The following is a 225,135-nucleotide window of genomic DNA, read 5'->3' as shown; positions in this document are numbered from 1 at the left end:
GAGCCGGGCATGACCTTCCATTTCATGCCGGGCCTCTGGATGGAGAACTGGGGGCTCGAGATCACCGAATCGATCCTGATCCGCGAGGATGGCCCGGCCGAGACCCTGTGCAACCGCCCGCGCAAGCTTTATGTGAAACCGTGATGACCCGGCTTGACGACACCTGCGCGATCCTCGCCGATCTGGTGGCCTTTCCCACCGTCTCGTCGGACTCGAACCTTGAAATGATCGTGCACATGGCCGCGCTTCTGGGCGATCTGGGCGCACGGGTGGACCTTTTCCACGACGCGACCGGGCACAAGGCGAACCTCTTCGCGACGCTGGGGCCGCGCAATACCGATGGCGGGATCGTGCTGTCGGGCCATACCGACGTGGTGCCGGTCGCCGATCAGGACTGGTCGACCGACCCGTTCACCCTGCACGAGGCCGACGGGCGGCTTTACGGGCGCGGCACCTGCGACATGAAGGGGTTCATCGCCGCCTGCCTGGCCATGGCGCCGGTCTATGCCGGGCTCGACCTGAAACGGCCGCTGCATTTCGCCTTTACCCATGACGAGGAGGTCGGCTGTCTGGGCGGCCAGGCGCTGGTGGCCGAGTTGGCCGCGCGCGAGCTGCGCCCCGGGATCGCCATCGTCGGCGAGCCGACCGAGATGCGCATCGTCGACGCGCACAAGGGATGCTGCGAGTACACGGTCGAGTTTCACGGCCGCGAGGGCCACGGGTCGAACCCGCCTGCGGGCGTCAACGCGGCCGAGGCGGCGGTGCGCTATGCCGCGCGGCTGCTGGCGCTGGCCGACGAGATGAAGGCCCGCGCCCCCGAGGACAGCCCGTTCGAGCCGCCCTGGACCACGATCAATCTGGGCCGGATCTCGGGCGGGCATGTGCATAACGTGATCCCCGGCCGGGCCGAGATCGCCTGGGAGATGCGGCCCGTGCAGGCCGACGACATCGCCCATGCCAAGGCCGCCATGGCGCGCGAGGTGGCGTCGCTTCTGCCCGCGATGCGCGCCGTCGCCCCCGAGGCCGATATCCGGACCCATGTGGTGGGCGAGGTGGTCGGGCTCGAGCCGATGCCCCACAGCGCGGCGCGCGCGCTTCTGGCCGGGCTGACCGGCCAGAGCCGGACCGAGGCGGTGCCCTTCTCGACCGAGGCGGGGCTTTTCCAGAGCCTCGGCTGCGCCGCCGCGGTCTGCGGCCCGGGGTCCATCGCCCAGGCCCACAAGCCCGACGAATATGTCAGCCGCAAGCAGCTGGCCCAGTGCCTGGCGATGCTGGAAGGTCTTGCGGGCGTGCTGACCGCCTGACACCAAGCCCGGCCTTACTGGATCGCCTTCAGCCCGGGATAGGCCGCGCGGAACCCCCGATAGGCCTCCTCGAAGGCGTCGGCCAGCGCGGGCTCGGGGGCCACGGTGCGGGCAATGGCGGGCGGGGTCATCTCGGTTTCGGGCGCGGCGCCGCTGGCCGCCACCCGGCCCAGACGCGCGGCGCCAAGGGCTGCGCCAAGCTCGCCCCCGGCGGGCACCTGCAAGGGCACGCCCAGGACCGTCGCGATCAGCCGCAGCCAGTAGTCCGACCGCGCCCCGCCGCCGATGGCCAGCAGATGGCCCAGATCCGCCCCCGCGCCGCGCAGCGCCTCGGCGCAGTCGCGCAGCGCGAAGGCCACGCCCTCCAGAACCGCGCGCGTCAGGTCGGGCAGCCCGGTCTCGGCCCCGAGCCCGGTGAAGGCGCCCCGGATCGTCGCATCGTTATGGGGCGTGCGCTCGCCCGAGAGATACGGCAGAAACCGGACCCGCCCCGGCGCCTGCAGATCTTCGCCCAGGGCGCGGGTCAGGTCGGCCGGGCTCTGGCCCGAGATCCGCGCCAGCCAGTTCAGGCTGTCGGTCGCCGACAGGATCACCCCCATCTGGTACCACCGCCCCGGCACCGCATGGCAGAAGGTATGCAGCGCGTTGCCAGGGTCGGGCCGGTAGCCGTCCCGCGCCGCCAGCAGCACGCCCGAGGTCCCGAGCGACACGAAGCCCTGCCCTTCGGCCAGCGCGCCGGTGCCGCAGGCCGCGGCCGCGTTGTCGCCCGCACCGCCTGCCACGACGGCGCCGGGGCCGATGCCCCAGCGCGCGGCCAGCTCGGGGCGCAGCGTGCCCGCCGGGTCCGAGCCCTCGACCAGATCGGGCATCTGGCCGCGGCGCATGTGCCCGGCCTCCAGCAGCGCGTCCGACCAGTCGCGCCGCCCGGTGTCGAACCACGAGGTTCCGGCGCTGTCCGACATGTCGGCGACCGCCCGGCCGGTCAGATAAAGGTTCAGGAAGGCCGCGGGCAGCAGCACCTTGGCCACCCGCGCGAAGGCTTCGGGTTCATGGCGGCGCACCCAGTCGAGCTTGGGCGCGGTAAAGCCCGGAAAGACGATATTGCCCGAGGTTTCGCGAAGCCCCGGCAGCGCGTCGAGCCGTGCCGCCTCGGCATGGCTGCGGGTGTCGTTCCAGAGGATGCAGGGCCGGATCGGGGTCATCGCCGCATCCAGCAGCGTGGCCCCGTGCATGTGCCCCGAGACGCCGATGCCGCGCACCCCCGCCATCGCTTCGGGAAAGCGGGCCGCCAGATCGGCCATCACGGCCTCGAGCGCCGCGATCCAGTCGGCCGGGTCCTGTTCGGACCAGCCCGGATGGGGATGCGCGACCCCATAGGCGCGCTCGGCCGCGCCGACCGGTTGCCCGGCTTCGTCGATCAGCAGGGCGCGCAGCCCCGAGGTTCCCAGATCCAGTCCCAGCGCCCCACCCATGCCGTGCCTCCCCGTTGCCGCGTCCTGTCCCGGGCGCAGCCTAGCGGCCCGCGGCCCGCCTTTCCAGCGCGGCGCATCTGGTCGGGGCTGCCATGCCAGGCCACCAGATCGATCCCGGCCTCGCCCGGGGCGATGGCCTTCAGAACCTCCAGCGCCGCCGCGCGGGTCAGACCCTTCGCCATGGCCGCGTTCCTTCCCCGAACACGTCCCCTTGCCGAAGTTCTCAAACAGCCCGCACGGCGAGGCAAGTGCGGCGTCGCGGGGCGGGTTCAGTCCTCGGGGTCGCGCGGATAGTCGGCGGCGGTGCGCGGGCGCGGCCGCGCGCCCATGCGGAAGGGCGCGCAGGGCCCGTCGAACTGCACCCGGACCCGGCAACGGTCGCCCATTCGGATCGGCCGGGCCCTGTCCGACCCGCTGAACATCGGCTGGCGGTCGGCCGGCTGGGCGGCGATGCGCCCGACCGTCGACTTCACCCCGAAGGGCGCGCCGCATTCGATGCAGGCATAAGGGTCTTCGGCCTTCAGCACGCGCAGGCTCAGCGCCGCGTCCGGCCGGTCGAGTTGCGGCACCAGCGCGATGGCCTCCTCGGGGCAGACCGTCGCGCAGATCCCGCAGTGCAGGCAGGCCTCTTCGCGGACCCGCAGCTCGAACCGGTCGGGGTTGTCGCCAAGCGCGCCCGAGGTGCAGAGCCCGGCGCGGGACAGGCAGAGCGTCCAGGCCTCGGGGTCGAGCCGCACCGCGCCATGGGGCGCGCCCTTCGGCAGCGGGATCGGCGGACCCGCGCGGCGCTCTGGCCCGGCCAGCACCCGCGCCGCCAGCCGCGCCGCCCGCCAAGCGACCGCACCGGCGCGGGGGCGCGGGGCGGCGGGCGATGGGCATCAAGCGTCTCCGACAGCGCGTCGGGGTCGGCAAGATCGACAAGCCGCATCCGAGGGCCGAGCCCCAGCCCCTCGCAGACCGCCGCGGTCAGCGCCGCCAGCGCTTCGGGGGGGCACGCTCGGTGCCCCGCGCCAGCAGAAGATCGCTGCCGACGAGGCCCGCGACCAGCGCGAGCAGCGCCTCGGCTTGGCCGAAAAGCCCCGGCGCGGGCAGGCCGCGGCCGAACCGGGCCGCCATCGCGATTGAAATTGCCCGCCTGCGGGGATTGGGGCGCGCCGAAGGGACAGGCGTAGAAGCAGCTGCCGCAGCCGATGCACAGTTCCTTGGACTGCAGCACCACGCCGTCCTCGGTCTGGCAGAAGCAGTCGACCGGACAGACCGCCATGCAGGGCGCGTCGGAACAATGCATGCAGGCGACCGGGATCGACCGCTGGCCCGGCTCGCCGTCCTGCAGGGTGATGACCCGGCAGTGGTTGATGCCCGAGGGCACTTCGTGCGCGTTCTTGCAAGCGGTCCGCAGGCGTTGCATTCGATGCAGCGTTCCGCGTCGCACAGGAATTTCGCGCTTGCCATCCGTGGTCCTCTCTTGCACCGCCGAGATCCGGCAGACCGACACCTTGTTCTCCTGGATGTTGGTCCCGATGTCGTAGCCCTAGCTGAAGGCGATGCTGCCGGACTCGCCGACCACGAACGGGCCGGTGCCTTCGGGCAGCCCGGCCGCGATGTCGGCGCCCTCGAACCGCCCCTGGAAGTGGCAGGGCACCCGCGCCTTGACGGCGATCTGCCCGCCCCGGGATCCGGCCAGCACCATGCCCCCTTCATGTGAAACTTCAACTGTCTAGGATAGGTCACTGTATAGCCTATCGTTCAGGTGCCGCGGGTGATGTCCTCGATCCTCGGCGCGCCGTTCTCGACCGCGATATGCTTGAACATCGGCTCGGCGAACATGTGCCTGATCACGTGATCAGGCCTGCTCTCGAAGAGCGGCTCGACCACCTTCTCGCGCCACTGGATCGACCGGTTGGACGCGCTGATCGACCCTTCGGTTTCAAATTGTGGCAATGCGGGAAGGAGTTAGGTGTCGTTCTTGCGACCCCCCATCAAGGCCGACATCGGCCCCAGGGTCTCGATCTCGGGCAGATCGGCCTCGGTCAGCAACTCGAGCGCCGGTTCGGGATCGGCCCCGGCCGGGTCCGCGAGGATTACGGCTGCGGGGTCATGCCCGGGCCGCGCCTCGACCGCCTGCCCGCGTTTCAGCGCCGACCGGCGGGCCGCCTCTCCGGTGTCCTCGCGTGCCACCGCTGCCCCTTTCCGGGTTCGGGACATTCCAGGTCGCGGGCGCGCCGTCGCGCGCCCTTGGGTCAAGACTGCCCGAACCCGGCCGGTTTGGCAACTGTGGAGCCCCCGGCGCGGTCAGACCGCGATCCGGGGTTCCAGTGCGGCGATGATCCCGCGCAGCTCTGCCAGGCCCTTCAACCGGCCGATGGAGGGATAGCCCGGCTGGGCGCGGCGGCCGAGATCGTCGAGGATGTCCTGCCCGTGATCGGGGCGGAACGGGATCGACCAGTCCGCACGGCCCGACGCGCGGCGGCGGGCCTCTTCGCGCAGCGCCGCCTCGACCAGCGCCACCATGTCGGTGTCGCCGCCCAGATGCTCGGCCTCGTGGAACGACCCGAACACCGCGCCGGTTTCGCGCGTGACGTTGCGCAGGTGCAGGAAATGCACCCGGTCGCCCAGCCGGTCCATCATGCCGGGCAGATCGTTGTCGGCCCGCGCCCCGAGCGAGCCCGAACAGAGCGTGATGCCGTTCGCGGGGCTGTCGACGGCGCGCATCACCGCCGCATACTGCGCCTCGGTCGACATGATCCGGGGCAGCCCCAGAAGCGGCACCGGCGGGTCGTCGGGATGACAGCAGAGCCTCAGCCCAAGCTCTTCGGCAAGCGGCACGACTTCCGAGAGGAAATCGATCATGTGGCCGCGCAGCCGGTCTTCGGAGATGCCGCTGTATTCGGCCAGATGCGCCCGCACATCGTCCAGCGTGAAGCGTTCGGCCGCGCCGGGCAGGCCGAAGACCACATTGCCCGCCAGTTGATCGCGGTCGGCATCCGACATGGCGCGGAAGCGCGCCTCGGCCGCCGCCTGCAGGGCCTCTTCATAGTCGTCGGTCGCCCCCGGACGGGCGAGGATGAACAGATCGAAGGCCGCGAAATCGGTCAGATCGAACCGCATGCAGGTCGCGCCCGAGGGCCGCTTCCAGGCCAGATCGGTGCGGGTCCAGTCCAGCACCGGCATGAAGTTGTAGCAGATCACCTCGATGCCCGCGGCGGCGAGGTGGCGCAGGCTGTCGCGATAGGCATCGATATGGGCGCGCCAGTCGCCCTTCTGCTTCTTGATGTCCTCGGAAACGGGCAGGCTTTCGACCACGTCCCAGGTCAGGGTCGAAGGCGTGCCGTCCTTCATGGTGGCGATCTCGGCCTGGCGCCGGGCGATCTCGTCGGGGGTCCAGACCGCGCCGGTCGGCACATGGTGCAAGGCCGAGACGACACCCACGGCCCCCGCCTGCCGCACGTCGTCGATCGAGACCAGGTCCCTGGGGCCGAACCACCGCCATGTCTGCCGCATCGCATCGCCTTTCCGAGTCGCGTTTCGGGTTCCGTTTAGCAGCCGGGACGATTGCTGACTAGTATGGCAGTATGGTAGCTCAGAGCCGGAGGGGAGGCGAATCATGGACGAGCACATCGAGAGGGCGGTGGGATGCGTGCTTGACCCGGCGCGTCCGATCACCCCGCAGTTGCACCGCTTCCTGCGTCTCCGGATCATCCGCAACGACCTGAAGCCCGGCGACCGGCTGTCCGAGGCCGAGATCGCGCGCAGCTGCGCGGTCAGCCGCCAGCCGGTGCGCGAGGCCTTCATCAAGCTTTCCGAACAGGGGCTGCTGTCGATCCTTCCGCAGCGCGGCAGCCTGGTGACCACCATCGCCATTTCCTCGGTGCTGGACGCGCGCTTCGTGCGCGAGGCCATCGAGGCCGACATCGTCCGGCTGCTGGCGCGGCGCCCCGACCCGGCGCTGATCGCGCGGCTCCGCGCCCAGATCGACCGGCAGGCCGCCGTGGTCGAAACCGCGCCCCGCGACTTCATCCAGCTGGACGAGGTGTTTCACCGGACCTTGGCCGAGGGCGCGGGCAAGTCCGGCGCGTGGAAGCTGCTGGAAGGGCTCAAGTCGCAGATGGACCGGGTGCGGTTCCTGGCGCTGGGGCGGTTTCCGGTGGACAAGCTCATCGCCCAGCACACCGCCATCGTCGATGGCATCGCCGCAGGCGACGTGGCCGCCGCCGAGGCCGCGACCCGGGCCCATCTGCGCGAGATCCTGAACGACCTGCCCGCCATCGCGGCCGAGAATCCCGGCTTTTTCGACGGTCTCTTCGAAAGCGCCGCGAGCGAGCCAGACCCCCTTACCGACGTCACAGGAGGAGATCCCACATGACAACCGCTTGGAAACTGCCCGGCCTTGCGGCCGCCGCGCTGATCGCGGGGCTTGCCGCCGCACCGGCCATGGCGCAGGAGATCACGCTGAAGCTCGGCCATCTCGCCAACGAGGACAATCCCTGGCACAAGGCCTCGCTGAAATTCGGTGAAGAGCTGTCGGCGCTGACCGACGGGCGGATTGCGGTCGAGGTCTATCCGAACGAAAGCCTCGGCAAGGAAATCGACCTGATCAACGGCATGCAGCTGGGCACCGTCGACATGACGATCACCGGCGAAAGCCTGCAGAACTGGGCGCCGATGGCCGCCCTTCTGGCCCTGCCCTATGCCTATGGCTCGATCGAGCACATGGACGAGGTTGCCTCGGGCGAGATCGGCAAGAAGATCGAGGCGCAGATCGTCGAACGCGCCCAGATCCGCCCGATCACCTATTTCGCCCGCGGCGCGCGCGAGCTGACCTCGAACCGCCCGATCAAGAGCCCCGACGATCTGAACGGGCTGAAGATGCGGGTGCCGAACGTGCCGCTTTTCGTCGATGTCTGGAAGTCGCTCGGCGCCCAGCCGACGCCGATGGCCTTCTCGGAGGTTTTCACCTCGCTGCAGAACGGCACCATCGACGGGCAGGAAAACCCGCTGGCGCTGATCCGGTCGGCGAATTTCAACGAGGTGCAGAAATACGTCAACCTCACCGACCATGTGCGGTCCTGGATCTACCTGACCATTTCGGAACTGACCTGGGCCAAGCTTTCGGCCGAGGATCAGGCCGCGGTGATGGAAGCCGCCAAGCGCGCCCAGGCCTATGAGCGCGAGCTGTTCGAGCAGAGCCTCGCCGACGACCGCGCCTGGCTGGAAGAGCACGGCATGACCTTCGTCGAGGTCGACAACGCGGCCTTCGCCGCCAAGGCCAAGGAAGCGGTTCTGGCCAATGTCAGCGACGAGATCCGCCCCATCGCCGAAGAGATCTTCGGCCAATGACCCGCGTCCTGTGACCCGCCTTCGCTGACACGCGTCGTGCGCGGTCTCGTGTTTCGTAACGAGTGGACCCGTAACGAGTTGGACCGGCCGGACCCGCCCGAGGGGCCCGGCCGGCTTCCCCGAAAGCCAGAGGCCCCATGCCCACCAAGACAGAGCGCTTCATTTCGACCGTCACCGCCCTTGCCCGGGTCGGCGTCGGGCTGTCCTTCGCCGTGCTGATCGGCGCCGTGCTGATCCAGGTGGTCGGCCGCAGCTTAGGCAGCTCGCCCGTCTGGACCGAGGAACTGACCCGCTTCGCGCTGTTGTTCCTGATCGCCTTCGGCGCGGGACTGTCGCTGCGGACCGGCGATATGGTCAATGTCGACATCGTCTGCGAGGTTCTGCCCGGGCGCTGGCCCTGGCGGCTGCGGCTGGTCTCGGCGCTCGCGACCGGCGGGCTTGCGCTTTATCTGCTGCCCCATGCCTGGCGCTTCGTCAGCATCGGGCGGATGCAAAGCTCGCCCGCGCTGGGGCTGACCATGAGCTATGTGCATCTCACCGTGTTCCTGATGCTGGCGCTGCTGGCGCTTTTTGCCGCTCTGCGCGTGCTGGGCATGCTGACCGGCACCGAGGATGGCACGCCCGAGAAGGCCGAGGAGATCTGATGGAGGTCTGGGTTCTTTTCGGTATCTTCGTCGGCGGTCTGGTCGTCGGCATTCCGGTCGCGGTCACGCTGGGGCTGTCGTCGCTGGGCTATCTGCTGCTGGCGGGGATCCCGCCCGTCGTCATGCCGCAGAAGATGTATGCGGGCATGGACGTGTTCGTGCTGCTGTCGATCCCGGGGTTCATCCTGGCGGGCAACCTGATGAACCAGGGCGGCATCACCAACCGCATTGTGCGCTTTGCCAATGCCCTCGTCGGCTGGATCCGCGGTGGGCTGGGCCTGACCAATATCGCGGCCTCGATGCTGTTCGGCGGCATCACCGGCACCGCGGTCGCCGATGCCGCCTCGATCGGCGGCGTGATGATCCCCGGCATGAAGAAGGCGGGCTATCCGGCCGATTATTCGGCCGCGGTCACCGCCGCCTCCTCGACCGTCGGGCCGATCATCCCGCCTTCGGTGCCGATGATCATCGTCGGCGCGCTGTCGGGGATTTCGGTCGGCAAGATGTTCCTCGCGGGCGCCGTGCCCGGCATCCTGATGGGTCTTGCCATGATGGTGACGGCCTATGTCATCGCCCGGCGCAAGAACTTCCCGCGCCAGCCCTGGCAGGGCTTCGGCGAGGTCGCCCGAAGCTTCGGCGGCGCGATCTGGGCCATCGCCATGACCTTCCTGATCATCTACGGCCTGCTCTCGGGCCTCGCGACACCCACCGAGACCGCCGTGGTGGCCAGCGTCTATGCCGTGATCGTGGGCTGCTTTGTCTATCGCGACCTGCCGCTCGCCCGGGTGCCGAAGGTGATCGTCGACAGCGCCGTCGCCTCGGCCGGCATCCTGGCGCTGGTGGGTTTTGCCAATGTCTTCGGCTGGATTCTGGTGTCGGAGCGCATTCCCCAGGCCATCGCCCAGGGCGTGCTGTCGATCACCGACAACAAGTTCCTGGTCATCCTCATCATCAACCTGCTGCTGCTTTTCGTCGGCATGTTCATGGAGACCATCGCGGCCCTCATCATCCTCTTCGTGCCGCTTCTGTCGCTGGCGCAGGCGGTCGGCATCGACCCGCTGCATTTCGCGACCTTCGCGGTCCTGAACCTGATGATCGGGTTGACCACTCCGCCGGTCGGCGTCTGCCTCTTCGTCTGCGCGGGCATCGCCCGGCTGCCGCTGACGCCGGTGGTGATCGCCATCCTGCCCTTCCTCGCAACCAATATCGCGGTGCTGCTGCTCGTGTCCTACGTGCCCGCCATCGCGACCTGGCTGCCTTCCGTCCTGATCCCGTAGGAGCTTTCCATGGACACCCGCGTCTGCCGCCTGCACGCCCCCCACGACATCCGCATCGAGACCCTGCCGCTGGAGGGTCCCGGCCCCGGCGAGGTGCTGGTCGCGGTCGGCGCGGGCGGGATCTGCGGGTCGGATCTGCATTACTACCACGATGGCGGCTTCGGCCCGGTCCGGGTGCGCGAACCGATCGTGCTGGGCCACGAGGCGGCAGGCACGGTGATCGCGCTTGGCGCCGGCGTGACCGGGCTGGCCGAGGGGCAAATGGTGGCGCTGAACCCCTCGCAACCCTGCGGCAGCTGCATTTACTGCCAGCAAGGCATGTTCAACCACTGCCTCGAGATGCGCTTTCGCGGCTCGGCCATGCGCTTCCCCCATGAACAGGGGTTGTTCCGCGACCGGATCGTGATCGGTGCCCAGCAATGCCTGCCGGTGGCCGAGGGGATCTCGCTGACCCAGGCCGCCTGTTCCGAGCCGCTGGCGGTCTGCCTGCATGCCCGGCGGATCGCGGGCGATCTGACAGGCAAGTCGGTGCTGGTGACGGGCGCAGGCCCCATCGGGTCGCTTTGCGCGGCCGCGGCGGCCGAAGGCGGCGCCGCCGAGGTGGTGGTGACCGACCTGCAGGACCGGCCGCTTGAGGTCGCGCTGCAGATGGGCGCGACGCGCATCGTCAACATCGCCCGCGACCCGGCCGCGATGGAGCCCTATGGCGCCGACAAGGGCCAGTTCGACGTGGTCTTCGAATGCTCGGCCGCCGCCCCCGCCATCGGTCAGGCCATCGCCACGCTGCGTCCGCGCGGCATCCTCGTGCAGGTCGGCGTCGCGGGCGAGACCCCGGTGCCGCTGAACCTGATCGTCGGCAAGGAGATCCAGGTGCGCGGCACCCACCGCTTCCACCCCGAATTCGCCGATGCGGTCGCGGCCATCGGCTCGGGCCGGATCGACGTCCGCCCGATGGTGACGGCCACCTATCCGCTGGAAGACGCGCAGGAGGCCTTCGAGGCCGCGGGCGACCGCAGCCGCGCGGTCAAGGTGCATCTGAGCTTCGAGGCCGCCTGACCCGACCCGCCGGGGCCATCCGGACGATCCTTGCCGGGCCTTGCCGGACCGAGCCGGATGCCCCCGAGCCGTCCGACGGGCGGCTCGAAAGGACATTTCATTCGCCCAGAGCGCCCCGACGCGCAACTTTTGCGAGAAGTCTCTTGCGTCAGGGGCAATTGTCGCGGACCCTTGGGGGCGAATCCCGCGCAACGCGTGCGACCGACCGGCGCGGGGTTCCGACAGCGAGTCCGGGGCACCCTTCGCATGTTCACAGCAACGCCCACCCTGCCCAGGATCGACCGGCTGGCCAGCGCGCCGGACGGCAGCCCGGTGCGCGCGATCTGGATCGGACAGGCCGGAACCCGGGCCCGCATCATGACCTGGGGCGCCTCGCTGATGGACCTCAGGATCGAGGGCCTGCCCCATGCGCTGGTGCTGGGCTCGGAGGCCTTCGCCCCCTATCTGGGACCGATGCGCTATTTCGGGGCCATCGTCGGTCCGGTCGCGAACCGGATCGCCGGAGGCCGCGCGCCCCTGGACGGGCGGATCCTGACGCTTGAGCGCAACGAGGCCGGGCGCAGAATGCTGCATGGCGGAACCGCGGGAACCGCCAGCCGCAACTGGCGGCTCGAGGCCGACAGCCCCGCCGCCTGCACGCTCAGCCTGTCCCTGCCCGAAGGCACCGGCGGCCTGCCCGGCCCGCTCGATCTTCGGGCAAGCTATCTGGTCGATGCGGCGGGGGCGCTGGAAATCCGGCTGGAAGGCCGCAGCGGCGCGCCCACCTTCTGCAACCTCGCCCATCACAGCTACTGGTGCCTCGATGGCAGCGGCAGCCTCGACCGCCACCGGCTTCAGGTCGCGGCGGCGCGCTATCTGCCCGTCGATGACGCATTGATCCCGCAAGGGCCGCCTGCGCCGGTCGCGGGCACCCGGTTCGACTTTTGCACGCCGCGCCCGGTTCTCGATGCCGTGCTGGCGCGCGAGGCGCCGCCGCTCGATCACAACTTCTGCCTCGGGGACAGCGCCGCAGCGCTGCGCCCGGCCTGCCGTCTCTCGGTCCCGGGCGTCGAGCTGGAGGTGACGACGACCGCCCCCGGGCTGCAGGTCTACGATGGCGGCGGCCTGGCCACGGCCCCGGTGCCGGGGCACGAGGGGCGGCCCTATGACGCCCATGCCGGGATCGCGCTGGAACCCCAGGGCTGGCCCGATGCGCCGAACCGGCCCGATTTCCCGTCCGTGCTTCTGCGACCGGGAGAGGTCTATCGGCAGGTGTCGCGCTTTCACGTCCGCCGCACCGGCCCAGGAGATCCGCCATGACACCGCGCGGACCCCGGCGCGATCCGTGCCCGTCCTCCGCGCATAACGGAGCGCCGCCCGGCAGGCCAGCGTCCGGACCCCCGCCGCAGCGGCCCCGCCGCGCGCGACATCCGGCGGGGCCAAGATGACCGCGCCGCGCTGGATCGCCGCCGCCTGGGGCCCGTCCTCGCTGAGGATCTGGGCGATGGCGGGACGCAAGGTCCTGACCGAAGGCGCCTCGGATCAGGGGGTCTCGCGGCTTGGACCACGCGACTTCGAACCCGCGCTGCTGACCCTCGCAAGCGGGATGCTGCCGCCCGACGAGGTGACGCCGGTCCTGATCTGCGGTCAGGCGGGCGCCCGCAAGGGCTGGGTCGAGGTGCCGCACGAGATGGTGCCCTGCGCCCCGCATGCCGCGCCCCCGATGCCCGCCCCAAGCCTCGATTCGCGGATCTCGGTCGGCATCCTGCCGGGGCTTGGCCAGATCGATCCGCCCGATGTCATGCGCGGCGAGGAGACCCGGATCGCGGGCTTCCTGCTGGATCGCGCGTCCTTCGACGGGGTGCTGTGCATGCCCGGCCTGCATGGCAAATGGGTGCGGCTGCGCCACGGCATCGTGCAGGGCTTCCGCACCATGATGACCGGCGAGATCTACGGGCTGATCGCCCGGCAATCGGTCCTGCGCCACATGATGGACGACAGCTGGGACGAGGCCGCCTTCCGCAACGCGGTCGACGAAAGCACGCGCCACCCCGAAACCATCGTCAGTTCGATCTTCGGGATCCGTGCCTCGGCGCTGCTGAGCAACCCGACCCCGGGCCTTGCCCGGGCGCGACTGTCGGGGCTGATGGTCGGCTGCGATATCGGCGCCATGCGCACCTGGTGGCACAACCGGCCGGTCGCGGTGCTGGGCACCGAGCGGGTCTCGGAGCTTTATGCCAGCGCGCTGGCATCCCAGGGCGCCGATGTCGAGGCGCTGGCGGGCGACCGGCTGACCCTGGCGGGGCTGATCGCGGCCCATGAGCGGACCGGCCGCCTGGAGCCGAGCGAGGCCGCGCATACCTGAAGCCCAGGCCTGCACCGCCCGACGGGGCCGCCATGCCTGCGGGCGTTTCCCCCGTCCGCCGGGGCGTCGCCGAGCCGCGCGGATCTGTATTTGCCCCCCTCTTCGGCCCCGTCGTCCGGGCGGACATCGGCCCGAGGCTCGGCCCCGACCCGAAGCGCCCGTCCGGCGGGGTGTCGGCTGCTCAGTCCGCCGCCACCACGTCCTGCCTCTGGGTCCCGAGCCCCTCGACCGTCAGCTCCATCACGTCGCCGGGGCGCAGGAAGCGTTGCGGCTTCATGCCCATGCCGACGCCAGACGGCGTGCCGGTCGCGATGATGTCGCCGGGCTGCAAAGCCATGAAGCGGCTCATGTAGGACACGATCTCGGCCACCGAGAAGATCATGTCGTCGGTGCGGCTGTCCTGCACGGTCTGGCCGTTCAGCGCGAGGCTCAGCCCCAGCGCCTGCGGGTCGGCCACCTCGTCGGCGGTCACCAGCCAGGGGCCGGTCGGGCCAAAGGTCGGCGCCGACTTGCCCTTGACCCACTGGCCGCCGCGCTCGATCTGGAAGGCGCGTTCCGACACGTCGTTGATGACGCAATAGCCCGCCACATGGTCCAGCGCCTCGGCCTCGGACACGTAAAGCGTGTCGCGCCCGATCACCACGCCCAGCTCGACCTCCCAGTCGCTCTTGACCGAGTCGCGCGGGATCACCACCGGGTCATAGGGCCCCGACAGCGCCGAACTGGCCTTCGAGAAGAGGATCGGCTCTTTCGGCGGCTCGGCCCCGGTTTCGGCGGCGTGGCGCGCGTAGTTGAGCCCGACGCAGAAGAAGTTCGGCACCCGCGACAGGCAGGCGCCGATGCGGCCCGGCGCCTCGACCAGCGGCAGCGTCTCGGGGTCGAGTCCCCTCAGCCGGTCGAGCGCCGCGATGGCGACCGCCGCCCCCGACAGGTCGGGCACATGGGCCGACAGGTCCCGGACCCGGCCCGCCGCATCCAGAAGCCCGGTCTTTTCCGACCCCGCCTCGCCATAGCGCAAGAGTTTCATTCGCGTCTCCCTGTTGTGGATTGCCCCGGACCCGCCCGCCGTCAGTCCGCGTCGGAGGGGTCCGGCCCGATTTCAGTCTCGGTCCCGGTTTCGAAAAAGGCGCGCACATTGGCCAGAAGCCGGTCCAGATGCGCCTGCAGGCTGGCCTGCGCCGCCGCGCTGTCGCGGGCCTCGAGCCCCGCGACGATGGCCCGGTGCTGGCTGACCACGCTGTCGCGCGAGCTTTTGCGGCGCGCCGACAGGAACCGCGCCCGCCAAAGCCGCCCCAGATAGGATTGGTGCGTCTCGGCCAGCGCCGGATTATGTGCGGCCCGGACGATCGCGAGGTGAAAGGCCATGTCCACCTCGAACCGGTCGATGTCGTCAAGCGTCGTGAAATTGTCCGAAAGCTCGCGTTCCAGCCGCCGGATCTCGTCCAGATCGGCCTCGCTCGCCCGGTCGCAGGCCAGCCGGACCGACAGCATCTCGAGCGCCGACAGGACCTCGATGGCGTCCCGGACCTCGGCCAGCGTCGGGCTGGCGACGACGGGGCTGCGCGCCGGACGCAGGAGCACCAGCCCCTCATTGGCGATGATCCGGATCGCCTCGCGCATCGGCGTGCGGCTGACCCCCATCTCGGCGGCGGTGTCGCGCTCCTTGATCGGCGCGCCGGGGGGCAGCGTCCCGTGCAGGATGCTGCGGCGCAACCGGTTCGCGATGTCCTCGGCGCGGGTCTGTTCCGCCATGTCGCGACTGCTCCTTCGGCCCCGGCCGTCCGGCCGGGAGCGGGCGCGTGGCCCCTGTCTTTCCATTTGGTATACCAACGAAACCGGACTTGTCGAGGCCACCAGGTCCGACGCCGTGTCGCGCCCCTGCCCCCCTGCCGGCCGCTGCGGACCTTGCCAGAAGCACCTTTCGCCCATTTGGTATACCAAAATGGTTGATCGGGCCGTGGCGCTTCGGCTAGCCTCACCTCACAAGGCACCATCGCGAGCCGGGGGAGAGACGGCCCGCAAACCGGGGGGAGCCCCATCCAGGGAGGAGACACCATGAATCCGAGACCGATGCTGGCCGCGGTGGCGCTTGCCGCTGGGGCAGCTCTGCCTGCGGCGGCCCAGGACGTGACGCTGCGCATCCAGACCCATTACAACCCCGAACAGACCTCGGGCAAACTGGCCGCCCAGTTCGTCGAGGATGTCGAGACGATGTCGGGCGGGTCCATCGACATCGAGATGTTCTATGCCTCGTCGGTGGTCGCGACGGTCGAGACCTTCGACGCCGCCGCCAACGGCATTCTCGACTGCGACATGACCGGCGGCGCCTACCAGACCGGCAAGAACCCGGGATTCCAGTTCGTGGGCGACATCATGGGCGGCTATGACACGCCCTATCAGCAGCTGTCCTGGCTTTACTACGGCGGCGGGCTGGAACAGGCACAGACGCTTTACAACGAATTCGGCATGCAGCTGATCGGCTGGTGGGTCTATGGCCAGGAATCGCTGGTCTCCTCGACGCCCATTGCCGGGCCGGACGATCTGAAGGACTGGAAATTCCGCTCGCCCCCGGGGATGGAAACCGAGATCTTCGCCAATCTCGGCGCCTCGCCCATCGTGATGGACTTCACCGAGGTCTTCACCGCGATGGAGACCGGCATCATCGAGGGCACCGACTATTCGGGGCTTTCGAACGACGAGTCGATCGGGCTGTTCGATCTGGCGAACCACGCCACCTATCCGGGCTTCCATTCGATGCCGTCCGACCATCTGGCCTGCAACAAGGCAGTCTGGGACGGGCTGACCGAGCAGCAGCGGCGGATCGTCGAAGTGGCGATGGAAAAGCTCGCGCTGCGGTCTGCGCTGTATTTCGAGAAGGCCAATGCCGAGGCCGCGGCGCGGCTGACCGAAAAGGGCGTGACGCTGCATGACTGGTCGGCCGAGGACCGCGCCACCTTCCGCAAGGCAGCTCAGGCCGCCTGGGACGTCTGGGCCGACAAATCGCCCGAGGCCAAGGCGCTGGTCGACAGCCACAAGGCCTATCTGACCCAGCTTGGCCTGATCGCCGACTAGGTCCGCCATTCCGCGCGCCCCGGGCCATGGCCGGGGCGCGCCGATCCGGAGGGAGACGGAACGGCATGCAGGAAAAGGACGGCGTCTGGCTGGGGCCTCTTGGCCCGGCGGTGAAAGCAGCGATGATCGTCTCGGGCGCGGCTGCCGCCGCGATGGCGCTCTGGCTGATCGCGGGCCAGGTCTGGCGCGCCGAACCGGTCGGCATGTTCGAGATGCTGCGCCCCGAGGGTCGGCCCGAGGTGCCGCTGATGCTGGGCAGCCTCGCGGCCGCGATGCTGTTCGCGGCACTGCACCTGTCGGACCGGAAAGGCGCCATCGAACGCCCGCCGACCGGGCCGATGGACATCGTGGCACTCGTGATGTCCCGGCTGGCGATGATCGGCATCATCTGCGTCGTCGTGGTGATGATCTACGAGGTCGTTGCGCGCTATGTCTTTGAAAAACCGACGCTCTGGGCCAATGAACTGTCGCTGTGGATCGCCGGGTTCATCTTCCTGCTGGCCGGGCTCTATGCCATGCAGCAGCGCAGCCATATCCGCATCTATGTGATCTACGACCTGCTGCCCCGGCCGTTGCAGAAGGCGGCCGACGTGGTCTCGGTCGGGCTGATCTGGGGCTTCTTCCTCTGCCTTCTCTGGGGCGGCTATGGCGAGGCGGTCACCAAATTCGCCCGGATGGAAACCTTCGGCACCGCCTGGGACCCGCCGCTTCCGGCCACCATCAAGCCCGCCATCCTGATCGTCATCGGGCTGGTCGCGCTGCAGGCGTTGTCGAACCTGATCGCCGACTGGAACCGCCCGCCCGAATACCATTCCGCGCTCGACGATATCGACGAGACCGAGATCGCCAATATCCGCCGGACGCTGGAGGACTGAGATGGAGCTGATCCTCGACTTCGGCTGGATGAAGGTCTCGGATATCGGGACGATCAGCCTGATCCTGCTGCTGGGAATGTTCGCTCTGCTGGCCATTGGAATGCCGCTGGGCTTTGCCTCGGCCTTTCTGGCGGTCGCGACGCTGGTGATGAAATTCGGCCCCGATCTGCTGTTTCGCGATTTCGGGCGCGGCCCTTTCGCGGTGCTGGGTCAGGCGATCTACCGGCAGATGACGAATTACGTGCTGATCTCGATCCCGCTTTTCATCTTCATGGCGGCGCTGCTGGAACGCTCCGGCATCGCGCGCGACATGTATTCCTCGCTGAACATGTGGCTGTCGCGGACCCGGGGCGGCATCGCGGTCGTGACCTCGATCATGGCGGTGATCATGGCGGCCATGTCGGGGATCATCGGCGGCGAGGTCGTGCTGCTGGGCCTGATCGCACTCCCGCAGATGCTGCGGCTGGGCTATGACCGGAACCTCGCCATCGGCACGATCTGCGCCTCGGGCTCGCTGGGCACCATGATCCCGCCCTCGATCGTGCTGATCTTCTACGGGCTCGTGACCGAGACCTCGATCAAGGCGCTGTTCACCGCGTCCTTCCTGCCGGGCTTCATGCTGGCCTCGTTCTTCCTGATCTACATTCTGGTGCGGACGCGGCTGAACCCCGGCCTCGCCCCCCTGCCACCGGCCGATCCGGGCGACCCGGCCGGGCGCGAGAAGGCGCTGATGTTTCTGGGCTTCCTTGCCCGCATGACGCTGTGGATCGCGGGCGCGCTGCTGGTGCGGGTGGCCTTCCTGACGGCGACCGGCGCCAATCGCGTGCAAGAGGGTGTCGCGCCCATTTTCCTTGGCATGGTGTCGGACATTCCCTGGCTGGTGGGCGCGCTGGCGCTGGCGCTGGCCGCGATCCATCTGGCCGTCGGGCCAGAGCGGACCCGCGCGGGCTGGCAGATGGGCAAGGGACTGGTCGCGCCGACAGTGGTGATCGGGGTGGTTCTGGGCTCGATCTATGGCGGCATCACCGGCATCACCGAGGCCGCGGGCATGGGCGTCGTCGCGGTCTTCGCGATCGGGCTGATCCGGCGCGAGATGACCTTCGAGATCGTCTGGGACAGCCTGATGCGCACGCTGCGCTCGACCGGCACCATCATCTGGGTGACCATCGGCGCGGCCGCGCTGGCCGCGGCCTATACGCTGGCGGGCGGGCCGAACTATGTCGCGAACCTGATCGTCGGGGCGGACATGCCGACCATGGGCATCATCCTCGTCATGATGCTGATCTTCCTCGTCATGGGCATGTTCATGGACTGGGTCGGCATCGTGCTGCTGATCATGCCGGTCTTCCTGCCCATCGTGCTGAAGCTGCCCCCGGCCGAGATCGGCGTGCTTGGCCAGCTCGACCCCCGGCATGTGGCGATCTGGTTCGGCGTCGTCTTCTGCATGAACATGCAGGTGAGCTTTCTCTCGCCGCCCTTCGGCCCCGCCGCCTTCTATCTGAAATCGGTGGCCCCGCCCGAGATTTCGCTGACCGACATCTTCAGCGGCTTCCTGCCCTTCATCGGCTTGCAGATCCTCGCTTTGTCGGTCCTGCTGATCTGGCCGCCCATCGTGACGCTGTTCCTGTGAGGGGGGCGCCGCACATCTGCGGGACCGGCCCGGAGGAGACGCCATGAAGACCGTCAGACTGTCCGAGGCCGACAATGTGGTCACCGCCGCCACGGCGCTTTCCCCGGGCGAGGCGGGCGCGACAGAGGTCATCCCGATGGGCCACAAGATGGCGACCGAGGCGATCGCCAAGGGCGCGCCGGTCCTGAAATACGCCCAGGTGATCGGCTATGCCGCCGAAGACATCGCGCCCGGCGCCCATGTCCATAGCCACAATCTGGCCTTCCGCGCGGTCGGGGCCGACTATGCCTTCGCGACCAACCTGCGCCCGGCCGCGCCCGCACCGGCGGCGGACCGCTTCATGGGCTATCGCCGCCCGACCGGCCGGGTCGGCACGCGGAACTTCATCGCGGTGCTGACCTCGGTCAACTGCTCGGCCACCGCCGCGCACCGGATCGCCGCGCATTTCACCCCAGAAAGGCTGGCGCCCTACCCGAATGTCGACGGCGTCGCGGCCTTCGTTCATGGCACCGGCTGCGGCATGGCCGGATCGGGCGAGGGCTTCGAGGCGCTGCAACGGGTGATCTGGGGCTATGCCCGCAACCCCAATGTCGGCGGCGTGCTGATGGCCGGGCTGGGCTGCGAGACGATGCAGATCGACTGGCTGATCGAGGCTTTCGGCCTGACCCCGGGGCCCTTGTTCCAGCACATGACGATCCAGGACACGGGCGGGCTGCGCCGCACCGTCGAGGAGGGCATCGCGCGGATCGAGGCGATGCTGCCGCTGGTCGATGCCGCGCGCCGGACGCCCTGCCCGACCTCGGATCTGACCGTCGCGCTGCAATGCGGCGGCTCGGATGCTTGGTCGGGGATCACCGCGAACCCGGCCTTGGGCCATGCCTGCGACCTGCTGGTCGCCCAGGGCGGCACCGGCGTTCTGGCGGAAACGCCTGAAATCTACGGCGCCGAACATCTGCTGACCGCCCGCGCCAAGGACCGCGCCACCGGCGAAAAGCTGATCGGCCTGATCCGCTGGTGGGAGGACTATACCGCGCGCAACCGCGGCTCGATGGACAACAACCCGAGCCCCGGCAACAAGCGCGGCGGGCTGACCACCATCCTTGAAAAATCGCTGGGCGCGGCCGCCAAGGGCGGCACGACGCCCCTGACCGCCGTGCTGCTCTATGCCGAGCCCATCGCCGAGACGGGCTTCGTCTTCATGGACAGCCCCGGCTATGACCCGGCCTCGGTGACAGGCCAGATCGCCTCGGGATGCACCCTTGTCGCCTTCACCACTGGCCGCGGCTCGGCCTTCGGCTCGAAACCCGCCCCCACCGTCAAGATCGCCACCAACAGCGCGATGTTCACCCGGATGACCGAGGACATGGACGTGAATGCGGGCCGCATCCTTGAGGGCAGCGCCACAGTCGAGGAGGTCGGGCGCGAGATCTACGATCTTTGGTTGCGGGTCGCGAGCGGCGAGAGAACGAAATCCGAGGCGCAGGGGCTCGGAGATCATGAATTCGTGCCCTGGCAGATCGGCGCAGTGATGTGAACGGGACCGGAACGGGAGAGGGATATGGATGATCCGAGGATCGGCTTCGTCGGGCTCGGCCTCATGGGCCGGGCCATGGTCGAATGCCTGCAGAAGAACGGGATGGAACTGACGGTGCTGGGCCATCGCGACCGCTCGGGGATCGACGAGGCGCTGGCGCAGGGCGCGACCGAGGCCGCCTCGGGCCGGGCGCTGGCCGAGGAAAGCGACATCGTGATGCTGTGCATGGGGACCTCGGATCAGGTCGAGGCCCGGATCTACGGCCCCGACGGCATCCTTGCAGGCGCGCGCGAGGGCCAGGTGGTGATCGACTTCGGCACCTCGCTGCCCGCCTCGACGCTGAAGATCGGCGCCGATCTGGCCGAAAAGGGCGCCGTCTATCTGGATGCGCCGCTGGGGCGCACCCCCGCCCAGGCGCGCGAGGGGCTGCTGAACATCATGTGCGCGGGCGAGCGCGCCGCCTATGACCGGGTCAGGCCGGTGCTCGACATCCTCGGCGAGAACGTCTTTCATCTGGGCAAGCTCGGCAACGGGCACACGATCAAGCTGATCAACAACTTCTTTGCCATGACCACCGCCTGCGCCATGTCCGAGGCCTTCGCCATGGCCGATGCCGCCGGGATCGAGCGCGAGGCGCTTTATTCGGTGATGTCGGCCGGGCCGCTGAAATCGGGGATGATGGATTTCATCCGCGCCTATGCCGTCGAAGGCCGGATCGACCTGGCCTTCTCGGTCGCGAATGCCGCCAAGGATGTGGGTTATTACCGGCGCATGACCGAGGATCTCGGACGCGAAAGCCCGATCTCGGGCGCGACCGATGCCGCCCTGCGTGCCGCCCGCGACGGGGGCGCGGGCGATCTGATGGTGCCGCAGATGACCGACTGGATCGCAACCCATTCAAAAAAGGGACAGACATGAGACTGGACGGAAAACGCGCCTTCGTGACGGCCGCGGGTCAGGGCATCGGCCGGGCCATCGCCGAGGCCTTCGCGGCGGAAGGCGCAATCGTGGTCGCGACCGATCTCGACCCGACGCTGCTGACGGGTCTCACGGCCGAAACCTTCGGGCTGGACGTGACCGACAAGGCGGCCCTGACCGAGGCGATCCGCGCGGCCGATCCCGAGGTGCTGGTCAATTGCGCGGGCATCGTGCATGCGGGCACGCTGCTCGAGGCCACCGACGACGAGTTCGACTTCGCCGTCGCGCTGAATGTCCGCGCGCAGTTCCATGCGATGCAGGCCGCACTGCCGGGCATGCTCAAGCGCGGCCATGGCTCGATCGTCAATATCGCCTCGGTCGTCTCGTCGCTGGTCGCGGCCCCCAACCGCTTTGTCTACGGCGCGACCAAGGCGGCGGTGATCGGCATGACGAAATCGGTCGCGCTTGACTATGTCACGCGCGGCATCCGGGTGAACGCGATCTGCCCGGGCACGGTCGACAGCCCCTCGCTGCACGACCGCCTGCGCGCCATGGGCGATTACGAGGCCGCCCACCGCGCCTTCGTCGCCCGCCAGCCGATGGGCCGGATCGGCACCCCGGCCGAAATCGCCCATCTCGCGGTCTATCTCGCGTCGGACGAAAGCGCCTTCACCACCGGCCAGACCCATGTGATCGACGGCGGCTGGGCGGTGGGCTGAGCCCCGATGGGGATCGGACGTCCGCGCGAGGATCGCAGGCTGACCGGGGTGCTGGCCATGGCACTGGCGGTCGCCTTCTTCACCTGCATCGACAGCTCGGCGAAATGGCTGATCCTCGCCGGGCTGCCCGCGCTGCAGGTGGTCTTCGCGCGCTATCTGATCCATTTCCTGCTGGCGCTGGTGGTCTTCCTGCCGCGCGAGGGGCTGGCGGCGCTGCGGTCGAACAGCCCGGTGCGTCAGGTGCTGCGGTCGGTCTTCCTGCTGGGCAGCACGGTCTGCAATTTCGCGGCGCTGAAATACCTGCCGATCACGGTGACGACCACGATCATGTTCGCGGGCCCCATCGCGGTGACGCTGCTGGCGATCCCGATGCTGGGCGAACGGGTCGGGCTGCGCCGGATCGCGGCGGTCTGCACGGGCTTTCTGGGCGTCGCGGTGGTGATGCAGCCCTGGGGCGCGGCCTTCCACCCGGCGATGCTGCTGAGCCTCGGGGCGCTGACCCTGGCCTCGCTTTACTTCGTGCTGACCCGGATACTGGCCGGGATCGAGGCGATCTCGACCCAGCAGATCTGGTCGGCGGGGCTTGCGGCCCTGGCGATCCTGCCCTTCGTTCCGGGCGGCTGGGTCTGGCCCGAGGGCGGCACCGACTGGACGGTCTTCCTGCTGATCGGGGCCTTCGGCGCCGCCGGCCATATCGCCGCGACCGAGGCCCACCGGCTGGCCGATGCCTCGCTGCTGGCGCCTGTCGTCTATCTTCAGGTTTTCCTCGCGGCGCTGGCGGGCATCCTCGTCTTCGACACCTGGCCCACGGTCTGGACGCTTTGCGGCGGCGCCATCATCATCGCCTCGGGACTTTACATCTGGCGCCGCGAACGGGCGCAGCTGCGCGGTGCGAAGCGATCGGGACCGTGAAGATCGCCGAGATCCGCCCGCATCTTCTGCACCAGAGGCTCGATTCCGGCTTCGAAAGCGCCTTCTCGACCTTCCGCGACCGCTGGGCCTGCCTCGTCGAGATCGTCTGCGAGGACGGCCCCCCGGCTGGGGCGAGGCGCTCGGCCCCGCCCGCACCGATGCCGCCGTGATCGCCGAGATGGCGCCCTGGCTGAGCGGCCGCGCCCCCCTGGCGATCGAGCCGCTCTGGACGCGGCTCGCGACCCAGTTCCGCGACCAGGGCCAGCGCGGCCGAGCGTCACCGCGCAATCGGCCCTCGACATCGCGCTCGGGGACATTGCCGGGCGGCATTACGGGGTGCCGGTCCACGCGCTGGCGGGCGGCGCCCACCGGACCTCCGTCCCGGCCTCTGCGACCGGATCGACGCGCCTGGCGCAGACCTCCACCGCGCACGGGCCGAGGGCTTCACTGCCGCCACGATCAAGACCGTCTTCGGCCATGACGCCGATCTCGACGCGATCCGCACCGCGCGCCAGATCCTCGGAACGCGCCCGCTGATGATCGACACCAATCACGGCCATGACGCGATCGAAGCGATCCGGCTCGGGCGCGCCGCCGCCCGATACGACATCGCCTGGTTCGAGGAACCGGTCCTGCCCGAACATCTCGGTGCCTATGCCGAGGTCCGGCGCGGCCAGCCGATCCCGGTCGCGGGCGGCGAGACCTGGCACACCCGCCACGCCCATCCGCAGGCGATCCGCGCCGGTGCCATCGACATCCTGCAACCCGACGTGACCGGCTGCGGCGGGCTGACCGAAATGCGCAGGATCGCGGCCTGCGCCGAAACCGAAGGCATCCGCGTCGTCGCCCATGTCTGGGGACCCGGCGTCCACCTGGCCGCTTCGCTGCGAATGCTGGCGCTGCTGCCACCGGTGCCCCGGCGCCATGCGCCGAACGATCCCTGGCTCGACCTCGACCGCACCGGAAATCCGTTCCTCGCCGAGATCGTGAAGACGCCTGTCCTGCTCGAGGCGGGCCGCGTCGCCATCCCACCGGCCCCGGTCTCGGGATCGAGATCGACCGCGATGCGCTGGCCGCCTGGGCCCCGCGCGACCTGGGCCAAGCCTTCTTCTTGGCAGAAATACCCTGGGGGTCCGGGGGCAAAGCCCCCGGCGGGTCGGCCCGCGCCAGCGGGACGAAACCGGGATAACCTCAGCCCCGGCCGATATAAGGCATCGTCGTCGCCATCACCGTCAGGAAGGGCACATTGGCCTCAAGCGGCAGCCCTGCCATGAACAGCACCGTCGCGGCCACATGGGCCACATCCATCACCGGCTCGACCGCAATGCTCCCGTCGGCCTGCGGCACGCCCCGGGTCATGGTCTCGGCCATGTCGGTCCGGGCATTGCCGATATCGATCTGCCCACAGGCGATGCCATGGGCCCGCCCGTCCAGCGCCAGCGACCGTGTCAGCCCGGTGATCGCGTGTTTCGAGGCGGTATAGGGCACCGAGCCCCAGCGTGGCACATGGGCCGAGACCGACCCGTTATTGATGATCCGACCGCCCGGCGGGTCCTGTCGCCGCATCCGGGCGAAGGCCGCCCGGGCGCAAAGAAAACTGCCGGTCAGGTTCACCTCGATGCAGCGCCGCCAGTCCTCGACCGCGATCTCGTCAACCGGCGCCCCCGGCACCGAAACGCCTGCATTGTTGAACAGAACGTCGATCCGCCCCCAGGCCGCCATCGCCCGGTCGAAGGCAACCTCGACCGAAGCCTCGTCGGTCACGTCGCAGGTCAGCACCAGCGCGCCCGGCCGCCCCTCGGCCACGGCCTCCAGCGCCGCAATCCCGCGCCCGGCCAGTCCAACCCGCCAGCCCGCCTCCAGAAAGGCCAGCGCGGTCGCCCGGCCGATGCCCCGCCCGGCCCCGGTGATGATGATGCTGCGCGCCATGCCTGCCTCAGTGGTTGTCGCGCGGCAGATCGCGGGCGATCCGCCGATAGGCCGTGGCCAGTTCCAGACAGCCGCCATCGGCCAGCTGGCCGACATTGGCACGGTAGATCTCTTCCCAGGGGGTCTGGCTCACGATCTCGGGCGGCTCCCAGGCCTCGCGCCTCAGCTCCCACTCCGCCTCATCGACCAGCGCATCTAGCCGCGAGGCGTTCAGGTCCAGCCGCACCCGGTCGCCCGTCTTCAGGAAAGCCAGCCCGCCCCCCACCACCGCCTCGGGCGAGGCGTTCAGGATCGAGGGACTTTCCGAGGTCCCCGACTGCCGCCCGTCCCCGACCGTCGGCAGATGCCGGACGCCCTTCTTCACCAGCGCGTCCGGCGGCTGCATGTTCACCACCTCGGCCGAGCCCGGATACCCGACGCAGCCCACATTGCGGATGAAAAGCATCGCGCTTTCGTCGATCTCAAGTTCGGGGTCGTTGATCCGGGCGTGGTAATCCTCGGGGCCCTCGAAGACCACGGCGCGGGCCTCATGCACCCCCTCGCGGCCGGGCTCGGACAGGAAGCGCGCGCGGAACTCGTCGGAAATCACCGAGGTCTTCATCAGCGCCGAAGCGAACAGATTGCCCGAAAGCACCTTGAACCCGGCCTGCGTCCGCAAGGGCGCGTCATAGGGCGCGATCACGTCCGGGTCGGCGGACCGGACCCCCTCGAGGTTCTCGGCCAGGGTCCTGCCGGTCGCGGTCATCGCGCCCACGTGCAGCCTTCCGGCCCGGGCCAGCTCGGCCATCACCGCGGGCACGCCGCCCGCCCGGAAGAAGCTCTCGCCCAGGTATTCGCCCGCGGGCTGCATGTTGACCAGAAGCGGCACGTCATGGCCGATGGTCTCCCAGTCGGTCACGTCCAGCTCGACCCCCGCATGCCGCGCGATCGCCTGCAGATGCGGCGGCGCATTGGTCGAGCCGCCGATGGCGCTGTTGACGACGATGGCATTCTCGAAGGCCGCGCGGGTCAGGATGTCGGAGGGTTTCAGATCGTCCAGCACCATCTGCACGATCCGCTTGCCGGTCTCGTAGGCCATTGCCATCCGCTCGCGGAAGGGCGCGGGGATCGCGGCATTGCCGGTCAGGCTCATGCCCAGCGCCTCGGCCATCGCGTTCATCGTCGAGGCCGTACCCATGGTGTTGCAATGCCCCAGCGAGGGCGCCGAGGAACAGACCCGATCCATGAACTCGTCATAGTCGATCTTGCCCTCGGCCAGCAGGCGCCGGCTTTCCCAGACGATGGTGCCCGAACCCGCGCGCTTGCCCTTCCACCAGCCGTCGAGCATCGGTCCGCCATTGAGCGCAATCGCCGGAATGTCGACCGTCGCCGCCCCCATCAGCAGCGCGGGCGTGGTCTTGTCGCAGCCGGTGGTCAGCACCACCCCGTCCAGCGGATAGCCATGCAGGATCTCGACCAGCCCCAGATAGGCGAGGTTGCGGTCGAGCGCCGCCGTCGGCCGCTTGCCGGTCTCCTGCAGCGGATGGACCGGAAATTCCATCGGCACGCCGCCCGCCTCGCGGATGCCCGCCTTGATCCGGTCCATCAGGAAGACGTGGATCTTGTTGCAGGGCACCAGATCCGACCCGCTATTGGCGATGCCGATCACCGGGCGGCCCGATTGCAGCTCGCCCCGGGTGAAGGTCTGGTTCTGATAGCGCTCGACATACAGCGCGGTCATGCCGGGGTTGTTGGGATTGTCGAACCATTCCTGAGACCGGAACCGCTTGTTCGCGCGCGTGTCGCTCATGCCTTTCCTCCGCTTGCCGCCGGGCAGCCGTCTGTCTGCGACCGCTGAGGCGTCTGGCCTGCGCCGCTTCGGGGCGGTGCCGCAGCGTCCCGCGCGGCCAGACCCCGGGCGGCCCTTGGCACAGCATTCCGATCTGGTATACCAAATGCAAGGGCAATCCGCACCGAATGCCCCATGGCTCAGGGAGGACCTTGTCGTGACCGAGCGCCGCGCCATCGTGTCGGCCCCACCGCCGGGGCCGGTCCCGAAATCTTGTGCCCGACCAGTCCCCGGAGCGCGCCCGTGACCGAGGCACAAGCCTTTCGGAAGGGGGCGCTCGACTGCGCGCCGTTCATCCTGATCGTGGTGCCCTTCTCGCTTCTCTTCGGGGTGGTGGCGCGGGATGCCGGGTTGGACCTCTTGCAGGCCATGGCGATGTCGGTGCTGGTGATCGCGGGCGCCTCGCAATTCACCGCGCTGGCGCTTCTGGAAGATCACGCGCCGGTCTTCGTGGCACTTCTGGCGGCCCTGGCGGTCAATCTGCGGATGGCGATGTATTCAGCCGCACTCGTGCCCTATCTCGGCCATGCGCGGCTGGGGGTACGGGCGCTGATGGCCTATCTGATGGTCGACCAGGCCTTCGCCGTCGCGGTCCGCACCTACGAGGCCCATCCCGCCATGACGCCTGCGGCGCGCGTGGCCTATTACTTCGGTTGCATGGTCCTGATCTGCCCGTTCTGGTATGGCGGCACGCTGACCGGCGCGCTGGTCGGACAGGCGATCCCCGCGGAATTCTCGCTCGATTTCGCGGTGCCGGTCTGCTTCATCGCCCTGACCGCGCCGCTGATCCGGTCCCTGCCCCATGCGGTCGCGGCGCTCGTGTCGGCGCTGGCGGCGCTGGCGCTGGCCTGGCTGCCCTGGAGCCTCGGCCTGCCGGTCGCAGCACTTGTCGCGATGATCACCGGCGCGCAGACCGAACGCCTTCTGCAACGCAGGGGCCGGGCATGATCTCCGACGCGGCCTTCTGGAGCCTGACCGCGGCCCTTGCCGTCGGGACCTTCCTGATCCGGTTTTCCTTTCTGGGGATCTTCGGCCGCCGGACGCTGCCGCCCTGGGCGCTGTTGCACCTGAAATATGTGGGCGTCGCGGTGTTTCCGGCGCTGGTCGCGCCGCTCGTGCTCTGGCCCGAGGCAACGGGCGGCACCCCCGACCCCGCCCGGCTGATCGCGGCGCTGGCGGCGCTGGTCGCGGGGCTCAGAATCTCGGTTGTGGCAGCGATTCTGGCGGGGATGGGTACGCTTTATCTGATCGAGGCCGCCGCCCGCCTGCTGTGACCCGCGCCCGACGGGCGGCGGAAAGCCACGCGCAGCCTGCCGATCCGAAGGGAGGACTTTATCTCGGCGTTTCGCTTGGTATACCAGAACGGAAGCGGCCGGCAGGCCCGGCCCCGGGGAGGAGGCCCCATGACGCATCTGCAGTTCGCCGACAGCCTGTCGCGGCTTGGCACGGAATCGGCCTTCACGGTGCTGGCGCGGGCCCAGTCGCTGGCCGCCCAGGGGCGCGACATCATCAATCTCGGCATCGGCCAGCCCGATTTCCGCACGCCCGACCACATCGTCGAGGCCGGCATCAAGGCGCTGCGCGACGGCCATCACGGCTATACCCCCGCCAACGGGCTGCCCGCGCTGCGCCATGCCGTTGCCACCGACCTGCACCGCCGTCACGGGGTCGAGGTCGATCCCGAGACGGTCGTCATCGTGCCCGGCGGCAAGCCAACCATGTTCTTCGCCATGCTGATGTTCGGCCAGCCGGGGCGCGAGATCCTCTACCCAGATCCGGGCTTTCCGATCTATGAAAGCGCGATCCGCTATTCCGGCGCGACCCCGGTGCCGATCCCGCTGGAGGAACGCACGGGCTTTGCCTTCGAGGCCGACCGGGTGCTGGAACGGATCACCGACCGCACCAGCCTGATCGTGCTGAACAGCCCTGCCAACCCTACCGGCGGCGTCACCCCGCGCGCCGAAATCTCGCGCCTCGTCAAGGGGCTCGCGGCCTTTCCTCGGGTGGCGGTGCTGTCCGACGAGATCTATTCGTCGATGCTTTATGGCGGGCGCGAACATGTCAGCCTGCTGCAATATCCCGACATCCGCGACCGGCTGATCGTGCTCGATGGCTGGTCCAAGACCTATGCGATGACCGGCTGGCGGATCGGCTATGCGGTCTGGCCCGATGCCGCGCTGGATCACGTGACGCGGCTGTGCATCAACGACCATTCCTGCGTGAACGCCGCCGCCCAGCATGCCGCGCTGGCCGCGCTGACCGGGCCGCAGGACGCGGTCGCGGCGATGGTCGCCGAGTTCGACCGCCGCCGCGCCCATGTCGTGCGCGAGCTGAACGCCCTGCCCGGGGTCCGCTGCCCCGATCCCGGCGGCGCCTTCTACGCCTTCCCCAATATCGAGGGCACCGGAATGCGCGCGGCCGAGGCGCAGGACCTCTTCCTCGAGGAGGCGGGCGTCGCCACCATCGCGGGCACCGCCTTCGGCGCCCGGGGCGAGGGCTATCTGCGCCTCTCCTATGCCAGCTCGACCGAAACCCTCACCGAGGCCATCGCGCGGATCCGCGCGGTGCTCTGACGAAAGGCCGATCCATGACCGATACCCCCCTGCTGATCTGCGGCGCCGCTTTCACCGAGGACGAACGCGCGCGGCTGTCGACCGCCGTCTCGTCGGTGTCGGTCGATGCGCCCCGCGCCATCGCCGGGCTCGCCCCCGGGGCGGCCGCGCGGCTGCGCGCCGTTGCCTACAAGGGCCACGAGCCCTTCGGCGCGGCCGAGATGGACGGGCTGCAGGGGCTGGGGCTGATCGCCAATTTCGGCGTCGGCTACGATGCCATCGACGTGGCCGCCGCCACCCAGCGCGGCATCCGCGTGACCAACACGCCCGATGTGCTGAACGACGATGTGGCCGATCTGGCGGTGGGGCTGATCCTGGCCCAGGCGCGCAGCCTCGTGCGCGGTGACGGCTGGGTGCGCAGCGGCCGCTGGACCAAATACGGCGCCATGCCGCTGGCGCGGAAAGTGTCGGGGGCGCGGGCCGGCATTGTCGGGCTCGGCCGGATCGGGCGCGAGATCGCCGACCGTCTGGCCGCCTTCAAGATGGAAATCCACTACCATTCGCGGCAGGAAAAAGAGACCCCCGGCTGGCAGTATCACGCCGATCCGGTCGGTCTGGCGCGCGCGGTCGATTTTCTGGTCGTGGCGCTGGTCGGCGGCCCCGAGACCCGCAATTACGTCTCGGCCGAGGCGATCGCGGCGCTGGGGCCGACGGGCGTGCTGATCAACATCTCGCGCGGGACGACGGTCGACGAGGGCGCGCTGATCGCAGCCCTCGAAGAGCACCGGATCGCGGGCGCGGGGCTTGACGTCTATCTGGACGAACCGGCCATCGACCCGCGCTTTCAGGGGCTGGAAAACGTGGTGCTGCAACCGCATGTGGGGTCAGCCACCACCGAGACCCGGCGCGCCATGGCCGAGCTGCAACTGGCCAATATCCGCGCCTTCCTCGACGGCCAGCCGCTGCCGACCCCGGTCAACTGACGACCGGGCCGCCGGGCAGGTCGTCCTCGAGGAACTGGCGGATGTTGTCGGCAAAGCTGTCATCGGCGGTCAGGCCCAGCGCCAGCGCCCGGTCGGCGCGGATGTCGTCGCGCCAGCCCGACACGATCCTTTCGATCTCGGGCTGGGGCTCCCAGCGGATCAGACGCGCGGGCGCGGCCCCCGCGACCTCGGTCATCGCCGCGATCATCTGGCCGATGGTCCAGCGCCGCCCCGGCATGGTCATGCAGCGGTTCTGCCCCAGCGCGGCGGCCTCCAGTTCGGCCGCGCGGATCAGGTTCTCGACGCAGCGGCGCGGGCCGAGGTAGTAATGTGCGAAATCGGAACCGACCGGGCAGATCGCCTCCTGCCCCGACAAGGGTTCGCGAAAGATCCCCGACATGAAAGCCGAAGCGGCGCGGTTGGGCCGTCCCGGCCGCACCGAGATCGAGGGCAGCCGCAGCCCCCGCCCGTCGACCAGCCCGCGCCGGGAATAGTCGTTCAGCAGCAGTTCGGCCACCGCCTTCTGGGTGCCGTAGGAGGTCTGCGGGTTGAGGAAGGTGGCGTCGGTCACCGGGTCGGGCACCGCGCCGCCATAAACGGCAATGGACGAGGCGAAGACCAGCACCGGGCAGCTGCCCAGCGCCCGGCAACGCTCGAACACGTTCAGGCTTCCGCCCATGTTGACCGCCATCCCGGCATCGAGGTCCTCCTCGGCATGGGCCGAGACGATCGCCGCCAGATGGAAGATCACATCGGTCCCGGGCGCGATCCTGGCCGCGACCGAAGCCGGGTCCGCGATGTCGATCTTGAGGCTTTCGACCGGAAACGGCGCCTCGGGCATGGGCGGCGGGGCCACATCGGCCAGAGCGAGCCCCGTGATCGGCCGCCCGCGCAGCGTGCCGCGCCGGGCCAGCGCCCGGGCCAGACGCCCGCCGAGAAACCCGCCCGCGCCGAGGATCAGGACCTTCATGGCGCCGCCTTCAGGGCTGCGCCTTCAGGTGCGAAGATGTCGGGGGCAAGCGCGCCACGGCGCTGGATCACCGCGGCGGCCAGCGCCGCCGCCCGGCGCACCGCCTCGGGCGGCGCGGCACCTGTCGCGCGGGCTGCGAGGAACCCGGCCGCGAAACTGTCGCCCGCCGCCGTGCTGTCGATCACCTGCGCGACGGGTTCGGGCGCGATCTCGGCCTCCATGCCCTCGGCCCAAAGCCGGATCGGCGCGGCCCCGTTCTTGACGACGACCGTCGTCGCCCCGGCCTCACGGTAGCGCGCCACGGTCGCCTCGGGCGAGGCATCGCCAAAGGCCGCGCTTTCCTCGTCGAAGGAGGGCAGCACGGTGTCGGCAACCGAGGCGCCCAGCATCAGCCCTGCCCGCATCTCGTCCGCGTCCGCCCAAAGCCGGGGCCGCACATTGGTATCGAAGCTCACCCGCGCCCCCGCCGCCCGGGCGCGCGCCAGCGCCGCACAAAGACGCTCGCGCGCCTCGGGCGCGAGGATCGCCAGCGTGATGCCCGAGACATGCAGAAGATCGCGCCCGGCGAAGACCCGATCGAGCCAGTCCGGATCGTCGGCCATCGCCTTCGCCGCCGCCTGACCGCGCCAGTAGGAAAAGCTGCGCTCGCCGTCCTTCAGCGCGATCATGTAAAGCCCCACGGTGCGCCCCTCGATCCGGCGGATCGCCCCGGTTTCGACGCCCTCGCCCGCCATGAAGGCCAGCATGTCATCCGACACCGCATCGGTGCCCACGGCGGTCGCATAGCCGACCGACCAGTCCGCGCGCAGCAGCCGCCGGGCGTACCAGGCGCAATTGAAGGTGTCCCCGGCAAAGCCCATGCGAAAAAGCCCGTCCGTGGCCGGGGCAAGCTCTACCATGCATTCGCCGATGGCGAGAAAGAAATGATCCGGCATGTGTCTCCCTGCGGCCTGAGCCCGCGCGACAGGCGCGGCGCGCCCCCGGTTCTATCCGGTTTTCCGCCGCCTCGGCTAGGGACCTGTCCGCCCTTTCCCGGCGATTTCCCCTCCTGGCCCGCCCGGGCTGCCGCGCGACCGCCGGATCGGTGCCCCGCGGGCGTCGCGAGACGGCGCGCCCCAGGCGGCCTCCGCCCCGTGGCCGGTCTTTCCCCGGCGCCGCGACATGGTATACCAAAATCCGGGGCTGTCCTGGCCCCGCGAGACCGGGAGGGAACATGGATCTTTTCGACCTGAGCGGACGCACGGCGCTGGTGACCGGCGCCTCGATGGGGATCGGGCTGGGGCTTGCCCGGGCGCTGGCGGCGGCCGGGGCCCGGGTGGTGCTGAACGCGCGAGGAGCCGGGCGGCTGGAAGAGGCCGCCGCGATGCTGCGCGCCGAAGGGGCCGAGGCCGACACCCTGCCCTTCGACGTGACCGATGCCGGGGCGGCGGCGCGCGCCATCGACGGCTACGAGGCGCTGCGCCCCATCGACATCCTGATCAACAATGCAGGCATCCAGCACCGCGCGGCGCTGGAGGAGTTTCCGGTCGAATCCTTCGACCGGCTGATGCGCACCAATGTCAACGCAGCCTTCTATGTCGCCCGAGCCGTTGCGCCGCACATGATCGCGCGGGGACGCGGGCGGATCGTCAACATCGCCAGCGTGCAGGCGGCGCTGGCCCGCCCCGGGATCGCGCCCTATACCGCCTCGAAGGGGGCCATCGTCAACCTGACCAAGGGCATGGCCACGGACTGGGCGCGCCACGGGCTGTGCTGCAACGCCATCGCGCCGGGCTATTTCGACACGCCCCTGAACGCGGCGCTGGTGGCCGATCCGGACTTCTGTGCCTGGATCGAACGGCGCACCCCGGCCGGGCGCTGGGGCCGGATCGAGGATCTGGCCGGGGCCTGCATCTTCCTGGCCTCCGACGCCTCGGCCTTCGTCAACGGCCAGGTGATCTATGTCGACGGCGGCATGACCGCCTGCCTCTAGGCGCCTTTGGCCCCGAACGTCGCCATCCAGCCAAGGCTGTCGCCGGTCGGCCCCCCGGGACGGTACTCGGCGCCGACCGGCCTCGCATGGCCCAGCCGGTCGAGCAGGCCGAAGACGTGGCCATAGTCCAGCTCGCCATGATCGGGCGGGCCGCGGTCGGGCACCGAGGCCACCTGCACATGACCGATCAGCGGCATCAGCGCCTGCAGCCGGGCCGAGACATCGCCCTCGGCGCGCTGCACATGGTAGCAATCGAACATCAGCTTCAGGTTCGGCGCGGCCACCCGGTCGATCATCGCCACGGCCTCGGCCGTGCTGGCCAGCGCATAGCCCGGCACGTCATGGGGGTTGATCGGCTCGATCAGGATGCCGATGCCATAGGGCGCGGCCTCGAGACAGGCATAGGCCAGCGCCGCGGCCAGCGCCGCCTCGGCCTCGGGCCCGCGCGCGCATCCGGCCATGGCATGGATCTGCGGCACCTCCAGCGCCGCGGCCCAGGCGATCGACTGGTCGATCGCGGCCCGCGCCTCGAGCTCGCGCCCGGGAAGGGCGCAAAGCCCGAACTCGCCCGCCGCCGGATCGCCGGGGCGGGTGTTCAGAGACAGCATCGGCAGGCGGGTCTCGTCGAGGGCCGCGCGGATCGCGGCGCGCGGGATGTCGTAGGGCCAGTGGCATTCGACGGCAGAAAACCCCGCCGCTGCCGCCGCGCGGATCGCATCGGGCAACGCGAGCTCGCGCCAGAGAAACCCCAGATTGGCAGAGAACCTCACGTTCCCCTCCGGATCGGCTGAACCGCGCGTTCCGCCTTCATCGCTAGCGGCGCCGCCCCGGACCTGTCAAGCGCGCCCTTCCCTGCCCGCCGCTTCCGGTGTATCGCGGGACCCTCACGCCTCACCCCGTCCCGGAGCCCGGATGACCGCAGCCCCCCCGTTCGAGATCTTCCTCGCCGCCCTGCCGGGGCTCGAGCCGCTCTTGGCCGAAGAGGCCCGTGCAGCGGGCTTTGTGGCGCCTTCTGCGGTGCCCGGCGGCGTCACCGTTCAGGGCGGCTGGCCCGAGGTCTGGCGCGCCAATCTGGTCCTGCGCGGCGCCTCGCGGGTGCTGGTCCGGGTCGGGACCTTCCGCGCCTTCCATCTGGCCCAGCTCGACAAGCGGGCGCGAAAATTCGACTGGGCCGCGGTTCTCCGGCCCGACCGGCCGGTCCGGGTCGAGGTGCAGTGCCGGGCCTCGAAGATCTACCATGCGGGCGCCGCCGCCCAGCGGATCGAGCGCGCCATCGCCGAGACGCTCGGCGCGCCCGTCGGCGGCGAGGATGCGGTCGCGCTCAAGGTGCGGATCGACGACAACCTAGTGACGCTCAGCCTCGACAGCTCGGGCGAACCGCTGCACCGGCGCGGCCACAAGCAGGCGGTCGGCAAGGCCCCGCTGCGCGAAACGATGGCGGCCCTCTTCCTGCGCGCCTGCGGCTTCGACGGCACCGAACCGGTACTCGACCCGATGTGCGGCTCGGGCACCTTCCCGATCGAGGCGGCTGAAATCGCGGGCGGGCTCGCGCCCGGCCGCGACCGCAGCTTCGCCTTCGAGGACTTCGCCAGCTTCGACGCCGACGCCTGGGCCGCAATGAAGGCCCCCGCCCCCGCGCCTGCGGCACAGATCCGCTTCTTCGGCTCGGACCGCGATGACGGGGCGATCCGGATGGCCACGGCCAATGCCGCCCGCGCGGGTGTCGCGGACCGGACCGACTTCCGCCGCCACGCAGTCAGCGATCTGGTCCGGCCCGACGGCCCGCCCGGCCTCGTGATGGTCAACCCGCCCTATGGCGCAAGGATCGGCGAGCGAAAGCTCCTGTTCGCGGTCTACGGCGCCCTCGGGGCGACGCTGCGCGAGCGGTTCGCAGGCTGGCGGGTCGGGCTCGTCACCAGCGACGAGGGTCTTGCACGGGCGACGGGCCTGCCTTTCCTGCAACCCGGCGCGCCGGTCGCCCATGGCGGCCTGAAAGTGCGGCTCTTCCGGACGGCGCCCCTGCCCTGACCTCTTTCCCCGGGACCGGTGTTCCGTCATGGGTATTTCTGCCAAGAAGAAATCGGACGCCGTCTTCTTCTTGGCAGAAATACCCCAAGGATCGCGGCCCTGAAGGGGCCGCCCAGTGAAAGCGTGCGCGGCACGCGCTCCGCCGGATCGGCGACGGATTGGCTTCAGGGCAGTTCGATGAAACTCCCATAGGGGAATTTCATCTGCCAGGCGCCCTCGCGCCCGGCATGGTGAAGGGCGGCCCGCATCAGTCCGGCATGGGTGACCGCCAGAACCGTGCCGGCCCCATGCATCTCGTCGAGAAAGGGCACGACACGGGCATAGAACATGCCGACGCTTTCGCCGCCATGGGGGCGCGAGTCGTAGAAATGCGCGGCCCAGTGATCGAGCCCGTCGCGCGGCACCTCGGCCCAGGGCGTGCCCTCCCAGGCGCCGAAATCGATCTCGATCAGGCGGGGATCGATCTCGACCGGCAGGCCGCGCGCCGCGCCGATGTGATCGGCCAGACGGGTGCAGCGCAGCAGCGGGCTGGACAGCACCCGGTGGACCGGAGGAAGCGCCGCAAGAACCTCTGCCGCCTCTTCGGAGAAGCTTTCCGCGGGCGGATAGTCGGTGCGGCCGTAGCAGGTGCCCTCGGCCACGTCCGGGCGGGTGTGGCGCAGAAGGATCACACCCATGCCAGAAGCCCCAGCAGGATCGCGATCTCAGAGACCTGCTGCACCGCGCCCAGCCCGTCTCCGGTATGCCCGCCAAGCCGCCGGTTCAGCACCCGCTCTGCCCAGAGCGTGACTGCCGCCGCCAGCGCCAGCGCCGTCACGGCCGCGCCGATCCCCGCGCCGATCCAGAGGCCGAGCGCGATCAGCGCGCCCGTGCCCCAGGCGATGGCCATGCCGTCCCGGCCCGGACCGGCCGCGGCGAAGGCGGCCTTGCCCTCGCTGCGCGCATAGGGCAGCCGCACCATGACCAGGACCGAGGCGAGGCGGCTGAGCCCGTGCGCCGCGACCAGCGCGCCCGCTGCCGCCCAGCCGCCCGCCGCCGCGCCGAGCCCGGCCAGCGCCGCGGCCTTCAGCCCCAGCGCCAGCATCAGCGTCACCGCGCCATAGCTGCCGATCCGGCTGTCGCGCATGATTTCCAGAGCGCGCTCGCGCGTCAGCCCGCCGCCAAGCCCGTCGGCCATGTCGGCCAACCCGTCCTCGTGCAGCGCGCCGGTCAGCCGCACGCCCGCGGCAAGTGTCAGAACCGCCGCCACCGCCGGGGGAAAGACCGCCGCCGCGGCCGCGTAGACCAGCCCCAGAGCCGCGCCGATCAGCGCCCCGCACAGCGGAAAATAGCGCGTCGCCCGGCGCATCCGGTCGGGCGTGTAGCCCGGATCGGCGGGCAGCGGCAGGCGGCTGACGAATTGCAGCGCCAGCACGACCAGCCGCGCCTCTTCGCCCAGCCGGGTGACCGGGGTCATTGCGGCCCCGTCACGCCGGCATCGTCGAAGCTGGCCATGGTGTTCAGCATCTCGCCCGCGGCCTTCAGCAGCGGCCAGGCGAGAAGCGCTCCGGTGCCCTCGCCCAGCCGAAGCCCGAGCCGCAGCAGAGGTTCGGCCCCGAGCGCGTCGAGCAGCGCGCCATGGCCCTGTTCCTCGGAGCGGTGCGAGAAGACCATCGCGGCCCGGGTCGCAGGCACGATGCGTGCGGCGGCAAGTGCCGCCGATGTCGCGATGAACCCGTCGACGATGATGACCTTCTTCGCCTCGGCCGCGCCGATCATCGCCCCGGCCATCATTGCGATCTCGAAGCCGCCATACTGGGCCAGCGCCTCTTGCGGGCCAAGATCGCCGGTCCGCGCCGCGGCACGTTCCAGCACCTGACGCTTGTGCGTCAGCCCGTCATCGTCAAGCCCGGTGCCGCGACCCACCAGGATGTCGAGCCCGACCCCGGTCAGCTTGTGGCCGAGCGCGGCCGCCGAGGCGGTGTTGGCGATCCCCATCTCGCCATAGGCCACCGCATCGGCGGGGCTTTCGGCACCAAGCTTGCGGCCCTCTTCCAGCGCGCGCGCGCAGTCCTCGGCGCTCATCGCGGGCTCGTGCAGGAAGCTTTTCGTGCCCGCGCCGATCCGGCGCTCGATCAGGCCCTCGAGGCCGAAAGGCTCGCCCGCGATCCCGGCATCGACGACCTTCATCCGGGCGCCGACAGCGCGCGCGAAGGCATTGGCCCCGGCCCCGCCCGCCAGATAGTTCAGCACCATCTGCCGCGTCACTTCCTGCGGAAATTTCGACACGCCCTCGGCGGCGATGCCGTGATCGGCCGCGAAGATCGTCAGCTCGCAGCCGTCCATCCGCGGGCTCAGCGTGCCCTGCACGGTGGCCATGACCGTCGCCAGATCCTCGATCCGGCCGAGCGATCCCAGGGGTTTGGTCTTGAAGTCGATCTTGTGCTGGAGCGCGGCGGCGAAATCGGTGTCGGTGGTCATCCGGTGGGGCCTCTCGTTGCTGTCGCGGCGTGTCTTAGGACGGGGCGACGGGCGCTGCAATCGGCAACGGCACAAGCAACCGGCCAAGGCGCCGCAGCCGGTGCCGCGCGGTCGCCGCACCGGCAACGAGGGGAAAGGCGCAAGCCGGGCCCGGGCCCGCACGCGCCGCGGACCGACGGCGTTCGCTAGGGCTGGGCGCGTCCGGTCGCGAGGTCCAGTTTCCACAGGCTCAGCGCCTTCAGCACCCGGTCGGCCCGCTCTGCGAAAGCGCCGCCCATCATCGTCCGCGCCTCGTCCGCGCGGCCCGCCAGCGCCAGGCCCAGCACCTGCGCGGCGGTGGCGTGAAAGGCGGCATGGGCGGCGTCGATCGCCTGCCAGCCCTTGCCCGCCTTCAGATCCGGCGGGATTGCGGCGCCATGGAACCAGCGGCCGAAATCGCAGCTCTTGTCGCAACCGGCCTTTTCGGGTGTGAATTCGGACCGGCCCTGGGCAATGGCCGCCGCCAGGTGCGAGCGCCATTTGAGGTGCTTGATCTGGGCCGCCGCGACTTCGGCGATCATGTCGGACTGTTGGCTCATCGGGCGCTCCGGAGTGAAGGCTGTGCGCGGGCACTCTGCATCGGCAGCGTTAACCCGGTCCTAATGTCACCGCGACGTCGCCGGATGCGGTTGCGTAAAGGTCCCGGCAATCTTTCCGGGCGAAAACATGCGGGCCGGACCGCTCCGGCGCCCTGTCACGCCCCGCAAGATCCCGACCCGTTTCCCTGCGCCTTCAGACTGCCCCTTCAGACCGACCCGTCCCCCAGTGCCCGCGTAACGAGGATCCAGCATGCCCGTCTCTGCCCGGAAACCGCCTGTCGGCAGGCCCGTCCCGTGGTCTGTGCTTCTGCTGGCCGCCGCGCTGGCCGCCCTCATCGGCGCCGAGCTTCACTTCTACGACCGGCTCGCCCGGCTCGCGGCCGGGGCGCCCACAAGCGAGACCGCCGCCCGGGCGCTGACCCGCGATCTTGGCGCGGCGTTTCTCTGGACCGGGGCCGGGGCCGCCGCCATCGCGCTGGCCACCGCGCTTTTCGGGCTCTGGCCCCTGGCCCGGATGACCCGGGCGGCGACGGCTCTGGCCGAGGGCCGTCTGGCCGACCTGCCCCGCCTGCCGCTTGCGCCCCCCGAAATTGCCCGCCTGAGGGGCGCGCTTGTCGATCTGCGCCGCATGCTGGAGGAACGCGCCAGTGTCGAAGACCGCGAGCGTCTGTCGGAAATCGAACGCTACGACCACTGGGCCGAACAGCATGTGGTGGTGACATGTCTGGCCAAGGGGTTGCATGGGCTGGCCGAGGGCGACCTCCGCCACCGGCTCGATCTGCGCTTTCCCGCCGATTTCGAACCGCTTCGCACGAATTTCAACGCGACCCTGGACGAGTTGAACCGGCTGATCGGGGCGGTGGCGCGGAACGGCACCAAAATTCACGCGCTTTCCGACGAGATCGGCGGGTCGTCGGACGACCTGTCACGGCGCACCGAAAACCAGGCGGCCACGCTGGAAGAGACCGCCGCGGCGATGGACGAGTTGACCGCAAGCGTGCGGATGGCGGCCGACGGGGCGGCGCAGGTCGCCGATGTGACACGCGAGGCCCAGAGCGACGCCGAACGCAATGGCGATGTCGTGCGACAGGCGGTCGAGGCGATGGCGCAGATCAAGGCGTCGTCGGAGGGCATCAGCCAGATCATCGGGGTGATCGAAGACATCGCCTTGCAGACCAATCTTCTGGCCCTGAACGCGGGCGTCGAGGCGGCGCGGGCGGGCGAGGCCGGGCGGGGCTTTGCCGTGGTCGCCTCCGAGGTGCGGGCGCTGGCGCAACGGTCGTCCGAGGCGGCGAAAGAGATCAAGACGCTGATCGTCACCAGCTCGGATCAGGTCGAGGCCGGGGTGTCGCTGGTCAACCGCGCGGGCGATGCGCTGGCGGACATCGTCACCCGCGTCGGCCAGATCGCCGAGCTGGTGGCCGGGATCGCCACCGGCGCACAGGAACAGTCCGTGGGCCTTGGCGAGATCAATATCGGCGTGAGCCAGCTCGATCGGGTCACCCAGCAGGATGCCGCGATGGTCGAGGCGAGCACCGCCGCCGCCGCGACCCTGCGGCATCAGACCGAAGAACTTGAAGCGATGGTGGCGCGCTTCCGGCTGCGCCAGGACGCGCCCGGCGCCGAGGTTCTGGCCTTCCCGGGCGGGCGAAGCAGCGGCGCGCTGGACGCCATCTGGCAGGACTTCGCGGCTGCCGGCCCCTGACGGGCGTTCCACGGGCAGGGCTTTCGACCCTTTTGGGCCCGCACCCTCCGGTGCGGGCCGGATCGTTTTGTCTCGACGGTGCGCGGCCCTTTCAGGCCACGGCACAGGGCCAGCAACAAAATTTCCTCACCGTTGCGGTGCGCGCATGATTCTGAGAATATCACCAGATTGAAACCGATTTTACGGACTTGGGCTTTGGTCGATTCTTTTGCGTGCCCGGTGCCGTTCGAGGGCACTGCCGGAACCGGATTGCGGATCCTTCGAAGACCGCGCGGCCTGAGCGCCGCCACACCCTGCGGTGCGATCTGTCGGGGGCGGCCCGATCCTTCAGCCTTCGTTCCCATATCGCCGATTTCCCGGGAGGACCGCCATGACCCTGACCGCCTGCATGAAGCTGCCCGACATCGAGGGAGAATCGGTCCGCCCCGGGCATGAGCGCGGCATCGACGTCTTTGACATTCATTGCGCGCCGGACCGCGACCTGCGCACCGGCGCCGGAACGGGAAATGTCCGCGGCCGCCCCGCCCTGGGTCCGCTTTCGATCCGGAAAGGGGACGACGCCGCCGCGTCGCATCTCGCGCCGGCGCGTCTGATCGGCAAGCCCTTCCCCGAGGCGAGGACCGTGCTGTGGACGTCCTGCGACGACATGCACAGGGACCTGGACTATCTGACGATCCCCCTGACCAATGCGGCGATCAGCCTTTACGAGATCCTCGGCGCCGACGGGGGCCCCGCGGCGCTGCGGGAACGGATCGATCCGATCTTCGAGGCGGTCAACATCCGCTATATCGAGCAGGCCGCCGACCAGTCGGCCGGGACCCCACACGAAATCGACTGCGAGATCGGGGCCCGTGCCTGAGGTGGGTGCGACCCGGCCGCATCCGCCCCGTGCCGCCGCGGGTCCGCGCGGGCGCGCGCGTGTCTGCCCGTCGCACACCCGTCCGGTCGCATGCCGCGGGACGCTGACCGCTTCCGACCCGGAGGCGCCGTGACTCCTGCCACCGGATTCTTCGGAAAGATCCCCATGGCGGGCGATTTCGTCACCCAGGGCGTGCCCGGGATGATGCGGATCGCGCTCGACCGCTGGATGAAGGCGCATCTGGCAACGCGCTCGGCCTGGCCCGGGTCCTGGCCCGACACCGGCCTGAGGGCCACGCTGGAGCTGGGCAAGGGCACGCTGACCGCGCTGATCCTGCCCAGCCGCGACCGGTCGGGGCGGGCCTTCCCGCTGGCCTGCTGCCGCATCCCGGGCCTCGACTGGGACGCGGCCGAGGAGTGGTGCGACACCGCGCTGCCCACCGCGCGGGCGGCCGTGGCGGGGGCGCTGTCGCCGGCAAGCCTTGGCGCCGCGCTGGACGCGCTGCCGCCTGCGCGCGGCATCGACCCCGAACCCGGGCTCTGGATTGCCGATCCGCCGGTCGCGGAAAACCTGCCGGTCGAGCAGATCCTCGCCGAACTGATGGGTCCGATCGGCGCGGTCTGAGCGCGGCTCTGCCGCCGACCGCGCAAAAGATGCGAGGTCCCGGTCACCGCGGCCTGCAAAGGACAGCCGCAGGCCCCCCGAAGCATCGCCCCCCACGACGCCCCGCCGCAGCAAGTCACGTGCTGCGACATCGCCCCCGGCATGGGGCGCGGTGCCGACGCCGCTTGATGCGCGACATGCGAAAACTCGTCGGGCAAACTGATTTCGCTGAATTTTACAAAGACTCTCGACCGCGCAACCGAGACCCCGCGCCGCGCCCGGTTGCGACCTGCGGCCGCAGATGCCCGAAAGAAGGGCAAACTTGATCGAGGTCAAAGTGCCAATCTAGACGTCTTCTAATTTCAATTTCGCGCGAACCATCCAAAAGAAACGGTTCATCCCATGACACGCCTCCTTGCAACAGCCCTTCTGTCCACCGCGCTCGCCGTGCCGGCCGCCGCCTCCGAATTGCGCGACATGGCGCTCGACTATTTCGAGCCCCTGCCCTCGACCGTACCGCAAATGGCCGACAACCGCGCAACGCCCGAAAAGATCGACCTCGGCAAGGCCCTGTTCTTCGACCCGCGCCTGTCGGCCTCGGGCGTCTTTTCCTGCTATTCCTGTCACAACCTGACCACCGGCGGCGACGACAACCTGGAAACCTCGATCGGGCATGGCTGGCAGAAAGGCCCGCGCAACGCGCCCACCGTGCTGAACGCGGTGCTGAACATCGCCCAGTTCTGGGACGGCCGCGCCGAAGACCTGAAAGCCCAGGCCAAGGGGCCGGTACAGGCCGGGGTCGAGATGGCCAACACCCCCGACAACGTGGTCGCGACGCTGAAATCCATGGGCCAGTATATCGACTGGTTCGAGGCCGCCTTCCCGGGCGAGGCCGATGCCGTCAGCTTCGACAACATGGCCCGCGCCATCGAGGCCTTCGAGGCGACGCTGATCACCCCGGCCCCCTTCGACGCCTTCCTGAACGGCGACGAGATGGCACTGGATGACACCCAGAAAGAGGGGCTTCAGCTCTTTGTCGACAAGGGCTGCGTGACCTGCCACAACGGCGTCAACCTAGGCGGAAACGGCTATTTCCCCTTCGGTCTGGTCGAGAAACCCGGCGCCGACATCCTGCCCGAGGGCGACAAGGGCCGCTATTCGGTGACCGCCACGGCCAGCGACGAATACGTATTCCGCGCGGCCCCGCTGCGCAACGTCGCGCTGACCGCGCCCTATTTCCATTCGGGCAAGGTCTGGGACCTGAAAACCGCCGTGCAGGTGATGGGCGCGGCCCAGCTGGGCGAGGATGTCTCGGACGAGGAAGCGACCCGGATCGTGGCCTTCCTCGACAGCCTGACCGGCACCATGCCCGCGATCACCACGCCGGTCCTGCCGCCTGAAACCGATGCCACGCCGCGGCCGAGCGCCGAGGTGATGCAACGCTAGCCCGACCGTCTGTCTCCGGGCACCTCAGAAGGGCCGGTCATCGCGCCGGCCCTTCCCTTTGCAGGCCCCGCCCCGGCTTCGACTCGGCCGGGACCCGTCCCGGCGGGCGCGGGGCGAAAAGATTGCGCCGCCAATGACAAATCATGTCCGATTCATTTCAAACGACCGCCGAAATATGCGGCAGCGCGGCATCAACTGTCTTTCATTCAGGCAGGGCGATTAAAGAAAACGGAAAGTGACCTGTCATTTTGTCCCGTTTCCGACAATCCATTGGACAAGCGCGCAAAGCGTTGGAATTATTCAATCAGAAGCATAGAGATGCGCGATGTCCTCCACCAGTATGACTCTGAGCGGCAGTCCCGCGCTGCCCAAGTTTGACGTTCGCGAGCGGTTTCCGCTCGACACCGTCTGCGAGGCCGCCAAGATCCTGACCGGCGCAAGCGACCCGGTCGCGGCCATGCCGTCCGTCCTGAACGTCCTGTCCTCGTTCATGGGCCTTCAAATGGGTGCTCTGGCGCTGCTCGACGACAGCGGCGCGGGCCAGACCGCGTCCGGCAAGGTGAACCCCTTCGTGATCGCGGCCACCTCACGCGGGGCGGCCAGCGCGCCCGCGGCCAGCCGCGCGATGCCGGTCGCCGCCACCAGGGCGGTGTTCCGGACCGGGGTGGCGCTTGTCTCCTGCGACGTGGCGGGCGAGCTTGGCCCCGAGGCGCTGCCGCCGCAGGCGCCGCATGACCGCTTTGCCTTCATCGCCGTGCCGATCCGCGAACAGGTGCATTCGCCCTATGTGATCGGCGTGCTCGGCGCCTGGCGCGACCTGACCGAAGAGGTTTATCCCAATATCGACGAGGACCAGCGGGTGATGACCATGGTCGCCTCGATCCTCGAACAGTCGGTCAAGTTCCGCCGTCTGGTCGCGCGCGACCGCGAGCGGCTGATGGAAGAGGCGCGGCTGGCGCTGCGCCATGCCAACGAGAAGTCGGTGGCCGAGGCGCGGGTTCCGGCGGAACCGATCCGGGGCATCATCGGCGACAGCCCGGCGATCAAGTCGGTGATCGCGCAGATCCGCAAGGTGGCGACGACCCGGACGCCGGTGCTTCTGCGCGGCGAAAGCGGCACCGGCAAGGAGCTGTTCGCCCGCGCGGTGCATGCGCTGTCGGACCGCAAGGACAAGCCCTTCGTCAAGGTCAACTGCGCGGCCCTGAGCCAGTCGCTGCTGGAATCCGAGCTGTTCGGCCATGAGAAAGGGTCCTTCACCGGTGCCGTGGCGCAGAAGAAGGGGCGGTTCGAACTGGCCGACAAGGGCACGCTGTTCCTTGACGAGATCGGCGAGATCGGTCCCGAATTCCAGGTCAAGCTGCTGCGGATCCTGCAGGAGGGCGAATTCGAACGCGTAGGCGGCGCCAAGACCCTGCGTGTCGATGTGCGGCTGGTGACGGCCACCAACCGCGACCTCGAGGCGGCGGTGGCGCGCGGCGCGTTCCGGGCCGATCTGTATTTCCGGATCTGCGTGGTGCCGATCCTGCTGCCGCCGCTGCGCGACCGGCTGGAGGATGTGCCCAAACTGGCGCAGGCCTTCCTCGACCGGTTCAACGAACAGAACGGCATGAACAAGCGGATGACGCCGCAGGCCGTCTCGGCGCTGGCGCGCTGTCAGTTCCCGGGCAATGTGCGCGAACTGGAAAACTGCATCAGCCGGGTCGCGGCGCTGTCCTCGGGCACCGAGATCGGCGCGCAGGAACTGGCCTGCCATCAGGGCACCTGCCTCTCGGCCGAGTTGTGGCGGATGCAGACCGGCGAGCAGTCTCCGATCGGCGGGCTCGCCGCGGTGCGCACACCCCTGCCGGTGATCGACAGCGGCGTGGGCCAGCGCCCGCCGGCGACCGCCTGTCCGATCGGCTTCGGCGAAGGCCCGGCAACGGCTCCCGCCTGCCAGGCACCTGCCGCACCGCCGCCGGTCGAGCCCGAGCCCCAGGACGAACGCGCCCGGCTGGTCGATGCGATGGAACGGGCGGGCTGGGTGCAGGCCAAGGCCGCGCGGCTTCTGGGACTGACCCCGCGCCAGATCGGCTATGCGCTGAAAAAGCACAACATCCCGTTGCGCCGGTTCTAGGCGGGCTTCGCCCCCGGCGCAGACCAAACGAGGGGCGGTCCCGGACGGGGCCGCCCCTTTCGTCTGCGCCCCCGCACAGCCCACACCCCTTTGTCGGGTTTCGGACGTTCTGTCGGATCGTTGTTCCGTCGCCGCCCGCGCCGCAGCGCCCGAACCCAATGCAAACAAGGGGTCCGGCCCGCCCGCAGGACTTGGCACGCTGAATGCTTCTATCTACCCGGAACCCGATTTCTGCGAGGAGACGTGCCGATGTCCGCCACTCTGATCCCGATTTCCGGCCTTCAGGTCGCGTCCCGCAAGGACATGGGCGAGGCGATGGCCCAGGGCGGCGGCTGTTCGTCGGGGTCCTGTGGATCGTCGCAAGGCCCGGCCGACATGGACCCGGAGACCTGGGCCAAGGTCAAGGATCACCCCTGCTATTCGGAAGAGGCGCATCACTACTTCGCGCGGATGCATGTGGCCGTCGCGCCCGCCTGCAACATCCAGTGCAACTACTGCAACCGCAAATACGACTGCGCCAATGAAAGCCGCCCCGGCGTGGTGTCGGAACGGCTGACGCCCGAGCAGGCGGCGCGCAAGGTGCTGGCGGTCGCGGCCTCGGTGCCGCAGCTGTCGGTGCTGGGGATCGCGGGCCCGGGCGATGCCGCCTATGACTGGCGCCGCACCAAGGCCACCTTCGATCTGGTCTCGAAGGACCTGCCCGACATCAAGCTGTGCCTTTCGTCGAACGGGCTCGCCCTGCCCGATCATATCGACGAGATCGTGGCGATGAACATCGACCACGTCACCATCACCATCAACGCCATCGACCCCGAGATCGGGCAGCACATCTATCCCTGGATCTTCTACGACGGCAAACGCCGCACCGGGATCGAGGCCGCCACCATCCTGCGCGACCGCCAGATGCTGAGCCTCGAGATGCTGAAGGCGCGCGGGGTTCTGGTGAAGGTCAACTCGGTGCTGATCCCCGGCATCAACGACGACCACCTGATCGAGGTGAACAAGGCCGTCAAGGCGCGCGGCGCCTTCCTGCACAACATCATGCCGCTGATTTCCGACCCGGCGCATGGCACCCATTTCGGCCTGACCGGCCAGCGCGGCCCGACCGGCGCCGAGCTGAAGAAGGTGCAGGATGCCTGCGCGGGCGGCGCCAACCTGATGCGCCATTGCCGCCAGTGCCGTGCCGATGCGGTCGGACTTCTGGGCGAGGACCGGGGCCAGGACTTCACGCTGGACAAGCTGCCCGAGGTGATCGCGGACGCGTCCGAAGCCCGCACCGCCTATCGCGACTGGGTGGCCGAGGAACGCCGCGACCGCGCCGCCGCCGCCGCGCAGGCCGAGGCGACCGTGGCCGAGACCGGGAAATCGACGCTTTTTGCGGTCTGCACCCGTGGCTCGGGCCGCATCAACATGCATTTCGGCAAGGTGACCGAGTTCCAGATCTACGAGGCCGATGCCGAGGGCATCCGCTTCGTCGGCCACCGCCGCGCCGACAATTACTGCCTGGGCGGGCATGGCGACAAAGCGCGCATGGACGAGATCCTGCGGGTGCTTGAGGATGTGCCCTACGTGCTCTGTTCCAAGATCGGAGCCGGCCCGAAGAAACGCCTGGCCGAGGCCGGTATCGAGGCGATCGACGGCCTCGCCCAGGATTACATCGAGACGGCCATCGCCGCCGTCCTGCACTCGAAAACCGCGCGCCCCGGACGGACTGCCGAGAGCGCGTGACCCGGCCAAGACCAAACCCGAAGGAGACTCCCATGGCCCTGAAAATCGTCAAATCGCAATGCACCGTCTGCGGCGCCTGCGAATTCGAATGCCCGAACGCCGCCATCAAGTTCAAGGGCGACGCCTACATCATCGATGCCGAGAAATGCACCGAATGCGAAGGCCAGTTCGACGCCCCGCAATGCGCGGCCGTCTGCCCGGTGCCGAACACCTGCGTTCCGGCCTGATCCTGCATGACCGGCGGTCCAGACCCGGTCGACTGGCAGGGAACGGCGCTTGACTGCGCCGCCTGCCGGTTTTCCGGGCTTCTGGCCCGCCAGCAATGCGGCCCGGGCTGGTCCTGCGCCTTCGATCGCTATGCGCCGAGGATCGCGCGGTTCTTCATGATGAACCCCGACGCGGCCGACAGCTGTCTGGACGATCCCTATTCGGAGACCCGCGCCAATGCCGCGCGGCTCGCCAACATCTTCCGCCTGCGCCCGCTGTTGAACGACCCCGATCCGGGGGTGCGCGCGGTCGCGGCGGTCCGCCTGCCCGCCGCGCAGTCGAAGGCCGCGCTGGACGATCCCGACCGCGAGGTGCGGATCGCGCTGGCCTGGCGGATGCCCTTTGCCGATCTGGTGCCGCTTCTGCGCGACCCCGATCCCTTCGTGCGGCAGGTCGCGGCCCGGCGCGCCGATCCCGGTGTGCTGCCGATCCTGACCCATGACCCCGCCCCCGAAATCCGCAAGCTGGTCGCCGAGCGGGTGGCGCCGCGCTGGCTCGACCCGCTGATCGTCGATCCCGACCCCGCAGTGCGCCGCGCCGTAGCCCATCGGATCGACCCCGCCCGGCTCGGGCCGCTCGCCGAGGACAGCGACCTCCGGGTCCGCCACGCGGTGGCCGAACGCGCCGGGGCCGCGCTTGCCCGCAGGCTTCTGGACGACCCCGAAGCGCCGGTCCGTCAGGCCGCGGCCGACCGGCTGGCCGAGATCGGGGCGGCCACCCCTCCCGCCGAAAGGAACAGCGATGTCGACGGATGACAAGGAAATCGAGATTTACGGCCCGCCCGCCTTCCAGCCCGGCGAGAAGGTCCGCGCGCGCAAGCATATCCGCAATGACGGCACCGTGCCCGGCCGCGAGATCGGCGAATTCGTGGTCAGGAAGGGCGAGGTCGGCTATGTCCGCGACATCGGCACCTTCCTGCAGCAGTTCTACGTCTACGCGGTCGAATTCATCGACAGCCGCTCGATCGTCGGCATGCGCCGCGACGAACTCGACAGCCTCGACACCCCCGCCAAGGAGAAGACCGCATGAAGATCACCGTTCGCGACACGCCCAAGGGCATGGAAGTCTACGTGGCCAAGAAGGACCTCGAAGAGTTGATCGTCGATTCCGAGCATCCCGGGATCTGGGGCGGCTGGGCGAAGCTGACCAATGGCTGGGTGTTCGACATGCCCGCCTATGACACGCCGCCCGCGCTGCCGATCACGATCGAGGCGCGCCGCCTCTCGACGGAGTGAGCGGGATGGCGGCCCCGGACCGGCTGTCCGCGCTGCTCGACGAGGTCGCGGCCGGGCGCCGCGTGCCCTATCTGGGCGCGGGCGTCGCCGCCACCGCGGGCGGCGGCCAGCCCGCCTCGCCCGAGGCGCTTTGCGCCGCGATCGAGGCCAGGGTGCGTGCGCCGAAACGCGCCTCGGGAAACCTCTGGTCGGTCGCGCAATTTGTCGAGGGCCGGCGCTTCCGCCGCACCCTCGATGCCATTGTGCAGGAGGCCTTCGCCGCGCGGCCCGAGCCCGGGCCGCTGCATCGCTGGATCGCCCAGGTCCGCCCGCCGCTGGTGGTCGATGCCTGGTATGACGGCGCGCTGATCGCGGCCGCGGAGGGCACCGGCGGCTGGGGCTTCGTCCAGGGCGTCAGCCGCCATGGCGAATGGAGCGAGATCTGGACCCGCGCCTATGATGCGTCGGGCAGCCTTGTCGGCGAAGAGCCCGATCCCGCCTGGCAGATGCTGATCTACAAGCCCCACGGGCTGATCCGCGAAGGCCATGCCTTCCTGATGTCCGACAACGACTATGTCGAGGTTCTGACAGAGATCGACATTCAGTCGCCGATCCCCGAGGAAGTGCAGAACCGCCGCACCGGCCGCCCCTTCATGTTCCTCGGCTGCCGGTTTGACGACCAGATGCTGAGAACCTTCGCCCGCCAGATCGCCAAACGCTCTGCCAAAGGCCATGCCGCGGTGATCGAAGGCGATCTGACCCGGATGGAGGCGCGCTTTCTCGAGGAGCTCGGGATCGAACGGCTCGACCTGCCGCTCGATGCGGTGGCCGAAGCGCTGGGCGCCCCCGCCTGACGACAGATCCAGCGGCGCGCGCGTGTCGCGCGCACGTTTTACCTGACGGCCCCTTCGGGGGCCGTCTGCATTTGGGTATTTCGGCCAAGAAGAAAGACGATCGCGCTCTTTGCCGCTTCTTCTTGGCTCAAATACCCATGACGAACCGCCCGTCGCAGGCGAGACGCCGGAAGCAGGGCGGAATTGTCGGGTCTTTGTCGCGTTCGACACATCTGCGCAGCGCCGACAAAATCCCCTCAGGCCTTTGTATTTACGTGATTTTAAATTCCACACCAGCTTGGCACGCTTCCTGCTTATTTCCAATCGAGAGCGGCCGCGATGCCTTCTCGCGACACGACACGGAAACGAACCTAGCTGCAAAGGATATCCCCATGGGCTCTCTGAGACAGATCGCCTTCTACGGTAAAGGTGGGATCGGCAAGTCGACCACCTCGCAAAACACGCTGGCCGCCCTGGTCGAGATGGGTCAGAAGATCCTGATCGTCGGCTGCGACCCCAAGGCGGACTCGACCCGTCTGATCCTCAACACCAAGCTGCAGGACACCGTGCTGCACCTCGCCGCCGAAGCGGGCTCGGTCGAGGATCTCGAACTCGAAGACGTGATGAAAATCGGCTACAAGGGCATCAAATGCACCGAAGCCGGTGGCCCCGAGCCGGGCGTCGGCTGTGCCGGCCGTGGCGTGATCACCGCCATCAACTTCCTGGAAGAAAACGGCGCCTACGATGACGTGGACTACGTGTCCTACGACGTGCTCGGCGACGTGGTCTGCGGCGGCTTCGCCATGCCGATCCGCGAGAACAAAGCCCAGGAAATCTACATCGTCATGTCGGGCGAGATGATGGCGCTTTATGCCGCCAACAACATCTCGAAAGGCATCCTGAAATACGCCAACTCCGGCGGCGTGCGTCTGGGCGGGCTGATCTGCAACGAACGCCAGACCGACCGCGAGCTGGAACTGGCCGAGGCGCTGGCCTCGAAGCTCGGCTGCAAGATGATCCACTTCGTGCCGCGCAACAACATCGTGCAGCACGCCGAGCTGCGCCGCGAGACCGTGATCCAGTACGCCCCCGACAGCAGCCAGGCGGACGAGTACCGCCAGCTGGCCCAGAAGATCCATAACAACTCGGGCCAGGGCGTCGTCCCCACCCCGATCACCATGGAAGAACTGGAAGAGATGCTGATGGACTTCGGCATCATGCAGTCCGAGGAAGACCGGCTCGCCGCGATCGCCGCGTCCGAGGCCTGAGTATCGCGGGGCCGGCGCGCCAGCCGGCCCCCCCACCCCGCCCCAAGGAGCCTGCCAGATGGCTAAAGACATTCCCGATCCGATCGCGCCCGAAAAGCTGATCGAAGAGGTCCTCTCCGCCTATCCCGCCAAGTCGGCCAAGAAACGCGCCAAGCACCTGGGCGTGGCGGCCCCCGTGGCCGAAGGAGAAACCGAGATCGTGTCGAAATGCGACACGGTCAAATCGAACATCAAGTCGGTCCCCGGCGTGATGACCATCCGCGGCTGTGCCTATGCCGGCTCGAAGGGTGTGGTCTGGGGTCCGGTCAAAGACATGGTCCATATCAGCCACGGCCCGGTGGGCTGCGGTCACTATTCCTGGTCCCAGCGCCGCAACTACTATACCGGCACCACGGGCGTCGACAGCTTCGTGACCTTCCAGTTCACGACCGACTTCCAGGAAAAGGACATCGTCTTCGGCGGCGACAAGAAGCTTGAAAAGACGATCGACGAGATCAACGAGCTGTTCCCGCTGGCCAAGGGCATCTCGGTCCAGTCGGAATGCCCGATCGGCCTGATCGGCGACGACATCGAGGCCGTCTCGAAGAAGAAGAAGAAAGACATCGGCAAGACCATCGTGCCGGTCCGCTGCGAAGGCTTCCGCGGCGTGTCGCAGTCGCTGGGTCACCACATCGCCAATGACGCGATCCGCGACTGGGTGTTCAACGGCGGCGAGGAATCGAGCTACCAGCCCGGCCCCTATGACGTCAACATCATCGGCGACTACAACATCGGCGGCGACGCCTGGGCCTCGCGGATGCTGCTGGAGGAAATCGGCCTGAACGTGGTCGGGTCCTGGTCGGGCGACGCGACGCTGACCGAGATCGAGAACGCGCCGAAAGCCAAGCTGAACCTCATCCACTGCTACCGGTCGATGAACTACATCTGCCGCTACATGGAAGAGAATTACGGCGTCGGCTGGATGGAATACAACTTCTTCGGACCGAGCCAGATCGCCGCCTCGCTGCGCGCCATCGCCGCCAAGTTCGACAAGACCATCCAGGACAAGGCCGAGGAAGTCATCGCCAAGTACCAGCCGCTGGTTGACGCGGTGCTGGCGAAATACAAGCCCCGCCTCGAAGGCAAGAAGGTCATGCTTTATGTCGGCGGGCTGCGTCCGCGCCACGTGGTCGATGCCTATCACGACCTCGGCATGGAGATCGTCGGCACCGGCTACGAATTCGCCCATGGCGACGACTACAAGCGGACCGGCGAGTACATCAAGGAAGGCACGCTGATCTACGATGACGTGACCGGCTACGAGCTCGAGAAGTTCATCGAAGGCATGCGCCCCGACCTCGTGGGCTCGGGCATCAAGGAGAAATACCCGGTCCAGAAGATGGGTATCCCGTTCCGTCAGATGCACAGCTGGGACTATTCCGGCCCCTATCACGGCTATGACGGCTTCGCGATCTTCGCCCGCGACATGGATCTGGCGATCAACAACCCGGTCTGGGGCCTGTTCGACGCGCCCTGGAAGAAATCGGCCTGATGCCTTCGGCGGGGGGCCGAGACCTCCCGCCAGCTCCCTCAACCCTTTCGGCCGCGTCTCGGAATGCGGACGGCCCGAAGAAGGATCCCAAGCCATGCCCCAATCGGCAGACAAGGTGCTCGACCACAACAAGCTGTTCCACGAGCCCGAATACAAGGAAATGTTCAAGAACAAGCGGGCGACGTTCGAGAATGCGCCGACCGCGCCCCAGGTGACCGAGATCCTCGACTGGACCAAGTCCTGGGACTACCGCGAGAAGAACCTCGCCCGCGAGGCGCTGGTCATCAACCCCGCCAAGGCCTGCCAGCCGCTGGGCGCCGTCTTCGCCGCCGCGGGCTATGAAGGCACGATGAGCTTCGTGCACGGCTCGCAAGGCTGCGTCGCCTATTACCGCTCGCACCTGTCGCGTCACTTCAAGGAACCGGCCTCGGCGGTGTCCTCGTCGATGACCGAAGACGCGGCCGTGTTCGGCGGGCTGACCAACATGGTCGACGGCCTGGCCAACACCTACGCGCTCTACCAGCCGAAGATGATCGCCGTCTCGACCACCTGCATGGCCGAGGTGATCGGGGACGACCTCAACTCGTTCATCATCCAGTCGAAGGAAAAGGGCTCGGTGCCCGAGGACTTCGACGTGCCCTTCGCCCACACGCCTGCCTTCGTCGGCAGCCATGTGGACGGTTACGACAATATGCAGAAGGGGATCCTGACCCACTTCTGGAAGGATGCCGAGCGGGCCGAGACCGACAGCATCAACATCATCCCCGGCTTCGACGGCTTCGCGGTCGCCAACATCCGCGAGATGAACCGGATGCTGGCCGCCATGGGCGTCGAGTACACCATCCTGTCGGACGTGTCGGATGTCTACGACACCCCCTCGGACGGCGACTACCAGATGTATGCCGGCGGCACCAAGCTGGATGACGTCAAGGCCGCGGTCAACGCCAAGGCGACCCTGTCGCTGCAGGAATACTGCACCCGCCGGACGCTGGAATTCTGTGAAGAGAAGGGCCAGAAAACCGCCGCCCTGCACTATCCGATGGGCGTTTCCGGCACCGACGAGTTCCTGATGACCGTCAGCGAACTGACCGGCAAGGCGGTTCCCGACTGCCTGACGCTGGAGCGCGGCCGCCTGGTCGACGCGATGGCCGACAGCCAGGCATATCTGCACGGCAAGACCTACGCGATCTACGGCGATCCGGACTTCGTTTACGCGATGGCCAAGTTCGTCATGGAAACCGGCGGCGAGCCGACCCACTGCCTGGCGACCAACGGCTCGAAGGACTGGGCCAAGAAGATGGAAGAGCTGCTGGCCTCCTCGCCCTACGGGCAGGGCTGCCAGGTCTGGGCCGGCAAGGATCTGTGGCACCTGCGCTCGATCCTCGCGACCGAGCCGACCGATCTGCTGATCGGCAACAGCTACGGCAAGTATATCGAGCGTGACCTGAACATCCCGCTGATCCGGCTGACCTTCCCGATCTTTGACCGGCATCACCATCACCGCTTCCCGACCTTCGGCTATCAGGGCGGCCTGACCGTGCTGGTCAAGATCCTCGACACGATCTTCGACAAGCTCGACACCGAGACGGGGACCCTGGGCGAGACCGACATTTCCTTCGATCTCACCCGCTGACGCTCCTCGACGGTTCCGGCGGTCCTGTCCCAACCCAAGTCCCTCGCCGGAACCGCAGCTTCCCAAGGGCGTCTCCCCCGGCATGCGGTCGGTCCGAAAGGACCGGCCGCATGTCTTTTGCGCCCCGCCTCCGACGCCCGCAGCCCCGAAGAGGCGCATGGTCGCGTCGCGTTCAAGGCCGCTGACGCAGGCCGCGCGACAGGATATATCCCGGGCGCGGACCAGCCATGGGCCGCCCGGACCACAGGGACACGACCTGCGGCCGGGCGCCTGCCAGACCGGAAGACCCGATCATGACGATGCCGACCGAAGACCTTCGTCGCCTGGCCCTGACCGGGCTGACCCTGGCCGGGATGCTGACGGCCGCCGCGTTCAGATGGGGGCCCTTTCCCGACACCGGCTGGCCTGCGGTCGCGGGGACCGCGGCGCTGGCGCTCGTCTATGCTGCGGGAGGCATTCCCGCGGCGCTCCGGGCGCTGCGCGCGCTCTGGTCCGAGCGGGAACTCGATATCGACCTCCTGATGGTGATCGCGGCGCTGGCGGCTGCCGCGGTCGGCGCGACCGCCGAGGGCGCGGTGCTGCTGACGCTTTTCAGCCTGTCGACCACGCTGGAACACCGCGCCATGGGCCGCGCCCGCCGCGCCATCGAGGCATTGATGGAGCTGCGCCCCGACCGCACCTTGCGCCGCACCGCCTCGGGCGAAACCCAAGAGGTCGCGGTGGCCGATCTGGCGCCGGGCGACATCGTGATCCTGCGCCCCGGCGCGCGGGTGCCGGTCGATGGCACGATCCGCGAGGGCGAGGGGTCGATCGACGAATCCACCATCACCGGCGAATCCGTCCCCGTCCACAAGCAGCCCGGCGCGCAGGTCTTCGAGGCGACGGTGAACCTGCATGGCGTGCTGGCCATCGAGGTCACGCGGCCGCTGGCCGAAAGCACCGTGGCGCGGATGATCGCGCTGGTCACAGAGGCGCAGGCCGCCCGCGCGCCGTCCGAACGCTTTTCGGACTGGTTCGGCCAGCGCTATACGGTGGCCGTGCTCGCGGGCGCGGTGCTGGCCTTCGCGATCTTTGTCTGGCTGGGTCTCGGCTGGCACGCGGCGCTTTACAAGGCGGCGACGCTGCTGGTCGCGGCCAGCCCCTGCGCCATCGTGATCTCGGTCCCGGCCGCGATCCTGTCGGCGCTGTCGGCCTCGGCGCGCGGGGGCGTGCTGTTCAAGGGCGGCGCCGCGCTCGAGACGCTGGCCCGGGTCGATACCTTCGCCTTCGACAAGACCGGCACGCTGACCACCGGCCGCCAGGAAGTGGTCGAGCTGGCTTGCGACGGCGATCCCGATGCCTTCCTCGCGCGCCTTGCAGCACTCGAGGCGCATTCCGAGCACCCCATCGCCGATGCGATCCGCCGCGCCGCCGCCGCGCGGGCGCTCGGGCCGGTCGCGGTGCGCGAGGCCCGTGCGGTGCCCGGCGAGGGCATGGTGGGCGTCGATGACGAGGGCGTGCTTTGGGCGGGCAATGCCCGGCTCGCGGCGCGGATGGGGGCCAAGGGCGCCGCCCACGACCGTCCCGCCCCGGTCGGCGATCTCGATCGCGGAACCCAGACGCTGGTGCTGCTGGGGCGCGGCGCGCGGCTTCTGGGGGCCGTGACGGTCGAGGATCAGCCGCGTCCGACCGCCCGACCCGGACTGGCGGCGCTGCGCGCGCGGGGCGTCGGGCGGGTCGCGATGCTGACCGGCGACCGGCGCGCGGTGGCCGAGCGGATCGGCGGCGATCTGGGCATTGCGCCCGCCGAGATCCATGCCGACCTGCGCCCCGAGGACAAGGTGCGGATCGTGGCCGACCTGACCGGGGCGGGCCGGGTCGCCTTCGTCGGCGACGGGGTCAATGATGCGGCCGCCCTTGCGCGGGCCGATGTCGGGATCGCGATGGGCGCCGCCGGGTCAGAGGTGGCCCTGCAGGCCGCCGATGTCGCGCTGCTGTCCGAGGATCTGGGCCAGCTTGCCGCCGCCCATGCGCTGGCACGGCGCACGGCGCGGATCATTCGCCAGAACCTGATCTTCGCCATGGGGGCGATGGCGGCGCTGGTCGCCTCGGGGCTGATGTTCGATCTGCCGCTGCCGGTGGCGGTGGTGGGCCATGAGGGAGGCACCGTGCTGGTGGTGCTGAACGGGCTGCGCCTGCTGGCCGACCCGATCCACCGTCGCAGCCCGGCCTGAAACCCGCGCCTCAGGACCGTCCCTCGGGGTCGATGGTTCTATCCTCCCGCTGGCCGGGAAGGACGCCCCGGGAAGACATCGGACACGGCCCCGTCCGCCATCAAGGCCTGTATGCGGCGACCGCAAGGGGCGACGGAAGCGCCGATCCGGGCGCCTGAGAGCAACAAGGGTCGAAAGACGATCCGGGGACGCTTCCCCCCGAAGCCCCCGGGACGGTCGCGAAGGATGGCGCGCGCGAGACGGACGAGAGCCGCGGGACCGGCCCGGTCCGGTGTCTTGCCAGACCGGAGCCCCGGAAGGTCGGGCGGGCCCTAGCGCAGCGACAGGCGCGGCCAACGGCGCGGGCGGGCATCGGGCGGGTCGGTATCGGTCAGTGCCTTCCGGGCGCGGTCGTCGGACCCGGCGGCGCGCTCTTCGGCGGTCCAGCGGTCCCAGACAGCCTCGGTGATTTCGGCGCGGGTCTTGCCGTCATCCTCCAGCGACCGGATCTGGCGGAACAGAACCTCGGCATCCTGGACCATGGCGCAAAGCTCGCAAAGCGCGTCGCCATCCGAACCGAACACGCTCAGGACTTTCCCGCATTCCCGACAGGTGGACATCTTCGCTCCGCTCACAACCCAAGCAAAGCCTAGGCCGAAAACGTAAACGAATCCTTTCCCCGTCCCGGGTCGCCCGGCGGACGGCCCCCGTCGCGTCAGACCCTCAGCCGGCCGCCGCCACGAAATCGAGAAGCTGCGCGGTCGAGCCGTCCAGCGTCTCGGGACGCGCGCCGCCCGCCAGCAGAGGCTCCAGCGACTTGGCCAGTTCCTTGCCAAGCTCGACCCCCCACTGGTCGAAGGAGTTGATGCCCAGGATCACCCCCTCGGTGAAGACCCGGTGTTCGTAAAGCGCCACGATCTGGCCCAGCATCCGCGGCGTGAGCTGCGGATAGATCAGCGTGGTCGAGGGCCGGTTGCCCGGGAAGACCCGGTGGCGCGCCTGCCGGTCCAGCTCGTCTCCGACAAAACCCGCCTTCTCGGCAATGGCGCGCGCGGCCTCGAGGCCGCGCCCCTCCATCAAGGCCTTGGACTGGGCCAGCACGTTGGCCAGCAGCAGCCGGTGGTGATGGGCCAGCTCGGGCTCGTGGCCCCGCGCCGCGACCAGGAATTCGCAGGGCACGACCTGGGTGCCCTGATGGATCAACTGATAGAAGGCATGCTGGCCATTGGTGCCGGGCTCGCCCCAGACCACGGGACCGGTCGGCCGCGAAACCGCCTGCCCGCTCATGGTCACGCTCTTGCCGTTGCTTTCCATTTCAAGCTGCTGGAGATAGGCCGGAAGCCGGGCCAGCCGCTGGTCATAGGGCAGCACCGCGCGCGTCGCATGGCCCAGCACCTGCGCATGCCAGAGCCCGACCAGCGCCAGCAGCACCGGCAGGTTCGAGCGCAGCGGCGCGCTGCGGAAATGCGCGTCCATCGCCGCGCCGCCCGCAAGGAAGTCGTCGAAACGCTCGGGGCCGATGGCGATCATCAGCGACAGACCGATCGGCCCCCACATCGAATAGCGCCCGCCGACCCAGTCCTCGAAGCCGAAGACCCGCTCGGGCGCGATGCCGAAATCGGCGGTCCGGTCCAGCGCCGAGGACAGCGCCGCGAATTGCGCCCCGGGGTCCGACACCCGCGCCGCCATCCAGCCACGCACCGTCTCGGCATTGGTCATGGTCTCGATGGTGGTGAAGGTCTTCGAGGCGACGATGACCAGCGTCGTTTCGGGGTCCAGATCCTTCAGCGTGTCGGCGGCATGGGCGCCATCGACATTCGAGATGAAATGGCAGCGCGGCCCGTCATGGAAGGGCGCAAGCGCCAGGCAGGCCATGGCCGGACCCAGATCCGACCCGCCGATGCCGATATTGACGACATCGGTGATCGGCCCGCCCTGCCCGCAAATGCCGCCGCCCCGGACCTCGCGCGCGAACCCCCGCATCCTCAGAAGCGTCTCGCGCACGCCTTCCATGACGTCCTGGCCGTCAAGCGCGACCTTGCCCTCGGGATTGCGCAGCGCGGTGTGCAGCACCGCCCGGCCCTCGGTCTCGTTGATCCGGCGGCCCGCGAACATCGCGTCGCGCCGGGCCTGCACACCGGCCGCGATGGCCAGCTCGATCAGAAGTTCCAGCGTGTCCTCGTCGATATTGGTCTTCGAGAAGTCGAACAGCATCTCTTCGCCATGTACGGCGGCCGCGGACTGGCCGGGGAACCGGACCGAAAAGGCCGCGGCGCGGTTCCTGTCGTGAAAGAGCGTCGCGATGGCGCGTGCCGATACCCGGCCCGCCTGGGCGTCGAGCCGGTCCCAGATCGTCGAAAGGGTCACGTCGTTACTCCGTCCAATGGACCGTTGCGTCCTTCAGCACCGTGCAGATCGGTGCCAGATGCGGATCGGCCAGCTCGGCCGCCTGTTCGAGCGCGGCGCGCTTGGCGGCCCCGGTGATCAGGATATGGATGCTGAGCGCACCCTGCAGAACCGGCGCGGTCAGGGTGATGCGCGGCTCGGGCTGGCCGGGCGGGGTGATCTGCATCACCGGCGGCGCCTCGGGCGAGAGGGCCGCGTCCAGTTCGGGCGCGCCGGGGAAAAGCGAGGCGGCATGCATGTCGTCCCCCATCCCCAGCACCAGAACGTTCAGCGGCAGCGCCCGGCGCACCCTCTCGGTCAGCCCGTCCATGCCGTCGGCGCCGGGCCTCAGCCCAATGAACCGCGCCTCGGCCGCCTTGCCGGTCAGAAGCCGCGCCCGGATCATGCCCTCGTTCGAGCGCGGGTGATCGGGAGCCACCAGCCGTTCGTCGGTCGGCAGCACCCGGACCCGGGACCAATCAAGGCTGCTGGCGCAAAGATCGTCGTAAAGCGGCCCCGGCGTCGTGCCGCCGGGCAGCGCGATGCTGACCCGGTCCTCGTGGAACAGCGCGTTGTTCAATTCGCCCGCCAGCACATTGGCAAGCGCAATCATCATCATCTCGAGATCGGGATAGGTCAGCAGCTTCACGGCCGGATCTCCCGCCAGCGCCGACCGTCGCGATGCAGCAGCATCAGCGCATCCTCGGGCCCCGACGAGCCCGGATCGTAGGGCTGGGGCCGGTCGCCGCGCGCCTCCCAGGCGGCGATGATCGGATCGGTCCAGGCCCAGGCGGCCTCGACCTCGTCGCCGCGCATGAACAGCGTCTGGTTGCCGCGGATCACATCCATGATAAGCCGTTCATAGGCGTCCGGGATCTCTTGCGCACTGGGACCGAGTGCCTCGGCGAAGGACATGTCCAGAGGCACCTCGATCAGACGCATGCCGCCCGGCCCCGGTTCCTTGATGGTCACCTTCAGCTTGATGCCCTCGTTGGGTTGCAGCCGGATGACCAGCACATTGGCGCGGTGGCCTTCCTGTTCGCCGAAGATCGAATGCGGCGGGTCTTTGAAGGTGATCGCGATTTCCGAGGTGCGCGCCCTGAGCCGCTTGCCGGTGCGCAGGTAGAAGGCCGTGCCCTTCCAGCGCCAGGACGAGACATGGGCCTTGAGCGCGATGAAGCTTTCGGTGCGGCTGGCGGGATCCTCGACATCCTCGTGATAGCCGGTCTTGCCGTTCGCGCCCCGATACTGGCCGCGCACGATATCGGCCGGGCGCACCGGGTCGAGCGCACGGATCACCTTCAGCTTCTCGTCGCGCACGGCATCGGGTTCGAAGGCGTAGGGCGGTTCCATCGCGATCAGGCACAGAAGCTGCATCATGTGGTTCTGCACCATGTCGCGCATCGCGCCCGACTTGTCGTAATAGCCGCCCCGGCCCGCGACGCCCACGGTCTCGGCCACGGTGATCTGGATGTGATCCACGTATTGCGCGTTCCAGAGCGGCTCGAACAGCATGTTGGCGAAGCGGACCGCCATCAGGTTCTGCACCGTCTCCTTGCCCAGATAATGGTCGATCCGGTAGATCTGATGTTCGTCGAAATGCGCGGCCAGCGTGGCGTTCAGCGCCCGGGCCGAGGCGAGGTCATGACCGAACGGCTTTTCGACCACGATCCGGCAGCCTTCGGTGTTCATGCCATGGGCATGCAGCCGCTCGGCCAGCGCCCCGAAGAGCCCCGGCCCGACCGAGAAGTAATAGGCCTGCACCACATCGGGGCGCATCTTGGCGGCGAGCTCGGGCCAGCCGCCCTCGCCGGTGGCATCGACCGCCACATAAGCGAGCCGCGTCAGGAACCGTTCGACGGCCTCGGCATCGCGCCGCCCCTCGGGGATCGCGGCATGGATCGCGGCGCGCACCAGGGTGCGGAACCCCTCGTCGTCCATCGGACTGCGGGCCGCGCCGACGATCCGGGCGGCGTCCGGCAATTGCCCGTCGGCATCGCGGCGATAGAGTCCCGGCAGGATCTTGCCGGTGGACAGGTCTCCGGTCGCGCCAAAGATGACGAGATCGAACGGATCGACCGGTATGACGCGTGAAACCATGACGCTTCCCCTGGCGTTGCCTGGCGGTTGCAGGGACAGGGCGGCACCCGCATCTCCCGGTCGCGGCCGCCCTCGGTCCCTGGGACCTGTCTACCATTCCCCGGCCAGCGCGCAACTGCCGAGGCAGCGAAGCGCGCCGCGATTTTGACGGGCCGCGCGCGAGGCCGCAAGCTTGCCCCAGCCGAAGATGCTCAGGAGCGGAATGATTGGCAAGCGCACGCCCCACGGATCCCGATGCGAGGCCAACGCGCCGGGACGGGCGCCCCCTCCCTTTCGCCTGTCATCCGGGATCGCCCGTCACGGCGGCGTGGCGAAGGCCGCGTCCTTGACCGCCTCCATCGCCACGAAGGTCGAGCTGTTGGCGACATGGGGCAGCGCCGAAATCCGTTCGGCCATGACCTCGCGATAGGACGCCATGTCGGCGGTGCGCACCTTCAGCAGATAGTCGAACCCGCCCGCGATCATGTGGCATTCCTCGACCTCGGGAATGACACGGACGGCGGCGTTGAAGTCGCGCAGCGCCGCCTCGCGGGTATCGGACAGCCGCAGCTCGACAAAGGCGACATGGGCCAGCCCCAGCCGGATCGGGTTCAGCATCGCGCGATAGCCGGTGACGATGCCCTCGGTTTCGAGCCGGCGCAGCCGGGCCTGGGTCGGGGTCTTCGACAGACCGATGCGGCGGGCCAGTTCGGCCACGGGAATCCGCCCCTCGGCAGAGAGAATCTGCAGAATCGCGCGGTCGTAACGGTCGAGGGGCAGCGAGCCATCAGGCATGAACGGGACCCTATCTTTGGGCGAAACGCCTAGAAAGGAAGATAAATGCAGGCGAACGGCCTGCCGCTTTGCCGCTATGATGGCCTGAAAACGGAGAGACTTCCATGCTGGATGACACCCTGCCGCTGCGCGACCGGATCGAGGCGGCCACCTATGCGCCCGAAGGTCCGACGCTGGACGCCCTGCTGACCGCGACCGGCCTGAATGACGAGGACCGCTCGCGGATCGAGGCGGCGGCGGCCGAGCTGGTGCACCAGATCCGCGCCGGGGACCGGCCCGGGCTGATGGAGGTGTTTCTGGCCGAATACGGGCTGTCCACCGACGAGGGCATCGCGCTGATGTGCCTGGCCGAGGCCCTTCTGCGGGTGCCCGACGAGGCCACCATGGACGCGCTGATCGAGGACAAGATCGCGCCCTCGGACTGGGGCCGTCATCTGGGCCGGTCGGCCTCGCCGATGGTCAATGCCTCGACCTGGGCGCTGCTGTTGACCGGGCGGGTGCTGGAACGCCACGAGCGCGGGCTTGTGAAAACGCTGAAGGGCGCGGTCAAGCGGCTGGGCGAGCCGGTGATCCGCGCGGCGGCCGCGCGCGCCATGCGCGAGATGGGCCGCCAGTTCGTGCTGGGCGAAACCATCGACGCGGCGCTGGCCCGCGCCGCCGAGATGGAGGCCAAGGGATACACCTATTCCTACGACATGCTGGGCGAGGCCGCCCGCACCGAGGCCGACGCCCGGCGCTACATGACCGCCTATTCCGGCGCCATCGCGCGGATCGGCCTGGCCGCGACCCGGGGCGACGTGCGGGCCGATCCGGGCATCTCGATCAAGCTTTCGGCGCTGCATCCGCGCTATGAGGTCGCCCAGCGCGACCGGGTGATCGCGGAACTTGCGCCGCGCCTGCTGGATCTTGCGCTGAAGGCGCGGACGATGGGCATGGGGCTGAATATCGACGCCGAGGAGGCCGACCGGCTGGTGCTGTCGCTGGACGTGATCGCGGCGGTTCTGGCGGACGAGCGGCTGGCGGGATGGGACGGGTTCGGCGTGGTCGTTCAGGCCTATGGCCCGCGCGCGGGTCTGGTGATCGACGCGCTTTACGCGCTGGCGCAGAAGCACGACCGGCGGCTGATGGTGCGGCTGGTCAAGGGCGCCTATTGGGACAGCGAGATCAAGCGCGCCCAGGTCGCGGGCGTCGAGGGCTTTCCGGTCTTCACCCGCAAGGCCGCGACCGATGTCAGCTATATCGCCAATGCCCGCAAGCTGTTGCGGATGACCGACCGGATCTATCCGCAATTCGCGACCCATAACGCGCATACGGTGGCGGCGATCCTCGACATGGCCCCCGACCCAGAGAGCTTCGAGTTCCAGCGCCTGCACGGCATGGGCGAGGCGCTGCACCAGATCGTCATGGACAAGGGGCTGGGCACGCGCTGCCGGATCTATGCCCCGGTCGGCGCGCATCGCGACCTGCTGGCCTATCTGGTGCGCAGGCTGCTGGAGAACGGCGCCAACTCGTCCTTCGTCAACCGCATCGTCGATACCAGCGTCCCGCCCGAAGTGGTGGTGGCCGACCCGCTGTCCGAGCTCGAGGCGCGGCTTGACGAGCCCGCCAACCCCGAGATCCTGCCGGGGCCTGCGCTGTTCGCGCCCGAGCGGCGCAATTCGCGCGGCTGGGATCTGGCGCACGGGCCGCATCTGGCTCGTATCGACGAGGCGCGCACGGCCCAGCGCACCGCCCATGTCAATGCCGCCCCGCTTCTGGCCGGACCGGTCCGCGCCGAGCCCGGCCAGCCGCGCCACAGCCCCTCGGACCCGAAGGATCTGGTCGGCTGGGTGCAGGACGCCTCGCTGCGCGATGTCGGCACGGCGCTGGCCCATGCCCGGCCCTGGAACATCCCCGAAACCCGCTGCGCCGAGATCCTGCGGCAGGCGGCCGACCTTTACGAGGCGCATTTCGGCGAGATCTTCGCGCTTCTGGCGCGCGAGGCCGGCAAGACCCTGCCCGACGCGGTGGGCGAGCTGCGCGAGGCGGTCGATTTCCTGCGCTACTACGCCTCGCGGATCGAGACGCTCGATGCGCCCGCGCGCGGGCTTTTCGTCTGCATCTCGCCCTGGAACTTTCCGCTGGCGATCTTCACCGGGCAGATCGCCGCAGCGCTGGCCGCGGGCAATGCGGTGATCGCCAAGCCCGCCGAACAGACCCCGCTGATCGCGCATCTGGCGGTCAGGCTCCTGCACGAGGCGGGCGTTCCGCCCGAATGCCTGCAGCTTCTGCCGGGCGACGGGCAGATCGGCGCACGGCTGACCTCGGACCCGCGCGCCACCGGCGTGGCCTTCACCGGCTCGACCGAGACCGCCCGGCTGATCCAGCGCGCGATGGCAGAGCACATGGCCCCCGGCACGCCGCTGATCGCCGAGACCGGCGGGCTGAACGCCATGATCGTCGACAGCACCGCCCTGCCCGAACAGGCGGTCCGCGACGTCATCGCCTCGGCCTTCCAGTCGGCCGGGCAACGCTGTTCGGCGCTGCGCTGTCTGTACGTGCAGGAAGACATCGCGCCCGGCTTTCTCGAGATGCTGAAGGGCGCGATGGCCGAGCTGCGGGTCGGCGATCCCTGGGCACTCTCGACCGATCTGGGTCCGCTGATCGACGCCGAGGCCCATGCCGGGATTGCGACCTATGTGGCGGCCGCGCGCGCCGAGGGGCGGGTGATCTGGGAAGGCAAGACCCCGCGCGAGGGGCATTTCCAGGCGCCGGTCGCGATCAGGGTGGCGGGCATCGAGGCGATCGAGCGCGAGGTGTTCGGCCCGGTGCTGCATGTGGCAACCTTCGCGGGCGCCGATCTGGACCGGGTGATCGCGGCCATCAACGCGACCGGCTATGGCCTGACCTTCGGGCTGCACAGCCGGATCGACGACCGCGTGCAGCATCTGGCCGACCGGCTTTGCGTCGGCAATCTGTACGTCAACCGCAACCAGATCGGCGCGGTGGTCGGCAGCCAGCCCTTCGGCGGCGAGGGGCTTTCGGGCACAGGCCCCAAGGCGGGCGGGCCGCATTACCTGCCCCGCTTCACCGAACGCGCGGCCCCCGAGGCGCTGAGCACCTCCGAGCCCGCAGGCGGCACTCCGGCCGCGCCCGAGGCGGTCGAGGCGGCCCTGCGCGCGGCCAGCCCGGCGCGCGGTCCCGAAACGCTGGATCTGCCCGGACCGACCGGCGAATCGAACCGGCTGACGACCCGGGCGCGGCCACCCCTTTTGTGCCTCGGGCCGGGGGAGGCTGCGGCGGCGGCGCAGGCCGAAGCGGTGCGCGCGCTCGGCGGGGCGGCGGTCGCGGTCGAGGGGCGGCTCGATCCGGCCGCGCTGACGGCGGCCGAGGGCATTTCGGGGGCGCTCTGGTGGGGCGATGCCGAGACCGGGCGCGCCTATGCGCAGGCCCTGGCCCAGCGCGACGGGCCGATCCTGCCGCTGATCGCCGGGATGCCCGATCCGGCCCATGCCCGGCACGAGCGGCACCTTTGCGTCGACACGACGGCGGCGGGCGGCAATGCCGCGCTGCTGGCGCGCGCCGGTTCGGCTTGACGGCCCCGGCGCGCCCGCTAGCCTTCTGCCATGTTCCCGTTGCGTGACCACAACCCGTCGAGCCGCTTTCCCATCGTCACCCTGGCGCTGATCGGCGTGAATGTGGCGGTATTCCTGTCCTATCTGCCGCTCTTTTCCGACCCGCGGGCGGTGAACGCCTTCTTCCAGACCTGGGGGATGGTGCCCGCGCTGATGTCGCAATCGGGCGACTGGACCGGGCTTTTGACCTCGATGTTCCTGCATGGCGGGGTGCTGCATCTGGCGGGCAACATGCTGTTTCTGTGGATCTTCGGCGACAACATGGAAGACCGGTTCGGGCATCTGGGCTTCTTGCTGTTCTATCTCGCGGGCGGGGTCGCGGCGGCGCTGTTTCAATATGTCATCGACCCGGGCTCGCCCGTGCCGGTGGTGGGCGCCTCGGGGGCCATCGCGGCGGTGATGGGGGGGTATCTCTTGCTGTTCCCGAAGGCCCGCGTCGATATCCTGATCATCCTCGTCGTGATCTTCCGGGTGATCCCGGTGCCCGCCTGGCTGATGCTGGGGCTCTGGTTCGGGCTTCAGCTCTATTCGGGGGTCTCGGCCCCGACAGGTGAGGGCGGGGTCGCCTACTGGGCGCATTCGGGCGGGTTTCTCGCAGGTCTCGCCTTGACCCTGCCGCTGTGGCTGAGGCTGGGCGGCCCGGAGTTCTGGGGCCGCACGTCCGGGTCGCCGCCCCACCCGGTCGCGGTCTACAGCCCGACCAGCATCCCCCGTGTCCGGAGACGCCGATGACCCGCCTGACCTGCCATTGCGGCGCCATCGAGCTTGAGGTCGAGCTGTCCGAAGGGCTGACCACGGCCCGGCGCTGCGACTGTTCCTATTGCCGAAGGCGCGGTGCGATCATGGCCACGGTGCCGCTGGACAAGCTGCGGGTGGTACGGGGCGCCGATCGGCTGAGCCTGTATCAATGGGGCAGCTGCACGGCCAAACATTACTTCTGCCCGACCTGCGGCATCTACACCCATCACCGCAGGCGGTCCGATCCCAACGAATATGGCGTCAATGTCGGTGCGCTCGAGGGCGTCAATCCCCGCGATCTGGGCGAGGTGCCCTGGAGCGACGGCGTGAACCATCCAAGCGACCGCCCCTAGATCGGCTGCCGTCGCACCGGGTTTGGGCGCGGCCCCGGTCGGTCACTCGGCCCCGCCAAGCGTGTCGAGGGTCTGCACATTGGCGCTGGTCAGCGCGCCGCCGACATCCCCGCCCAGCGACACGAGGCCCGACTGGATCGACGAGACCATCGCAATGCAGGCTCCGACGAGGGCGGCGGTCAGCACCACCCAATCGACGGTCACGGCCCCCGACCGGTCGGCCGCGAACGCCGCGAAACGGCGCATCGCACGCTTGCGGCTTTGCCGACGCGCTTTGTCCTGGGTCATGGCCTGCCTCCTCTGCCCCCGGTTCAGGGGGTCAGGGATGGCCTTGAAACCTGACCGGAAAATGGCGCTGCCGGGTTTTTCAGGTGGCCCGGATGACCTTGGCGAACTGATCGTAGATCGCCTCGTTGGCGACCAGCAGCTCGCCGTGATCCAACGGGTTGCGCCCTTCGTGGATCGGCCCGACGAAGCCGCCCGCCTCGCGCACCAGCAAGAGCCCTGCGGCGATGTCCCAGGCGTGCAGTTCGCGTTCCCAGTAGCCGTCGTAGCGGCCCGCCGCCACATAGGCCAGATCGAGCGACGCCGCCCCCCAGCGCCGGACGCCTGCGCAATTGGGCATCAGCCGCGCCAGATCCTGCAGGGTCGCGGGCAGCGTGCGCTTGGCGGCGAAGGGCACGCCGGTGGCAAAGATCGCCTCGATCATGCGCGACCGTGACGACACCCGCAGGCGGCGGTCGTTCATCCAGGCGCCCGCGCCCTTCTCGGCGAAATAGAGTTCATCCTTGGCGGCATCGAAGACCACGGCCGAGACGATCTCGCCCTTGTGTTCCAGCGCGATCGACACCGCCCAGTGCGGCAGCCCGTGCAGGAAGTTGGTGGTGCCGTCCAGCGGATCGACGATCCAGCGGCGCGTCGGGTCGTCGCCATCCTCGCCGCCGGTTTCCTCGCCGAGCCAGCCATAGGTCGGGCGCGCGCCGCGCAGTTCCTGCCGCAGGATGTCCTCGGCGGCGGTATCGGCCCGGCTGACGAAATCGCCCGCCCCCTTCATCGAGACCTGCAGGTTCTCGACCTCGCGGAAGTCCTTGACCAGCGCGCGCCCGGCCTTGCGGGCGGCCTTGATCATGATGTTGAGGTTTGCACTGCCTTGCATGGGGGTCTCCTTCGGTCTTGCCGCGGGCCATACACGCGGGCGCGCCCGGTGCCAAGGAAAATGGCATGGCGGGGGCCGCCCTACCCGGCCGCGCCGCGTTGCAGCTTGACCGGTTCGCTGCGCGCGAGCCGCACGAAATGCGCCATGAAGGGCCGCGCCGCATCCTCGGCCCGGGTCGCGGCATACATCCGCTTGGTCAGCCCGGTCCCGGTCAGCGGCCGCACCGCGAAATCGGCACTGGCGCGGGCCTCGCGCACCACCCAGTCGGGCAGCACGGTGACGCCCCGGCCCGAGGCGACAAGCATCAGGATCACGGCGGTCAGCTCGACCTGACGCTGGGCCAGCGGCTCGACCCGGGCGGGCGTGAGGAGCCCGGTGAAGACGTCGAGCCGCGCGCGTTCGACCGGATAGGTGATCAGCGTCTCGCCGCGGAAATCCTCGGCCTCGATGAAGGGCTTTTCGGCCAGCGGATGGCCGGCGGCGCAGAGAAAGACCGGCTCATAGTCGAAAAGCGGCACGAAGCCGATGCCGTCGATGTCCTCGGGGTCCGATGACAGCACCAGATCGACCTCTTCGCGCGCGAGCGCGGGCATCGCGTCGAAGGACAGGCCCGGGCGGATGTCGACATCGATCTCGGGCCAGGCCTTGCGGAAGCTATCGAGCACCGGCAGCAGCCAGTCGTAGCAGGCATGGCATTCGAGCGCGATATGCAGCCGCCCGGACCGGCCCGAGGTCATGCCCGCGAAATCGGCCTGCAGCGCGGCGATCTCGGGCAGCACGCGCTCGGCGGTGCGCAGGAGTTTCAGCCCCGCAGCGGACAGCCGCAAGGGCTTGGTGCGGCGAACGAAAAGCTCCATGCCGACTTGCTCTTCGAGCCCCTTCACCTGATGGCTGAGCGCCGATTGGGTGATGTTCAGCCGGTCGGCCGCGCGTGCCAGCCCGCCCGCGTCATGGATCGCCTTGATGGTCCTGAGATGGCGCAGTTCCAGATACATCCTGTTGCCCGGCTCATATTGATCTTGAGAACTATGAGTTTGTTTCACAGTCCCGGCTGTGCGACAAGGCTGCACCCTTCGAGACCTCACGGAGTGCCAGCCGATGACTGCCCCGCGCGTATCCTTCGAATTCTTTCCGCCCCAGTCGCTGGAGGCGAGCTTTCGCCTCTGGGAGGCCGCTCAGGCGCTGGCGCCGCTGAAACCCGCCTTCGTGTCTGTAACCTACGGGGCGGGCGGGACCACCCGAAAGCTGACCCATGAGGCGGTGGCGACGATCCACAATCATTACAAGCTGAACGTGGCGGCGCATCTGACCTGCGTGGATGCCACCCGGGCCGAGACGCTGGAAATCGCCGACTCCTATGCGGCGGCGGGCGTGACCGAGATCGTCGCGCTGCGGGGCGACCCGCCGAAGGACCAGGGCGCGTTCCGTCCGCATCCCGAGGGTTTTGCCAATTCCTGCGAGCTGATCGAGGCGCTGGCCGCGACCGGCAAGTTCCGCCTGCGCGTCGGCGCCTATCCCGACCCGCATCCCGAGGCGGGATCGGCCGATGCCGATGTGCTCTGGCTGAAACGCAAGTTCGAGGCGGGCGCGGATTCGGCCATTACCCAGTTCTTCTTCGAGGCCGAGACCTTCTTCCGGTTCCGCGATGCCTGCGAGAAGCAGGGGATCGACGGCGCGAAGATCATCCCCGGCATCCTGCCGATCGAGAAATGGGCGGGCGTGCGCCGCTTTGCCGAGCGCTGCGGGGCGCATGTGCCGCCGGGCATCGACGAGGCCTTCCAGACCGCGATCCGCGACGGCCGCGAAGAGCTTCTGGGCAAGGCGATGGCGACCGAGCTTTGCACCGAGCTGATGGACGGGGGCGTGCGGGATTTCCACTTCTACACGCTGAACAAGCCGTACCTGACGCGCGACATCTGTCATGCGCTGGGCGTGCTGCCCGAGGCGCATCTGGAAAAGGTCGCCTGAGCGACGCGGCACCGGGCGTCCGCCAAGGACGACCGGTCCGAATTTTCTGCGAAAATTCGTGGCCTCGCGGGGAGGGCGTCAGGCAGCGGACTGCAGCAGGCGCCAGACCCGTTCCGGGGTGAACGGCATGTCGGCCCGGCGCACCCCCTTGTCCCAGAGCGCGTCCAGCACCGCATTGCCGACCGCCGCCATCGACCCCACCGTCCCGGCCTCGCCGCAACCCTTCATGCCCAGGGGATTCGTCGTCGAGGGCACGGGTTCGGTCGTGAAGGTCACGAACGGCATGTCGGCGGCACGGGGCATGGCATAGTCCATGAAACTCGCGGTCAGAAGCTGGCCGTAGTCATCATGCACCACCCGTTCGCAGAGCGCCTGGCCGAGCCCCTGCGCCACCCCGCCATGGACCTGCCCCTCGGCCAGACGCGGATTGACCAGATTGCCGAAATCGTCGGTCACCGCGTAGCGCAGCACCCGCGTCTCGCCGGTCTCGGGGTCGATTTCGACCTCGGCGACATGGGCGCCGTTGGGATAGGAGCGTCCCGGCAGGGTGTAGGCCGCGCGGTGGCGCAACAGATCCGTCCGCCCCGCCGCCCGCGCCATCGCCGCCGCCTCGATCAGCCCCGGCGTCAGGTTCGAGCCCGGCGCCCGGAACCGGCCCTCGTCGAAGCCGAGCACCCCGGGATCGACGCCCATCTCGGCCGCCAGGAACGGCGTGAACGCCGCGACCATGACCTCGACCGCCGCGAGCGTCGCGCTGGCCTGGGTGGTGACCGAGCGCGACCCGCCGGTCCCGCCGCCCGAGGCGATGCGGTCGCTGTCGCCCTGGATCACCCGGATCGCCTCGACCGGAAGCCCGGTCCGGTCGGCCAGAAAGCGGGCATAGACCGTCTCGTGCCCCTGCCCGTTCGACTGGGTGCCGACATAAAGATTGACCGTGCCATCCGCGCAGAACTCGATCTCGGCGCCTTCGGTCGGATCGCCGAGGATCGACTCGATGTAAAAGCACAGCCCAAGCCCCCGAAGCCGCCCGCGCGCCGCGCTTTCGGCCTTGCGCGCGGCAAAGCCCGCACGGTCGGCGACCGCCTCGACGCGCGCCAGAACCCGGGCGAAATCGCCCACATCGTAGGTCTCGCCGGTGGCCGTGCGGTAGGGGAAGGCCGCGGGCGCGATGAAATTCCGCCGCCGAAGCTCCCAGGGGTCGATGCCCAGTTCGCGGGCCGCAAGATCCATCGTGCGTTCGAGCGCGTAGATCGCCTCGGGCCGCCCGGCGCCGCGATAGGCGTCGACCTGCGTGGTGTTGGTATAGACGCCCTTCACCGCCAGATAGGCCGCCGGAATGTCGTAGACCCCGGTCAGCACCTTCGAGAACAGCTCTGACTGGATCAGCTGGGCGAATTCGGAATTGTAGGCACCCAGGTTGGAAATCGTCTCGACCCTGTAGCCGGTGATGCGGTGCCCGGCATCGAAGGCGATTTCGACCACCGAGACGAGATCGCGCCCCGCATTGTCGGTCAGCATCGCCTCGGTCCGGTCCGACATCCAGCGCACCGGCCGGCCAAGCGCCCGCGCGGCATGGGCGATGACGTAATATTCGGGATAGCTCATCGCCTTCATCCCGAAACCGCCGCCGACATCGGGGTTGGTCACCCGCACCGCGTCTTCGGGCAGCCCCAGCATCGCCGCCAGCTTGGCCTTCTGCCCCCAGACCCCCTGCCCGTTCACGCACAGATGCAGCCGCCCGTCCGACCACTCGGCCCAGGCGCCGCGCGGCTCCATCGCATTGACGATCACCCGATTGTCCGGAACCTCCAGCCGCACCGTATGCGCCGCCGAGCGGAACGCCTCGTGCACCGCCGCCTCGTCGCCCATCGCCCAGTCATAGGCAAGGTTCAGCGGCGCCTCGGCATGGATCTGCGGCCCGCCCACGGTCAGCGCCAGGTGCGGGTCCAGATCGTGCAGGTCGAACTCGATCTCTTCGGCGGCATCCTTGGCGGCCAGCGGGGTCTCGGCGATCACCACGGCCATCGCCTCGCCGACGAAGCGCACGCGGTCCCGGGCCAGCACGGGCCGCGCGGGCGCGGCGCCCGTGCTGCCGTCGCGATTGGTGACCACACTCGCGCGCATCGACAGATCGACCCCGGCCGCCGCCAGATCGGCCGCGGTCAGCACCGCCACGACCCCGGGCGCCACGGCCGCCCGGCCGACATCCAGCGCGCGGATCTCGGCATGGGCGACCGGGCTGCGCAGAAACACCGCATGCAGCGCCGAGGCCGGGGCGATATCGTCGACATAGCGCCCCTGGCCGGTCAGAAAGCGCAGATCCTCGAACCGCACGCCGGTCTGGCTCTTGCCGAATTTCGTATCCATCTGTCCTGTCCTCCCTGTTGCGGCGAGGGTAGCGGCAGGGGGGCATCTGTCCAGAGGGCTTGGCCTTGGCGCCGCCTTTCGCTAATCACGCCGCAGCCCAATTCGATGCAAGGGACCTCCGATGCCCATGGAAAAGACTTTCGACGCCGCAACGGCGGAACCGCGCCTTTACGAGGCCTGGGAAAAGGCCGGCTGCTTCACCGCCGGAGCGAATGCCTCGCGCCCCGAGACCTTCTGCATCATGATCCCGCCGCCGAACGTGACCGGCAGCCTGCATATGGGTCATGCCTTCAACAACACGCTGCAGGACATTCTGGTGCGCTGGCACCGGATGCGCGGCTTCGACACGCTGTGGCAGCCGGGTCAGGACCATGCGGGCATCGCGACCCAGATGGTCGTGGAACGGCAACTGGCGAAGGAAGGCAATCCCGGCCGCCGCGAGATGGGCCGCGAGAAATTCCTTGAAAAGGTCTGGGACTGGAAGGGCCAGTCGGGCGGCACCATCATCAACCAGCTCAAGCGCCTGGGCGCCTCCTGCGACTGGTCGCGCAACGCCTTCACCATGTCCGGCGCCCCCGGCGCGCCTGCGGGCGAGGACGGCAATTTCCACGATGCCGTCATCAAGGTCTTCGTGGACATGTACAACAAGGGCCTCATCTATCGCGGCAAGCGGCTGGTGAACTGGGACCCCCATTTCGAGACCGCGATTTCCGATCTCGAGGTCGAGCAGGTCGAGGTCGACGGCAACATGTGGCGCCTGCGCTATCCGCTGGAGGATGGCGCGACCTACGAGCACCCGGTCGAATTCGACGAAGAGGGCAAACCCACCGCCTTCGAGACCCGCGATTATCTGGTCGTCGCCACCACCCGCCCCGAAACCATGCTGGGCGATACCGGCGTTGCCGTGCACCCCGAGGACGCGCGCTACCGGCACTTGATCGGCAAGACCGTGCGGCTGCCGCTGTGTGGCCGGTCGATCCCGATCGTGGCCGACGACTATGCCGACCCGACCAAGGGCACCGGCGCCGTCAAGATCACGCCCGCGCATGATTTCAACGACTGGGGCGTCGGTCAGCGCACGGGGCTTCGGGCCATCAACATCATGTCGACCCGCGCCGCGATGTTCCTGAAGGACAATGCCGATTTCGCCGAGGGCTGCGACGCGGCGCTGGTGGCCGATTGCATCGCGCGGTTCGACGGGCTCGACCGCTACGAGGCGCGCAAGGCCATCGTCGCCGAGGCCGAGGCGCAGGGCTGGCTCGACGGGATCGACAGCGACAGGCACATGGTGCCCCATGGCGACCGGTCCAAAGCCGCCATAGAGCCCTATCTGACCGACCAGTGGTTCGTCGACACGCAGAAGATCGTGGGCCCCGCGCTCGACGCCGTCCGCAAGGGCATGGCCGCGCAGGAGGCGGGCACCTTCGACGAGAAGGCCGGCTACACCCGCATCCTGCCCGAACGCGACGCCAAGACCTATTTCCACTGGCTGGAGAATATCGAGCCCTGGTGCATCAGCCGCCAGCTCTGGTGGGGGCACCAGATCCCGGTGTGGTACGGGCTCGACCTCGACGCGTCCCATTTCACCGATGACGAGGGCGACAACGCGCTCGACGATGTCGAGCTCTTCCGCCTGCTCAATGAGGGCTTCGTCCAGCGCGGCGCGCGCCATCACTGTGCCGCCGATTTCGAGACGGTCCGGGCGCAGTTCCAGGACGTGCTTGCCGGTCTGCCGGCGCCCCTGCATGCGATGCGGGTGGTCGAGGTCGCGGGCCGCGCCGAAGCCGAAGAGGCGCTGGCCGAGAGCCTCGCGGATTACAATCTCAGCCAGGACCCGACCGGGCTGATCTATCCGGTCTGGCGCGACCCCGATGTCCTCGACACCTGGTTCTCGTCGGGGCTCTGGCCCATCGGCACGCTGGGCTGGCCCGAGAAGACCCCTGAACTGGCGAAATACTTCCCGACCGATGTGCTGATCACCGGCTTCGACATCATCTTCTTCTGGGTCGCCCGGATGATGATGATGCAGCTGGCCGTGGTCGACCAGATCCCGTTCCACACCGTCTATGTCCATGCCCTCGTCCGCGACGAGAAGGGCAAGAAGATGTCGAAAAGCTTGGGCAACGTGCTCGACCCGCTGGAGCTGATCGACGAATACGGCGCCGATGCGGTGCGCTTCACCCTGACCGCCATGGCGGCGATGGGCCGCGACCTGAAGCTTTCGACCAGCCGGATCGCGGGTTATCGCAACTTCGGCACCAAGATCTGGAACGCCACCCGCTTTGCCGAGATGAACGGGGTCTTCGAAGGCTATGCGCCCACCGGGGACATCCCCGCCCCCACCGAGACCGTGAACAAGTGGATCGTGGGCGAGGTTGCGCGCGTCCGCGAGGCGGTCGACGAGGCGCTGGCGGCCTATCGCTTCAACGACGCCGCCAATGCGCTTTATGCCTTTGTCTGGGGCAAGGTCTGCGACTGGTATGTGGAATTCTCGAAACCGCTGCTGATGGACGGGACCCACGCGCAGAAGGCCGAGACGCGAGCGACCATGGCCTGGGTCATCGACCAGTGCCTGATCCTGCTGCACCCGATCATGCCCTATATCACCGAGGAACTCTGGGGCACGACCGCCGAACGGGCGAAGATGCTGGTTCATGCCGACTGGCCCGCCTATGGCGCCGATCTGATCGACGCGGGCGCCGACCGCGAGATGAACTGGGTGATCGCGCTGATCGAGGAAATCCGCTCGGCCCGGGCCCAGATGAACGTGCCCGCGGGCGCCAAGATCGCGATGCTTTACACCGAGCTGGACGAGGCGGGCAAAACCGCTTGGACGCGGAACGAGGCGATGATCCAGCGCATGGCCCGGATCGAAAGCCTGACCGAGGCGAAGACCCTGCCCAAGGGCTGCGTGACCATCGCGGTCGAGGGCGGCGCCTTTGCCCTGCCGCTTGAGGGCATCATCGACGTGGCCGAGGAAAAGGCGCGGCTGGAAAAGACGCTTTCCAAGCTGGAAAAGGACCTCAAGGGGCTCGAAGGCCGGTTGAAGAACCCGAAATTCGTCGAAAGCGCCCCCGAGGACGTGGTCGAGGAAACCAGGGACCTGGTCGCCGCCAAGACCGAAGAGGCCGCGAAACTGCGCGTCGCGCTCGAGAGGCTGGCCGAACTCGCCTGATCCGGGGGACCTGAGCCGCCCCCTTGCCACCATTGCCGCCCGGGCCGCCCTGCCGCAGCCCGGGCGGCTTGACTTGAGCCCCGCGCAGGTTCACTAGACCAACCGACATAACCCGCAACCGGGCGTTCCGTGGGCGCCAAACCGACGAGGAGGCCGATCATGGGCCAGATCACTCTCACTTTCCCCGATGGCAATCAGCGCGCGGTCGAGGCCGGGACCACCCCCGCCGAGATTGCCGCGAGCATCTCCAACTCCCTGGCCAAGAAGGCGATTTCGGCGCAGGTCAATGGCCGCCATTTCGACCTGCAATGGCCGATCACCGAAGATGCCTCGATCGCCATCAACACCATGAAGGACGACGCCCCGGCGCTGGAACTGATCCGGCATGACCTTGCGCATATCATGGCGCGGGCAGTGCAGGCGCTGTGGCCCGATGTGAAGGTCACCATCGGCCCGGTCATCGAGAACGGCTGGTATTACGATTTCGACCGCGCCGAGCCCTTCACCCCCGAGGATCTGGGCCAGATCGAGGCGAAGATGAAAGAGATCATCAACGCCCGCGACCCGGTCCGTACCGAGATCTGGGACCGCGCCCGCGCGATCAAGCATTACGAGGACAATAACGAACCCTACAAGGTCGAGCTTGTCGGCATGATCCCCGAGGATCAGCAGATCCGGATGTACTGGCATGGCGACTGGCAGGACCTCTGCCGCGGCCCGCATCTGCAGCATACGGGTCAGGTGCCGGGCGATGCCTTCAAGCTGATGAAGGTCGCGGGCGCCTATTGGCGGGGCGATTCCAACCGGCCGATGCTGCAGAGGATCTATGGCGTGGGCTTCCGCACCCGGCAGGAGCTGAAGGATTACCTGACCTTCCTCGAAGAGGCCGAAAAGCGCGACCACCGCCGTCTGGGCCGCGAGATGGACCTGTTCCACCTGCAGGAAGAGGCCCCGGGCCAGATCTTCTGGCACCCGAACGGCTGGAAGATCTACACCACGCTGCAGGATTACATGCGCCGCCAGCAAGAGCGCGACGGCTATGTCGAGGTCAACACCCCGCAGGTCGTGGACCGCAAGCTGTGGGAAAAGTCGGGCCACTGGGACAACTATCAGGAAAACATGTTCATCGTCGAAGTGGACGAGGAGCATGCCCGCCAGAAGGCCATCAACGCGCTGAAGCCGATGAACTGCCCCTGCCACGTGCAGATCTTCAACCAGGGCCTCAAGTCCTATCGCGACCTGCCCCTGCGGATGGCCGAATTCGGGTCCTGCAACCGCTATGAGCCCTCGGGCGCGCTGCATGGCATCATGCGGGTACGCGGCTTTACCCAGGACGACGCCCATATCTTCTGCACCGAGGACCAGATCGAGGCCGAAGCGAAGAAGTTCATCGACTTCCTGGCGAAGATCTATGCCGATCTCGGCTTCGAGAACTGGCGGGTCAAGCTGTCGACCCGGCCCGAAAAGCGCATCGGCAGCGACGAAAGCTGGGACCGCACCGAAGCGGCGCTGGGCTCGGCGTGCCGTGCCGCGGGGTATGAGTACGAGATCAACGAGGGCGAAGGCGCGTTCTACGGGCCGAAGCTGGAATTCGTGCTGCGCGATGCCATCGGGCGCGACTGGCAATGCGGCACGCTGCAGGTCGACCCCAACCTGCCCGAGCGGCTGGACGCGACCTATATCGGCGCCGATGGCGACAAGCACCGGCCGATCATGCTGCACCGCGCGGTCGTGGGCTCGTTCGAACGCTTCATCGGCATATTGATCGAGAACTATGCCGGCAAGCTGCCGTTCTGGATCGCGCCGCGGCAGGTCGTGGTGGCCTCGATCGTGTCGGATGCCGATGCCTATGTGCAGGAGATCGTCGCGGCCCTGCGCGCGGCGGGTGTGCGGGCCGAGGCCGATATCCGTAACGAGAAGATCAACTACAAGGTCCGCGAACACTCGCTGTCCAAGGTGCCGGTGATCCTTGCCATCGGCCAGCGCGAGGTCGAGGACCGGACCGTGTCGGTGCGCCGTCTGGGCGAGACCCGGACCGAAACCGTGGCCTTCGACAGCCTGCTGCCGCAACTGGCCGCCGAGGCGCGCGCCCCCGATCTGGCCTGAGCCGCGCGATACGCCAATCAAGAAGGGCGCCGGACGACCGGCGCCTTTTTGCTGTTAGGGGACGCGGACGGTCCGCGTCAGCTTGCGCTTGCCAGCGTCAACGCGGTTGCGGCGTCCCAGCCCAGAAAAAGCCGGCCCTCGGCCTCGATCACCGGACGTTTCATCAGCGTCGGATGGGCCTCGAGCAGATCGAGCGGATCGGCCGCCCGCGCCGCCTCGTCCAGCTCACGCCAGGTGGTCGAGCGCCGGTTCACCAGATCCGGTCCCAGCGTCTGGAGAAACCGCGCGATCTCGGCCCGCGGCAACGGCGCCGCGCGCACGTCGTGAAACGTGACCGGCTTGCCCGCGCGCTCCAGCGCCGCCTTTGCTTTCCGGCAAGTGTCGCAGGTTTTTAAACCGTAAATTACCATTCCAAACCTCGATTGTTTCCGGGCGCAACCTAGCCGAGATTACGGTGCAATCTACAGGGCTCTTGATTTTTTCACGATTCTTACTGCATTGTTTCTTGTGTGACGGCAGACGACCTGGACGACCGCTCCTCCTTCAGGGGCAGCCGGGAGACTGGAAGACCTGGCTGTGACCTGCCGCGCCGCAATCCCGCGGGCGCGGAAACGACCGAGGAGACAGACGATGCCCACCGGCACCGTGAAATGGTTCAACACCACCAAAGGCTATGGCTTCATCGCGCCCGACGATGGCGGCAAGGACGTTTTCGTGCACATTTCCGCCGTCGAACGCGCCGGCATGACCGGCCTGACCGACAACCAGAAGATCGCCTATGAGATGATCGAAGGCCGCGACGGTCGCAAGTCGGCCGGGGATCTGAAGGCCCTGTAATCGGTCGCGCGGGAGGTGGCGGCACCGGCTGCCACCCTTCCCCGGGAACCTGACCTTAGAAGGGTCTGCCGGAAGGCGGCGCGTCAGACGAAGATGCGCGCCACATAGACCCCGATGCAGGCCGAGACCCCGGTCAGCAAGGTTCCCCAGCAGGTATCGAGCGCCACCTGAACCGGCGACCAGCGCCGCAGCGTGGCGAAGTTGGTGAATTCATAGGTGCCGTAGGCCATCGCACCGACCACCATGCCCTCGATCAGCGCCTGCCCCGGATTGCCGCGCACCAGTGCGGGCCAGGACACCAGCCAGACAAGCCCCAGCACATACGCCAGATAGAAGACCGCCGCCGCCCCCATGCGCGGACGGTCCCGCATCCAGTCGCCGAGATAGCGCGCGAAAAGCGGCTGCATGACCTTGCGCAGCATCAGCGCATCGAGCGCCAGAAAGACCAGCGCCGTGACAAGATAAAGAATGATCGCAATGATGACGGACATGACCCTCGCTTTCCCGATTTTTCCCTTACGGGCGGCCAACGTTCGGGCGCGGGCGCGGGTTCCCGGTTGGCCCCCCGGATGCCGGTCCCGGGGGCCGGTTTCGGGCAGGCCGCCCGGACCCGATGTCAATCGGCGGCAGGACTGGCCATCTGTTCAAGCCCCTGCCCCTGCCCCTGCCCGTGCCTGTGCGCAGGGCACCGGGACCGACGGAGACAGGCCATGAGCCCGGTCACCGGCGGATGCCTTTGCGGGGCGGTCCGGCTGGAGGCGGCCGGCCCGCCGCTTCGGGTGGCCGTCTGCCATTGCCTGGACTGCCGCAAGCATCATGGCGCCGTCTTCTATGCCGCTGCGATCTTTCCCGAGGCGGCGGTCACGGTCGAGGGCACGCCCAAGCACTATCGGGGGCGGTATTTCTGCCCGGTCTGCGGCGCGTCGGTCTTCGCCCGCAGCGGCGACGAGGTCGAGGTGCATCTGGGGACGCTCGATACGCCCGACCTTTTCGTGCCAGACGACGAGACCTGGACCATCCGCCGCGAAAGCTGGGTGCCGCCCGTCGCGGGGGCCGCGCAATTCGCCCGCGACCGCGACGCGGACGACGCCTAGCCCCCGACGGCCCCGAAGCGGGGTCAGCGGACCAGCAGGGCCTCGGGGTCGAAGGTTTCGGCAAAGACCAGACGTTCCTCGATGATCCGGCGCGGGAAGACCCGTCCGCCATGGCGCTCGTTGACGGTGTTGTCGGAATAGAACCGCTCGAACTCGCGGACCAGAATGCGGCGCGGCCCCGCACCGCCGGGCAGCGTCACTCTGGCGTCCCAGAAGGCGGGATCGGGCAGGAACGGGTCGATCGGGCGGGTCGGCGTGACCAGATCCCCGATCGTGCCGCCCATCGCGGTGCCCAGCGCGCGGCCGATGGCCAGACTGCGATCCTCGGCGGGCGGCAGGGTGACCCGGCCACCCGCCGCCGGTGTCACGATGCGGCCCCCTGCGGGTCCGGGCGACACGGTGGCCGAGAGCGCCCCCGTCCCCGCGAGACGGTCAAGCGACAGCACCCCGTCGCGGGCCGCGGACAGCCCCCCCGGCGAGAAGACCGGGCCGATGCCGCCTTCCTCTTCCTCGCCCACGACATGGTCGTGCAGCACCTGCACGTCTTCCCAGGCCAGATCGCTGTCGATCCCGTCCTTCTGGCGCTGCAGCACGATCTCGACCCGGTTGCGGCCGGTCTCGAAGGGCCCGTTGACGAAGGACACGGTCTGGAAAGCGGAGTCGCGGTCAAAGCGCAGCGGCCCGCTTTCCGGGTCCGGCCCGTGCAGGCTGACCGACAGCACCGAGCCCGAGCGCGTCGCCCGCACCCGGCGGCGCGGCAGCACCTGGGCAAACTCGGCCAGAACCACACGCGAGATCCTGGCCCCCGGCATCGCATTGGGCTGATAGCGCACCAGCGCCAGCCGCACGAAGGGCATGTAGCTCGACCCGGGCGACAGTTCGATATCGCAATACCAAAGCCGCCGGTCGTCATCCCAATGCACCCGATGCCCGACGATCCGCACAGAGGGATCGCCCGGGCGCTGTTCCTGCAGCGCTAGCGTTTCGGCGGTCACCCGGGCCGGGAAGTCGGCGTCGCGGATCGTCTGCTTGGGCGCCGGGCTTTGCCAAAGCGGATCGGTCCCCCATTGGGTGACAAGCTTTTCGAACCGTTCCGGGATCTCGTTGAAATTGCCGCCATCGCGGTGAAGGACCACCCCCAGCAACTCGCCATCGCCCGAACTGAACCAGGGCCGGTCGAGCCAGACCCGCAACCCGTTGCCGGTCCGCGTCGCGGTATAGCCGGTCGCGCCGGTGCTGCGGCTCCAGCGGAAGGTGGGCACGACATACAGCAACCGCGGGTCTTTGGGCGGAGCCGAGGCCAGCACCCGGGTCTGCGCGGTCGAGCCCGCGGGATCGGGCAGCACGGGCGCCCCCATGTCGTCCTCGGGCGGCAAGGCCATCGGCTCGCCCAGCGCAACCGGCCCCAGCTGCGTGACCAGATCGGTTCGTCCGTAGAGCGCGGGCGGCAGGTATTCGCGGAATCGGGTCGTTGCGCGCATCCGGTAGGCGATCAGCCGGAACCGGGTGTCGCCAAGATCATGCACGTCGCCGCGCTTGGCCTCGGGGTCGGTCAGCTGCGCCGAGACGGCCGTCGAAAGCACCAGAGCGTTGGGGTGGTTCTCGGCCAGCCGCACCTCGCCCAGCTGGCCGCGGAAGGCGACACGCTCGGGCCGGGGTTTGGCGATGTCGTCGACCCATTCCGACCAGTCGGCCTCGATCTCGATCTTGCCGGTCGAGGGACCGTGCAGCCGCACCTGACGGCAGGAGAGGCGCAGCTCGCGGTCGCCCCTGCCCCGGCTCGTGATCATCTGGATCATCTCGGGGCGGCAGACCGGCGCCTGGGTGGCATGGACCAGCGTCAGCGGGCGATAGGGCGTCATCAACCAGTTGGTGCCCATCGCGGCGGCCTTGCGGCAGGCCTCGGCGGCCTTGGCCGACTCGGTCCAGTGCGGGATGCCGAAACTGTCGAGATGCCGGGGCGAGACGAAGCTGGCATAGAAAAGCCGCACGATCCGGCCTTTCTCGACGAAAAGGGTCAGCTCACGCTTGTCTTCGTCCCAGACCGGCAGGCCCTTGTCGGGGAAATCGACCATGCAGGGCAATTCGCTGTCGGTCTCGGCGCGTTCGGCCAGAACGAGACGGAACCCCGCCAGATCGGGCCAGTCCCCGCCATGCCGGACCAGCAGGATCAACCGCTCGCGGTCGTCGCGCACGACCCGGGCACTGGGGCCCAGCACCATCTCGTCGTCGATCCCCGGCAACGCATGGCCGCGCGCCGCCCGGATCGAGATGCCGCCCGTCGCCCCGTCGGGCAGATAGGGCGTGGTCAGCGCGGCTTCGCGGTGGATCACGTATTGCCCGCCCGCCATCCGGTCGCCGACCGGGTTGTCAGCCGAGGGCAGCGCGGGCGGCACCGCGGCCGTGGTGGCGATGGCCCCCAGCGTCTGCGGCGTGATCAGCTCGATCTGCGCGCCCGGCAGCGGGTCGTAAAGCGTGCCCACCTCGCGCGCGGCGATGGCGTAGCCCTCGCGGATGCGCTGCCAGTCGCCGAAGAACGGATCGAAGAAGCCATGGGTCTCGCATTGCTGCTGCGAGGATTTGGGCGGCACCAGATGGCGCTGGTTGGTTTCGGTATAGGCGAAATCGGCCGAAGCCGGTTGGGCCGCCGCTGCCTGGAAATCGGGATCGTTGAGATATTCTCCGGTCGTTGCGTTGAAATTCGACCGGATCACCAGCCGTTCCAGCTGTTCGCCCTCGCTCAGCCTTTCGCGCTGGACCAGCACGGGCGGATCGACCGGCTCGAAGCGCCAGTAGCCGACCGCGTCGCTGGCCTGTTCCAGATCGCCCAGCGAGGGGTCCTTGAGGCCCAGCGAATTGCCCGCCAGATCGACGACCCGCGCCCGCAGCCGGTACAGCGCGCCGAAGCGCAGGCGCGGCAAGGTTCCCTTCTGGGCCGCAAAGGTGACGGCCAGATCGTTGCCCTTTTCGGCGGTGTCGGTGACATCGGCGGGCAGTTCGGCCTGAAGGTTGTCGTCCTCGCCGGTTTCCGACCGGATGGTCCTGCCGGGGCGCGGCGCGGCCAGGCTCCAGCCCGACCAGCGGAACAGGCTTTCATGCAGGTACTGTTCGTCCGCGTTGTCGGGATCGCCCGATACCGAATGGCCCGAGACATAGCCCTCGTCGGGCGGGAATTTCAGCTGCTCGCCGGTCGAGATCACGCGATAGTCGCCGACCCGGGCCTGCAGGCTCTGCCAGTCGCCGGGATGGACCCGGTCGGGCACCCGGGCCACGTCGATGCGATAGCCGCGATGCACATCCTCGGCAAACAGCACCACCTTGTCGGCATTGCCGGCCGCGATCTCGGCATTCTTCAGATCGGCCGCGGCGGCCAGTTGGGCCAGATCGGTGGCGCGGCCGTGCTGCGACACCCCGATCCCGCCTGACCGCAGCGCCGCCACGCCCTGCCGGTCGGGCGTCGTGTAGGTCACCTCGCCATGGCTCTGGCGCAGGCTCAGGCTGCGGGCCACGAGGTTCTGCGCGGTCAGCGCGAAGTTCACCGTCTTCAGCGCCGCGCCATCGGGATCGACCTGATAAAGATCGAAAAGGCCGGGCTTTTCGTCCTTGGCCACCTGCCAGCCATCGTCGCTGTCCTCGAGCCGCAGAAGCCCCGCGTCATGCTGCGCGCTGCGCGGGCGCGGCACGAACCGGTCCTTGCGGGCCAGCCAGGCGGTGCGGGGCGTGGCGTCCTTGCCGGGCGCGGGCCCGTCCCATTTCAGCACCAACTGCATCTGCCCGATGCCGGTGCCGCCGCCCGCCGCGATCCGGTCGTCGATGACCTTGCCGGTGTCGAGCACGCAGTCGATCACCAGCCCCAGCCCGCGTTTCAGATCGCCATAATCGGCATAAGACGCCACGATCCGGTGGAAATCGTACTCGGGCGCAGGCGGCGGCGGGGTCACGTCCTTGAAATCGGGGCGGCGCTTGAGCTTTTCCAGGTCGCTCGCGCGGGTCCGGCGGTAGAAGCGGTCGGCCTGATAGAAGGTGTATTCGTCGGCCGAGGTGAACTGTCCCATCACGCCGGCCGCCGCCCCCGCAGCCGCGGGCGGCACCCAGTCGGGCGGCAATGCGCGGCGCGGCCGGCTTTCGGACGCATCGGGCGTGCCCGTCTCGCCCTCGACGCCCGGCCCGGGCACGGCCATCGGAAAGACCGAATGGTCCGAGAAGACGGACCGGTCGACGATCTTGTCGATATCCTCGCCGAAGAAGCGCGAAAATCCCGGCAGCGGCACCTCGACCGAGCGGTCGCCGAAATTGATGATCTGGGTGCGCGTCCCGAGATCGCCCAGCATGCCCTTCAGCGCGGGATCGGCATCCTTCCAGGGCAAGAGAACAGGGTGCTCGTCCCCCGACTGCGCCGCGAGCCGCCCGTAATGGCGCCGCGCGAAGGCCAGCACGTTGCGCACCGCGTAAGACCGCAGGTTGACCCGGCTCATGTCGGTATAGACGAAACCTGCAACCGGGGTCTCTTCGGTGAAGAAGCGTTTCCAGAGATCGCTGTCGGGTTTCGAGACCGGGGTCAGACGCACAAGCGTGCTGCCGATCCGCCCCCGGAAATTTGCCCGCTCCAGCGTGGCGGGCCAGTCGAGCCAGGGCTCGTAGGCTTTCAGCACCTGTTCGTCGGGCGCCTGCGGCGTCAGACGGGGCGAGACCACAAGGCTGACCCGCCACTTGCCGTCATGCTCGCCCCCGTCGGCCACGCGGCCATAGGGCAGGACGGTCCAGACCAGAAACTGCTCTGCCATGGTAATTCCCCCTCAGCCGAAGGCCTCGACATAGTCGCGCCAGGCATAATTCACGTCGGACCCCGAGATCGCCGCCAGCTCGTCGGCCAGCGGCAGGCTCGCATCGAAGCCCATCATTTCGCGCAAGCTCGGGTCGCCGTTCGAGCCCGCGAATTTCTTCTGGCAGCGGATCGTCACGCTGCCCGAGAAGAACAGCACCGACACCTCGATGGTCAGCTGCGCCATGCCCACGCATTTGCCCGACGAGAATTCGTAGCGAAGCTCCAGATACAGTTCGAGCGAGGCCGAGATCAGCCCCAGCACGCTGACATGGCCGCCCAGCCGGAAATAGCCGGTCAGCGAGGCCTCTTGCAGCTCCATCCGGTAATAGAAGCCCGCCATCACCTCGACCCCGCCCGAGGCGACGCCGAAATCGACAGACAGCGAGGCGCCGAATTCCAGGGCCGCCTCGAGGATCTGCACGCCTCTGGGGTCGATGGTCACGCCGAAGAAGCCGCCGCCGCCAAAGCAATAGACCGTCAGGCAGAAGGGCTGTTCGCGGGTGCAGAAGTTGAAGGCGACCGACAGCGGCTGGCCGATGAAGGGCACGGTGAAGCCCGCGCCAAGGCTGAGATTGCTGATGTTCAGCACGCCCACGCAGATCGAGGGCAGCGCGATGTCGAAGCCCGCATGGATGCCCTGCGGGGTGATGTCGAGATAGGGCGGGTCCGAAAACCCGTCGAGCGGGATCAGGTCGCGCAACGTCTCGACGAAGGACAGAGGCCCGACAAAGCGGATGTCGTCCAGCACCACGTCGACATCCATCTTGGCGGCGCTGTCGACCGCAAAGACGATGCGGTCGAAGTTCAGTTCCAGGAAAGACGCCTTGCCGATCAGCACCAGATCGAAGCGGTTCAGCGAACAGGTCACGGCGATTTTCGGGCTGGAACTGCCGTTCTTCTTGACCTTGCCCTCGACCGCGACGACGAAGCCGCGCTTGTCGTTCGCGCGGAAGATCTCGTCGCCGGCGGCGGCGGGCCAGTTGCCGATCTCGGGCGCCCAGTCGAAGCGGATGGTCAGCTCGTCCCCGGTCAGCGCCTCGATCAGCCTGGCCAGATCGGCCGCCGCCTCCAGCACCTCGCGGACCGCGCCCAGCGCCTTGAGGATCGCGGCCTTGGGCGCCGCGCCCAGAAGGTCGAAGTCGCGGATCGCGGTCTCGAACGGGTCCAGCGCCGCGACGACATCGTTGATCTTCGCTTCCAGCCCGGCCCCGTCGGACAGCAGGTTGGCCAGCACCGTCGGATCGCCCACGATGGCGTCAAGCGCGTCCCAGAGGTCCTTGGCCGCCGAAAACAGCGCGGCACTGTCCCCGACCGCTTCCAGCAAGGTGTCGAGCCCGGTCGCGAGGGCCCGGATCTGCTGGCGCAGATTGGCCGGAATGGCATTGCCCTGCGGTCCGTTGACGATGGCCAGAAGCTCGGCGATCCGGGTCTGGATCGTCGCGATCTGGCCGGGCAGCGCGGCAAAGTCGGGCGCCGTGCCGATGCCGTCAAGCGCCTGGCTCGACAGGCTTTCCAGCGTGGTCCTGAGCCCCGCGATCAGCGCCTCGATCTCGGAAAGCTTGGCCAGCGCGGCCTGCAACGCGGCCGGGGCCACCTGCCCCTGCTGACCCAGATCGGTGATTTTCGCGACCGCCTGGGCCAGACCGCCCGCCCCCTGCCCCAGCACGCCGCGCGGCAGGTCATAGGTCAGCCCGAAAAGCTGGACCAGCGCCCCGATGAAGCTTTCGACCTGGGTGCCCGCCTCGGAAACGAAGCGGGGCACCTTCTCGCCCTCGCCCGCGATGTCGGTCACGGCCTTGATCAGCTCGCCCAGCGGGATGCAGCCGAACAACAGCGGCAGCGGCAGGTCGCTGACCGAGATCGGGAACCCCGCCCCCGGCTCCATCTGCCCGTCGAGAAACTGGGTCACGTCCGACATCACCGGCCCGGCCATCCGCGACAGGGCGCGCGGCCTGAGGTTCGGCTGGACGAAGCCGCCCGACTTGTCGCCCTGGGACGAGAAGTCGAGCATGCCCATGCCCGGGCTTTGCACGATATCGGCGAAGACCTCGCCCACGTTGCGCTGACCGACCGGGGCGCCGGGACCGGCGGCGAAACCGAATTGCAGATAGCGCGCGTTCCAGCTCAGCCGGTTGGTGCGGGTCGAGCCGGTCAGCTGGTTCACCGGCCCGAGCCGCGCGGTGGTCTGAACGATCTTCGGCAGGAAAAGCGCGCGCGACAGATCGCGGCTCCAGGCCTCGATGGTGGCGTTGCGGATGGGTTGCTGGCCCGGCGCGCCGCGCCTCGGCGCCTCGGCGCCCAGCACCATCTCCTCGACTTCGACGGCGGTGTCGCCGGACTTGGCCGAGGTGGCCAGCGCCACACGCTGGAAATCGAAGGGCACGGTATGGCGCTGGGGCCATTTCGCGTATTCCTCGGCGGCGGTCGCGGCATTGAAGGCGGCGGCGGGATAGTCCGCGTCAAGCCGTTCGGTCACCGGGTTGAAGATCCGCGGGCAGGACACGGTATTGTCCATGAAGATCATCGGCAGATCGAACAGCACCCGATGGCCGTCAAGATCGGTGCCCGCGCATTGGAACCGGAACGGTTCGCCATTGACCGCGGGCCAGAAGAAAAGCTGCCCCGCATTCGACACGTCTGTATCGACCGGATCGTCCAGATCGGGCGTGCGCTCGGTCAGGATCTCGATTTTCGAGAACGGGAACTGGCGGGCGAAATTGACCGTGTTGTCGGTGCTTTTCGCGGCATGGAACAGCGCGTCGTCGAAGGTCAGCACGCGTTCGCGGATGATGATGAAATAGCGCTGGCGCAGATAGGCGTGCTGGCTGCGGTCATAGCCGTCCTGCGAGCCGGGCGTTTCGGAACTGCGCTTGTGGAACTTGCGTTCGGTCACCTTGACCAGCGAGACCCGGCAGTTCAGCGGACACAGGCAGCCGCGATAGACGACCTTGACGTAATGGTCCCGGCCCATCGCGCCGCGATGCACCCATTCCTCGACCGACAGGCCCGGCGGGTTCCAGGACCCGCGCGAATCGAGCCAGCCGCCCAGCGAGGACAGCATCAGAAGGTTGGTATCGACGGGTTCGGGCGTGTAGCCGTTGACCGAGAAGTTCGAAGAGAGATGCGCGATCTGGAACCGGTCGAAATCGTCCAGCGGCATCCGGAACGGCCGCCCGCCCGGCAATGGCAGCGCATCGTTGGGCTGGCTCGGCGGCACCCCCGGCGAGCGTGTGGGCCAGGCGGGTCCCATGGGCGGGTTCGCGGCCTCGGAACCGGTGCCCGAGCGCGCCCAGACCGCGCGGATGGTGCGGGCCGGATCGGCATAGGGCGGCGGGATCTCGGTGCCGTCCGACCCGGGCGTGACCATCCGCGTGTGCCAAAGCTCGACATGCGCGGTCGAGGCCGACAGCGCGGGCCGCGTCGCATGGCGCCATTTCGCCCCCGCATGGGGCGACACGATCAGCCGCCAGGGCATCTCGATGGCAGTGGTCGTCGCGGTGGGGTTGCCGGGCCGGGGCTTCGCGCCACCCGGGGCCACGATCACCCGGTCGGGGATGCGTTCGAAGACCGCCGCGTTGGCGCTGGCCTGGCGGGCGCGCAGCGTGGTGATGTCGCCGCCCTCGCTGGCCGCCAGCCGGAACGAGGACGCCACATGACCGGCAAGCTGCGCCCGCGCCTTGACCGACAGCGCGTTCAGCGCGCCGTCACGGATCAGGTCGGTCAGCGGCAGGAACAGGCTGGGCTGGCTGCGCGGCTTGGCATTGCTGGCCACCGACAGGGTCAGCGTCTGGCAGGCTGCCAGCACGCCTTCGAGCGTGTAGTCGATCTCGAAGCCATCGGGCACCAGAAAGGACAGCCGCGATTCATCGGCGATGCGGGCGCGGATCGGTGGTTCGCGCAGCGCCTCGTCGGCGGCCGGGTTGGCGGGCTCGGGCTTGGGTTGGTCCTTGGGATTGGCGTATTTCGGAGCGGCCGGAACCGGCTTGCCGATCTTGGGCGGCGGCGGCTGGAAGAAGGTCTCTTCGGTCACCGTCTGGGGCGGAAAATGCAGGATCAGCCGCCCGGTGCCGCCCGCACTCTTGCGGAGCTTCGGCGGGTTGCCCGGCACGATCTCGCAGTTGCGCAGCTCGATCCGGAGGGCCAGCAGGTCGTCGACCCGAAGCGCGGGCCGACCCGGCCGGGTCTTCTCGAAGATGTTCTTGATCACGTCGGGCGCGCGCGGGATCAGCACCAGATCGTCGATCGCCGCGTCGATGGCAGAGACGATGGCCCCTCGCGAGGTAATCGCCTGAACCGGAATGGACGCACCGAGAGAGAGCCCGGAAATCGAGCGCAACGAGGGGCGGACTGCCATGGCAAACCCCAATGGATTATAGACTGAATAGAAACAAAATTAGCCTTAATGGGCGATTCTGTAAAATACTATTACGCGGCACGGTTGAAAGCGGCGCTGGTCGAACCGTTGGAGGCAAGCTCAGCCCGCCGCACCCCGCGCGGATCGGTTGGATCGATGACGCAACGGCAGGTGCCGGGACCCCGACAGGCGACGCCCCCGGGAACGCCGCGCGGGGCGCGCGTCGGCCAGAACCGCGGGGCGCATCCCGTCGCGCCCCGCGGTCCCCGGCCCATTGGAGTTTATTGGGACGGCAGCGTCACGCGGAAGAACGGTCCGGCCGCCCGGTCGGCGGTCACTGCCGGTGGCGGGGTCCTTGCCGCGACCGGCGCCAGGGATTGCAGATAGGCGACCAGCGCCGCGCCGTCCTCGTCGGTCAGCCCGGCATAGGAGGCCCAGGGCATCACCGGCGCCAGAACCCGCCCGTCGGGCCGGATCCCCGCACGGATCGCGGTCAGGATCTGATCGGCGCTCCAGTCGCCAAGCCCGGTCGCGTCCGGGGTCAGGTTCGGCGGCCAGAAGATGCCAAGCCCCGGCATCTCGAACCCGACCGTGCCGCCCGAGAGCCCGGCGGAAAAGGCCAGCACACCGTCGGCGCCGCGCGGCATGTGGCAGCCCGCGCAATCCATGATCCGCGCCAGATAGGCGCCGCGCTCGATCGTCGCCGCATCCGCAGGCGCGGCCGCGCCGGTCGCATGAACACACGAGGCCGAAAGGCCGGCGCCAAGCGCCAGCAGCAATGGTATGACTTTCACGATGTCTTCTCCCTGAGAACCGGGCCGAAGCGGCCGCCCGCATGCCGCGACGGCGTCCCCGGGAACCGGCGAAGCTGAAATGCGCCCCCCTGGCGGCCCGGTTCGAAAAGGGCCTTCCCGTGCGCGCCCGCCTGCCCTCTCGCCCCGCAAGAGCGACCGGACAGCGGACCGCGACGACCCTTCCGTCCCGTGTGCCCGAAGCGACCGCCCGAACCCCTCTGGCCCGGCGCCCGCGGCCGACGTTGAAAACGGATTGTCTGAATAGTCCGGGCACGAGATTACACCGCTGCCTGCCCTTGGGGAAGCCGGTATTTCCGCAGCCCCGCCTCCGGGATCGGCCCGCAAGAGCCGGTTTCGGGCATCTGGAAATCCCCCGCCCGGGATGGCAATGTCGCGCAAAGGGAATCCGGTTTGAACGTCGTCTTCTTTGCCAACGGGCTTGTGCTTGGGCTGCTGGCTCTGATGTCGGCAACCGTGGCCCTTTTGTATCCCGAAACGCGGGGCGTCTTCGCCGAGGCGACCTTTCAGCTGGGGCTGACCGGCACCCTGATCGCGGTTGCCTCGCGATCCTCCTTCGAGGCGCTGCGCCTGCCCCATGCCTTCATGCTGACGGCCTCGGTCTGGCTGGTCGCGGCCATCGGCGGGGCCGTGCCGCTTTATCTGTGGAAGCTTTCGGCGGCGGATGCCTTCTTCGAGGCCATGTCGGGGATCACCACCACCGGCTCGACGGTGATGACCGGGCTCGACAGCACGCCGAAGGGCATCCTGATGTGGCGCGCGCTGTTGCAGGCGCTGGGGGGCGTCGGCTTCATCGGCACCGGGATCGCGCTTTTGCCGGTGCTGAAGGTCGGAGGCATGCAGCTTTTCCGCACCGAAAGTTCCGACAAGAGCGAGAAAGAGCTGCGCAACGCGACCCAGTTCGCGGCGGCGACGCTCTTGGTCTATCTCTCGCTGATGACGCTTTGCGGCATTCTTTACCGCGCCGGGGGGATGAGCCTCTTCGATGCCGTGACCCATGCCATGACCACGCTCTCGACCGGGGGCTATTCGACCCATGACGCGTCCTTCGGGTTCTTCGCCAACCCGTTCCTGCAATGGACCTGCACGCTGTTCATGGTGCTCGGCTCGGTGCCCTTCTCGTGGTACATCCGCAGCGTCTATCACGGGAAATTCCGCAGCGAGCAGGTCGGCGCGATGCTCAAGACGCTGGCTGCGGTGATCCTGCCGCTGTCGCTGTGGCTGGGCCTGACCTCGGACATGCCCTTCCTCGCGGCGCTGCGGCTGGTGGCCTTCAACGTGGTCTCGGTGGTCTCGACCACGGGCTATGCGACGACCGATTACACCACATGGGGCCCGGTCGCGGTGTCAGCCTTCGTGATCCTGACGGCGGTCGGCGGCTGTACCGGCTCGACCGCGGGCGGGGCCAAGGCGATGCGCTGGGTGATCATGTACCGGCTGGTGCGCGAGGGCATCCGGTCGGTGCGCTATCCGCACGGGGTCTATCGCATCCGTTATGAGGGCCGGGTGATCGACGAGGACATCGTGTCGAGCGTGATCGGCTTCTTTTCCATGTACGCCCTGAGCTTTGCGGTGATCGCGAGCCTTCTGACCCTTGTCGGGCTCGACGGCGAAACGGCGCTGAGCGGCGCGATCACGGCGCTGGCGAATGTGGGCCCGGGCGTCGGCGACATCATCGGGCCTGCCGGCACCTTCCAGCCGCTGTCGGACAAGGCCAAGACGATCCTGGCCATCGGCATGTATCTGGGGCGGCTCGAGATGCTGACCGTTCTGGTTCTGCTGACGCCGCGCTTCTGGCGTTCGCTGGCCTGAGGCGCGCGGCTCAGAACGCCGCGTGTTCGCCCAGATCGGCGCGGTCCTCGCCGCTCACAAGCCGCGCGTAATAGTCGTAAAGCCGGTCCGATCCGTATTCGGGCGTGGCCTCGGCGTCGTAAAGACCCGTCTCGGGGTTCAGGACCAGCATTGACTCGGTCCCGTAATAGCGCCCGATCCGCGCGAATTCGGCCTTGTCGCGGAACCGGGGCACGACCCGGCCCAGTGCCGAGAGAATGGCGATGATCGCGTCCATCATCGCCACCGGCACCTCGCGGAATTTCGGCTCGCGCCCCAGCAGGCGGAAGAGCTCCTCGCCCTGATCGCGGGGCGTGATCGCAGGCCCCGGGCCGCCGATGGGCAGCACCCGGTTCTGCAGGGCCGGATCGTCGAGGCACTCGGCGATGAAGCCCCCCAGATCGGCATCGCTGATCGGCTTGCAGGCGGTCAGGCGCCCGTCGCCGAAGACAAGGAAGGGCTTGCCGGCCTTGACCCGCTCGACCTGCCCCGAGAGCGACTTGAAGAAGGCCGTGGGGCGCACGATGGACCATGTCAGGCCCGAGGTCCTGAGCTCGGCCTCGAAGGCCAGCTTGGCCTGCTGGAAGGCAAGGGTCGGCTTCTGCACGCAGATCGCGGACAGAAGCACCGCCTGGCTCACCCCGGCGGCGCGGGCCGCCGTCAGCGCATCGGACTGCGCCTTGTGGTCGATGGCCCAGGCATCGCGCGGCGTGCCGGTGCGCGAGGCAAGGCAGGAGACCAGCGCTTCGAACCGCTCGCCGCGGAACCCGTCGCGGGCCAGCGAGGCGGGATCGGTGACATCGCCGGTGCGGACGGTCACCCCGGCGGGCAGCCCGCGCCCCGGGTCCTCTCCGGCGCGCGGCCGCACGAAACAGACCACCTCATGCCCCCGGGCCACCAGCGCCTGGGCGGTGGAGCGGCCGATGGTGCCGGTCGCGCCCAGCAGAAAGACCCGCCGGGGCCGGGGCGACAGCGTGGTATCGGTCATGGTCCTGTCTCCTTGGCAGCGGTCTTCGGGGCAGAGCCTAAGGCCCTGCACCCGCCCGGGAAAACGGGGCGCGGCGTCGCGCCCGTCAGACCCGTGCTCGGCCGATTATTCCGGAACGATCCGGACCGCGCCCTTGTCGGCCGAGGCCGCGAAATGGGCATAGGCCCTCAGCGCCTGCGAAACGTGACGCTTGCGCGGCTCGGCCGGTTTCCAGCCCTTCGCCTCCTGCGCGGCGCGGCGCGCGGCCAGTTCGTCCTCGGAGACGGCGAGGTTGATCGTGCGGTTCGGGATGTCGATCTCGATCAGATCGCCATCCTGCACCAGACCGATGGTGCCGCCCGAGGCGGCCTCGGGCGAGGCATGCCCGATCGACAGCCCCGAGGTGCCGCCCGAGAACCGCCCGTCGGTGATCAGCGCGCAGGCTTTGCCGAGCCCCTTCGATTTCAGATAGGAGGTCGGATAGAGCATCTCCTGCATGCCCGGCCCGCCCTTCGGCCCCTCATAACGGATCACCACCACATCGCCCGCCTCGACCTTGCCGGTCAGGATGCCCGACACAGCGGCGTCCTGGCTTTCATAGACCTTCGCGGGCCCCGAGAAGACCAGGATCGACTCGTCGACGCCCGCCGTCTTCACGATGCAGCCGTCGAGCGCGATATTGCCCTTCAGGACCGCAAGCCCGCCATCCTTCGAGAACGGCGTCTCGACCGAGCGGATCACCCCGGCCTTGCGGTCGGTGTCGAGCGAGGGCCAGGTCGAGGACTGGCTGAACGCCTCTTGCGAGGGCACGCCGCCGGGGGCCGCGAGGAACAGTTCGCGCGCCTCGGGATCGTTCGACCGGCCGATATCCCATTTGTCGATGGCCGCGCCCAGCGTCGGTTCATGCACCGTGGCGCAGTTGCGGTCGATCAGCCCGCCCCGGTCCAGCTCGCCCAGGATCGCCATGATCCCGCCCGCGCGGTGCACGTCCTCGACATGGACATTGGCGGCGTTGGGCGCGACCTTGCACAGGCAGGGCACCTTGCGCGACAGCGCGTCGATGTCGTCCATGGTGAAATCGACCTCGGCCTCCTGCGCGGCAGCGAGGATATGCAGCACCGTGTTGGTCGACCCGCCCATCGCGATATCGAGCGCCATGGCGTTCTCGAACGCGGCCTTCGTCGCGATCGAGCGCGGCAGCACGCTGGCATCGTCCTGTTCATAGTAGCGGCGGCACATCTCGACCGCGCGGCGCCCGGCCTCGAGGAACAGCTCCTTGCGGAAGGCATGCGTCGCCAGCGTCGAGCCGTTGCCCGGCAGCGACAGCCCCAGCGCCTCGGTCAGGCAGTTCATCGAGTTCGCGGTGAACATGCCCGAACAGGACCCGCAGGTCGGACAGGCGGCGGCCTCGATCTTGGCCAGATCCTCGTCCGACACCTTGTCGTCGGCGGCCGCGACCATGGCGTCGATCAGGTCGAGCGACACCTCGCGCCCGTCGCCCAGCGTGACCTTGCCCGCCTCCATCGGCCCGCCCGAGACGAAGATCGCGGGAATGTTCAGCCGCAGCGCCGCCATCAGCATGCCGGGGGTGATCTTGTCGCAATTCGAGATGCAGATCATCGCATCGGCGCAATGCGCATTGACCATGTATTCGACCGAATCCGCGATCAGTTCGCGCGAGGGCAGCGAATACAGCATCCCGTCATGGCCCATCGCGATCCCGTCATCGACGGCGATGGTGTCGAATTCCTTGGCGATGCCGCCCGCCGCCTCGACCTCGCGGGCCACCATCTGGCCCAGATCCTTGAGGTGCACGTGACCCGGCACGAACTGGGTGAAGGAGTTCACGATGGCGACGATCGGCTTGCCGAAATCGCCGTCCTTGACGCCGGTCGCGCGCCAGAGGCCGCGGGCGCCGGCCATGTTACGGCCATGGGTGCTGGTACGGGAACGGTATGCGGGCATGATCGTGACTTTCCGGCTGGCAGACTATCGGGCACGAGTGCCCCTTGCGCGCGGAAAAATCAACCTTTCATTGGGCGGGGCGGCCATGGCAGAGTGGCGCCGAAATGATTTCCGCGCTCGATCATCTGGTGCTGACCACCGCCGACGAAGAGGCCTGTCTGGCCTTCTATGTGGAGGGTCTTGGCCTTCGGCTGGAAACCTTCGGCGCGGGGCGCAAAGCGCTGTGTTTCGGGCGCCAGAAGATCAACATTCACGTCAAGGGCCACGAGTTCGAACCCAAGGCGCATCTGCCGGTGCCGGGCGCGCTCGATCTGTGCTTTCTGGCCGACCGGCCGCTTGACGACGTGATCGCGGCGCTGGCCGCGCGCGGCCTCCGCCCGGTCGAAGGGCCGGTGGCGCGCACCGGGGCGACCGGGCCGATCCGGTCGATCTATCTGCGCGACCCGGACCTCAACCTGATCGAGATCTCGGAACCCGCCTAGCCCGCCTCGTAGACCAGTTCGATCTCTGCCGGAAGCGCGTGATAGGGCGCCGAGGTGACCAGCGCGTGAATACCGCTTTTGGCATAGGCCGGGGCGGCCTCGGCGGGGATCGGCCCGGCGGCCAGGACCTCGCCCGGCCAGTCCGGTCCCAGCGCGCGCAAGGTGGCGGCGACAGCATCGGGCGCCATCCGGGTCAACAGAAGGATGTCGGCGCCGAAGCCCGCGGCCTCCAGCGCCTCGTCGCGGTTGCGCACCTCGACCGCGAGCCGCGCGCCCGGCGCCGCCAGCCGCCGGCCCGCGATCCGGTCGGTCAGCGTCTCGGGGCCGCCGAGCGCCCGGCATTCGGCCAGCACCAGCGCCGCGTCGGGCTGCAGCGCCGGATGGATCGCAGCGCCTCCCGCCGCCACCGCCTTCAACGCCAGCGGCCGCGCGCCGGGGATGGCCTTGCGCGGACAGGCGACCGCCACCGCCGGATTGGCCCGGCGCACGGCCTGCACGATGCGCGCGGCGCTGTCGGCGACGCCCGAGGCCCATTCCAGCAGGGTCTGCACCGCCTGCGCGGCCCCCACCAGCGCCTCGGCCGGCCCCCGCGCCGCGATCAGCAGATCGCCGGGCCGCACCCGCGTTCCGCTTTCGGCCGCAATATCCGCGGCACAGCCCAGCAGAGCGAACATCCGCGCGGCCTCTTCGGTGCCGCAAATCGTACCGCTGCGTCGGGCCCGCATCGCGACCGAGGTCATCCGGCCCGGCCGGACCGGTCCGGTGCCGACGGAAAGCGCGGCGGTCGTATCCCGTTTCAGGAGGCAGGCGAGGGCTGTATCGTCAAGCAGCAGCATCTGGGTCAGATCCTTCCGTTGCGCGGCATCGGGGCGTCGCTCTGTCCGGCGGACACCGGGCGCCGCGCCCTGCGTTATATATTAAAAGTTCATATCGAAAGAATAGCACACCGTGTGCCAAGTTATACGAAACTGTTTTTCAAGTATTTTTCTTCCGATCGGTCGGGGACCGAACACGACTTGTCGGATTGATCACACAGGCCGGGCCGCAAGCCGCAGCCATATTGCCCGCCCGAATTCCGGCCCGGAGAGATCGTGAATCCCCCACTTTGGAATGCGAAAACTCTCTGCTACCATGCCAGATTAACCTAACGTCAAGATGTGTTGCCTAATTCTGGCGGATGGGGCGAAGGTCGGAGACCAAATTGGAACGTCGGAGTTCAGGTTCGGCAATCTGGCGAGGCGCGTGGGCACTTGTTGCGGGGCTTCTTTGCCTCGCAGCCTGTCTTCCGTCCCCCCTGTCCGCCCAGACGGCCCAGACGGCCCAGCAGACCGCCCCCGACGCCGCGTCGGCGCCGATCGTCGCGGGATGGCTCGAGAATGCCCCCTTCGGCCAGATCGGCGACGATGGCGAAGCGACCGGGTTCTCGGCGGACGTGGTCCGGGCCCTGTCCGAGACCATGGGCGTGCCCATCGAGCTTCGGCGCTTCGACGGTCTTCAACCGCGGATCCAGGCCCAGATCGACGGCGAAACCACGCTGATGACCGCCATCGCGCGCCTTCCCGCGCTGCAAGCGTCCAACCTCTTCTCGAAACCGGTCGGGCGGACCGAGGTCCGGCTTTTCATCCGCATCGAGAACGAGCGGAACCCGGACTTCGTGACCCCGGTGAACAAGCGCATCGGCACGGTCCGGCAATATGCGGGCTCGGGGTCGTCCGAGGTGCTGGACCGCAACCGGCCCGTGGTCTTCGAGAACGCCGATGCCCTGCTGATCCGGCTTCTGTCGGGCGAGATCGACGGCGCCCTGCTGGCCGAGGACTGGATGGTCGGGCTGGCCCATGGCGTCCGGCTGGACAACCGGATTGCCGCCGTCGGACCGCCCGTCAGGCCGATCGAGCGGGTCATCGCCATCCATAAAAGCCGCGCCGATCTGCTTGGTCCGATCAACGCCGCCATCGACACGCTCGAAGCCAACGGAACGCTCGCCGCTTTGCGGCGGCAGTGGTTCGTCGATCGGCCGCCGCCCCGGCCAGAGGTGTTGACCGTGGGCGTCGTGAACCTGCCGCCCTTCATGCAGGTCAATGACGACGGATCGACCACCGGCTTTGCGGTCGAGGTGATCCGCGATCTGGGCAAGCTGCTGGGGCTTCAGTTGCAATTCGTGCCCGTGCCGCCCGAGGTCTGGGCCAAGGGCCCGCAGGGCGGCATCGACGTGCTGCCCCTGGTCGGCATCACCCCGGACCGCAGGGAGAGGATGGATTTCGCGCTGCCGATTCAGGCCATCGACATCGGCGTTTTCGTGCGCAGCGACAGCCTGGACCTATTCGACGGGCTGGCCAAGGCGCGGGTCGGCGCCTGGGGGGCCGGGGTCTCGGTCGCGGTCGCCCGCCGCCATTCCAGCGACGTCCAGCGTTTCGAAACCTATGCCGAACTGGTGACGGCGCTGCTGGAGGGCCGGATCGACACGATCCTGGCCGAAAGCAGCGCGCTCCGCCGCACCCTGTCCGAGATGCATCGCGAGGACAGGGTCGTTCAGGTCGACTATCCGCTGGAAACGATCTATCTGGCGCCGGCGCTGCGGCGGGGCCTGCCCTCGGTCCGCGAGGCCCTGAACCTGGTGATGCCCGGCTATCTGGCCTCGCAGCGCTATCAGGACCTGCGCGCCGCCTGGCTCGAGCCCCGGGGGTTCTGGACCGAAGGCCGCGTGCTGTCGCTTTTGGCCGCGATCGTCACCGTGGCAGTCCTCGCGCTGAGCTATATCCCGTTTCAGCGCCACCGCATCCGGCAAGAGCGCCTGCGCTTCACCGCAAACATGATCGAGCGGATTCCGCTGGGGCTTCTGATGGTCGCGCCGAACGGCCGGATCGAGTTCGCCAATGCCGCCGCCCGCGCGGTCAGCCCCTCGGGTCCGGAGCTGATCCGCGAAGGCGCCGTCTACCGCGACGCGATCAACGCGCTGATCGCGGCCGACGCCGCCCATTGGGGCACCAAATCCCCCGCCGCGCTGGCTGCGGGCCTGTCGGGGCCCGCCCTGACCGACGGCTATTCCTACGAGTTCCGGACCACGACCGGGCAAAGCTTCCGCTGGTCGAGCTTTGCCCTGACCGGCGGGTCGATCCTGGTCATGGTGCTGAACGTCACCCGCGAACGCAGGCACCTGGCCGAGATCGAGACGCTGAACGCCGAGCTGCGCGACCAGATCTCCATTGTCGAGCGGACCAATTCGGAACTGCGCGACTTCGCCTATGCGACCTCGCACGATCTCAAGTCGCCGATCAGCACGCTGAGGCTGATCGCCAACGCGCTGACCGACTCCGTCGCCGGAAAGCTGCCCGACGATGATGTGCAACTGGTTGCAGACATGAAGGAAATTCTCGAACGCATGGGCCGGATGATCAGCGACGTTCTGGACTACACCCGCGCGGTCGGCGGCGAAGTCGCAGTCGAACCCGTCGATCTGAGCAAGGTCGCCGCCGACGTGCTTCAGGACCTGACCGCCGATATCGCCGCGAGCGGCGCCGAGATCCGAGTCGGGGACCTGCCAAGCCTTATTGGCAATCCGCGTCAGCTGCATCAATTGTTGCAAAACCTCATCGGCAACGCGATCAAGTTCCACCGCCCCGGAGATGCGCCGCAGATCGACATAGAGCCGGTCGCAGCACCGCACGGAATGGTCGCGTTTTCCGTGTCCGATCGGGGGATAGGGATCGATCCGAAATTCCATCGCCGGATTTTCCAGGTTTTCACCCGGCTCAATGACACCGAATTGTATCCCGGCAGCGGACTTGGACTTGCCATCTGCCAAAGAGTAAGCCTCAATCATGGGGGACGTATTGCGATTCAGTCCGCACCCGAGAACGGCAGCCGTTTCACGATTTTCCTGAAGGAGAAGAACGGTGATCAACACACTCATGATGATCGACGATTGCCGGTTCGAACGGAAGATGGTGAAGCGGCTTATTCATAAGACCGGCCTCGTCGACACGATGCTTGAATTCGGCATGGCCGAAGACGCCATTCATTTCCTGCGAACGCCGGACTGCCCCAAGATCGACGCGCTCATCATCGACATAAACATGCCGCGCATGAACGGTTTCGAATTTCTCGAGGAAATCGCCGAAAACTGGCCGGACCACCTGAAGGATTCGGTCGTGGTGATCCTGACCAGCTCGGAAAGCGAGACCGATGTCGAACGCGCCGAAAGCTTTCCGGCCGTCCGCAGCTTTCTGCGAAAGCCGATCGATGAAGCCGAAATCGCCCGGCTCGACACGCTGGTCAATTCCTGACCCGCCGGGTCGCTCCGTCCCCCCTGCCCTTCCGCGCCCTCCTTTCCGCACCCGGGCGGCCGTCGCACGGCCCTGCCATCGGCGGTCGCCTTGTTCGAGACGGTCTATCTGCTGGCGACCGACCCGGCGTTCCGCAAGGAAATCCTGCAGCAGATCGATGCCGCCCTGACGCAGAGCGGTCTCGATCACTACCTTGCGGCGACCCGGGTCACGGGGCGGCCGACAAACAACAACTACCTGAAGGGCCGCTGGGGCAAGACCGTGGCTGATCGCTACGCGGTTGACGAGGGCTGGGAAAAGGCCGGCGATCCGGCGATGACGATGGATGGCCCCATCACCGGGCCGAACAAGATCGACGCGGTATATGTCGATCCCGGTCCGCCCCCGCGCCACATCCTGTCCGATGCGAAGGCGCTGGGTTCCAGGCAGAGTATGACCTCCAAGGGAGTCCTGCAGATGTCGCAACGTTGGATCGAAGCTCGTTTGGGAAACGCAAACCTGAGCCGACAGGCTCGCCGGGCAATGAATGACGGTTATGATGCTGTTCTCTTGAACAGTCGATAAAACCGGAAAGGTAACAGAAGTCTGGCTTGATGAAGACGGTTTGCCCATTCCTACCCCAACCCGGAGAAAGCGATGAGAGACAAACTGGCACCCCCGGAATTCTGGAAGCAGGCCTTGGCGTGCCAATACGAGGATCTTGAGGCATACGAGAAAAGCTACCGTCAACCACCACCGGGCCCCTGAAACAGGGAGGGAAAGGAAATCCGCTTCTTCATGCGTTGTTCAAAACCTCGCTTTGCCTCTATTCCGCTGGCGCGCCCATGCCTGAGGTTATCGTGCCAGGACTGCGTGCGGTTGGGCATCTTTGCCCGGAAATGGTTGCCCGCTTCGGGACCGAGATGCCCGATGACATCGCTCGTTTCGGTTAAGACACCTTCCTCCGATTTATCTCTATGCTCGTCCTGTGCTGCGCCGGGCAGGCCGAGGCGAAGGCCTTCTTCGATGCCCTCGATCAGTTCGATCTGACCAAGCGCGATTATGGCGGCTACGACCGGATCTGGTCAGCCTTCCGACGTCAGCTTGGTCTTGACGATATCCCCCGCAAAGTCCGGTTCATTGGCCCAGTGCCTATCAGAACCTGTGGCTCGCCATAGACCCCGAAGAACCCGATTTCGCACGTCCGCATCATTTGGGGAGATTCCTGAAGGGTTGGTATGATGAGATGGCAACCGAGCTTGCGGCCCAGACCACGCGGGCGGAGGATCTTGGCGAGAACAGTACCTATGTCGGCTGCTGGTGCCTGGAGGCGGCCGCGGCCTCGGTTGCTTTCGGGATCGACAATACCGATTTGCGCGGCCACCCGCATTACCCGGCCGAATGGGCCGATTGGGCGCGCAGCTGCCGACCCGTCGCTTGAGGGGAGCACATGCTGACGGCTGATTGGAAGTCGTTGATGGAGGACGGGAGGAAATTCGAACCCGGCCATTTGGAGAGACTTCCGTTCGAGAACGGTAATTTTCCGCCTCCGGACGGACTTTTCGACGGCTTGCCGGAGGGCATGTCCCAAGCGAATCTGGATGCGCAACCGCATGCGGATTTCATCCTGAAAGGTTCATATTTCATTCCAAATCCGATGCCGTGTTTGGATGAGAAGGGAATATCCGCGGCGATCGATCTGCGCTCTGACATGATGGAGGATCTCGGCAACGACGAGGCCACGAGCGAAGATGCCGCAGCCCTTCGTGCCGCACCGCCGCGTTTTGTGCCGACCCGTGATGTCTCGCGCGCGATAGAGCTGGACGAGTTACGGTAATGGAACGAGTTGCCCGACCCGCTTGACGACCTCTTCACCCGCCTTGTTCCACCAGGTCAGGCCCTCGCAGGCGCCCGGCACGTCGCCCGCGTTCAGGCGCCGGGTCGCGGTGGATCGGCCTGCGCCGGCCACGCCGACGTTGATGGCAAGGCTGGTGAAGACCGCATCCCAGAGCGGCGACAGGCGCCGGGCGCGCGTCTCGGCCGAGAAGAAGGTCAGCAACCGGGCACGATAGTCGCGGACCTCGGGCCGCAGCAGGGCCTCGCATTCCGCATCCGCCAGGACCATGCCCGGCCGCGCGGTGCGCGTGTGGCGCCCGAGGCCAGGACGATGCCCATGCGCGCGATCAGCGCCATGCCGTCGGTGCGGATCGCGTGGTCGGTGGCCTCGATCATGGCTCAGTCCGCGATATATTCGCGGCGGCGGTAGAGGGCCGCCCGCCCGCCGCCGAAGGTGCCGACATTGCCGTTGGCAAGCCAGGCCAGGCGGAACCGCGTGGTCCGGCGCGCCGCCGCCCCCAGCGCGACGGTCGCGCTGAGCCCTACCGACCCGGTCTGGTCGTAGATATAGTCGGTGCTGGCAAGGCCGATGGGCCGCGGGCGCAGCGGGTCGGGGATCCGGATCCGGCCGCCGATGGGCACCCGGGGCGCAAGCGCCGAGGTCAGGTCGAAGCCGTTGGTCCAGACCCCCGGCTCGGGCACCCAGAACTGGCCGCGCAGGCTGCCGCCGTTCAGCGGCAGGAGCCCGTCGAGCCGGGTCATGTAGTCGTAGCCCGCCTCGAAGGTCGGCGTCTCGACCAGCTGGGTCAGGCCATTGACGTCGAAGTCGTAGAAGACGCCGGTCGCGCTGTCGCCCGGGGCGGTCCTGTCGTAGGGCTGCCAGCCCGCGGGGGGCGCGAAGGCCGCGACGGCCGCCTTCAGCAGCGGGCCCGACAGCGCCCCGAAGACGGTGCCGGCCAGGTCGGTGGACTGTTCTTCAGTTCATCGCTTGTCGAACCGTTCAAGCGCATCGAGGACTGCGCGGAGGTCGTCTGTCGCGTAAACCATCGCCTCTTCGATGGTGTCGGCGGTGATGGTCATCCGCTGCGCCGCCTCGGCCGAGAACGGGTCGCAGCCGAATCCCATCAGCCGCCCCTCATGCAGCACGGTCCTGGTGCGTTGCAACGCCTTCTCGGCGGTCGGGAATTTCGTCCGCCAGATCGGGGCCAGGGCCCCCTTGATGTCCTGAGGGGTGATTCCGGAGACGCGCATCTTCCCGATGTGCAGGACAACATGCCGCTGAAGGGGGAAAACCACCGTCCGCGCTCGCAGCCGCCGCGCAGAGTGGCCTTTCGCGCCTCAAAGATGATCGAGGCCATCTCTGCAAATGTAGGATCTGTCTTGTAGCGTTGGGCCTTCGTGGCGACCCGCTCTTCATTCCGCTCGGTGATCGGGTCTCGCCCGGCTCGCAGCACGGCCGCCCAGCGGTCTCTCTTCCGGCGCGCTTACGCTAGGCCGACCTCCGGCCATGAGCCGAGCCCCATGTTGCGCCAGGTCCCCAAGAACGAATAGCGGATGTTCCATTTCCCCGAGTCTTGGCTCGTCTTGATGAGGGACAAACCACCCGCGTCCCCGTGGCGCCCCCCGTGGCGCCCGGCAGGCGCTGCCTTGATTTCCCTGACCGTCAGCATACCAGCTAGCAGCTGTGCTCCCCGGAAATCCTGTGGGTCTCGCTGGAACAGTCCGGTCCCTCACCCCCGGTAGTTACGCCTTATTCATATCGCTACCTGCAATACTCTGAAACGCTGGCTTGGTGCGGGTGGTCGGACTCGAACCGACACTCCTTGCGGAAAGGGTGTTTGAGACCCTCGCGTCTACCATTCCGCCACACCCGCATCGCGCACCCCCGCCGGTAGCTGCGGAGGCCGGGGCCCTGATCGTTCCGCCCTCCCGCCGGGCCCGGTCCGGGAAGGCGCGGTCCTTCCGGGCCCGCGGGCGGATCGCCAAGCACAAGGCCTTGGGAACGATTCGCGTTTCGGGCGCAACCTTCGCGACGCGCGGAGGCGCCTCTCGGCCCGCCCGTTGGCCCTTTGCGTTCCTCTACCCCGACCGCCGCGGCCGGTCAATCGTCCGTCACCGTCCGCGGCCCTGCTTGACGCAGGCGCCCCCGCATGGCTTCTAGGCGGCAGACGTTGCCGGGGGGCCGCATGATCCGACGCCTTTACGACTGGACACTGTCGCTGGCCGACAGCCGGAATGCCATGTGGGCGCTTTTCATCGTCGCCTTCGTCGAAAGCTCGATCTTCCCGATCCCGCCCGACGTGCTGATGGTGCCGATGATCCTGGCACGGCCATCCCGCGCCTTTGCCATCGCCGCGGTCGCGCTGGCGGGGTCGGTGCTGGGCGGGCTTGCGGGCTACGGTATCGGCTGGGCCTTCTTCGAACAGATCGGTCGCCCGGTGCTCGAATTCTACGGCAAGCAGGCCTATTTCGACGAATTCGGCGCGCGCTATAACGACTATGGCGCCTGGGCGGTGCTGATCGCCGGGGTGACGCCCTTCCCCTACAAGGTCATCACCATCCTGTCGGGCTCGACCGGGCTCGACCTGTGGGTCTTCATGGCAGCCAGCGTCATCGCCCGGGGCATCCGCTTCTTCCTGGTGGCGGCGCTTCTGTGGAAATTCGGCGCCCCGGTGCGCCGCTTCATCGAGAAGTATCTGGGGCTTCTCTTCACGCTGTTCGTCCTGCTGCTGATTGGCGGCTTCTACGCTTTGAGGTTCCTGTGATGACTGCACGCAACCGGCTGATCCTTCTGGCCGCGGCGGGGTCCGCGGCCATCCTGCTGGCGGCCTTCGGGTTTCAGTATCTGGGCGATCTCGCGCCTTGCAAGCTGTGCATCTGGCAGCGCTGGCCGCACGCGGTCGCGGCGGTGCTGGGCCTGCTGGCGGTGGCCGTGGGCGGATTCATCCTGACCCTGAGCGGGCTGACCGTGATGGCCGCCTCGACCGCGCTTGCGATCTATCATTCGGGGGTCGAACGGCACTGGTGGGCGGGGCCGTCCTCCTGCACCGGCGACGGTCCGAGCCTGTCGCAGATGACGCCCGAGCAGATGCTGAACCCGAGCCTCGTCGAGCCGATCGTGCTGTGCGACCGCATCGCCTGGCAGCTGTTCGGCCTGACCATGGCCAATTACAACGTGCTGCTGTCGGCCGGGCTCGTCGTGATCTGGGCGATGGCGCTGACCCGCGGCCGCCGCTGACGGCTGCGGGCGCAACAAGGCCTCAGTTCACGCGGAATTCCCCCACGACATTGCGCCATTCGCCGGGCGCGATCAGCTTGCGATGGGTGAAGCGGACCGAATGCAGCGGCCCCTCGATCGAGTCCTGCCAGAACTCGATGAACTTGAAGAGCCGGGGGTGATCCGGGGCAAGATCGTAGTCCTGCCATATGAAGCTGTTGAGAACGCTTCTGAAATCGGGCATGCGGTAATAGAGCTCGGCGGTGGTGAGGCCGTAGCCCCTGAGCATCAACTCGGTCTCGGACTGCTGCACGTCTGGTCTCTCCTGTCGCGTGGATGTCTGGAAAGCATGCCAAAGCCCGATTGATTTTCAATGAAAACAGGATGTTGGCACTCTTTCCCGGGGGCTGCCAGATCCCGGGCCGGTCTGCGGTTGCACCCCATATGAAGGTTCTGATAAAGTTCGCTCAACAATATCTAGAATGGCGCCGAAAGGCCGGGTCCCAAGTTGAACGACACGCCGGAAACCCCCGAAAACGAAGACGAAAACGGTTCTGGAAAAGGACCCGCGCGACCCTCGTATGACGGGCCGGTCATCGCCATCGAGAAGGAGATGCAGAAATCCTATCTCGATTACGCGATGAGCGTGATCGTGAGCCGGGCGATCCCGGATCTGCGCGATGGCCTAAAACCTGTGCACCGCAGAATCCTGTTCGCGATGCACGAGACCGGCAACACCCATGACAAGCCCTACCGCAAGTCGGCGCGGCCGGTGGGCGACACGATGGGGAAATACCACCCCCATGGCGACGCGGCGATCTATGACGCCCTGGTGCGGATGGCGCAGCCCTTCTCGATGTCGCTGCCTCTGCTGGACGGCCAGGGCAACTTCGGGTCGATGGACGGCGACAGCGCGGCGGCCATGCGGTACACCGAAGTCCGGATGGCCAAGGCGGCGCAGGCGCTGCTGACCGATATCGAGAAAGATACGGTCGACTTCCAGGACAACTATGACGGCAAGGACAAGGAGCCGACGGTTCTGCCGGCGCGGTTCCCGAACATGCTGGTCAATGGCGCGGGCGGCATCGCCGTCGGCATGGCCACCAACATTCCGCCGCACAATCTGGGCGAGGTCGTCGATGCCACCCTGGCGCTGATCGAGGACCCGGACCTGACCAGCGAACAGCTGATGCAGTACATCCCCGCCCCCGACTTTCCGACCGGCGGGCTGATTCTGGGCCGCTCGGGCGCGCGCAAGGCCTATCTGGAAGGGCGCGGCTCGGTCATCGTGCGGGCCAGGACCCGGGTCGAAGAGATCCGCAAGGACCGCCACGCCATCGTCATCGACGAGATCCCCTATCAGGTGAACAAGTCGACGATGATCGAGAAGATCGCCGAGGCCGCCCGCGACAAGCGGATCGAGGGCATCGCCCATGTGCAGGACGAATCCGACCGGGTCGGCGTCCGTGTGGTGATCGAGCTGAAGCGCGATGCGACCCCCGATGTGGTGCTGAACCAGCTGTTCCGCTTTACGCCGATGCAGACGTCCTTCGGCTGCAACATGCTGGCGCTGAACGGCGGCCGGCCCGAGACGCTGACGCTGCGGGGCTTCCTGACCCATTTCATCGCCTTCCGCGAAGAGGTCGTGGCCCGGCGCACCGCCTTCGAGCTGAGAAAGGCGCGCGAGCGCAGCCATATCCTGTGCGGTCTGGCGGTCGCGGTCTCGAATGTCGACGAGGTGGTGGCGACGATCCGCGCCTCGGCCGATGCCGCCGAGGCCCGCGTCAAGCTGATGGAGCGGCGCTGGCCCGCACAAGACATCGCCGATTACATCAAGCTGATCGACGACCCGACCCATACGATGAACGAGGACGGCACCTATAACCTTTCCGAGGTACAGGCCCGCGCGATCCTCGATCTGCGCCTGCAGCGCCTGACCCAGATCGGGGTCAAGGAAGTCACCGACGAGCTGGAAGAGCTGGCTGCGAAGATCAAGGACTATCTCGACATCCTGCGCTCGCGCGAGCGGATCATGGCGATCATCGCGACCGAGCTGCGCGAGGTGCGCGACCAGTTCGCGGTGCCGCGCCGCACCGAGATCGCCGACTGGTCCGGCGACATGGAAGACGAGGACCTGATCGAGCGCGAGGACATGGTGGTGACCGTCACCCAGTCCGGCTATATCAAGCGCACGCCGCTGGCCGAATTCCGCAGCCAGAACCGGGGCGGCAAGGGGCTGTCCTCGATGGCGACCAAGGAAGACGACGTGGTCACCACGCTGTTTGTCGCCAACACCCATACCCAGCTTCTGTTCTTCACCACCGACGGGATGGTCTACGAGCTGAAATGCTGGCGCCTGCCGCAGGCGGGGCGCACCGCCAAGGGCAAGGCCATCGTCAATATCCTGCCCATTGCCACCGGCATCTCGATCGCCGCGCTGATGAAGATCGACGAACCCGAGGACGAGTGGGAGAACCTGCAGGTCGTGTTCGCCACCTCGGCGGGCGACGTGCGGCGCAACCGTCTGTCGGACTTCACCAATATCAAGCGCAACGGCAAGATCGCGATGAAGCTGCCCGAGGCGGTCAGCCTCGTGAATGTCTCGATCTGCGACGCCGATGACGACGTCATGCTGGTCACTGCCATGGGTCGCGCGATCCGCTTTGCCGCCACCGATGTGCGGGTCTTCTCGGGCCGCGATTCCACCGGCGTGCGCGGCATCCGGCTGGGCGAGAATGACAGCGTCGTGTCGATGTCGGTCATCCGCCATTTCGAGGCCGATCCGGCCGAACGCGTGGCCTATCTGAAACAGCGCCGCCTGATGGCGGGCGTCACCGACGAGACCGGCGAGGCCGACGAGGACGAAGAGGCGGTCGAGGCCGGCCAGCTTTCGCCCGCGCGCTATGCAGAGATGTCGGCGGCCGAGGACGTGATCCTGACGATCACCGCGCGCGGCCAGGGCAAGATCAGTTCCAGTCACGACTATCCGGTGCGGGGCCGTGGCGGCCAGGGGGTGCAGGCCATCGACAAGGCGCTGCGCGGCGGCCCGCTTGTAGCCTCCTTCCCGGTCGAGATGGACGATCAGGTGATGCTGGCCACCTCGCGCGGGCAATCGATCCGGGTGCCGGTGGATCAGATCAGCTTCCGGTCCCGCTCGGCCGGCGGCGTGCGGGTGCTCGATGCGGGCACCGGCGAAGAGGTCGTCTCGGTCGCGCGGATCGCCGATCAGGGCGAGGACGCCCAGGAAGACCCGGCCACCTGAGGCTCGCCCCCCTCGGTCAGGGACCCCGCGCGGACCGGGGTCCCGACAAGACGGCAAAAATCCGAAACATCTTCCTTGGTGCTGCCGCAATTGAGGCGTGCACCGGTCAGACTTTGACGTCATTTCGGAAAGACGCCGTATCTCGAACGAGGAATGAGGGGCCTCGCCGCGATGTTTGGGCATCAAAATCTCATGGGGGTTTCCCCCAAACGTTTGCATGCGCTGTTGCGCGTGACCCTGGCGCTTTGCGTGATCGCAGCGTTCCGGTCCGGTGCGCCGCACCTCCCGGTGCTACCGCCCGATCCGCGCAGCGTTCTGGACTGGGCCGGGGCCACGATCATCTGGCTTTGCGCCGCCGGGCTGCTGTCCGGCGTCGGGGCACGTCCTGCCGCGCTGCTGCTGGCTTTCTACCTGCTGACGACGGCGGTCGCGATCCGCTTCGGCATCGCCGCCCTGCCGCCCGATCCCGACCGCCTGTCGCTCGATCTGGCGCTGGCCGCCGGGCTGCTGGCCGTCGCTCTGGGCGCCGAGCCCCGGCCCGGGCGCGCCGCCGACGGGCCCGGACCGGCCGAGCGGGCGGCCTATCAGACCGCGCTTGACGAAATCGTGGCCGATGAACGCGGGCTGGACGCCGCCGGAATGGGGCGGGCGCAGTCGGGCTGAACGGCACCCCCCTTTCCTTCGCCCTGCCCGCCCGCTAGATCGGGCGCCATGACAGATACGCTTCATATCGTCGGCGGCGGCATGGCCGGTTCCGAGGCCGCCTGGCAGGCCGCCTCGGCCGGGATCGACGTGGTGATCCATGAGATGCGCCCCAAAACCGGCACCTTCGCGCACAAGACCGGCGATCTGGCCGAAATGGTCTGTTCGAACTCGTTCCGCTCGGACGATGACGAACAGAACGCGGTTGGGCTTCTCCACTGGGAGATGCGCGCGGCGGGCAGCCTGATCATGGAAATGGCTGACACTCACCGCCTGCCCGCGGGCGGCGCCCTGGCCGTCGACCGCGAAGCGTTTTCGCAAGGCGTCACCGAAAGGCTGATGCGACACCCGAGAATTCGCCGCGAAGATACTGAAATCACGTCCCTTCCCGCAGACGGCCATTGGATCTTTGCGACCGGCCCGCTGACCTCGGACGCGCTGGGGCAGGCGATCCGGGCCGAGACCGGGGCCGAGGCGCTGGCCTTCTTCGACGCCATCGCGCCCATCGTGCATTTCGACAGCATCGACCTGTCGAAAGCCTGGTTCCAGTCGCGCTATGACAAGGGCGAGACCGAGGAAGAGCGCACCGCCTACCTGAACTGCCCGATGGACCGCGACCAGTACGAGGCCTTCATCGACGCGCTGCTGACGGCCGAGAAGACGGCCTTTCACGAGGGTGAGACGGCGGGCTATTTCGACGGTTGCCTGCCCATCGAGGTGATGGCCGAGCGCGGCCGCGAAACCCTGCGCCATGGTCCGATGAAGCCCGTGGGGCTGACCAATCCGCACGCGCCCCACATCAAGGCCCATGCCATCGTCCAGCTGCGCCGCGACAACGCGCTGGGGACGCTCTACAATATCGTGGGCTTCCAGACCAAGATGAAGTATGGCGCGCAAGCCGATGTTTTCCGGATGATTCCGGGGCTGGAGGCTGCCCGTTTCGCGCGGCTGGGCGGCATCCACCGCAACACCTTCCTGAATTCGCCGACGCTGCTTGACGCCGAATTGCGGCTGAAATCGAGACCGCATATCCGCTTTGCCGGGCAGGTGACGGGCGTCGAGGGCTATGTCGAATCCTCGGCCATGGGGCTTCTGGCCGGACGGCTGGCCGCGGCGGCGATAAAGGGGCACAGCCTGCCGCCCGTGCCCGCCACGACCGCGACCGGCGCGCTCGTGACCCATATCACCGGCGGGGCCGAGGCGAAGACCTTCCAGCCGATGAACGTCAATTTCGGGCTCTTCCCGCCGGTCGAGGGGCTGAAGGGCGGACGGCGCGGGCGGCGCGACCGCTACAAGGGCTATACCGACCGCGCCAAGGCCGACTGGACCGGCTGGCTGGGCGCCGCGGGCTGAACGCTTCACATTCGCGCCGCGCGCCCCATATAGGACGCGACCGCTCCCGATCCGCCGAGGCCCGATGCTCTACGTTCTCGCCCTGTTCCTGCCGCCGCTCTCGATCCTGCTGATCGGGCGCTGGTTCGTCGCGCTGGTGACGCTGGTGATCTGGATCCCGGCGATCATCTTCTCGGGCGGGCTGACCCATCCGATGTTCATCATCCTGGCCTGGATCCTGATCTTTCAGCGCGGGGCAGACCGCCGGGCGGGGCTTTAGGCACTCTGGCCCTCGCCCCCGGACCGCGCTAGCCAAGGCCCATGCGCACCCGCTTTGCACCTTCCCCCACCGGCCCGCTGCATCTGGGCCATGCCTTCGCGGCGCTGACCGCCTTCGAGCGTGGCGAGATGCTGCTGAGGATCGAGGATATCGACACCGCCCGGTCGCGCCCCGAATGGGAGGCGCAGATCTACGATGACCTGGCCTGGCTCGGGCTCGACTGGCCGCGCCCGGTGCTGCGCCAGTCCGAGCGGCTCGCGGCCTATCGCGCCGCGCTCGACCGGCTGGGCGCGATGGGGCTGACCTATCCCTGCCGCTGCCGCCGCGCCGATATCCGCGCGGCCCTGTCCGCGCCGCAGGCGGGGGCGCCGGTCATCGGGCCCGACGGGCTCGTCTATCCCGGCACCTGCCGGGGTCGGGCACTGACCGAGGCCAGACCCGAGGACGCGATCCGGCTGGACATGGCGCGCGCGCTCGACCGGCTCGGCCCGGCCCTGCCCGGCTTCACCGAGACCGGCCCCATGCACCCCGGCCCGCATCGGCTTGACGTCCGCGCCCTGATCGAAACCGTGGGCGATGTGGTGCTCGCCCGGCGCGATCTGGGTACCTCCTACCATCTGGCCGTGGTGGTCGATGACGCCTTCCAGCGGATCGAAGAGGTCACGCGCGGCGAGGATCTTTTCGAGGCGACCCCGATCCATGTGTTGTTGCAGGCGCTGCTGGGCCTGCCGACCCCCGCCTATCACCACCACCGGCTGATCCTCGACGACGCGGGCAAGCGGCTGGCCAAGCGCGACGACGCCCGCGCCATCGCCGCCTATCGCGCCGAGGGGGCAACGCCTGCCGACATCCGCCGCATGGTGGGGTTTTAATCCGCCATCGGCGACAGGATCTCGACCTCGGCGCCATCGCGGATCGCGGTATAGAAACAGCTGCGGCGGTTGGTGTGGCAGGCAGGGCCTTCCTGCTCGACCAGCACCAGCAGGCAGTCGCGGTCGCAATCGACCCGCATCTCGATCAGCCGCTGGACATGGCCGCTGGTCTCGCCCTTGACCCAGAACGCCTGGCGCGAGCGCGACCAGTAGGTCACCCGGCCTGTTTCCAGCGTGCGCGCCACCGCCTCGGCCGTCATCCAGGCCATCATCAGCACCGTTCCGGCCGCGTCCTGGGCGATGGCGGGGATCAGCCCGGCCTCGTTGTAGCGAAGGCTGGCGGGGTCGAAGGCCATTCGGGAACTCCTTTGAATTCGGACGCGCGCGCGTTATCTAGGACAGGCGAGCGCGGAAGGAAACGCCATGAATGCCCAGAACGATCTGATCAAGCTCTATTCGCAGAAGATCCTGGCACTCGCCGCCGAGATCCCGCATCTCGACCGGCTCGAGGCGCCGATGGGCACCGCGCGCAAGCGCTCGCCGCTTTGCGGCTCGACGGTGACGGTCGATCTCGATGTCGCGGACGGGCGGATCGTGCGCTTCGGGCAGGACGTGAAGGCCTGCGCGCTCGGTCAGGCCGCGGCCTCTGTCGTGGGCACGGCGATCCTCGGGCGGACCCGCGCCGAGGTCGAGACCGCGCGCGATCAGCTTCGGGCGATGCTGAAGGACGAGGGCCCGGCGCCGTCGGCGCCCTTCGAAGGGCTCGAAGTGCTGCTGCCCGCGCGCGATTACAGGAACCGCCACGCCTCGATCATGCTGTCGCTCGAAGCCACGCTCGACGCCTTCGACGCCGCCGAGGCCGCCGCCTGCGCCTGAGCCGCGGACTCCACCTCAAACACGGACCGCGGCCTCCGGTTCGGGCATCGCCCGAACCGGTCTGGCGACGCGCCCCTGGCGCGGCGCAACACGTGAAAACGTGCGCCGGGACATGGTCCCGGCGCTCCGCCGGATCAGTTGGTGATCAGTTCGGGGCCCATCAACGATGTCGGCAACCAGGTCGAGAGCCAGGGCACATAGGTCACCAGGATCAGGAAGACGAACAGTACCGCCAGGAACGGCAGCGCCGCGCGCACCACCCGCATCATCGACATGCCCGCCACGCCCGAGGTCACGAAGAGGTTCAGCCCGACCGGTGGTGTGATCATCCCGATTTCCATGTTCACCACCATGATGATGCCCAGATGGATCGGATCGACCCCCAGCTCGATGGCGATGGGAAAGACCAGCGGCGCCACGATCACGATCAGCCCCGAGGGCTCCATGAATTGCCCGCCGATCAGCAGGATCACGTTGACCACGATCAGGAACACGATCTTGCCGAAGCCCGCCTCGAGCATCGCGCCGGCGATCTTCTGGGGGATCTGTTCGTCGGTCAGCACATGCTTGAGGATCAGCGCATTGGCGATGATGAACATCAGCATGATGGTGAGCTTGGCCGCATCCAGCAAAGTGCGCCGGGTGTCGCGGTGGATGAACCCGGTCAGCAGCGCCTGCGGCCTCTGCCACAGCGCCACCGGCCCGCGCCCGTCCCGCGCCTTCAGGGGGCCCATGTCGCGATAGACGAAGATCGCGATCAGGAAGGCATAGACCGAGGCCACGGCGGCGGCTTCGGTCGGCGTGAAGACCGCCGAGGCGACGCCCGGAATGCCGTAGATCCCGCCCATGATGATGGCGATCAGCATCAGCCCCCAGAAGGCCTCGCGGAAGCTGGCCCAGACTTCGCCCCAGCCCAGCCAGTCGCCCTTGGGCATGCCCTTCACATGGGCCATGACATAAATCGCGGTCATCAGCATCAGCCCGGCGACGGTGCCGGGGATGACGCCCGCCAGGAACATCCGGCCGACCGAGACGTCGGTCGCCGAGGCATAGACCACCATCACGATGGAGGGCGGGATGAGGATGCCCAGCGTGCCCGCGTTGCAGATGACGCCCGCCGCGAAGTCGCGGGTATAGCCCACCTTCCGCATCGCCGCGATCACGATCGACCCGATGGCCACCACGGTCGCGGGGGACGAGCCCGAAAGGGCCGCGAACAGCATGCAGGCAAAGACGCCCGCAATGGCCAGCCCGCCCCGCAGATGCCCGACGCAGGCAATGGCGAACCGGATGATCCGCCGCGCGACGCCGCCCGTCGACATGAAGCTCGAGGCCAGGATGAAGAACGGGATCGCCAGCAGCGTGTAATGCCCCGCCATCGCCTGATAAAGCGACTGCGCCACCGCCGCCAGCGAGGTGTCGGAGAAGAGCAGCAGGAAGATGATCGAGGCCATGCCCAGCGACACCGCGATCGGCACGCCGATCAGCAGGAAGCCCACCACCATGACAAACAGAAGCACCACATGCATGGCTCAGGCGTCCTTCTCGCGGGCGGCATCCTCGACCGCGTCCTCGGCCTCGTGGCTGACGATCAGCCCCTGCTGGCGGCCGGTGATGATACGGAACGCGGCCTCGACCAGCCGGAACAGCATCATCGCCACCCCGAAGGGGATGATCGCATAGGGCACGACGATGGGCAGCTTTTCGTAGGGGTCCTCGCCCTCGGGCAGGAACAGGTATTCCAGCGGCACGCGCAGGAACTCGGGCAGAGGGATCCGCTCGGTCGGCACATAGCCGCGATAATCCCAGGGCTTCATCTCTTCGAAGCCCGTCGGGAACCAGTGCCCGGTCGTCGGCGCCAGGTTGGCGAAGGGCGCCCAGTAATCCCAGGCCCCTTTCATCATCAGCGCCGCATAGACCAGACAGATCGCCACCGCGACCAGCGACAGCATCCGCTGGGCCCGCGACGATAGCAAGTTCAGGATCGCGTCCACCCCCAAATGCATGGTGATCTTGAACCCGTAGGCGATGCCGAACAGCACCAGCCAGGCGAACAGGATCAGCGTCAGCTCGAGGCTCCAGACGAGGCTTGCGTTGAAGACATAGCGCAGCACCACGTTGACGAAGGTGACCAGCACCATCAGCCCCAGCAGAAGCGCGATCACCGTCTCTTCGACGGCATGGACCGCGCGCCCCAGCGCCGTCCTTGGCCGATAGGCTCCACTCATCGCCCCAAGCCTCCCTCTGGCATGGCGAACAGGTGCCAGAAGCGGCGGTGCCCGTCAGGGCCACCGCCGCCCGGCGCCGGTACGGCGTCTCAGTACTGGTCGTTTATTTCCTGCGCCGCCGCAATGGCGTCGGCACCGACGTCACCCTCGAACTGGGCCCAGACCGGCTTCATCGCATCGACCCAGGCCTGACGCTGCTCGGGCGTCAGCTCGCGCACCGTGGTGCCCGCGTCGATGATCGCCTGCTTGGCCTGCTCGTTGACATTGGTCGACTCGGTGTTCCGCTGGACCGTCACCTCATGCAGGATCGTCGCCAGCTGGTCGCGGATCTCGGGGTCGAGCCCCTCCCACCATTCGACCGAGGTCACGACCATGTAGTCGATCACGCCATGATTGGTCTCGGTGATGCCGTCCTGCACCTCGAAGAACTTCTGGGTGTAGATGTTCGACCAGGTGTTTTCCTGCCCGTCGACGACGCCGGTCTGCAGCGCGCCATAAACCTCGGAAAAGGCCATCGGCTGCGGGCTGGCATCGAGCGCTTCCATCTGCGCCACCAGAACGTCCGAGGGTTGCACCCGGAATTTCAGCCCCTTGGCATCCTCGGGCAGCACCAGCGGCTTGTCGGCCGAGAACTGCTTGAGCCCGTTATGCCAGAATTCCAGCCCCAGAAGGCCCCGGCGCATCATCGACTGCTTCATCGCCTGGCCGGTCTCGGAATTCTGGAACGCGTCGATGGCGTCCATGTTCTTGAACATGAAGGGCAGATCGAAGATCCGCAGCTTCTTGGTGTATTTCTCGAATTTCGACAGCGACGGCGCGGCCATCTGCACATCGCCATTCAACATCGCCTCCAGCACCTTGTCGTCGTCGTAAAGCGTGGTGTTGGGATAGACTTCCATGCAGACCTTGCCGTCCATCTCGTCATTGACGCGGGCGGCCAGCAGGTCGGCGGCAAGGCCCTTGGGGCTGGTCGCGCTGGTGACATGGCTGAACTTGATCACGGTTTCGCCCGGATCGCAGGCCGCGAAGGCGGCTCCGGCGGACAGGGTCAGGGCCACGGCCGTGGCGGTAGTAGTCAGAGCTTTCATGCGATCCTCCCAAGATCTGAGCGTCCCCCCCCTTCGGGGACGTAGCCTCGGTTTATCGCCGATGATCCCTCATGTCTCAAGGAAAACCAAACGCTTCCCCATGGGGACTGCGCGCAATGGTCGCCCCGCGCGCGGCAGGCAGGGTCAGGCCTCCAGCCGTTCGTAACCGGTCCAGGATGACAGATGCGACCGGTTCAGGATGCTCATGATCCGCGGCTGATCGACAATCCGCACCCAACCATAGCCGGTCTCGATCAGCCCCTCTTCGGCCAGGCGCCGCATCACCCGGTTGGCGGAATTGCGCGACAGCCCGGCCATCTCGGCAAGATCGGCCTGGGTCAGCGGAAACTCGGTGGCGCCATCGTTGAAATCGTGCAGGCGGCGCAGGGTAATGAGGATGCGAACCGAATTGTCGCGATGCACATTGGCATGCAGCAACTGGCCGAAATTGTCCAAATGGCTGACAATGTTCGCCGCAATGTGGCGCCATGTGTCGGGATCGGACATTGCGACCGTCTCGATATGATGCGCCGAGACCGACAGCACGGAGGCATCGCGCCGCGCGATCGCCGAGATGCGCCGCGGCGTCATGCCCGGCATGCCGACGGCGCCAAGCCAGTTTCCGGCCTTGGCGACAAAGCCCAGACGCGGGCCGTCGACTCCGGGCTCAAGCACCACGTCAACCACTCCGTCAACGATTCCAAGCATGTCCGGCGACGGATCGGCCATGTGAAACAGCGCCTCGCCCCGGCGAAAGCTGCGCAACCGGGCACCGGCAAGCAGCAGATCGACAAAATGCGCCGGAAGAGACCGCAACCAGCCGACTTGACGGATTCGGAGTTTCGCGTGCTCGATTTTCATAAATTGTCAAATACCAGACAGCCCGGAGGCAATTGCATCGAGGACGACATTTTCCAGGGAGCAACGCAGCGTAACAGGTTTTTGCATTTGCAAATCGAAACCGGCGGACAAGCCAATGCTCCGAAACTCCATGGCGTTGCGTGTCGGCCATCGGGTCTGCCGCCCGGCCGCGCCACCGTCAACCCCGGGTGCTGCGGCATAGCGTACGACAGCACCGCGGCATTTGCGCTTGATCTGAGTCATGGTCGCCGTTACCGCAATCGTCGAAAACCCGGCCCGCCGGGTGGTAACGGAATTGCGACCTGCTGAGGGGCGCGATGGGGGTTTTCCCGCCCGAGAAGGACACCTAGAAGGAGGAACGGGGCGCTCGCCCCGTCGCGTGACATTCATGAACCAGCAGACTGCCGTGACAGAGCCCGCCAAGAAGACCCTGCCCGATGCGCAGACCGTGACCGAGGTTCGCCACTATACCGACCGGCTGTTCTATTTCCGCACCTCGCGTCCGCAATCGCTGCGCTTCCGCTCGGGCGAGTTCGTGATGATCGGGCTGCCGGGCGACGACGGCAAGCCGATCATGCGCGCCTATTCGATCGCCTCGCCCTCCTGGGACGAAGGGCTCGATTTCTACTCGATCAAGGTGCAGGACGGCCCGCTGACCTCGCGGCTTCAGCATATCCAGCCCGGCGACCAGATCATCCTGCGCCCGAAACCCGTCGGCACGCTGGTTCTGGACGCTCTGCTGCCCGGCAAGCGGCTGTGGTTCCTGGCGACCGGCACCGGCATCGCCCCCTTCGCCAGCCTGATGCGCGACCCCGATACCTACGAGCGGTATGACGAGGTCATCATGATGCATACCTGCCGCGAGGTGGCGGAACTGGAATTCGGCCGCCAGCTGATCGAAAGCCTGCCCGAAGACCCGCTGATCGGGGAATTCGTCGGCGACAAGCTGAAATACTACCCCACCACCACCCGCGAGCCGTCGAAATGGATGGGCCGGGTGACCGACAACCTGGCCTCGGGCAAGGTCTTCGCCGATCTGGGGCTCGACGGCACGCAGATGGACCCCGCCATCGACCGCGCCATGGTCTGCGGGTCGCTCGACTTCAACAAGGACGTGATGGCGATCATGGAAGGCTGGGGCCTGAATGAGGGCGCCAATTCCGAACCCGCAGAATACGTGGTCGAGAAAGCCTTCGTCGGCTGACATCCCTTCGCACGCGTTTCAGACGCCCCGCCCGGCTTGCCCGGCGGGGCGTTTTGCTTTGGGCCCTGCCCCGTGCACAAAAAAACCGCCGCACTCCCAGGGAGGAGGCGGCGGTCAGGAAGCGGTCCGGCGCGGCGGAAGAGGCAGGCTTCGCGACGACCCGGGGACGGGTCCGGCACTGGACAGCAGGCAGCGGATGGGGCTCAGACAAGCCCCGGAAGATGGAGCCCCGCAATCAGCAGCACCATCAGCGCGGCGGCGCCGGCGGCATCCTGCCAAAGGGTGGCGCGGCAGCGGGTCAGGACGGATCTCAGCTCGGTCAGCATGGGTCGGGCTCCGGTTTCGATCAGTGTTGCCACTTTGTTCTCATTTCCAGCCCCGCCTGTAAAGAACTTTTTAGGAACATTTAACAGGGGGCCGTCCGGCAAGGGCTCAGCCCGCCTTGATAAGCCGAATCGCCTTGTCGCGTTCCATCAGCCACAGAAGCACCCGCGCCGCCTGCCCGCGCGGCCCGGCAAGGCCCGGATCGTCGGCCAGAAGCTTGCGGGCATCGCTTTGCGCGACCGCCATCAGCGCGGCCTGCCGTTCCAGATCGGCGATGCGAAAGCGCGGCAGCCCCGATTGCGCGGTGCCGATCAGATCGCCCGCGCCGCGCATCGCCAGGTCCTCCTCGGCGATGCGGAACCCGTCCTCGGTTTCGCGCAGGATCTCCAGACGCCGCCGCCCGGCCTCGCCCAAAGGCGCCTGATACATCAGCAGGCAGGTCGATGACGCCGCCCCGCGCCCGACCCGGCCTCGAAGCTGGTGGAGTTGCGCCAGTCCGAAGCCCTCGGCCCGCTCGATCACCATGATCGAGGCATTGGGCACGTTCACCCCCACCTCGATCACCGTGGTCGCGACCAGAACCGAGGTCTCGCCCCGCTGGAAGGCGCGCATCGCGGCGTCCTTCTCGGCGGGCGGCAGCTGGCCATGCACCAGCCCGATCCGGTCGCCGAAGACCGCACGCAACCGCTTGAACCGTTCCTCGGCGGCGGTCAGATCCGAAACCTCGGATTCCTCGACCAGCGGGCAGACCCAGTAAGCCTGCCGCCCCTCGGCCACCGCCTTCTCCAGATGCGCGATCACCTCCTCCATCCGCTCGACCGAGACCAGCGCGGTCTTGACCGGCGTCCGCCCCGGCGGTTTTTCATCCAGCACCGACACGTCGAGATCGCCATAGGTGGCCAATGCCAGACTGCGCGGAATGGGCGTTGCCGTCATCACCAGCATGTCGACGCCCCGCCCCTTGGCCGACAGCTCGACCCGCTGCGCGACGCCGAAGCGGTGCTGTTCGTCGACGATGGCCAGGCGCAGGTCGCGGAACTCGACATCCTTCTGAAAGACCGCATGGGTGCCGACCAGCACCTGGATATCGCCCGCCGCCAGCGCCGCCAGCTTGGCCGCGCGCTCGCGACCCTTGTCGCGCCCGGTCAGGATCTCGATCACCACGCCCGCGCTTTCGGCTAGCGGCGCCAGGCTTTCCAGATGCTGGCGGGCGAGGATCTCGGTCGGGGCCATCATCACGCCCTGCCCGCCCGCCTCGACCGCGACCAGCAGCGCCATCCACGCGACCAGCGTCTTGCCAGAGCCCACATCGCCCTGCAAAAGCCGGGTCATCCGCGCCTCGGCCCCCATGTCCTCGGCGATCTCGTCCATCGCGCGGGCCTGCGCATCGGTCGGCCGGAACGGCAGCGCCGCCAGCGCCTTGCGCCGCAGCCGCCCGTCGCCCCGGCTGGGCCGCCCCTTGGCGCGGCGCTGATCGGCCCGCGCCAGCGCCAGCGTCAGCTGATGGGCCAGCAATTCGTCATAGGCCAAACGCTGACGCGCAGGCGCAGTCGCGGCGATGTCGCGCGCGGATTGCGGCGCATGGGCGGCCTGCAGCGCCGCGCGCCACCCGGGCCAGCCCTCGCGCGCCAGAAGAGCAGGGTCGATCCAGTCCGGCAGATCGGGCGCGCGGGTCAGCGCCGAGGCCACGGCCTTCGTCATCGTCTTCAGCGTAAGCCCGGCGGTCAGGGGATAGACCGGTTCGAAATCCGGGATTTCGGCGGCCTCGTCCAGCGGCAGAACGTGATCGGGATGCACGATCTGGGCCATGCCGTCGAAGATCTCGACCTTGCCCGAAATCACCCGCCGCGCGCCTTCCGGCAGGATCTTCGACAGGTAATCGCCGCGCGCATGGAAGAAGACCAGCTGAAAGGCCGTCGCCGCATCCTGCACCTGAATGCGGTAGGGCCGCCCCTTGCCGGAGGCGGGCATATGGGCGCCGACCAGAACCGCGACCGTCGCAACCTCGCCCGGCGCGACGCCCGCGACCGTCTCGACCGGACGGCGGTCGATGCCGGTATGGGGCAGCGTGAAAATCAGATCGCGCGGCTTCTCGATGCCCATCTGCGCCAACAGCTTGGCCGATTTCGGTCCGATGCCGTCAAGCTTTTCAAGCGCCCCGAAGAGCGGAAAGAGGATATCGGGCCGGCCGCTCATGCGCCCTCGATCAGCGCCAGCCAGCCGTCCTCGTCGACGGTCTCGATCCCCAGTTCCTCGGCCTTCTTGGCCTTCGACCCGGCGCCCGGCCCCAGCACCACCAGATCGGTCTTCTTCGAGACCGAGCCCGCGACCTTGGCCCCCAGCGCCTCGGCCCGTGCCTTGGCCTCGGCCCGGCTCATTCTCTCAAGCGTACCGGTAAAGACCACGGTCTTGCCCGCAACCGGGCTGTCGACCGCGCCGCGCGGCGCCACCGGCTCGACCGTCAGATGCGCGACCAACCGGTCGATCGAGGCGCGCTCGGCCTCTTGGTGGAAAGCGGTGATCAGCGAGGTGGCCATCACCGTGCCGACCCCGTCGATGGACAAAAGCGCCTCCCAATCCGGGCCTTCGCCGACCGTGGCATGGGTGACGGCCGCCTCGAACGCCTCCCAGGTCTGGAAGTTGCGGGCCAGAAGATCGGCCGCGGCCTCGCCCAGATGGCGAATGCCGAGCGCGAAGATCAGCCGGTCGAGCGGAATCGTCCGCCGCGCCCCGATCGCCGCGAAGAGGTTCGTGGCCGATTTCTCGCCCCAGCCCTCGCGGTTCTTCAACTGCTGAAGACCTTCGCCATAACGGGTCTCGAGCTCGAAGATGTCGGCGGGTTCCCTGATCCAGCCGTCCTTGTAGAGCGCCTCGACCTGTTTCGCGCCCAGCCCCTCGATGTCGAAGGCACCGCGGCTGACGAAATGCTTGAGCCGCTCGACCGCCTGGGCCGGACAGATCAGCCCGCCCGAACAGCGGCGGACCGCATCGCCCTCTTCGCGGATCGCCTCGGACCCGCATTCGGGGCATTCGGTGGGAAAGCGGTAGGGCTCGGTCCCCTCGGGGCGCTTGGCAAGATCCACGTCGGCCACCTTCGGGATCACGTCGCCCGCGCGGTAAACCTGCACCCAGTCGCCCTCGCGGATATCCTTGCCGCCGCGGATCTCGTTGCCCTTCGAATCGCGGCCCGCGATGTAATCCTCGTTATGGAGCGTCGCGTTCGAGACGACGACGCCGCCCACCGTCACCGGATGCAGCCGCGCCACCGGCGACAGCGCCCCGGTGCGGCCGACCTGAATCTCGATGCGGTCGAGCCGGGTCCAAGCCAGCTCGGCGGGAAACTTGTGGGCGATGGCCCAGCGGGGCGTGGTCGCGCGGAACCCCAGCCGGTCCTGCAGGGCAAGGTCGTTCACCTTGTAGACCACGCCGTCGATATCGTAGCCGAGCGTCGCGCGGCGCTGTTCTATCCGGGCGTAATGGGCGGCGAGCGCCTCGGGGCCATCGCAGAGGACGGTCAGCGGATTGACCTGAAAGCCCAGCGTTTTCAGCCGTTCGATGGCGCCCATCTGGGTGTCGGCCAGCGGCGCCGAGACCTCGCCCCAGGCATAGGCGAAGAATTTCAGCGGCCGGGCGGCGGTGATGGCGGGGTCGAGCTGACGCAGCGACCCGGCGGCGGCATTCCTCGGATTGGCGAAGGTCTTGGCGCCGGTTTCGGCCTGGCGTTCGTTCAAGGCCTCGAAATCGGCATGGGCCATATAAACCTCGCCCCGCACCTCAAGGATGTCGGGGGCGCCCGTCAGGGTCCGGGGGATGTCGGCAATGGTGCGCGCATTGGCCGTGACGTTCTCGCCGACCTCGCCATCGCCCCGGGTCGCTGCCTGCACCAGCCGCCCGCCTTCGTAGCGAAGCGACAGGGACAGGCCGTCGATCTTGGGTTCGGCGGTGTAGACGAGGGGCGCGTCATCGGCGAGCCCCAGATAGCGGCGGATGCGGGCGTCGAACTCGGTCACGTCGGCGCCATCGAAGGCATTGGCCAGCGACAGCATGCGCCGCACATGGGCGACCTTGGCGAAGCCTTCCGCAGGCGCGGCCCCGACCCGGTCGGAGGGGCTGTCGGCCCGCTTCAGCGCGGGAAACCGGGCCTCGATCGCCGCGTTGCGCCGCTTGAGCGCATCATAGGTCGCATCCGAAAGAGTGGGCGCGTCCTCCTGGTGATAGGCGGCATCGGCCTCGGCAATGGCCTTGGCCAGCCGGGCCAGTTCGGCCCGCGCCTCGGTTTCCGACAGCGCTTCGACAGGATGTTCGTCGGTCATTCCGGCCCCCAGCATTGCCCCTGGCAGAGTGATAGGGGGGCTGGGGCCGGATTTCCAGCGGGTGCGTTCGGCGCCGCCTCAGGCGCCGAGCGCGAAGGACCCCGGCATCGCCTGATCCGGCTCGGGGTCGCGCAGGACATAGCCCCGGCCCCAGACCGTTTCGATATAGGTTTCGCCGCCCGTGGCCTGGGCAAGCTTCTTGCGCAACTTGCAGATGAAGACGTCGATGATCTTCAGCTCGGGCTCGTCCATGCCGCCGTAGAGATGGTTCAGGAACATCTCCTTGGTCAGGGTCGTCCCCTTCCGAAGCGACAGAAGCTCGAGCATCTGATATTCCTTGCCGGTCAGATGCACCGGCTTGCTCTCGACCTCGACCGTTTTCGCATCGAGGTTGACCTCGATCTTGCCGGTGCGAATCACCGACTGCGAATGGCCCTTGGACCGGCGGATGATGGCGTGGATGCGCGCCACCAGTTCCTCGCGGTGGAACGGCTTGGTCATGTAATCATCAGCACCGAAGCCGAAGCCCTTGATCTTGTTCTCGGTATCGGCGGCACCGGACAGGATCAGGATCGGCGTGTCGATGCGTGCCAGACGCAGCTGACGCAGGACCTCATGCCCGTTCATGTCGGGCAGATTGAGGTCAAGGAGAATCAAATCGTAGTCATAGAGCTTTGCAAGGTCTATGCCCTCTTCCCCAAGGTCTGTGGTATAGACGTTGAGGTTGGCATGGGTCAGCATAAGCTCGATGCTCTTCGCTGTGGTCGGATCGTCTTCCACCAACAGAACGCGCATGGCTAGGTCTCCGCTAAGTACCGTCGAACTTTGTCGCACCCTGACGAACAATGGTTAATTGCACGTTACCTTAACATTTACCCTAGCATTTACAATTTGAGGTTGTCTAGAAGCAATTCGACTCGACCGTCCTCAAAGCTCTGTCCGGCGGGTGGATTTGAGCGACGTGACCTTGAGCCCGGCGATCCCGAACTCGCGTACGGCTTTCTTCCAGCTGGAAAATTCCTCGGCGGACAGGGTGTAGCGATCAAGCGCCTCCTCCTCGGAGATCAGGCCCGCGGCGACCGCCTTGACCACGGCCGCCTTGCGGCTGGCCACCCAGCGTCGGGTGTCGACCGGGGGAAGGTCGGCGCGGCTCATGGTGGTGCCATCAGGCAAGGAGACGGTGCGGGGCCCGTCGATACGTTTCAGGAACATGGCTACTTATCCCTTGCAAATCCGGCGCGAGGGTGGCGTTTTCCTGCTTAAAGGTGGGTGAAGGCGGGTCTTGAGAGTATCTCGCATTTTCCTATATTGCCCGAGACTTGTTCCCTGGAGTTCCCACGATGCCACGCGACGGCGCCCCGCGCGCTCTGAACTCGCTGGGCTTTGCAAAGCCCGTTTCCGAAACCCGCGTGCTGGTCGCGATGTCCGGCGGCGTGGACAGTTCGGTTGTGGCCGCGATGCTGGCCGAGGAAGGCTATGACGTGGTGGGAATCACCTTGCAGCTTTACGACCATGGCGCGGCCCTGGCCAAGAAGGGGGCCTGCTGCGCGGGGCGCGACATCCACGATGCCCGCCGGGTGGCCGAAAGCGTGGGCTTTCCGCACTATGTGCTCGATTATGAAAACGTCTTCCGCGATGCGGTGATCGAGGAATTCGCCGACAGCTACCTGGCGGGCGCGACCCCGGTGCCCTGCATCCGCTGCAACGAGCGGGTCAAGTTTCGCGACCTGCTGGCGACGGCCAAGGATCTGGACGCCGACTGCATGGCGACCGGTCATTACATCCAGCGCAAGCTGGGGCCGAACGGGGCCGAGTTGCATTGCGCGGCCGATCCGGCGCGCGACCAGTCCTATTTCCTGTTCTCGACCACGCCCGACCAGCTTGATTATCTGCGATTCCCGCTGGGGCACCTGCCCAACAAGGACGCGACCCGGGCGCTGGCCGCGAAATACGGGCTGCCGGTCGCGGACAAGCCCGACAGCCAGGACATCTGCTTCGTGCCCGAGGGCAACTATGCCTCGGTGATCGAAAAGCTGCGCCCGGGTGCCGCCGAACCGGGCGAGATCGTCCATGCCGATGGCCGGGTGCTGGGCACCCACAAGGGCGTGATCCATTACACCATCGGCCAGCGCCGCGGGCTGGGGATCGGCGGGCTCGACGAACCGCTTTATGTGGTACGGCTCGATGTCGATGCGCGGCAGGTCGTGGTCGGCCCAAAGGAAATGCTGTCGACCCGCATCGTTCCGGTCCGCGAAATCAACTGGCTGGGCGATGCCCCCCTGACCTCGCGGCCCGAATGGGAGGTCTCGGTCAAGGTGCGCTCGACCCGGCCGCCGCGCGCGGCGATCCTGCGACCGCTGTCCGAGACCGAGGCCGAGGTCGAGCTGCTGACCCCCGAAGAGGGTGTGAGCCCCGGGCAGGCCTGCGTGCTTTATGAAACCGGGGGCAGCCGGGTTCTGGGAGGCGGCTGGATCTGGCGCGGCGCGAATCGGGGTTGAGCCCCCCGCGCCCGCCCTGCATCCTGAGCGCGAAGCGGATCGAACGGAGACCCAGCGGATGCGCCCTGCCCTTGTCATTGCCCTTGCCGGGCTTGTCCTCGCCGCGCCGCTTTGGGCAGACGAAACCCGCCAAGACCGGCTGGAGGCGGCCCATGACTATGTCCAGCGCGCCGTGGCCGACATGGATCTCGAGGAAATCGTGCGCTCGATGTGGCGCCCGGCGGTGTCCAGCATCGAGGCTGGCGGCACCCGCCTGACCCCGTCGCAACTGTCGCGGATCGAGGCGCTTTATGCCGAGATCTATACCGACCGGCTGCGCGCGCTGATGCTGTCGCAGGACGAGCTGATGGCCGATCTGATGACGCTGGACGAAATCGAGGCGCTGCGCGATTTCTACGCCACGCCCGAGGGCCGGTCGGTCATGCAGAAGCTGCCCAAGGTGCTGAACGCGCAGCAGCCGCAGATCATCGAGCTGGTGCAAAGCACGATGCCAGAGGTGCTGACGCGGATGCAGGGGATCGTCGAGGCGCCCTGAGCCGGGTCAGCCCCGCCGCGCTGTCGCCAGACCGTCCAGCACCGCGCGCGCGGCACGCCGCCCCGGCGCCTCGCCGCCTTGGCCGAGCCGCTCCATCGTGACGCGCATCGCCTCGATCTGGGGCGCGCGGTAGGCCGGGTCCTCCAGCAGCAGGCACAGCGCCGCGGCAATCGGGCCGGGCTGGCAGGCCTCGCCCAGAAATTCGGGAACCGCGCGGGTCTCGCTGACGATATTGACTAGCGTCACGGTATCGAGCCGCACCATCCGCCAGATGATCTGCCGGCTGAGCCAGTTCATGTCATAGGCGATGACCATGGGCGTTTCCGACGCGGCCAGTTCCAGCGACACGGTACCCGAGGCGGCCAGCGCCAGATCGGCCGCGGCGAAGGCGGCGCGCTTGGCGGCAGCCGCGGCACTGCCGTCGGCGCGCGGGTCGATCAGCACCGGCGCGCCGGGCCAGGCGGCGGTCAGGCCCGCGACCCGCTCGGCCACGCCCGCCGTCGTCGGCACCACGACGCGCAGCCCCGGATGCTGGGCCGCGACCGTCTGCAGGGCCGTGCCGAAGACCGGCGCCAGACGGTCGACCTCGCCCGCGCGCGACCCCGGCAGCACGAGGCAGAGCGGCGCGTCGGCCGCGATGCCGTGCCGATCGCGGAAGGCGCGGGCCTCCTGGTCCGAGGCGCGGGGCTGGGCCACCACCGGATGCCCGACGAAATCGCAACGCATCCCGGCGGCTTCCATATAGGGCGGCTCGAACGGGAACAGCGCCAGCACCTGATCGACCGCCTCGGCCATCCGCGCCGCCCGCCCCGGCCGCCAGGCCCAGACCGTCGGCGCCACGTAATGGACCGTGCGCACATGGCTTTGCGCCTTGACCCGGCGCGCCACCCGCAGGCAGAAATCCGGGCTGTCGATGGTCACCAGCGCGTCGGGCGACAGACGCACGACCTCGGCCGCGCATTCCTTGATCCGCCGCATCAGTGCCGCATAGCGCGGCAGCACCTCGGCGATGCCCATCACCGACAGCTCGTCCATCGGAAAGAGGCTCTCCAGCCCCTCGGCCTGCATCAGCGGCCCGCCCACCCCGTGGATTTCGAGCCCCGGATCAAGCTCTTTCAGCCCGGCGATCAGCGCCGCCCCGAGCGCATCGCCCGAAGGCTCGCCCGCGATGAAGAAAAGCCGCGTCACGGCTCCCGGACCCAGAGGAAGACCCCCAGCGCCTCGGCCCGCGCAACGGTTTCTGGACGATCCAGAACCATCACGCCGCCCGCCTCCAGCACGATCCCGGCCAGCCCCGCGCGATGGGCGGCCTCGATCGTCGCGGGCCCGATGGCGGGCAGATCGACCCGGCGGTCCTGCCGGGGCTTCGGCGCCTTGTAGACGACGCCCCGCGCGCCCTTGGGGTCGGGTCGGCAGCCCGCCGCAGCCTCGGCGACAAAGGCCAGCATCGCATCGGTTCCGGGCAGCGTCTCGACCGCGAGGCACAGCCCCTGCGCCACCACCGCGCCCTGCCCGACATCGACCGCGCCGAGACCCTCGACGATGGCGGCGGCGCGGGCCGCATCCTTCTCGTCGGCTTTCGAGGGCGCGACCCCGGTCAGAACGCCCGGCGCGGGCAGCAGATCGGGCGCGACCGCATCGGCGCCGACGACGGCAAACCCGTCGTCCTCGAACAGCGCGATCACCGCGCGCAAGAGACCGTCATCGCCCTGCGCCAGATAGGGCAGGATGCGCGGCAGAAGCTGGGCGGTGCGCGGGTCGATCCGCTCGGGGTCGAGCCGGGGCCGCCGGATCGTGCCGGCCAGCACCACCCGGGTCACGCCACGACCGTGCAGCAGATCGAACAGCACCGCCAGACGTTCCAGCGCGAAGGTTTCGACGGGCCAGCGGTCGGCCTCGTCCATCGCGAAGCCCTCGATCTGGGCGATCAGGAAGGGGATTCCCGCGGCCTCCATGGCGCGGGCAAGATGCGCGGGCAGCGCGCCGCCCCCGGCGATCAGGGCCGTGGTTCCGGGAACGGTCTCGGGGGAAGTCTCGGGCATCGGGTCGCTCCTCGCTCCGGTCTGGGCCTTTCCAGGCGCGTCGTCAGGGTTTCGGCGTCAGGAAGGACCGGTCGGTATCGGCCAGCACGAATTCGACCATCTGGCGCACATAGGCACTGTCGGCGGTCTCGGCCAGGTGGCGCGCGCGTTCATGGAAGGTGCCCTCGCCCTCTGCCAGATGCTGGAAGGCCGCCCGAAGCGCCGCGATGTCCTCGCGCGCGACGCCGCGGCGCTTGAGCCCGACAAGGTTCAGCCCGTCCAGCACGCCGCGCGGCCCCTGCACCAGACCGAAGGGGATCACGTCATTGGTGACCATGGTCAGCGCGCCGATGATCGCACCCTGCCCGATCCGCACCCATTGATGGATACCCGCGAGCCCGCCGATGACGACATTGTCGCCGATGATGCAATGCCCGGCAAAGGCCGCGTGATTGGCCACGATCACGCCATTGCCGACCTGCACGTCATGTCCGACATGGCTGCCGGTCATGAACAGGCAATCGTCGCCGACCCGGGTGATGCCGCCGCCGCCCTCGGTGCCGGTGTTCATGGTCACCGCCTCGCGGATGCGGTTGCGCTTGCCCACGATCAGCCGGGTTTCCTCGCCACGGTATTTCAGGTCCTGCGGGATGTCGCCGATATTGGCGAAGGGAAAGATCACCGTCCCCTCGCCGATCTCGGTCAGCCCGGTCACCACCGCGTGGCTTTTGACCACCACGCCCGGGCCAAGCCGGACCTTCGGCCCGATCACCGAGAACGGGCCGACCGTGGCCCCGGGGCCGATCTCGGCACCGTCCTCGACAAGGGCCGAGGGGTGGATCGTGGCGCTGGGGTCGATCGCCATGGGGGCTTACTCCGGGTTGATGTCCATCATCGCGGTGAATTCGGCTTCGGCCGCGATCTCGTCGCCGACCTTGGCGACACCTTCGAATTTCCAGATCTTGACCTTCTTCGACCCGCCGCGCTTGACCGTCACATGCAGTTCCAGCCTGTCGCCCGGGACGACCATCCGGCGGAACTTGCATTTGTCCATCGCCATGAAATAGACCAGCAGGTCGTCTTCGGACAGGTCCACCGACTTGCCGACGAGAACCCCGCCGGTCTGGCCCATGGCTTCGACGATCAGGACCCCGGGCATGATCGGCTTCGACGGGAAATGTCCCTGGAAATGCGGCTCGTTGATCGAAACGTTCTTGATCCCGACGGCGCTCTGGCCCGGGACGATGTCCGTCACCCGGTCGATCATCAGAAACGGATAGCGGTGCGGCAAAATCTTCTGGATTTCGTCGATATCGGCCTCAAGGACCTGACTGTCGGACATCGAGCCTGTCTCCTTGCACATTGCGAATATGCTCTCTTCACGCGGTACGGAGCGCAGTATCAACTCGTCCGATCCGAGACAAGCGACGCCTAGTCGCCGCGTCCGGCCGGCTCGTCCGGCGAGGCGGACCCCGGCGACGGAGGCTCGGACGGCGCGGCCGCCCCCGGCGACGCGGGCCCGGGCGGGGTAGCGGGGGCATCTTCGGCGGCGTCAGGCGCTTCCGATTGTGCGCCATCGGGGCCGATCACGACCCGCTCGTCCAGAAGCGCGATGGCGTCCGTGGTGATGTCGACCTGACCGGCCGACAGGATCACCGCCTCGCGGGCCAGAACCGCGACGGCCCCCCGCTCGCGCACGATCTCGGCGAGAACCGGCAGCGCCTTGCGGAAGAAGTCCTGACGTTCCTCCTCGCGGCGCTGGGTCAGCTCGCGCGCCTTGCGCTCCTGCGCGGCGCGGATCGTTTCGACCTTGGTGTCGAAGGCCTCGGCCAGCGGCCGGAACTGGTCAGGCGGCACGGTGGCGCGCTGTTCGGTCAGCGCGCGTTCCTCGGCCACAAGCTCGCTCTCGATCCGCCGGTTCTCGGCGGCCAGGGCGGCGGCTTCGGCCTCAAGCGCCTGCTCGATCGCCTGACCGGCCTCGCTGTCCTGGAACAGACGGTCCTGATCGAGCGTCAGGATCGGGCTGAGAAAGACCGGACGCCCGTCCTGCGCCAGCGCCGGACCGGCAAGGCCAAGCGCCGCCGCGGCGGCCAGCGCCCATCCGCGACCCGCCCGGCGCATCGGCTCAGAACCTCGTCGAGATCGTGAAGTCGAAGTTCTGCTCTTCGTCGTAGTCCTCTTTCATGACCGCCTTCGAGAAGTTGAAGCGCAGCGGGCCGAGCGGGGTCTTCCAGAAGAGCGACACCCCCACCGCCGAGCGCAGGTGGAAGTCGTCATCGACGGGACCCGAGGAGGTGCTGGTATTGTCCAGCCCCCAGACCGTGCCGAAATCGGCAAAGAGGCCGCCGGTGATGCCATATTCCGCGGGCAGGCCCAGCGGGAATTCCGCCTCGAACCGGGCGACGGCATACATGTTGCCGCCCAACGCCTCGTCGCCTTCGCGGGGCCCAAGACCGTTGCCGTCGAAACCGCGCATCTTGCCGTTCAGGAAGTAGCGTTCGGTCACCCGGCTTTCGGAATCGCCCAGCATGGTCAGCGCCCCGCCCTCAAGCTCGGCGCGCAGCGTGACCTCTTCGTTCCAGACCATGCGCTGGACGCCCGCCAGAGCCGTGGTCTCGATGAATTCAAGATCGCCGCCAAGCCCGGCATAGTCCTGGTTGAACTTCAGCACGATCCCCGAATTGGGGTCGAGCCCGGTGCGGCGGGTGTCGTAGGTAAACCCGTAGCCGACCTTCGAGAAGGTCTGGCCGGGATCGTCGGCCTCGCGGGCCAGCACGTCGGAATCGCCCTCATAATTCTTGAAGGTGTTTTCGCCGATGGCATAGCGCAGCTCGAACCGCCCGTTTTCCGAGATCGGGAATTCCAGCGAGGGCGAGATCTCGATCTTCTGGGTCTCGTATTCGCTGTCGTATTTACCGGTATCGGTCTGGGCATAGGTGGCCCCGAAGCGGAAGCGCACGTCGCGTCCTAGGAAAGCCGGCTCGATGAAGACAAACCGCGAGGTCGCGTTGTCGGTGCCGGTGTCGATCCGGGCGCTCAGGTACTGGCCGCGGCCGAGGAAGTTGTTTTCGCTGAACGAAAGCGCGGCGCCCGCCCCGTCGGTCTGCGAATAGCTCAGGCCGAAGGACAGCGTCCCGGTCGGCTGTTCCTCGACATTGACGTCGATGATCATCTGGTCGGGGCTGGTGCCCTCGCGCGCCGAGACATCGGCGGTCGAGAAAAAGCCGAGCGCGCGGATGCGGTCGGCGGTCTGCCGGATCTCGCGCGGGTTGAAGGGGTCGCCCTCGACGGTGTTGAACTGCCGCCGCACCACGCGGTCCAGCGTGGTGGCGTTGCCCTCGATGTCGATGCGCTCGACGAAAAGCCGCGGACCGCGCTCGACCACGAAGTCGACATCCAGCGTCAGGTCGCGATCGTTGCGGGTGACACGCGGGGTGATGCGGATGAAGTTCAGCCCCTTCTGCACCGCCAGCCGTTCCATCCGGGCGACCGTCGTCTCGATGGCCGAGGGCGTGTAGGTATCGCCTTCCTTGACCCGGGCCGCCGCCTGGAACTCGTCGGGATCGACCTCGGTCAGGTCCGACGAGGTGGTGATCTTGCCGAAATTGAACTTCTGCCCCTCGCGGATATTGAAGGTCAGCAGATAGGCGTCGCGGTTGCGGGTCAGTTCGGGCGTGACCGACAGCACCTGGAAATCGACATAGCCGCGCGAGGTATAGAAGTCCTTCAGCACCTGCTTGTCGAACTCGATCCGGTCGGCGACGAAGGTATCCGAACGGATCAGACGGCGCAGCAGGCCCGCCTGCTTGGTCCCCAGCGCCCGGCGCAGGCGGCCTTCGGAATAGGCGCGGTTGCCGACAAACGAAATCCGCTCGATCTCGACCACGGCGCCTTCGGCGATCTCGAAGACCAGATCGACGCGGTTGTCGGAGCGTTCGATGATGCGGGGCGTAACGGTGGCGGCAATGCGGCCGGACTGTTCATAGGCGGCGGCGATGGCCGAGGCGTCGGCTTCGGCGGTGGACGGCGAATAGACCCGCCGCGACTGGGTCTGGACGATCTTCTGCAGATCCTCGTCCTTGATCCGGGCATTGCCCTCGAAGCTGATGCGGTTGACGGTCGGATATTCGGTGACCTTGATGACCAGCGTCCCGCCCTGCGGCACCAGTTCGACGGATTCGAAAAGGCCGCTGTCGACAACGGCCTGGTAGGCATCGTTCAGACGGGCCGCCGAGATCGTTTCGCCCCGCGAGATGTTGGCATAGCTCGCCACGGTCGAGGCATCGACCCGCTCGTTACCTTCGACGCGCACATTGGAAAAGCTGTAGCTTTGCGCCATGGCCAGCTGCGGCACCCCCGCGCCAAGCCCCACGGCGACCGCGACGGCCGACAAGGTGAGGTTGCGCGCCCCCGGCCGGGTGCCGAGAAATCCCTGCGAAGATTTGGTCATGTGCCCGTCCCAAGGTGACGTTTTCTTTCCGCCTTGCTAGCTTGCGGGCCGGGCTTTGTCAAAAGGCCGAGGACAGGAAAATGGCCGATCGTTGCCGCGCTTCCTCACAGGATCTTGTCGGGGAAAGGCAGCCGGTCCTGCCAGAGCCTGGCGCAGCCCCGGCGCCGCAGACAACCGCGGCCCCGGAGGCCGCATCCCCCGCCGCCGAAGAGCGCTCCCTGCGGGCAGGCTGACAGCGTTGCGGGGCACGGGGCACGGACCGCCCCCGAAGACGGTTCAGAGCGGGGCGAAACTGGCCAGATAGCTGCCCGCGATCAGTGCCAGCGCGATCCCGGCGGGAAAGATCAACCGATCCCAGTTCAGATCGAACAGCAGCACCAGCGTGCCGTGCCCCTCGCCCATTCCGTTCAGACCCGTTGCCTGTGTCATGTCCGTCCTGCCTTTGCATTCGACCGTTGGGCCGGAGGCTAGACGGGGAATGGGGCATCAATTTGGCGGCGGGGCACAGCTCGCGCGCCCCGGGCACGGCCCCGCGGCGGGCGCAGGCGGCTCCCTGCCGGGCTCAGGGACAGAAGATGTCGTTCGTAAGCGCGAAGACCATCAGCCCGATCAGCAGGGCGAAGCCGGCGGCCATCAGCAGCCTCAGGGCCTTGTCGCTGGGCGGGCGCCCCACCACGGCCTCATAGGCGTAGAAGACCAGATGCCCGCCATCGAGCACCGGGATCGGAAAGAGGTTCAGAAGCCCGACCGCGGTCGAGAGCATGGCGATGAACCAGACGAAGCTTTCCAGCCCCTGGCTGGCGGCCGCGCCCGAGGATTCGGCGATGCCGAGCGGCCCCGACAGGTTGCAGGAACTGATCTTGCCCGCGATCATGTGATACAGGCCCGACAGGCTCGATGTCACGATGAAGCCCAGCTGGTCCGCACCGTAGGAAACGGCCTCCAGCGGCCCGGCCATCCGGGTCGCGGGCTCAAAGGCCAGCCCGCCGGTCATGCCGATCAGCCAGCGCGTCTCGAACCCGCCCTCGGGATCGGGCATGTCCATCCGTTTGGGCGTCAGCGAAAAGCTCAAGGTCTCGCCGTCGCGCCAGACGGTCAGGGCGATGGGCGCGCCTTCCGAGGCGGTCACCACGTCCTGCAACTGGCGGAAGGCGCGGATCGGCTGGCCGTCGATGGCGGTGATCACGTCGCCTTCCTTCAGCCCGACCTCCATCGCCGCCGATTTCGGCTGGATCGCCGAAACCACCGGCGGGAAGGGATAGGGCCCGGCGACCTCCTGCTCGACCCCGTCGCGGCGCACCAGATAGGCGGTTTCGCCGTCGACCGGCAGAGCCGCCACGGCATCGTAGAAGGCGGTGTAATCGGGCGTCGCGCGGCCATCGATCGCGAGGATCGTATCGCCCTCGCGCAGCGCCGATTGCGCCGCGGGCAAGGGCTGCAGCTTGCCGACGGTCGGCGGCTCGATCGCGACCCCGCTGACCACCGCCAGCATCGCGAAGACCGCAATCGACAGCACGAAGTTGAAAACCGGCCCCGCCGCCACCGTCAGCACCCGCGCCCAGAGCGGCGCGCCGTGCATGGTGTGGCGCCTTTCGTCCGCTTCCATTCCCGCGATGGCGGCGGCGTCCTTGCCGCTGGCACCGTCGGAATCGCCAAGGAACCGCACATAGCCGCCCAGCGGCAGCGCCGCGATCTGCCATCGGGTGCCCCTCCGGTCGACCCGCGAGACCAGAACCGGCCCGAAGCCGAGCGAGAACACCTCGGCCCGGATCCCGGTCCAGCGGCCGACGATGTAATGCCCGTATTCATGGACGGTGACGATGACCGACAGCGCCACCACGAAGGCAACGACGGTAAAGGCGGCATTCCCGAAAGAGGGAATCAGCGAAGCAATATCCAAGACGTCCAGCCTATTTCTGTTCAGTGCTGCAGGGACCGGACGATCCGCGCGGCCTCTTCCCGTGCGAGATGGTCCACATGCAGCACTTTCTCAAGGCTGAGGTCCGATTTCATCAGCCCGGCATCGGCCGAAAGCCGGTCGAGCACGGCCGCAACCACGTCGGACATTTGCGTGAATCCGATCTCGCGCGCCAGAAACGCATCAAGCGCGGCTTCCTTGCCCGCGTTGAAGGCCGCCCCGGCATAGCCGCCCGCCTCCATCACCTCGCGCGCGATCCTGAGCGCGGGCCAGCGCGTCTCGCAGGCCGGGCGGAAGGTCATCTGGCCGATCTTCGCGAGGTCCAGCCGCTCGACCGGCAGCGCCGCGCGCTCGGGCCAGTTCAGCGCATAGCCGATGGCATGGCGCATGTCATGCGGGCCGACATGGGCCATGATCGCGCCGTCGCGATAGCCCACCATGGCGTGGATCAGGGATTCCGGATGGACCAGAGCCTCGATCTTGGAAGGCGCGATCCCGAAATATTCCTTGGTCTCGATCAGCTCCATGCCCTTGTTGAACATCGAGGCGGAATCGATGGTGATGCGCTGGCCCATCGCCCAGTTCGGATGCGACGAGGCCTGTTCGGGCGTCGCCTTGGCCAGATCCTCGATCGGCCAGTCGCGGAAGGCGCCGCCCGAGGCGGTGATGATCACCCGCTCGACCGCCGCCATATCCTCGCCCACCAGCGCCTGAAAGACAGCCGAATGTTCGCTGTCGACCGGCAAGACCCGCGCGCCGTGTTTCGCGGCGGCGCCCAGCAGCAGCGGCCCGGCGGCGACCAGGCTTTCCTTGTTCGCCAGCGCCAGCGTCGTGCCATGCTCCAGCGCCTTCAGCCCCGGCGCGAGCCCGGCAAAGCCCACGATGGCCGACATGATCCAGTCGGCGGGCCGGGCCGCGGCCTCGATCAGAGCGGCCTGCCCCGCCGCCGCCTCAACCCCCGATCCGGCCAGCGCGGCCCTCAGATCGTCCAGACAGTCGTCGAAGGCGGTCACGGCCAGGTCGGCCTTCAGCGCGATGGCCTGCTCGGCCAGACGCTTGACGTTTCGCCCGCCGCTCAGCGCCACCACGTCATAGCTGTCGGCCCCGCCCTGCCGGGTCAGAAGGTCGATGGTGTTCTCGCCGATAGACCCGGTCGCACCGAATACGGTGATCCGCCGTCGTTGCATGCCGTTCAGAACCTCACTTCAGGGACGTAGACGAGCTGAGCCACCAGAAGCATGAACAGGGAGGCGCCCAGCAGACCGTCGAACCTGTCGAACAATCCGCCATGGCCGGGCAAGAGCGACGAGCTGTCTTTCACGCCGACGCGGCGTTTTAGCGCGCTTTCGGCGGCATCGCCCATCTGGCTGGCGAAAGACAGAAGCATCGAGATCCAGGGCAGATCGGGCCCCGCATTGGTGAAGGTCAGGAAGATCAGACCGATCAGCATCGCCGCGAACCAGCCGCCCAGGATGCCGGACCAGGTCTTCTTGGGGCTGACCTTCGGCCAGAACTTGGGCCCGCCGATGAAGCGGCCCGCGAAATAGCCCGCAACATCGGTCGCGATCACCACGAGGATCAGCCACACGAGCCAGACGACACCGTGATCGGCGCGGAATGTCGCCAGCCCGTAGCCGGTGACCAGCATCGCCATGGCAAAGGCCAGATAAAGCCCTCGGTCGCGCGGCAGTTGCCAGGCGCCGATCACGCAGGGAATGGCCAGCAGCGGGAAGGCCGCATAGGGCGGCAGGAGCCAGGCAACGAAAACCGCCGCCCCCGAGACCAGCGCCATCTGGATCGGCAGCCGCCCGGCCGCGCCCGGCACCATCATCCGCGTCAGTTCCCAGACCATCGTGCCCGAGACCAGCGCGGCGAGCCCGGTGAACCAGACCCCGCCCAGCCAGACCGCCAGAATCCCGACGGCCGCCATTACCACTGCCGACCCCAGCCGGGGCAGCAGGTCTTCCCAGGACCCACCCGCAGACATCAGCTCAGAACCGCTCCATAGCGCCGCTCGCGCGCGCTGTAATTCCCGACGATCTCGGCGAAATGCGCCGCCGTGAAATCGGGCCAGAGCACGGGCGTGAATTCGTATTCCGCATAGGCCGACTGCCACAGCAGAAAGTTCGAGATCCGCGCCTCGCCGGAGGTGCGGATCACCAGATCGGGGTCGGGCAGCAGGCAGGTATCGAGGAAATGCGCCAGCGTTTCCGCATCCACGTCCTCAGGGTCGAGCCGCCCGGCCGCCACCTCGCGCGCCAGCCGCTTGGTGGCGCGCGCCACCTCGTCGCGGCCGCCATAGTTGATGGCGACCGTCAGGTTCACCAGCTCGTTGCCAGCGGTGATCTCTTCCAGCGCGTGCATCATGCCGACAAGCTTGGGATCAAGCCGGTCGCGGTCGCCGATGAACCGCACCCGCACGCCCTTCTCCAGAAGCGCCGTGGCCTCTTTCTGGATGTAGCGGCGAAACAGCGTCATCAGCCCGGTCACCTCGACCTGGGTCCGACGCCAGTTCTCGGTCGAGAAGGCGAAGATCGTCAGATAGCGGATGCCGAGATCGGGACAGGCCTCGACGATCTCGCGCACGCGCCGCGCCCCGGCCTGATGGCCGAAAAGGCGCGGCCGCCCGCGCATCTGCGCCCAGCGGCCATTGCCGTCCATGATGACGGCGACATGGGCGGGTCCGCTCTGGTTGTTGTCCTTCGCGGCCACGCCGCCCCCTTTCCGATCCTGCGGGTCCGACCGGGGTCAGACCTGCATGATCTCCTGCTGCTTGGTCTCGAGCGCCTTGTCGACCTGGGCGATGTACTTGTCGGTCAGGGTCTGGATCTCATCATGCCAGATCTTGTTGTCATCCTCGCTCATGCCGGCGGCCTTGGCCTTCTTGAGCTGCTCCATGCCGTCGCGGCGCACGTTGCGCACGGCCACGCGGGCCTGTTCGGCATATTGGGCGGCGACCTTGGTCAACTCGCGGCGGCGCTCTTCGTTCAGCTCGGGGATCGGCAGCATGATGATGGTGCCGTTGGTCTGCGGGTTGATCCCGAGGCCCGATTCCATGATCGCCTTCTCGACCTTGTTCACCATCGCCTTGTCCCAGACATTGATGGTGACCATGCGCGGCTCGGGCACGTTGACGGTGCCCACCTGGTTGATCGGCGTCGGCGCGCCATATGCCTCGACCATGACCGGGTCCAGCATGCTGGCCGAGGCGCGCCCCGTCCGGAGCGAGGAAAACTCGTGCTTGAGCGACGCCATCGCGCCGTCCATCCGGCGGGTCAGGTCGTCAAGGTCGATGTCCAGCTCGTCTTCCGCCATGGTCTTTCTTCCCGTTGCCTCGTGAAGTCGCGTGTTTTGGTTGCTATACCGCTATCCGTGCACGATTGTATAGGTGCCTTGCCCGGCAAGGATGCCGCGGAAGCCGCCCGGCTCGTCCAGACTGAAGACGATGATCGGCAGGTCGTTGTCACGGGCGAGCGCAATCGCCGAGGCGTCCATCACCTTGAGATTCTTCACAAGACAGTCGTCATAGGTGATCTCGTCATAGCGCACGGCATCGTCATGCTTGACCGGGTCCTTGTCATAGACCCCGTCGACCTTGGTGCCCTTGAAGATCGCCTCGCAGGCCATTTCGTTGGCGCGCAGCGTGGCGGCGGTATCGGTCGTGAAATAGGGGTTCCCGGTGCCAGCCGCGAAGATGATGACGCGCTTCTTTTCCAGGTGCCGCACGGCGCGGCGGCGGATATAGGGCTCGGCCACCTCGTCCATGCGGATCGCGGTAATGACCCGGCAGAAGACGCCGAGACCCTCCAGCGCCGATTGCATCGCCAGCGCGTTCATCACGGTCGCCAGCATGCCCATATAGTCGGCGGTCGTGCGCTCCATCCCCTGGGCCGAGCCCTGCAGCCCGCGGAAGATGTTGCCGCCGCCGATCACCATGCAGATCTCGACGCCCAGATCGCGCACCGCCTTGACCTCGCGGGCGATCCGCTCGACCGTCGGCGGGTGCAGGCCGAAGCCCTGATCGCCCATCAGCGCTTCGCCCGAGATTTTCAGAAGCACGCGGTTATAGGCCGGCTTCGGTTGATCGGCGCTGCCGTCGCTCATATGGTCTGCCTCTGTTTTCAGGAATGTCAGTCGGGCGGCACCATGTCGGAAAAGCGGGACGGGTTCAACGCCCATCGGACCGGAACCGGGGCAGCGGGGCTGCCCGATCTGGACCCCGACCGGCCGGTTCTGATCGCGGGGCCGACCGCCAGCGGCAAGTCGGCGCTGGCGCTGGCCATCGCCGAGGCCCGGGGCGGCGTCATCGTCAATGCCGATGCGTTGCAGGTCTTCGAGGGCTGGCGGGTACTGACCGCCCGCCCCACGCCCGATGAAGAGGCCCGCGTGCCGCATGCGCTTTACGGCCATGTTCCCTTCGATGCCGACTATTCCGTCGGCCACTGGCTGCGCGACCTGGCGCCGCTGCTGGAGGGCCCCGACCGGCCCATCATCGTCGGCGGCACCGGGCTTTACTTCACCGCGCTGACCGAGGGTCTGGCCGAGATCCCGGCGACCCCGCCCGAGATCCGCGCCGAGGCCGACCGGCGTCTGGCCGCCGAAGGGGTCGAGGCGCTGCTGGCCGGGCTCGATCCCGCCACGCTCGACCGGATCGACCGGCGCAATCCCGCCCGTGTCCAGCGCGCCTGGGAGGTGCAGCGCGCAACCGGCCGCGGACTTGCCGCCTGGCAGGACGAGACCCCGCCCCCGCTGCTGCCGCTAAGTGCCGCGCAGCCTCTGGTGATCGAGGCCGGGCGCGACTGGCTGAACGCCCGGATCGACGCGCGCTTCGAGCGGATGATCGCGGAAGGCGCGCTGGACGAGGTGCGGGCCAACCTGCCCCGCTGGGATGCGGGCCTCCTGTCGGCCAAGGCCATCGGCGCGCCCGATCTGGTGGCGCATCTGCGGGGCGAGATGCCGCTGGCCGAGGCGGTGGCAGCGGCCAAGATCGCCTCGCGCCAATATGCCAAGCGCCAGCGCACCTGGTTCCGGTCGCGGCTGGGGCACTGGCCGCGCTGGCCTGCGGGCTGAGCCGCAGATCGCGTCGAGGGCCACGTCGCGCGGCAACCGCGCCACAGGGCGGCAGGCATCCCTTTTGCAACCGCAGCGACACTTTACCGAGGGTCCGAATCGCACCAGACTTGCCCCGTTCGAACCGCCGTGACCCGACGCTGCCCGGGATTTCCCTGAATGTCGCTTTTTGCCGAACTTCGCCTGATCCCGTTTTCGCGTCTGACCAATGGAAGCCGGTGGCGGGTGGAAGCGATGCGCAGCTATTCCGCCCCGCAGCTCTTGTGGATCACCAAGGGCCAGGGCCGGATCACCGTGGGGGGCGTGACGCGCGGCTATGGCGCGCATAACGCCGTCTTCATCCCGGCGCACACCATGCACGGCTTCGAGATGACCAGCCAGGTCTATGGTACCGCCATCGTTTTTTCCGGCATGCCCGACATGGAGCTGCCCGACGGGCCGCATCACCTGCGCATCCGCGACGGGGCGGTGCAGGCCGAGCTGACGATCCTGGTCGAAAGCCTGCAGCGCGAGCTTGACGGCCGACGCCCCGAATCCAAGCGCGCGATCCGCCATCTGGCCGGGCTGGTCTCGGTCTGGCTCGACCGCCAGATCCTGCTCGAGGAAGACGGGCCCCGCCGTCCGGATTCGGCCCGCCGCCTGGCCTCGGGCTTTGCCGCGCTGGTCGAAAAGGACTTCCGCTCGGCCAAGTCGGTATCGGATTACGCGGCCGAGCTGGGGGTCACGCCGACCCACCTGACCCGGGTCTGCAACCGCACCTGCGGGCGCACCGCCTCGGACCTGCTGGCCGAACGCAAGATCAGCGAGGCGCAGCGGCTCCTGGCCGATACCCGCGCCCCGATCAAGGAAATCGCCTCGGCCCTGGGCTATGCCTCGCCCGCCTATTTCACCCGCGCCTTCCAGGCCCGCGCCGGTGCCTCGCCCACCACCTTCCGGAAGGGCCACTAGGCGAGGGCGGCGGCTCCGTCGGCCCATACGGCGACCGGGCCAAGGGTTGCATCGCGAAGGGATGTCGTCTTTCCTGAAAGAAGCGATCGCGACACACCCCGCCGGGACAGGCCCCGGCAGGACGCAGGAAAAGCCGGGACCGGCGCCGCACGACCGGCCTGAAGCCACTGACAGGGAGATCCGAGCCATGACCACGCCTTCCAGCCGCGCCGACGCCCGGTCCGACCGGACCCACCCGGCCGCGCGGATGTATGCCCGCGAGCATCGGGCGGGTCTGATGGACCGGCGCGAGTTTCTGGGCCGGGCGACGGCTCTGGGCCTGACATCGGCCGCCGCCTATGCGCTGATCGGCCAGCCCGAACCCGCCCGCGCCCAGACCGTGCCCCAGCGGGGCGGCACGCTGAGGATCCAGATGGATTGCCGCGAACTGGCCGACCCGCGCACCTATGACTGGTCGGAAAAGGCCAATGAAACCCGTGGCATCATCGAATACCTGGCCGAACTCAAGCGCGACGGGACGCTGCGCCCGATGCTGCTGGAACGCTGGCAGGCCAATGAGGACGCGACCGAATACACCCTGCACGTCCGCCCCGGCGTGACCTGGAACACCGGCGAGCCCTTCACCGCGAAGGATGTTGCCGCGAACCTCGACGGCTGGTGCGACACCTCGGTCGAGGGCAATTCCATGCCCTCCCGGATGGCCGCGATGGTCGAGGATGGCAAGGCGGCCGAAGGCGCCATCGAGATCGTCGACGACCTGACCGTCCGGCTGCACCTCTTGCGGCCCGACGGCACGCTGATGTTCGGCATGGCCGACTATCCGGCGGCGGTGATGCATCGCGACAAGATCGGCACCTCGGTCGCCGATCACGGCATCGGCACCGGCGCCTACATGTTCGAGGAGTTCAAGGTCGGCGAGCGCATCGTGCTGGTCCGCAATCCCGAGCACAGCTATTGGGGCGACGGCGCCTGGCTCGACCGGATCGAGTTTCTCGACTACGGCACCGATCCCTCGGCCTGGCTGGCCGGGGCCGATGCCGACGAGTTCGACGTGACCCACGAGACGGTGTCGGATTTCATCGACATCTTTTCCGCGCTCGGCTGGGTCGAAAGCTCGGTCGGTACGTCTTCGACCGTGGTGATCCGCCCCAACCAGGAGGCCGAGGTCGACGGCCTGCGCCCCTATGCCGACGTGCGCGTGCGCCGGGCGCTGGCGCTGGCCATCGACAATTCGGTGCCGCTGGAGCTGGGCATTTCGGGCCGCGGCCGGGAATCGCGCAACAACTTCCACGTCGCGCCGGACGTGCACCCCGACTATGCCGAGATCGAGGCGCATCGGCAGGACATCCCCGAGGCGCTCCGGCTGATGGAAGAGGCCGGGATGATGGACTTCGAGCACGAGCTGGTGTCGATCGACGACGATTATCGCAAGAACACCACCGACGCGGTGGCGGCCCAGCTGCGCGACGCGGGCTTCAAGGTGCGCCGGACGGTTCTGCCGGGGTCCACCTTCTGGAACGACTGGACCAAATACCCGTTCTCCTCGACCAACTGGGCGCATCGCGAAACCGGCATCCAGCTGCTGAACCTCGCCTATCGCTCGACCGCCGCCTGGAACGAATGCGGCTTTCGCAATGCCGAGTTCGACGCGCTCCTGGATCAGGCGACCGCCATTGCCGACGATACCGAGCGGCGCGCGGTGATGGCCAAGCTCGAACGGATCATGGTCGACGAGGGCGTCGCCATCATCCCCTATTTCCGCGCGCTGTACCGCCATGCCAAACCGGGCGTGCTGAACATAGAGATGCATCCGAAATACGAAATCAACGTCCACCATCTGGGCTGGGCCTGATCCGGGCCGTGGGCCGGACAGGGCGGCAGGCGACGGACGGGGGACGGCATGGCCGGGTTCATCATCAGGCGGCTCGGGGTCATGGCGCTGACGGCGCTGAGCATGACATTCATCGTCTTCCTGCTGACCAACCTGCAACCGAACCTCGAAAAGCTGGCCAAGACCCAGGCGGGTGCGCGGATCACCGATGCCGAGGTCGCCAGCTGGATCGACCGGAACGGCTATGGCGCGCCGATGCTGACGCGCTATGGCGAATGGCTGGGGGTGCTGCCCGCGCCCCTGACCACCGACGCGGATGGGCGGGCGATCGGAGGGCGCTGCCTGCGCGGCCATCCCGGGCTTGCCGCAGAAGAGGTGCCGCGCTTTTGCGGCGTACTGCAAGGCGACTGGGGCTATTCGACCAAGTTCCGCCGCCCCGTGACCGAGGTGATCGCCGAGCGGTTGCAGCGCACGGGGCTCTTGATGGCCTGGGCCTTCGCGACGATGGTGCCGCTGGCGCTGATCGTGGGCGTACTGGCCGGGATGCGCGAGGGCTCGGCGCTCGACCGCGGGCTCTCGACGCTCTCGATCGCGACGACCTCGACGCCGGAATATGTCTCGGGCGTGATCTTCGTCGCGATCTTCGCCTCGTCGATGGTCGGGCTGAAATGGTTCACGGGTTCGGCGAAATCGGCGGTCGAGGGCGCGACCTTCCAGAACTTCACCCTGCCGGTCGCGACCGTGGCGCTTTACGGCATGGGCTATATCGCGCGGATGACGCGGGCCTCGATGGCCGAGGTGATGACCGCGCAATACATCCGCACCGCCCGGCTGAAGGGGCTGAGCTTTCGGGCCGTGGTGCTGCGCCATGCGCTGCGGAACGCGCTGATCGCGCCCTTCACGGTGATCATGCTGCAATTCCCCTGGCTCCTGACCGGGGTGGTGATCGTCGAGTCGCTGTTCGTCTATCCGGGCTTCGGCGACGCGCTGGTGCAGGGCGCACAGAACAACGACATCGACCTGCTGCTGGCGGTTTCAGTGGTCGCGGTGATCGTCGTGCTGGCGACGCAACTGCTGTCCGACATCGGCTATGCGGCTCTGAACCCGCGGATCCGCGTGGCATGAGGGGACGGGGATGGAGCCTCTGAGCTGGACCGGCGCGCTCGGCCCCTGGCTGGTCCCCACGCTCGAGGCCGCGCTGATCGCCCTGGCGCTGGCCGCGCTCGCCCATCCGCTGGCGCTGCTGGCCGGATACCGCATGGGCCCGGGCCCCGAGGCGTCGCGGTCCGGCCCCGGCAGGGCCGCACGGCTGACGGGCGGGCTCCTGCGCCTGTCGCTCTGGGCGCTGGCGGCGGTGATCGTGGCGTTCCTGATCGGCGGATTGCTGGTGCAGCCCGACGCGAAGGGCATTCTCGGGCGGATCGCGACCCGGCTCTGGCCGGTCTGGCTGTCGCTGGGGGCGAGCTTCGCGCTTGTCGCTCTTTTCCGCCGGCGGCTGGGGCTGGTCGGTCACCTGCTTGGCAACCCGGCTGGCGCCGTGGGACTTGCGCTGGTGATGTTCTGGGTCTTTGCCGCGCTCTTCGCCGACCAGATCGCACCCTTCGATCCGGTCACGGACGTCATTGCGGGGATGAAGAACAAGCCCCCCGGCACGCCCCTGCCCCCCCCAGGCGACGCGGCCTATGGCTATTATCTTCTCGGCGGCGACGCGCTTGCGCGCGACGTCTTTTCGCGAGCGGTCGCCGGGGCGCGGGTCGTTCTGGCCATTGCGCCCGCCGCAACCGTCTTCGCCTTCATGGTGGGGATCACGCTCGGGCTGCCCGCGGGCTATCTGGGCGGACGGCTCGACATCCTGCTGTCGTTTCTGGCCAACCTCGTGCTGGCCTTTCCGGTGATCCTGCTGTTCTTCCTGCTGGTGACGCCCGAGATCGTGGCGATGGGCGTGCCCACATACATGGCCGGGGCGCTTTTCCTCTTCCCGCTGATCTTCCTCACGATCCTGTGGAATTCGCGCTTTCGCACCCGGCCGCCCCTGCGCGCGGCCCTGATCGGGGCGACGCTTGGGCTTGGCGGCTGGCTTTATGCCGGGCTTGCCTGGAACGCCGATCCCTTGGGGATCGTGTCGATGCCTGCGGGCGTGCTGATCGTTTTCGTCTCGGTCGTTTTCGTCAACGCCCCGTCGGTCTTCCGGATCGTGCGCGGGCTGACGCTCGACATCCGCACCCGCGATTACGTGGCCGCAGCCCAGACCCGCGGCGAAGGCCCCTGGTATATCATGCTGTGGGAAATTCTGCCCAATGCGCGCGGGCCGCTTCTGGTGGATTTCTGCCTGCGCATCGGCTATACGACCATCCTGCTGGGAACGCTCGGGTTCTTCGGCCTGGGTCTTGCGCCCGAAAGCCCCGACTGGGGCACCTCGATCAATGCCGGGCGGGGGCTTCTGCAATTCGTGCCGTTTCCGCCACTGGTACCGGCCGTCGCGATCATGAGCCTCGTGCTGGGGCTGAATTTGCTGGCGGATGGCCTCCGCGAGGAAAGCCTCAAGGAATGACGCGATGACGAATTTTCGCAGAAAATTCGCGCCCCGCGCCGAAGGAACCGCCAGATGACCGCGCCGCTTCTGGAGATCGACCGGCTTTCGATTGCCTTCACCACCCGCCGGGGCGACATCCCGGCCGTCGCCGATTTCTCTCTCTCCGTCGCCACCGGCGAAGCGGTGGGACTGGTGGGCGAATCCGGCTGCGGCAAATCCACGGTGGCACTGGGCGTCATGCGCGATCTCGGCCGCACCGGCCGCATCACCGGCGGCACGATCCGCTTTCGCGGCCGCGATCTCGGCACGCTCTCCGAGCCCGAGCTGCGCCGGATCCGCGGCAACGACATCGCGATGGTCTATCAGGAGCCAATGGCCAGCCTCAATCCGGCGCTGCGCATCGGCCGCCAGCTGATGGAAGTGCCCCGGCTGCACCGCGGCGCCTCGCGCGCCGAGGCGCGGGACCTGGCGCGCGAGATGGTCGCCGATGTCGGCCTGCCCGACCCCGACCGCATCCTGAACGCCTACCCGCACCAGTTGTCCGGCGGCCAGCAGCAGCGGATCGTGATCGCCATGGCGCTGATGTCGCGCCCGGCCCTGCTGATCCTCGACGAACCCACAACCGCGCTCGACGTGACCGTAGAGGCCGCCATCGTTGATCTGGTGAAGGGGCTCGGCCGCAAATACGGCACCGCGCTGCTGTTCATCTCGCACAATCTGGGTCTGGTGCTCGAGGCCTGCGACCGGATCTGCGTGATGTATTCCGGCGAGGCCGTCGAACAGGGCCCGGTCCGCCACGTCTTCGACCGGATGCGCCATCCCTATACCCAGGCGCTTTTCCGGTCGATCCCGCTGCCCGGGGCCGACAAGACCACGCGCCCGCTGGAAACCATTCCAGGCAGTTTCCTGATGCCGCAGGATCGCCCCCGGGGCTGCAATTTCGGCCCGCGCTGCACCCATTTCAAGGCGGGGCTTTGCGATGCCGCCGCCATTGCGATGCGGCCGGTCCCCGGCGCCGACGACCATCAGGCGCGGTGTCTGCGGTTCGAAGAGATCGACTGGCAGAGCCGCCCACCGGCCCCCGAGGCCACAGCCCCCGGCGAGGTGGGCGCGCCGGTCCTGACCGTCTCGGGGCTGAGGAAGTATTACGAGGTTTCCTCGGGCGGGCTCTTCGGGCGCCGCCGCCGCAAGCTGGTGCGCGCCAACGAAACGCTCAGCTTCGAGGCCCGGCAATCCGAGACCCTTGCCATCGTGGGGGAATCCGGTTGCGGCAAGTCCACGCTGGCCAAGGTTCTGCTGGGGCTCGAGACCGCGACCGCCGGACAGGTGCTTCTGGACGACCGCGAGGTGCAGGAAACCCCGATCCAGAAGCGCGGGCCGCGCGCCGTCGCCGATCTGCAGATGGTGTTCCAGAACCCGTTCGACACGCTGAACCCCTCCAAGCGGGTCGGCGGCCAGATCCTGCGCGCACTCGAGGTCTTCGGCGTCGGCGCGACCCGCCGGGCGCGGCGCGAGCGGATGTTCGAGCTGCTCGATCTGGTCCGGCTGCCGCGCGATTTCGCGGATCGCATGCCGCGCCAACTCTCGGGCGGGCAGAAGCAGCGGGTGGGCATCGCCCGCGCCTTCGCGGGCGGCGCGCGGATCGTCGTGGCGGACGAGCCCGTCTCGGCGCTTGATGTCAGCGTCCAGGCGGCGGTGGCCGATCTGCTGATGGACATCCAGCGGACCCGCCGCACCACGCTGATCTTCATCTCGCACGACCTGTCCATCGTGCGCTATCTCGCCGACCGGGTGATGGTGATGTATCTCGGCCATGTGGTCGAGATCGGCAGCACCGCCCAGGTCTTCGCGCCGCCCTATCACCCCTATACCGAGGCCCTGCTGTCGGCGGTGCCGATCCCCGATACCCGCGTCGAGAAGACCCGGATCGTGCTGGAGGGCGACGTCCCCTCGGCCATCGACCCGCCGCCGGGCTGCCCGTTCCAGACCCGCTGCCACTGGAAGGACCGGGTGCCGAACGGGCTCTGCGCGCGCGAGTTGCCGCCGATGGTCGAGCTTGGCTCCGGCCACCGGATCCTCTGCCATCTCTCGGCCGAGGCGCTCGGCGAAATGGAGCCGGTCTTCCGCCTCGCCGCCGAATGACCCGCGCGAGACGACCGGACCCATGCTAGGCTCGGGGCAACCGAGGAGGAGGCCCATGCTCACGCTTTATCACGCCCCGCTGTCGCGCTCGACGCGGGTGGTGCAGCTGGTCGCCGAGATGCGGATCGAGAACAGCGTCGAGATCCGCCTGACCGACATTGCCCGTATCGACGGCAGCGGCGCGCGCGATCCCGCCAACCCGCATCCCGAGGGCAAGGTCCCGTTCCTGGTCCACGGCTCGGTCGGCATCCGCGAAACCAACGCGATCCTGCTGTATCTGACGGATCTCTACCCCGAGACGCCGCTTGGCCGGCCGGTCGGGCATCCGGGGCGCGGCAGCTACCTGTCCTGGCTTTTCTGGTATGGCAACGTGATGGAGCCGGTCTATCTGGCCGAGCGCTTGGGCCTCAGCGATCCCGCGATCGCCAGAACCTGGCGCGGGACCGACGAGGCCGCGGCGACGCTGGGGGCCGCACTGGCACAGCATCCCTATCTGGTCGACGACATGTTCTCGGCCGCCGACCTGCTGATCGCCTCGACCTATGGCTGGTTCCGCGACCTGATCCCCGAAGATCCGGCGATCCGGGCCTGGGTGGACCGTTGTCTCGACCGTCCGGCGCTGACCGGCGTGCTGGAACGGGACCGGGCCGCGATGGCCGACCGGACCGAGCGGGCACCGGCCTGAGCCCGCGCGCCCGCTGCCCCGGCACGCCTCCGGCACGGCGTCCTTTCCCCGAAGAACCCGCCCCCCGCATGCGAAAGGGCCGCGCCTTGCGGCACGGCCCTTCGAAACCCGATGAAACGCCGATCAGCGTTTCGAGAACTGGAAGCTCCGGCGGGCCTTGCGGCGGCCGTATTTCTTCCGTTCGACGACACGGCTGTCGCGGGTCAGGAAGCCCGCGGCCTTCAGCGCCCCGCGCAGCGAGGGATCGTAAAGCTGCAGCGCCTTCGAGATGCCGTGCTTGACCGCACCGGCCTGGCCCGAAAGACCGCCGCCGGCAACCGTCGCCATCACGTCGAACTGGTCCTCGACGCCGGCCACGGTAAAGGGCTGGCGCAGGATCATCTGCAGCACCGGACGGGCGAAGTAGACCTTGATGTCCTTGCCGTTGACCGAGACCTTGCCCGAGCCCGGCTTGATCCAGACACGGGCGACCGCGTCCTTCCGCTTGCCGGTGGCATAGGACCGGCCCAGCGAGTCGCGGACGGGTTCGCGGGGCGCGTCATCGTCCGCCGAGGCGGCGGGCTTGCCGGACACGACCGACTGCAGCTCGTCGAGAGATTTGATTTCTTCGGCCATCACGCGCTCCGGGTGTTCTTCGAGTTCATGGACTTGACGTCCAGCACTTCGGGGTTCTGGGCCTCATGGGGATGCTCTGCCCCGGCATAGACGCGCAGATTGGTCATCTGCTGGCGGCTGAGGCGGTTGCCCGGCAGCATGCGCTTGACCGCAGCGACCACGACGCGCTCGGGATGGGCGCCTTCGAGGATCTGCTCGGCGGTGCGGTGCTTGATCCCGCCCGGATGGCCGGTATGCCAGTAGTATTTCTTGTCGGTGCGCTTCTTGCCCGTCATCTGCACCTTGTCGGCGTTGATGATGATGACGTTGTCGCCCATGTCCATGTGAGGCGTGAAGGACGGCTTGTGCTTGCCGCGCAGACGCATGGCGACGATCGAGGCGAGACGGCCGAGAACGACGCCTTCGGCGTCGATCAAGATCCATTTCTTCTCGATATCCGCCGGGGTAGCGGTAAAGGTTTTCATTGGCTCTGCCCTGTATCGGCTGAAAGATCGGCCCGGGAACGGCGCGTCCGCCCCGAAACTCGGATGGGCGTTTTCTAAGCATTTCCCGGCACAGGTCAAGGACCTTGAGCGCCGATTTATCACATCAATTCAAAGTCTTGCAAAATAGGTATCAGGATACCTCAAATTTCTGGCGCGATCGGCCGTGATCGGGCGCGAAAATGCGGAAGGCCGGCCGTTTCCGGCCGGCGTCGAAGGCATTCGGACGGGTCCGGTCAGGCGCGGCGGCGGCGCATCAGGGCCACCGCCCCCACCGCCGCCGCCAGCAGCGGCAGCGTCGCCGGCAGCGGCACCGGCGCCGGGTCGTCATGGGGCAGATCGCCCAAGAAGGCCTGCGCATGCACCTGCCCGCGCAGAACGGCCGAGCCCGCGAAGATATTGCCCTCGATGGCGGTCGAGTTGGTCAGCGCCGCGTTCCCGGCCAGGATCGAGCCGTACATCTGCCGACCGAGCGTGACCGAGGTCGCCTCGTAGAAGTTCCAGATAATGCGCTGGCCGTCGCTGGCCTGCAGGCCCAGCATGTTGTCCTCGATCAGGATCGACGACCCCGCGACGTTCAGGATCAGCGTGTCGGTCGCGCCAAGGCTGAAGTCGATCTGACCGATCGAGCCGCCGAAATCGGAGATGTCGAAGTTGTAGACGCTGATGCCGCCGCCGGTCGCCGCGATGTTCAGCGTGTTGCCGCCACCGCTGACCGTCGCCGTTCCGGTGGCCGCCAGTTTCGACAGATCCTCGGACGCCTGGTTCAGCGTGGCGACGACATCGGTCGGAAACAGCGCCTCGAACGCGGCAGTGCCCGCCAGCCCGTCTTCGACCCGAACCCCGTCGAAGCTGGGCGTTTCCTTGTTGTTGATCCGCGTTCCGGACGACAGCGTGCCCCCGACCTGCACCTCGCCGGTCTTTTCAACGCCGAATTCGATGACGTTGGTCGAGACATTGCCCCGCACCGCCAGGGTGGTGCCATAGGCCCCGACGCGCACGCCGCCCGGTCCGGTGACATTGCCTTCGACCATCACGTCGGCATAGTCCGAGGCCGGAAGCGGGCGATTGGCGAAATCGGCCTTGCCGGCCGAGGCAACCAGATCGCCGCCCACATAGGCCCGGCCGTAATTGTCCTGGTTGGTGTCGAGATTGCCGGCGGTGACGATCGAGAACTGCGACAGGATCTCGGAGGCAGAAAGGGTCGCTGCGGGCGCGGCCACCCCCAGAGAGACCGCCATCGCGGTCCCAAGCAGGAATTCCATTTTCATTTCAAGTATTCCCCAAAAGAACTCGTACAAGGACACCCGCCTCGGCCCCCACCGGTGCGGCACCCAATGCTAATATTTTACTCGTTCCAGCTTGCGGCAACAAGGGCCGCGTTCCGGCCCCCCCGAAAAGAGAACGATCACGCGGCGTCACCGAACGCGGCGCGCCGCAACGCGGCAGGTTTTGGTGCGACATGGGGCACTTTCGGGGCCTTTTCGCGAGTTTGCTATTGATCGAATCCAAAACCTTCCCTAGGTGAGCCCAACGATCGGACCCGATCCCAACTTCGGATCTTCCCGGGGGGGCGCTAAGGGGCCGGCTGGATTCAATCTGCTGGTAAGAAGGGGCGCGCCATGACTGACGCCAACCTCTTCCGACTGGGGATCGGTCTGGAGACAGGCGCCCATGCGGAAGATCACCGCGGCCATGCGGCCGCCAACGCCACCCGTGACGTCTTCGACGACTCGCGTGACGACCATTTCATTCGCCGTGACGGCCGGATCTTTGCCGGCACACATCTGATCATCGAGGTGGTCGACGGCGAAGGGCTCGACGACGAGGCCCGGATCCAGAAGGCGTTCCGCGACTGCGTCGACGAATGCGGCGCGACGCTTCTGCACATCCACACCCACAAGTTCAGCCCCCAGGGCGTGAGCGGCGTGGCGGTGCTGGCCGAAAGCCATATCTCGGTGCACACCTGGCCCGAGATCGGCTATGGTGCCTTCGACGTCTTCATGTGCGGCGACGCCGAGCCCTGGCGAGCGGTCGAGGTGCTGCGTGCGGCCTTCGACGCGGGCGATATCCGGGTCAAGGAACTGCTGCGCGGCGAGGACGTGGTGGCCGCGCGCGTCGCGGCCTGACACGGACGCATCGCCACTCAGCCCCACCAGAACGGTCGCGCCGCCTCGCGGCGCGCCGCCTTGGCGTCGATGCCGATATCCTGCACCAGATGCGGCGCCAGCCGGGCCAGATCCGCCCGGGTGCGACGGTTTCTGAGCCAGCGCGCGAAAGGCCGCGCAAGCGGCCCGGCGCTGGCCCTGCGGTTCGGGGACAGGACGGTTTGGCGGACGGTCATGGCGGTCTCCTTCGGATGTGCAGCGGGGTCCATCCGGCCCGCAGCGCGCGCCCCGGTGTTTCGGCCCCGACCGAAGGCTTTCGACTTGACCCCGATGGCGAGGCCCGGAAGGCTGGCTCCATGAAAGACGGTCCCGACATTTCCCGCATCGCCGCGCTGATCGGCGCCCCGACCCGCGCGTCGATCCCGACGGCGCTTTTGTCGGGCCGGGCGCTGAGCGCGGGCGAACCGGCCTGCGAGGCCGGATCCAGCGCAGCCACCCCCTCGGGGCGTCTGGCGCAGCGGGCTGAGGCCGGGCCGATCCGGCCGCGCAAGCAGGACCGTCACCGCTATTTCGCGCTGGCCGGAGACGAGATCGCGGGCCCGTTCGAGACGCTGAGCGCGCTTGCGGGCGCCAAGGGTCATCCGCGCAGCCGTCCCGGCCCGCGCGATGCCGCGCTGCGTAAGGTCCGGACCTGCCACGACCATATCGCGCGCGCCCGCGCGGGCGCGATCTTCGAAAGTCTCGCCGCGCGCGGGTTTCTGACCGTCGCGCGCGGGGACGTGGCCCCGACCGCCCGGGGCGCGGCCGTCTTCGCCGGGCTCGGCAGCCCCCTGCCCCGAACCGGACCCGGGCCGCGTCCGCTCTGGCGTGCCTGTCTCGACAGGAGCGAGCGGCGCTCGCATCTGGCGGGCGCGCTGGGCGCGGCCCTGCTGGCCCGCGGGCCCGAGGCCGGCGGACAGCGCCGTCTGGCCCGGGGGCGGCATCTGCATCTGACCCCGGCGGGCGCGCAGGCCCTGGCCGAGGCCTTTCCGACCTGACCCGGGCACCGGGTCCCCATCCGACAGATCTCAAGGAGCGACGCGATGACCGACACCCCGATCCCGGGCTGGACCCTCGAACGCCTGCACAAGGGCTATGGCCAGGCGCTGGAGGAAACCGAGGTTCTCTATGACAGCCAGACCGACCACCAGCGGCTGAGGGTCTTCGAAAACCCGCGCTTCGGCCGGGTGATGACGCTCGACGGCGTGGTGCAGGTGACCGAGGCCGACAACTTCATCTATCACGAGATGCTGACCCATGTGCCGATCCTCGCCCATGGCGCCGCGAAACGGGTGCTGATCATCGGCGGCGGCGATGGCGGCATGGCGCGCGAGGCGCTGCGGCATCCTTCGGTCGAGAGCGTGACCATGGTCGAGATCGACGCGGGCGTTGTCGAGTTCTGCAAGACCTACCTGCCCGGCATCAGCCAGGGCGCCTTCGACGACCCGCGGCTGAACCTCGTGATCGACGACGGGGCCGCCTTCATGCGCAACACCGATCAGAAATTCGATGTGATCGTCGTCGATTCCACCGACCCGATCGGCCCGGGCGAGGTGCTGTTCACGGACACCTTCTATGGCCATGCCAAACGCGCACTGACGCAAGACGGCATTCTGGTGACCCAGAACGGCGTGCCCTTCGTGCAGGGAGAGGAACTGACCAATTCGATGCGCGCCTTCAAGGCGCTCTTTGCCGACTGGGGCTGCTACATGGCGACGGTGCCCACCTATGCCGGCGGACCGATGGCCTTCGGCTGGGGCACCGACGGGCCGGGGCGCACGGTGGCGCTGGACGAGCTCGAGGCGCGGTTCGCGGCGGCGGCCATCCAGACCGACTATTACACGCCCGAGATCCACAGGGCGGCCTTCGCGCTGCCGGGCTATGTCCGGCGGCTGATGCCCTGAGCACGGGACCCGAGCTGTCGGAAAGGCAGGGCCGCAGTCGGGCCGTCGGATCCCCGGCGGCCCGCCGCGTCCGGATGGTGTGCCGCCGCCGCAGGGGCCGGTCCGACTTCGGGTGACCCGGCCCCCCGCGCCGACTGCCGTCTAGCCGATCAGCCCCGACCGGTCGCCCAACGTCTCGTAGTGCCGTTTCAGGCGCTGCAACGCAATCCGGAGCACGATCTTGCCCGAACGCGCCGACCAGCCCATGCGCTGTTCGGCCTGCTCCAGCCCTTCGAGGAAACAACAGCAGCGCAACGCCACGTCGCCAAGCCCCGGACCCAGTTCGCGCAGAGCTGCGGCCACACGATCCCGCGCTGCCGCCGAGCCCCCGGACGCCCCGTCCGCACCGAAGAACGACCCACGATCGCCGCCGGTGAGGAACCGGTCCCAGTTCTGGGCCACCCGCGGCCCCAGCTGCGCCACCTCGAAATCCTCGCGCAGCCGTTCGCCCGCCGCCACCAGATCGTGGCTCAGGAACGGGTGGCCGTCCTTCTCCTTTCGCCGCGCCAGAATGGCCAGCGGCGACTCGGCGCGGTTGAAGCGGATCCGCTCGGCGCGGGCGTTCTTCTGCACCTCCCAGTCGCGATGCTGCGCGGCAAAGGGCGACTGGGCCTCCGCAAAGCCGTCGCGCCGTTCGGCCTCTTCGGCCTGCAGCCGCTTGAACGCGGCGCGCCCGGCGCTGCTGATGTCGTAGATGGTTACCCGGCCGCGGGTGCGGCAGGCGATCCAGTCCTTCAGGGCGAAGGCCTCGGCGACCGAGCGGTCCACCACGGCGGTCCGGGTCGTCTGGCCATCGGCGCTTTCGCGCAGGATGGCCGCCTTCTCCATGTCGCGGGCGACCGCCATGAAGGCTCCGGGTTCGTTCAGGCGCCGCAGCAGGCGCAGGGCCTCGCGGTCGATTGCGGGCTCGTCCGCTGCGGGGGGCAACGGGCGCGTTGTCGGAGACATTTGGGGGCTCTCCTTCTTGGGGGCGGAGGCACCGGCCCGGCCACCGAGCCGGGTCAGCGCATCGTCGATTAAGGGATCGTCCCGCCGGGTTTCGACCCGGCGCACCTGACGCATGACCGTCGAGGGATGACACCCCTCGATCCGGGCAAGTTCACGCAACGAAACGCCTGCCTCGGTATGAGCCAGATAAAGCCGCGCCGCCTGCGGCAGCCAGGCCGGAACGGACTGATTTGGGCACTGCGTTCCCACAACAAACCTCTCTTGAGCTTTCTGGAGAGGCGGCCCCGTGGAACACCAGGCGACCGCACAATACAATCCAAGGTTGTTTTGGTTACCGTTTAGTTAAGAATTGCTCCACGTGTTCATTCTTGTTTCCAAACCATAAAAATTCCTGTGGATAACGCGCGCTCAAATCGCCGGATGCGCAACACCCGTTCCGGTTGTGCGAGGATGCCTCCTGTCATCAATCGGAGATCGCGCCATGAACATGCTTCCCGCCACGCTCGCCACGCTGCGCCGCCCTCGCCTGCTGGTGCGTGCAGCGAGGTTCGGCCTTGGCGATTATCGCCGCGAACGCGACCTCGCCCGGCTCATGCAGGGGCGGCTGCCGGACAGTGCCCAGACCGCACTGTCCTGGCTGATCGATCAGGAACAACGAATGGAAACCATCCGGCAGTCCGGGGACGCCGGGTACTCGACCGCGCGGCATATCGAGCTGCTGATCGCGCTGATGGCCGAAGCCCGGCTGATCTGCGATTTCGAAAGCACCCACGCGGCGGAATGAGGAGCGGGCCCGGCCAGGGCCGAGCCGCGCCCCTCGGGGGCCGGTCTCCGGTCAGACGAACGCGTCTGGCATGTCCGCCTTGCGCCGGGCCACGTAATCCTCGACCGCCTCGCGCCGCGCCGGATCGAGCGGCGGCGCCTCGTAGCGCGCCAGAAGCCGGGTGACCCGGTCGGCCGCCAGCGTGGCCGTGTCGCGCGCGCCTTCCTCGTCCCAGGTCTCGAAGGGCTTGTAGTCCAGAAGATCGGTGCGCCAGAACGCGTCGCGGAAATGCGCCTGGGTATGGGCGCAGCCCAGGAAGTGCCCGCCCGGCCCCACCTCGCGCAGCGCGTCCATCGCCTGCGCCGCCGGGTCGGTGGCGATGCCCGCCGCCATCCTGTGCAGCGCGCCCAGCTGGTCGGCATCCATCACGTATTTCTCGTAGCTCGCGACCAGCCCGCCTTCCAGCCAGCCCGCCGCATGCAGCATGAAGTTGACCCCGCCCAGAAGCGCCGCGTTCAGCGTGGCGGCGGTCTCGTAGGCGGCCTGCGCGTCGGGCAGCTTGGACCCGCAAAGCGCGCCGCCCGACCGGAACGGCAGCCCCAGACGCCGCGCGAGCTGGCCCGCGCCGTAAAGGATCTGGCTGGCCTCGGGCGTGCCGAAGGTCGGCGCGCCGGAATTCATGTCGATCGAGGTCACGAAGGCCCCGAAGATCACCGGCGCCCCGGGCCGCACCAGCTGCGAATAGGCCACGCCCGCCAGCACCTCGGCCAGCACCTGGGTCAGCGTGCCCGCGACCGTCACCGGCGCCATCGCGCCGCCCACGATGAAGGGCGAGACGATGCAGGCCTGGTTTGCCGCCGCATAGACCTCGAGCGCGCCCATCATCGTCGCATCGAAGGTCAGCGGCGAGTTGATGTTGACGAGCGAGGTCATCACCGTGTTCTCGGCCACGAAGTCCTTGCCGAACAGCAATTCGCACATCGCCACGGAATCCCGTGCCCGCGAAGGTTCGGTGACCGAGCCCATGAACGGCTTGTCCGACAGGGTCATGTGGGCATGGATCATGTCCAGATGACGCTTGTTCACCGGCACGTCGGTCGGCTCGCAGACGGTGCCGCCCGAATGGTGCATCCATTTCGACATCTGGCCCAGCTGCACGAAGCGGCGAAAATCCTCCATCGTCGCATAGCGGCGGCCGCCGTCGATATCGCGCACGAAGGGCGGCCCGTAGACCGGCGCCAGCACCAGGTTGCGGCCGCCGATCTCGACATTGCGTTCGGGGTTGCGGGCATGCTGGACAAAGCGGGCGGGCGCGGTCGCGCAAAGCTTGCGCGCGAGGCCCCGCGGGATGCGGACCCGTTCGCCCTCGATCTCGGCGCCCGCCTCGCGCCAGCGCGCCAGCGCGCCCGGGTTGTCGACGAAATTGACCCCGATCTCGGCCAGTACGGTTTCGGCATTGGCCTCGATCAGCTCCAGCGCCTCGGCGTTCAGGATCTCGAAATCGGGAATGTTGCGGGTGATGTAGCGCGCGGTCTCGATGCCCACATTGGTGCGCGCGGCACGGCGCGCGGCGCCGCCGCCTCCCCGGGCGCGGCGCCCTGCGTTCCCCTCAGCCTCGGACATGCACGTCTCCCGTCGATCTGGTCCTGCCTTCCCCGGTTCTAGCGCCGATGCCGCGCCGCGGGCCGCGCGGTTTGCGCCCTTTCCTTTGCCGTCCGCGACATCGACCGGCGCCGCCGCCAAAGTTCCGCCCCATTCGCCGGGGCAGGTGCCCATGCGCGTCCAGAAATTTCCCGAAGGCGGCCCATGACTGGCCGCGCGGGGGCCGCGTTTCACCGGCACTTCTTGGGGCGTCGCGTCCGCGCGCGACACCGCCCGGGACTGCCCCCGATCCGGCGAAAACCGGCCCGACCGACACCTGCCTGCCCTCCGGCGACGGGGCGGGCCACAACCAGCAGCTTTGCCCGGTTGCGCCCCCGCATCCGCGCCCGATCCGCACGACAGAGAGGACAGAGATGTCGAACCCCCTGCCCACCCTTCTTGCAATGACCGCCCTTGCGATTGCCGGAGGCATCCTGGCCACCCCCGTGCCAGCCGACAGCACCGGTCAGGGAACCCAGATGGCGGCGGCGGATCCCGCGGCGCATGGCGCAGCGGCGGGTCATGCAGCCCCCGGGCATGGCGCCGACGGCCACGATACCCCCGCCCCCGCCCTGGCCCAGGGGCTTTGTCACGGCTTCGGGCCGCAGGCCCCGCGCGACATCACGATGACCCGGGGCAGCAACGGGCGGATCTTCAACATGGCCCCGCCCTCGTCCGAGCTGAACCTGTGCAACATCCACACCCATACCAATGCCGAACATTCCGGTCCCGGCTTCTCGATCAGCGCGGGCACGGGCGAACACGGCGGCTTCAAGTGCAACGAGACCGCCAGCCTGACCGAACAGGAACTGAGGGACCCGGCCGCCGGGCGCGGAGCGTTCCATGGCGCCAAACCGGGCGACACCATCGAGGTCCACTGGGTCTACAGCTCGTGCGACGTGGCTCCGGGCAAGGGGCTGGGCTCGTGCATGTCGGAAACCTGCCAGAACCCGCAATTGCGCGTCGAGGCGCAGGTCTTTCTGCTGGTCAACGATCACACCGCGCTCGACTTCAAGGATTTCATCTATCGCGGCACCCAGGTGAACGGGCTTCACCAGCCGCGCGCCCTGCCCCAGAATACCGGCACGCCGGTGCTTTATGGCGGCTCGACCACCGGCCCGAAATACACCCAGGCCACCTGTTCGCCGCTGCAGGTGACCTGGTCGGTGCGCCCGTCCTGCGCAAAGCTCGACATCAATTCGCTGTACGAATGGGCCGCCCATGGCAACGTCTTCGAAGAGGATCACAGCCATGGCGTGCGCCAGCTCGTGACCGCCGAAGAGCTCTTGTCGCCGATCCGCTGACCGCCCCAGCCGGGGGCCGTTTCGGCGGGATTGCCACGGCGCATGGGGTCGCATATTGAGACCCCATGAGCACCCATGACCGCCTTCTCATCATCGACTTCGGAAGCCAGGTGACGCAACTGATCGCGCGCCGCCTGCGCGAGCTGAACGTCTATTGCGAAATCCATCCCTACCAGAATGTCACCGACGCCTTCCTGGCCGACTTCGCGCCCAAGGCGGTGATCTTCTCGGGCGGGCCCGCCTCCGTGCTGGACGAAGGATCGCCGCGTCCGCCCGAGGGCGTCTTCGCCCTCGGCGTGCCGATCCTCGGCATCTGCTACGGCCAGCAGGTGATGATGCAGATGCTGGGCGGCCGGGTCGAACGGGGCCACGGCACCGCCGAATTCGGCCGCGCCTATGTCACCCCCTCGGCCGAGCGGATCGACCTGCTGAAGGGCTGGTTCGCCCAGGACCGCGAGCAGGTCTGGATGAGCCATGGCGACCATGTGGCCGAGATCGCGCCGGGATTCACCGTCTACGGCACCTCGCCCAATGCGCCCTTCGCGATCACCGCGGACCTCTCGCGCAACTTCTTCGCGGTGCAGTTCCACCCCGAGGTGCACCACACCCCGAACGGCAAGACGCTTTACGAGAATTTCGTGCGCCTTGCGGGCTTCACCGGCGACTGGACCATGGGCGCCTATCGCGAGGAGGCGATCCGCAAGATCCGCGAGCAGGTCGGCGATGCCAAGGTCATCTGCGGGCTTTCGGGCGGGGTCGACAGCTCGGTCGCGGCGGTGCTGATCCACGAGGCGATCGGCGATCAGCTGACCTGCGTCTTCGTCGATCACGGGCTTCTGCGGCTGAACGAGGCCGAAGAAGTCGTGGCAATGTTCCGCGACAACTACAACATCCCGCTGATCCATGCCGATGAATCGGACCTGTTCCTGGGCGCGCTCGAAGGCGTCAGCGACCCCGAGGTCAAGCGCAAGACCATCGGCAAGCTCTTCATCGACGTCTTCCAGAAGCACGCGGCCGAGGTCGGCGGCGCCGAATTCCTGGCCCAGGGCACGCTCTACCCCGACGTGATCGAATCCGTCAGCTTCTCGGGCGGGCCCTCGGTCACCATCAAGTCGCACCACAATGTCGGCGGCCTGCCCGAGAAGATGGGCCTCAAGCTGGTCGAGCCGCTGCGCGAGCTCTTCAAGGACGAGGTCCGGGCGCTGGGCCACGAACTGGGCCTGCCCGCCAGCTTCATCGGCCGCCACCCCTTCCCCGGTCCGGGTCTCGCGATCCGCTGCCCCGGCGAGATCAGCCGCGAGAAGCTCGAGATCCTCAGGAAGGCCGATGCCGTCTATATCGACCAGATCCGCAAGCACGGGCTTTACGACGAGATCTGGCAGGCCTTCGTCGCGATCCTGCCCGTCCGCACCGTCGGCGTCATGGGCGACGGGCGCACCTATGACTATGCCTGCGCGCTGCGTGCCGTGACCTCGGTCGACGGGATGACGGCGGACTATTATCCCTTCACCCACGATTTCCTGGGCGAGACCGCGACGCGGATCATCAACGAGGTCAAGGGCATCAACCGGGTCACCTACGACATCACCTCGAAGCCCCCGGGCACCATCGAATGGGAGTGACCGTCACCGGCTGGATCGAGGCCCCGCCCGAACGCCGTGCGGCGCTGCGCGCGGCCGCCCCCGAGCATCTGCGCCTGACCCGTGCCGAGCCCGGCTGCGTGCGGTTCGAGATGCACGAAGACCCCGACCGGCCGGGACGGTTCCTGCTGGACGAGGAATTCACCGATGCCGCGGCCTTCGACGCCCACCGCGCCCGCAAGGCGGGCTCGGCCTGGGACAGTGCCGCCGACGGACTGCCCCGAGACCTGAAGATCGCGGGTCTGCCCGAATGAGCGCGCCGTCATGACCCCTGTGCTCCGGGCGGCCCTGTGGATGACCGGAGCGATCACCGCCTTCTCCTCGATGGCGGTTGCGGGGCGAATGGTCTCGGTCGAGCTCGATACGTTCGAGCTGATGCTCTACCGCTCGCTGATCGGCCTCGGGCTGGTGCTGGCGGTCGGCGGCGCCTTCGGACGGCTGGGCGAGATTTCGCGCCGCCAGCTCGGTCTGCATGCCCTGCGCAATGTCTGCCATTTCACCGGCCAGAACCTGTGGTTCCTGGCGCTGGGCCTGATCCCGATGGCGCAGGTCTTCGCGCTGGAATTCACCTCGCCGATCTGGGTCGCGCTGCTGGCCCCCGCCATTCTGGGCGAGAGGCTGACCCCGACCCGGGCGCTGGCGGCCTTCATCGGCTTTCTCGGCATCCTTCTCGTCGCCCGGCCGAATCCGGCCGCGCTGGAACCCGGGGCGATGGCCGCCGCGGCCGCGGCGATCTGCTTTGCGGGATCGGCGCTGTTCACCAAGCGGCTGACTCGCAGCCAGTCGATCGTCTCGATCCTCTTCTGGCTGACGGCCATGCAGACCGTGCTGGGCCTTGCCTGCGCGGGCATCGACGGCCAGATCGCCTGGCCCTCGCCCGCCGCCTGGGTCCCGCTGACCGTGATCGGGCTGGCCGGGCTCACCGCGCATTTCTGCCTGACCAGCGCGCTGTCGGTCGCGCCCGCCAGCATCGTCATGCCGCTCGACTTCCTGCGCCTGCCCGTGATCGCGCTGGTCGGCATGGTGCTTTACGACGAACCCCTCGATCCGATGGTGCTTGTCGGTGCGGCAATTATTCTCGGGGCCAATTTCCTCAATTTGCGCGGGGAAGTGGGACGCCCGCGACACGCTGGTCAGGAAAACCGGATGGCACCCCGGCGAACGTCGCGTTAGCAATTGACCGGTGAAGCCCGCGCCCGCTAGCCTTTTGTAAAAGTCAAAAAGTGGGAGGAAAGAATGAAATATGCCGTTGGGGCGGCCGTTTTGGCTGCTGTGACGACAGGCCCGGCATTTGCGGGCGGGATCGAGAGATCGGTGCCCTCGGTCGGGATCCTTTTCGAACAGGGCACCTATGTCGAACTGGGCTTCAGCCGGTTCGATCCCGACGTGAGCGGGTCGTCGGACGTGACCGGCCTTGGCTCCGGCGACATGTTGCCGGGCTTCAGCGGCTACTCGCTCGCCTTCAAGCAGGATCTGGGCGACAGCATGGCCGTGGCGCTGATCCTCGATGAACCGATCGGTGCGGATGTGTCCTATGGCAGCACCAACACCTATCCGGTCGGATCTCCGCTCTCGACGCTCGACGGCGCGCAGGCCGACATCAATTCGACCGGTCTCACCGCATTGCTGCGATACGAGCTTCCGTCGAATGTCAACCTGATCGGCGGGGTCCGCGCCATCAGGACGTCGGGCACCGTCGGCCTGCCGGGCATCGGCGCCTATTCGATGACCTCCTCGACCGAGACCGATTTCGGCTACATTCTCGGCGTCGCCTGGGAAAAACCGGAAATCGCGGCGCGTGTGGCATTGACCTACAGTTCGGCCATCGACCATGCCTTCGATACGGTCGAGACCGCCGGCGCCTTTTCAATCTCGAACGAGCTTGACGTCACGATCCCGCAATCTCTGACGCTGGAATTCCAGAGCGGGATCGCGAAGGATACGCTTGTCTTCGGCTCGATCAGATGGGTGGACTGGACCGCCTTCGATATTACGCCCGATCTCTACACCGGCAGTGTCGTGCCCGGAGGATCTCTGGTCGATTACGACCACGACGTGACCACCTACAATCTGGGCCTCGGGCGCAAGTTCAACGACAACTGGTCGGGGGCCATTCTGTTCGGCTACGAAAAGCACGAAGGCAGCTATACCGGCAATCTCGGGCCGACCGACGGCTTCCGGTCGATCGGTCTGGCCGCAACCTATACCACCGGCAAGGTCAAGGTGACGGGCGGCGTGCGCTATGTCGATATCGGCAATGCCAAGACCGAGTTCGGTCCGACCACGACGACCTTCAAGGACAATCACGGTATCGGCGTGGGGCTGAGGGTCGGGTATTATTTCTGACACCTGCGCAGTGGCGCCAATCACGCCCCGGCCCCGGCCGGGGCGTTCGCGTTTCGCGGGCGGCGATTGGGTTTGACCGCCCCGCAGCGGCGGGATAGGACGCGGCGCGGATCGAAGGGGTGGTCGGATGATCTATGAGACGTCAGAGGCCTGGCGGCAGGCCAAAACCCGGCAGGTATTGCTGTTCGGCATGTCGGGGCTGGGCAAGACCCATGTGTCGAACATGCTGCGTGCCGAGGGCGGCTGGTTCCACTACTCGGTCGATTACCGCATCGGCACCCGCTACATGGGCGAATTCATCGCCGACAATTTCAAGCGCGAGGCCATGAAGGTGCCGCTGCTGCGCGAGCTTCTGCGCACCGACAGCGTGTTCATCGCCTCGAACATCACCTTCGACAATCTCGCGCCGCTCTCGACCTATCTTGGCAAGCCCGGCGCGCGCGACAAGGGCGGGCTGCCCTTCGACGAATACATGAACCGCCAGGCCCAGCACCGCGAGGCGGAAATCTCGGCGCTGCTCGATACCCCGCGCTTCATCGACCGCGCGGCCCAGCTTTACGGCTATGCCGATTTCGTCTGCGATTCCGGCGGCTCGATCTGCGAGGTCGTGGACCCTGAAGACCGCGAAGACCCGGTGCTGTCGGCGCTCTCGTCGCATCTGCTGCTGGTCTGGATCGAGGGCAGCGACGCCCATACCGCCGAACTGGTACGCCGCTTCGACCGCGCGCCGAAGCCGATGTATTACCAGCCCGAATTCCTGCATGCCGCCTGGGCCGATTACCTCGCCCAGACAGGCCTGACCGAAGACAGCGTCGATCCCGATGCCTTCGTGCGCTGGACCTATGCGCGCGCCCTGGCCCACCGGCAGCCGCGCTATGCCGCGATGGCGCGGAACTGGGGCGTCAGGGTCACCGCCGAAGAGGTCGCGGCCCTGCGCAGCCCCGAGGATTTCGTCGAGCTGATCGCCCGGGCTATCGACAGCGCGCCAGCGCGCCGCTGATCGCCGGGCCCGCGCCGGCCAGCCCGAACCGGCCCAGCGCGAAGCCCGCACCGTTGCGGATCTCGAGGCTTTGCCCGCGCATCAGCGCCCCCAACAGGGGCGCCCCGGGCGGAAGGCTTGCCAGCACGCTCAGATCGCCCGCCCCATCGCCCGCCCCGGTGAAGCTCACCGGAAACCCCTGCCCGTCCACGGCCAGCACCAGCGCATTCGGCCCCGGGCCGCCCTCGACGCCTGCCAGTTGCAGGATGCGCTGGCCGCCCGGCGCGCAGAAGAGATAGAACAGCACATCCGGATCGGCCTCTGACCGGGTCCCGGCAAAGGCGCCGCGCCCGTCGGCTGTCGGCCCGCTGGCCCAGGGAACCGGCGCGGGCGCAGCTTCCGGGGGACATCTTTGCGCCACACAGGCGGCATAGGCCGGGTTGTCGGCCGGGCCGAAGGCCGAGAGGCAACTCCAGATGCACCGCTGCAACTCCCATTCGGGGCCATCCTGGGCCGCGACCGGGCGCGCCCCACCCGCCGCCAGCACTGCGGCGCAGGTCAGAATCGGCAGCACTCTCGGCGATCTCGACCTTGTCCCGCGCACGCTTTCCCCTCCGGTTTCGCCGATTGTTCCATGTGATGAAACCGCGCGGGGTCCCGTCTGTCAATTGACCCGCCTCTCCCTTGAGAGACGGACCCAACTGACTTATGTTCACGCGCCGTTCGAGTGGAGATGTCCGATGCCCATCAAGATCCCGACCGACCTTCCCGCCTTCGACGTTCTGGCGCGCGAGGGGGTGATGGTGATGGGCGAGGATGCGGCGCTGCGCCAGGACATCCGGCCGCTGAAGATCGCGCTTCTGAACCTGATGCCGAAGAAGATCCAGACCGAGACGCAGTTCGCCCGGCTGATCGGCGCGACGCCCCTGCAGATCGAATTCAGCCTCGTGCGGATGACCGAGCACAAGACCAAGAACACCGCCGCCGAGCATATGGAGACCTTCTACCGCCCCTTTGCCGAAGTGGCGGCCAGCGGCGAGAAGTTCGACGGGCTTCTGATCACCGGCGCCCCGATCGAGCATCTGCCCTTCACCGAGGTCACCTATTGGGACGAGCTGACCCAGGTCTTCGACTGGACCCAAAGCCATGTGCATTCGACCTTCGGCATCTGCTGGGGTGGCATGGCGATGATCTATCACTTCCACGGCGTGCAGAAGCACATGCTGCCGAAGAAGGCCTTCGGCTGCTTCCGGCACCGCAATCTGGCGCCCGCCTCGCCCTATCTGCGCGGCTTTTCCGACGATTGCGTGATCCCGGTCAGCCGCTGGACCGAAATGCGCCAGGACGAGATCGACACGGCCCCCGGGCTGGTCACGCTGCTGGGAAGCGACGACTGCGGCCCCTGCCTGGTCGAGGACCCGGCGCATCGCGCTCTCTATATCTTCAACCATTTCGAATATGACAGCGAGACGCTGAAACAGGAATACGACCGCGACGTGGCCAACGGCACCCCCATCAACGTCCCGCAGAACTATTATCCGGGCGACGATCCGGCCCAGCCGCCGCAGAACCGCTGGCGCAGCCACGCCCATCTGCTTTACGGCAACTGGATCAACCAGATCTACCAGACCACCCCCTTCGACCAGACCCTGATCGGAACCCGCTGAGCATGCCCGAAGACTACGCCCCCACCGGACGGCTGATCGAGATCGACGGGCTTCAGGTCCATGCCCATCAGGAGGGCTCCGGGCCCGACGTGATCCTGCTGCATGGCGCGGGCGGCAATACCCGCGATTTCACCTTCGATCTGCTGGGGCGGCTGTCGGGCCAGTTCCGCGTGACCGCCTTCGACCGGCCGGGGCTCGGTCACACCGACCCGCTGCACCCGAACGGCGAAAGCCCCACCGAACAGGCCGCGGTGCTCGAGGCCGCCAGCGTCCGGCTGGGGCTTGGCCCGGCGGTGCTGGTCGGCCATTCTTTCGGGGGGGCCGTGGCGCTTGCCTGGGCGCTCGACCATCCGGCGCGGGCGGCGGCCATCGTGTCGCTCGCGGGCGCGGCGATGCCCTGGCCCGGCGGGCTCGGCCCCTATTACGAGCTCGTCTCGTCGGATTTCGGGTCGATGTTCATGGTGCCGCTGATCTCGGCCTTCGTGCCGCGCTTCGTCGCCGACCAGACCATCGCCCGGATCTTCGAACCCGACCCGGTGCCCGACGGCTATGCCGACCATATCGGCATCGCGCTCAGCCTGCGCCCCGATACGCTGCGCGCCAATACCCGGCAGGTGAACGGGCTCAAGCCCCATATCCGCGCCATGGCCGACCGCTATGGCGAGTTGCGGATGCCGATCGAGATCCTGCATGGCACCGCCGACCGGATCGTGCCGATCGAGGTCCATTCCCGGCCGCTGGCCGAACGCCTGCCCAACGTTCATCTGACCGAACTCGACGGCGTCGGCCACATGCCCCACCACGCCGATCCCGAGGCGGCGGTCGCGGCGATCCGCCGGGCGGCGGCGCGGGCCGGATTGCGTCCCGCCGCCTGATCGTCATACTGCCCCGGACCGGTCCGGAGCATGCGATGACAGACCTTCCCTTCGACGGCGCGATCACCCGCTTCTACGAGCACGACGCGCCCCACGAGATCCGCAAGGCCATTGCGGACAGCCACAAGCACGACATCCTGTCCGACAGCTACCCCTATGACCGCCTGCTGGACAACGACGCCTATGCCAAGGACCTCGAGGCGCTGCAGATCGAGCTGGCCAAGCTGCAAGCCGATGTGAAGGCCACCGGCAAGCGCATCGCCATCCTCTTCGAGGGCCGTGATGCGGCCGGCAAGGGCGGTACCATCAAGCGGTTTCGCGAGAACATGAACCCGCGCGTCGCCCGGCTGGTGGCGCTGCCCGCGCCCTCGGACCGCGAGAAAAGCGAGTGGTACTTCCAGCGCTATGTCGAGGAACTGCCCGCGGGCGGCGAAATCGTGCTGTTCGACCGGTCCTGGTACAACCGCGCCGTGGTCGAGCATGTCTTCGAATTCTGCACCGAGGCCGAGCGCGAACGCTTCTTCGATCAGGTTCCCCGCTTCGAGGAGATGCTGGTCGACGAGGGCGTGCTGCTGGTCAAGATCTGGCTGAACGTGGGCCAGGCCGAACAGCTGCGCCGCTTTCTGCAGCGCGAAGGCGACCCGCTCAAGCAATGGAAGCTGTCCTGGATCGACGTCGAGGGGCTGAAGCGCTGGGACGCCTATTCGGCGGCGATCCGCGAAACCTTCATGCGCACCCATACCGGGCCTGCCCCCTGGACAGTGATCCGGTCGGACGACAAGCGCAGGGCGCGGCTGGCGGCAATCCGGCGCGTGCTGTCGCTGGTCGATTACAAGGGCAAGAAGGACAAGATCGTGGGCGACCCCGACCCGCGGATCTGCGGCGGTCCCGAGATCTGGACGCTCTAGCCTCCCTGAAACCCGACCTCAGGCGAACAACACCAGCGACCGCGCATCCCAGGCGACCCGCGCCTCGGTGCCCCGGTCCAGCACCGGCCGCCCGACGAGGTTCTTCATCGAGATCGTCATCGGCCGGTCGACCCCGTCCAGCCGCACCACGTAATAGGTCATGTCCCCGTAATAGGACAGATCCTCGACCGTCCCGATCGCGACGCGGCGGTCGGTGGTTTCGCCCGGAAACAGGATCGACATGGTCTCTGGGCGGATGCCCACACTTTGGGTCTGGCCCGGATGCCAGCCGCCGGGCAGCTGATCGGGGGCGATTACCGCGCGGCCCAATCCGGCCGCCTCGACCTCGATATGGGTCTCGTCGCTGACCGTGGCGGTCGCGGGCAGGAAGTTCATCACACCGATGAATTCGCCCACCTGACGCGTGTTGGGCCGCCGGTACAGCTGTTGCGGGGTGTCGAGCTGGGCGATCTGGCCCTCGAACATCACCGCGATCCGGTCGGACATGATCAGCGCCTCTTCCTGATCGTGGGTGACCAGGATGAAGGTGATGCCCACCTGCCGTTGCAACCGCCGCAGCTCGGTCTGCATCTGTTCGCGCATCTTCTTGTCAAGCGCCGACAACGGCTCGTCCAGCAGCAGCACCTTGGGTTCCAGGATCAGCGCGCGGGCCAGCGCCACGCGCTGCCGCTGCCCGCCCGAAAGCGCATGCGCGGCACGGGCGCCATAGCCCCTGAGCCCCACCATCTCCAGGGCCTCGGCCACCTTGCGCGCCTTCTCATCCCGGCTCAGCGGCTCGCGCCGGAGACCGAAGCCCACATTCTCGGCCACCGTCAGATGCGGGAAGATCGCGTAGGACTGGAACACCATGTTGGTCGGCCGCACATTGGCCGGCACCCGTTTCATGTCCTTGCCGTCGATCGTCAGCCGGCCACCCGACAGTTCCTCGAACCCGGCGATGGTGCGCAGAAGCGTGGTCTTGCCACAGCCCGACGGTCCCAGCAGCGAAAAGAACTCGCCCTGCCGGATCTCGGCACTGATCCCCCTCAGCGCGTAATACTCGCCGTAGTATTTCTCGACATTCTCGAGCGCGATGATGGGGCGTTCGACGCCCAGCGTGTCTTTCACAGGAAACCTCCGGCGTCGGCCTGTCCGGTGCGCGCGACGCCCCGGCGGCGGAAATATTCGGCAATGGCAAGCAGGATCACAGAGGCCAGCACCAGGATCGTGCCCAGCGCCATGATCACGGGGATCTTCTGCGGAAAGCGGAGCTGGCCCCAGATATAGACCGGCAGGGTCGGGTTGGTCCCGGTCAGGAAGAAGGCGATGATGAACTCGTCGAGCGAGATCGTGAAGGCGATCAACAGCGACGAGATGATACCCGGCATCACCAGCGGCAGCGTGATGAGCCGGAAGCTCGACCAGCGGGTTTCGCCCAGATCGATGGCGGCTTCCTCCAGCGAGACGTCGAGGCTTTGAAAGGCCGAGTTCAGGATCGCGATGGAAAACGGCGTGCACATCAGCACATGGCCCAGCACCACCGTCCAGGACCCGAGCGGCAGGCCAAGCTGCAGCAGCACCACCAGCAGCGAGACCGCGACGATGATTTCGGGCAGCACCAGCGGCAGCATGATCAGCCCCAGAATGCCCTTCTTGCCCGGAAAGGCAAAGCGCGTGCCCGCCCGGGCGGCACAGATCCCCAGACAGGTGGCGATCAGCGCCGACGAAACCGCGATGATCAGGCTGTTCAGCACCGCCGCATGCAGCGCCGGGATGGTCAGAAGCTCCTTGAACCATTCCAGCGTGAAGCCCTTCAGCGGAAAGGCGATCACCGTGCCATCATTGAAGGCAAAGATCGGCAGCAGCGCGATCGGCGCATAGAGAAAGATCAGATAGAGGATCGCGTAAAGCCTGAGGCTCTTCATTTCTGCCCCTTCAGGTACCGGCGATTGAGGAACAGGAAGACCAGCGAGACCGCGGTCACCATGGCCATCGCCAGCACCGCCAGTGCCGCGCCCATGGGGGCGTTGTTCAGCTTCAGGAACTGGGTCTGGATCATGTTGGCGATCATCAGCCCGTTCGGCCCGCCCACAAGCCGGGGAGTCACATAGTCCCCGATGGTCGGGATGAAGACGATCAGCACCGCCGCCACGACCCCCGGCATCGCCAGCGGCAACGTCACCCTCAGGAAGGTCATGACCCGGCTTTCGCCCAGATCGCGGCTGGCCTCCAGCAGCGAGCGGTCGATCTTTTCAAGCGCCACATAGATCGGCAGGATCGCGAAGGGCGCATAGGCATGGGCCAGCGTGATCACCACCGCATTGGCGTTGTAGAGGATGAAGCTCAGCGGCTCGTCGATGATCCCGAGCCCGGTCAGCGTGGTGTTGAGCACACCGTTATAGCCAAGGATCACCTTCCACAGGAAAACCCGCATCAGGTAGGACGACCAGAACGGGATGGTGATCAGGAAGATCCACATCGACTTTCTGGACGGCGGCACGCTGAACGAGATGAAATAGGCGATGGGAAAGGCGGTCAGCACCGTCGCCGCCGTCACCGCCAGCGAGATCACCAGCGAGCGCAGCAGAAGCTCGCCATAAAGCGGATCCGACAGCGCCTCGCGATAATTCTTCAGCGTCAGCGTGGTATCGAGCGTCAGGTAGTCCTGCGTCCAGAAGCTGAACAGCACGATGGCCGCCAGGGGTGCTGCCAGCAGCAGCAGCGCGTAAAGGAAAGGCGGCGCCACCAGGAAATACCCCTGGGCCGCCTCGCTTCGGCCCAGCCGGGGCCAAGCCTTGATCTTGATATTGATCTTGAGCTTGATCATCGGAATCGCGCCACTCCCCGTTTCGGACGCGATCATGGAAACAGACGCGGCCCTGTGCAAGGGCACCCGGGCCGTCCCGGGCAAGTTCCTTGGGCACCTGCCCGAAATTTCGGCAGAACCCCGCGGATGCCCGGTGCGGCCCGGTTCGGGCCGGGCCTAACCCATGGCGCGCAAGCGCTTGATCAGGCTCGACGTATCCCAGCGCGCGCCGCCCAGCTTCTGCACGTCCTTGTAGAACTGGTCGACCAGCGCGGTCACCGGCAGGCTCGCGCCGGTCTTGTCCGCGGTGGCCAGACAGATGCCCAGATCCTTGCGCATCCAGTCGACCGCGAAGCCATGGTCGAACTTGTCGTCCAGCATGGTCTGATAGCGGTTCATCATCTGCCAGCTTCCGGCCGCGCCGCCGCCGATCACCTCGACCACCGCGCGTCCGTCAAGCCCGGCCTTCTCGGCGAAATGCAGCCCCTCGGACAGGCCCTGCACCAGCCCCGCGATGCAGATCTGGTTGACCATCTTGGTCAGCTGCCCGGCACCGGTACCGCCCATCAGCTTGGACAGCTTGGCATAAGCGGCCATCACCGGTTCGGCCGCCGCATAGGCCGCCTCGGGGCCGCCGCACATGATCACAAGCTGGCCGTTCTCGGCGCCCGCCTGCCCGCCAGAAACCGGCGCATCGACGAAGGCAATGCCGCGCGTCTCGGCCAGCGCCGCCATCTCTTCGGTCACCATCGACGACACCGTGGTGTGATCGACGAAGACCGCGCCCGAAGCCATACCGGCAAAGGCCCCGGTTTCGCCGTCGCAGATCGCGCGCAGGTCGTCGTCATTGCCGACGCAGGCCATCACGAATTCGGCCCCCTCGGCCGCCGCGGCAGGCGTCGGCGCGGCGCGGCCGCCATGCTCGGCCACCCAGGCCTCGGCCTTGGCGGCGGTGCGGTTGTAAACGGAGACCTCATGGCCCGCGGCGGCGAGATGCCCCGCCATCGGATACCCCATCACCCCAAGCCCCAGAAACGCAACCCGTGCCATGCGGCTCCTCCCCTCGTTGCATGAAACGCCATTTGCCCTTACCTAACGGCCTCATCCGAGGCGTCAACAACGGGTGCGCCATGCCCAATCTCTTCCGCTGGCTGTTGCGGATCTTCACCGCCGTCGTGGTTCTGGCCGGTCTGGGACTGGGCGGCGCCTATTACCTCGCCGCGCGGTCGCTGCCCGAATACAGCGGCACCCACGAGGTCGAGGGGCTGAGCGCCCCGGTCGAGATCGTGCGCGACCATACCAGCGTTCCGCATATCTTCGGCAAGACCGACGAGGACGTGTTCTTCGGGCTGGGCTATGCCCATGCCCAGGACCGGCTCTGGCAGATGACGGTGCTGCGGCGGACGGTGCAGGGACGGCTGTCCGAACTGTTCGGCGCCCGGACGCTGAAGATCGACGAACTGATGCGGCGGCTCGACCTTTACGGGCTCGCGCAGAAATCGGTCGCGGCCCAGGACCCGCAGACCCGCGCCGCGCTCGAGGCCTATTCGCGCGGCGTCAATGCCTGGATCCAGACCGTCAACACCGAGGCGCGCGGCCGCGGCGCGCCGGAATTCTTCCTGTTCCGGCCGGAAGTCGCCTATTGGCAGCCGGCCGATTCGATTGCGCTCGTCAAGCTGATGGGAGTGCGCTTGTCCTCCCATCTCGACGCCGAGGTGCTGCGCGCGCGCGTCTCGCTGCTGCTCGAGCCCGGGCGGGTGATGGACCTCCTGCCCGACGCGCCCGGGCCGGGGCTTGCAGCCCTGCCCGACTATGCCGAGCTTGCCCCCGGGGTGGTGCCCTCCTCGGCGCCGATCGCCCGCTATGCCGAAGGCCCGCTGTCGCCGTTTCTCGGGGCGGACCTCGCGGGCGCCTCGAACGCCTGGGCCGCGGCGCCGAAACGCTCGGCGGCGGGCGGCACGCTTTTGGCCAACGACCCGCATCTGGGCTTCTCCGCGCCCTCGATCTGGTATCTGGCGCGGCTGGAACTTTCGACCGGCGGCGTCATCGGCGGCACCATCCCCGGTATTCCCACGATCCTCTCGGGTCGCTCGGCCAAGCTGGGCTGGGGGCTCACCACCTCCTATCTCGACGATCAGGACGTGTTCCTCGAACAGCTGAACCCCGACAACCCCGAGGAATACCGCACGCCCGACGGTTTTCGCCCCTTCGAGACCCGGCGCAGCATCATCAAGGTCGCCGATGCCGAGCCGGTCACGATCACGCTCCGCTGGACCGAGAACGGGCCGGTGCTGCCCGGCACCCATTACGATCTGGCCTCGATCACCCCGCCCGGCCATGTCGCGTCGCTGGGCTGGACGCTGCTGAACGGGGCCGACACTTCGATGAGCGCGGCGATGCGGGTCATGCGGTCGCAGAATGTCGACGAGGCGATCGAGGCCGGCCGGTTCTTCGTCGCGCCCTCGCTGAACCTGACGCTGGTCGACGAGGACAATATCGCGCTGCAGATGATCGGCGCGATGCCGCGCCGAAGCGCCGCCAACCAGAGCCAGGGCCGCCTGCCCCAGCCCGGCTGGAAGGAGGAAAACCGCTGGCAGGGCTGGCTGAACTACGCCGCCAATCCCAGCTTCAAGGACCCCGAGGGCGGCATCCTGGGCAATACCAACAACAAGCTCGTCGACCGGCCCTTCCCGCTTCATGTCAGCTTCGACTGGGGCGACACCCAGCGGATCCAGCGCTGGAAGCGGCTGATGGAGACGCGCAAGGTCCATACCCGCGAAAGCTTCATCGAGGCCCAGCTGGACACCGTGTCCTTCACCGCGCGGTCGCTTCTGCCGCTGGTCGGCAAGGATCTGTGGTTCACCGGCGAACCCGCACCCGCGGGCAGCCCGGAACGGCGGCGCCAGCGGGCGCTGGAACTGCTGGCGGGCTGGAACGGCGAGATGAACGAACACCTGCCCGAACCGCTGATCTATGCCGCCTGGATGCGGTTCCTGCAGCGCGACCTGATCGAGGACGACCTGGGCCCGCTTGCGCGCGAGTTCAGTCATGTCGAGCCGCTGTTCATCGAGCGGGTGTTCCGCGACATCGACGGCGCCTCGGTCTGGTGCGACATCCGCCAGTCGGCGGCGCAGGAGACCTGCACCGAGATCGCCCGCAAGTCGCTCGACGAGGCGCTTCTGTACCTGTCGGAAACCTATGGCGGCTCGCTCGAATCGCTGCGCTGGGGGCAGGCGCATCAGGCCTGGCACGATCATCCGGTGCTGGGCGAGACGCCGCTTCTGAAATGGATCGTCAACATCCGCCAGCCGACCTCGGGCGGCGACAACACGCTGAACCGGGGCCTGACCAAGGGGACTGACCCGTTCCCCTTCGCCAATGTCCATGGCGCGGGCTATCGCGGGGTCTACGATTTCGCCGATCCCGACAGTTCGGTCTTCATCATCTCGACGGGGCAATCTGGCCATCCGCTCAGCCGTCATTACGACGATCTGGGCGAGCTCTGGCGCCGGGGCGAGTACATCCCGATGTCGCTCGACCCCGATCTCGCCCGCGCCGCCGCGGTCGGCATCACCGATCTGGTGCCGAAAGCCGAGTGACGCTGTGCCCCGCATCGGCGCGCGCCGTCAGGCGCCGTGACCGATGCGCGGGAGGCGCCGCGCCCCCAGGCCTCCGGCACGCGGCCATCGCGTGGCACATGGCCCGCGTCTCATTTCCGGACCGTCCCCCGCCCCTGGAACCGGACGCGCCCCTTGAAGGCATCGCGGGGATCGGCAGGCGCCATCGGGTGGGGCGCGCCCGGCCCGCCCCTTGACGCAGGCAGATGGTGCGACCGCGGCGCGGATCCGCGTTTTCCGGATCGGCCGCGCGCCGATCCGAAGATCTCTGCCCGGGCCAGACGGCCCTCGAGGCCCGTCTCAGCCGTCCTTCGGCGGACGACGTCCTGTCGGGGCGATGCGCGCCATGGCATCCTCGAACTGGGCCCAGGTCATCGTCGCGCGGTTGCCCGCCACGCCATGGTAATAGGACCGGCCGCTGGCGGTCGGAAACCCGGCCCAGATCTGCGCCAGATTATGCATGAAATCCTTGCGCGGCATCTCGCCCGCGCCGAAGGCGCTGAGCCCGGCCTCTTCCAGCAGCAGATCGGCCAAACGATCCTGAACCGGCGCCGTGAACCGGGTGCGCTCGCTCAGCCCCAGTTCGGTCACCAGACGGCGCAGCGTTTCCGGAATGAACTGATAGCGGCCGATGGCATGGGGCTGACCGGGGGTGTCGGCGATCCATTTGTAGATCTGGCCGATGCTCAGTTGCGTGGGCCGCCCCGGCGGCAGGATCTTCGCGCCGTGCTGAACCGCGTCATAGCCCATCCGCCCGGCCTCGGCCCGGCCGATCAGAAGCCGGATGCCCTCGGCCAGCGCAGCATTCGTGCCGCCCGGACGGAGCGGCGAAAAGATCGACACCGGGCCGGACGGCGCCGCCCGTTGCGGCCGGTCGGGAGAGGGGGCGAAAAGGCTCGACCCCTCGCGTCCGGCGAAAAGACTGGCGCCGGACGGACCCGGCCCCGAGGCAGGCATCTGGGTCAGCAACGGCCCGGAGGCGCCGCCCGCTGCGCCAAGAAACCCGCCCCCCGCAATCAGCGAGACCGGCTCGGCCAGCGCGGGGCGCAGGACAGAGGCCAGGGCAAGCCCCAATCCGAGGATCAGGGCAAGGGCCAGTTCGACAGCCAGCATCGGCACGCGGTTTCGCGGGGGCATCGGCACCTCGTTCTGAGTGCGTGAATTGCCCGCGACCCTGCCAGCCAGAAGTTCAGATTTCGTTGCCGACGGCCGGGATCGCCCGTCGCCTCAGAGGCTGCGGAACCGCTGTTCCTGCCGCGCCGTCCAGTTGACGGTCAGGGTCGAGCCGTCATCGTCGGGCGCCTCGCCCTCGACCACGCCCTGATCGTAAAGCCAGGCGCGGCGGCGCCCGTCGCCATGATCGAGATGCAGCTCGCGCCGCTGACGGGTCTCGTCGAGAAGCCCGGTCACCGCCGCCAGCAGCGGCTCGATCCCCTGCCCGGTCCAGGCCGAGATCGCCTCGACCCCGTCATGCCGGGCCGCCGCCGCCTCGACCGCCGCGCGCCGGTCGGGGTCCAGAAGGTCGGTCTTGTTCCACACCTCGATCTGCGGCGTCTCGCGCGCCACACCGAGATCCGCAAGGATCGCGCGCACATCCTCGGCCTGGGCCTCGCTGTCGGGATGGGCGATGTCGCGGACATGCAGGATCAGATCGGCCTCCAGCACCTCCTCCAGCGTCGCCCGGAACGCCGCCACAAGCTGGGTCGGCAGATCCGAGATGAACCCCACCGTATCCGACAGGATCACCTTGAGCCCGGTCGGCAGCGCCACCGCCCGCATCGTCGGGTCGAGGGTCGCGAACAACATGTCCTTGGCCAGCACCTCGGCCCCGGTCAGCCGGTTGAACAGCGTCGACTTGCCCGCGTTGGTATAGCCCACCAGCGCCACGATCGGGAACGGCACCTTGCGCCGGGCGGCGCGGTGCAGGTCGCGGGTCTTGACGACCTTCGACAGCTGCCGCCGGATCCGGGTGATCGCCTCGTCGATGGCGCGGCGGTCGGCCTCGATCTGGGTCTCGCCGGGCCCGCCGACGAAGCCCAAACCGCCCCGCTGGCGTTCGAGGTGGGTCCAGGCCCGCACCAGCCGCGTGCGCTGATAGCTGAGCGCGGCCAGTTCGACCTGCAACACGCCCTCGCGCGTGCGCGCCCGGTCGGCGAAGATCTCTAGGATCAAACCGGTCCGGTCGAGGATCTTGACCTTCCAGGCCTTTTCCAGATTGCGCTGCTGCACCGGGCTGACCGGCCCGTCGATCAGCACCAGCTCGACCTCGGCCTCGGTCAGCCTCTCTTTCAGCTCGTCGATCTTGCCCGAGCCGAACAGATAGCCCGCCCGGGGCCTGGCCAGCGGCACGATCTCGGCGCCCGCGACCTCGAGCCCGGGCAAGGCCCCGGCCAGCGCCACGGCCTCCTCAAGCGCGGGGCCTGAGGCCCGGCGCTCGCGGTCGGACGAGATGTCCGGATGCAGCACCCAGGCGCGGGTGATGCGAGGCTCGGACCCTGCCGGTTCGGCCGGGCTCAATCCTCACCTTCGTAAAGGTTGATCGGCTGCGAGGGCATGATGGTCGAAATCGCATGCTTGTAGACCAGCTGGGACTGCCCGTCCCGGCGCAGCAGCACGCAGAAATTGTCGAACCATGTGATCACGCCCTGCAGCTTGACCCCGTTGATCAGAAAGATCGTGACCGGGACCTTCGTCTTGCGAACATGGTTAAGAAACGCGTCTTGCAGGTTTTGCTTATCGGCAGCCATTTTTTCTTTGCCTTGTTGTCTATTCTGCCCCTCGGCGGACAGCCGTCTCCCTCTGGGGGCGAGTATGAAGCGAGGTTTACTCAGATTCCAGCCCTGTTCAACGTGTTCCACAGGTGAATTTTGCATCGACCCAAGGTTCACTTGCGCCAGAATTCCGGATTGAAGAGCGCAATGATGGCCAGGGTCTCGAGCCGTCCGAGGATCATCGCGCTTGCCAGCACCATCTTCGCGGCATCGCCGAGCGCCGAATAGGACAGCGGCGGGTCGGTCGCGGCGGCGGCCAGCGGACCGGTCGTGGTCAGGGCCGCGACCGTCAGCACCATCGCGGCCTCGAAGTCGAGCCCCAGAAACCCCAGCGCGACCATGACCACTGCCACCGACAGCGCGAAGAGCATGAAGAAGACAAAGGCGATCTGCGCGCCCTGCCGGCGGATGCGGCGGGCGAAGGCGCCAGCGCCGCCGACCGAGGACGGGTGCACCAGCTTTTCCATCTCGCGGATGCCGTGCTTGTAAAGCGCGTAGATCCGCAGAAGCTTGACGCCCCCCGCCGTGGTCGCGACCCCGCCGCCGAAAACCGCAAGGCCGACCAGAATCAGCCCGGGCGTCGCCAGCCCGGACCATTGCCGGGCGTCGATCCATTCGACCGAGGCAAAGCCCGTGGTTGTCAGATACGAGGTCACCGTGAAGATCGCCCCCCAGAGCGCGCCAAGCGCCGCCAGCCCGTTTTCCTCGGCGGCGACCTCATAGGCGCCGACCCAGTGCCGGGCGAACAGGAAGACGGTCACCACCCAGGCGATGCCGATGCCCATCCGCAATTCCAGATCGTCCTTCAGCCGCCGCCAGCTTTCGGGGCGAAAATCGAACATGAACATCTGCCGCGAAATCGCGAACAGCATGAAGCCCCACAGCATGATCTCGCCCGCGATGCCGCTTCGCCCGCCCGCGACCCCGCCGACCGGCGAGATCCCCGAGGTCGAGAGCACCGACATCGCATGGCAGGCCGCCACCAGAGGTCCCTCGCCCGCCACCAGCATCAGCACCCAGAGGCAGGCGGTCAGACCGATATAGACCGGCGCCAGCTGTTCGGCGAAACGCATCAGCCGTTCGCGCGGATCGTGGGCCGGGTGAACCGCGCCGCGCTCGGGGCCGACACGACCGGCGATGCTGCCCGCCCCCGCCGTCACCTCGAAGCCGCCGAGGTTCATCGGCGCGAGGATCGCGATGGCGGTCACCCAGACGAAGAACCCGCCCAGCCAGCCGACCAGCGCGCGCCACAGATGCACGCCCGCGGTCAACCGTTCGGGACTGTCGAACAGCGTCGCTCCGGTCGTGGTCAGGCACGAGATCATCTCGAAATAGGCGTTGAGAAAGCTCGTGTCGCGCACCGCCTCGGAAAACGGCACCGCCAGCATCACCGGCAACAGCGCATAGAAGCCCAGCATCGCCAGCAGATGGCTGCGGGCCTGGTTGCGGACCGGCCGGTTGATGGTCGACAAGCCGATCAGCACGGTCAGGACGGAAAACAGCAGCCCGGAATTGAAGAAAGCCCGCGCCGTCGTCCAGTCGCGTTCGGCCAGCGCAAGGCCCACCGGCGGAAACATCGCCAGCGCCCCGATCCCCATCAGGATCACCAGGAAGGGAAGATCGGCCAGCCGTCGCATGGCTCAGAAGAAGTCGATGGACACCTGCAGCAGGCGCTCCACCTCGGGGACATCGGCACTGAGGGCGAAGATGACCACCATGTCGCCCTCCTCGATCCGGGTATCGCCGCGCGGCAGGATCACCTTGCCGGCCTTCATCACCGCGCCGACCAGCGCGCCTTCGGGAAAGTCGATGTCCTGCACCCGCTTGCCGGACATGGGCGAGGTCGACAGCACCTGCGCCTCCAGCACCTCGGCCTCGGCATCGCCGATCGAATAGACGCCCCGGACCCGGCCATGGCGGACATGGCGCAGGATCGAGCTGACGGTGGTGGCGCGCGGGTTGATATAGGCGTCGACCTCGAGCGCCCCCATTAGCGACACGAGCGAGGGATCGTTGACCAGACAGATCGCCATCGGACAGCCCGCCATCTTGGCGCGCACGGCCGCCAGCAGGTTGGTCTTGTCGTCGTCGGTCACCGCCAGCACCGCGTCGGCGCGTTCGATATTGGCCTCGGCCAGCAGGTTGATGTCGAGCCCGTCGCCGTTCAGCACGATGGTCCGTTCCAGCGCATCGGCCGCGATCTCGGCCTGACGTCGGTCCTTCTCGATCACCTTGGCGCGAATCCGCTCCTCGCGCGCCTCCAGCGCCTTCGCGACCGACAACCCGACATTGCCGCCGCCGATGATGACGACGCGCTCCTGCTTCTTGGTGGATTTGCCGAAGATCTCCAGCGTCCGGTTCACGTCATCGACATGGGCGAAGACATAGATCTGGTCGTCGGGGAACAGCTGGTCGCCCGGCTCGGGCGCGAACAGCGTGCCTTCGCGGCGCACCCCCACAACCAGCGCGCGCAGCGTCGAGAACAGGTCGGTCAACTGGCGCAGCGGCGTGCGCAGGACCGGGCAATCCTCATCGAGCGCGATCCCCAGAAGCTGCGCCTGCCCGCGCAGGAAGCTTTCCGTATCGAAGGCGGCCGGCGCGGCCAGCCGTTGCAGCGCGGCCTCGGCCACCTCGCGTTCGGGGCTGATCACCACGTCGATGGGCATGTGATCGCGGCGGTAAAGATCGGAATAGATCGCGGTCAGGTAGGACTGCGCCCGAAGCCGCGCGATCTTGCGCGGCACGGCAAAGATCGAATGCGCCACCTGACAGGTCACCATGTTGACCTCGTCGGACTGGGTGGCGGCGATGATCATGTCCGCATCGCGCGCGCCCGCGCGTTCCAGCACGTCCGGATAAGAGGCATGGCCCGCGATCCCCTGCACATCCAGCGCGTCGGTGGCGCGCCGGATCAGGTCCGCGTTCATGTCGACGATGGTGACGTCGTTCTTCTCGCCCGAGAGGTGGCGGGCGATCTGCCAGCCCACCTGGCCCGCGCCGCAGATGATGACCTTCATGCGCCCCGTATCCGTCAGGCAAAACTGCCCCAATCCATCGCAGAAGCGGCCCGGAGGGTCAATCGGCGGCGGAGGGCTCCTCTTCCTCCTCGAGATGCGCGATCCGGCCGCCTGCCCGGGTCGTCGTCACCACGCCCAGCGACTTGAGCTTGCGGTGCAACGCCGAGCGTTCCATGCCGACGAAATTGGCGGTCCGCGAGATGTTGCCGCCAAAGCGGTTGATCTGGGTCAGCAGATATTCGCGCTCGAACAGCTCGCGCGCCTCGCGCAGCGGCAGCGTCGCCAGCGCGCCCGCCAGCACGATCCGCCCCTCCTCGGCCGGACCCTCGGCCTGCATCGGCAGTTCGGAGGCAAGGATCGGGTCGGTGCCCTCGCCAAGGATCAGCACCCGCTCGATCACGTTCTTCAGCTGGCGCACGTTGCCGGGCCAGGACATGGTCTGCAACAGCGCCTCGGCCTCGGCCCCCAGCGCGCGCAGCGGCAGCCCCTGCACCCGGTTGAAGGCGGCGATGAAATGGCGCGCCAGTTCGGGGATGTCCTCGCGGCGTTCGTCCAGCGAGGGCACGTCGATCGGCACCACGTTCAGCCGGTGATACAGCTCTTCGCGGAAGGTGCCGGCCTGGATCTCGGCGGTCAGGTCGCGGGTGGTCGAGGAAATCACCCTTATGTCGACCCGCACCTTGTCGGTGCCGCCCGCGCGCTGGAACTGCTGGTCGACCAGCACCCGCAGGATCTTCGACTGGGTGCCCAGCGGCATGTCGGCCACCTCGTCGAAATAGAGGATGCCGCCATGGGCCTGTTCCAGCAGACCCTTCTCGACCCCGCGCGCGGCACTTTCGCGCCCGAACAGCACCTCTTCCATCCGCTCGGGCTCGATCGAGGCAGAATTGACCACGACGAACGGCCCCGAGGCGCGGCCGGAATTGGCATGGATGTAGCGCGCCGCCACCTCCTTGCCGCAGCCCGACGGCCCCTTCAGCATCACCCGACCGTTCGACCGGGTGACCTTGTCCAGCTGCGATTTCAAGGTCTTGAAGGCCGGACTTTCGCCGATCATCTCGGCCTGGACCACGTCCTTGCGGCGCAGCTCCTGATTTTCGCGCCTCAGCCGCGACGCTTCCATCGCCCTGCGAATGACGACCAGCAACTGGTCGATATTGAAGGGTTTTTCGATGAAATCATAGGCGCCCTGCTTGATCGCCGCGACCGCGATCTCGATATTGCCGTGACCCGAGATGATGACGATCGGGATGTCGGGATTGTCGCGCTTGACCTTGGACAGGATGTCGATCCCGTCCATGGTGCTGTCCTTCAGCCAGATGTCGAGGATCATCAGCGCCGGTGCGGCGGCGTTGATCTCGGCCATGCAGGCGTCGGAATTGGCGGCCAGCCGCGTCGTGTAGCCCTCGTCCTGCAGAATGTCCGAGATCAGCTCGCGAATGTCGCGCTCGTCGTCGACGATGAGGATGTCGCCCATGTCCTACTCCCCGGTTGCCGCGGTTATCGGTGTCGTGTCGCGGATGGCGGCCCGTGCCGGGCCGTCCGCCGCGCCCTGTGCCGGATCGACCGGCAGCGTGATTTCGGCCAGGGCGCCGCAATGGGCCCCCTCGGCGAAGGGCTCGGCGTCGCGCAGGTCGAGCCGCCCGCCATGTTCCTCGATGATCTTCTTGACGATGGGCAGGCCCAGCCCGGTGCCGTGATCGCGCGTGGTCACATAGGGCTCGAAAAGCCGCGCCCGGTCCTGCGGCAGCCCGATGCCGTTGTCGGCGATCCGGATCGTCGCGCTGCCCTCCTCGACATCGAGCCGGACCCGGATCTCGGGGGCATGGCCTTCGGGCTCGCCTTTTGTCCTAAGACTGTCAATGGCTTCGCCCGCGTTCTTCATGATGTTCGTCAACGCCTGAGAGATCATGGTCGCGTCCAGCTCGGCCGGAACCGGCGCCTCGGGGATCTCGGCCACGAAGGCGACCCCGGGCTGGCCCGCCTCCTGCAACAACACCGCATCGCGCAGAAGCGCCGCCAGATCGACCGGCTTGCGGTCGGGTTCGGGCATCCGGGCGAATTTGGAGAATTCATCAACGATGCGCCGCAAGTCATTGGTTTGCCGAACGATAACGTCGGTCATCTGGTCCAGCGCTTCGGCCTGATCGCCGACCGCGGTGCGGAACTTGCGCTTGATCCGCTCGGCCGACAGCTGGATCGGCGTCAGCGGGTTCTTGATCTCGTGCGCGATCCGGCGCGCCACGTCGCCCCAGGCCGCCATCCGTTGCGCCGTCACCAGATCGGTCACGTCGTCGAAGGCCACCACGAAGCCCTCGGCCCCGCCATCGGCGCTTTTCCTCATCGCCATGCGGACCAGCAGATGTTCCATGTTGCCGCCACGCAGCAGCCGGATCTCTTCCTGGGCGGTGCCACGGCGGCTGGCCTTCAGCTTTTCCAGAAGCTCGGCGAATTCGGGCACCGCGACACACAGCTCCTGCCCCTCGGCCTCGGCCGCATCGAGCCGCAGAAGCAGCAGCGCCGAGCGGTTCATCACCTCGACCCGCCCCTCGGCATCGAGCCCCATCACCCCCGCGGTGACCGAGGACAGCACGGAATCGAACAGCCGCCGCCGCTTTTCGATCTGGCGGGTATTGTCGAGAAGCGCGTCGCGTTGCAGCTTCAGCTGCCGGGTCATCTGGTTGAACATCCGCCCCAGCATCGCGATCTCGTCATCGCCGGTCTCTTCGGGCACCCGCACGTCCAGATCGCCCGCCCCCACCCGCTGGGCCGCACCCGCAAGCCGACCCACGGGCCGCGACAGCCTTTCGGCGAACCACAGGCCCAGCCAGACCGCGGCAAGGATCAGGATCACCGCGAAGCCCAGATAAAGCAGCCCGAATTCGAACAGCACCCGCCCGCGTTCCTGTTCGAGCTGCTGATACAGCCGCACCGATTGCTGGGTGTCGTCCAGAAGGTTCAGGATGTCGCCATCGACCGTGCGCGAGATGTAGAGATAGCGGTCGAGATAGCCGTCGAGCTTTTGCAGCGCGCGGAACTCGTTGTTGTCCCAGTCCTGAATGACTACCGTCTCGCCCGCGCCCGCCCGCGCGATGTCGTCGGCGCCGGGACGTTCGTAATTGAACAGGTAAGACCGCTCGCCCCGCGCCCGGATCTCGCCCGAGCCGTCGATCACATAGGCTTCCTTCAGCCCGCGCTGCACCCGCGCCTGGGCCTGGGTCAGAAGCTGGCGCATGTCGCCGTCCGACAGGAACACGGTCGCCTGCCGCGCCACCGCCAGATAGCCCGCCAGCGTATGGGCATCGGCCACCAGATCGCGGCGGTGTTCGTCCTCATAGGCCTCGGCCGCGGCCAGCGAGGCGCCGACCACGTTGCGCACCCGCTCCGAGAACCAGCCCTCGAGCCCGATATTGATGGTGAGCCCGGCAAAGATCGCGACCGACACCGTCGGGATCAGCGCGATCAGCGCAAAGACCCCGGTCAGCCGCAGATGCAGCCGCGAGCCCGCCGAATGCCGCCGCCGCGCCGCCACCATCCGCGCGATGCGTTGCACCACCAGCGCCGCCACGACCAGCGCATAGACAAGATCGATCAGGATGACGATCCGAAGCCCATGCGACGAGGCGCCCTGATCGAGCGGCCCCAGCATCAGGAAGGTGAAGATCGCCAGAAGCGGGCCAAGGACCACGACGCTCAGCGTGGCGGCATTGGTCGCCTGGCGCGATCTGCGCAGGCGCAAGAACCGTTCCAGGGCCATCAGGCCCTTGGCATGTGTCACCGCTCGCCTCGTGTCGCTGCACCGCCCGAAGACGGCCCTGACCTCATGGCAGGGCCGCCGGGGTTATGTCCGGTCGGCCACGCCTTGTTGCCAATTTACATCAACTTCCGGCGCCGTGTCACGCGAATATCGAGATCCGTGATCTTCTTGCGCAAGGTATTGCGGTTGATCCCCAGAAGATCGGCACATTTGGCCTGATTGCCGCCGGTCGCATCCAGCGCGATCTCGATCAGCGGCATTTCGACCTCGCGCAGGATGCGGGCATAAAGCCCGGGCGGCGGCAACACGCCGCCATGCAGGTCGAAATAGCGCCTCAGATGCTTGGCGACCGAGGCCGACAGCTTTTCGCCATCCCCGCCGCCGACCAGCGGCTCGATCTCGGGCTGGTTGCCCAGAACCGCCTCGACCTCGGCGCGGGTGATGACCTCTTCGGAACTTGTCACCACCAGACGGCGGATTGTGTGTTCCAGCTGGCGGACATTGCCGGGCCAGCTATAGGCGCGGATCAGGTCCATCGCATCCTCGGCCAGACGCCGGGTCGCGCTGCCGTCGCGGTCGGAGCGGCCGAGGAAATGCTCGGCCAGCAACGGAATATCGTCGACCCGCTCGCGCAGCGAGGGCACCGCCACGGTGACGCCGCCCAGGCGGTAGAACAGGTCCTGCCGGAACTGCCCCGCCTCCATCCGGCCCATCAGATCGGTCTGGCTGGTCGCCATGATGCGCGGCGCGCTGTCGCCGAAGCTGTCCAGCATGCGCACGATCCGGCCCTGCGCCTCTTCAGTCAGGTCGGCCACCTCGTCGAACAGGATCGAGCCGCCGCGGGCGCGCGCGACCAGCGCCGAGGGGCCGTCGACGCCCTCCATGTCGGCGGCGGTTGCGATCACGAAGGGCAGCGAGCGGCGGTCGGAAAAGTCGTGGATCGCGCGGGCGATCAGCGATTTGCCGGTGCCGGATTCGCCGGTGATCAGCACCGGCAGATCGGCGTTCATCACCCGCGCCACCAGCCGGTACAGCGCCTGCATCTGCGGCGTGCGCCCGACCAGCGGCAGGTCGTCCTGGGTGTCGCCCCCGGTCGGCGGCGCGACCTCGCGCGGACGGCCGACCCGGCGCTTGGTCTCCAGCGCCCGCGCCGCCCGCTTCATCAGGTCGGGCAGGTCGAAGGGCTTGGGCAGATAGTCATAGGCCTCGGCCTCGGCCGCCTGGATCGCGGTCATGATTGTGTTCTGCGCCGAAATCACGATCACCGGCAGGCCCGGCCGCTCCTGCCCGATCTTCGGCAGCATCTCGAGCCCGTTGCCATCGGGCATGATCACGTCCGAGATCACCAGATCGCCCTTTCCCTCGCCGACCCAGCGCATCAGCGTGGTCAGGGACGAGGTGGCATGCACCTTGCAGCCGGCCCGGGTCAGGGCCTGGGTCAAAACGGTGCGGATCGTGCGGTCGTCATCGGCGACAAGTACGGTTCCGTCCATCAGCTCTCATCCTCTTCGGGTTTCGGGGCAACCGGCAGCGAGACGCGGAACACGGTGCGCCCGGGCACCGAGTCGACCGCGATCCAGCCGCCATGGTCGCCGATGATCTTCGAGACCAGCGCAAGCCCCAGCCCGGTGCCGTTCTCGCGGCCCGACACGAAGGGCTCGAAGATATCGGCGGCGATCTCGGGAGGCAGGCCCGGACCGTCATCGGTGATTTCCACCTGCAAAGGCACCGGCACGCCGGACCCGTCGGGGTGGCGCAGCCTCAGCGACAGGTCGTAGAAGGTGCGCAGCCGGATCGTGCCGCCGCGCGGACCGGCCGCCTGGGCGGCATTGGTGATCAGGTTGGTGAAGACCTGCATCAGCTGGTCGGGGTCGGCCCAGGTCGGCGGCAGCGAGGGGTCGTATTCCTCGACGATCTTCATGTTGGCCGCAAAGCCCACCGCCGCCGAGCGCCGCACCCGGTCCAGCACGTCGTGGAGGTTGACCGCCTTGCAGGCCGGCGGGCGCAGATTGCCGAACTGTTCGACCTGATCGAGCAGCTTCACGATCCGGCGGCTTTCCTCGACGATCAGATCGGTCATCTCCAGATCGCCATTCGTCAGGTTCATCGACAGAAGCTGCGCCGCCCCGGTGATGCCCGCGAGCGGGTTCTTGATCTCGTGCGCCAGCATTTCGGCCATGCCGATCGCCGACTTGGCCGCCGATTTCACCGAATGCGCCCGCCCCAGCCGCCCGGCGATCTCGCGCGGGCTGACCAGCAGCAGCAGGTGTTCCTCGCCGTCGTTCATCGGCGCCACCTGCACGTTGCACAGGACCGGCGGCTTGTTGCCCGCGCTGACATCGACATCGTTGATGAACAGCGGCGCGCGGTTGGCGCGGACCCGGGCAAAGGCCTCGTCAAGCGGGGCATCGACCGCCAGCCGGTCGAAGATCGGCACGCCGCTGAGCGTCTTGATCGTGGCGTTGACGAAAAGCTCCGAGGCCGGGTTGATCGCGGCGATCCGGTCGCCCGCATCCAGCAGGAAGGCCGGGATCGGCAGCGCGGTCCAGATCGCGTCCTGATCGAGCGTCATGCCGCGGCCCTCCCCTCGGAAGCCAGCGCCTCGGGCAGAAGCGCCAGCACCGCTGCCCCGGCCGGCGCCGTCAACACCCGGCGGCGCAGGGGCGCGGGCGTGCCCGCGCGGTCCATGTACCAGCCCAGATGCTTGCGCGCGACACGCCCGCCCAGATCCGCGCCGTAAAAGCCCAGCATGTCCTCGTAATGCCGCGCGACCATGTCGGTCAGCGCCGCGCCTTGGGGCACCGCGGGCGCCGGGCGCCCCGCGATCCGGGCGCCGATCTCGGCCAGCAGCCAGGGCCGCCCCTGCGCGCCGCGCCCGACCATAACCCCGTCCGCGCCCGACTGATCGAGCGCCTGGGCGGCGGTCTCGCCGCAGACGATGTCGCCATTGGCCACCACCGGCACGGTGACCGCCTCCTTGACCTCGCGGATCGCGCGCCAGTCGGCCCGGCCCTTGTAGAACTGACAGCGGGTGCGGCCATGGATGGTGATCATCCGCACGCCCGCGGCCTCGGCCCGGCGCGCCAGATCGGCGGCGTTTCTCATGCCGTCATCCCAGCCCAGCCGGGTCTTCAGCGTGACCGGCACGGACACCGCCTTCACCACCGCCTCGATCAGCCGCAACGCCCGATCGGGATCGCGCATCAGCGCCGAGCCCGACAGCCCGCCGACCACCTTCTTGGCCGGACAGCCCATGTTGATGTCGATGATCCTGGCCCCCTGCTCTTCCACCATCCGCGCCGCCCGCGCCATCCAGTCCGGGTCGCGCCCGGCCAGCTGGACCGCCGTCGCCTCTTCGCCGAAGCCCAGCGCCGCCCGCTCGCGCACCCCCGGCTTGGCCTGCACCATTTCCTGGCTCGCGACCATCTCGGACACCACCAGCCCGGCGCCGAAGGACGCAACCAGCCGTCGAAACGGCAAGTCCGTGATTCCCGCCATCGGAGCAAGGAGAACCGGAGGATCCAGCGCGATATCTGCCACGCGAATGGCCAATTGATTAATCCTTGTGCAGCCGAAACTGATCTAGCCCCCCCGCCCGGCAATGGCAATCACCCTGACACTCTTTGTCTGCCCGGAAACGATCTTTGCACAACAATTGGGCAGACCTGCCCGCCAGTTTGCCCCATTGCCCCGCAGCGGCGCCCCGCCTAAAACCCCGACGGGCAGCAGGGGGGCGACACATGACTGTCACGGCGATCATCGTGGCCGCGGGCCGCGGCACCCGGGTGGGGGGCGACAAGCCCAAGCAATATCAGGATCTTGCCGGGCGTGCCGTTCTGGCCCGCACGATCGAGGCCTTTGCCGGCCACCCCCGGATCGGCGCCATCGTCGCGGTGCTGCACCCCGAGGACGGCGCGCTGTTCGAGCTTGCCCTTGCCGACAGCCCCGCCGAGGTCGCGACCGTGCCGGGCGGCGCCAGCCGCGACGCCTCGGTGATGGCCGGGCTGCACGCCGCGCCCGAAGGCACGACGCGCGTGCTGATCCATGACGGCGCCCGGCCGATGGTCTCGGCCGCGCTGATCGACCGGGTGATCAACGCGCTCGACGACAGCCCCGGCGCCGCCCCCGCCCTGCCGGTGACCGATGCGCTGTGGCGCGGCCGCGACGGCAAGGTCGCGGCCCCGCATCCGCGCGAGGGGCTTTTCCGCGCGCAGACGCCCCAGGGCTTTCACCTGCGCGCCATCCTCGCCGCCCATCAGGCCCATCCGGGCGGGGCGGCTGACGATGTCGAGGTGGCGCTGGCGGCAGGCCTTGACGTGGCCATCGTCGAAGGCGACGAAGACAATCTCAAGATCACCCACAAGGTGGATTTCGCCCGCGCCGAGCGGGTCCTGCGGGAGAGAAACATGGACATTCGCACCGGAAACGGGTTCGACGTGCACGCCTTCTGCGAGGGCGACGGGGTGATCCTCTGCGGCATCAAGGTGCCGCATGACAAGGCGCTGAAAGGCCATTCCGACGCCGATGTCGGGATGCACACCGTCACCGACGCCATCTATGGCGCATTGGCCGAAGGCGATATCGGCCAGCATTTCCCGCCCTCCGATCCGCAATGGAAGGGCGCGGCCAGCGAGATCTTCCTGAAACACGCGGTCGCGCTGGCGGCCGAACGCGGTTTCCGCATCGCCAATGTCGATCTGACGCTGATCTGCGAGCGGCCCAAGATCGGCCCCGTCGCGGGCGCGATGCGCGCCGAGATGGCGCGGCTGATGGGGATGGACGAGGCCCGGGTCAGCGTCAAGGCGACCACCTCTGAACGGCTCGGGTTCACCGGGCGTGAGGAAGGGATCGCGGCGCTGGCCACCGTGACGCTGGTGGCGCCATGAGCCTCGCCACGCAGATCGCCACCGTCTTCGGCGTGGGCCGGATGCGCCCCGCCCCGGGCACATGGGGCTCGCTGGCGGCGATGCCCGCCTTCTGGGCGCTCGACGTGATCGGCGGGGTCTTCCTGACCGCCTTCGCGACGCTTGCGGTGATCCCGCTCGGCATCTGGGCGGTGCGCGAGGCCGCGGCCGGCGCCCCTGACCCGGACCGGTCCGAATACGTGATCGACGAGGTCGCGGGGATGTGGATCGCGCTGCTGCCGGTCTCGATCGGGGCGGCGGCGGCCGGGGTCGACGCGACCGCGCTTTATCCGGGCTGGATCGCGGCCTTTCTGGGCTTCCGGCTCTTCGACATCTGGAAACCCGGCCCCATCGGCCGCGCCGACCGGATGAAGACGCCGATCGGGGTCATGCTGGACGACGTGCTGGCGGGCGTCGCCACGGCGGTGCTGGTGCTTGCGCTGACCGCACTCTCGCATATCTTCCTGATGTGACCGAAACAGCCGAACCCCTCGTTTCCGGGGCCCGTGCCGCGGGCCTCGTGATCTCCACCGCCGAAAGCTGCACCGGGGGCATGATCTCCGCTGCCATCACCGACATTCCAGGCTCGTCCGCCGTCTTCGACCGGGGCTTCGTGACCTATTCGAACGCCGCCAAGCAGGCGATGCTGGGGGTCCGGGGCGAAACGCTCGACACCCATGGCGCGGTCTCGGAAGAGGTCGCGGCCGAAATGGCCGCCGGAGCGCTGGCCCGGTCAGAGGCCGATCTGGCCGTTGCCGTCACCGGCATCGCAGGTCCCGGCGGGTCCGAGTTCAAGCCCGAAGGCCGGGTCTGCTTCGGGCTCGCCCGGCGCGGCGCCGAAACCCGCACCGAGACCGTCGAATTCGGCGCGCTTGGCCGCGACCGGGTGCGGGCCGCGACCCGCGATCATGCCCTGGCGCTTTTGCTGGGGGCGCTCGGCGCGCCGCGAACCTAGGGCCTCAGGGCCGCGTGCCGTAAAGCGCCCTCGCCCGATCCTCGAAGGCGCGCACGATCCGCAGCATCGCCTCGTTGAAGACCGCACCGATCACGCCCTGCAGCACCCGGTTCCTGAATTCGAAGTCGACGAAGAACTCGACCTTGCAGCGGCCCTCGGCCACGTCCTCGAACTGCCAGTGCGATTTCAGATAGCGAAACGGCCCGTCGAGATATTCGGTATCGATCCGCATGCGCCCGGGCCAAAGCGTCACCCGGCTGCCAAAGCGTTCGCGGAACACCTTGAACGAGATCACCAGATCGGCCTCCATCAGCTCGCGGTCGCCGTAATCGGTGCGCGAGCGGATGCGGGCCGCAGCCGTCCAGGGCAGGAATTGCGGATAGGACCCGACATCGGCCACCAGATCGTACATCTGCTGGGCGGTGTATGGCATCTCGCGGTTTTCCGAATGGCGCGGCATGGGTCCCGGTTCGCTGCTGACAATGGGACGCCATGTCTGCTAGAAACCCGGCAAAATCAAGGGGGACCCATGGCCGAGAGACCATATGTCATAGACGAGTTGCTGTCGGCCAAGACCATCGCGGCCCGCGTCGAATCGCTGGCGGGCGAGATCACCGCGCATTTCGCCGATACCGAAAAGCTGGTCGTCGTCGGGCTGTTGCGCGGCTCGTTCATCTTCATCGCCGATCTGGTGCGCGAGCTGAACCTGCCGGTCGAGGTCGATTTCATCGAGACCTCGTCCTACGGAAATTCCACGACCTCGTCGCGCGAGGTGCGCATCCTGAAGGACCTGCGCGGCGAGATCGGCGGCCGCGACGTGCTGGTGGTCGAGGACATCGTCGATACCGGCCACACGCTGAAACACGTGTTGCACCTGCTGAACGGCCGCAAGCCCGCGCGGCTGGAATGCTGCGCGCTGCTCGACAAGCCGTCGCGGCGCGAGGTCGACGTGCGCGCGCGCTGGGTGGGCTTCGAGATCCCCGACCGCTTCGTGGTGGGCTTCGGCATCGACTATGCCCAGCGCAACCGCAACCTGCCCTATATCGGCGCGGTGCGGTTCACCGGCTGAGGGGCGCGAGGGCTCAGACCCCTTCGGCGACGCCCGCGGCCTGGGTGCGGATGCGTTCGACCATGGCGCGCAGCCCGTTCGAGCGTTGCGAGGACAGGTGCTCGTCGAGCCCCAGCCGCGCCAGCTGGGCGCCCGCGTCGGTCTCAAGCACCTCAACCACCGTGAGCCCGTCGTAAAGCGCCCGCAGCACCGCGATCAGCCCCTTGACGATCATCGCATCGCTGTCGCCCTTGAAGTGATAGATCGCCTCACGCCCCTCGCCCTCGACATCGGCCATCAGCCAGACCTGGCTGGCACATCCGTCGACCTTGGTCGCGGGCACCTTGAACGCCTCGGACAGGGGCTCCATCGCCTTGCCCATTTCGATCACATGGCGATAGCGGTCCTCCCAGTCCTCCAGGAACTCGAAAGTGTCCACGATCTCCTCGAAGGCCTCACTTGCCACGTCGTCTCTCCTTGCCTGACTGTCCCTGACTAGCCCCGGCCCGGGCAAAGGTCCAGCTTCGGGGCCAGACCGGCTTTTCAACCGCGCCGGTTTCGGCTAACCGATTGGACGAAGCAACCGGGGGCCTGCCCATGAAATCATCGCTTTCGGCCGTGCTCTGCGCGGCGCTCGCCCTCTCCGCCTGCGGGACCGTGCGCGAGTCGCGGATCAACCCGTTCAACTGGTTCCGCAGCTCGACCGAGGCCGAGACCACCGAAACGCAGGTCCGGACCGCCAAGGACGAAGACCCGCGCGCGCTGGTCGACCAGGTGGTCGAGATGAGCATCGACCGCGCCCCGGGCGGCGCCATCGTGACCGCGACCGGTCTGCCGGTCCGTCAGGGGTTCTGGAATGCTGAACTGGTGCGGGTCGAATCCGATGCCGACGCCCCGACCGACACGCTGGTCTACGATTTCCGCATCGCGTCCCCCGGCACCGCCACCCCCGTCGGCACCGAGCCGTCGCGGCTGGTCACGGCCGCGCGGTTCCTGTCGGATCAGGATCTCGAAGGCATCCGCACCATCCTCGTGCGCGGCGCCCAGAACCAGCGCCAGGCGCGCCGCTAAGGCGGCCGGTCGCCAAGATAACACGGTCCCGCGCGGTGATGCGCGGCTCCGTGCACGGACCGACCAGACAGTCACGGTGACGGAGGACATCATGAAGATCAGGCTTGTTTCCCTAATCGTCTGCGGCACGACCGTCCTTGCCGCCTGCCAGCCCAACGACACCGCCCTGACGACGGGTCAGGGCCCGACGGCGGCCTCGCAGGCGCGGCTCATCGAGACCGAAACGCCCCCCGAATATATCCCTTGCAGCGAACTGGAACGGAAGCTAGCCGTCAGCGATGCGAAGGTGAGGGCGTTCAGCTCCCGCAACACGTCGAGCGAGGCGATCTACTGGCGCGACCGGAACAAGCGCCTCATCGCCCGCGCCTACGAATGCAAACGACCCAGGTGAGCCCCGCGGACGGGGCCGTCCCGCCCGTCGCCTAGAGCGGCACCACCACCACGTTGCTGCCCTTGGCGGCCAGAGCGATCTTGCCCGCGCAAAGTTGCAGCGCGTCATCGCCGAAGACCTCGGCCCGCCAGCCGCGCAGCGCCGGGACGTCGCGGCGCCCGGCGGCGATGGCGTCCAGCTCGGAGGCGGTCGCGATCAGCTTCTGCGCCACCCCGGCCTCTTCAGACTTGGCCTTCAGCAGCACCCGCAGAAGATCGGCCAGCGCCGGGTTCACCTGCAGCTTGTCGTCGGTGTCGGGCATTGTCGGATAGTCGGCCTGGGGCGTCTCGGCGGCCGCGGCAATCGCCGCGATGATCCCTTCGGCAATCTCGCCCCGCCGCGCCTCGCGCAACAACAGCCGCGAGCGCGACAGGTCCTCGAAGCTTTGCGGCTTGGTCGAAGCCAGCTCCAGCAGCGCGTCGTCCTTGTAGACCCGGTTGCGCGGAATGTTGCGGGCCTGGGCATAGGTTTCGCGGAACCGCGCCAGCTCCTTGACCGCGACGAGGAACTTGCCCGAATGGGTGCGGGTCTTGACCCGGCGCCAGGCCTCTTCGGGGTGGACGATATAGGTCGCGGGGTCGGTCAGGACGCTCAGCTCTTCCTGCAACCACTTGGCCCGGCCGGTCTTTTCCAGCTCGGCCGCGAGATATTCGTAGATCACCCGCAGATGGGTGACATCGGCCAGCGCATAGGATTTCTGCGCGTCCGACAGCGGCCGGCGCGACCAGTCGGTAAAGCGCGAGGTCTTGTCGAGATTGGCCCGCGCGATCTTCCGGACCAGCGTCTCGTAGCCCACCTGTTCGCCGAAGCCGCAGACCATGGCCGCGACCTGGGTGTCGAACAGCGGTTCGGGGAAGACCTTGCCTTCGGTGAAGAAGATCTCCAGATCCTGCCGGGCGGCGTGGAACACCTTGACCACGGAAGGATTGCGGAAAAGCCCGTAAAGCGGCTCGAGCGACAGATCGCCCGCCAGCGGGTCGACCAGCACGGCCGCGCCCTCGGTTCCGTCGCGCGCGGGCAGCGCCAGCTGCACGAGGCAGAGCTTGGCGTAATAGGTCCGCTCGCGCAGGAATTCGGTGTCGATGGTGATATAGGGGGCGCTCGCGGCCTCCTCGCAGAAGGCGGCCAGCGCCTCGGTCGTGGTCAGTGTCTTCATCTCAGCCCGCATGAAACCGATAGCACCTCGCAAGAACCCCGACCCGTTCGTGATAGTAAAACCGCCGGAGAATGGAAAGGCCGCATCGCCCTGACTGTCCGCCTTCGCAACATGGCACGCGGCTCAGGGCAGCAGAACCGGCGTCCGGTCGCCCGCCGCAAAGCGGCGCAGAACGGCCGGATAAAGCGCATGTTCCTGCACCAGCACCCGCGCGGCCAGCGTGTCGGCGGTGTCGTCCGGCAGCACCGGCACCCGCGCCTGGCCGAGGATCGGCCCGCCATCGAGCTCGGCCGTGACCTCGTGGACGGTGCAGCCCGCCTCGGCATCGCCCGCCTCGAGCGCGCGCGCATGGGTATGAAGCCCGCGATAGTTGGGCAAGAGCGAGGGGTGGATGTTCAGCATCCGCCCGGCCCAGGCCTCGGTGAACCCCGGGGTCAGCACCCGCATGAACCCGGCAAGGCACAGGATGTCGGGACGCGCCTCGGCCAGCCGGTCCATCAAGGCCGCCTCGAAGGCCGCGCGGTCCTTGCCGAAGGGGCGGTGATCGACGGCGGCAACCGGAATGCCGATGGCGCGCGCCCGGTCGAGCCCCTTGGCGCCCGGATCGTTCGACAGCACCAGCACCGGGCGCGCCGGATGATCGCCGGTCATGCTTTCGGCAAGCGCCACCATGTTCGACCCCGATCCCGAGATCAGGATCGCAACGCGCTTGGGGTCGGTCACAGCAGGCGTCCCTCGTAGGCGACCCCCTGCCCCGGCCCGACCCGGCCGATCCGGGCCACGGTCTCGCCCGTCTCGGCCAGAAGCGCCGTCAGCGCCTCGGCCCGGTCCTCGGCCACGACCAGAACCATTCCGATCCCGGCATTGAAGGTCTTCAGAAGTTCGGCCTCGGCCAGCCCGGCGGTTTCGGCCAGCCAGCGGAAGACGGGCGGCAGATCCCAGGTCGACAGATCGACCGTCGCGCCCAGGCCCTCGGGCAGCACGCGCGGCAGGTTCTCGGTCAGCCCGCCGCCGGTGATATGGGCCAACCCGTGCACACCGCCCGCCCGGATCGCCGCGAGCGCCGGTTTGACGTAAAGCCGGGTCGGCGCCAGCAGCGCGGCGCCCAGCGGGCCGTCGGCGAAGGGCGCGGGCGCGTCCCAGCCAAGGCCCGCGACCTCGACCACCTTGCGGACCAGCGAATAGCCGTTCGAATGCACCCCGTCCGAGGCCAGCCCCAGAAGCACGTCGCCCTCGGCCACGTTGGCGGGCAGATCGTGGCCGCGTTCCATCGCGCCGACGGCAAAGCCCGCCAGATCGAAGTCGCCGCCATGATACATGCCCGGCATCTCGGCGGTCTCGCCCCCGATCAGCGCGCAGCCAGAGCGCAGGCAGCCCTCGGCGATGCCCTCGATCACCCGCGCCGCCTCGTCGATCTCAAGCTTGCCGGTCGCGAAATAGTCCAGGAAGAACAGCGGCTCGGCGCCCTGGCAGACCAGATCGTTGACGCACATCGCCACCAGATCGATGCCGACCCCGTCGAGATGGCCGGTATCGATGGCGATCCGAAGCTTGGTGCCGACGCCATCGGTCGCGGCCACCAGCACCGGGTCGAGATAGCCCGCAGCCTTCAGATCGAACAGCGCGCCGAACCCGCCCAGCCCGGCGACGGTCCCGGCCCGCCCGGTCCGCTTGGCGGCCGGCTTGATCCGCTCGACGAGCGCATTGCCTGCGTCGATATCCACGCCCGCCTCGGCATAGGTCAGGCCGTTCTTCCGCTCGCTCATGGGGCTCTCCCGTCTGGTTGGCTGCGCTTTAGCGCAACGCCCGCACGAAGGAAAGCCGGAGCCGCGGCCGCGCGGAAAGAGAAACCCCGCCACGGCGCGGAGGCCGGGCGGGGTCCGATGAGGTCAGGCGATCCGGGGGGCCGGATCGATCGCGGCAGCGTCAGGCGTTCGACAGACGCTGCGCCACGTTTTCCCAGTTGACCAGCTTGTCGAGGAAGTTGGTCAGGTAGGCCGGCCGCTTGTTGCGGAAGTCGATGTAGTAGGAATGCTCCCACACGTCGCAGCCCAGAAGCGCGGTCTGGCCGAAGCACAGCGGGTTCACGCCGTTCTCGGTCTTGGTGACCTTCAGCGTGCCGTCGCTATCGACCACCAGCCAGGCCCAGCCGGACCCGAACTGACCGGCCCCGGCGGCGGCGAAGTCTTCCTTGAATTTCTCGACCGAGCCGAAGGCGTCCTTCAGGCGCGATTCAAGCTCGGAGGGCATCGCCACCGGCTTCGGCGACATCATTTCCCAGAACTGGGTGTGGTTCCAGTGCTGCGAGGCGTTGTTGAAGATCCCCGACTGGGCCACCGCGCCGCTCTGATAGGTGCCCTTGACGATCTCCTCGACGGGCTTGTCGGCCCATTCGGTGCCTTCGATCAGCTTGTTGCCGTTGTCGACATAAGCCTTGTGGTGAATGTCATGGTGATATTCCAGCGTTTCCTTGGACATGCCGCTGTCGGACAGCGCGTCATGCGCATAGGGAAGGGCGGGAAGTTCGAAAGCCATCAAAAGACCTCCTTTTTCGTTAACGAACTGCGTCACTTTGGCCTAGATGGAGAGCGCAAAGCCAGATCGTCAACCCCCTCTGCCGAAATAGTCCGCAGAGGGCGCTGCCGTCGCAGCGGCAAGCAGGTCCCGGACGTATACGGCCACCGAGCGGAAACAGATCACCCCGAAGCGGTCGTTGCTTTCGCACCAGATCGCGGCGGGCACCTGGGCCAGCCGGGTCCGCCGGAAACCGCCGGGCCGGAACGCGCCGGGCGCCATGTCGGCGGGTGTCAGCCGGGCCAGAACCTCGCGCCCGCCCGTGCCGTAAAGCCGGAAGACCGCGCGCGCGTCCGACATGTCGGCGACCGTGGCATGGCGTGCTTTCAGCGCGCGCCCCAGCGTCTCGATCGTGCGCGGCACCTCGGCATAGGGCAGGAACAGCAGCAATTCGTCCGGCGCCATCCAGGCGAGCCCCCGGTCGCCCTCGATGGTCCCCTCCAGTTCGCCCGGCAGGTCGATGCCGGTCACCCCGGTCGCGGCATTGCGGAGCTTCGCATCCGCCAGATCGCCCTTGAGCGCGATCATGCCCTGCAGCGGCCCCTCCTCGATCCGGGCCAGCCCGTCGGCGCGGAAGCCGCCCAGGGCGGAAACCGGCGCCGACACCGATGCAGTCACGGGTTCAGACATTCTGTTTCTCCCCTTCCGGGTCGTAGAAGACCGGGCTGACGATCCGGGCCTCGCGCGTGCTGCCATCGGCGCAGGTGAAGGCGATCACCTCGCCCATGCGGTCGGGTCCGTGCAGGACAAGCCCCATGGCGATGCCCCGCCTGAGCGTCGGCGAATAGTAGGTCGAGGTCACGCGGCCCTGCGTGTTGCGCTGGCCATTGGCATTGCGCCCCGGCGCCGCCGCATAGACCCCGTCCGGCAGGACCGACCCGTCGGGCGTTTCCAGCCCGACAAGCTTCCAGCGGGTCGGGTCGGTCATGTGGCTGCGTTCCTGCGCGCGCTTGCCGATGAAGTCGTCCTTCTTCTTCGACACCGCCCAGTCGAGCCCCAGATCCTGCGGGATCACCGTGCCGTCGCTTTCGTCGCCGATCATGATGAAGCCCTTCTCGGCCCGCAGCACATGCAGAGCCTCGGTGCCATAGGGCGCGATCCCCAGATCGGCCCCGGCCGCCAGACAGGCATCCCAGAAGGCCCGCCCCTGCCCGGCCCGCACCGCGATCTCGAAGCTCAACTCGCCCGAGAAGGAAATCCGGTAGACCCGCACCGGGAAGCCGCCAAGCTCGCCCTCGGTCCAGGCCATGAAGGGCAGCGCCTCCTTCGACAGATCCATGCCCCCCAGCCGGTCCAGCACCTCGCGTGCCTTCGGGCCCGCGACGGCGATCTGGGCGAACTGTTCGGTCTGGTTGACCACATGGACCTTGAGGTCCCACCATTCGGTCTGGAGCCATTCCTCCATGTGCTGGTGCACATGCTCGGCCCCGCCCGAGGTGGTGTGGCACAGGAAGCTGTCTTCGGACAGCCGCGCCACCACGCCGTCATCCATCAGGAAGCCGTTTTCCGAACACATCAGGCCATAGCGGCAGCGGCCGACCTTCAGGGTCGACATCATGTTGGTATAGACCCGGTCGAGGAAGACGCCCGCATCAGGCCCCTTGACGAAGATCTTGCCCAGCGTCGAGGCATCGAGCAGCCCCACCGCCTCGCGGACCGCCAGAACCTCGCGCCGGATCGCGGCGCCGTGGCTTTCGCCCTTGCGGGGGTAGCAATAGGGGCGGCGCCAGTGGCCGACAGGTTCGAAATGGGCGCCCTGCTCCTCGTGCCAGTCCTGCATCGGCGTGCGCCGCAACGGCTGGAAGGTCTCGCCGATGCCGGGGCCCGCGATGGCGCCGAAGGTCAGGGGCGTGTAGGGCGGCCGGAAGGTCGTGGTGCCGACGGCCGGGATCTCGGCGCCCAGGGCATCGGCCAGGATCGCCAGACCGTTGACGTTGGACAGCTTGCCCTGATCCGTCGCCATGCCGAGCGTTGTGTAGCGCTTGGTATGTTCGACGCTTTCATAGCCCTCGCGCGCGGCCAGCTGGACGTCCGACACCTTCACGTCGTTCTGGTAGTCGAGGAACATCTTCATCCTCAGCTCGGGCCCCGCCCGGCGCGGCAGGATCCAGGCGGGCTCGACCGGCTTCTGCTCGGGCGCCGAGGCGACCGCATCGACCGGTTCGGCGTCAAAGCCCGCGGCCAGCGCCGCGGCCGCCCCGGCCCGCGCCGCATCGAGCTGGCAGCGCTTGGCCAGCAGCGCGCCATTCGCGGCCCCCGCGGCGTGGACGAAGGTGCCCCCGTCATGGGATTTCGGCGCGCGTTCGGCATCGGGGCGGAAGCTGGCCTGCTTGGCGTCCCAGAACAGCTTGCCGCCCGCATGGGACCACAGATGGACGGCGGGCGACCAGCCGCCCGACATCGCCACCGCGTCGCAGGCAATGCGGTCGGTCGGATAGCCCTTGCCGTCGACCGGACCGATCCCGACCGACCGGACCCGCTTGCCGCCCGCCACATCGACCACGGTCATGCCGGTCCGGACCTCGATCCCGGCCTTCAGCGCGGTCCTTGCCAGCGGCCCGTCGGCGACGGCGCGGGTGTCGAGGATCGCGGGCACCTCGAGCCCCGCCTCCAGCAGGCACAGCGCGGTGCGATAGGCGTCGTCATTGTTGGTCAGAACGACAGTGCGGCGGCCGGGCGCGACCGCCCAGTTCTCCACGAAGTCGCGCACCGCCGAGGCCAGCATCACGCCCGGCACGTCATTGCCCGGGAAGGCCAGCGGCCGTTCCAGCGCCCCGGCCGCGACGATCACCTGCCGGGTGCGGATCTTCCACAACCGATGGCGCGGGCCGCCCGCGTCCGGTGCGTGGTCGGTCAGCCGCTCATGGGCCAGGGCAAAGCCGTGATCGTAAATGCCCACGCCCTGACAGCGCAGCCGGAGCGTGACATTCGCCATGCCAGACAGGGTCGCCACGGTCTGCGCGACCCAGGCCTCGGCCGGGTGCCCCTCGATCTCGACCCCGTCGACCGGAGCGCGACCGCCCCAATGGGCGGTCTGCTCGACGATCAGAACCCGCGCGCCCGCCCGGCCCGCGACCAGCGCCGCCTGCAACCCGGCGACCCCGCCGCCGACGATCAGCACATCGATATGGACGTGGAAATGTTCGTAGCTGTCGGGATCTTGCTCGGACGGCGCCCGGCCAAGTCCGGCCGATTGCCGGATCAGCGGTTCGTAGATGTGTTCCCAGAAGGCCGCGGGCTTGAGGAATGTCTTATAGTAGAAGCCCGCGGGCAGAAAGCGCGACAGCTTGCTGTTGATCGCGCCGATATCGAAGGCAAGCGAGGGAAAGCGGTTCTGGCTTTCCGCCACCAGCCCGTCGAACAGCTCGGTCGTGGTGGTGCGCTGGTTCGGCTCGAACCGGCCGCGGGTGCCAAGACCCACAAGGGCGTTCGGCTCCTCGGCACCCGAGGCGACGATGCCGCGCGGGCGGTGATACTTGAAGGACCGGCCGACCAGCATCCGGTCATTGGCCAGCAGCGCCGAGGCCAGCGTGTCGCCCGCGAACCCGTGGCACTCGGCCCCGTCGAAGGCAAATCCCAGACGCGCGCTGCGGTCGATCAGGCGACCGCCCGAAGACAGGCGAAAGCTCATGCCCGGCCCTCCCAGGCAAAGCCCGGCACCCGGGCGGCAATCTTGTCGAGAAGCTCGCGCGGCGGCTCGGGGGTCTGGGCGGGATAGGTGCCGTAGACTTCCAGCGTCACCGTGTTGCGCGCCGCATGGAACCACTTGCCGCAGCCATGGGCGTGGCGCCAGCGTTCGAAGTGAACGCCCTTGGGGTTCTTGCGATGGAAGAGATAGGCCTCGAATGCCTCGGCATCCGCGCCCGGGCCGACGCGCGCGATATGCGCCTCGCCGCCCGGGGCCAGTTCGGTTTCCTCTGCGGCGGCGCCGCAGCAGGGACAAGTCAGGACAAGCATCGCGCCCCCTCGGTCCGGTTCAGTGACTGGCGGACGGGGGCGCGGTGACGGGCCCCCGGATTATTCGTCGGGAAGCGGGAAGACCTGGGCTTGCTGGGTGCCGCTTCCGGCATAGTACACATGGGCGCCGACGACGCCGAGGAACAGCGGGAAGAGCACCCCCCCCACCAGACCGATCCACTTGGCAGCGGATGCGGGCACCAGTTCGTCGTAGCTCGAGTTATTCTCAGACATGCGCGGCTCTCCGAATTGCTTTTGGCGCAACTTATGCAAACCGCGGGATGGGTCAAGACGACCAAAGGACCAGAACGCCCGTCTGCGACACCGCGGCTCAGGTGCGCAGAGCCTGGAGCGCGGCTGTTAACGGCCTGTAAAGGCTGACCGGGACGGGAGACCGGCGCGAGTCGGGCTGTCGCAGCCGAGGGCCAAGCGGCGGGACCGGCGGCTGGCATCAATGCGCCACCCCGGCGGCGACGCTTTCATCGACGAACCGGCCCGCGCCGAAGCGGTCGAGCCCGAATTCCGCCGCCAGCGGCCCAGGCTCGCCCTTGGCCACAAGCTCGGCCATCGCCCAGCCCGAGCCGGGGATCGCCTTGAACCCGCCAGTGCCCCAGCCGCAATTGATGAAGCAGTTGCCAAGCGGCGTTTTCGACAGGATCGGCGAGCGGTCGCCGGTCATGTCGACGATGCCGCCCCATTGGCGCAGCATCTTCAGCCGCGAGATGATCGGGAAGGTCTCGATCAGGGCGCGGATCGTGTCCTCGACATGCTGGAAACTGCCGCGCTGGGTGTAGTTGTTGAACCCGTCGGCGCCGCCGCCGATCACCAGCTCGCCCTTGTCGGACTGGCTCATGTAGCCATGCACGGTGTTGGCCATGACGACGGTGTCGATCACCGGCTTGATGGGCTCCGACACCAGCGCCTGCAGCGCCACCGACTCGATCGGCAGGCGGAACCCGGCCATCTCGGCCAGCACGCCCGAATGGCCCGCCACCACGATCGCGAGCTTGCCGCAGTCGATGGCCCCCTTGGTGGTCTCGATCCCGGTGACCTTGCCCGCCTTCTGCCGGACCGCGGTGACCTCGCATTGCTGGATGATGTCGATCCCCATGGCCGAACAGGCGCGGGCATAGCCCCAGGCGACCGCATCGTGGCGCGCGGTGCCGCCCCGCTTCTGCCAGAGCGCGCCCAGAACCGGATAGCGCGGCCCGTCGATATTGATGATCGGCACGATCTCCTTCACGCGCTTCGCATCGACATATTCGGTGTCGATGCCCTGCAGCACGTTGGCCGCCGCCGTCCGTTTCCAGCCGCGCGCCTCGTGTTCGGACTGGGCCAGCATCAGGCAGCCGCGCGGGCTGAACATCACGTTGTAGTTCAGATCCTGGCTCAGCCCGTCATAGAGCGACCGCGCCTTCTCGAAGATCGCGGCCGAGGGGTCCTGCAGGTAGTTCGAGCGGATGATCGTGGTGTTCCGGCCGGTATTGCCGCCGCCAAGCCAACCCTTCTCGATCACTGCGACATTTCGCACGCCATGGTTCTTGCCCAGATAATAGGCCGTGGCGAGGCCGTGCCCGCCCGCGCCCACCACGATGACGTCGTAGCGGGCCTTGGGTTCGGGCGAGGCCCAGGCCTTTTCCCAGCCCTCATGGTAGCTGGCGGCCTCACGGGCAATGGCGAATGCGGAATAGCGTTTCATGGCCACGGGCGAATCCCCTTGGGTTTGCGGGCTCTTTGGCCCCGTTTAAGCACCCTGCTCCGGCGCCCCCCTGCCCGCCAGCGGCATGCCATCAAAAGAACGCGACACCGGCGCCGAAGGCAAGGGGTCGAACCGCTTTGGTCTTTCGAAACCGGGCCAAGCATACTAGATCGGCTGGGGCAGGCAGAGAGGGGGCCCCTATCCCATGACCTTTATCGTCGTCGCCATCGGCATGGCCGCCGTGATCGCCGCGGTTCTGACGCTGACGCTGATCCGGGGCCGCCGCGGCGACGAACCGGCCGCAGCCTACGACCTGCGCGTCTATCGCGAACAGCTCGACGAGGTCGAGCGCGACCTTGCGCGCGGCGTGATCGCCGAGGACGAAGCCGCGCGCATCCGCACCGAGGTGTCGCGCCGGGTGCTGGAGGCCGACCGCAAGCTCGCGCGTCAGGCCGCGACCGGCCAGGCCCCGAAGGCGCTGAGCCTCGTGGCAGGCATCGCGGTGCTGGCCGTGCTGCTGGGCGGCGCCTGGATCACCTACAGCTACAATGGCGCGCCGGGCTATGCCGACCAGCCGCTCGATCTGCGCAAGTCCGAGGCCGCCGACTACCGCGAAACCCGGATGCGTCAGGCCGAGGCCGAGGCCAAGGCCCCGCCGATGCCCGGCCTGCCCACCCCCGACGCCGAACATCTGAAACTGGTCGAAAAGCTCCGCCAGGTGGTGACCGAGCGCGGCGACGATCTGCAGGGGCTGGAGCTTCTGGCCCATAACGAGGCGGCGCTGGGCAACTTCAAGGCGGCCTACGAGGCCCAGGCGAAGGTGATCGCGCTGAAGGGCGCCCAGGCCACCGCCAACGATTACGCGACCGAAGCCGACATGATGGTGCTGGCCAGCTCGGGCTATGTGTCGCCCGAAGCCGAGGCCGCGCTGGAACAGGCGCTGAACCGCAATCCGCAGAACGGCACGGCGCTTTACTACTGGGGGCTCATGCATATCCAGACCGGGCGGCCCGACATCGCCTTCCGGGTCTGGCGCGAGTTGCTGAACGTGTCGAAGGCGGATGACCCGTGGCTTCCCATCGTGCGCGAGCAGATGCCGAACCTCGCCTGGTATGCGGGCGACGAACGCTATCAGCTGCCGCCCATGCCCGCCGCTGGCGGCGCCCCCGGACCCAGCGCCGAGGACATGGCCGCGGCCGAGGACATGACCCCCGAGGCCCGGCAGGAAATGATCCGCGGCATGGTCGCCCGGCTGTCGGCGCGGCTCGCAGATCAGGGCGGCAGCCCCGAGGAATGGGCCCGGCTGATCGGCGCGCTCGGCGTGCTTGGCGACCGCGAGCAGGCGGGTGCCATCTGGGCCGAGGCGCAGCAGACCTTTGCCGCCCAGCCCGATGCGCTGGCCACCATCCGGCAAGCCGCGCAATCGGCGGGCGTGGCCGAGTGAGCGTGCACGACACCCCCGAGGACTTCGCGGCGGCGTTGACCCGCCCCGCCGCGCTGATCGGGCTCGATTTCGGCGAAAAGACCATCGGCGTCGCGGTGTCGGACCCGTTCTGGACCGTGGCGAGCCCGCTCGAGACGATCCGGCGCAAGAAATTCACCCTCGATGCCGGGCGGGTGCTGGACATCGCCCAGGGCCGCACCGTGGGCGGGATCGTGCTGGGCCTGCCGCGCAACATGGACGGGACCGAGGGCGCGCGCTGCCAGTCGACCCGCGCCTTCGCGCGCAACCTGTCGCGGCTGACCGAGCTGCCCATCGGGTTCTGGGACGAACGGTTGTCGACCGTCGCGGCCGAACGCGCGCTGCTCGAGGCCGACACCTCGCGCCGGCGCCGGGCCGAGGTCATTGACCATGTGGCCGCGGGCTATATCCTTCAGGGACTGCTGGACAGACTACGGAACCTGACCGCCGCGCCATGACCGACACCGACGCCCCGATCGAGACCCCCTGCATCCGCACCTGCCGCGTCGACTGGGACAGCCGGCTGTGCATCGGCTGCCTGCGCAGCATGGAAGAAATCGGCATGTGGGGCAGCATGACCCCCGCCGAGCGCCGCCGGATCATGGCCGAGCTGCCCGCGCGCCGCGGCCGGATCAGCCCCGAGGCCGAAGCGGGCCTCCCGCGCCGGAAACGCGGCTGAGCGCGGAGGGCGCCCAGCCCTCTGTCAGTCTTCGGTCAGTATAAGTGGCAAAGCAAAACCGACTTTTGTGTCGCTTCACTGACCCGGTTCACGGCGCTCCGCATGAAGGACAGACAGGGGAGAAGCTGTCATTCGTGAAGAATGCAGCGAACGGCAGGAACGAGCCCTTAACGACCATTGCCGTTACGCTGTGGTTACCACCTGTGCAGGCACATATACTCAATGAAAGCGCGTAAAGGCGCGGGCACATGTTCGCGTCCATGATGGAAGAGCAGTGGCCCGTCGAAGCTTTGCCACCAAGGCTCCAAGACCGGCACCAGTGCGCCGCTTACAATCTGCGGCTGCAGCCATTCCTCGTAGAGATGAACAATGCCGCGCCCCTCGACCGCCATCGAAACCGCCAGATCGACTGCAGTGACATCGACGGTCGCAGGACCTTGCACCTCCACGCGGATGATCTCGCCCTCTTTGTCGAATTCCCAGGGCATCGGATGACCGCCCCCGACGAATGCCGGTAGGCAGGCATGCCGATCCAGATCCTGCGGATGAAGGGGATACCCATGCCGTGCCAGGTAGGCGGGCGAGGCAGCGGTGGCAAATCTCTGGCGCGACGGCCCGATGGGCGTAAGCACCATGTTCTTCGTCACCTTATCGTCATAGCGGATACCGGCATCGCATCCCGCAGCCAAGATATCTACGACGCCGTGCTCCGCGATGATCTCTACCCGGACATCCGGATAAGCCTCTGAAAACCCGGGCAAGAGGTGTGGCAGGACAAGCCGCGCAACGCCCAGAGGAACATTCAGCCGGAGCGTGCCGCTCGGCGTGCCTCGATATTCATTTGCACTCTCCAGCGCCGCTTCCATCTCCAACATCGCGGCCTGAAGGCGGTGCAGCAGATGTGTCCCGGCCTCTGTGGTGGTGACGCTGCGGGTCGTGCGGTTCAACAGCCGGAGCCCGAGCTGATCTTCAAGCCGCCTTACCGCGCCACTCAGGCTGGACGCGCTCATCTCGGATGTCTTGGCCGCCTCACGAAAGCCACCGGCTGTGGCGACCGCAATGAAGGCGCGGGCCGCGGCGAAGTCACTCTTCATTGTGCAATTTTCCGTACAGAATGTAGATTTATAACCACCTTATCCTGAACAAATGCCTTGTCTATATCTCCCCCACAAGGAGATTATTCATGAAAAGCACAGCATCTATCGCAATCATCACCGGTGGCAGCAGAGGTATGGGCCGGGATGCCGCCCTCCACTTGGCTCAACGCGGCGTGTCTTCCATCATCACCTATCACACCCGGCAGGATGAGGCCGACAAGGTGGTTTCGGACATCCAGCAGGCTGGGGCACAGGCGGCCGCGCTTCAGCTTGATGTCGGCAAGGCGTCGAGCTTCCCGAACTTCGCTGACAGCGTTCGCACCACCCTCACCCAGATGGGAGCCGACCGCTTCGACTACCTGGTGAACAATGCGGGGATCTCCTCTACGGCGACCCTCGCAGACGGAACCGAAGCAGAATTGGACACTCAATTTGCGGTGCATTTCAAGGGACCGTTCCTGCTGACCCAAGCCCTTCTGCCATTGATGAGTGACGGAGGTCGCATCGTGAATATCTCCTCCGGGCTGACGCGCTTCGCCTACCCGGGCCGGGCAATCTACGGGCCGATGAAGGCGGCGGTGGAAACCCTGACACGTTACATGGCGCTGGAGCTTGGTCCGCGCGGTATCGCCGTCAACGTGGTCGCGCCCGGAGCGATCGCAACCGACTTCAGCGGCGGTGTCACTCGCGACAACCCTGAGGTCAAAAAGGCGCTGGCATCCCGCACCGCACTCGGTCGCGTCGGCGGCCCCGAAGACGTTGGCCCGGTGATCTCCAGCCTCCTCACGGATGACTTCGGTTGGGTCAATGGACAGCGGATTGAGGTTACGGGCGGCATGAATCTCTGACGACAAGTCGTGGTGGCATAACTCTTTCTCGATGGCCCTTTTCTCGTCAGTGGCCATCGAGAATGAGGGCTTTATCGGCGCCAGGGAAAGCCGCCACACGGAGCACGGTTTCCTGCCGCCACGAACGTCCGGAAAGTCCCGCATTGCTGACCACCGCGGGGATCGCCGCGACGGTCTGGATTGGGTCGGAATTGCTTGCCGGTTAGGTCGGAGTTGCCAGGCACGGCCCACCGGCAGGATTCAGAAAATTCGCCGGGCGCAGTCGGAAATGCGCAGCATTCGACAGTCAGTCCTCAGCCTGGGCCTCGGCCCGGGTCTTGCCCGACACTTTCAACGCCAGCGTGGCGGCCATGAACTGGTCCAGATCGCCGTCCAGCACCCCCTGCGTGTCCGAGGTCTCGACCCCGGTGCGCAGGTCCTTCACCATCTGATAGGGCTGCAGCACGTAGGACCGGATCTGGTTGCCCCAGCCCGCATCGCCCTTGGCCTCGTGCTGGGCGTTGATCTCGGCGTTGCGCTTGTCCAGTTCCAGTTGATACAGGCGCGATTTCAGGGCCTTCATGGCGATGTCGCGGTTCTGGTGCTGGGATTTTTCCGAACTGGTCACGACGATGCCGGTCGGCATGTGGGTGATCCGCACCGCCGAGTCGGTGGTGTTCACGTGCTGTCCGCCCGCCCCCGAGGACCGGTAGGTGTCGATGCGGATGTCGTTCGGGCTGACCTCGATCTCGATATTGTCATCGACCACCGGATAGACCCAGACCGACGAAAACGAGGTATGCCGCCGCGCCGCCGAATCGTAGGGTGAAATCCGCACCAGCCGGTGCACGCCCGATTCCGATTTCAGCCAGCCATAGGCATTGCGGCCGGTGATCTTGTAGGTGGCGGACTTGATCCCCGCCTCTTCGCCCGCGCTTTCCGATTGCAGCTCGACGTCATAGCCGTGCTTCTCGGCCCAGCGCACATACATCCGCGCCAGCATCGAAGCCCAGTCGCAGCTTTCGGTGCCGCCCGCGCCCGAGTTGATCTCGAGGAAGGTGTCGTTGGCATCGGCCTCGCCGTCGAGCAGCGCCTCAAGCTCTTTCGCCTCGGCCTTCTCGCGCAGCGCCTTCAGCGCGGCCTCGGCCTCCCTGACGACCTCCTGGTCGCCCTCGGCCTCGCCCAGCTCGATCAGCTCGACATTGTCCTCAAGTTCCTGACGGATGCCCTTGTAGGTGTCGATGGCATCGACCAGCGCCTGCCGCTCGCGCATCAGCTTCTGCGCCCGGTCGGGGTCGTTCCACAGCTCGGGGTCCTCGGCCATGGCATTGAATTCTTCCAGCCGGTGCTGGGCGGTCTCCCAGTCCAGACGCTGGGCCAGAAGCCCCAGCGACCTGCGGATGTCCTCGACGGTATTCTGCGCCTCTGCACGCATCGGGCGAAGCCTCGCTGATATAGTGTCAGGTGGGGGTCATATCCCGAGGGGCCGGGACGGGCAAGCGGGCGAGACCGGAAAGCGGCCCCCGACCGCCCGCCGTTTCGTCAGTAAAGCCCGCCCGAGGACAGCGTTCCGAAACTGGCCTTCGGCCCCACCACCGCCTTGCGCCCGGTCGAGGTGGTGACCTCTTCCGAGGGGACGTCTTCGCCGGTGTCCTGCTCGCCCCGGCCGAAAAGCGGCAGGTTCGAGCCCATGGCGAAGCCGCCATCGATCATGGCCCCGATGCCGAAGATCGGCTCTTCGCCCGCGCGGAAATATTCGGCCACCACATTCTCGCCCGACGCGTCATCTGCCAGACGCTCGCCGGAATAGCGGTCGATCTTGATGAAATGCCCGCCCGGCGGCACCTTGAACGGCCCGCCGCCATATTTGGCGGTGGCGACCTTCATGAACTCGTTGAAGACCGGCGCGCACATGGATCCGCCAAAGGCGCCGCCCCCCAGACTGCGCGGCCGGTCAAAGCCCATGTAGCAGCCCGCCACGATGTTCGAGGTGAAGCCCAGGAACCAGACATCGCGCGCGTCATTGGTTGTGCCGGTCTTGCCGGCCGTCGGCACGCCCAGATTGACGCGCCCCGCCGCCGTGCCGCGCTCGACCACGCCCCGCATCATCGAGGTCAACTGATAGGCGGTGATCGCGTTCATCACCCGCTCGCGGTCCGAGACCACGGTCGGCCCCTGCCCTTCGGGGATCGACAGCGTGCCGCAATCGGTGCAGACCCGGTCGTCATGGCGGTAGATGGTGCGGCCCTGGCGGTCCTGCACCCGGTCGACCAGCGTGGGCTCGACCCGCTCGCCGCCATTGGCGAACATCGCATAGGCCGCCACCATCCGGTAAAGCGTGGTCTCCTGGCTGCCCAGCGCATTGGCCAGATAGGGTTCGAGCCGGTCATAGACCCCGAATTTTTCGGCATAGCGGGCGACGGTGTCCATCCCGACCTCGCGCGCCAGCCGCACCGTCATCAGGTTTCGCGACTGCTCGATCCCGGTGCGCAGCGGCGTCGGACCGTAATACTTGTTCGACGAGTTCTTGGGCCGCCAGATCGTGCCACCGCCGGTATCGACCTCGATCGGCGCGTCGATGACGATCGTTGCGGGCGTGAACCCGCTGTCAAGCGCCGCCGCATAGACGAAGGGCTTGAAGGAGGAACCCGGCTGGCGCGTCGCCTGGGTCGCGCGGTTGAACACCGACGCCTGGTACGAGAACCCGCCCTGCATCGCCAGCACCCGGCCGGTATTGACGTCCATCGCGACGAAGCCGCCCTGGATCTCGGGCACCTGGCGCAGCGTCCAGCGGATAAAGCCGCCATCGTCGCCGGTCATGCGCCGCACCAGCACCACGTCGCCGACCTTGAAATTCGCGCGGAAATCGCCGCGCAGCCAGCCGATATCCTTGCGCGGCACAACGGGGGGGGCGGCCTCGGTCGCCTCGACGCCCTCGATCCCCAGCCGCATCTGCTGGTCCTCGATCTTCAGCACCACCGCCGGATGCCACGGCCCGTCAAGCCGGATGTCGCGCGGCACATCGGTCGCCGCCAGCGCGGCGCGCCAATGCTCCTCGGTATCAAGCTCGGCCGGGTCGATGGTCTTGCCGGTGCCGCGCCAGACGCCGCGGCTGCGGTCGTATTTCTCAAGCCCCCGGCGCAGAGCCTCTGCGGCCTCCTCCTGCAATTCGGGGTCGAGCGTCGCGCGGATCGTCAGGCCGCCGCCAAAGAATTCCTCCTGGCCGAAATCCTGGCTCAGCTGGCGGCGGATCTCGTCGGTGAAATAGTCGCGCGGCGGCAGGCTGGCGCTGAAGGGTGGGAAATCGCCGTTCTGCACCGTCTTCAGCGGCGCGGCCAGAGCCGCCTCATAGGTGGCGTCGTCGAGATAGCCGTTATCGTGCATCTCGTGCAGCACGTAGTCGCGCCGGGCGACCGCGGCGTCGTGGTTGCGCACCGGATGATAGTTCGAGGGCGCCTTGGGCAGCGCCGCCAGATAGGCAGCCTCTTCGGGCTTCAGCTCGCTCAGCGTCTTGTCGAAATAGGTCTGCGCCGCGGCCGCCACGCCATAGGAATTCTGCCCGAGGAAGATCTCGTTGAGATACAGTTCGAGGATCTGGTCCTTGGACAGCGTCTCTTCGATGCGGGTAGCCAGGATCAGCTCCTTGATCTTGCGCTCGCCCGTCCGTTCGCCACCCAGAAGGAAGTTCTTCATCACCTGCTGGGTGATGGTCGAGGCGCCCCGGACGTTCCGGCCCCGGCTTTTCACGGCATCGAACAGCGCCGCCGCCATGCCGCGCGCGTCATAGCCGTGATGGGTGTAGAAGTTCTTGTCCTCGGCCGAGATGAAGGCCGCCTTGACCAGATCGGGAATTTCCTCGGCGGGCACGAACAGCCGCCGCTCTTCGGCGAATTCGTCGATCAGCCGCCCCTCGCCCGAATAGATCCGGCTGATGGTCTTGGGCTGGTAGCTGGCCAGGTCCTCGTGATCGGGCAGATCGCGCGCATACATCCAGAAGACGGCGCCGATCATCAGGACGGCGGCCGCGACGCCCAGCGTCGCGAAAGAAAAAAGCGCCCCGATAAGGGACAGGAAGAACCGGATCACCCGCGCGTGCCTCTGTGCCGTTGTCGGCTCTCTATAGGGCTTCGCACCCGGCGGGTCAAAAGCAAGAGCCCCGGATCGGCGCCGCGCGGCCGGTCCCCGAGGTCACATCGGCGGGAGGTCGGGCCCCCGCCCCCTCGTTCAGGGCCGGGCACGCACCGTCATCGTGTCGCTGGCGGTCTGGCCCGCGCCGTCGGTGACGGTGACGCCGATCTCGTAGCTTCGGTTTTGCTCCAGCACGATCCCGACCCGGGGGCCGCTCAGGTCGGGCCGCACCAGCCCGTCGACCGTCCAGCGCGGCGCACAGCAGCCGATGCCCTCCTCGACATCGACGCTGCGCGCCTCGACGTCCAGCCTGCTGCCCATCTGCACCGCGGGCATGCCAAGACCCGGGCGCGGGCGCACGATCTCGACCAGCGGCGGGAAATCGGTTCCCGCAAAGCGCGCGGCAAGCGCCAGCCGGACCGGACGCTCGGCGTTCAGGAAGCGGCCGAGCCGCGGATCGGGCGCCTGCCCGGGCGGCAGGTCGGTGGCCCCGGACCAGGCGCCGTTCAGCAAAAGCTCGCGCAGCGCATCGGCGCCCAGCCCCGGATCGGCCGCCGCGATCAGCGCGGCCACCCCCGCCACCAAGGGCGCCGCGACCGAACTGCCCGAAACCGCCTGCGTCCAGCCCTGCGCGGGCGGCGACGTGCCCGCGCCCGGATCGGCCCCGGCCAGGATCGCCACCCCGGGCGCGTAGATGTCGATGCTGTCGCCGTCCTGCCCCGGCGTGCCGGGCATCGCCCCCACCGCCGAGAACTCGGCGATCCGCACGTCGTCCTGGCCCAGCGCGCCGACGCAGACCACACCGGTCAGTTCGCAAGGAACGCGCCGGGCGGTTTCATGGCACGCGCCCGGCACGCCCTCGACGCAGCGCACCGCGTCGATATCGGCCCGGTCGTTCCCGGCGGCGGCGACCGCCAGCGTTCCGGCGCGGTCGAGCGCCGCGATCCCCAGATCGAGCGCCACCGTCGACCAGGCCCAGAGATCGGGCACGGTGGCGGCAAAGCTCATGTTCACCACGCGGGGCACGGCCGCGGCATCGGGCGCGGTCCTGTCCGCGATCCACGCCAGAAGCGCCCAGCTTTCGAACCCGTCGAGGGTCTGCAGCTCGACCGGCCCCGCCACCGGCCCCGCCGGACCGGCCACGGCGCGCATATTGCCAACCGGCGCCGCCATGATCTCGGCCACATGCGAGCCATGCCAGGGACAGACCGCACCCCCCGCGCAGGCCCGGTCGCCCGGCCTGCCCGCCGCGGCGCCCCGAATCTCGGGCATCGAAAGATCGAGCGCGTCGTGAAACCCCTGATCGATCACCGCGAGCGGAATCCGGCTGGCGGCCATCGCACGGCCGGTATCGTCCAGAAGACCCGCCGCCTTCAGCAGATGCCAGGCGCCGGTCACCCCGATCCGCGCCGCGCCCTCGCCGTTGAGATAGGGAAGATCGAACGGGTTGACGAAGCCCGCCCCGGCGGGGGTGACGCCCTCCAGCAGGATCTCGTTGTCAAGCGCCAGCGGCTCGAAGATCCAGTTCAGCCCGACCGAAACCTCGCCCGCCAGCTGCAAGTCGAGCGCGGCGGTCAGCGTGTCCCGCGCGGCCTCGGAGGACACCTCGTAGACCCGGGTGAACCGGTGCGGCGACGCCGCCTCGACCCGGTCGAAGACCGCATCATCCGGCGCCCGCCGGGGGTCGAGCCGCACCCGCAGAAGGCTCAGCGTGCGGCCCTCGGGCGTGCCCGCGGTCAGCCGCAAGGGCTGGCCGATCGGGGTCCCGATCCGCGCCGCTGCCGCCTGGGTCGCGGCCGGGCTGTCGGCCACAAGGATCAGCTCGCCCAGCACAAAGCCCGCCGCGACCGCGCCGCTCCGGACCAGCCCGGCCGCCCGCAGCGGCCCGGGCCGCAGATCCTCGGCTCGCCGCTCAAGGGCCGGTTCGATCCGAAGCGCGGGCCGCAGGACGGGCCGCGTCCGGTCCTCGGGTTCGGAAAGGGCGATGCTGAACTTCTCGATGAGCGCGGCGGGATCAAGCCGCCCCGGATCGTCGCCTTGCGCCGCGGCCGTCCCGGCCAGGCAAATGGCAAGCGCAGGCAGGAAATGCCTCATGGCCAAAACCTCGGAAAATTCGAAACCGTCTAAAACCGACCGCGAGGATCGGCGCGGAAGGGCGCAGCTGTCAAGCGTGGGCCGGTTCAGCGCCCCAGCGCGGCGCCCATCCCCGGTTCGGGAAAGCAGGTCGCGGGACGGCCCGCGCTTTCCTGCCAGCGGCCGATCTCGCGCCGGGTCTTGAACCCCGGCAGCCCGTCCACCCCGCCGACATCGCGCCCCCGCGCCTCGAGCGCGCGCTGGATCGTGGCGATCCCGGCCCGGTCAATCCGACCCAGGGCCGCCCAGCGCCCGGAAAAGCCGCCCGAGCCAAAGCCGATCCGGTCGCCCAGATGGCCCACGTAAAGCGCGTAGAGATCGCTCATGTTATAGGCCTTGAGCACATAGAAATTGGGCGTCACCAGAAAGGCCGGGCCATGCCGCCCGGCGGGCATCATCAGAAAGCCCTCGCCCCGCCGCTCGTGCTCGGGGAAGGGGCGGCCCGACACGCGGGTCACGCCCAGAGCCTCCCAGTCGGCGATGCTTTGCCCCCGGTCGGGCCCTTCCAGCGTGCAGGAGACCGACGCAGGCACCCGCACCTCGAACCCCCAGTCGCGCCCGGCCTGCCAGCCATGGCGGGCCAGATAGGTGGCGATCGAGGCGACCGTATCGGGGCCCGAGCGCCAGATATCGGCGCGCCCGTCGCCATCGCCGTCAGTGGCATGGGCCAGATAGGAGGAGGGCATGAATTGCGGCTGGCCCATCGCGCCCGCCCAGCTGCTTTTCATCTGCGCAAGCGGCACCGGCCGGGCCTGGGCAATCTTCAGCGCCGCCACGAGTTCGTCGGCGAAATAGTCGGCGCGGGTCGACATGAAGCCCTTGGTGCCGAGGACGCGAAAGAGGTCATGACGGATCGGGGCGCGGCCATAGGCGCTTTCCCGGCTCCAGATCGCCAGCACGATCCAGCCCGGCACGCCGGTCGCGCGTTCGGCAGCCGTCAGCGCCCCGGCCTGGCGCACCGCCATCTGCCGCCCGGTGGTCGCCGCGCTCCGCAACCCGCCCTCGTCGAAATAGGCGGCGGGCGCGCCGAATTCGGCCTGGCGCTGCGGTCCGGGTGCAGCGGCCTGACCCGGCGGCACCAGATCGGGCAGATCCCAGTCCAGCCGCACCCCGGAAAACGCCGTCTCGAAGGTGGTGCGCGACACGCCCTCGGCCCGGGCGCGCGGCCAGATCCGGGTGTCGAGCCAGGTGCGGAACTGCCGCTCGACCGCCGCCCGGTCGACCGGTTGCGCCACCGCCGCAAAAGGCATGGCCATCAGCATCAGCACCAGAAGGACGGTTCGGATCACGGCGGGCATCGGGTCTCCTGTCCCCGGCCTAGCGGCGCAACAGCGCGGCCTCGGCGGCATCGGTTTCGGCCCAGGCGCGCAGGGCCTCGACGATCCCGGCCGCCGCCCGCGCGCGCCAGTCGGGCGAGGTCAGGTTCTCGCGGTCATCGCGCGAGGACAGGAACCCCATCTCGATCAGCACCGACGGGATGTCGGGTGCCTTCAGCACCGAAAACGCCGCCGACATGTGCGGCGTCTTGTAAAGCTGGCCGACATGGGCGCCGAGCCCGGCGACGATCGCCTCGGCCAGCCGTTCCGACCGGGGCTGGGTATCGGTGCGCGCAAGATCCATCAGAACGCCCGCGATCACGTCGTCCTTGTCGCTGAGATCGACTCCGGCCAACAGCGCGTCGCGGTCGTGGCGTTCGGCCAGTTGCGCCGACGCCCTGTCGGTCGCGGTGTCCGACAGGGTGTAGACCGTGGCGCCCGAAGCATAGCCATCGGCCAGCGCATCGGCATGCAGCGACAGGAACAGATCGGCGCGGGCGGCGCGGGCGATGTCGATCCGGGTTTCCAGCGGCACGAAGACATCCTCGGCGCGGGTCAGCACCGGGTCGAACCCGGCCCGGGCCAGTGCCTCGGCCAGCTCCTTGCCGAAGCTCAGCATCAGGCTCGCCTCGCTGATCCCGGCGCGCTCGGCCCCCGGATCGATGCCGCCATGGCCGGGGTCGATGACCACCCGCAGCGGGCGGCTGCCATCGTTGCGGCGGGGCGGCGGCGGCAGCGGCTCGGGCGCGGGCAGGCCCCAAAGCGCGGTCTGGGCGGGGGGGCCGGCCGGAGCAGCCGCCCGCGCGGGATCGGCCGGGCCAAGCTGCACCGTCAGGCGGGCGCGGCCCGAGACCGGATCGCGCGGCATCTCGGCCGAGGCCAGCGCCATCGGCGCCGCGAGGTCCAGCACCAGCCGCGACCAGCCCGGGCGGATCGTGCCCGCCCGCGCCGCCCTCACCCGGTCGCTGCCGGTCAGCGCAGCGGCGCTGATCCCGCGCCAGTCGACCTCGCGGAAATCGACGACCAGCCGCGGCGGCGCCTCGAGCGTGAAGACCCGGTAGGGCACCGGCTGGCTGAGATCGAGCTGAAGCGCAACGCCCCCGCCCGGCAGATCGTCAAGTGCAGACGCCGCCAGATCGGGCCTGGCCAGCGCCGACAGCGGCTCGGCCGCCGCCGGAGCGGCGACGCCCAGCCAAAGCGCGGCGAGCGCGCGAAAAACCAATGAAATTGCCGTCATAGCTGCTCGATCGCCCCGGTCTTTTCGGGCAGCATAGCGCATGCGGGCAGAGTTCGCCACGCTTGCGGCGCGGGTCTCAGAACCCGGCGGCCTTGCGCAGCATGTTGCCCGCGACGAGGATCAGGAAGACCGCAAAGACCCGTTTCAGCGGCTTGGGGTCCATCGCATGGGCCAGCCGAACGCCCAGAGGCGTCGTGATCAGCGTCATCGCGATGATGACCAGAAAGGCCGGGATGTTGACCGCGCCCAGCGTGAAGGGCGGCCGCGCCCCGTCGGGGATCTGCACGAAGAAGAAGCCCAGAACCGAAGGCACCGCGATCAGCACGCCAAAACCCGAGGCGGTCGCCACCGCGCGATGGATCGGCGCGCCATGGAGCGTCATCAGCGGCACCCCGAAGCTGCCGCCGCCAATCCCCATCAGCACCGACAGGAAGCCCACGACCGGGGACAGAAGCGCCCGCTTGAGGCCCTTCGGCATGGTGTCGCCTAGCCGCCAGTCGCTGCGCCCAAGTGCCATGTACAGCCCGACCGCCATGGCGAGCCCGCCGAAAATGCCCTGAAGCACGACGGACCGCAACGAGGCCGCGACCAGCACCCCGATGACCGCGCCGACTGCGATGCCGGGCGCCCAGCCCTTCAGCACCTGCCAGTCGACCGCGTCCTTCTTGGCATGGGACAACACCGACCGGGTCGAGGTCACGATGATCGTCGCAAGCGAGGTCGCCAGGCAGATCTGCATCAGATAGGCGCTGTCATAGCCGAGACTGTGGAAGGCGTAGAAGAAGGCGGTCACCAGCACGATGCCGCCACCGACCCCCAGAAGCCCGGCCAGAACGCCCGCGATCGCGCCGATCGCCATTAGCAGGACCAGCATGGCCAGAAGCGTCAGTGTGTCGGGCATCGCGCGTCTCCTTCGTCTTGCGGCCCGTGCTTATCCGAGCCCGGACGGAAGGGCCAGCCCGCTCCGCCTGCTTCGCTTCCGGACCAGGGCCGTCCGGGCGTGCTGCACGGGCAAAGCCGCTTTGGCGCCCCGCCCTCTGTCGGACGATTGGCCGGGGGCACCGGTGCCGGGCGGCTCGGACCCGCGCAGTCTGGGGGCTGACGCGCCTTTCCCTGGCTTCCTAAGTCCCCTTCGAGACGGCGCACGCGTCGCGCGGGGCGAACCGCGTCCGGCGAGCGGGGCGAGCCGTCATGCTCGGATTGATCCGGATCTCGGGGCGGACCGTTTCCGGCCATCCGATGTGCGGTCCGACAACTGCCTGTGAACCACGCATCAGCGGTTGGGCCGTTCGGTCGGGGACCGGCCAGCAGATCGGTCTTGTGTCGGTTGCACCATGCTCGTTCCCGGGCCCAAGAATAGATTTTGAAACAATTCGTGGGTTCCAAATGCGGTCACAAGCCCCCTTTTCCTCCGCCCAACATCCCGTTTCTTCTGCGCCTGGACGACGGCGAAAAAGGTTCAGGTCAATTCCGTGCAATCCGGCCAGTCCTGCGGCGCGCGCCCTGGGGGCCGCGGGCTGTGCCGACGGACCGCACCCGTCACGGCTTTCTCGGTCTCGCCGAGAACGCTCGAGCGCAGGTCCTTCGGACCGGTCTTGCGATCCTCCACCATCTCGCGCTTGCGCCACTTCGCGATGGCCTTCGAGTTGATCCAGAATGCCCGGCTCGGCGCCGCGGCTGAAGCTTGCGATCGGTTCGTAATGCGGTTCTGACCGCGCGCGTGCTCGTGGCGCAGCCGTGACCGCCTTGTCCCGTAAGGTTTCCGTCCACTGCAGCGAATGAACGCACCATAAGTCCTTAGGATCAAACACCTAAGGGGTGATTTCATAAGCAATCCCGAATGGCGATCCGGAACAGCCTGCGCGTTCGGTCCTGCTTTCCGGTTTCGAAGGAGCGGCGATTCATTGACACGATCCCGGGCTCAGAAACCAGCCGCTCCGCGCCAAAACCGATCAGACCGACATTCGGGTTGCTTTGGCCAGTCAGGCCCGCCAATCTCGGCTTGGACATTTGCAGCGAGACTTGGTTTTACCTTCGATGCTCGAAGATGCTTTCGCAAATTTCGGCGAACGCTTGGGGAATGCGCGACAGGGCACCAGGTGAATTTCATCATCTGGCCCATCATTCGGCAGATGTCGCCGCAGGTTCCCTGAGCCTGATTGAACAACTCAAATTCCGGGCACGGGCGAATGCGGCTCAGGGGCGGCCGGTGCCCGAGACCAGCGCTGGAAAGGCCGCAGCGGCCTTCCCTGCGGGGAAGGTTTCGGGCTACGATTGGCGGGCTCAGGACGCCGTCATGGGCCGCGCGCTTCCGGACCGGATTCCCCGAGATCGGGTGTTCGTCGGCACCGGGGCCCAGACCGGCGCTCAAGCATTTCTTCTGCGGCCTTCTCACGCTGGCGGACTGGATCGGATCCGACCGAAAGGCGTTCCCATTCGAAGGCAACTTCCGTCCGGACTATTGGAAGACCGCGCGCGGTCGCGCGAACAGGCGGGGGGCCGATATCGGGCTTGCCGAGGGCAGCTTGCACCTGCGCAGTGCGCCCGGCGGGGCCTTGATTTCCGGCCACCCGTCGCACGCCCCGCGCAGCAGGCCGTCGGAGCCCTGCCCGCCAACGAGCGCCTCGTCTTGCTGAAGGCCGAGACAGGATCGGGCGAGACCGAGGCCGCGCCTTGGCGCTTTGCCACTCTGCTGGCCGCCGGAGAGGTCGATGCCCTTTACTTCGCCGTGCCGACGCGGGCAGCGGCGCAGCACCTGCTGCGAAGGGTCCATGCCGCGCTCTTACGCATGTTCGACCCCGCCCCCGAGGCCATTCTTGCGGTTCCGGGGCAGCTTCTGTCGGGAGAGGCCGCAGGCAGGCCCCTGCCGGGCTTCGCAGGGCTTTGGGACGACACCACAACCCGGCCCGCGCGTTGGGCGGCCGAACATGTTGCGCGATGCCTCACAGCGCAAGTGGCCGTGGGGACGGTCGATCGGCTGGCCCTCGGGGGCTTGCGGGTGAAATATGGACATCTGCGCGGCAGCGCGCGGTCCCGGGCGCTTGTGGTGATCGACGAAGTACATGCGTCGGATGCCTGCATGACCGAGGTGCAGCTTGCGATGGTGCGCAGTCATCTTGCGCTGGGCGGTCACGCAATGCTGATGTCCGCAACGCTTGGGTGGCAGCGCGGCGCAAGTGGTTGACCGAGGCGGCGGCCGATCTTGCCACCGATATCGCGCGGCCCTTCCCGGCGATCGGGACCACCCGCGATGCGCAGCCAGTCGCGCCGGACAGCGACGCCGGCAAGGCGGTGCGGATCGAGATGCATCCTGGCCGGTCGCGCGATGCCGCTGCGGTCCCGGCTCTTCAAGCCGCGAACCGGGGGCGCGGGTTCTGGTGATCCGCAATACGGTGCGGCGCGCCCAGAAGACCTTTGCAGCTTGCGATGCCGCTCGCCCTGACCTGCTGCCGGCCGTCGACGGGCAACTGACCCTCCATCACAACCGCTTCGCAGCCGAGGATCGCGCGACGCAGACGCTGGAACAGTCGCTCGACCTTTGTGCCGATCTGCCGATCACCTCGCGCAACCACGACCTGAAGCGCGAAATCGCATTTGAGGCGGCGTCACAGGACTGGCTGTTCGCGCTGGTCAGCCCGCAGACGATGGAGGGGTTTGGCGTGGCCGGGAATGCGGCTTTGCCCGGATGAACGGTGGGTCGTCCTCGCGTGCCATGCTGACCCTGGCCCCGGCAAGGGCGAGGTCGGCCGAGATCGATCCGTCTGCCTGGCGGGCTCGGGATGTGCGCCGCCTGTTGTCGGGGCGCGCGGGGCTTTCCGGCAAGGCGCTGCCTTGGCTCGCCCGCCGGCCCGATGGCCGCTCGCTGGATTTCCAGGCGCTCGCCCCCCCCTGGTCATCGAGATCTGCCGCCGAATCCGGCTACCCCTTCACGACCGACAAATGGCGACAGAGCGCAGCACCTCGAAGGGACCAAGGGTCGCCGCGAAGGAGGCCCGCGGAAATACCGCCGATCCCTGGGCGTCGATCCATCTGACCGAGGGCAAGAGCCCGATTCCGGGCGAGCGGGACTGGACCCAAGCCCTGCTGGTCGATCTGCTGTATCGCGCGAACTGGCTGGTTCCGGTGCCCGCCCTGACCGAAGACGGATGCATTGACTCCCGGAACCGGGACAGTGTCCCCGACACCTTGTCCCGGCAGCCCGAAACGCAGGGCGCGAAGGTCAGGCAGCCTGATGCGTCGAACGTCGCCCGCGCCGGTCAAGGCGTTTCGGGCCGTCCTTCGAGGGGCCTTGCCGAAGCGGTTTGGGGCAGAACGCGCGCCTAGAAATCCTGCCAGCCGCCGTCGTTGACCGCCTGGCGCAAAGGGGCGCTCGGGACAGCTGCCGGCACCGGATCCGGGGCGGACGCAGCGAGACGGGCACGCGCCGGTGCGGGCGCAGTCCCATGTGCCGACGGCCGCCGCTTGAGATCGAACCGCGCCACAAGCCGTTCCAAGGTTGCGGCATCGGAGTTCAGCGTGGTGGACGCGGCCGTCGCCTCCTCGACCATGGCCGCGTTCTGCTGGGTGACCTTGTCCAGTTCGGAAACCCCGACGTTGATCTCGCCCAATCCGACCGACTGTTCCTCGGCCCCTTTCGCGATGTCGGCGACAAGACCCGCGATGTTGCCCACGCGTTCGACGATGTCGGTCAGCGCCTCGCCGGTGCGGTTGACGAGGGCCACGCCGGATTCGACCTCGTCGGAGCTGGTCGAGATCAGGGTCTTGATCTCGCGCGCCGCCTCGGACGAACGCTGAGCCAGCGCCCGCACTTCGGACGCCACGACGGCAAAGCCGCGGCCGGCCTCGCCCGCGCGGGCTGCCTCGACGCCCGCGTTCAGAGCCAGAAGGTTCGTCTGGAAAGCGATGTCGTCGATCACGCCGATGATCTGACCGATGCCGTCCGAAGATCGCTTGATGCGCGACATGGCCCCGACCGCGTCCTTCACCACCAAGCCGCTTTCCTCGGCATGGTTGCAGGCCCGCTTAACCACCTCGGCGACCTCTGCCGCGCCTTCGGCCGCGGCCCGCACGCTCGAGGTCATCTGGTCCAGCGCCGCGGCGGTCTCTTCGAGCGTCGCGGCCTGGTTTTCTGTCCGGTGCGAAAGCTCGTCCGCGGCGGTGCTGATCTCGTCGGTGCGGGTCCGGATCTCGGCCGCGTTCTCGGCGACGATGCCGATCAGGTCGTTCAGCGTATCGATGGTGGCGTTGAAATCCGTCCGCAGCCCTTCGTAATTCTCCGGGAACGGCTCTTCCAGCGACCGGGACAGATCGCCCGAGGCCATCCGCTCGAGCCCCGCCCGCAGGGTCTGGACCACATGCGCCTCTTCCTTCTGGCGCTGGCGCGCTTCCTCGTCGAGCCGGCGCGCCGCCTTCAGCTTGATGCGGAAGGCATCGGCCCGGTCGGCAATCCCACCGATCTCGTCCTGCCGATGCGCATGCGGCACCTCGGTCTCGAGATCGCCGCCCGCCATCCGTTCGAACGCGCCGCCAAGATCGCTGAGCGGGCGCAGCAGCACCCGCAGCATCACAAGCAACACCGCCATGGCGAGTGCGATCAGCACCGCGGTCACGACCAGCCCGGTCTGGCGCTGCACCGCGATCGCATGGTCGATCCGGCTGCGGTCGATGCCGACATAGAAGATCCCGATCGGCTGGCCCTCGGGCCCCATGATCGGCTGATAGACGGTCATGAACGGCCGACCGAGGATGATCGCCTCTCCGCTGTAGGTCTGGCCCTGCAACATCGCCGCCCTGACCGGATTGTCCCGGCCAAGCGGCGTGCCGACCGCGCGCGTGCCGTCGGGTTTCTGGATGTTGGTCGACACACGGACGAAGTCGTCGCTGGCGGCGTCCCAGGCGAAAAGGGTCGCGGTTTCGCCCGACAACCCGCCCACATGGTCGATCAGCGCGTTGTCCGTCAGGTCGGGCAAGCGGTCCCAGGTCACCCGGCTGACCGTGCCGTCGGGCGCGGTTTCAAACCCGATGCCGCCAAAACGGTTGTCGAACTGGTCGATCAGAATGCGCAAGGACGTGGTCTGGCGCTGTTGCGCGGCCTCGCGCATCGCCTCGGCGGTCTGGCGCTGAAGCACCACCCCCTGAACGATGCACAGCACGAGCACGAGCAGGCCCGTACCCAGCGTCAGGACGACCTTCAAGGATAGCTTGCTGAGGCGCATCGTGCCGTCTCCCGAAGGGGCCGGCGCCGCGGCCCTGCCCGCACCGGCCCGAATATCTGTCGTGGCGCCCGTCGCGCCCCATGCCGCCACGCAACCACCGCGGCCGCACCGGACCGGCCGCCAATCCGATCGTTCAGCGCCCGTCCCCGGACCAGCCGCAAATCCAGGCACAAGTCGATCCCGTCCTGTTTCGCCGGTCAAAATTGACGCAGAGTAAATGAAAAAGCGAATCTTGCCCTCACTTCGGGCGGTTCCGAGAGGAACCCCGGCCCGGACAGGACTGCGGCGTCTTTCGGTGTTCCATGATTGTTCCAATCGCGCTAGACTGGTCCGGCAAGAGACGATGGGCAGGGGCATGCTGGATCATGGCGGGCATCTCGCCGGTCTGAACGACCGGCAGCGCGCGGCTGCGAGTCACGGGACGGAGGGTGCGGGGCCGCTTCTGGTCATTGCCGGGGCGGGGTCTGGCAAGACGCGCACCCTGGCGCACCGAGTGGCGCATCTTCTGGCCGGCGGCGCCGATCCGGGCCGGATCCTGCTGATGAGCTTTTCGCGCATGGCCGCGCAAGAGCTGACCCGCCGGGTCGAACGGCTGCTGGCCGGATCCGACCGCGCCTGGCCCGCGGGCGCGCTATGCTGGTCGGGGACCTTCCATGCCACTGGCGCCCGGCTCTTGCGCGAGAATGCGGGCCGACTGGGGATCGACCCCGATTTCGTCATTCACGACCGCGAGGACAGTGCCGATCTGATGAACCTCGCCCGGCATGGGCTGGGCCTCTCTTCGACCGAGAAACGCTTTCCGGCCAAGGGCACCTGCCTTGCGATCTATTCGCGCTGCGTGAATGCGGGCAGCCCGCTGCCCGACGTCCTGGCCGACCGCTTTGCCTGGTGCCTGCCCTGGGAGGACGAGCTGAAACGGCTTTTCGGGGCCTATGTCGCGGCCAAGCAGGCGCAGAATGTGCTGGATTACGACGACCTGCTGCTGGCCTGGGCGCAGGCGATGGAGGACGAAAGCTTCGCGCGCTGGGCCGGGGCGCAATGGGACCATGTGCTGATCGACGAATATCAGGACACCAACCGGCTGCAGGCGCAGATCCTGATGGCGCTGAAACCCGACGGGCGCGGGCTGACCGTGGTCGGCGACGACGCCCAGGCGATCTACGGCTTCCGCGCCGCGACGGTGCGCAACATCCTCGACTTTCCCAAGGCCTTCGAACCGCCCGCCACGGTGATCGCGCTCGACCGCAACTACCGCTCGACCGGGCCGATCCTCGCGGCCGCCAATGCAGTGATCGGGCAGGCGCGCGAGCGCTTTGCCAAGGAGCTCTGGACCGACCGCGCGGGCGGCACCAGGCCGCAACTGGTCACCCTTCCCGACGGCCGCGACCAGGCCCGCCATGTCGCCGGGCGCATCCTTGCCGCGCGCGAGGCGGGGCTGAGGCTGAAGGATCAGGCGGTTCTGTTCCGCACCTCGAGCCATTCGGCCGAGCTGGAAATCGAGCTGACCCGGCGCCATGTGCCCTTCGTCAAGTTCGGCGGGCTCAAGTTCCTGTCGGCCGCCCATGTCAAGGACCTGCTTTCGGTGCTGCGGCTTCGGCAGAACCCGCGCGACCGGGTCTCGGGCTTTCGGATGCTGCAGCTTGTGCCCGGGATCGGCCCGGGCACGGCCGCGCGGGTGCTTGACGCGCTCGAGGCCGCCCCTTCCCCGGCCGAGGCGCTGCGCCGCCTGGCGCCGCCGCCCCGCGCCGCCGCCGACTGGCCCGCGCTGGTCGAGCTGTTGACCGCGCCCGCCGGATGGCCGGACCTGATCGGCGCCGCCCGCGCCTGGTATGCCCCGCATCTGGACCGGCTTCACGAGGATGCCGAAAGCCGCCGCGCCGATCTGGAACAGCTTGAACGGATCGCGGCGGGCTATCCGGATTGCGCCCGGTTCCTGACCGACCTGACGCTCGATCCGCCCGAGGCCACCAGCGCCGAGGCGGGTGTGCCGCTGCGCGACGACGACTATCTGATCCTGTCGACGATCCATTCCGCCAAGGGCCAGGAATGGCGGTCGGTCTTCGTGCTGAATGCGGTCGATGGCTGCATCCCGTCCGATCTGGGCACCGGATCGGAGGCCGAGATCGAGGAGGAACGGCGGCTGTTGTACGTGGCGATGACCCGCGCCAAGGACAGCCTGGCGCTGGGGGTGCCGCTGAAATTCCATGTGACCCAGCAGGCCCGGTTCGGCGACCGCCACCTTTATGCCCGGCGGACACGCTTCATCCCCGACTCGATCCTGAGCCAGTTCGAGCAGGTCTATTGGCAGGACCCGCCCGGCCCCGACGGACCGGCAGATGGGACCGAGGCGCCCCGGCTCGACCTGCGCCGCCGGATGCGCGACATGTGGGCCTGACCCGGCCCGCTCAGAAAGACAGAAACCGGCGCCGCGCCTCTTCGGCGATGGCCTGGCGCATCTGCAGATCGGCCAGTTCGGCCATCGCGGTCTTGCGTTCCGCCGGATCGGTCAGCGAAGCCAGTCGGGCCTTGCAGGCAAGAACCTGCTTTTTCAACGAGATTTCTTCCGGCAGCGCGCCCGCCTCGGCCATGATCCGGAACCCCGCCGCCTCGGCCGCGCCGACGAAGGCATCGCCCGTCCGGTCGGGCAGCGGCTCCCCCTCGCCCGCGAGCCCCTGCAGCTGGCCGCGCGCCTGGGCCTGCAGGATCCGGCGCTCGACCAGTCTGGACATCCACGACATCGCCACTCTCCTTCGCGGCACCAGCCCCCGCATTCCGCCTCTGGACGGCGGTTTCCCCATTCCTTATATAATTGGTAGGAATTACAGGAGCCGCCATGACCGAGCCGCAGGGAAAGCTTGAAGGCACGCCGCTCATCGAGCCCTCAAGCACCGACCATCCGATGTACGACCAGGTCGTCCAAGCCTGCCGTACCGTGTACGATCCCGAGATCCCGGTCAATATCTACGATCTGGGCCTGATCTACACGATCATCATCGATCCCGAGAACGTGGTGCGGATCACCATGACGCTGACCGCGCCCGGCTGTCCGGTGGCGGGCGACATGCCCGGCTGGCTGCAGGAGGCGGTCGAGCCGCTGCCGGGCGTGAACCGGGTCGAGGTCGAGATCACTTGGGACCCGCCCTGGGGGATGGACATGATGTCCGACGAGGCGCGGCTGGAACTGGGCTTCATGTAGCCCGGCCGCGCCGCCTGCCCTTGCCGGTCAGGGTCCGGGCTCTTGCAGGAGGCCCACCGCGCCCTAGCTTGGCCCCGAAGGAAACGAGGTACGCAATGTTCGGCATTCCCGGAAAACAGGCTGTCAGCCTCACCCCCGCCGCGGCGGCGGAGGTCGCGCGCCTGATGGACCAGCAAAACGCCCAAGGGCTGCGCATCGGCGTCAAGAAGGGCGGCTGTGCGGGCATGGAATACACCATGGACTATGTCGCCGAACTCGATCCGATGGACGAGATCGTCGAACAGGGCGGCGCCCGGGTCGCGATCGCGCCGATGGCGCAGATGTTCCTCTTCGGCACCGAGATCGACTACGAGACCTCGCTGCTGGAATCGGGGTTCAAGTTCCGCAACCCCAATGTGGTCGATGCCTGCGGCTGCGGCGAATCGATCAAGTTCCGCGAGACCGACGCCGCCGAGGGCTGATCGCCTCTCCTCCGCATGCTCCGGCCCCGCACTGTCCGGCGCGCCTCGCTTGCGCGGAAAAGGACCGTTCCGCCCGGCCGGGAAATCGCCTAGGAAGGCCGGAATCATCATCAGCGACAAGGGAGTGAGCGCATGCGCAGGAAGCTGGCGGCCGGAAACTGGAAGATGAACGGGCTGAGCGGCGCGCTTGGCGAGGCGGTCGCGCTGGCCGCGGCCCATCCCGCCCCCGGCATCGACATCCTGCTCTGCCCGCCTGCCACGCTGCTCGACCGGATGGCGGATTCGGTCCATGGCTCGAAGGTCGCGGTCGGCGGACAGGATTGTCACCCGCTGGTGTCGGGCGCCCATACCGGCGACATCTCGGCCGAGATGCTGGCCGATGCGGGCGCGAGCTACGTGATCCTCGGCCATTCCGAGCGCCGCGCCGATCACGGCGAGACCGACGCGCTGATCCGCGCCAAGACCGAAGCCGCGCTGGCCGCGGGCCTTGCGGCGGTGGTCTGCGTCGGCGAGACCGAGGCCCAGCGCGACGCGGGCGAGACGCTGGCGGTGGTCGGCGCGCAGCTCTCCGGGTCGCTGCCCGATGCGGGCGTCACCGCCGAGACCGTCGTCGTGGCTTACGAGCCGGTCTGGGCCATCGGCACCGGCCGGGTGCCGACGCTCGAGCAGATCGCCGAGGTGCATGACAGCCTGCGCGCCGCGCTGAAAGACCGCTTCGGCGCCGCGGCCGACGGCATCCGGCTGCTCTATGGCGGGTCGGTAAAGCCCGGCAACGCGGCCGAGATCTTCGCGACCTCGAATGTCGACGGCGCGCTGGTCGGCGGCGCCTCGCTGAAGGCTTCGGATTTCTCGGCGATCATCGCAGCGCTTGAGGCCGCCCCGGCGGCCTGAGGCCGCCCCCGGCAAAGCCGGAGCGGCAAAAGCGACGGAAAGTCCCGAAATCGAAGACCCGTGGCGTTCCGAGACGTGCGCGCGCGGCCTATGCGAAACAGTCGCTGAAACCCTGGCGCGGCCATTGCCGCGACGAGCGCGGGCCGCGAGTGACGCGGCCCGCAGCGGCGGAGCCTGAGCCCGCTCAGTAGCCCAGGGCCGCGCGGATCTGCGCCACAACCGGCGGCACCAGAACCGGCGCGTCGGCCGCGCCCTCGGCTGCGGCGGTCAGCAGTGCCTTCTCGTCCTCTGGAAGATCCGAGGCCGCAATGAGTTCGGCCACCGCTCCGGCATCGAACCCGTCCTCGGTCAGCGCAAAGGGCAAGGCCGTCCCGGCCGCGGATGCGTCGGCCTGCGACCCGGCCTCGGGCGCTTCCGCTTCAGGGCCTTTCCCTTCCGAGGCCGGTTCCGCCCCTCCCGGGTCTGCCGTCTCCGTTGCCTCCGCGCTCTCTCCGTCTGCGCCCTCTTCGTCCGTGCCCTGATCGTCTGCGTCCTGGCCCGCCGCTGCCGGGTCCTCTGCGCCCGCCCCGTCCAGGGCCGGGTCGTCCTGCGGCATGGCGGTATCCGGGGCACGCCCCTCTTCGGGAACCACGGCCTTGACGCTGCCATCGCCCGAACCGACCGCTTCGGTCTCCTCCGGGGTCCCGCCCGCCGCGGGGGCCTCGGCCGACTCGGTCGGCGTCTGCTCGCCGACGCTCATGTCGTCATCGGCCGAGGCCATGCCCGAGTCGGCCTGAGGCCCGGTCGCGGCCTGATCCTCCGGCACTCCGTTATCCTCCGGCGCTCCGACCGGCGCCTCGGGAGCCTGGCCCTCGGCAGGCCCGGGAGCCGCCTCGGCCGCGGGGGCGTCGGCCGCGTCGGGAGCCGCCTCTGCGGGTTCAGGCGTCGCTTCGGGCGCGGCCTCTCCGGATGCGGGGACATCCGCGCTTCGCGCCCCGGGACCGGCCATGTTGCCCAGATACCAAAGGAACCCGCCCAGCCCGAAAGCGGCGAGAATGACGATCGCTGCAAGAGCCTTTTTCATCCTATCCTCCTCTGCCGCCGGAGCGTCCTGCCCCGGCTCTCGCCCCAGAGCTTGTCGCATGCCCCCACCTGCGGCAAACCGGCCCGTCGCCGCAGGCCCAGAGCCTTGCCCGCAGACGGAAAACCGCCTTGAAGCGCGCCCGCCCCGGCGGTAACTTGGGGTCTACTCAATTGCAACGATCCAAGGAGCGACACCATAGCCCGCCGACCTCACAACGCGCCGCCAACGCGCGATACCGGCCCTCGCATCAACGGACGCATCCGCTGCCCGGAAATCCGCCTGATCGGCGCCGAGGGCGAAAATCTCGGAGTCGTGGCCCCCGCCCGCGGCATGGAACTGGCCGAACAGGCCGGGCTCGATCTGGTCGAGATCTCTCCCAATGCCACGCCGCCGGTCTGCAAGATCATGGATTTCGGCAAGTTCAAGTATGAACAACAAAAGCGCGAATCCGAGGCCCGCAAGAAGCAGAAGGTGATCGAGGTCAAGGAAATCAAGTTCCGCCCCAACACCGACAGCCACGACTACGAGGTCAAGATGCGTTCGGTCATCAAGTTCCTCGAGAACGGCGACAAGGTGAAGGTGACGCTCCGGTTCCGCGGCCGCGAGATGGCGCACCAGAATCTCGGGCGCGAATTGCTGGAACGGGTGGCCGAGGACGTCAAGGAAATCGGCAAGGTCGAGAACATGCCTAAGCTCGAAGGCCGCCAGATGGTGATGATGATCGGGCCGGCCAAGTAAAAAAATCCGCCCGTCCAGCGATCGGCCGCCCTTCGGGGCGGCTTTTTCGTTATAATTGTTCTTATCTCGACAAAGGTAACGCGAGGTCAACCGTCGCGGCGGATAGTCCCATCGCATCCGCTTGCGCAACAGGGAGACCGTCAGCGTCATGGCCGAAAAGAAACGTCAGCCGGCACGTCTTTGGGCCTATGGGCTTCAGGGCCAGACACGCGAACGCGTCGCCGAGGTTGGCAAGATCCTGCTGCCGCATCTCGATGCGGTGCTGGCGAGTTTCTATGAAGACATCGCCAATACCCCCGACTGGGACGCGTATTTCACGACCGAAGCGCTGCGCGCACACGCCCGCAAGAAGCAGAAAGAGCACTGGATTCTCATGTTCAGCTCGAACTTCTCGCAGACCTATTTCGAAAGTGCGGAAAAGATCGGCCGGGTCCACCACCGGATCGGCCTGCCGATCAGCCATTACACCGCGGCCTATGCCCGGGTCGGTCTGGCGCTTCAGGGCCTCATCATGGCCGAGGTGCGCAAGAAATCCTTCCTCGGGCGCGGCGACCCGACCCCTTACATGGACGCCCTGTCGCGCGTGCTGATGCTGGATACCGAGGTCGCGAACTCCGGCTTCTTCGCCGCGCAGGCCGAGGAATACGAGACCCGGCTTTCGACGCTGGGCCGCAATTTCGAGGATGACATCGGCCGCATCACCGATGTGCTGTCGGCCTCGATGCGCCGTCTCGACGATGCGGCGGGCACCATGACAACCGAAATCTCCCGCGCCCGGCAAGGCGCCGACTCGCTGTCGGACAACGCCTCGAGGATCGCCACCAGCGCGCAATCGGTCGCCTCGGCGATCGACGAACTGTCTGCCTCGATCACCTCGATCACCCAGGACGTGAACAATGCCGCTTCGGCTTCGGCCAATGCGATGGCAGAGGCCGAGGCGTCTTCGGAACAGGTGGAAAGCCTGCAATCCGCGGCCGAGGAAATCGGCGAGGTGGTCAACCTGATCGCCGAGATTGCCAAGCAGACCAATCTTCTGGCGGTGAACGCCACGGTCGAGGCCTCGCGCGCGGGCGATGCGGGCAAGGGCTTTGCCGTGGTCGCTTTCGAGGTCAAGGCCCTGGCCGAACGGATCAGCCAGGCGACCAGTTCGATCAACGACCGGATCAAGCGGATCCAGTCCGAAACCCAGCTGATGGGCACGCGGATGACCGGCATCAGCGACTGCGTCAGCCGGGTGCGATCCTTCTCGGACAGCATCCGCGTTGCGGTGGCCGAACAGACCCAGGCCGCCCAGCATATCTCCCAGCATGCCGAGTCGACGGCCTCAAGCACCACCGACATGGCCCAGATGATCCACGACGTCTCGCATCGGGTGGAACGATCTGGCGACACGTCCATGGCGCTCAAGGACGCGGTCGGCACCGTATCGGGCGAGGCGGGCACATTGTCGGACAAGGTCCGGAATTTCCTCGTCGCATTGCGCGCCGCCTGAGCGAAGCCGGACCCGTCACGCGCAGGAGCGCGCCAATCGCCGATGCGCTGCCCCCCCCCGGGGCACAGCCGCCTTGCCCCGATCAGGCCTGCCGCAATCGCGCCCGGTCTCAGAGCCAGATGCCCGGTGCGCACGCGCAGATACCGGGCGTCCCGGCTTCAGGGCTGCCGCGGTCCGCATCAGCCCCGAGGACAAAGGCCGCCTGTCAAACATCTGAAAGCAGAGATCCGGTACCCGATCGCCCTCTTTTCGAAAAAGCGGCGCCCGATGGCGCCGGGCGGTCGGTCCAGGCATCTGGTGGATCGGATTGACGATGACCCTGTCCGGCCCTGGCATCCAAGCTTTGCAGACCTATCCATATGGCGCGAGCCCAATGAGGATCTTGGGCCTGCGGGCGAAGTTGCAGGCCGCCATCACGTGCGCGGGGCGGGTGCGGAACCGGCAACAGGGCCATGAGATCGGGCCCGATCATGGACGACAGGGACATGATTTTCCCGGTGACGCGCCGAGCCCCAACAAGACAACGGGGCCCATTCACCTCGCCGCACCCGGTGCCAGCACGCGTGGCGCCATCACCCGCCGCCAGTCGAGGCTCTCGAACAGCGCCCCGGATCGGGCGCGGGGCAGCCAACCCGTCCCGCACCTTCGGCCAGATGATGGACCCGCTCCCGAGGCGTTTGCAGATCGGCACCGGGCCGCTTCCGTTCCAGACGAGGATCTGCAGCCGGTCGCCCCGCGTCGACCGGACCACGACCGTCAGCCCGGAATACGGGTCGAGGCCCAGTTCGTGTCTCGCGCCGTCGCCGCCAGCCCGTCATGCCCCCGTCAGGATCGTGGCAGGCACTCGGATCACCATGTCACCTGTCTCGATCCGATCCCGATAGAATTCCTGCGCAAGGTCCGGCGCGTCGACCACCGACGGCGTGAACTCAGGGAGGCTCAGCGAGCCTGCCGCATCCAACGGAAGCGCAAGCCACCCATCACGGGCCTGCCGGCACCGCGTCGTCAGTTGCGACGGCAAGAGCCGATGCCGCCGAGCGACGTCGCCCACACGAGCCCCGGGCCCGAAGCTCTCCAGGACACTCCGCGCCGTGACCTCCTCCGGCCGGCTCCTCCAGACCATAGAACAGGCCGTCCGCCATTCCGACCTGAACGCCGGGCACGAGGGAAGACGGCACGGCCTCGGATCGCTCAGGAAACCGCA

The 225,135-nt window shown here is 67.9% G+C and carries 212 protein-coding genes, 1 tRNA gene and 2 pseudogenes (1 of these 215 cut by a window edge); 107 read left to right on the top strand and 108 right to left on the bottom strand.

The window, feature by feature from the left end; all coding sequences use genetic code 11:
- Both C8N38_RS01570 and argE read left to right on the top strand, forming a co-directional pair.
- Positions 1-144, top strand: partial view of a M24 family metallopeptidase gene (locus tag C8N38_RS01570; protein WP_108023234.1) — the end only. Its footprint begins 1,068 nt before the window's first position; 144 of the gene's 1,212 nt are visible here — the last part of the coding sequence; its start codon lies off the left edge, out of view; it ends in the stop codon at positions 142-144.
- Positions 144-1,304, top strand: a complete 1,161-nt coding sequence (argE, locus tag C8N38_RS01565; protein ID WP_108023232.1) for an acetylornithine deacetylase — start codon at positions 144-146, stop codon at positions 1,302-1,304. Before C8N38_RS01570 ends, argE begins: the two co-directional genes overlap by 1 nt.
- A 14-nt stretch (positions 1,305-1,318) precedes the next feature.
- Here argE and xylB read toward each other — a convergent pair whose 3' ends face one another.
- The 9 genes and pseudogenes from xylB to uxuA all read right to left on the bottom strand — a co-directional run bounded on the left by xylB (position 1,319) and on the right by uxuA (position 6,277).
- Positions 1,319-2,776: a xylulokinase gene (xylB, locus tag C8N38_RS01560; protein WP_108023230.1), complete on the bottom strand. Its 1,458-nt coding sequence runs from the start codon at positions 2,774-2,776 to the stop codon at positions 1,319-1,321.
- The gene (locus C8N38_RS01555; RefSeq protein ID WP_108023228.1) at positions 2,722-2,958 is read right to left on the bottom strand and encodes a hypothetical protein; all 237 of its coding nucleotides are present in this window, start codon (positions 2,956-2,958) and stop codon (positions 2,722-2,724) included. Before C8N38_RS01555 ends, xylB begins: the two co-directional genes overlap by 55 nt.
- An 87-nt stretch (positions 2,959-3,045) precedes the next feature.
- Positions 3,046-3,582, bottom strand: coding sequence for a 4Fe-4S binding protein (locus tag C8N38_RS01550; RefSeq protein ID WP_245895473.1), 537 nt, complete (start codon positions 3,580-3,582; stop codon positions 3,046-3,048).
- A 160-nt stretch (positions 3,583-3,742) separates the two neighbouring features.
- The gene (locus C8N38_RS21485) at positions 3,743-3,892 is read right to left on the bottom strand and encodes a hypothetical protein (RefSeq protein WP_170120289.1); all 150 of its coding nucleotides are present in this window, start codon (positions 3,890-3,892) and stop codon (positions 3,743-3,745) included.
- Positions 3,888-4,228 (bottom strand): annotated as a pseudogene (locus C8N38_RS01545) (4Fe-4S binding protein); the annotation flags it as partial. The gene C8N38_RS21485 and the pseudogene C8N38_RS01545, both read right to left, overlap by 5 nt.
- Before the next feature lie 79 nt (positions 4,229-4,307).
- Complete coding sequence (locus tag C8N38_RS21350; RefSeq protein WP_158272278.1) at positions 4,308-4,463, bottom strand: hypothetical protein; 156 nt, start codon at positions 4,461-4,463, stop codon at positions 4,308-4,310.
- A gap of 59 nt (positions 4,464-4,522) precedes the next feature.
- Positions 4,523-4,717, bottom strand: a complete 195-nt coding sequence (locus tag C8N38_RS01540) for a hypothetical protein (RefSeq protein ID WP_108023224.1) — start codon at positions 4,715-4,717, stop codon at positions 4,523-4,525.
- A 12-nt stretch (positions 4,718-4,729) separates the two neighbouring features.
- Positions 4,730-4,954 carry a hypothetical protein gene (locus tag C8N38_RS01535; RefSeq protein ID WP_108023222.1) on the bottom strand — a complete coding sequence of 75 codons (225 nt, stop codon included), beginning with the start codon at positions 4,952-4,954 and terminating at the stop codon, positions 4,730-4,732.
- 114 nt (positions 4,955-5,068) lie between these two features.
- On the bottom strand, positions 5,069-6,277 hold the full coding sequence (gene uxuA, locus C8N38_RS01530; protein WP_108023220.1) for a mannonate dehydratase: 1,209 nt from the start codon (positions 6,275-6,277) through the stop codon (positions 5,069-5,071).
- A 103-nt stretch (positions 6,278-6,380) separates the two neighbouring features.
- Here uxuA and C8N38_RS01525 point away from each other — a divergent pair, with 103 nt between their 5' ends.
- The 7 genes from C8N38_RS01525 (at position 6,381) to C8N38_RS01495 (ending at position 13,434) form a co-directional block, all read left to right on the top strand.
- Positions 6,381-7,139 (top strand): GntR family transcriptional regulator, encoded by a 759-nt coding sequence (locus C8N38_RS01525; RefSeq protein ID WP_108023218.1) that lies wholly within the window; start codon positions 6,381-6,383, stop codon positions 7,137-7,139.
- A complete protein-coding gene (locus C8N38_RS01520; protein WP_108023216.1) occupies positions 7,136-8,113 on the top strand; it encodes a TRAP transporter substrate-binding protein in 978 nt (325 codons plus the stop codon). Before C8N38_RS01525 ends, C8N38_RS01520 begins: the two co-directional genes overlap by 4 nt.
- A gap of 137 nt (positions 8,114-8,250) precedes the next feature.
- Positions 8,251-8,757: a TRAP transporter small permease gene (locus C8N38_RS01515; RefSeq protein ID WP_108023214.1), complete on the top strand. Its 507-nt coding sequence runs from the start codon at positions 8,251-8,253 to the stop codon at positions 8,755-8,757.
- Positions 8,757-10,034, top strand: coding sequence for a TRAP transporter large permease (locus C8N38_RS01510; RefSeq protein WP_108023212.1), 1,278 nt, complete (start codon positions 8,757-8,759; stop codon positions 10,032-10,034). The genes C8N38_RS01515 and C8N38_RS01510 overlap by 1 nt, the downstream gene beginning before the upstream one ends.
- A 9-nt stretch (positions 10,035-10,043) precedes the next feature.
- Positions 10,044-11,090 (top strand): L-idonate 5-dehydrogenase, encoded by a 1,047-nt coding sequence (locus C8N38_RS01505; protein ID WP_108023210.1) that lies wholly within the window; start codon positions 10,044-10,046, stop codon positions 11,088-11,090.
- Between the two features lie 246 nt (positions 11,091-11,336).
- Positions 11,337-12,389 (top strand): aldose epimerase family protein, encoded by a 1,053-nt coding sequence (locus tag C8N38_RS01500; protein WP_108023209.1) that lies wholly within the window; start codon positions 11,337-11,339, stop codon positions 12,387-12,389.
- 124 nt (positions 12,390-12,513) lie between these two features.
- The gene (locus C8N38_RS01495) at positions 12,514-13,434 is read left to right on the top strand and encodes a 2-dehydro-3-deoxygalactonokinase (protein WP_108023207.1); all 921 of its coding nucleotides are present in this window, start codon (positions 12,514-12,516) and stop codon (positions 13,432-13,434) included.
- A gap of 181 nt (positions 13,435-13,615) precedes the next feature.
- Here C8N38_RS01495 and C8N38_RS01490 read toward each other — a convergent pair whose 3' ends face one another.
- Together C8N38_RS01490 and C8N38_RS01485 are read right to left on the bottom strand one after the other, a co-directional pair.
- Positions 13,616-14,461, bottom strand: a complete 846-nt coding sequence (locus C8N38_RS01490) for a fumarylacetoacetate hydrolase family protein (RefSeq protein WP_108023205.1) — start codon at positions 14,459-14,461, stop codon at positions 13,616-13,618.
- Positions 14,462-14,502: 41 nt separating this feature from the next.
- Positions 14,503-15,186, bottom strand: coding sequence for a GntR family transcriptional regulator (locus C8N38_RS01485; protein WP_108023203.1), 684 nt, complete (start codon positions 15,184-15,186; stop codon positions 14,503-14,505).
- A gap of 303 nt (positions 15,187-15,489) precedes the next feature.
- Between C8N38_RS01485 and C8N38_RS01480 the strand changes: the two genes are divergently transcribed.
- The 9 genes from C8N38_RS01480 (at position 15,490) to C8N38_RS21765 (ending at position 24,368) form a co-directional block, all read left to right on the top strand.
- A complete protein-coding gene (locus tag C8N38_RS01480) occupies positions 15,490-16,506 on the top strand; it encodes a TRAP transporter substrate-binding protein (RefSeq protein WP_108023202.1) in 1,017 nt (338 codons plus the stop codon).
- Positions 16,507-16,571: 65 nt separating this feature from the next.
- Positions 16,572-17,381 (top strand): TRAP transporter small permease subunit, encoded by an 810-nt coding sequence (locus tag C8N38_RS01475; RefSeq protein ID WP_108023199.1) that lies wholly within the window; start codon positions 16,572-16,574, stop codon positions 17,379-17,381.
- Position 17,382: 1 nt separating this feature from the next.
- Positions 17,383-19,011, top strand: a complete 1,629-nt coding sequence (locus C8N38_RS01470; RefSeq protein ID WP_215731065.1) for a TRAP transporter large permease — start codon at positions 17,383-17,385, stop codon at positions 19,009-19,011.
- A gap of 43 nt (positions 19,012-19,054) precedes the next feature.
- Positions 19,055-20,545: a UxaA family hydrolase gene (locus C8N38_RS01465; RefSeq protein ID WP_108023198.1), complete on the top strand. Its 1,491-nt coding sequence runs from the start codon at positions 19,055-19,057 to the stop codon at positions 20,543-20,545.
- Positions 20,546-20,569: 24 nt separating this feature from the next.
- Entirely contained in the window at positions 20,570-21,463 is an 894-nt protein-coding gene (locus tag C8N38_RS01460; RefSeq protein WP_108023196.1) for an NAD(P)-dependent oxidoreductase, read from the top strand.
- Positions 21,460-22,182, top strand: a complete 723-nt coding sequence (locus C8N38_RS01455) for an SDR family oxidoreductase (protein WP_108023194.1) — start codon at positions 21,460-21,462, stop codon at positions 22,180-22,182. Before C8N38_RS01460 ends, C8N38_RS01455 begins: the two co-directional genes overlap by 4 nt.
- A gap of 6 nt (positions 22,183-22,188) precedes the next feature.
- Positions 22,189-23,094, top strand: a complete 906-nt coding sequence (locus C8N38_RS01450) for a DMT family transporter (RefSeq protein ID WP_108023192.1) — start codon at positions 22,189-22,191, stop codon at positions 23,092-23,094.
- Positions 23,091-23,264 (top strand): hypothetical protein, encoded by a 174-nt coding sequence (locus C8N38_RS21770; RefSeq protein ID WP_245895472.1) that lies wholly within the window; start codon positions 23,091-23,093, stop codon positions 23,262-23,264. Before C8N38_RS01450 ends, C8N38_RS21770 begins: the two co-directional genes overlap by 4 nt.
- A 117-nt stretch (positions 23,265-23,381) precedes the next feature.
- Positions 23,382-24,368 carry a mandelate racemase/muconate lactonizing enzyme family protein gene (locus C8N38_RS21765; RefSeq protein ID WP_342750283.1) on the top strand — a complete coding sequence of 329 codons (987 nt, stop codon included), beginning with the start codon at positions 23,382-23,384 and terminating at the stop codon, positions 24,366-24,368.
- Here the strand turns inward: C8N38_RS21765 and C8N38_RS01440 are convergent.
- On the bottom strand, positions 24,286-25,023 hold the full coding sequence (locus C8N38_RS01440) for an SDR family oxidoreductase (RefSeq protein ID WP_108023190.1): 738 nt from the start codon (positions 25,021-25,023) through the stop codon (positions 24,286-24,288). The two genes, C8N38_RS21765 and C8N38_RS01440, sit on opposite strands and share 83 nt — an antisense overlap.
- 7 nt (positions 25,024-25,030) lie before the next feature.
- Complete coding sequence (locus C8N38_RS01435; RefSeq protein ID WP_108023188.1) at positions 25,031-26,812, bottom strand: IlvD/Edd family dehydratase; 1,782 nt, start codon at positions 26,810-26,812, stop codon at positions 25,031-25,033.
- A gap of 282 nt (positions 26,813-27,094) precedes the next feature.
- Between C8N38_RS01435 and C8N38_RS01430 the strand changes: the two genes are divergently transcribed.
- The 4 genes from C8N38_RS01430 to C8N38_RS01415 all read left to right on the top strand — a co-directional run bounded on the left by C8N38_RS01430 (position 27,095) and on the right by C8N38_RS01415 (position 30,386).
- On the top strand, positions 27,095-27,799 hold the full coding sequence (locus C8N38_RS01430) for an AzlC family ABC transporter permease (RefSeq protein WP_112316829.1): 705 nt from the start codon (positions 27,095-27,097) through the stop codon (positions 27,797-27,799).
- A complete protein-coding gene (locus tag C8N38_RS01425; protein WP_108023184.1) occupies positions 27,796-28,125 on the top strand; it encodes an AzlD domain-containing protein in 330 nt (109 codons plus the stop codon). The genes C8N38_RS01430 and C8N38_RS01425 overlap by 4 nt, the downstream gene beginning before the upstream one ends.
- A 129-nt stretch (positions 28,126-28,254) precedes the next feature.
- Positions 28,255-29,424 (top strand): pyridoxal phosphate-dependent aminotransferase, encoded by a 1,170-nt coding sequence (locus C8N38_RS01420; protein ID WP_108023182.1) that lies wholly within the window; start codon positions 28,255-28,257, stop codon positions 29,422-29,424.
- A 14-nt stretch (positions 29,425-29,438) separates the two neighbouring features.
- Positions 29,439-30,386 (top strand): 2-hydroxyacid dehydrogenase, encoded by a 948-nt coding sequence (locus C8N38_RS01415; protein WP_108023180.1) that lies wholly within the window; start codon positions 29,439-29,441, stop codon positions 30,384-30,386.
- Here C8N38_RS01415 and denD read toward each other — a convergent pair.
- Positions 30,379-31,356, bottom strand: coding sequence for a D-erythronate dehydrogenase (denD, locus tag C8N38_RS01410; RefSeq protein WP_108023178.1), 978 nt, complete (start codon positions 31,354-31,356; stop codon positions 30,379-30,381). The two genes, C8N38_RS01415 and denD, sit on opposite strands and share 8 nt — an antisense overlap.
- Positions 31,353-32,291: a sugar kinase gene (locus C8N38_RS01405; protein WP_108023176.1), complete on the bottom strand. Its 939-nt coding sequence runs from the start codon at positions 32,289-32,291 to the stop codon at positions 31,353-31,355. Before C8N38_RS01405 ends, denD begins: the two co-directional genes overlap by 4 nt.
- A gap of 278 nt (positions 32,292-32,569) precedes the next feature.
- On the opposite strand from C8N38_RS01405, the gene C8N38_RS01400 reads away from it, so the two are divergent.
- The gene (locus C8N38_RS01400) at positions 32,570-33,328 is read left to right on the top strand and encodes an SDR family oxidoreductase (RefSeq protein WP_108023174.1); all 759 of its coding nucleotides are present in this window, start codon (positions 32,570-32,572) and stop codon (positions 33,326-33,328) included.
- On the opposite strand, the gene C8N38_RS01395 is transcribed toward C8N38_RS01400, so the two are convergent.
- Positions 33,325-34,098, bottom strand: coding sequence for a hydroxypyruvate isomerase family protein (locus C8N38_RS01395; RefSeq protein ID WP_108023172.1), 774 nt, complete (start codon positions 34,096-34,098; stop codon positions 33,325-33,327). The genes C8N38_RS01400 and C8N38_RS01395 overlap by 4 nt on opposite strands.
- A gap of 142 nt (positions 34,099-34,240) precedes the next feature.
- Between C8N38_RS01395 and C8N38_RS01390 the strand changes: the two genes are divergently transcribed.
- The gene (locus C8N38_RS01390) at positions 34,241-35,356 is read left to right on the top strand and encodes a THUMP domain-containing class I SAM-dependent RNA methyltransferase (RefSeq protein WP_108023170.1); all 1,116 of its coding nucleotides are present in this window, start codon (positions 34,241-34,243) and stop codon (positions 35,354-35,356) included.
- 164 nt (positions 35,357-35,520) lie between these two features.
- On the opposite strand, the gene cobC is transcribed toward C8N38_RS01390, so the two are convergent.
- The 4 genes from cobC to C8N38_RS01370 form a co-directional block, all read right to left on the bottom strand.
- Positions 35,521-36,033 carry an alpha-ribazole phosphatase gene (gene cobC / locus C8N38_RS01385; protein ID WP_108023168.1) on the bottom strand — a complete coding sequence of 171 codons (513 nt, stop codon included), beginning with the start codon at positions 36,031-36,033 and terminating at the stop codon, positions 35,521-35,523.
- On the bottom strand, positions 36,024-36,812 hold the full coding sequence (gene cobS / locus C8N38_RS01380; RefSeq protein ID WP_108023166.1) for an adenosylcobinamide-GDP ribazoletransferase: 789 nt from the start codon (positions 36,810-36,812) through the stop codon (positions 36,024-36,026). Before cobS ends, cobC begins: the two co-directional genes overlap by 10 nt.
- A complete protein-coding gene (gene cobT, locus C8N38_RS01375) occupies positions 36,809-37,816 on the bottom strand; it encodes a nicotinate-nucleotide--dimethylbenzimidazole phosphoribosyltransferase (protein ID WP_108023164.1) in 1,008 nt (335 codons plus the stop codon). Before cobT ends, cobS begins: the two co-directional genes overlap by 4 nt.
- Before the next feature lie 185 nt (positions 37,817-38,001).
- Positions 38,002-38,394: a CZB domain-containing protein gene (locus C8N38_RS01370; RefSeq protein WP_108023162.1), complete on the bottom strand. Its 393-nt coding sequence runs from the start codon at positions 38,392-38,394 to the stop codon at positions 38,002-38,004.
- Between the two features lie 250 nt (positions 38,395-38,644).
- Between C8N38_RS01370 and C8N38_RS01365 the strand changes: the two genes are divergently transcribed.
- The 15 genes from C8N38_RS01365 (at position 38,645) to C8N38_RS01295 (ending at position 55,807) form a co-directional block, all read left to right on the top strand.
- The gene (locus C8N38_RS01365; RefSeq protein ID WP_108023160.1) at positions 38,645-40,099 is read left to right on the top strand and encodes a methyl-accepting chemotaxis protein; all 1,455 of its coding nucleotides are present in this window, start codon (positions 38,645-38,647) and stop codon (positions 40,097-40,099) included.
- Between the two features lie 370 nt (positions 40,100-40,469).
- Positions 40,470-40,958: a type VI secretion system tube protein Hcp gene (locus tag C8N38_RS01360; RefSeq protein ID WP_108023158.1), complete on the top strand. Its 489-nt coding sequence runs from the start codon at positions 40,470-40,472 to the stop codon at positions 40,956-40,958.
- 129 nt (positions 40,959-41,087) lie between these two features.
- Positions 41,088-41,582, top strand: a complete 495-nt coding sequence (gene tagF, locus C8N38_RS01355; RefSeq protein ID WP_158272277.1) for a type VI secretion system-associated protein TagF — start codon at positions 41,088-41,090, stop codon at positions 41,580-41,582.
- A 381-nt stretch (positions 41,583-41,963) separates the two neighbouring features.
- Positions 41,964-43,007: a cytochrome-c peroxidase gene (locus tag C8N38_RS01350; protein ID WP_108023154.1), complete on the top strand. Its 1,044-nt coding sequence runs from the start codon at positions 41,964-41,966 to the stop codon at positions 43,005-43,007.
- 325 nt (positions 43,008-43,332) lie between these two features.
- On the top strand, positions 43,333-45,120 hold the full coding sequence (gene nifA, locus C8N38_RS01345) for a nif-specific transcriptional activator NifA (RefSeq protein WP_425439998.1): 1,788 nt from the start codon (positions 43,333-43,335) through the stop codon (positions 45,118-45,120).
- A 249-nt stretch (positions 45,121-45,369) separates the two neighbouring features.
- Positions 45,370-46,848, top strand: a complete 1,479-nt coding sequence (gene nifB, locus C8N38_RS01340) for a nitrogenase cofactor biosynthesis protein NifB (RefSeq protein ID WP_108023151.1) — start codon at positions 45,370-45,372, stop codon at positions 46,846-46,848.
- Between the two features lie 32 nt (positions 46,849-46,880).
- Positions 46,881-47,075 carry a 4Fe-4S dicluster domain-containing protein gene (locus C8N38_RS01335; RefSeq protein ID WP_075786401.1) on the top strand — a complete coding sequence of 65 codons (195 nt, stop codon included), beginning with the start codon at positions 46,881-46,883 and terminating at the stop codon, positions 47,073-47,075.
- Between the two features lie 6 nt (positions 47,076-47,081).
- Positions 47,082-47,870 carry a 4Fe4S-binding leucine-rich repeat protein gene (locus C8N38_RS01330; RefSeq protein ID WP_108023149.1) on the top strand — a complete coding sequence of 263 codons (789 nt, stop codon included), beginning with the start codon at positions 47,082-47,084 and terminating at the stop codon, positions 47,868-47,870.
- Positions 47,857-48,144, top strand: a complete 288-nt coding sequence (locus C8N38_RS01325; protein WP_075786403.1) for a nitrogen fixation protein NifZ — start codon at positions 47,857-47,859, stop codon at positions 48,142-48,144. The genes C8N38_RS01330 and C8N38_RS01325 overlap by 14 nt, the downstream gene beginning before the upstream one ends.
- Entirely contained in the window at positions 48,141-48,350 is a 210-nt protein-coding gene (gene nifT, locus C8N38_RS01320) for a putative nitrogen fixation protein NifT (protein WP_108023147.1), read from the top strand. The genes C8N38_RS01325 and nifT overlap by 4 nt, the downstream gene beginning before the upstream one ends.
- Before the next feature lie 5 nt (positions 48,351-48,355).
- Complete coding sequence (locus C8N38_RS01315; protein ID WP_108023145.1) at positions 48,356-49,183, top strand: SIR2 family NAD-dependent protein deacylase; 828 nt, start codon at positions 48,356-48,358, stop codon at positions 49,181-49,183.
- Positions 49,184-49,554: 371 nt separating this feature from the next.
- Complete coding sequence (nifH, locus tag C8N38_RS01310; RefSeq protein ID WP_075786406.1) at positions 49,555-50,430, top strand: nitrogenase iron protein; 876 nt, start codon at positions 49,555-49,557, stop codon at positions 50,428-50,430.
- Positions 50,431-50,488: 58 nt separating this feature from the next.
- Positions 50,489-51,961 carry a nitrogenase molybdenum-iron protein alpha chain gene (nifD, locus tag C8N38_RS01305; protein WP_108023144.1) on the top strand — a complete coding sequence of 491 codons (1,473 nt, stop codon included), beginning with the start codon at positions 50,489-50,491 and terminating at the stop codon, positions 51,959-51,961.
- Positions 51,962-52,055: 94 nt separating this feature from the next.
- Positions 52,056-53,594 carry a nitrogenase molybdenum-iron protein subunit beta gene (nifK, locus tag C8N38_RS01300; RefSeq protein WP_108023142.1) on the top strand — a complete coding sequence of 513 codons (1,539 nt, stop codon included), beginning with the start codon at positions 52,056-52,058 and terminating at the stop codon, positions 53,592-53,594.
- 293 nt (positions 53,595-53,887) lie between these two features.
- On the top strand, positions 53,888-55,807 hold the full coding sequence (locus C8N38_RS01295) for a heavy metal translocating P-type ATPase (RefSeq protein WP_108023140.1): 1,920 nt from the start codon (positions 53,888-53,890) through the stop codon (positions 55,805-55,807).
- A 311-nt stretch (positions 55,808-56,118) separates the two neighbouring features.
- On the opposite strand, the gene C8N38_RS01290 is transcribed toward C8N38_RS01295, so the two are convergent.
- The 5 genes from C8N38_RS01290 to C8N38_RS01270 all read right to left on the bottom strand — a co-directional run bounded on the left by C8N38_RS01290 (position 56,119) and on the right by C8N38_RS01270 (position 61,045).
- Positions 56,119-56,406 (bottom strand): hypothetical protein, encoded by a 288-nt coding sequence (locus C8N38_RS01290; RefSeq protein WP_108023138.1) that lies wholly within the window; start codon positions 56,404-56,406, stop codon positions 56,119-56,121.
- A 103-nt stretch (positions 56,407-56,509) separates the two neighbouring features.
- Positions 56,510-58,153, bottom strand: coding sequence for a glucose-6-phosphate isomerase (pgi, locus tag C8N38_RS01285; protein WP_108023136.1), 1,644 nt, complete (start codon positions 58,151-58,153; stop codon positions 56,510-56,512).
- Positions 58,154-58,157: 4 nt separating this feature from the next.
- Positions 58,158-58,820, bottom strand: coding sequence for a 6-phosphogluconolactonase (pgl, locus tag C8N38_RS01280; RefSeq protein ID WP_108023134.1), 663 nt, complete (start codon positions 58,818-58,820; stop codon positions 58,158-58,160).
- Complete coding sequence (gene zwf, locus C8N38_RS01275) at positions 58,817-60,271, bottom strand: glucose-6-phosphate dehydrogenase (RefSeq protein WP_108023131.1); 1,455 nt, start codon at positions 60,269-60,271, stop codon at positions 58,817-58,819. The genes pgl and zwf overlap by 4 nt, the downstream gene beginning before the upstream one ends.
- A 297-nt stretch (positions 60,272-60,568) precedes the next feature.
- Positions 60,569-61,045 (bottom strand): Lrp/AsnC family transcriptional regulator, encoded by a 477-nt coding sequence (locus C8N38_RS01270; RefSeq protein ID WP_108023129.1) that lies wholly within the window; start codon positions 61,043-61,045, stop codon positions 60,569-60,571.
- Between the two features lie 104 nt (positions 61,046-61,149).
- Here C8N38_RS01270 and putA point away from each other — a divergent pair, with 104 nt between their 5' ends.
- The 3 genes from putA to C8N38_RS01255 are packed head-to-tail and all read left to right on the top strand — an operon-like array spanning position 61,150 to position 65,750.
- Entirely contained in the window at positions 61,150-64,620 is a 3,471-nt protein-coding gene (gene putA, locus C8N38_RS01265) for a bifunctional proline dehydrogenase/L-glutamate gamma-semialdehyde dehydrogenase PutA (RefSeq protein ID WP_108023127.1), read from the top strand.
- 30 nt (positions 64,621-64,650) lie between these two features.
- The gene (locus tag C8N38_RS01260; RefSeq protein WP_075786418.1) at positions 64,651-65,391 is read left to right on the top strand and encodes a rhomboid family intramembrane serine protease; all 741 of its coding nucleotides are present in this window, start codon (positions 64,651-64,653) and stop codon (positions 65,389-65,391) included.
- Positions 65,388-65,750, top strand: coding sequence for a GFA family protein (locus tag C8N38_RS01255; protein ID WP_108023125.1), 363 nt, complete (start codon positions 65,388-65,390; stop codon positions 65,748-65,750). The genes C8N38_RS01260 and C8N38_RS01255 overlap by 4 nt, the downstream gene beginning before the upstream one ends.
- Positions 65,751-65,792: 42 nt before the next feature.
- Here the strand turns inward: C8N38_RS01255 and C8N38_RS01250 are convergent, their stop codons facing one another.
- The 3 genes from C8N38_RS01250 to C8N38_RS01240 form a co-directional block, all read right to left on the bottom strand.
- A complete protein-coding gene (locus C8N38_RS01250; RefSeq protein ID WP_245895471.1) occupies positions 65,793-66,038 on the bottom strand; it encodes a hypothetical protein in 246 nt (81 codons plus the stop codon).
- 79 nt (positions 66,039-66,117) lie between these two features.
- The gene (locus C8N38_RS01245) at positions 66,118-66,906 is read right to left on the bottom strand and encodes an inositol monophosphatase family protein (RefSeq protein ID WP_108023123.1); all 789 of its coding nucleotides are present in this window, start codon (positions 66,904-66,906) and stop codon (positions 66,118-66,120) included.
- A gap of 80 nt (positions 66,907-66,986) precedes the next feature.
- Positions 66,987-67,901, bottom strand: a complete 915-nt coding sequence (locus tag C8N38_RS01240; protein ID WP_108023121.1) for a LysR family transcriptional regulator — start codon at positions 67,899-67,901, stop codon at positions 66,987-66,989.
- Positions 67,902-68,004: 103 nt separating this feature from the next.
- On the opposite strand from C8N38_RS01240, the gene metF reads away from it, so the two are divergent.
- Positions 68,005-68,874, top strand: coding sequence for a methylenetetrahydrofolate reductase [NAD(P)H] (metF, locus tag C8N38_RS01235; protein WP_108023119.1), 870 nt, complete (start codon positions 68,005-68,007; stop codon positions 68,872-68,874).
- Between the two features lie 78 nt (positions 68,875-68,952).
- On the opposite strand, the gene C8N38_RS01230 is transcribed toward metF, so the two are convergent.
- Entirely contained in the window at positions 68,953-71,241 is a 2,289-nt protein-coding gene (locus C8N38_RS01230) for a xanthine dehydrogenase family protein molybdopterin-binding subunit (RefSeq protein ID WP_108023117.1), read from the bottom strand.
- A gap of 121 nt (positions 71,242-71,362) precedes the next feature.
- On the opposite strand from C8N38_RS01230, the gene C8N38_RS01225 reads away from it, so the two are divergent.
- Both C8N38_RS01225 and thrS read left to right on the top strand, forming a co-directional pair.
- The gene (locus C8N38_RS01225) at positions 71,363-74,416 is read left to right on the top strand and encodes a valine--tRNA ligase (RefSeq protein WP_108023115.1); all 3,054 of its coding nucleotides are present in this window, start codon (positions 71,363-71,365) and stop codon (positions 74,414-74,416) included.
- A 159-nt stretch (positions 74,417-74,575) separates the two neighbouring features.
- Complete coding sequence (gene thrS / locus C8N38_RS01220) at positions 74,576-76,522, top strand: threonine--tRNA ligase (protein ID WP_108023113.1); 1,947 nt, start codon at positions 74,576-74,578, stop codon at positions 76,520-76,522.
- A 77-nt stretch (positions 76,523-76,599) separates the two neighbouring features.
- Here the strand turns inward: thrS and C8N38_RS01215 are convergent, their stop codons facing one another.
- Positions 76,600-76,932: an arsenate reductase family protein gene (locus C8N38_RS01215; protein ID WP_108023111.1), complete on the bottom strand. Its 333-nt coding sequence runs from the start codon at positions 76,930-76,932 to the stop codon at positions 76,600-76,602.
- A 220-nt stretch (positions 76,933-77,152) separates the two neighbouring features.
- On the opposite strand from C8N38_RS01215, the gene C8N38_RS01210 reads away from it, so the two are divergent.
- Positions 77,153-77,359, top strand: coding sequence for a cold-shock protein (locus C8N38_RS01210; RefSeq protein ID WP_108023109.1), 207 nt, complete (start codon positions 77,153-77,155; stop codon positions 77,357-77,359).
- A gap of 83 nt (positions 77,360-77,442) precedes the next feature.
- Here the strand turns inward: C8N38_RS01210 and C8N38_RS01205 are convergent, their stop codons facing one another.
- A complete protein-coding gene (locus C8N38_RS01205) occupies positions 77,443-77,841 on the bottom strand; it encodes a DUF2177 family protein (RefSeq protein ID WP_108023690.1) in 399 nt (132 codons plus the stop codon).
- Positions 77,842-78,069: 228 nt separating this feature from the next.
- Between C8N38_RS01205 and C8N38_RS01200 the strand changes: the two genes are divergently transcribed.
- A complete protein-coding gene (locus C8N38_RS01200) occupies positions 78,070-78,453 on the top strand; it encodes a GFA family protein (protein ID WP_108023107.1) in 384 nt (127 codons plus the stop codon).
- A 23-nt stretch (positions 78,454-78,476) separates the two neighbouring features.
- Here the strand turns inward: C8N38_RS01200 and C8N38_RS01195 are convergent, their stop codons facing one another.
- The 3 genes from C8N38_RS01195 to C8N38_RS01185 form a co-directional block, all read right to left on the bottom strand.
- Positions 78,477-83,237, bottom strand: a complete 4,761-nt coding sequence (locus tag C8N38_RS01195; RefSeq protein ID WP_108023105.1) for a hypothetical protein — start codon at positions 83,235-83,237, stop codon at positions 78,477-78,479.
- 12 nt (positions 83,238-83,249) lie between these two features.
- Positions 83,250-87,632: a hypothetical protein gene (locus C8N38_RS01190; RefSeq protein WP_215731064.1), complete on the bottom strand. Its 4,383-nt coding sequence runs from the start codon at positions 87,630-87,632 to the stop codon at positions 83,250-83,252.
- 281 nt (positions 87,633-87,913) lie between these two features.
- Positions 87,914-88,426: a c-type cytochrome gene (locus C8N38_RS01185; protein WP_215731063.1), complete on the bottom strand. Its 513-nt coding sequence runs from the start codon at positions 88,424-88,426 to the stop codon at positions 87,914-87,916.
- Positions 88,427-88,837: 411 nt separating this feature from the next.
- On the opposite strand from C8N38_RS01185, the gene C8N38_RS01180 reads away from it, so the two are divergent.
- Entirely contained in the window at positions 88,838-90,256 is a 1,419-nt protein-coding gene (locus C8N38_RS01180) for a TrkH family potassium uptake protein (protein WP_108023103.1), read from the top strand.
- A gap of 10 nt (positions 90,257-90,266) precedes the next feature.
- On the opposite strand, the gene C8N38_RS01175 is transcribed toward C8N38_RS01180, so the two are convergent.
- Both C8N38_RS01175 and ilvD read right to left on the bottom strand, forming a co-directional pair.
- A complete protein-coding gene (locus C8N38_RS01175) occupies positions 90,267-91,262 on the bottom strand; it encodes an NAD(P)H-binding protein (protein ID WP_108023101.1) in 996 nt (331 codons plus the stop codon).
- Between the two features lie 105 nt (positions 91,263-91,367).
- Complete coding sequence (gene ilvD / locus C8N38_RS01170; RefSeq protein ID WP_108023099.1) at positions 91,368-93,206, bottom strand: dihydroxy-acid dehydratase; 1,839 nt, start codon at positions 93,204-93,206, stop codon at positions 91,368-91,370.
- 104 nt (positions 93,207-93,310) lie between these two features.
- On the opposite strand from ilvD, the gene C8N38_RS01165 reads away from it, so the two are divergent.
- Entirely contained in the window at positions 93,311-93,688 is a 378-nt protein-coding gene (locus C8N38_RS01165; protein WP_108023097.1) for a VOC family protein, read from the top strand.
- On the opposite strand, the gene C8N38_RS01160 is transcribed toward C8N38_RS01165, so the two are convergent.
- Positions 93,685-94,524 (bottom strand): beta/alpha barrel domain-containing protein, encoded by an 840-nt coding sequence (locus C8N38_RS01160; protein ID WP_108023095.1) that lies wholly within the window; start codon positions 94,522-94,524, stop codon positions 93,685-93,687. The genes C8N38_RS01165 and C8N38_RS01160 overlap by 4 nt on opposite strands.
- Before the next feature lie 365 nt (positions 94,525-94,889).
- Between C8N38_RS01160 and C8N38_RS01155 the strand changes: the two genes are divergently transcribed.
- The 5 genes and pseudogenes from C8N38_RS01155 (at position 94,890) to C8N38_RS01130 (ending at position 99,787) form a co-directional block, all read left to right on the top strand.
- Positions 94,890-97,652 carry a transporter substrate-binding domain-containing protein gene (locus tag C8N38_RS01155; RefSeq protein ID WP_158272276.1) on the top strand — a complete coding sequence of 921 codons (2,763 nt, stop codon included), beginning with the start codon at positions 94,890-94,892 and terminating at the stop codon, positions 97,650-97,652.
- Positions 97,582-97,971 (top strand): response regulator, encoded by a 390-nt coding sequence (locus C8N38_RS01150; RefSeq protein WP_146176210.1) that lies wholly within the window; start codon positions 97,582-97,584, stop codon positions 97,969-97,971. Before C8N38_RS01155 ends, C8N38_RS01150 begins: the two co-directional genes overlap by 71 nt.
- Before the next feature lie 90 nt (positions 97,972-98,061).
- Entirely contained in the window at positions 98,062-98,535 is a 474-nt protein-coding gene (locus C8N38_RS01145; RefSeq protein ID WP_108023089.1) for a hypothetical protein, read from the top strand.
- A 562-nt stretch (positions 98,536-99,097) separates the two neighbouring features.
- Positions 99,098-99,391 (top strand): annotated as a pseudogene (locus tag C8N38_RS01135) (PoNe immunity protein domain-containing protein); the annotation flags it as partial.
- 9 nt (positions 99,392-99,400) lie between these two features.
- Positions 99,401-99,787: a hypothetical protein gene (locus C8N38_RS01130; protein WP_108023082.1), complete on the top strand. Its 387-nt coding sequence runs from the start codon at positions 99,401-99,403 to the stop codon at positions 99,785-99,787.
- Here C8N38_RS01130 and C8N38_RS01125 read toward each other — a convergent pair.
- From C8N38_RS01125 to C8N38_RS01105, 4 genes are all read right to left on the bottom strand, one after another.
- Positions 99,779-100,189 (bottom strand): glycoside hydrolase family protein, encoded by a 411-nt coding sequence (locus tag C8N38_RS01125; RefSeq protein WP_281258203.1) that lies wholly within the window; start codon positions 100,187-100,189, stop codon positions 99,779-99,781. The genes C8N38_RS01130 and C8N38_RS01125 overlap by 9 nt on opposite strands.
- Positions 100,186-100,548, bottom strand: a complete 363-nt coding sequence (locus tag C8N38_RS21345; protein WP_158272275.1) for a hypothetical protein — start codon at positions 100,546-100,548, stop codon at positions 100,186-100,188. Before C8N38_RS21345 ends, C8N38_RS01125 begins: the two co-directional genes overlap by 4 nt.
- A gap of 219 nt (positions 100,549-100,767) precedes the next feature.
- Positions 100,768-101,082 (bottom strand): phage integrase central domain-containing protein, encoded by a 315-nt coding sequence (locus C8N38_RS01115; protein ID WP_108023076.1) that lies wholly within the window; start codon positions 101,080-101,082, stop codon positions 100,768-100,770.
- A gap of 494 nt (positions 101,083-101,576) precedes the next feature.
- Positions 101,577-101,660 (bottom strand) — tRNA-Leu (locus tag C8N38_RS01105).
- A gap of 312 nt (positions 101,661-101,972) precedes the next feature.
- Here C8N38_RS01105 and C8N38_RS01100 point away from each other — a divergent pair.
- Together C8N38_RS01100 and C8N38_RS01095 are read left to right on the top strand one after the other, a co-directional pair.
- The gene (locus C8N38_RS01100; protein ID WP_108023072.1) at positions 101,973-102,551 is read left to right on the top strand and encodes a YqaA family protein; all 579 of its coding nucleotides are present in this window, start codon (positions 101,973-101,975) and stop codon (positions 102,549-102,551) included.
- Positions 102,551-103,024, top strand: a complete 474-nt coding sequence (locus tag C8N38_RS01095) for a disulfide bond formation protein B (protein ID WP_108023070.1) — start codon at positions 102,551-102,553, stop codon at positions 103,022-103,024. The genes C8N38_RS01100 and C8N38_RS01095 overlap by 1 nt, the downstream gene beginning before the upstream one ends.
- Positions 103,025-103,046: 22 nt before the next feature.
- On the opposite strand, the gene C8N38_RS01090 is transcribed toward C8N38_RS01095, so the two are convergent.
- On the bottom strand, positions 103,047-103,316 hold the full coding sequence (locus C8N38_RS01090) for an usg protein (protein WP_075785874.1): 270 nt from the start codon (positions 103,314-103,316) through the stop codon (positions 103,047-103,049).
- A gap of 195 nt (positions 103,317-103,511) precedes the next feature.
- Here C8N38_RS01090 and gyrA point away from each other — a divergent pair, with 195 nt between their 5' ends.
- The 5 genes from gyrA to gluQRS all read left to right on the top strand — a co-directional run bounded on the left by gyrA (position 103,512) and on the right by gluQRS (position 109,451).
- The gene (gene gyrA / locus C8N38_RS01085; protein WP_108023068.1) at positions 103,512-106,265 is read left to right on the top strand and encodes a DNA gyrase subunit A; all 2,754 of its coding nucleotides are present in this window, start codon (positions 103,512-103,514) and stop codon (positions 106,263-106,265) included.
- 192 nt (positions 106,266-106,457) lie between these two features.
- A complete protein-coding gene (locus C8N38_RS01080; RefSeq protein ID WP_158272274.1) occupies positions 106,458-106,928 on the top strand; it encodes a hypothetical protein in 471 nt (156 codons plus the stop codon).
- A gap of 48 nt (positions 106,929-106,976) precedes the next feature.
- Complete coding sequence (gene trmFO, locus C8N38_RS01075) at positions 106,977-108,320, top strand: methylenetetrahydrofolate--tRNA-(uracil(54)-C(5))-methyltransferase (FADH(2)-oxidizing) TrmFO (protein ID WP_108023064.1); 1,344 nt, start codon at positions 106,977-106,979, stop codon at positions 108,318-108,320.
- A 64-nt stretch (positions 108,321-108,384) separates the two neighbouring features.
- A complete protein-coding gene (locus C8N38_RS01070; protein WP_080616382.1) occupies positions 108,385-108,579 on the top strand; it encodes a hypothetical protein in 195 nt (64 codons plus the stop codon).
- 41 nt (positions 108,580-108,620) lie between these two features.
- Positions 108,621-109,451, top strand: coding sequence for a tRNA glutamyl-Q(34) synthetase GluQRS (gene gluQRS / locus C8N38_RS01065; protein ID WP_108023062.1), 831 nt, complete (start codon positions 108,621-108,623; stop codon positions 109,449-109,451).
- Here the strand turns inward: gluQRS and hisI are convergent.
- Positions 109,448-109,807, bottom strand: a complete 360-nt coding sequence (gene hisI / locus C8N38_RS01060) for a phosphoribosyl-AMP cyclohydrolase (protein ID WP_108023060.1) — start codon at positions 109,805-109,807, stop codon at positions 109,448-109,450. The genes gluQRS and hisI overlap by 4 nt on opposite strands.
- A gap of 67 nt (positions 109,808-109,874) precedes the next feature.
- Here hisI and C8N38_RS01055 point away from each other — a divergent pair, with 67 nt between their 5' ends.
- Positions 109,875-110,327 (top strand): iron-sulfur cluster assembly scaffold protein, encoded by a 453-nt coding sequence (locus tag C8N38_RS01055; protein ID WP_108023058.1) that lies wholly within the window; start codon positions 109,875-109,877, stop codon positions 110,325-110,327.
- A gap of 134 nt (positions 110,328-110,461) precedes the next feature.
- Here C8N38_RS01055 and C8N38_RS01050 read toward each other — a convergent pair whose 3' ends face one another.
- The 4 genes from C8N38_RS01050 to C8N38_RS01035 all read right to left on the bottom strand — a co-directional run bounded on the left by C8N38_RS01050 (position 110,462) and on the right by C8N38_RS01035 (position 114,351).
- A complete protein-coding gene (locus tag C8N38_RS01050) occupies positions 110,462-111,856 on the bottom strand; it encodes a TRAP transporter large permease (protein ID WP_108023056.1) in 1,395 nt (464 codons plus the stop codon).
- A 3-nt stretch (positions 111,857-111,859) separates the two neighbouring features.
- Positions 111,860-112,555 (bottom strand): TRAP transporter small permease, encoded by a 696-nt coding sequence (locus tag C8N38_RS01045; RefSeq protein WP_108023054.1) that lies wholly within the window; start codon positions 112,553-112,555, stop codon positions 111,860-111,862.
- Positions 112,556-112,644: 89 nt separating this feature from the next.
- A complete protein-coding gene (locus C8N38_RS01040) occupies positions 112,645-113,643 on the bottom strand; it encodes a TRAP transporter substrate-binding protein (protein ID WP_108023051.1) in 999 nt (332 codons plus the stop codon).
- Between the two features lie 144 nt (positions 113,644-113,787).
- Positions 113,788-114,351, bottom strand: a complete 564-nt coding sequence (locus tag C8N38_RS01035; RefSeq protein WP_245895482.1) for a Crp/Fnr family transcriptional regulator — start codon at positions 114,349-114,351, stop codon at positions 113,788-113,790.
- A 21-nt stretch (positions 114,352-114,372) separates the two neighbouring features.
- On the opposite strand from C8N38_RS01035, the gene C8N38_RS21340 reads away from it, so the two are divergent.
- Entirely contained in the window at positions 114,373-114,813 is a 441-nt protein-coding gene (locus tag C8N38_RS21340) for a hypothetical protein (RefSeq protein ID WP_158272272.1), read from the top strand.
- Between the two features lie 79 nt (positions 114,814-114,892).
- Positions 114,893-115,708 carry a ferredoxin--NADP reductase gene (locus C8N38_RS01030; protein ID WP_108023048.1) on the top strand — a complete coding sequence of 272 codons (816 nt, stop codon included), beginning with the start codon at positions 114,893-114,895 and terminating at the stop codon, positions 115,706-115,708.
- 203 nt (positions 115,709-115,911) lie between these two features.
- Here the strand turns inward: C8N38_RS01030 and C8N38_RS21335 are convergent, their stop codons facing one another.
- The 5 genes from C8N38_RS21335 to sciP form a co-directional block, all read right to left on the bottom strand.
- Positions 115,912-116,067 carry a hypothetical protein gene (locus C8N38_RS21335; protein ID WP_158272271.1) on the bottom strand — a complete coding sequence of 52 codons (156 nt, stop codon included), beginning with the start codon at positions 116,065-116,067 and terminating at the stop codon, positions 115,912-115,914.
- Positions 116,068-116,140: 73 nt separating this feature from the next.
- On the bottom strand, positions 116,141-118,228 hold the full coding sequence (gene recG / locus C8N38_RS01025) for an ATP-dependent DNA helicase RecG (RefSeq protein ID WP_108023046.1): 2,088 nt from the start codon (positions 118,226-118,228) through the stop codon (positions 116,141-116,143).
- Complete coding sequence (gene ligA / locus C8N38_RS01020; protein ID WP_108023044.1) at positions 118,225-120,345, bottom strand: NAD-dependent DNA ligase LigA; 2,121 nt, start codon at positions 120,343-120,345, stop codon at positions 118,225-118,227. Before ligA ends, recG begins: the two co-directional genes overlap by 4 nt.
- 78 nt (positions 120,346-120,423) lie before the next feature.
- Positions 120,424-121,140: a response regulator transcription factor CtrA gene (ctrA, locus tag C8N38_RS01015; protein ID WP_108023042.1), complete on the bottom strand. Its 717-nt coding sequence runs from the start codon at positions 121,138-121,140 to the stop codon at positions 120,424-120,426.
- 132 nt (positions 121,141-121,272) lie between these two features.
- Entirely contained in the window at positions 121,273-121,557 is a 285-nt protein-coding gene (gene sciP, locus C8N38_RS01010; RefSeq protein ID WP_108023040.1) for a CtrA inhibitor SciP, read from the bottom strand.
- A 128-nt stretch (positions 121,558-121,685) separates the two neighbouring features.
- Here sciP and mnmA point away from each other — a divergent pair, with 128 nt between their 5' ends.
- Together mnmA and C8N38_RS01000 are read left to right on the top strand one after the other, a co-directional pair.
- Positions 121,686-122,843, top strand: a complete 1,158-nt coding sequence (gene mnmA, locus C8N38_RS01005) for a tRNA 2-thiouridine(34) synthase MnmA (protein ID WP_108023038.1) — start codon at positions 121,686-121,688, stop codon at positions 122,841-122,843.
- Between the two features lie 58 nt (positions 122,844-122,901).
- Entirely contained in the window at positions 122,902-123,378 is a 477-nt protein-coding gene (locus tag C8N38_RS01000) for a DUF2059 domain-containing protein (protein ID WP_158272270.1), read from the top strand.
- 6 nt (positions 123,379-123,384) lie between these two features.
- Here C8N38_RS01000 and lpxB read toward each other — a convergent pair whose 3' ends face one another.
- From lpxB to pyrH, 13 genes are all read right to left on the bottom strand, one after another.
- A complete protein-coding gene (gene lpxB / locus C8N38_RS00995; RefSeq protein ID WP_108023034.1) occupies positions 123,385-124,566 on the bottom strand; it encodes a lipid-A-disaccharide synthase in 1,182 nt (393 codons plus the stop codon).
- Entirely contained in the window at positions 124,563-125,420 is an 858-nt protein-coding gene (locus tag C8N38_RS00990) for an LpxI family protein (RefSeq protein ID WP_108023032.1), read from the bottom strand. Before C8N38_RS00990 ends, lpxB begins: the two co-directional genes overlap by 4 nt.
- 43 nt (positions 125,421-125,463) lie before the next feature.
- Positions 125,464-126,264, bottom strand: a complete 801-nt coding sequence (gene lpxA, locus C8N38_RS00985) for an acyl-ACP--UDP-N-acetylglucosamine O-acyltransferase (RefSeq protein WP_108023030.1) — start codon at positions 126,262-126,264, stop codon at positions 125,464-125,466.
- Positions 126,265-126,270: 6 nt separating this feature from the next.
- Positions 126,271-126,741: a 3-hydroxyacyl-ACP dehydratase FabZ gene (gene fabZ, locus C8N38_RS00980; RefSeq protein WP_108023684.1), complete on the bottom strand. Its 471-nt coding sequence runs from the start codon at positions 126,739-126,741 to the stop codon at positions 126,271-126,273.
- An 89-nt stretch (positions 126,742-126,830) separates the two neighbouring features.
- Positions 126,831-127,520, bottom strand: coding sequence for an OmpH/Skp family outer membrane protein (locus C8N38_RS00975; protein ID WP_108023028.1), 690 nt, complete (start codon positions 127,518-127,520; stop codon positions 126,831-126,833).
- 4 nt (positions 127,521-127,524) lie between these two features.
- Complete coding sequence (gene bamA, locus C8N38_RS00970) at positions 127,525-129,849, bottom strand: outer membrane protein assembly factor BamA (protein ID WP_108023026.1); 2,325 nt, start codon at positions 129,847-129,849, stop codon at positions 127,525-127,527.
- A 276-nt stretch (positions 129,850-130,125) separates the two neighbouring features.
- Entirely contained in the window at positions 130,126-130,278 is a 153-nt protein-coding gene (locus C8N38_RS21330; RefSeq protein ID WP_158272269.1) for a hypothetical protein, read from the bottom strand.
- Positions 130,279-130,411: 133 nt separating this feature from the next.
- Positions 130,412-131,749 (bottom strand): RIP metalloprotease RseP, encoded by a 1,338-nt coding sequence (rseP, locus tag C8N38_RS00965; RefSeq protein WP_108023024.1) that lies wholly within the window; start codon positions 131,747-131,749, stop codon positions 130,412-130,414.
- A 20-nt stretch (positions 131,750-131,769) separates the two neighbouring features.
- Positions 131,770-132,954 carry a 1-deoxy-D-xylulose-5-phosphate reductoisomerase gene (gene dxr, locus C8N38_RS00960; protein ID WP_108023022.1) on the bottom strand — a complete coding sequence of 395 codons (1,185 nt, stop codon included), beginning with the start codon at positions 132,952-132,954 and terminating at the stop codon, positions 131,770-131,772.
- A gap of 5 nt (positions 132,955-132,959) precedes the next feature.
- The gene (locus C8N38_RS00955; RefSeq protein ID WP_108023020.1) at positions 132,960-133,754 is read right to left on the bottom strand and encodes a phosphatidate cytidylyltransferase; all 795 of its coding nucleotides are present in this window, start codon (positions 133,752-133,754) and stop codon (positions 132,960-132,962) included.
- Positions 133,754-134,479 (bottom strand): polyprenyl diphosphate synthase, encoded by a 726-nt coding sequence (uppS, locus tag C8N38_RS00950; RefSeq protein WP_425439997.1) that lies wholly within the window; start codon positions 134,477-134,479, stop codon positions 133,754-133,756. Before uppS ends, C8N38_RS00955 begins: the two co-directional genes overlap by 1 nt.
- 36 nt (positions 134,480-134,515) lie before the next feature.
- Positions 134,516-135,082, bottom strand: coding sequence for a ribosome recycling factor (frr, locus tag C8N38_RS00945; RefSeq protein WP_108023018.1), 567 nt, complete (start codon positions 135,080-135,082; stop codon positions 134,516-134,518).
- 51 nt (positions 135,083-135,133) lie between these two features.
- Positions 135,134-135,871, bottom strand: a complete 738-nt coding sequence (gene pyrH / locus C8N38_RS00940) for a UMP kinase (protein ID WP_075785846.1) — start codon at positions 135,869-135,871, stop codon at positions 135,134-135,136.
- Between the two features lie 42 nt (positions 135,872-135,913).
- Here pyrH and miaA point away from each other — a divergent pair, with 42 nt between their 5' ends.
- The 7 genes from miaA to C8N38_RS00905 all read left to right on the top strand — a co-directional run bounded on the left by miaA (position 135,914) and on the right by C8N38_RS00905 (position 144,976).
- A complete protein-coding gene (gene miaA, locus C8N38_RS00935) occupies positions 135,914-136,837 on the top strand; it encodes a tRNA (adenosine(37)-N6)-dimethylallyltransferase MiaA (protein WP_108023016.1) in 924 nt (307 codons plus the stop codon).
- A gap of 159 nt (positions 136,838-136,996) precedes the next feature.
- The gene (locus C8N38_RS00930; RefSeq protein WP_108023014.1) at positions 136,997-137,785 is read left to right on the top strand and encodes an AraC family transcriptional regulator; all 789 of its coding nucleotides are present in this window, start codon (positions 136,997-136,999) and stop codon (positions 137,783-137,785) included.
- Positions 137,786-137,972: 187 nt separating this feature from the next.
- Complete coding sequence (locus C8N38_RS00925; protein WP_108023012.1) at positions 137,973-139,637, top strand: ABC transporter substrate-binding protein; 1,665 nt, start codon at positions 137,973-137,975, stop codon at positions 139,635-139,637.
- A gap of 48 nt (positions 139,638-139,685) precedes the next feature.
- Entirely contained in the window at positions 139,686-140,741 is a 1,056-nt protein-coding gene (locus C8N38_RS00920) for an ABC transporter permease (RefSeq protein WP_108023010.1), read from the top strand.
- Between the two features lie 10 nt (positions 140,742-140,751).
- Entirely contained in the window at positions 140,752-142,167 is a 1,416-nt protein-coding gene (locus C8N38_RS00915; protein WP_108023008.1) for an ABC transporter permease, read from the top strand.
- A 54-nt stretch (positions 142,168-142,221) separates the two neighbouring features.
- On the top strand, positions 142,222-144,291 hold the full coding sequence (locus C8N38_RS00910) for a dipeptide ABC transporter ATP-binding protein (protein ID WP_108023006.1): 2,070 nt from the start codon (positions 142,222-142,224) through the stop codon (positions 144,289-144,291).
- 55 nt (positions 144,292-144,346) lie between these two features.
- Entirely contained in the window at positions 144,347-144,976 is a 630-nt protein-coding gene (locus C8N38_RS00905) for a glutathione S-transferase family protein (protein WP_108023004.1), read from the top strand.
- A gap of 123 nt (positions 144,977-145,099) precedes the next feature.
- Here C8N38_RS00905 and rpsI read toward each other — a convergent pair whose 3' ends face one another.
- From rpsI to C8N38_RS00890, 3 genes are all read right to left on the bottom strand, one after another.
- Positions 145,100-145,591, bottom strand: coding sequence for a 30S ribosomal protein S9 (rpsI, locus tag C8N38_RS00900; protein ID WP_108023002.1), 492 nt, complete (start codon positions 145,589-145,591; stop codon positions 145,100-145,102).
- The gene (rplM, locus tag C8N38_RS00895) at positions 145,591-146,055 is read right to left on the bottom strand and encodes a 50S ribosomal protein L13 (protein ID WP_075785837.1); all 465 of its coding nucleotides are present in this window, start codon (positions 146,053-146,055) and stop codon (positions 145,591-145,593) included. The genes rpsI and rplM overlap by 1 nt, the downstream gene beginning before the upstream one ends.
- A 254-nt stretch (positions 146,056-146,309) precedes the next feature.
- On the bottom strand, positions 146,310-147,344 hold the full coding sequence (locus C8N38_RS00890) for a choice-of-anchor A family protein (protein ID WP_108023000.1): 1,035 nt from the start codon (positions 147,342-147,344) through the stop codon (positions 146,310-146,312).
- A 351-nt stretch (positions 147,345-147,695) separates the two neighbouring features.
- Between C8N38_RS00890 and speD the strand changes: the two genes are divergently transcribed.
- Complete coding sequence (gene speD / locus C8N38_RS00885) at positions 147,696-148,202, top strand: adenosylmethionine decarboxylase (protein WP_108022998.1); 507 nt, start codon at positions 147,696-147,698, stop codon at positions 148,200-148,202.
- 17 nt (positions 148,203-148,219) lie between these two features.
- Here speD and C8N38_RS00880 read toward each other — a convergent pair whose 3' ends face one another.
- Entirely contained in the window at positions 148,220-148,417 is a 198-nt protein-coding gene (locus C8N38_RS00880; RefSeq protein ID WP_108022996.1) for a YjiS-like domain-containing protein, read from the bottom strand.
- 120 nt (positions 148,418-148,537) lie between these two features.
- Between C8N38_RS00880 and C8N38_RS00875 the strand changes: the two genes are divergently transcribed.
- Together C8N38_RS00875 and speE are read left to right on the top strand one after the other, a co-directional pair.
- Positions 148,538-149,218, top strand: a complete 681-nt coding sequence (locus C8N38_RS00875) for an ArsR/SmtB family transcription factor (RefSeq protein WP_108023681.1) — start codon at positions 148,538-148,540, stop codon at positions 149,216-149,218.
- A gap of 45 nt (positions 149,219-149,263) precedes the next feature.
- On the top strand, positions 149,264-150,124 hold the full coding sequence (speE, locus tag C8N38_RS00870) for a polyamine aminopropyltransferase (protein WP_108022994.1): 861 nt from the start codon (positions 149,264-149,266) through the stop codon (positions 150,122-150,124).
- 141 nt (positions 150,125-150,265) lie between these two features.
- On the opposite strand, the gene C8N38_RS00865 is transcribed toward speE, so the two are convergent.
- Entirely contained in the window at positions 150,266-151,360 is a 1,095-nt protein-coding gene (locus tag C8N38_RS00865) for a DUF6456 domain-containing protein (RefSeq protein ID WP_108022992.1), read from the bottom strand.
- Between the two features lie 232 nt (positions 151,361-151,592).
- Here C8N38_RS00865 and C8N38_RS00860 point away from each other — a divergent pair, with 232 nt between their 5' ends.
- The gene (locus tag C8N38_RS00860; protein WP_108022991.1) at positions 151,593-151,895 is read left to right on the top strand and encodes a DUF6477 family protein; all 303 of its coding nucleotides are present in this window, start codon (positions 151,593-151,595) and stop codon (positions 151,893-151,895) included.
- 51 nt (positions 151,896-151,946) lie between these two features.
- On the opposite strand, the gene C8N38_RS00855 is transcribed toward C8N38_RS00860, so the two are convergent.
- Positions 151,947-153,497, bottom strand: a complete 1,551-nt coding sequence (locus tag C8N38_RS00855) for a trimethylamine methyltransferase family protein (RefSeq protein WP_108022989.1) — start codon at positions 153,495-153,497, stop codon at positions 151,947-151,949.
- 392 nt (positions 153,498-153,889) lie between these two features.
- Between C8N38_RS00855 and C8N38_RS00850 the strand changes: the two genes are divergently transcribed.
- From C8N38_RS00850 to C8N38_RS00825, 6 genes are all read left to right on the top strand, one after another.
- Positions 153,890-154,819 carry a delta-class carbonic anhydrase gene (locus C8N38_RS00850; RefSeq protein ID WP_245895470.1) on the top strand — a complete coding sequence of 310 codons (930 nt, stop codon included), beginning with the start codon at positions 153,890-153,892 and terminating at the stop codon, positions 154,817-154,819.
- A 65-nt stretch (positions 154,820-154,884) separates the two neighbouring features.
- Positions 154,885-156,441, top strand: a complete 1,557-nt coding sequence (guaA, locus tag C8N38_RS00845) for a glutamine-hydrolyzing GMP synthase (protein ID WP_108022987.1) — start codon at positions 154,885-154,887, stop codon at positions 156,439-156,441.
- The gene (locus C8N38_RS00840) at positions 156,432-156,713 is read left to right on the top strand and encodes a putative quinol monooxygenase (protein WP_108022985.1); all 282 of its coding nucleotides are present in this window, start codon (positions 156,432-156,434) and stop codon (positions 156,711-156,713) included. Before guaA ends, C8N38_RS00840 begins: the two co-directional genes overlap by 10 nt.
- Before the next feature lie 10 nt (positions 156,714-156,723).
- Positions 156,724-157,632 carry a DMT family transporter gene (locus C8N38_RS00835; protein ID WP_108022983.1) on the top strand — a complete coding sequence of 303 codons (909 nt, stop codon included), beginning with the start codon at positions 156,724-156,726 and terminating at the stop codon, positions 157,630-157,632.
- Between the two features lie 63 nt (positions 157,633-157,695).
- The gene (locus C8N38_RS00830; RefSeq protein WP_108022981.1) at positions 157,696-158,805 is read left to right on the top strand and encodes a hypothetical protein; all 1,110 of its coding nucleotides are present in this window, start codon (positions 157,696-157,698) and stop codon (positions 158,803-158,805) included.
- Positions 158,806-158,932: 127 nt separating this feature from the next.
- A complete protein-coding gene (locus C8N38_RS00825) occupies positions 158,933-159,805 on the top strand; it encodes an ATPase (protein WP_108022979.1) in 873 nt (290 codons plus the stop codon).
- On the opposite strand, the gene C8N38_RS00820 is transcribed toward C8N38_RS00825, so the two are convergent.
- Positions 159,777-160,358, bottom strand: a complete 582-nt coding sequence (locus C8N38_RS00820) for a hypothetical protein (protein WP_108022977.1) — start codon at positions 160,356-160,358, stop codon at positions 159,777-159,779. The genes C8N38_RS00825 and C8N38_RS00820 overlap by 29 nt on opposite strands.
- A gap of 166 nt (positions 160,359-160,524) precedes the next feature.
- Between C8N38_RS00820 and metA the strand changes: the two genes are divergently transcribed.
- The 3 genes from metA to ppk2 are packed head-to-tail and all read left to right on the top strand — an operon-like array spanning position 160,525 to position 163,234.
- Complete coding sequence (gene metA / locus C8N38_RS00815) at positions 160,525-161,451, top strand: homoserine O-acetyltransferase MetA (RefSeq protein WP_108022975.1); 927 nt, start codon at positions 160,525-160,527, stop codon at positions 161,449-161,451.
- Between the two features lie 2 nt (positions 161,452-161,453).
- Entirely contained in the window at positions 161,454-162,326 is an 873-nt protein-coding gene (locus C8N38_RS00810; RefSeq protein WP_108022973.1) for an alpha/beta fold hydrolase, read from the top strand.
- 35 nt (positions 162,327-162,361) lie between these two features.
- Positions 162,362-163,234: a polyphosphate kinase 2 gene (gene ppk2 / locus C8N38_RS00805; RefSeq protein WP_108022971.1), complete on the top strand. Its 873-nt coding sequence runs from the start codon at positions 162,362-162,364 to the stop codon at positions 163,232-163,234.
- Between the two features lie 18 nt (positions 163,235-163,252).
- Here the strand turns inward: ppk2 and C8N38_RS00800 are convergent, their stop codons facing one another.
- From C8N38_RS00800 to C8N38_RS00785, 4 genes are all read right to left on the bottom strand, one after another.
- Positions 163,253-164,362, bottom strand: a complete 1,110-nt coding sequence (locus tag C8N38_RS00800; RefSeq protein WP_245895469.1) for an ABC transporter ATP-binding protein — start codon at positions 164,360-164,362, stop codon at positions 163,253-163,255.
- A complete protein-coding gene (locus tag C8N38_RS00795) occupies positions 164,359-165,159 on the bottom strand; it encodes an ABC transporter permease (RefSeq protein WP_108022969.1) in 801 nt (266 codons plus the stop codon). Before C8N38_RS00795 ends, C8N38_RS00800 begins: the two co-directional genes overlap by 4 nt.
- Positions 165,156-166,061, bottom strand: coding sequence for an ABC transporter permease (locus C8N38_RS00790; protein ID WP_108023674.1), 906 nt, complete (start codon positions 166,059-166,061; stop codon positions 165,156-165,158). Before C8N38_RS00790 ends, C8N38_RS00795 begins: the two co-directional genes overlap by 4 nt.
- Before the next feature lie 156 nt (positions 166,062-166,217).
- Positions 166,218-167,090, bottom strand: a complete 873-nt coding sequence (locus tag C8N38_RS00785; RefSeq protein WP_108022967.1) for an NAD(P)-dependent oxidoreductase — start codon at positions 167,088-167,090, stop codon at positions 166,218-166,220.
- Positions 167,091-167,170: 80 nt separating this feature from the next.
- Between C8N38_RS00785 and C8N38_RS00780 the strand changes: the two genes are divergently transcribed.
- Entirely contained in the window at positions 167,171-169,639 is a 2,469-nt protein-coding gene (locus C8N38_RS00780; protein WP_108022965.1) for a penicillin acylase family protein, read from the top strand.
- Between the two features lie 318 nt (positions 169,640-169,957).
- Here C8N38_RS00780 and C8N38_RS00775 read toward each other — a convergent pair whose 3' ends face one another.
- The 10 genes from C8N38_RS00775 to dusB form a co-directional block, all read right to left on the bottom strand.
- Positions 169,958-170,794: a lysozyme family protein gene (locus C8N38_RS00775; protein WP_245895468.1), complete on the bottom strand. Its 837-nt coding sequence runs from the start codon at positions 170,792-170,794 to the stop codon at positions 169,958-169,960.
- Positions 170,795-170,884: 90 nt separating this feature from the next.
- Positions 170,885-172,174: a GTPase HflX gene (hflX, locus tag C8N38_RS00770; RefSeq protein ID WP_425439996.1), complete on the bottom strand. Its 1,290-nt coding sequence runs from the start codon at positions 172,172-172,174 to the stop codon at positions 170,885-170,887.
- Positions 172,171-172,404: an RNA chaperone Hfq gene (gene hfq, locus C8N38_RS00765; RefSeq protein ID WP_042461931.1), complete on the bottom strand. Its 234-nt coding sequence runs from the start codon at positions 172,402-172,404 to the stop codon at positions 172,171-172,173. The genes hflX and hfq overlap by 4 nt, the downstream gene beginning before the upstream one ends.
- A gap of 137 nt (positions 172,405-172,541) precedes the next feature.
- A complete protein-coding gene (locus C8N38_RS00760; protein ID WP_108022963.1) occupies positions 172,542-174,065 on the bottom strand; it encodes a TrkH family potassium uptake protein in 1,524 nt (507 codons plus the stop codon).
- Positions 174,066-174,068: 3 nt separating this feature from the next.
- A complete protein-coding gene (gene trkA / locus C8N38_RS00755) occupies positions 174,069-175,445 on the bottom strand; it encodes a Trk system potassium transporter TrkA (RefSeq protein ID WP_108022962.1) in 1,377 nt (458 codons plus the stop codon).
- Between the two features lie 58 nt (positions 175,446-175,503).
- A complete protein-coding gene (gene ntrX, locus C8N38_RS00750) occupies positions 175,504-176,922 on the bottom strand; it encodes a nitrogen assimilation response regulator NtrX (protein ID WP_108022960.1) in 1,419 nt (472 codons plus the stop codon).
- 3 nt (positions 176,923-176,925) lie between these two features.
- Positions 176,926-179,202, bottom strand: coding sequence for a sensor histidine kinase NtrY-like (locus tag C8N38_RS00745; RefSeq protein WP_108023668.1), 2,277 nt, complete (start codon positions 179,200-179,202; stop codon positions 176,926-176,928).
- Between the two features lie 116 nt (positions 179,203-179,318).
- Positions 179,319-180,695 carry a response regulator gene (locus tag C8N38_RS00740; protein WP_108022958.1) on the bottom strand — a complete coding sequence of 459 codons (1,377 nt, stop codon included), beginning with the start codon at positions 180,693-180,695 and terminating at the stop codon, positions 179,319-179,321.
- Positions 180,695-181,774, bottom strand: a complete 1,080-nt coding sequence (locus tag C8N38_RS00735; RefSeq protein WP_108022956.1) for a two-component system sensor histidine kinase NtrB — start codon at positions 181,772-181,774, stop codon at positions 180,695-180,697. Before C8N38_RS00735 ends, C8N38_RS00740 begins: the two co-directional genes overlap by 1 nt.
- Positions 181,771-182,754 (bottom strand): tRNA dihydrouridine synthase DusB, encoded by a 984-nt coding sequence (dusB, locus tag C8N38_RS00730; protein WP_108022954.1) that lies wholly within the window; start codon positions 182,752-182,754, stop codon positions 181,771-181,773. Before dusB ends, C8N38_RS00735 begins: the two co-directional genes overlap by 4 nt.
- 188 nt (positions 182,755-182,942) lie before the next feature.
- Here dusB and C8N38_RS00725 point away from each other — a divergent pair, with 188 nt between their 5' ends.
- From C8N38_RS00725 to C8N38_RS00715, 3 genes are read left to right on the top strand one after another with little or no spacing between them, the layout of a single operon-like run.
- Entirely contained in the window at positions 182,943-184,088 is a 1,146-nt protein-coding gene (locus tag C8N38_RS00725) for a bifunctional 2-C-methyl-D-erythritol 4-phosphate cytidylyltransferase/2-C-methyl-D-erythritol 2,4-cyclodiphosphate synthase (protein ID WP_108022952.1), read from the top strand.
- Positions 184,085-184,579, top strand: a complete 495-nt coding sequence (locus tag C8N38_RS00720) for a phosphatidylglycerophosphatase A family protein (protein WP_108022950.1) — start codon at positions 184,085-184,087, stop codon at positions 184,577-184,579. The genes C8N38_RS00725 and C8N38_RS00720 overlap by 4 nt, the downstream gene beginning before the upstream one ends.
- Positions 184,576-185,061, top strand: a complete 486-nt coding sequence (locus C8N38_RS00715) for a CinA family protein (RefSeq protein WP_108022948.1) — start codon at positions 184,576-184,578, stop codon at positions 185,059-185,061. The genes C8N38_RS00720 and C8N38_RS00715 overlap by 4 nt, the downstream gene beginning before the upstream one ends.
- 4 nt (positions 185,062-185,065) lie before the next feature.
- Here C8N38_RS00715 and C8N38_RS00710 read toward each other — a convergent pair whose 3' ends face one another.
- On the bottom strand, positions 185,066-185,521 hold the full coding sequence (locus C8N38_RS00710; RefSeq protein ID WP_108022946.1) for a type II toxin-antitoxin system RatA family toxin: 456 nt from the start codon (positions 185,519-185,521) through the stop codon (positions 185,066-185,068).
- Positions 185,522-185,590: 69 nt separating this feature from the next.
- Between C8N38_RS00710 and hpt the strand changes: the two genes are divergently transcribed.
- Positions 185,591-186,130, top strand: coding sequence for a hypoxanthine phosphoribosyltransferase (gene hpt, locus C8N38_RS00705; RefSeq protein WP_108022944.1), 540 nt, complete (start codon positions 185,591-185,593; stop codon positions 186,128-186,130).
- A gap of 13 nt (positions 186,131-186,143) precedes the next feature.
- Here the strand turns inward: hpt and C8N38_RS00700 are convergent, their stop codons facing one another.
- Positions 186,144-186,575 carry a SufE family protein gene (locus C8N38_RS00700; RefSeq protein ID WP_108022942.1) on the bottom strand — a complete coding sequence of 144 codons (432 nt, stop codon included), beginning with the start codon at positions 186,573-186,575 and terminating at the stop codon, positions 186,144-186,146.
- A 131-nt stretch (positions 186,576-186,706) separates the two neighbouring features.
- Here C8N38_RS00700 and C8N38_RS00695 point away from each other — a divergent pair, with 131 nt between their 5' ends.
- Positions 186,707-187,180, top strand: a complete 474-nt coding sequence (locus C8N38_RS00695; protein WP_108022940.1) for a hypothetical protein — start codon at positions 186,707-186,709, stop codon at positions 187,178-187,180.
- A gap of 91 nt (positions 187,181-187,271) precedes the next feature.
- Positions 187,272-187,571 carry a hypothetical protein gene (locus C8N38_RS00690; RefSeq protein ID WP_108022938.1) on the top strand — a complete coding sequence of 100 codons (300 nt, stop codon included), beginning with the start codon at positions 187,272-187,274 and terminating at the stop codon, positions 187,569-187,571.
- 31 nt (positions 187,572-187,602) lie between these two features.
- On the opposite strand, the gene rnd is transcribed toward C8N38_RS00690, so the two are convergent.
- The 9 genes from rnd to C8N38_RS00650 all read right to left on the bottom strand — a co-directional run bounded on the left by rnd (position 187,603) and on the right by C8N38_RS00650 (position 196,996).
- Positions 187,603-188,766 carry a ribonuclease D gene (gene rnd / locus C8N38_RS00685; protein ID WP_108022936.1) on the bottom strand — a complete coding sequence of 388 codons (1,164 nt, stop codon included), beginning with the start codon at positions 188,764-188,766 and terminating at the stop codon, positions 187,603-187,605.
- 123 nt (positions 188,767-188,889) lie between these two features.
- A complete protein-coding gene (gene purN, locus C8N38_RS00680) occupies positions 188,890-189,489 on the bottom strand; it encodes a phosphoribosylglycinamide formyltransferase (protein ID WP_108022934.1) in 600 nt (199 codons plus the stop codon).
- The gene (gene purM / locus C8N38_RS00675) at positions 189,486-190,532 is read right to left on the bottom strand and encodes a phosphoribosylformylglycinamidine cyclo-ligase (protein ID WP_108022932.1); all 1,047 of its coding nucleotides are present in this window, start codon (positions 190,530-190,532) and stop codon (positions 189,486-189,488) included. Before purM ends, purN begins: the two co-directional genes overlap by 4 nt.
- Before the next feature lie 160 nt (positions 190,533-190,692).
- Positions 190,693-191,301 carry a superoxide dismutase gene (locus C8N38_RS00670; RefSeq protein ID WP_108022930.1) on the bottom strand — a complete coding sequence of 203 codons (609 nt, stop codon included), beginning with the start codon at positions 191,299-191,301 and terminating at the stop codon, positions 190,693-190,695.
- Between the two features lie 69 nt (positions 191,302-191,370).
- On the bottom strand, positions 191,371-191,970 hold the full coding sequence (locus C8N38_RS00665; RefSeq protein WP_245895466.1) for a sarcosine oxidase subunit gamma: 600 nt from the start codon (positions 191,968-191,970) through the stop codon (positions 191,371-191,373).
- Positions 191,963-194,971, bottom strand: a complete 3,009-nt coding sequence (locus tag C8N38_RS00660) for a sarcosine oxidase subunit alpha family protein (RefSeq protein WP_108022927.1) — start codon at positions 194,969-194,971, stop codon at positions 191,963-191,965. Before C8N38_RS00660 ends, C8N38_RS00665 begins: the two co-directional genes overlap by 8 nt.
- Positions 194,968-195,297 (bottom strand): sarcosine oxidase subunit delta, encoded by a 330-nt coding sequence (locus C8N38_RS00655; RefSeq protein WP_108022925.1) that lies wholly within the window; start codon positions 195,295-195,297, stop codon positions 194,968-194,970. The genes C8N38_RS00660 and C8N38_RS00655 overlap by 4 nt, the downstream gene beginning before the upstream one ends.
- A gap of 60 nt (positions 195,298-195,357) precedes the next feature.
- Positions 195,358-195,531: a hypothetical protein gene (locus C8N38_RS21325; RefSeq protein ID WP_158272268.1), complete on the bottom strand. Its 174-nt coding sequence runs from the start codon at positions 195,529-195,531 to the stop codon at positions 195,358-195,360.
- 217 nt (positions 195,532-195,748) lie between these two features.
- Positions 195,749-196,996, bottom strand: a complete 1,248-nt coding sequence (locus tag C8N38_RS00650) for a sarcosine oxidase subunit beta family protein (RefSeq protein ID WP_108022923.1) — start codon at positions 196,994-196,996, stop codon at positions 195,749-195,751.
- Positions 196,997-197,201: 205 nt separating this feature from the next.
- Here C8N38_RS00650 and ccmI point away from each other — a divergent pair, with 205 nt between their 5' ends.
- From ccmI to C8N38_RS00635, 3 genes are read left to right on the top strand one after another with little or no spacing between them, the layout of a single operon-like run.
- Positions 197,202-198,440, top strand: a complete 1,239-nt coding sequence (gene ccmI / locus C8N38_RS00645) for a c-type cytochrome biogenesis protein CcmI (protein ID WP_108022921.1) — start codon at positions 197,202-197,204, stop codon at positions 198,438-198,440.
- Positions 198,437-198,916 carry a Holliday junction resolvase RuvX gene (ruvX, locus tag C8N38_RS00640; RefSeq protein WP_245895465.1) on the top strand — a complete coding sequence of 160 codons (480 nt, stop codon included), beginning with the start codon at positions 198,437-198,439 and terminating at the stop codon, positions 198,914-198,916. Before ccmI ends, ruvX begins: the two co-directional genes overlap by 4 nt.
- The gene (locus C8N38_RS00635) at positions 198,913-199,137 is read left to right on the top strand and encodes a DUF1289 domain-containing protein (RefSeq protein ID WP_108022917.1); all 225 of its coding nucleotides are present in this window, start codon (positions 198,913-198,915) and stop codon (positions 199,135-199,137) included. The genes ruvX and C8N38_RS00635 overlap by 4 nt, the downstream gene beginning before the upstream one ends.
- Before the next feature lie 194 nt (positions 199,138-199,331).
- Here C8N38_RS00635 and C8N38_RS00630 read toward each other — a convergent pair whose 3' ends face one another.
- A complete protein-coding gene (locus C8N38_RS00630) occupies positions 199,332-200,231 on the bottom strand; it encodes a LysR substrate-binding domain-containing protein (RefSeq protein WP_108022915.1) in 900 nt (299 codons plus the stop codon).
- A gap of 89 nt (positions 200,232-200,320) precedes the next feature.
- Here C8N38_RS00630 and C8N38_RS00625 point away from each other — a divergent pair, with 89 nt between their 5' ends.
- Entirely contained in the window at positions 200,321-201,082 is a 762-nt protein-coding gene (locus tag C8N38_RS00625) for an SDR family NAD(P)-dependent oxidoreductase (protein WP_108022913.1), read from the top strand.
- Positions 201,083-201,368: 286 nt separating this feature from the next.
- Here C8N38_RS00625 and prfB read toward each other — a convergent pair whose 3' ends face one another.
- The 6 genes from prfB to C8N38_RS00595 form a co-directional block, all read right to left on the bottom strand.
- Entirely contained in the window at positions 201,369-202,496 is a 1,128-nt protein-coding gene (prfB, locus tag C8N38_RS00620; RefSeq protein WP_108022911.1) for a peptide chain release factor 2, read from the bottom strand.
- A 107-nt stretch (positions 202,497-202,603) separates the two neighbouring features.
- Positions 202,604-205,147: a penicillin-binding protein 1A gene (locus C8N38_RS00615; protein ID WP_108022909.1), complete on the bottom strand. Its 2,544-nt coding sequence runs from the start codon at positions 205,145-205,147 to the stop codon at positions 202,604-202,606.
- A 138-nt stretch (positions 205,148-205,285) separates the two neighbouring features.
- Entirely contained in the window at positions 205,286-207,283 is a 1,998-nt protein-coding gene (locus C8N38_RS00610; protein ID WP_108022907.1) for a S8 family serine peptidase, read from the bottom strand.
- 86 nt (positions 207,284-207,369) lie between these two features.
- Positions 207,370-208,620, bottom strand: a complete 1,251-nt coding sequence (locus tag C8N38_RS00605; RefSeq protein WP_108022905.1) for a lytic murein transglycosylase — start codon at positions 208,618-208,620, stop codon at positions 207,370-207,372.
- Positions 208,621-208,639: 19 nt separating this feature from the next.
- A complete protein-coding gene (locus C8N38_RS00600) occupies positions 208,640-209,860 on the bottom strand; it encodes an N-acetylmuramoyl-L-alanine amidase (RefSeq protein WP_342750278.1) in 1,221 nt (406 codons plus the stop codon).
- Between the two features lie 91 nt (positions 209,861-209,951).
- Positions 209,952-210,776 carry a sulfite exporter TauE/SafE family protein gene (locus tag C8N38_RS00595; RefSeq protein ID WP_108022901.1) on the bottom strand — a complete coding sequence of 275 codons (825 nt, stop codon included), beginning with the start codon at positions 210,774-210,776 and terminating at the stop codon, positions 209,952-209,954.
- Between the two features lie 939 nt (positions 210,777-211,715).
- Between C8N38_RS00595 and C8N38_RS21035 the strand changes: the two genes are divergently transcribed.
- From C8N38_RS21035 to C8N38_RS00575, 4 genes are all read left to right on the top strand, one after another.
- Positions 211,716-213,059 carry a DEAD/DEAH box helicase family protein gene (locus C8N38_RS21035; RefSeq protein ID WP_146176206.1) on the top strand — a complete coding sequence of 448 codons (1,344 nt, stop codon included), beginning with the start codon at positions 211,716-211,718 and terminating at the stop codon, positions 213,057-213,059.
- A complete protein-coding gene (locus C8N38_RS00585) occupies positions 213,056-213,256 on the top strand; it encodes a hypothetical protein (protein ID WP_108022896.1) in 201 nt (66 codons plus the stop codon). Before C8N38_RS21035 ends, C8N38_RS00585 begins: the two co-directional genes overlap by 4 nt.
- Positions 213,253-213,564: a hypothetical protein gene (locus C8N38_RS00580; RefSeq protein WP_108022894.1), complete on the top strand. Its 312-nt coding sequence runs from the start codon at positions 213,253-213,255 to the stop codon at positions 213,562-213,564. Before C8N38_RS00585 ends, C8N38_RS00580 begins: the two co-directional genes overlap by 4 nt.
- 250 nt (positions 213,565-213,814) lie before the next feature.
- Complete coding sequence (locus C8N38_RS00575) at positions 213,815-214,198, top strand: hypothetical protein (RefSeq protein WP_108022892.1); 384 nt, start codon at positions 213,815-213,817, stop codon at positions 214,196-214,198.
- Here C8N38_RS00575 and C8N38_RS00570 read toward each other — a convergent pair.
- A complete protein-coding gene (locus tag C8N38_RS00570; protein ID WP_158272267.1) occupies positions 214,195-216,090 on the bottom strand; it encodes a methyl-accepting chemotaxis protein in 1,896 nt (631 codons plus the stop codon). The two genes, C8N38_RS00575 and C8N38_RS00570, sit on opposite strands and share 4 nt — an antisense overlap.
- 355 nt (positions 216,091-216,445) lie before the next feature.
- On the opposite strand from C8N38_RS00570, the gene C8N38_RS00565 reads away from it, so the two are divergent.
- Entirely contained in the window at positions 216,446-218,485 is a 2,040-nt protein-coding gene (locus C8N38_RS00565; protein WP_108022888.1) for an ATP-dependent helicase, read from the top strand.
- Between the two features lie 10 nt (positions 218,486-218,495).
- Here the strand turns inward: C8N38_RS00565 and C8N38_RS00560 are convergent, their stop codons facing one another.
- Positions 218,496-218,828 carry a DnaJ family domain-containing protein gene (locus C8N38_RS00560; protein WP_108022886.1) on the bottom strand — a complete coding sequence of 111 codons (333 nt, stop codon included), beginning with the start codon at positions 218,826-218,828 and terminating at the stop codon, positions 218,496-218,498.
- A 95-nt stretch (positions 218,829-218,923) separates the two neighbouring features.
- On the opposite strand from C8N38_RS00560, the gene C8N38_RS00555 reads away from it, so the two are divergent.
- The 3 genes from C8N38_RS00555 (at position 218,924) to tpiA (ending at position 220,638) form a co-directional block, all read left to right on the top strand.
- A complete protein-coding gene (locus C8N38_RS00555; protein WP_108022884.1) occupies positions 218,924-219,286 on the top strand; it encodes an SUF system Fe-S cluster assembly protein in 363 nt (120 codons plus the stop codon).
- A 95-nt stretch (positions 219,287-219,381) separates the two neighbouring features.
- A complete protein-coding gene (locus tag C8N38_RS00550) occupies positions 219,382-219,747 on the top strand; it encodes a HesB/IscA family protein (protein ID WP_108022882.1) in 366 nt (121 codons plus the stop codon).
- A 132-nt stretch (positions 219,748-219,879) separates the two neighbouring features.
- A complete protein-coding gene (gene tpiA / locus C8N38_RS00545; RefSeq protein WP_108022880.1) occupies positions 219,880-220,638 on the top strand; it encodes a triose-phosphate isomerase in 759 nt (252 codons plus the stop codon).
- A 184-nt stretch (positions 220,639-220,822) separates the two neighbouring features.
- On the opposite strand, the gene C8N38_RS00540 is transcribed toward tpiA, so the two are convergent.
- Positions 220,823-221,701, bottom strand: a complete 879-nt coding sequence (locus tag C8N38_RS00540) for a midas domain-containing protein (RefSeq protein WP_108022879.1) — start codon at positions 221,699-221,701, stop codon at positions 220,823-220,825.
- 195 nt (positions 221,702-221,896) lie between these two features.
- Here C8N38_RS00540 and infC point away from each other — a divergent pair, with 195 nt between their 5' ends.
- Positions 221,897-222,439, top strand: coding sequence for a translation initiation factor IF-3 (infC, locus tag C8N38_RS00535; RefSeq protein ID WP_108022877.1), 543 nt, complete (start codon positions 221,897-221,899; stop codon positions 222,437-222,439).
- A gap of 148 nt (positions 222,440-222,587) precedes the next feature.
- Positions 222,588-223,931: a globin-coupled sensor protein gene (locus C8N38_RS00530; RefSeq protein WP_108022875.1), complete on the top strand. Its 1,344-nt coding sequence runs from the start codon at positions 222,588-222,590 to the stop codon at positions 223,929-223,931.
- 205 nt (positions 223,932-224,136) lie between these two features.
- Here C8N38_RS00530 and tnpB read toward each other — a convergent pair whose 3' ends face one another.
- A complete protein-coding gene (tnpB, locus tag C8N38_RS22225) occupies positions 224,137-224,715 on the bottom strand; it encodes an IS66 family insertion sequence element accessory protein TnpB (protein ID WP_425440006.1) in 579 nt (192 codons plus the stop codon).
- Positions 224,716-225,135 lie beyond the last annotated feature (420 nt).

Source organism: Rhodovulum kholense (assembly GCF_003053725.1).
GTDB classification, from domain to species: Bacteria; Pseudomonadota; Alphaproteobacteria; order Rhodobacterales; family Rhodobacteraceae; genus Rhodovulum; species Rhodovulum kholense.
This window is presented reverse-complemented; position numbering and strand designations above follow the sequence as displayed.

What these genes read in the sequence shown, in the direction of transcription:
- argE (WP_108023232.1), top strand. Translation starts at nt 144, where the DNA reads ATGACCCGGCTTGACGACACCTGCGCGATCCTCGCCGATCTGGTGGCC.
- xylB (WP_108023230.1), bottom strand. Translation starts at nt 2,776, where the DNA reads ATGGGTGGGGCGCTGGGACTGGATCTGGGAACCTCGGGGCTGCGCGCC.
- C8N38_RS01555 (WP_108023228.1), bottom strand. Translation starts at nt 2,958, where the DNA reads ATGGCGAAGGGTCTGACCCGCGCGGCGGCGCTGGAGGTTCTGAAGGCC.
- C8N38_RS21485 (WP_170120289.1), bottom strand. Translation starts at nt 3,892, where the DNA reads ATGGCGGCCCGGTTCGGCCGCGGCCTGCCCGCGCCGGGGCTTTTCGGC.
- uxuA (WP_108023220.1), bottom strand. Translation starts at nt 6,277, where the DNA reads ATGCGGCAGACATGGCGGTGGTTCGGCCCCAGGGACCTGGTCTCGATC.
- C8N38_RS01525 (WP_108023218.1), top strand. Translation starts at nt 6,381, where the DNA reads ATGGACGAGCACATCGAGAGGGCGGTGGGATGCGTGCTTGACCCGGCG.
- C8N38_RS01520 (WP_108023216.1), top strand. Translation starts at nt 7,136, where the DNA reads ATGACAACCGCTTGGAAACTGCCCGGCCTTGCGGCCGCCGCGCTGATC.
- C8N38_RS01515 (WP_108023214.1), top strand. Translation starts at nt 8,251, where the DNA reads ATGCCCACCAAGACAGAGCGCTTCATTTCGACCGTCACCGCCCTTGCC.
- C8N38_RS01510 (WP_108023212.1), top strand. Translation starts at nt 8,757, where the DNA reads ATGGAGGTCTGGGTTCTTTTCGGTATCTTCGTCGGCGGTCTGGTCGTC.
- C8N38_RS01505 (WP_108023210.1), top strand. Translation starts at nt 10,044, where the DNA reads ATGGACACCCGCGTCTGCCGCCTGCACGCCCCCCACGACATCCGCATC.
- C8N38_RS01500 (WP_108023209.1), top strand. Translation starts at nt 11,337, where the DNA reads ATGTTCACAGCAACGCCCACCCTGCCCAGGATCGACCGGCTGGCCAGC.
- C8N38_RS01495 (WP_108023207.1), top strand. Translation starts at nt 12,514, where the DNA reads ATGACCGCGCCGCGCTGGATCGCCGCCGCCTGGGGCCCGTCCTCGCTG.
- C8N38_RS01490 (WP_108023205.1), bottom strand. Translation starts at nt 14,461, where the DNA reads ATGAAACTCTTGCGCTATGGCGAGGCGGGGTCGGAAAAGACCGGGCTT.
- C8N38_RS01485 (WP_108023203.1), bottom strand. Translation starts at nt 15,186, where the DNA reads ATGGCGGAACAGACCCGCGCCGAGGACATCGCGAACCGGTTGCGCCGC.
- C8N38_RS01480 (WP_108023202.1), top strand. Translation starts at nt 15,490, where the DNA reads ATGAATCCGAGACCGATGCTGGCCGCGGTGGCGCTTGCCGCTGGGGCA.
- C8N38_RS01475 (WP_108023199.1), top strand. Translation starts at nt 16,572, where the DNA reads ATGCAGGAAAAGGACGGCGTCTGGCTGGGGCCTCTTGGCCCGGCGGTG.
- C8N38_RS01470 (WP_215731065.1), top strand. Translation starts at nt 17,383, where the DNA reads ATGGAGCTGATCCTCGACTTCGGCTGGATGAAGGTCTCGGATATCGGG.
- C8N38_RS01465 (WP_108023198.1), top strand. Translation starts at nt 19,055, where the DNA reads ATGAAGACCGTCAGACTGTCCGAGGCCGACAATGTGGTCACCGCCGCC.
- C8N38_RS01460 (WP_108023196.1), top strand. Translation starts at nt 20,570, where the DNA reads ATGGATGATCCGAGGATCGGCTTCGTCGGGCTCGGCCTCATGGGCCGG.
- C8N38_RS01455 (WP_108023194.1), top strand. Translation starts at nt 21,460, where the DNA reads ATGAGACTGGACGGAAAACGCGCCTTCGTGACGGCCGCGGGTCAGGGC.
- C8N38_RS01450 (WP_108023192.1), top strand. Translation starts at nt 22,189, where the DNA reads ATGGGGATCGGACGTCCGCGCGAGGATCGCAGGCTGACCGGGGTGCTG.
- C8N38_RS01440 (WP_108023190.1), bottom strand. Translation starts at nt 25,023, where the DNA reads ATGGCGCGCAGCATCATCATCACCGGGGCCGGGCGGGGCATCGGCCGG.
- C8N38_RS01435 (WP_108023188.1), bottom strand. Translation starts at nt 26,812, where the DNA reads ATGAGCGACACGCGCGCGAACAAGCGGTTCCGGTCTCAGGAATGGTTC.
- C8N38_RS01425 (WP_108023184.1), top strand. Translation starts at nt 27,796, where the DNA reads ATGATCTCCGACGCGGCCTTCTGGAGCCTGACCGCGGCCCTTGCCGTC.
- C8N38_RS01420 (WP_108023182.1), top strand. Translation starts at nt 28,255, where the DNA reads ATGACGCATCTGCAGTTCGCCGACAGCCTGTCGCGGCTTGGCACGGAA.
- C8N38_RS01415 (WP_108023180.1), top strand. Translation starts at nt 29,439, where the DNA reads ATGACCGATACCCCCCTGCTGATCTGCGGCGCCGCTTTCACCGAGGAC.
- denD (WP_108023178.1), bottom strand. Translation starts at nt 31,356, where the DNA reads ATGAAGGTCCTGATCCTCGGCGCGGGCGGGTTTCTCGGCGGGCGTCTG.
- C8N38_RS01405 (WP_108023176.1), bottom strand. Translation starts at nt 32,291, where the DNA reads ATGCCGGATCATTTCTTTCTCGCCATCGGCGAATGCATGGTAGAGCTT.
- C8N38_RS01400 (WP_108023174.1), top strand. Translation starts at nt 32,570, where the DNA reads ATGGATCTTTTCGACCTGAGCGGACGCACGGCGCTGGTGACCGGCGCC.
- C8N38_RS01390 (WP_108023170.1), top strand. Translation starts at nt 34,241, where the DNA reads ATGACCGCAGCCCCCCCGTTCGAGATCTTCCTCGCCGCCCTGCCGGGG.
- cobC (WP_108023168.1), bottom strand. Translation starts at nt 36,033, where the DNA reads ATGGGTGTGATCCTTCTGCGCCACACCCGCCCGGACGTGGCCGAGGGC.
- cobS (WP_108023166.1), bottom strand. Translation starts at nt 36,812, where the DNA reads ATGACCCCGGTCACCCGGCTGGGCGAAGAGGCGCGGCTGGTCGTGCTG.
- cobT (WP_108023164.1), bottom strand. Translation starts at nt 37,816, where the DNA reads ATGACCACCGACACCGATTTCGCCGCCGCGCTCCAGCACAAGATCGAC.
- C8N38_RS01370 (WP_108023162.1), bottom strand. Translation starts at nt 38,394, where the DNA reads ATGAGCCAACAGTCCGACATGATCGCCGAAGTCGCGGCGGCCCAGATC.
- C8N38_RS01365 (WP_108023160.1), top strand. Translation starts at nt 38,645, where the DNA reads ATGCCCGTCTCTGCCCGGAAACCGCCTGTCGGCAGGCCCGTCCCGTGG.
- C8N38_RS01360 (WP_108023158.1), top strand. Translation starts at nt 40,470, where the DNA reads ATGACCCTGACCGCCTGCATGAAGCTGCCCGACATCGAGGGAGAATCG.
- C8N38_RS01350 (WP_108023154.1), top strand. Translation starts at nt 41,964, where the DNA reads ATGACACGCCTCCTTGCAACAGCCCTTCTGTCCACCGCGCTCGCCGTG.
- nifA (WP_425439998.1), top strand. Translation starts at nt 43,333, where the DNA reads ATGTCCTCCACCAGTATGACTCTGAGCGGCAGTCCCGCGCTGCCCAAG.
- nifB (WP_108023151.1), top strand. Translation starts at nt 45,370, where the DNA reads ATGTCCGCCACTCTGATCCCGATTTCCGGCCTTCAGGTCGCGTCCCGC.
- C8N38_RS01335 (WP_075786401.1), top strand. Translation starts at nt 46,881, where the DNA reads ATGGCCCTGAAAATCGTCAAATCGCAATGCACCGTCTGCGGCGCCTGC.
- C8N38_RS01330 (WP_108023149.1), top strand. Translation starts at nt 47,082, where the DNA reads ATGACCGGCGGTCCAGACCCGGTCGACTGGCAGGGAACGGCGCTTGAC.
- C8N38_RS01325 (WP_075786403.1), top strand. Translation starts at nt 47,857, where the DNA reads ATGTCGACGGATGACAAGGAAATCGAGATTTACGGCCCGCCCGCCTTC.
- nifT (WP_108023147.1), top strand. Translation starts at nt 48,141, where the DNA reads ATGAAGATCACCGTTCGCGACACGCCCAAGGGCATGGAAGTCTACGTG.
- C8N38_RS01315 (WP_108023145.1), top strand. Translation starts at nt 48,356, where the DNA reads ATGGCGGCCCCGGACCGGCTGTCCGCGCTGCTCGACGAGGTCGCGGCC.
- nifH (WP_075786406.1), top strand. Translation starts at nt 49,555, where the DNA reads ATGGGCTCTCTGAGACAGATCGCCTTCTACGGTAAAGGTGGGATCGGC.
- nifD (WP_108023144.1), top strand. Translation starts at nt 50,489, where the DNA reads ATGGCTAAAGACATTCCCGATCCGATCGCGCCCGAAAAGCTGATCGAA.
- nifK (WP_108023142.1), top strand. Translation starts at nt 52,056, where the DNA reads ATGCCCCAATCGGCAGACAAGGTGCTCGACCACAACAAGCTGTTCCAC.
- C8N38_RS01295 (WP_108023140.1), top strand. Translation starts at nt 53,888, where the DNA reads ATGACGATGCCGACCGAAGACCTTCGTCGCCTGGCCCTGACCGGGCTG.
- C8N38_RS01290 (WP_108023138.1), bottom strand. Translation starts at nt 56,406, where the DNA reads ATGTCCACCTGTCGGGAATGCGGGAAAGTCCTGAGCGTGTTCGGTTCG.
- zwf (WP_108023131.1), bottom strand. Translation starts at nt 60,271, where the DNA reads ATGGTTTCACGCGTCATACCGGTCGATCCGTTCGATCTCGTCATCTTT.
- C8N38_RS01270 (WP_108023129.1), bottom strand. Translation starts at nt 61,045, where the DNA reads ATGCCTGATGGCTCGCTGCCCCTCGACCGTTACGACCGCGCGATTCTG.
- putA (WP_108023127.1), top strand. Translation starts at nt 61,150, where the DNA reads ATGCTGGATGACACCCTGCCGCTGCGCGACCGGATCGAGGCGGCCACC.
- C8N38_RS01260 (WP_075786418.1), top strand. Translation starts at nt 64,651, where the DNA reads ATGTTCCCGTTGCGTGACCACAACCCGTCGAGCCGCTTTCCCATCGTC.
- C8N38_RS01255 (WP_108023125.1), top strand. Translation starts at nt 65,388, where the DNA reads ATGACCCGCCTGACCTGCCATTGCGGCGCCATCGAGCTTGAGGTCGAG.
- C8N38_RS01250 (WP_245895471.1), bottom strand. Translation starts at nt 66,038, where the DNA reads ATGACCCAGGACAAAGCGCGTCGGCAAAGCCGCAAGCGTGCGATGCGC.
- C8N38_RS01245 (WP_108023123.1), bottom strand. Translation starts at nt 66,906, where the DNA reads ATGCAAGGCAGTGCAAACCTCAACATCATGATCAAGGCCGCCCGCAAG.
- C8N38_RS01240 (WP_108023121.1), bottom strand. Translation starts at nt 67,901, where the DNA reads ATGTATCTGGAACTGCGCCATCTCAGGACCATCAAGGCGATCCATGAC.
- metF (WP_108023119.1), top strand. Translation starts at nt 68,005, where the DNA reads ATGACTGCCCCGCGCGTATCCTTCGAATTCTTTCCGCCCCAGTCGCTG.
- C8N38_RS01230 (WP_108023117.1), bottom strand. Translation starts at nt 71,241, where the DNA reads ATGGATACGAAATTCGGCAAGAGCCAGACCGGCGTGCGGTTCGAGGAT.
- C8N38_RS01225 (WP_108023115.1), top strand. Translation starts at nt 71,363, where the DNA reads ATGCCCATGGAAAAGACTTTCGACGCCGCAACGGCGGAACCGCGCCTT.
- thrS (WP_108023113.1), top strand. Translation starts at nt 74,576, where the DNA reads ATGGGCCAGATCACTCTCACTTTCCCCGATGGCAATCAGCGCGCGGTC.
- C8N38_RS01215 (WP_108023111.1), bottom strand. Translation starts at nt 76,932, where the DNA reads ATGGTAATTTACGGTTTAAAAACCTGCGACACTTGCCGGAAAGCAAAG.
- C8N38_RS01210 (WP_108023109.1), top strand. Translation starts at nt 77,153, where the DNA reads ATGCCCACCGGCACCGTGAAATGGTTCAACACCACCAAAGGCTATGGC.
- C8N38_RS01200 (WP_108023107.1), top strand. Translation starts at nt 78,070, where the DNA reads ATGAGCCCGGTCACCGGCGGATGCCTTTGCGGGGCGGTCCGGCTGGAG.
- C8N38_RS01195 (WP_108023105.1), bottom strand. Translation starts at nt 83,237, where the DNA reads ATGGCAGAGCAGTTTCTGGTCTGGACCGTCCTGCCCTATGGCCGCGTG.
- C8N38_RS01190 (WP_215731064.1), bottom strand. Translation starts at nt 87,632, where the DNA reads ATGGCAGTCCGCCCCTCGTTGCGCTCGATTTCCGGGCTCTCTCTCGGT.
- C8N38_RS01175 (WP_108023101.1), bottom strand. Translation starts at nt 91,262, where the DNA reads ATGACCGATACCACGCTGTCGCCCCGGCCCCGGCGGGTCTTTCTGCTG.
- ilvD (WP_108023099.1), bottom strand. Translation starts at nt 93,206, where the DNA reads ATGCCCGCATACCGTTCCCGTACCAGCACCCATGGCCGTAACATGGCC.
- C8N38_RS01165 (WP_108023097.1), top strand. Translation starts at nt 93,311, where the DNA reads ATGATTTCCGCGCTCGATCATCTGGTGCTGACCACCGCCGACGAAGAG.
- C8N38_RS01160 (WP_108023095.1), bottom strand. Translation starts at nt 94,524, where the DNA reads ATGCTGCTGCTTGACGATACAGCCCTCGCCTGCCTCCTGAAACGGGAT.
- C8N38_RS01130 (WP_108023082.1), top strand. Translation starts at nt 99,401, where the DNA reads ATGCTGACGGCTGATTGGAAGTCGTTGATGGAGGACGGGAGGAAATTC.
- C8N38_RS21345 (WP_158272275.1), bottom strand. Translation starts at nt 100,548, where the DNA reads ATGACCCGGCTCGACGGGCTCCTGCCGCTGAACGGCGGCAGCCTGCGC.
- C8N38_RS01100 (WP_108023072.1), top strand. Translation starts at nt 101,973, where the DNA reads ATGATCCGACGCCTTTACGACTGGACACTGTCGCTGGCCGACAGCCGG.
- C8N38_RS01095 (WP_108023070.1), top strand. Translation starts at nt 102,551, where the DNA reads ATGACTGCACGCAACCGGCTGATCCTTCTGGCCGCGGCGGGGTCCGCG.
- C8N38_RS01080 (WP_158272274.1), top strand. Translation starts at nt 106,458, where the DNA reads ATGGGGGTTTCCCCCAAACGTTTGCATGCGCTGTTGCGCGTGACCCTG.
- trmFO (WP_108023064.1), top strand. Translation starts at nt 106,977, where the DNA reads ATGACAGATACGCTTCATATCGTCGGCGGCGGCATGGCCGGTTCCGAG.
- C8N38_RS01070 (WP_080616382.1), top strand. Translation starts at nt 108,385, where the DNA reads ATGCTCTACGTTCTCGCCCTGTTCCTGCCGCCGCTCTCGATCCTGCTG.
- gluQRS (WP_108023062.1), top strand. Translation starts at nt 108,621, where the DNA reads ATGCGCACCCGCTTTGCACCTTCCCCCACCGGCCCGCTGCATCTGGGC.
- hisI (WP_108023060.1), bottom strand. Translation starts at nt 109,807, where the DNA reads ATGGCCTTCGACCCCGCCAGCCTTCGCTACAACGAGGCCGGGCTGATC.
- C8N38_RS01055 (WP_108023058.1), top strand. Translation starts at nt 109,875, where the DNA reads ATGAATGCCCAGAACGATCTGATCAAGCTCTATTCGCAGAAGATCCTG.
- C8N38_RS01050 (WP_108023056.1), bottom strand. Translation starts at nt 111,856, where the DNA reads ATGCATGTGGTGCTTCTGTTTGTCATGGTGGTGGGCTTCCTGCTGATC.
- C8N38_RS01045 (WP_108023054.1), bottom strand. Translation starts at nt 112,555, where the DNA reads ATGAGTGGAGCCTATCGGCCAAGGACGGCGCTGGGGCGCGCGGTCCAT.
- C8N38_RS01040 (WP_108023051.1), bottom strand. Translation starts at nt 113,643, where the DNA reads ATGAAAGCTCTGACTACTACCGCCACGGCCGTGGCCCTGACCCTGTCC.
- C8N38_RS01035 (WP_245895482.1), bottom strand. Translation starts at nt 114,351, where the DNA reads ATGCTTGGAATCGTTGACGGAGTGGTTGACGTGGTGCTTGAGCCCGGA.
- C8N38_RS01030 (WP_108023048.1), top strand. Translation starts at nt 114,893, where the DNA reads ATGAACCAGCAGACTGCCGTGACAGAGCCCGCCAAGAAGACCCTGCCC.
- recG (WP_108023046.1), bottom strand. Translation starts at nt 118,228, where the DNA reads ATGAGCGGCCGGCCCGATATCCTCTTTCCGCTCTTCGGGGCGCTTGAA.
- ligA (WP_108023044.1), bottom strand. Translation starts at nt 120,345, where the DNA reads ATGACCGACGAACATCCTGTCGAAGCGCTGTCGGAAACCGAGGCGCGG.
- ctrA (WP_108023042.1), bottom strand. Translation starts at nt 121,140, where the DNA reads ATGCGCGTTCTGTTGGTGGAAGACGATCCGACCACAGCGAAGAGCATC.
- sciP (WP_108023040.1), bottom strand. Translation starts at nt 121,557, where the DNA reads ATGTTCCTGAAACGTATCGACGGGCCCCGCACCGTCTCCTTGCCTGAT.
- mnmA (WP_108023038.1), top strand. Translation starts at nt 121,686, where the DNA reads ATGCCACGCGACGGCGCCCCGCGCGCTCTGAACTCGCTGGGCTTTGCA.
- C8N38_RS01000 (WP_158272270.1), top strand. Translation starts at nt 122,902, where the DNA reads ATGCGCCCTGCCCTTGTCATTGCCCTTGCCGGGCTTGTCCTCGCCGCG.
- C8N38_RS00990 (WP_108023032.1), bottom strand. Translation starts at nt 125,420, where the DNA reads ATGCCCGAGACTTCCCCCGAGACCGTTCCCGGAACCACGGCCCTGATC.
- lpxA (WP_108023030.1), bottom strand. Translation starts at nt 126,264, where the DNA reads ATGGCGATCGACCCCAGCGCCACGATCCACCCCTCGGCCCTTGTCGAG.
- fabZ (WP_108023684.1), bottom strand. Translation starts at nt 126,741, where the DNA reads ATGTCCGACAGTCAGGTCCTTGAGGCCGATATCGACGAAATCCAGAAG.
- C8N38_RS00975 (WP_108023028.1), bottom strand. Translation starts at nt 127,520, where the DNA reads ATGCGCCGGGCGGGTCGCGGATGGGCGCTGGCCGCCGCGGCGGCGCTT.
- bamA (WP_108023026.1), bottom strand. Translation starts at nt 129,849, where the DNA reads ATGACCAAATCTTCGCAGGGATTTCTCGGCACCCGGCCGGGGGCGCGC.
- C8N38_RS21330 (WP_158272269.1), bottom strand. Translation starts at nt 130,278, where the DNA reads ATGACACAGGCAACGGGTCTGAACGGAATGGGCGAGGGGCACGGCACG.
- dxr (WP_108023022.1), bottom strand. Translation starts at nt 132,954, where the DNA reads ATGCAACGACGGCGGATCACCGTATTCGGTGCGACCGGGTCTATCGGC.
- C8N38_RS00955 (WP_108023020.1), bottom strand. Translation starts at nt 133,754, where the DNA reads ATGTCTGCGGGTGGGTCCTGGGAAGACCTGCTGCCCCGGCTGGGGTCG.
- frr (WP_108023018.1), bottom strand. Translation starts at nt 135,082, where the DNA reads ATGGCGGAAGACGAGCTGGACATCGACCTTGACGACCTGACCCGCCGG.
- pyrH (WP_075785846.1), bottom strand. Translation starts at nt 135,871, where the DNA reads ATGAGCGACGGCAGCGCCGATCAACCGAAGCCGGCCTATAACCGCGTG.
- miaA (WP_108023016.1), top strand. Translation starts at nt 135,914, where the DNA reads ATGTCGGAAAAGCGGGACGGGTTCAACGCCCATCGGACCGGAACCGGG.
- C8N38_RS00930 (WP_108023014.1), top strand. Translation starts at nt 136,997, where the DNA reads ATGTCGCTTTTTGCCGAACTTCGCCTGATCCCGTTTTCGCGTCTGACC.
- C8N38_RS00925 (WP_108023012.1), top strand. Translation starts at nt 137,973, where the DNA reads ATGACCACGCCTTCCAGCCGCGCCGACGCCCGGTCCGACCGGACCCAC.
- C8N38_RS00920 (WP_108023010.1), top strand. Translation starts at nt 139,686, where the DNA reads ATGGCCGGGTTCATCATCAGGCGGCTCGGGGTCATGGCGCTGACGGCG.
- C8N38_RS00915 (WP_108023008.1), top strand. Translation starts at nt 140,752, where the DNA reads ATGGAGCCTCTGAGCTGGACCGGCGCGCTCGGCCCCTGGCTGGTCCCC.
- C8N38_RS00910 (WP_108023006.1), top strand. Translation starts at nt 142,222, where the DNA reads ATGACCGCGCCGCTTCTGGAGATCGACCGGCTTTCGATTGCCTTCACC.
- C8N38_RS00905 (WP_108023004.1), top strand. Translation starts at nt 144,347, where the DNA reads ATGCTCACGCTTTATCACGCCCCGCTGTCGCGCTCGACGCGGGTGGTG.
- rpsI (WP_108023002.1), bottom strand. Translation starts at nt 145,591, where the DNA reads ATGGCCGAAGAAATCAAATCTCTCGACGAGCTGCAGTCGGTCGTGTCC.
- rplM (WP_075785837.1), bottom strand. Translation starts at nt 146,055, where the DNA reads ATGAAAACCTTTACCGCTACCCCGGCGGATATCGAGAAGAAATGGATC.
- C8N38_RS00890 (WP_108023000.1), bottom strand. Translation starts at nt 147,344, where the DNA reads ATGAAAATGGAATTCCTGCTTGGGACCGCGATGGCGGTCTCTCTGGGG.
- speD (WP_108022998.1), top strand. Translation starts at nt 147,696, where the DNA reads ATGACTGACGCCAACCTCTTCCGACTGGGGATCGGTCTGGAGACAGGC.
- C8N38_RS00880 (WP_108022996.1), bottom strand. Translation starts at nt 148,417, where the DNA reads ATGACCGTCCGCCAAACCGTCCTGTCCCCGAACCGCAGGGCCAGCGCC.
- C8N38_RS00875 (WP_108023681.1), top strand. Translation starts at nt 148,538, where the DNA reads ATGAAAGACGGTCCCGACATTTCCCGCATCGCCGCGCTGATCGGCGCC.
- speE (WP_108022994.1), top strand. Translation starts at nt 149,264, where the DNA reads ATGACCGACACCCCGATCCCGGGCTGGACCCTCGAACGCCTGCACAAG.
- C8N38_RS00860 (WP_108022991.1), top strand. Translation starts at nt 151,593, where the DNA reads ATGAACATGCTTCCCGCCACGCTCGCCACGCTGCGCCGCCCTCGCCTG.
- C8N38_RS00855 (WP_108022989.1), bottom strand. Translation starts at nt 153,497, where the DNA reads ATGTCCGAGGCTGAGGGGAACGCAGGGCGCCGCGCCCGGGGAGGCGGC.
- C8N38_RS00850 (WP_245895470.1), top strand. Translation starts at nt 153,890, where the DNA reads ATGTCGAACCCCCTGCCCACCCTTCTTGCAATGACCGCCCTTGCGATT.
- guaA (WP_108022987.1), top strand. Translation starts at nt 154,885, where the DNA reads ATGAGCACCCATGACCGCCTTCTCATCATCGACTTCGGAAGCCAGGTG.
- C8N38_RS00840 (WP_108022985.1), top strand. Translation starts at nt 156,432, where the DNA reads ATGGGAGTGACCGTCACCGGCTGGATCGAGGCCCCGCCCGAACGCCGT.
- C8N38_RS00835 (WP_108022983.1), top strand. Translation starts at nt 156,724, where the DNA reads ATGACCCCTGTGCTCCGGGCGGCCCTGTGGATGACCGGAGCGATCACC.
- C8N38_RS00830 (WP_108022981.1), top strand. Translation starts at nt 157,696, where the DNA reads ATGAAATATGCCGTTGGGGCGGCCGTTTTGGCTGCTGTGACGACAGGC.
- C8N38_RS00825 (WP_108022979.1), top strand. Translation starts at nt 158,933, where the DNA reads ATGATCTATGAGACGTCAGAGGCCTGGCGGCAGGCCAAAACCCGGCAG.
- metA (WP_108022975.1), top strand. Translation starts at nt 160,525, where the DNA reads ATGCCCATCAAGATCCCGACCGACCTTCCCGCCTTCGACGTTCTGGCG.
- C8N38_RS00810 (WP_108022973.1), top strand. Translation starts at nt 161,454, where the DNA reads ATGCCCGAAGACTACGCCCCCACCGGACGGCTGATCGAGATCGACGGG.
- ppk2 (WP_108022971.1), top strand. Translation starts at nt 162,362, where the DNA reads ATGACAGACCTTCCCTTCGACGGCGCGATCACCCGCTTCTACGAGCAC.
- C8N38_RS00795 (WP_108022969.1), bottom strand. Translation starts at nt 165,159, where the DNA reads ATGAAGAGCCTCAGGCTTTACGCGATCCTCTATCTGATCTTTCTCTAT.
- C8N38_RS00790 (WP_108023674.1), bottom strand. Translation starts at nt 166,061, where the DNA reads ATGATCAAGCTCAAGATCAATATCAAGATCAAGGCTTGGCCCCGGCTG.
- C8N38_RS00785 (WP_108022967.1), bottom strand. Translation starts at nt 167,090, where the DNA reads ATGGCACGGGTTGCGTTTCTGGGGCTTGGGGTGATGGGGTATCCGATG.
- C8N38_RS00780 (WP_108022965.1), top strand. Translation starts at nt 167,171, where the DNA reads ATGCCCAATCTCTTCCGCTGGCTGTTGCGGATCTTCACCGCCGTCGTG.
- C8N38_RS00775 (WP_245895468.1), bottom strand. Translation starts at nt 170,794, where the DNA reads ATGCCCCCGCGAAACCGCGTGCCGATGCTGGCTGTCGAACTGGCCCTT.
- hfq (WP_042461931.1), bottom strand. Translation starts at nt 172,404, where the DNA reads ATGGCTGCCGATAAGCAAAACCTGCAAGACGCGTTTCTTAACCATGTT.
- C8N38_RS00760 (WP_108022963.1), bottom strand. Translation starts at nt 174,065, where the DNA reads ATGCGACGGCTGGCCGATCTTCCCTTCCTGGTGATCCTGATGGGGATC.
- trkA (WP_108022962.1), bottom strand. Translation starts at nt 175,445, where the DNA reads ATGAAGGTCATCATCTGCGGCGCGGGCCAGGTGGGCTGGCAGATCGCC.
- ntrX (WP_108022960.1), bottom strand. Translation starts at nt 176,922, where the DNA reads ATGGGCGACATCCTCATCGTCGACGACGAGCGCGACATTCGCGAGCTG.
- C8N38_RS00745 (WP_108023668.1), bottom strand. Translation starts at nt 179,202, where the DNA reads ATGGCCCTGGAACGGTTCTTGCGCCTGCGCAGATCGCGCCAGGCGACC.
- C8N38_RS00740 (WP_108022958.1), bottom strand. Translation starts at nt 180,695, where the DNA reads ATGGACGGAACCGTACTTGTCGCCGATGACGACCGCACGATCCGCACC.
- C8N38_RS00735 (WP_108022956.1), bottom strand. Translation starts at nt 181,774, where the DNA reads ATGACGCTCGATCAGGACGCGATCTGGACCGCGCTGCCGATCCCGGCC.
- C8N38_RS00725 (WP_108022952.1), top strand. Translation starts at nt 182,943, where the DNA reads ATGACTGTCACGGCGATCATCGTGGCCGCGGGCCGCGGCACCCGGGTG.
- C8N38_RS00720 (WP_108022950.1), top strand. Translation starts at nt 184,085, where the DNA reads ATGAGCCTCGCCACGCAGATCGCCACCGTCTTCGGCGTGGGCCGGATG.
- C8N38_RS00710 (WP_108022946.1), bottom strand. Translation starts at nt 185,521, where the DNA reads ATGCCGCGCCATTCGGAAAACCGCGAGATGCCATACACCGCCCAGCAG.
- hpt (WP_108022944.1), top strand. Translation starts at nt 185,591, where the DNA reads ATGGCCGAGAGACCATATGTCATAGACGAGTTGCTGTCGGCCAAGACC.
- C8N38_RS00695 (WP_108022940.1), top strand. Translation starts at nt 186,707, where the DNA reads ATGAAATCATCGCTTTCGGCCGTGCTCTGCGCGGCGCTCGCCCTCTCC.
- C8N38_RS00690 (WP_108022938.1), top strand. Translation starts at nt 187,272, where the DNA reads ATGAAGATCAGGCTTGTTTCCCTAATCGTCTGCGGCACGACCGTCCTT.
- rnd (WP_108022936.1), bottom strand. Translation starts at nt 188,766, where the DNA reads ATGAAGACACTGACCACGACCGAGGCGCTGGCCGCCTTCTGCGAGGAG.
- purM (WP_108022932.1), bottom strand. Translation starts at nt 190,532, where the DNA reads ATGAGCGAGCGGAAGAACGGCCTGACCTATGCCGAGGCGGGCGTGGAT.
- C8N38_RS00670 (WP_108022930.1), bottom strand. Translation starts at nt 191,301, where the DNA reads ATGGCTTTCGAACTTCCCGCCCTTCCCTATGCGCATGACGCGCTGTCC.
- C8N38_RS00665 (WP_245895466.1), bottom strand. Translation starts at nt 191,970, where the DNA reads ATGTCTGAACCCGTGACTGCATCGGTGTCGGCGCCGGTTTCCGCCCTG.
- C8N38_RS00660 (WP_108022927.1), bottom strand. Translation starts at nt 194,971, where the DNA reads ATGAGCTTTCGCCTGTCTTCGGGCGGTCGCCTGATCGACCGCAGCGCG.
- C8N38_RS00655 (WP_108022925.1), bottom strand. Translation starts at nt 195,297, where the DNA reads ATGCTTGTCCTGACTTGTCCCTGCTGCGGCGCCGCCGCAGAGGAAACC.
- C8N38_RS21325 (WP_158272268.1), bottom strand. Translation starts at nt 195,531, where the DNA reads ATGTCTGAGAATAACTCGAGCTACGACGAACTGGTGCCCGCATCCGCT.
- C8N38_RS00650 (WP_108022923.1), bottom strand. Translation starts at nt 196,996, where the DNA reads ATGAAACGCTATTCCGCATTCGCCATTGCCCGTGAGGCCGCCAGCTAC.
- ccmI (WP_108022921.1), top strand. Translation starts at nt 197,202, where the DNA reads ATGACCTTTATCGTCGTCGCCATCGGCATGGCCGCCGTGATCGCCGCG.
- C8N38_RS00635 (WP_108022917.1), top strand. Translation starts at nt 198,913, where the DNA reads ATGACCGACACCGACGCCCCGATCGAGACCCCCTGCATCCGCACCTGC.
- C8N38_RS00630 (WP_108022915.1), bottom strand. Translation starts at nt 200,231, where the DNA reads ATGAAGAGTGACTTCGCCGCGGCCCGCGCCTTCATTGCGGTCGCCACA.
- C8N38_RS00625 (WP_108022913.1), top strand. Translation starts at nt 200,321, where the DNA reads ATGAAAAGCACAGCATCTATCGCAATCATCACCGGTGGCAGCAGAGGT.
- prfB (WP_108022911.1), bottom strand. Translation starts at nt 202,496, where the DNA reads ATGCGTGCAGAGGCGCAGAATACCGTCGAGGACATCCGCAGGTCGCTG.
- C8N38_RS00610 (WP_108022907.1), bottom strand. Translation starts at nt 207,283, where the DNA reads ATGAGGCATTTCCTGCCTGCGCTTGCCATTTGCCTGGCCGGGACGGCC.
- C8N38_RS00605 (WP_108022905.1), bottom strand. Translation starts at nt 208,620, where the DNA reads ATGCCCGCCGTGATCCGAACCGTCCTTCTGGTGCTGATGCTGATGGCC.
- C8N38_RS00595 (WP_108022901.1), bottom strand. Translation starts at nt 210,776, where the DNA reads ATGCCCGACACACTGACGCTTCTGGCCATGCTGGTCCTGCTAATGGCG.
- C8N38_RS21035 (WP_146176206.1), top strand. Translation starts at nt 211,716, where the DNA reads ATGGCGATCCGGAACAGCCTGCGCGTTCGGTCCTGCTTTCCGGTTTCG.
- C8N38_RS00575 (WP_108022892.1), top strand. Translation starts at nt 213,815, where the DNA reads ATGGCGACAGAGCGCAGCACCTCGAAGGGACCAAGGGTCGCCGCGAAG.
- C8N38_RS00570 (WP_158272267.1), bottom strand. Translation starts at nt 216,090, where the DNA reads ATGCGCCTCAGCAAGCTATCCTTGAAGGTCGTCCTGACGCTGGGTACG.
- C8N38_RS00565 (WP_108022888.1), top strand. Translation starts at nt 216,446, where the DNA reads ATGCTGGATCATGGCGGGCATCTCGCCGGTCTGAACGACCGGCAGCGC.
- C8N38_RS00560 (WP_108022886.1), bottom strand. Translation starts at nt 218,828, where the DNA reads ATGTCGTGGATGTCCAGACTGGTCGAGCGCCGGATCCTGCAGGCCCAG.
- C8N38_RS00555 (WP_108022884.1), top strand. Translation starts at nt 218,924, where the DNA reads ATGACCGAGCCGCAGGGAAAGCTTGAAGGCACGCCGCTCATCGAGCCC.
- C8N38_RS00550 (WP_108022882.1), top strand. Translation starts at nt 219,382, where the DNA reads ATGTTCGGCATTCCCGGAAAACAGGCTGTCAGCCTCACCCCCGCCGCG.
- tpiA (WP_108022880.1), top strand. Translation starts at nt 219,880, where the DNA reads ATGCGCAGGAAGCTGGCGGCCGGAAACTGGAAGATGAACGGGCTGAGC.
- C8N38_RS00540 (WP_108022879.1), bottom strand. Translation starts at nt 221,701, where the DNA reads ATGAAAAAGGCTCTTGCAGCGATCGTCATTCTCGCCGCTTTCGGGCTG.
- C8N38_RS00530 (WP_108022875.1), top strand. Translation starts at nt 222,588, where the DNA reads ATGGCCGAAAAGAAACGTCAGCCGGCACGTCTTTGGGCCTATGGGCTT.